The organism is Pseudomonas sp. NyZ480 (genome assembly GCF_029537255.1).
Taxonomy (GTDB): Bacteria; Pseudomonadota; Gammaproteobacteria; order Pseudomonadales; family Pseudomonadaceae; genus Aquipseudomonas; species Aquipseudomonas taiwanensis.
The window spans coordinates 1082367-1313052 of record NZ_CP120626.1; the positions used below are offsets into that span (position 1 = coordinate 1082367).

Consider the following 230686-nt stretch of genomic DNA (forward strand, 5'->3'; position numbering starts at 1 on the left):
GCGCCGTGCTCGGTGACGAGCCGCAGGTCAGCGCCGAGCTGTCCGCCGAAGAGCTGGACCGCCTGCTCGATCCTGCCCATTACCTTGGCCAAGCCCGCGTCTGGGTGGCGCGTGCCGTGGCCGAACATCAACGTTTCACTGCCTGAAGGAGACCGCTGTGGCGCAATTGCAACTGGCCGATGGCGTATTGAACTACCAACTCGACGGCCCGCAAGACGCACCGGTGCTGGTGCTGTCCAACTCGCTCGGCACCGACCTGGGCATGTGGGACAGTCAGATTCCGCTGTGGAGCGAGCACTTCCGGGTGCTGCGCTACGACACCCGTGGCCATGGCGGGTCGCTGGTTACCGAAGGCCCTTACAGCATCGAACAGCTGGGGCGTGACGTGCTGGCGCTGCTCGATGGTCTGGATATCGAGCACGCGCATTTCGTGGGCCTGTCGATGGGCGGCCTGATCGGCCAGTGGCTGGGTATCAATGCCGGTGCACGCCTGCACAGCCTGACGCTGTGCAATACCGCCGCCAAGATCGCCAATGACGAGGTGTGGAACACCCGCATCGACACCGTGCTCAAAGGTGGCCAGCAGGCCATGGCTGACCTGCGTGACGCCTCCATCGCCCGCTGGTTCACCCCAGGCTTCGCCCAGTCGCAGCCTGAGCAGGCCCAGCGTATCTGCCAGATGCTCGCAACGACTTCCGCGCAAGGTTACGCAGCCAACTGCGCCGCGGTCCGCGATGCCGATTTCCGTGAGCAACTGGGTCGTATCCAGGTGCCGACGCTGATCGTGGCAGGTACCGAAGATGTGGTGACCACCCCGGAGCATGGCCATTTCATGCAGGCTGGAATCATTGGTGCCACCTACGCCGAGTTCCCTGCGGCACACCTGTCCAACGTCGAAATCGGCGAAGCGTTTAGCCGCCGCGTGCTCGACTTCCTGCTGGCTCGCTGAGGGTAGCGCAATGGATGAGAAACAACGTTACGAGGCCGGCATGCAAGTGCGCCGGGCGGTGCTTGGCGACGCCCATGTCGACCGCAGCCTGGAAAAGCTCAATGACTTCAACAGCGAGTTCCAGAACATGATCACCCGGCATGCCTGGGGTGATATCTGGACTCGCCCCGGCCTGCCGCGCCATACCCGCAGCCTGATCACCATCGCCATGCTGATCGGCATGAACCGCAACGATGAGCTGAAATTGCACCTGCGCGCCGCGGCCAACAATGGTGTGACCCGCGACGAGATCAAGGAAGTACTGATGCAGAGTGCGATCTACTGCGGTATTCCGGCGGCCAACGCCACCTTCCACCTGGCGGAGTCGGTGTGGGATGAGCTGGGGGTCGAGTCGCGCCAGGCTTGAGTGTGCAGTCGCTGCCGCCTCTGGCACCGGCACGTCAGCCCCCGCAGGTTGGGGGCTGGCGTTACCGGCAATGTCCCATCAAACGGTCGCTTTCTTCTGCCGGATAGCCACCGGGCCGGCCTTGGCCTCCACCGCCTGCTTCAGCGTCGGACACAGTCCCAGCATGAATGCAGCTTCTGCCACCACGAACAAGGGCCCGATGATCAGCCCGCTGATGTCGTCGACGAATGCTGGCTTGCGGCCTTCGTAGTAATGGCCGACGAACTGAATGATCCAGCCCACCACGAAGGTACCGATTCCTGCTGTGAGCCACAGCGCGGTGCTTTGCATCGCCAGCACCTGGCCTACCCACAGGCACAGCCCCAGCAACAGCCCCATCACCAGGCCCAGGCGCAGGTCAAGGCGCAGGTAGAACCATGCCGATGCCGCCGCTGCCAGCATGGCCGGGGACAGCCATGCGCCTGCAATGTCCCAGCCGGGGCGTGACAGCAGGATGGTCACGGCCACGACGATCATCGGGATTCCGATGAAATGAGTGGCGATGTTGCGTGGGTCGCGGTGGTAGCTGGCGTATTGGCTCAGGTGGTCGACGAGGTTTTTCATTGTTGTTCCTCCCTGGGGGGCCTGTTCTGCTCCCGATATAACTGAGGATAGCCCGCAAACGACAGCATCATCAGTTCAGCGAATGGCGGTAGCGTACGCCGGCGTATTCAGGTCGATCGCGGTGCGCAGGGCAGCGCAGGGGAGGTGGCGGGGGCCGTAGAAGCGCAAGTGAGGAAGGGTGCTGTAGTGGCCTCATCGCCGGGCGATGAGGCCAGGCCAGCTTACAACAGGTTCAGCGGATAGCTGACGATCAACCGATTCTCATCGAAGGCGTTGGTGCTGAAATCGCGGCGCATGGTGGAGTTGCGCCATTTGACCGACAAGTCCTTGAAGGTGCCGGACTGCACCACATAAGCCAGCTCGGTCTCCCGTGCCCATTCCTTGCCATCGTCGACGCTGCTGGTGTGAACGTTGTCGCCCTTGATGTAGCGGTTCATCAAGGTGAGACCCGGCACGCCGACAGTGGCGAAGCTGAAATCATGACGTACCTGCCACGAGCGTTCCTTGGCATTGTCGAAGCTGGAGTTGTAGCTGTCGTTGGCCAGGGTGCCGCCACTGGTGCCGTTGACCCGCATCCAGGCGTCGTCACCGCTGACCTTCTGCAAGCCGACGTAGAAGGTATGCCCCTTATAGCGGGCCGAGAGCATGGCCGACGCGGTGCGGTTGTCGAGTTCGCCTGCGCGCTCGGCGCCGTCTTCCTTGCCGATGAAGTAGCCGAGGTTGGCGCCCAGGGTCCAGTCACCCAGTGGCTGGCTGTGCACCAGGTTGATGTATTGCTGGCGGTAGATGTCCTTGAGCTGGGCATCCCACAAGCCAATCATCGTGCGCTTGTCGTTGAAGGTGTACTCACCCCCGCCGAAATTGAAGCGATCCGAGGTGAAGGCGGCGCGGCCGTTGAGCGACATGTCTTCCATGCTGGCGTCGTTGCGTGGGCTGTTGCCACGGAACTGGCCGGCATACAGGGTCAGGCCGTCGATTTCCTTGGAGGTGATCTGGCCGCCGCGGAAGGTTTGCGGCAGCGAACGGCCATCGTCCGAACGCAGGATCGGCAGCACCGGCATCCACTCGCCGACCTTCAGTTCGGTTTGCGAAAGCTTGGCTTTGAGCGCCACGCCCAGACGGCCGAAATCATCGGCAGGGCGACCATCGTCATGAACCGGGAGCAGGTGGGTGTTGGTGGTGCCTTTGCCGCCATCGAGCTTGACCGAGTACAGGCCTAATACATCGACGCCAAAGCCTACGGTGCCCTGGGTGAAACCGGAACGGGCGTCGAGGATGAAGCTTTGCGTCCACTCTTCGGCCTTCGCTTGTGGGTGGGCCGAGTCGACGAAATTGCGATTGATGTAGAAGTTACGCAGGTTAAGTGTGGCCTTGGCATCCTCCACGAAACCGCCTTCGGCGGCCAGAACAGGGAAGGCGCAGGACATGGCCAACAGGCCGGGCAGCAGCTGGCGTGCGGGGTACGAAGTGCTCATCTGTTGTCAATCTCTTGTTTTTATGGGGCGAACCGGCGCGCTGCAGGGACACGTGTGCAGGGGCGGGTCTTTTTTCTGATGAACGTGTGCAGCGTTTCGGGGCAGATGGTGCTGAATCGGGGGAGGGTGGGGCAATTGGTCGCAAACGGAAGCGGGCGATAATCGAACGGAATGTTCCAGCTGGTTAATTGTCCGCAGTCGATGGGGTCGATACGGCCAGGTCGCAACAAAAAGCCCACCGCGAAGGTGGGCTTGATGCTTTAGCTGTCGACTCAGCTTTTCGGTGTTTCCACCGAAGCTTGCTGGTTGGCTTGTCCGGTCTGCTCGTACCAGCCCCCACCCAGAGCCTTGTACAGGTTGACCTCGCTGGTCAGCTGCGAGAGGCGGTCGCTGATCAGGGCTTGCTGGGCGCTGAACAGGTTGCGCTGGGCATCGAGGAAGGTCAGGTTGCTGTCGATACCGATACGGTAGCGACGCTCGGCCAGGCGGTAGTAATCCTGGTTCGCCTGCACCAGGTCACGCTGTGCCTGCAACTGCTCTTCGAAGGTCTTGCGCGCCGCCAGGCCATCGGAGACTTCCTGGAAGGCGGTCTGGATGGTCTTTTCGTACTTGGCGACGTTGATGTCCTTCTGGATCTTGGAGTAGTCCAGGCTGGCCTTCAGGCTGCCGGCGTTGAAGATCGGCAGGTTGATCTGCGGCTGGAACAGCCAGGTGCCTTGGCCGCCCGAGAACAGGTGACCCATGTCCGGGCTTAGGCTGCCTGCGTTGGCGGTCAGGCTGATACTCGGGAAGAACGCGGCCCGAGCCGCGCCGATGTTGGCGTTGGCGGCCTTGAGCAGGTGCTCGGCTTCCTGGATGTCCGGACGGCGCTGGAGGATGTCCGATGGCAGGCCGGCCGGTACCTCGGCCAGCTGGTCGGCATTGAGCTCCAGCGGCTTAGGCAGGTCGGCCGGAATGCCGGTGCCGATCAGCACCGCCAGGCTGTTGACGTCCTGGGCGACCAGGCGCTGGTACTGCGAGTACTTGACCCGGGCGCCTTCCACGGCGGTGCGTGCCTGGCTGACATCGAGCGCGGAAGCCACACCGACTTCGTTGCTGCGGCGAGTCAGGTTGTAGCTTTCCTCGTAGGTCTTGAGGGTCTCTTCGGTGAGCTTGAGCAGCGCCTGGTCGGCCTGCCAGGTGTAGTAGGCATTGGCCACGCTGGCCACCAGGGCGATCTGCGTGGAGCGACGTGCCTGCTCGCTGGACAGGTAGGTTTCCAGGGCCTGCTCGGTCAGGCTGCGCACTCGACCGAACAGGTCCAGTTCGTAGGCGCTGACACCCAGCGTAGCCGAGTACTGGCTGTTGATCCCGGCTTCACCGGTGGTCGACATGTTCGCCGGCACCCGCTGGCGGCTGCCGCTGCCAGTGGCCGAAACCGCTGGGAACAGGTCGGCCCGCTGGATGCGGTATTGCGCTCGGTAGGCGTCGATGTTCAGCGCCGCCACGCGCAGGTCGCGGTTGTTCTCCAGGGAGGTCTGGATCAATCGCTGCAGTGCCGGGTCGTGGAAGAACTGGCGCCAGCCCTGCTCGGCGGCGGCTACCTCGGCCGATTGGGTAGGCGAGTACGCAGGGCCTTGCGGCCACTGCGCTGCCACCGGAGATTCCGGGGTCTGGTAGTCAGGGATCAGCGAGCAGCCGCCGAGAATGAAAGCGGTTACCGCCAGGGTCAATAAAGACTTGGTCATTGCCCAGCCTCATAACGTGGAGTTTCAGGGGTGGCGTCTTGTTTCGGTTCTTTGCTGCCGAACAGCGACGACACTGCGACGAAGAATAGCGGTACCCAGAAGATGGCCAGTACGGTCGCACTGATCATGCCGCCGATCACGCCCGTGCCGATGGCGTGCTGGCTGCCGGCGCCCGCGCCGCTGGCGATGGTCAACGGTACCACGCCGAGGATGAACGCCAGCGAGGTCATGATGATCGGACGCAGACGCATACGGCACGCCTCGATCGCCGCGTCGTACAGGCTGCGGCCCTGCTCGTGCAGTTCCTTGGCGAACTCGACGATCAGGATCGCGTTCTTCGCCGCCAGGCCGATGGTGGTCAACAGGCCCACGAGGAAGTACACGTCGTTCGACAAGCCGCGCAGACTGGTGGCGATCAGCGCACCGATGATACCCAGCGGTACGACCAACACGACGGCGATCGGGATCGACCAGCTTTCGTACAGCGCTGCCAGGCACAGGAACACGAACAGAACCGAGAGGGCGAACAGTGCTGGCATCTGCGAGCCGGAGAGTTTTTCCTCGTAGGACATGCCGGTCCACGAGTAACCGATACCGGACGGCAGTTCGCCAACGATGCGCTCGACCTCGGCCATGGCTTCACCGGTACTGTAGCCCGGCGCCGGGGCACCGAGGATCTCGACCGCTTCCACGCCGTTGTAGCGCGACAGCTTCGGCGAACCGTAGCTCCATTCGCCTTTGGCGAAGGACGAGAACGGCACCATCTCGCCTGCAGCGTTGCGCACGTACCACTTCTGCAGGTCTTCCGGGCTCATCCGCGAGCTTGGCTCGCCCTGGATGTAGACCTTCTTGACCCGGCCACGGTCGATGAAGTCGTTGACGTAGCTGGCACCCAGGGCGATCGACAGGGTGCTGTTGATGTCGGCGATGGTCACGCCCAGCGCGCTGGCACGTTCGTCATCGACTGTCAGCAGGTACTGCGGCTCGTCGTTCAGGCCGTTCGGGCGTACCGCGCTGAGGATCTTGCTTTGCGCGGCCTTGGCCAGGAACTGGTTGCGCGCCTCCATCAGCTTGGTATGGCCGACGCCGGCGCGGTCCTGCAGGAACACGTCGAAGCCGGTGGCGTTACCCAGTTCGAGCACCGCGGGCGGTGCGAAGGCGAACACCATGGCATCGCGGAAGCTGAAGAAGTGCTGCTGGGCGCGTTGTGCCAGGGCAAACACGCTGTTCTCCTTCGAGCGCTCGTCCCACGGCTTGAGCATGATGAATGCCATGCCCGAACTCTGGCCACGACCGGCGAAGTTGAAGCCGTTCACGGTAAAGACCGAGGCAACGGTTTCGGACTCGTCCTTGAGCAGGTATTCACGCATCTGGTCGATCACAACCTGGGTGCGCTCGGCGCTGGAACCTGCTGGCGTCTGCACCTGGGCGAACAGTACACCCTGGTCTTCCTCAGGCAGGAATGCCGTTGGAATGCGGGCGAACAGCCAGATCATGCCGACCACGATCAGGGCGTAGGCGAGCAAAAACGGCAGTTTGTTGCGCAGGATGGCACCGACGCTGCGCTCGTAGCCTTGTACGCTGCGGTCGAAGTTGCGGTTGAACCAGCCGAAGAAGCCGCGCTTGGCCACATGGTGTTCGCCTTTCTTCAGCGGCTTGAGCATGGTGGCGCACAGGGCCGGGGTGAAGATCAGGGCTACCAGCACCGACAGGCCCATGGCCGAGACGATGGTGATGGAGAACTGGCGGTAGATCACACCGGTGGAGCCGCCGAAGAAGGCCATCGGTAGCAGTACAGCCGACAGCACCAGGGCGATACCCACCAGGGCACCCTGGATCTGTTGCATGGAACGCTTGGTCGCTTCCTTGGGCGGCAGGCCCTCCTCGGACATTACCCGCTCGACGTTTTCCACTACGACGATGGCATCATCCACCAACAGGCCGATGGCCAGTACCATGGCGAACATGGTCAGGGTGTTGATGCTGAAGCCTGCGGCGGCCAGGATACCGAAGGTACCCAGTAACACCACCGGCACGGTCATGGTGGTGATGACGGTGGCGCGGAAGTTCTGCAGGAACAGGTACATCACCAGGAACACCAGGACCACCGCTTCGATCAGGGTATGGATAACCCCGCTGATCGACTCGGTCACCACTGGGGTGGTGTCATACGGGAACACAGCCTTCACGCCCGGCGGGAAGAACGGCTCCAGGTCGCTGATGGTCTTGCGCAGGGCCTTGGCAGTGTCCAGGGCGTTGGCGCCGGTGGCCAGCTTGACCGCCAGACCCGACGCCGGCTTGCCGTTGAACTGGGCGCTGACGGCGTAGTTTTCGCCGCCGAGGCCAACGGTCGCCACATCGCCCAGGCGGACCTGGGAACCGTCGCTGTTGACCTTGAGCAGAATCTTCTCGAACTGTTCGGCGGTCTGCAGGCGGGTCTTGCCGATGATGGTGGCGTTGAGCTGGTTGCCAGGCAGGGCAGGCAGGCCACCGAGCTGGCCGGAGGATACCTGGATGTTCTGCGCGCTGACGGCGGTCTTCACATCGACCGGAGTCAGCTGGAACTTGTTGAGCTTGGCCGGATCGAGCCAGATACGCATGGCGTACTGGGCACCGAACACCTGGAAGTCACCTACACCGGCAGTCCGAGAGATCGGGTCCTGCATGTTGGAGACGATGTAGTTGGCCAGGTCGTCCTTGGTCATGCTGCCGTCTTCGGACACCAGACCGATCACCAACAGGAAGTTTTTCACTGCCTTGGTAACGCGGATGCCCTGTTGCTGCACTTCTTGCGGCAGCAGCGGGGTGGCCAGGTTCAGCTTGTTCTGTACCTGGACTTGCGCGGTGTCGGGGTTGGTGCCCTGCTCGAAGGTAGCGGTAATGGTCATGCTGCCGTCGGAGTTACTTTCCGACGACACATAACGCAGGTTGTCGATACCGTTGAGCTGCTGCTCGATGACCTGCACCACGGTGTCCTGCACGGTCTGCGCCGAAGCGCCCGGGTAGGTCACGGCGATGGCGATGGCCGGCGGCGCGATGCTGGGATACTGGTTGATCGGCAGCTTCAGGATCGACAAGGCGCCGACCAGCATGATCACCAAGGCGATCACCCAGGCGAAGATCGGGCGATCGATAAAGAACTTCGACATGGTTTACTCCGCTTTGGCGTCTGCTTTGGCCGTGCTGGCCTGGGCTTGGCCGGCCGGCTTCTTGACGTTGGTGGCTTCGCTGACCTTGACCTCGACACCCGGACGCACATACTGCAGCCCTTCGGTGATCAGGCGGTCGCCAGGGTTCAAACCTTCCTCGATCAGCCAGTCGCTACCCAGGGTCCGGCTGGCCTTGAGCTGGCGCAGCTCGACTTTGTTTTCCTGATTGACCACCAGTGCGGTCGGCGCACCCTTGAGGTCGCGGGTCACACCCTGCTGCGGGGCCAGGATGGCGTTGCTGTTGACCCCGGCCTGCAAGCGGGCATGTACGAACATGCCTGGCAGCAAGGTGTGTTCAGGGTTGGGGAAAATGGCGCGCAGGGTGACCGAACCGGTGGTCTCGTCGACCGCGACTTCGGAGAACTCCAGGCGACCTTCCTGCTTGAACAGGCTGCCGTCCTCCAGCACCAGTTGCACCTTGGCGGCATTGTTGCCGGCCTTCTGCAGCTGGCCGCTCTCCAGGTCACGGCGCAGCTTGAGCAGCTCGGCAGTGGACTGGGTGACATCGACGTAGATCGGGTCGAGTTGCTGGATCGTCGCCATGGCATTGCTCTGGCCATTGCTCACCAGGGCGCCTTCGGTCACCGAGGAGCGACCGATACGGCCGCTGATCGGCGCCAGTACCTTGGTGTAGCGCAGGTCGATCTGGGCGCTCTTGAGGGAAGCCTCGGCCTGCAATCGTTTGGCATTGGCATCGTCGTATTCCTGCTTGGAGACAGCCTGTTCGTCGATCAGCTGCTTGTAGCGCTCGGCCAGCGAGCGGGTCGCCTGCAGGTTGGCCTGGGCATTGGCCAGGTTGGCTTCGTAGACGGCCGGGTCGATCTGGTAGAGCTGCTGGCCTTCCTTGACGTCGCTGCCTTCCTTGAACAGGCGTTTGAGAATGATGCCATTGACCTGCGGACGCACTTCGGCGACCCGATAGGCACTGGTACGCCCCGGCAGTTCCGAGGTGAGGGTGAAGGCTTGTGGCTGGATGGTTACGACGCCGACCAGAGGAGCCTGCGCTGCGGGCGCTGCTTCTTCTTTCTTACAGCCACTGAGCAGGGTTGCCAGGGCGACGGCGGAAACCAGAGCGGTAACGGCTGGCTTGAATTGCATGAGGATCCTCGGGTCGCTAGAGCAGGGAGACGCTCAAGAGTAATGGAAGAGTCTTGTCAGAAAAAAATCTATCCGGTGGATAAATAGCTTACTAACGAATATACTTACATTCACGGTTGTTTGTAAATACCGCTGGGTGGTACTCGGCTACTGCCACAGCCCTTGATTAGCCTGTACGGAAGGTGCCCTGCAGAGGCAGCTCCGGTGGTTTCCCCGTCCGCGACACGCGTTCGGGCCCAAATGAGGTTGTACTGCCATGGTCCGTCGAACCAAAGAAGAAGCCCAGGAAACCCGCGCCCAGATTATCGAAGCCGCGGAAAAGGCCTTCTACAAGCGCGGAGTTGCGCGAACCACCCTGGCCGACATCGCTGAACTGGCGGGCGTAACCCGGGGGGCGATCTACTGGCATTTCAATAATAAGGCCGAGCTGGTTCAGGCGCTGCTGGACAGCCTGCACGAAACCCATGACCACTTGGCGCGTGCCAGTGAAAGCGAGGACGAAGTAGACCCGCTCGGCTGCATGCGCAAGCTGCTGCTGCAAGTGTTCAACCAGCTGGTGCTCGACGCCAGAACCCGGCGTATCAATGAAATCCTGCATCACAAGTGCGAGTTCACCGATGACATGTGTGAAATTCGCCAGCAGCGCCAGGGCGCGGTGCTGGACTGCCACGAGGGCATTACCTTGGCACTGGCCAATGCAGTGCGCCGGGGCCAGTTGCCTGCCGAACTGGATGCAGAACGCGCTGCCATCGCACTGTTCGCCTATGTCGATGGCCTGATCGGGCGCTGGCTTTTGCTGCCGGACAGTTTCGACCTGCTGCGCGATGCCGAACAATGGGTCGACACCGGGCTGGATATGCTGCGCTTGAGCCCGGCGCTGCGCAAATGACACTTTGTTAAGGATTGTGATGAAGTGTTTCCCCCATGTATTAAGGGGGGATTAACTGGGCGAGCCTGGCTTACCGTCCCCGCAACTGCCGATCAGGCAACGCAATCGCCGCCAGCAACCCTAACACCGCGGCCAGCGCACTTCCCATCAATAGCTGGCGGAACGTCTCAAGCAATCGCGCCTGGGTCTGCGCGTCTGCCTCCCCGGCCTGCAGGCTCCCCAGCAGTGGGTTGCCCAATAATTCGAAGCCGCCCTGGTGCAGCAAGGCCAGCAGGAAGCTGGACATGCACGCCACGCCCATGGCTCCGCCGAGCGAGCGGAACAGGTTGGTGGTGCTGGTGGCTACACCGATATCCTTGATGTTCACCGCGCTCTGCGTGCCCACCAGCGAGGTTGGGAACTGCAACCCGCAAGCGATCCCGGTCAGCAGCATGAAGAGGCCACTGAGCAGGCTGGATTGTGGCGGAGTGATGGCCATGGCGAAGATCGCTACCGGCATCAGCAGCGCACCGGCCAGGATCTGTGGTTTGTAGCGGCCGGTGAAGCTGGTCAAGCGCCCGCCGGTGAAGGCGCCCACGGGCAGCCCCATGGCGAGTGGCAACAGGTGCAGTGCGGCGCTGTCGGCGCCGGCACCGGTGATGCCCTGGAAACGCAGCGGCATGAGCATGGTCAGCGAGATCGACTGGAAACTGGCGAAGAAAATCACGCACCAACACAGCACCGCGACGCGATTACCGAACAGGTCCATGGGCAGCAGTGGTTCGCGGCAGCGCCGCTCGTGCGCCACGAACAGGGCCAAGCCGAGGGCGGCGCTGGCCAAAAGGGCCAGTACCGGAGCGGCTGTCCAGCCCTCGCCCTGGCCGACCAGTGTGATGCCCAGCAACAGGCTGCCCAGGCCAAGAATCAACAGCACCGCGCCCAGATAATCGACCCGCGCCTCGCGACGCCTGACCGGCATGTCGCGCAGGGCGCGGTGGATCGCCCATAGCGCGAAAAGGCCCAACGGCAGGTTGATCCAGAACACCCAGCGCCAGGACAGGTATTCGGTGAGCCAGCCGCCGACCACGGGCCCGGCCACGCTGGCCAGGGCATACATGCTGCTGAAATACCCCTGGTAGCGACCTCGCTCCCGAGGGGGCACGAAGTCGCCGATGATGGCCTGGCTCACCGATACCATGCCGCCGGCGCCGATCCCTTGCAGCACCCGGGCGAGCACCAGTTGCTGCATGTCCTGGGCCAGGGCACAGGCGACCGAGGCCAGGGTGAACAGGCCGATGCCGGTCAGAATCATGCGGCGGCGCCCATACAGGTCGCCGAGCTTGCCGTAGATCGGTACGGCCACGGTCATGGCCACCATGTAGCCGGAGATGACCCACGCCAACAGGCCGACGTCGTTGAACTGTGCCGAGATGGCAGGCAGTGAGATGGCAACGATGGTCTGGTCGAGGGCGCCGAGGAAGATGGCCAGCATCAACGCGGTGAGTACGTTGCGCAAAACGGCGGGGGGCAGGGCGGCGGTCACGGGGCTTACCTTGTCTTGGCTTTGGGCAGTGGCTCTATCTCGGTGACAGGGGCGCCGTCGTCAGCGAAAGCGGCGTGTTTCCTGTGAGAGTGGAGTTGCCCGCGATGGGCGGGTGCGAATTCCCGGATTGTAACCCGAGTTAGGTAGCTCCCTATGTACTATCTGCATCCCCTATGCAAGATCGGCATTGGCGCATTCATCCAGAGCTGCATGGCTGCGTGCTATCTTGGCTGAGCCGCAGAGGCTGAAATCCGGGGCTTGCCCCAGCTTGGTGCGAACTGCAAATGCCGGATTTTCTCGTCGCTGTATCCCATACCTTTTATTCCTCTGCCTGCATGTCGAGCATGACCGCCCAGATGGCGACGGTTGGAACAGGTCAGGTAGACCCGATTCAGGGGTCGGTAGCAACCGTTCAATTTCACGTTATTGCGGAGTGATCATGCCCAAGGCTTCCCATAAAGATCTGCGTATTGCCTTCCGCGAGCTGCTCGCTTCAGGTTCCTGCTATCACACCGCGTCCGTGTTCGACCCGATGTCGGCGCGCATTGCCGCTGACCTGGGCTTCGAAGTGGGCATTCTCGGTGGCTCGGTGGCCTCGCTCCAGGTGCTGGCCGCCCCGGACTTCGCCCTGATCACCCTGAGCGAATTCGCCGAGCAAGCTACCCGTATTGGCCGTGTGGCCCAGTTACCGGTGCTTGCCGATGCCGACCATGGCTACGGCAACGCGCTCAATGTCATGCGTACGGTCATCGAACTGGAGCGCGCCGGTGTCGCCGGCCTGACCATCGAAGACACCTTGCTGCCGGCCCAGTTCAGCCGCAAGTCCACCGACCTGATCTCGGTCGAGGAAGGTGTCGGCAAGATCCGTGCGGCCCTTGAGGCCCGAGTCGATTCGTCGATGGCGATCATTGCCCGTACCAACGCAGGGGTGCTGAGCACCGAAGAAATCATCGTGCGCACCCAGAGCTACCAGAAGGCCGGTGCCGACGGCATTTGCATGGTGGGCGTGAAGGACTTCGAGCAGCTCGAGCAGATTGGCGAGCACCTGAACGTGCCGATGATGCTGGTGACCTACGGCAACCCGAACCTGCGCGACGACGAGCGCCTGGCCCGCCTGGGCGTGCGTGTGGTGGTCGATGGCCATGCCGCCTACTTTGCCGCGATCAAGGCCACCTACGACTGCCTGCGCCTGCAACGGGGCCAACAGAACAAGTCTGAGAACCTCAGTGCGACCGAGCTCTCGCACACTTACACCCAGCCCGAGGACTACATCCGCTGGGCCAAGGAGTACATGAGCGTCGAGGAGTGACCGGCGCGTGGCGCCGAGGTCAACGCACGGCGCTCAAGGTTGCACTCTGAGGCACGCAGTGCTCATGCTGGCAACTGGCTGCTGAGTGGGGTTGGCTGCGAAGCAGCTCTACCCGCCAGCAAGCCGAGCCGTAAACACCCGCTACGGCCAGCAGCATTACCACAAGGGCGATTCTTCTGGTTTTGATGCCCATGATGCTCACCTCCAGTCCCGGCAACAGGTGATACACCTGAGCATAGGTCAGTCGGGACGGCTTGTCAGGGCCAGCCCTGGTCCCATTCTGGTTCCGCCTGAAAACGTTGAGACAGAAAATCCAGCATGCTGCGCAAGGTTGCCGGCATGTGCTTGCGCGAGGTGTACACCGCGTTCAGGCTCAGCGCTTGCGGTTGTGCCTCTGGTAGCACGCGAACCAACTCTCCACTGCGCAGCGCCGCGGCAGCCAGGTAGCTTGGCAACATTGCGATACCCGCGTTGGCCAGCGTCGCCGTCTGCAGGGTCATGGCCTCGTTGGCGGTGATATTGCCTGCGACGGGGACCGCGATCTGTTGGCCCTGCACATCGAATTGCCACAGGTCGTGCCCGAAGTAGGCGTGGGTCAGGCAGTTGTGCCGGCTTAAATCCTCGACCCGCTGTGGCGTTCCGTGCTGGCGCAAGTAGGCTGGTGAAGCGCACACCACCGAACGGCACACGGTCAAGCGCCGTGCGATCAGGTTCGGGTCAAGGTCGTTACTGGTACGAATCGCCAGGTCGATGCGTTCATCGACCAGATTCACGGTGCGGTCCAGTACCTGCAGGTCAACCTTCACCCCTGGGTAGCGCTGCACGTAATCGGCGATCGCGGCCACCAGTTGTGCCTGTGCGAACGACGTGCTGACGCTGATGCGCAGCTCACCACGCGGTGCATCATCCGGCTGGCGCACGGCTGTTTCCAGCTCGCCGGCCAACTCAAGCAATTGGCGACAGCGGGGCAGGGTTTGCTGGCCGGCGGCGGTCAGGCTCAGCTTGCGTGTGGTGCGTTGCATGAGGCGCGCGCCGACCCAGTCCTCCAGCGCTGCCAGATACCGCGAAACCACCGGTCGCGATAATTGCAGCTGATCCGCCGCCGCCGATTGGCTTCCCAGGTCGACGACGGTGACGAAGACGCGCATGGCGTTCAGACGGTCCATGATTTGCTCGATTTCAGAAACAAACTATGTCCCAGCATCGCATTTTTCGTAATGAAGCGGGCAACTAAGCTGATGAGCATGTTGTCGCCGCTGCCTTGGCGATCGAAGTGGTAAACACCTTAACGAAGGGAGTGTTGTTCATGAGCAAGATCGCAATCATCGGTGCCACCGGCCGGGCTGGCGGCCAGTTACTGGGGGAAGCCCTGCGCCGTGGTCATAGCGTCGTCGCGATTGCCCGCGACCCCTCGCGCTTGCAAGGGCGTGCAGGTGTCACGGTCAAGGCGTTGGATGCCAAGGACAGCGCAGCCTTGCAGGCGGCCGTTGCGGACGTGGACGCAGTGCTGAGTGCTGCGCACTTCTCGACCCTCGAACCGCAGGCGGTTATCGAGCCGGTCAAGCGCGCTGGGGTAAAGCGACTGCTGGTGGTAGGCGGCGCCGGCAGTCTGCTGCTACCGTCCGGCCAGCGGGTGATCGACAGTCCTGACTTCCCCGAGGCGTACAAGGCCGAGGCCAGTGCAGGGGTTCGTTTCCTGGATGCGTTGCGCCAGGAACAAGCGCTGGACTGGACCTTCCTGTCGCCTTCGGCGGAATTCGTCGAAGGAGAGCGCACGGGCCATTACACGCTTGGCAAGGATCATCTGTTGATCGGCAAAGACGGCAAGAGCTGGATCACTTTCGCTGATTTCGCCATCGCCCTGATCGATGAATTGGAAAAACCAGCGCATTCGCGGCAGCGGTTCACCGTTGGCTATTGAGTCGGCTTCGAGTTCCGACAAGCCGGCCTCTACAGGGGGGCTGGTTCACTGATGGGCGCGTTGCTCCAGCCAGTCCAGCAATTCGATCAAGCCCGCTGGCAGGCTCTTGGCCTGGCTGACCAGATAGTAGCCTTTGCCGGTCGTGACCTTGACCCCGAATGGCATGCACAGGCGTCCGCTGCGCAGGTCGTCGCCAATCAGCGCCCAATCGCCAATGGCCACGCCGGTGCCCTGGGAGGCCATGGCCATCGCCATGTCCAGCGTCTCGAAATGTTGTTTCGGGCCTTGTGGGTCGAAGGTTGCCCCGGCAGCCTGCAGCCATAGCCGCCAGTCATGCTCGTCGCGCGAAGGGTGCAGCAGCATGTGACGCGCCAGGTCTTCGATCTGGCGCAGCGGCACGGGCCCTTCCAGTAGCGATGGCGCGCAGACCGGGGTCAGTTGCTCGTCGAACAGCTTGCGCACCCGCAGCCCATGGTTCGGCAGACTGCCGTAGACCACGGCGGCGTCAAAGCCTTCGCGACGGAAATCCACCCCGTGTTGCACGGTCGTGGTCAACTCCACCGGTATGTCGGGGCGCAAGGCCTGCCATTCCATCAGGCGCGGCAGTAGCCAGCGCATCACGCAGGTCGGTGCCTTGAGCTGCAACGTGGCATTGCGCCCGCTCACTTCGCGCACGCCTTGCTCGATCAGGGCGAATACCTGCTGCACCCGTGGCAGCCAGTCCTGGCCTTCACGGGTCAGGCTCAGCCCCCGGGCCTGGCGCTGGAACAGGGTATAGCCCAGATGTTCCTCGAGCCCGGCAATCTGCCGGCTTACGGCACCTTGGGTGATGTGCAACTGTTGCGCCGCACGGGTGAAGTTGCAGTGCTGCGCTGTCACCAGGAACGTGTGCAGGGCGGACAGGGGCGGAAGGCGTTTCATCGCGGCGAGCCATGATTAAAGGACATGGCTAGTATGTGTTTTTTTGCCTTGTGGCGATAGCCATGGCTTGGGTCCAATGGGCACAGATACCCAACAAGATCCAAGGTGAATTCCATGGCAACCTGCGGCGAAGTACTGGTCAAACTCCTTGAAGGCTATGGTGTGGACCATGTCTTCGGCATACCCGGCGTCCACACCGTGGAGCTTTACCGGGGCTTGGCGGGCTCCACCATCCGGCATGTCACCCCGCGGCACGAGCAAGGTGCTGGGTTCATGGCTGATGGCTATGCCCGTACTCGCGGCAAGCCAGGGGTGTGTTTCATCATCACCGGCCCGGGCATGACCAACATCACCACCGCGATGGGCCAGGCCTATGCCGACTCGATCCCGATGCTGGTGATTTCCAGCGTGCAATCGCGCGATCAACTGGGCGGCGGGCGCGGCAAGTTGCATGAGTTGCCGAACCAGGCAGCATTGGTGGGGGGCGTGGCGGCCTTCTCGCACACGCTGATGAGCGCCGATGACCTGCCGCACGTGCTGGCCCGAGCGTTTGCCGTGTTCGACAGCGGACGTCCGCGTCCCGTGCATATCGAGATTCCCCTGGACGTTCTGGTCGAGCCGGCCGATCACTTGCTGCCCGCACGCGTGGTACGCAGTCATCGGGCCGGCGCCGCTGCGCAAGCCGTGGCGGCGATGGCCGAACGCCTGGCCAATGCACGCCGGCCGCTGATTCTGGCCGGTGGTGGCGCCTTGGCTGCGGGTGCGGTTCTGGTGCGTCTGGCCGAGCATCTGCAGGCTCCGGTGGCGCTGACCATCAATGCCAAGGGCCTGTTGCCGTCCGACCATCCGCTGCAAATGGGTTCGACCCAGTCGCTTGTGGCGACGCGCGCCCTGGTGGCAGAGGCCGACGTGGTGCTGGCCATTGGTACTGAGCTGGCCGAAACCGACTACGACGTGACGTTCAAGGGTGGTTTCGAAATCCCTGGCTGCCTGCTGCGCATCGATATCGACCCCGACCAGACCGTGCGCAATTATCTGCCGGCGCTGGCGCTGGTGGCCGATGCAGAGCTGGCGGCCCATGATCTGCTCAACGCCTTGCAAGCACAACCGCAGCCGGCGCGTGCCGAGGACTGGGGTGTGGCGCGGGTAGCGCGCCTGCGCCAAACGCTGTCGGCCGGCTGGGACCAACCGACTTTGAGCCAGACCCGGCTGCTGCGTAGCATCCTGGACCGGCTGCCCAACGCCATTCTGGTTGGGGATTCGACCCAGCCGGTGTACACCGGCAACCTGACCCTGGACATGGACCAGCCACGTCGCTGGTTCAACGCCTCGACCGGCTATGGCACCCTCGGTTACGCCCTGCCGGCCGCCATGGGCGCATGGCTGGGTAGCGCCGAAGCGGTGGCTGAGCGCGCCCCGGCGGTGTGCCTGATCGGCGATGGTGGGCTGCAGTTCACCTTGCCGGAACTGGCCAGCGCGGTGGAGGCCCAGGTCCCGCTGATTGTCCTGCTGTGGAACAATCAGGGCTACGAGGAAATCAAGAAGTACATGGTCAACCGTGCCATCGAACCGGTCGGCGTGGACATCCACACCCCGGATTTCCTGGGTGTGGCTCGGGCATTGGGCGCTGCGGCGGAGCATGTGGCCGATGTCGCCCAACTGCAGGAGGCATTGGGGCATGCCGTGGAGCGCCAGGGGCCGACGTTGATCCAGGTGGATCAGAACCAGTGGCAGTCGGCGGTTCGCGGCTGAGTTTTATACAGCCACGGCGCCTGTGGAGCGGCAATCAACCGGCACTGGCACGCAGCCGGGCCACATCGCGGATCGGTGGCGCGCCATACAGGCGGCTGTATTCCCGGCTGAACTGGGATGGGCTTTCATAGCCCACCCGGTACCCCGCCACCGCCGCCTCCAGGCCATCGTTGAGCATCAGCCTTCGCGCCTCCTGCAGGCGCAGTTGCTTCTGATACTGCAAGGGGCTCATGGAGGTCACGGCCTTGAACCGGTGGTGCAGGGTCGAAGTGCTGAGGTTGACCTCTCGGGCCAGATCCTCGATGCGCAGCGGCAACTGGAAGTTCTGGTTGAGCCAGGTGATCGCCTGGCAGACCCGATGGGTCTGGCTGTTCGCCAGCGCAATCTCGTACAGCCGATAGCCCTGTGGCCCTCGCAGCAGGCGGTAGAGAATCTCGCGGCGGATCAAGGGGGCCAGCATGGCAATGTCTCGCGGTGTGTCCAGCAGTCGGACCAGCCGCAGCAAGGCATCGAGCAACTGCGCATCGGTCCTTTCCACATACAGGCCGCGGCCCGAAGGCAGGTTGGGCACCAGCATCGGTCCGCTTTCGGCAATCAGCTGGCTGATCTCGGCCGGGTCAAGGTCAAGGCGCAACCCCAGGCTAGGGTTCTCCGGGCTCGCATCGAGCTTGACGCCACTGATCGGCAAGGTCACCGACACCACCATGTAATGCAGAGGGTCGTAGGCATACTGCTCGTCACCCAGAAACAGGCTCTTGCTGCCCTGCGCCAGAATGCACAACGCTGGTTGTGCCAACGTGGGCACGGAGCGGATGTTTTCCCGATAACTGACCAGGTACAGGTCATCGATGGCCGAGGCCGGCCCATATGGGTCGCCGGCGTGGCGGCGGATCAGATCGGCCAGTTCCTGACGTTGCAGTTCCAAGGTCGGGTCGATGGACGTGGCGGTGGTCATGGTGGCTTTCCTCTGCTGACCGACGCAGCATAGGTTTGGGCAATGACGGGCGCTAGTCGAAACCTGCACATCGATTGCCTGATCCTGCCGCGCTGCAGGATCAGGCAATCGATGTGCAGTAATGGCCTAACGTGACGCGTGTGCGACGCCCTAACCTTGGCAGCCTGGCTTTTTTGTCTGTCCGCTTCAAGGAGATCGTGCAATGACCCTACGACAACCGGTCACCCATTTGGCTTTCATCCGTGCAAGCAGTGGTCGTTCGGCAGAGCTGGGCGCCCGTCTGCGTGATCTGCTCGAGCCTTCGCTGCGCGCACCTGGCTGCTTGAGCTTCACCGTGCAGCGTTCGCAGGCCGATGGCGACCTGTGGCTGCTCAGCGGCAGTTGGCGGGACCAACAAGCGATGACTGGGTATTTTGCCTCGCCTACCTTGGAATTGTTCGGCGAACTGGTGCAGGCCCAGGTGGTCAGCAGCCTGGATTTGCATACGTTCGATTGATCGTGCGCGGGCTGATCGTCGGTAAACCACCTTGTGCAGGGTGTGTGCAGCCGGCGGAGGGCGACAGGGCTCAAGTGGGCAAGCTTGAGGTAAGATGCCGGCCTTCGATCAACGACGCGGATTGCAACATGGCACGTAGAGAGTTCCCGCATTTCGAAGCGGTTTCGGCAATGGTCCCGGTGCAAGGCGGTGGCTACAACGCCGCCATCGCCATCAAGGCCCTGGGCATGGGCGGTGCCCCACGTTTTCATAAGGTGCTGGACGGCGAGGTGTTCAAGAGCGCCGTGGCGGCCGATGAGGCCGCCTGCGCCGAGCTGGCGCGCCTGCAGGGTGTCAGCGAAGAAGGCGAACTGATCTGGTGATCAGCCGTTTGCCTGGGGCCTGACCATCTTGAACAGGTTGCCCAGCTCGAAGTAGTCCGCCGGGCCACCGCCACGCAGGATCGGTTCGGCGGCAGCGGTATCGTAGATGCCATCCTTGAGCAAATGCTCGGCGATATGCACCGCCACCACTTCGCCAAGAATCAACCAGCTGGGCACCCGTTCCTGGTCAGCTCGTTTGAGCTGGACGATCTGGCTGACCTTGCACTCGAAAGCCACGGGGCTTTCGCCTACCCGGGGCACGTTGACGATGCGCGATGGCGCTGCTGTGAGGTTGCTCAATTCGAACTCGTTCACTTGCGCGGGCACCGCGGCGCAGCTCTGGTTCATGGCTTCGGCCAGGGGGCGGGTGGCGAGGTTCCAGACGAATTCCCCGGTCTGCTCGATGTTGTTCAGGCTGTCTTTGCGCCCGACACTGCAGAAACCGATGATTGGCGGAATGTAGTTGAAGGCGTTGAAGAAACTATAGGGCGCCAGGTTCAGCTGACCTTCGCTGTCTTGCGAGGAAATCCAGCCGATGGGGCGGGGGCCGACGATGGCGTTGAACGGGTCGTGGGGCAGGCCGTGGCCTTTGCTAGGTTCGTAGTAATACATCTGTAGTGGGCTTGCTGGCCCTACCTCTGGGGGGACGAGAGTCCTAGTGTGCCAATCCTTTGCTCCCCTGAAAATGATCAAGCCCGGCCGAAGCCGGGCTGGTTGGCTCACATCAGGTATCAGCTGATGCGGTTAGCGTTGGTGCGGTCGTAACCGTCTTCGGCGAAGCGTTGGCCGTTGGTGCGGTCGAAGCCGTCTTCGGCGAAGCGTTGGCCGTTGGTGCGGTCGAAGCCGTCTTGGGCGAAGCGTTGGCCGTTGGTGCGGTCAAAGCCATCTTCGGCGAAGCGTTGGCCGTTGGTGCGGTCGAAGCCGTCTTGGGCGAAGCGTTGGCCGTTGGTGCGGTCGAAGCCATCTTCGGCGAAGCGTTGGCCATTGGTGCGGTCGAAGCCATCTTCGGCGAAGCGTTGGCCGTTGGTGCGGTCAAAGCCGTCTTCGGCGAAGCGTTGCGCGTTGGTGCGGTCGTAACCGTCTTCGGCATAAGTAGCCGACTGGCTCTGTACTGCGGCGAAGGTGTGGCTGTTGGTGCGGTCGTAGCCATCTTCGGCGAAGGCGCCTGCTGCGAAAACGCTGAGGGCCAGGGTCAGGATGATTTTGTTTTTCATGATCGTTGCTCCGTGGGTTTTGAGAGGTTGTTTGTTTCTATGGGTTTAATGCTACTCCGATTAATTTGATTAAAAAGCGCAAAAAATAGCGTATAAAAATCGAATTAATAGATGTATTGGTGCGCCTAAGTGACCGCCCCAATGCAAAGTCTCAGCATTCAGATATGGGGAATTCCTCGGGCGTCTGAGGCTTTTCGCGCTATGGAAAGCATGGGGGAGTGAAATTAATGGGGGGTTAAGACAGAAAAAATTCCGCTCCATCGCCTGGCCAACGCTTTTTTCATACGTCGCCAACCGATTTTTCAGGCTTTGCTCATCACCATCGCCGCACCCCAATCTGGAGCGGCAAACAATGAATAAACTTCCGCAAATCACCTTGGCCTTCTGGGTCATGAAGATCTGCGCCACCACCCTTGGCGAGACCGCTGGCGACCTGCTGTCGATGACTCTGAACATCGGCTACGCGCTCAGCTCGGTGTTGCTGATCTGCGTGTTCCTGCTGACCCTGTCGGGCCAGTTGTTCTCGCGCCGCTACCACCCGATGCTGTACTGGTTGGTGATCCTCTCCACCAGCACCGCTGGCACCACCCTGTCCGACTTCATGGACCGTACTCTGGGTCTGGGGTATGCCGCCGGCTCAGCGTTGTTGATCGGCATTCTGCTGTTGACCTTCCTGGCCTGGCGTTTGAGCGGAAACCCGCTGGACGTTACCCGCATCAGGAATCGTGCTGGCGAGCTGTTCTATTGGGTGGCGATCCTGTTTTCCAACACCTTGGGCACCGCGTTGGGTGATTACCTGGCCGATGATTCGGGGTTGGGCTTTGCAGGGGGGGCTCTGTTGATTGGCACTACCATCGGCCTGGTGGTGCTGGCGCGCTACTGGACGCGTATCCCGGGCGTGGTGCTGTTCTGGGTCGCTTTCGTCCTGACTCGACCGTTCGGCGCGACCCTTGGCGACTTCCTGACCAAACCTTACGAGAAGGGTGGGCTGGACTTTGGCACCATTGGCTCTTCGGCTGTGCTGGGCGGTTTGCTGCTGGTGCTGGTCCTGATGGCGACCTATTACCAGCGTCGTGAGCCGCGTCAGGTGTTGGAGATGTCCTGAACGGTCTGTTATCCCGCAATTGCAGTGTGGATTGCAATGAAGAAGGGGCGCTCCGTGCAACGGAGCGCCCCTTTCTCAACGGCGCAAGCTCAGGATCAGTCAGTGGTGATGCGCGAGTGCTTGCGGGTGTCCTTCATGGTTGCGTACACCAGCAGTGAGCATGCGATGCAGCCGGTGACATACCAGTAGAAGCCGGTTTCCATGCCCACGCTCTTGAACCACAGGGCGACATATTCGGCGGTACCGCCGAATACCGATACGGTCAGGGCGTAGGGCAGGCCGACACCCAGGGCACGGATTTCGGTTGGGAACAGCTCTGCCTTGACCACCGCGTTGATCGAGGTGTAGCCGCTGACGATGATCAGCGCGGCCATGATCAGGAAGAACGCGCCCCACCAAGTCTGGATGGTGTGCAAGGTGCTGAGGATCGGCACGGTGAACAGGGTGCCGAGGACACCGAAGGCGATCAGGATCGGACGACGGCCGATCTTGTCGGACAGGCCCCCGATCACCGGTTGCAGGCACATGAACAGGAACAGAGTGGCCGCCGAGATGGTGGTCGAATCACTGATGCTCATGCCCACGGTGTTGACCAGGTACTTCTGCATGTAGGTGGTATAGGTGTAGAAGGCCAGGGTGCCGCCCATGGTCAGGCCGACCACGGTCATCAGTTCCTTGGGGTGGCGCATCAGGGTGCGCATCAGGCTTTCCTTGGACTTTTCCTTCTTGCTGAAAGAGGCGGTTTCTTCCATGCCACGGCGCAGCCACAGCGCGACCACCGCGCACAGCGCCCCGATCACGAACGGTACGCGCCAGCCCCAGGCATACAGCTGCTCGGTCGTCAGGGTCTGTTGCAGGACGATCAGCACCGCCAGGGCAATCAGCTGGCCGGAAATCAGCGTCACGTATTGGAAGCTGGAGAAGAAGCCACGGCGGTCCTTGCTGGCCATCTCGCTGAGGTAGGTGGCCGAGGTGCCGTATTCACCACCGACCGACAGGCCTTGCATGAGGCGGGCGATCACCAGCAGGATCGGTGCAGCGACGCCGATGGTTTCGTAGCCGGGGGTCAGGGCGATGACCAGGGAGCCGGCGCACATCAGCAGCACCGAGGCCATCAGCGCGGCCTTGCGGCCTTTGCGGTCTGCATACAGCCCCATCAGCCAGCCGCCGATCGGGCGCATGAGGAAGCCCACGGCGAAGATCGCAGCGGTATTGAGCAATTGAGCGGTGGAGTCGCCAGCAGGGAAGAAGGCTTTGGCGAAGTACAGCGAGAATGCAGCGTAGACGTACCAGTCGTACCATTCGACCATGTTGCCGATGGATCCACTGAAGATCGACTTCAGGCGGCTGGCGGTGGTTTTTTCCGCGGCGGGCGCAATGGCCGCCCCGGCGGGCAGGGAGGTGGCGTTATCCATCAGGGATACCTTCTCGTTGTTTTTGTGGAGCGCGCCAAAGCGCAGCTTGAGAAGGGTTTTGCAGAAGGTGTGCCAAATGAGTGCGGGACGATCCATTCGAGGGCGCCGCATGCCTGTCATCTACCGGCCAGCCCTTGCGCAGACTGGCCTTGCCGCAATCCCAGCAGGCGCTGGCGTGCCGGCGATGGGCTGCAAAGCTGAGCAGTCCGGACATGCCGATAAGCGGATTTCCGCCTATCTCTAGCGCTGGTTAGGCAAGTTTCCGCCTATTGCAGAAAGTCCTCGCGCACCAACCCATGCCGCTGCATCTTCTCGTTCAGCGTTCGCCGTGGCAGTTGCAAGGCCTCCATCACCGCCTTGATTTCGCCCTTGTGCTGGCGCAACGCTGCGCGCAGGCACTGTGCCTCGAAAGCCTCCATCTGCTCGACCAGCGACTGTCCGGCAGGACTCACTTCGATGTTCGCTGAACCCAACCCCAGGGCATGGCGTTCTGCTGCGTTGGCCAGTTCGCGCACGTTGCCCGGCCAGTCATGGGACAGTAACTGCGCCAACTGAGGCCCCGACAACGGCGGCACGGTCCGTCCCAATTTTTCAGCGGCCGCACGGGCGAAATGCTCGAACAGCAGCGGTAGGTCTTCACGCCGTTCACGCAACGGCGCCAGACGCAGTTCAGCCACATTCAGGCGGTAGGCGAGGTCTTCGCGAAAACGGCCGGCGCGGGCTTCTTCGAGCAGGTCGGGCTTGGTCGCGGCGACGATGCGCAGGTCGACATCGATGCTCTTGTTCGCTCCCAGGCGTTCCAGCTTCTGCTCTTGGATCACCCGCAGCAGTTTGGCTTGCTGGGCCAACGGCATGCTTTCGATTTCGTCGAGGAATACCGTGCCGCCGTTGGCGTATTCCAGTTTGCCGATGCGTTTGCCTTGGGCCCCGGTGAAGGCGCCACTCTCATGGCCGAACAGCTCCGCTTCGAACAGCGACTCGGGAATCGCCGCGCAGTTGAGCGCGACGAATGGTTTGTCCGCTCGCGGACCGAAGTCATGCAGGCAGCGCGCCACGCGCTCCTTGCCGCTGCCGGTTTCGCCGCGAATCAACACATTGACCGGGAGACTCGCCAAGTCGAGCACTTGCCGACGTAACTGCTGCAGTCCCTGGGACATGCCCAGCAACGTGGACTCAAGGCGCAACTTCAGGTCAGCCTGTAGGTGCAGGTGGCGGTTTTCCAGAACCAGCTGACGTTTTTCCAGGGCCCGGCGCAGGCTGCCCAGCAGGTGTTGCGGGGTGAAGGGTTTTTCCAGGAAGTCGTAGGCACCGTTGCGCATGGCCTCCACGGCCATGGGCACATCTCCATGGCCAGTCAGCAGGATTACCGGCAGGTCGGGGTCTTGCGCGTGCAGATTGCCAAGCAACTGCAGGCCATCCATGCCAGGCATGCGCACATCGCTGATGATCACGCCGGGAAAGTGCGCTGGCAGCTGGGCCAGGCAGTCTTCGGCGCGGGCGAACAGCTGCACGGTGAAGCCGGACAGGCTGAGCCATTGCTCTACCGCCGTGCGAATGCTGGCTTCATCATCGACGACGATCACTGAATTCAACATACAGGTTCCAGGTCGCGGGGCAGGGTGAGGCTGAGACGGGCACCGCCAGGCAGGTTCTGGGCCTGCAACTGGCCACCGGCCTCATGCACGATACCGTAGGAAATCGCCAGGCCAAGGCCCAGCCCTTCACCGACCGGTTTGGTGGTGAAGAAGGGATCGAAGACTTTGCCAAGGTCAGCCTCTGCGATGCCGCCTCCAGAGTCCAGAACGCTCAGGCGCCACTGCTCGTCATCGGCTTCGATGCGGATCTCCAGGCGTTTGTAGCGCTTGTCGGCCATGGCGTCCAGGGCGTTGTGCAACAGGTTGATCAGCACCTGCTCCAGGCGGATGGCATCGCCCCGTACCCAGGCCGGGCGCGCCAGGTACAAGGCGACTTCGACCCCTTCGTTGCGGATGCGGGTGTCGAGCAGGTGCAGCGCCTGGTCGACCACATTGGCCAGGTCCAGGCGCTCGCGCAGCCCGACCGGGCTGTTGCGGGCAAAGGTCTTGAGGTGGCTGGTCAACGCCGCCATGCGAGTGAGCATCTGTTCCAGCGGCTCCAGCGCCTTGCGGGCATCGTCGTAGCGGCCATGGTCGAGCAGCAGGCGCAGGGTTTCCAGTTGCATGCGCTGGGTGGTCAGCGGCTGGTTGATCTCGTGGGCCAGGGCCGCCGACATCTGTCCCAGGGCGGCGAGCTTGGCCGACTGCACCAAGCCTTCCTGGGCCGTGCGCAGTTCACGGGTGCGCTCCTCGACCAGGCGCTTTAGCTCTTCGCGGCTGCGCTGGCGCAGGCGTGCCAGGCGCAAGCGCTGGCTGACGAACAAGGCGGCGAACACCAGGCTTAGCCACACCGCCGCGGCGCCCAACGCTGCATTACGGCCGTCGGCGGCGACCTGCGGTTTGCGCAGCAGGTGCAAGGTCCAGTCCTCGCTCTGCAGCGGCAGGCTTTCCCACAGGTAGTCGGCCGGACCGTCCGGGCCTTGTACACGGGTCAGGTGGCTATTGCTGGCGAAACGGGTGAGTACATGGTGCTGCAAGGGCACCAGGGGCTGCTTGTCGTACTGGCGGGTTTCGGCGAGCTCCGCACGGTCGGCGGCACTGAGCGGTTGCAGCTCGCGGTAGCGCCAGCCGTCCTGGTTGGCGATGAACGTGATGCCACGGGCGTCGCTGACCAGCAGCACGTCGCTGCCCTGGCGCCATTCGCGTTCCAGCTCGGGGAATTCGAGCTTGACCACCATGGCGCCGAGGAAGCGCCCGTGTTCGTCGGTCACCGCGCTGGCAAGAAAATACCCGGGTACGCCGCTGGTCACCCCAACGGCGTAGAAGCGGCCGCTGCCTTCGCTGCGGGTCTGTTTGAAGTAGGGCCGAAAGGCATAGTTGGAGCCGACATAGGTGGTTGGCAGGCGCCAGTTGCTGGCTGCGATGGCCAGGCCGGTTCGGTCCAGCAATTCCAGTGTCGAAGAGTTGGCTGCGCCGTTTATTCGCTCAAGCTTGCGGCTCAGGGCGTTTTGCTTCGCCTCGTCGACCGGGCCGCGCAAGGCCTCGACGAACTCCGGGTCCAGCGCCAGTACCGCGGGCAGGGCGCGATAGCGCTCGATCAGGGTGTGCAGGGCATTGGCGTAGAGCCCCAACTGTTGGCTGGCGCGGCGGGCATCGTCCTCCATTGCCTGGCGCTTGGCCTGGTGCATGGCCCAGCCTGCGCTGAGCGAGGTGCCCACCAGAATCAGCAGGATGATCAGCCCCAGACGCAGGGCGCGAAAGGAAAATGGCATGGGGCGGTCCGGTGAACGATGGTTGAGGCCTTCTCGCCGGCAAGCCGGCTCCTACAGGGATTATCATGTCCTTGTAGGAGCCGGTTTACCGGCGATAGGGCAAGCTGCTTACAGCAATTCGAAACGCTTCTGTTGCACCGCCTCGGAATCGAGCCCGACCTGGACGTTGAATTCCCCTGGCTCGGCGACCCGCTGCAGTTGGCCATTGTAGAACTTCAGGTCGTCTTCACTGATGCGGAAGGTGAGCGTTCGCGACTCACCAGCCTTGAGCATCAGTTTCTGGAAGTTCTTCAGCTCCTTGACCGGTCGGCTCATGGACGCCGAAACATCCTGCAGGTACAGCTGCACGACCGTTTCGCCGTCGCGCTTGCCGGTGTTCTTCACGGTCACCTTGGCTTCCAGCGTGTCGCCGCGCTTGAGGTCTTTCTTCGACAGGGTAAAGCCGGACAGCTCGAAGCTGCTGTAGCTCAGACCGTAGCCGAAGGGGTACAGCGGGCCATTGGGTTCCTCGAAGTACTGCGAGGTGTAGTTGCCCGGTTTGCCCGGCGTGAACGGCCGGCCAATGCGGGTGTGGTTGTAGTGCATCGGAATCTGCCCGACCGAACGCGGGAAGGTAATGGCCAGCTTGCCCGACGGGTTGTAGTCGCCGAACAGCACATCAGCGATGGCGTTGCCGCCTTCGGTTCCGGCGAACCAGGTTTCCAGAATGGCGTCGGCCTGTTCGCGTTCCCACCCAATCGACAGCGGACGACCGTTCATCAGCACCAGCACCAGCGGTTTGCCGGTGGCCTTGAGCGCCTTGATCAGCTCACGCTGGCTGGCGGGGATTTCAAGGGTGGTGCGGCTCGACGATTCGTGGGACATCCCGCGGGATTCGCCGACCACCGCAACCACCACATCGGACTGCTGGGCGGCCTTGACGGCCTCATCGATCAGCACGGCGGCAGGGCGTGGGTCGTCGACGATCTCTGGCGCATCGAAGTTGAGGAAGTTCAGGTAGTCGAAGATCGCCTTGTCGCCGGTGACGTTGGAACCTTTGGCATAGACCAGTTTGGCCTTGCCTTCCACGGCGCGGCGCAAGCCCTCGCGTACGGTCACCGAGTGCACCGGTTTGCCGTCGGCGGCCCAGCTGCCCATCATGTCGATCGGGGCGTCGGCCAACGGCCCGACCAGGGCGATGGTGCCGGACTTTTTCAGCGGCAGGGTCTGGTGGCGGTTTTCCAGCAATACCAGGCTGCGGCGTGCGACATCCCGGGCCGCCTCGCGATGCAGACGCGCATCGGCGTAGGGTTCCTTGGGATCGTTCTCTGCCTTGCCGATCCGCACGTACGGGTCCTTGAACAGGCCCATGTCGTACTTCGCCCCGAGCACTTCGCGAACCGCCTGGTCCAGTTCGGCCTGGGTCACTTCACCCGTCTTGAGCAGCCCGGGCAGCTCCTGACCATACAGCGTGTCGTTCATGCTCATGTCGATGCCGGCCTTGATCGCCAGTTTCGCCGCCTCGCGGCCATCGCGGGCCACGCCATGGCGGATCAACTCCTGAATGGCACCGTGGTCGCTGATGGTCACGCCCTTGAAGCCCCACTCCTTGCGCAACAGGTCATTCATCAACCAGGTGTTGGAAGTGGCTGGCACGCCGTTGATCGAGTTCAGCGCCACCATCACCCCACCCGCGCCAGCATCCAGTGCCGCACGGTAGGGGGGCAGGTAGTCGTTGTACATCTTCGGCAGGCTCATATCGACCGTGTTGTAGTCGCGTCCGCCTTCCACTGCACCGTACAGGGCGAAGTGCTTGACGATGGCCATGATGCTGTCGGGGTTGGCCGGGCTGTTGCCCTGGAAGGACTGGACCATTACCTGGCCGATCCGCGAGGTCAGGTAGGTGTCTTCACCAAAGCCCTCGCTGGTGCGTCCCCAGCGTGGGTCGCGGGCGATATCGACCATTGGGGCGAAGGTCATGTCCAGGGCGTCCGCCGAGGCTTCGATGGCCGAAGTGCGGCCGACCTTGGCTATGGCGTCCATGTCCCAGGTCGCGGCCATGCCCAGGCCGATCGGGAAGATGGTGCGGTTGCCATGAATGACGTCGTAGGCGAAGAACATCGGGATCTTCAGGCGGCTGCGCATGGCCGCGTCCTGCATCGGGCGGTTCTCGGCGCCGGTACGGGAGTTGAAGGTACCGCCGATACGGCCGGCGGCGATCTCCTCGCGGATCTTGTCGCGGGGCATTTCCGGGCCGATGCTGATCAGGCGCAGCTGGCCGATCTTTTCGGCTTCGGTCATCTGGCTGATCAGATGGTTGATGAACGCCTGCTTGTCCTCGAGGGGGGGAGCGGTGGGGGCGGCGAGGGCCGCCTGACTGGCAAGGCCCAAGGCCAGGCCCAGCAAAGACAGTTTCATCATCAATTCCATTGTCGAGGCCTCTGCCGTATCCAGGGGGCGATACGCGCGCGGCCGAAGTTTTCAGGCGGCTATTGTTGTACAGTTTGCAAGGATCACGTCCAGCGGCGAATTATGCCTGAATATGCAAGCCGCGGATGAGCACCTGTGTGCCGGGACGACAACTATAAGAACGATCGAGAGCGCCAAGGCATGACCCTCCTCAACGAATATGACCGGCGCCGAATCGCCGAGGCCATCGCCCGTGCCGAAAAGCGCACCGATGCCGAACTGGTCACCGTGCTGGCGCGCCGCGCCGATGACTACGCTTATCTACCGCTATTCTGGGCCGCCGTGCTGGCATTGGCCGTGCCCGGCCTGCTGCAATGGTTGTCTGGCTGGCCGGGCATGCGCGGGCTCCTGGTCGCCAATGTGTTGCTCTTCGTCGGCTTGTGCCTGCTCTTGCGCAGCCCACGCCTGGCGGGATGGTTGATTCCACAGGCGCTGCGCCGCTGGCGGGCGTCGCGCCTGGCTCGCCAGCAGTTTCGCGAGCAGAACCTGCAACGCACGGCGGGCGGCACTGGTGTGCTGATTTTCGTCAGCGAGGCCGAGCAGCATGTCGAAATACTGGTCGATCGAGGCGTCAGCCAGCACCTGGACGCTGCTGCCAGAGCTGCCATCGTCGCCCGCTTTGCCGAACACGTGCGCCAGGGGCATACCTTGCAAGGCTTCGTCGAGTGCATCGAGGCTTGTGGCGAATTGCTGAGCGAACACCTGCCATCGACTCACGCCCGCAACGAGCTGCCCAACCGCTTGGTGGTCCTCGACTGATCGGCTCCCACTGGGTTGTCGTGGCACGGTAGAATGCGCGCATTGCGCTGCGCGCTTCCCGCTATTCGAGGCACCCGTTTTCCATGTCTGCTCGTACTTTCGCTTCACCCGCGCCGGATGCGCGTGCCCAGTTCCTTGAGCTGCTGGGCGCTGCCATGCACGGCAATACCCTGGTCAAGCTGGTGCTGGCCCGCCATGTGGGGGCCGACCAGACCTTGCAGCGGATCATGGCCAAGCCAGTGCAAGTCAAAGGGCAGCCCAACCTGTCGCTGGTGTACCGCCACCAGACCCGCGATATCACCCGCAACCTGTCATTGGACCAGGCCCTGACGCTGGTCGCCGAGCTGCTGCCGGAGAGTTTTCGCAATGCCCATCTGTTCGACGCTGACGGCGAAGTGCAGCTGACCTTCAGCAAGAAGGGCAAGCCAATGTTGCAGCGCCATGGCGCCCAAGCCCTCCGCGAAACGTCAGTGAGCACGGGGCACGACCGCGAGAAGAAGCGTTACCTGGAGCTGTCCCGGCCGTTTCTGCGTGATCTGGGGGTAACTGATGCACAGGGTGCGCTGATCCCTTCCATGTCGCGCAAATGGAAGCAGATCAACAAGTTCATCGAAGTTTTCGACCATGCGCTGGCCAATGCCCCGGTGCCGGCCGAGCAAGTGCTGCGGGTGGCCGACTTCGGTTCGGGGAAGGGCTACCTGACCTTCGCCATGCATGATTACCTGCGCAACACGCTTGGCCGTGAAGCCCAGGTGACGGGCGTCGAGTTGCGTCAGGACATGGTCGACCTGTGCAATGCAGCGGCTTCGCGCCTGGAGCATCCTGGCCTTGAGTTCCAGTGTGGTGATGTTCGCAGTGTGGTGCCAGAGGCCATCGAAGTAATGATTGCCCTGCATGCTTGCGACATCGCCACTGACTACGCCATCCACACCGGTATTCGCTGCAACGCCGCGATCATCATGTGCTCGCCATGCTGCCACAAGCAGATCCGTCCACAGTTGCACAGTCCAGGGCTGCTACAGCCGATGCTGCAATACGGCCTGCACCTGGGGCAGCAGGCCGAGATGCTGACCGACAGCCTGCGCGCGCTGTACCTGGAAGCCTGCGGCTATGAAACCAAGGTGTTCGAATTCATTTCGCTGGAGCACACCAACAAGAACAAGATGATTCTGGCGGTCAAGCGTCGACAGCCGGTGGACAATGGCGCATTGCTGGAGAAAATCTCGCAGCTCAAGGCGTTCTATGGGGTGCAGGAGCATTGCCTGGAGACGTTGCTCGCCGCCGACGGCCTGATCGCTCGCTGACCCCTCAACTGCGCCCGCTCGGTACCTCGATGGCCAACTCCGCCAGCCCCAACGGGTGGCTGCTCGCATCGAAGAAGTGCACTCCCGTTCCAGGCAAGTCACCGAACCTGTCCATGAAGTGTTGCTTCTGGTTGATTACCGAAGCGTCACTCAATGGTCGGATGGCGATCGCCAGGTAGGCCGGTCGGGCATGGCGAATGGCTTCGAGCAAATGCCCGTCTGTGCTGTCCAGGTGTTGTCCGAACAGGCACAGGCCCTGGCTTTCCTGCGCCAGCTGCGTCAGGCACCAGCCGAGGTAGTCGGAGTTGCGGATGGCGCGCAGTTTTTCGTCGCTGCGTTCTTCATTGACGAACAGTGGCACCTCCCCCGGAATGTTCACGGCGAAGCCATCGAGCAGTTCAGCGCATTCGGCACTGCGCTGGCGGGTGGAGCCGTCAGGCAGCTTGAGCAGGTGCATCCCGCCGTGCAGGTGCATGACCCGGGTGCCTTCGCAGCGGGTGCGGCGCAGGTCGAAGAAGCCTTGTTCGTCGAACAGCGTGGCGAATCCCTGTGGGGCGTGCTGCAGAGCCCACGGCAGAATCAGGTCGTAGTTGCTGGTATAGACGCTGCGGTACTGTCGCAAGGCCTGGTTGATGGTTGTCAATGTGCTCGCCGGCATCAGCGACCAGGGCAGGTGCACGGTGCGCACGGCGTGGATCAGTGCTTCCTTGATCGAGTAATAGCGGTTCAGGGGGGCAGTGGAGTTGATCGCCAACGCAGCATTGGCACGTACGGTATGGTTGAGGGTGCTGAGTACCGTCTCGAACATCTCCGTGCCCAGGGACTTGAACAGGGCTTGGTCGCTGACAGCAAGGCCTTTCTTGCGTCCGGCACGCTGGGCTTGTTCGAACAGCGAAAAGTAGCCGAACGGTTTCCACAGTGCACGGCTGGCACCATTGCCCAGCAGCAGGGCGTCGCAGCGGTGGCGTTGGTGGAGGTCGGGCCAGGTGGCGAGGTGGGCGTCGAGTGCAGGCATGCGAAGGTCCATTCGGTGGAGCGGGGCGGGGCGACTTTAGCATGTCGGGCAAGGCGAGGGTGGCTGGCTACCCAAAGGGCACACGCCACACAGCTTGCTCGCCCTCTGGACGCCGCCCCAGCCATGAAGTAGCGACCCCCGCCTGTGGCCTGCTGGCAATCACTCGGGAGCAGGGTTCCGTTGCGGGTTCCGGCTCCTGTTGCGCCATAACCGATACGCCCTTATCCCCGCGCGAACCGAGCCGAACAGCAGCTTGTCTTCCATTTCCCGCGCCATACCGGAGCGCACCAGCATGCGCAGGAACGTGCCACGGGCACGGGCGATGGCGAAGTGGATGCCCTGGGCCGAGAGGGTATCGCGCACTTCGCGCAGGGCGGCGATGCCGCTGACATCGATACGGGTCACCGCTTCGGCGTCGAACAGTACGGCCTTGGGCTCGGCCTGGCTTTGCACCGCTTCGAGCAGGCGCATCTTGAAGTAGTCGGCGTTGAAGAACAGGATCGCGTCATCGAAACGGTACACCACCAGGCCCGGCACGGTGCGGGCTTCCTTGTGGAGGCGGATGTCGACCTGGCCTTCTGTTCCTGGCAGCCAGCCCAGCACGGCGTCGGTGGGTTGGTAGATGCTGTACAGCAAGCGCAGGATCGCAAGGGTCACTGCGAAGACGATGCCTGGCAGTACGCCCAGGCTCAGTACGCCGACGGTGGTCAACAAACACAACCAGAACTCGAAGCGGCTCAGGCGTTTGATATGCTCAAGGGACTTGATGTCGATCAGCCCCCAGCCGGCCATCAGCAGCACGGCTCCGAGTGCGGCCTGTGGAATCCAGGCCATGGGGGCGGTGAAAAACAGCAGTATCAGCGCAATCACCAGGGCGGCGATGATGCCCACCAGTTGGCTCTTGCCACCGACCATGTCATTGACCGCCGTACGCGAGTCCGCGCCGCTGATGGCAAAGCCTTGGGAAATACCAGCGGCCAGGTTGCTCACGCCAAGGGCCACGAACTCATGGTTGGCGTTGATCGCGTAGCCGTGGCGTGCGGCGAAACTGCGTGCGGTGAGCATGGCGCTGCAGAAGCTGACGGTGGCGATACCCAGGGCGTCGCGCAGCAAGCTTTTGGTTTCCGCCAGGTTGCTCTGTGGCCAGGCCAACTGGGGAATGCCGGCCGGCACCGGACCGAGGATGGCCACCCCGAAGCGGTCCAGACCGAACAGGCCGACCACCAAGGTGAACAGTGCAACGGTGACCAGTGCCGCCGGTAGGCGCGGGTGGCGTCTTGGCAGCCACACCAACAGGCCCAAGGCGGCGAGGCCAATGATCAGCGTCAGCCAATGGATCTCGCCCAAGCGCTGGGCAAAGTTGATCAGGCTGAGAATGAAACCGTCACCTTCGATCTTGAAGCCCACCACCTTCGACATTTGCCCAGCGATCAGGCTCAGGCCGATGCCGTTGAGGTAGCCGATCAGAATGGGTCGGGAGAAGAAGCTGGCGATGAATCCGGCCCGGGCAAGCCCTGCGCCGATCAGCATGACCCCCACCAGCACCGTAACGATCACCGAAAGTTCGGCGATGCGTTGCGGATCACCCATCGCCAACGGCGCCACGGCGCCTGCGATCATTGCGCAGGTGGCAGCATCGGGGCCGACCATCAGTTGGCGCGAGCTGCCGACCAGGGCATAGACCATCATTGGCAGTACGCAGGCATACAGACCGTATTGGGGGGGCAGGCCGACGATTTGCGCGTAGGCAATGGCGATGGGAATCTGGATCGCCGCCACGGACAGGCCTGCCTGCAGGTCGGCGTGGAACCAGTCACGGCGGTAATGCAGCAGGTTGGCCAGGCCCGGCAACCAGCGGGAAAGAAACATACGCGGTCCTTTCGAAATGTTTCACGAGTCCATGGAACATATGCCTGGCAAATTGCTTTGCCGGCAAGTGAATAGTGCGGCGGGAATTCAAGCCGAATGGGTGGCACATGGCCATAGGGCCAGATCAAGGAAAAGGCAGAAACGAAAAAAGGAGCCGAGGCTCCTTCTGACAGCGATGACGTTGCTGGAACGTCATGCGGGAATGCGATGTGGAGCGGGTAGAGGGAATCGAACCCTCGTCGGAAGCTTGGGAAGCTACTGTTCTACCATTAAACTATACCCGCGTAGACGGTCGACTTTTTACCAGAACCCTCCTTCCTTGAGAAGCCCAAGTTATAAAAAAGCTGTCGGCGACCCATAGCCTGCGGGTGAACGGCTACGGGACGCCGATGCGCTCAGATGGCCAGTGCATGTTGCCCCGGGACGAAGTTGAAGCGTTGACGGGTTTCACGCACGGTTGGCTTGAGGAAGCCCAGCACGACATCACGGGTTTCCTCGCAGGCGGCCTTGTGCTCCATGTCGAGGAAGTGGCCAGCATCGCGGATCACGCTGAAGTGGCTCTTGCCAACGTGCTGGCTGAAGTGCCGGGCATCCTCGGCGGTGGTGTACTCGTCGCGATCACCGTTGATGAACAGCACCGGAATGTCGATGTTGACCGCAGCTTTCAGTGCACGCTCCAGGTCGTGTTGCAGCACTTGATTGATGTGGAAGTGCATCTGTGCGTACTCGTGGCTGTCCAGGCTGCTGACATGCCGGTAGTTGAAGCGCTTGAACAGCGACGGCAGGTGCTTGCCAATGGTGTCGTTGACCAGGTTGCCCACCTGGTAGCGGTCGCAGGCAGCCAGGTACTGGCATCCGCGCTCCAGGTAGTCGCGCATCGCTTCGTTGATGATTGGCGAGAACGAGCTGACCACCGCTTTCTTCACCAGTCGCGGCTGGTGCGCCAGCGCCAGCAGGGTACAGGCGCCACCCCAGGAGAACGACATTACGTGGTCGGCGCGGAAGTGCTCGATCAGCTCAAGAAGAATGTGCGCTTCGGTCTCCTTGGTGATCAGGCGCTCCTGGCGGTTGTGGGGCTTGGACTTGCCTGCATAGGGCTGGTCGTACAGCACCACGTTGAATTGCGGGTGCAGGTTGCGCACCGTCTGGGCGAACGAGGCCGTAGTGGCCAGCGACCCGTTGATCAGGATGATCGTTTTTTCGGCCGCTTCCGCGCGATAGAACTCCGTGTAAACCCGATACTGACCTTGAATATCAAGTACAGCAATTTCTGGCCTCATGTCTTCGACTCCTGGCGCAAAAAGGGTATTCGCGTCACCTAGGGTGCACGTTCTTTATGACAGGTAGGCATACGCCTGAAGAGAAACCGGGGGCCCTGTGTCGATCCTTGGCACGTGTGTCGACGGTATTGTTTTTCGCGGGCGATTTGCCGTGCCCCAAGGCATCGAGGCCCTGGGTGGCCGGCAAAAGGCGTCTTGGACTGCGTGTGTGACTAGCAAGTCACATGCAGACTGACGATTTGGATTCAAGCAGCAGGTGCGGGATCCCGCAAGTGCCGTTCAGGGAAAAATGTGACGTTGGCCGCTGGACGGTCGTGTGTCGATCATCTGCCGCCTGCCGGGGGGCCTTGGTCGGCACGCCGGCTCCCGCCTTCGCCGCTTTTCGTGGCCCTGGAAGGTGAGCTAGACCGAGGCGATTTCCTCGGCTGTCAGCGCCCTGAACGCCCCTGGCTCAAGGGCTGGGTCCAGTTGAATCGGGCCCATGCTTTCCCGGTGCAGCCCCACGACCTTGTTGTCGAAGTGCCCGAACATGCGCTTGACCTGGTGGTAACGTCCTTCGACGATTGCCAGCCGGGCCTGCCGCGGGCCGAGGATGTCCAGTTGGGCAGGCAGGGTGGTGAGGTTTTCGAAGGCGAAGTAGAAGCCTTCCCGGAACCTGGCGACATAGTGGTCGCCGATCTCGTCCTCGGTCTCGACCAGGTAGCGTTTGGGCAGTTTGGTCCTGGGCTGGGTGAGTCGTCTCGACCATTGGCCGTCATTGGTCAGGATCATCAGGCCGGTGGTGTTGTAGTCCAGGCGTCCGGCGATGTGCAGGCCGTCTCGCTGCTCGGCGGGTAGCAGGTCCAGCACCGTGCGGTGCCGAGGGTCCTGTGTGGCGCTGACGCAACCGGTGGGCTTGTGCAGCATCAGGTAGCGAGCCGGGTAGCCTGCCTGAAGCAACTTGTCGTCCACTTCGATGCGGCTGAAGTCGTTCACCTCCAGCAGTGGGTCATGCGCCACCTCGCCATTCACTCGCACACGTCGTTGTGCCAGCAGTCGTCGCACCTGCTGACGGTTGTAGTCGGGGAGATTGGCGAGGAAACGGTCAAGTCGCATGAGGCACGGCAGGGATAACAGCGGGGGGGCAGTCTAGCGCGTTGGCGAGTCGGGCGCTGCTTCGAGTTGTGCCAGAACACCGGCACAGCGTGGACACAGGCAGGCCTTGTCGCGCAGCTCGGCGGGCAGGGCCTGGAGCACGGCGGGGTCGATGGCCACGCCAAAGCACCAGCAAGCCTGGGTGGCGCTGCGTGGAACGGCCAAGGTGCACTGGTTGGGGGCGCCACAGGCGGGGCAGTGCTGCTTGTCATTCATGGTCGGATCCGGGGATTTCAGTGCAGACGCGGTTGCGACCGGCCTGCTTGGCACGGTAAAGCGCTCGGTCGGCGCGGGTCAGCAGGGTATGGACGGTGTCGCCCGGCTGAAGGTTGCCCAGGCCGATACTGGTGGTCAGGCGTAGCGGTTGGTCTTCGTAGGTGAACGTCAATTGTTCGGTGCGTCGGCGGATCTTCTCGGCCACTTCGATGGCTTGGCGACCGTTGGCCTCGCGCAGCAACACGATGAACTCCTCACCGCCCCAGCGGCAGATTATATCCGACTGGCGCAGGCTGCCTTGCAGCACCTGGGCGAACTGGCGCAACACTTCGTCGCCTGCCAGGTGGCCGTGGGTGTCGTTGAGCGCCTTGAAGTGGTCCAGGTCGATCAGCAGCGCCACCAGTGGCGCCCGGTCACGCTGGGCTTCCAGCAATGCCTGGGCGGCCAGTAGGTCGAAACTGCGTCGATTGGGCAGGCCGGTAAGGCTGTCGAGCGTGGCCAACGCGGTCGTGCTGGCCTGGTGCCGCTGGAGCATTGCATTGAGCAACGACAGCACCACCAGGGTGATCATCGCGCAGATCGCCAAATTCAGGTAAAGAGCATGGCGGACGCGGTCCAGCGTGCCGGTCTCGCGCTTGTCCACCAGGAGGTACCAGTCCAGCTCAGGCAGTTTGCGCACGTTGAGGAAGTGACTGTGTCCAGCGCCATCCTGATATTCGTGGCTGCCTTCGTCAGGCACTGCGGCTTGCGCCAGCAGCGCGGCGAAGTCGCCGCTGTCGCCGAGCATCTGTCCGACGCGCAAGCCATGAGGACCGCCATCGGAGCCGGTCAGCAGGATCTTGCCTTGGGCATCGGTGAAGAACACCGAGCGCTGATAGCGCCGTTGGTAGTTGTCGATCAGCTTGACCACCGACGCCACGCTGAGCCCTACACCTGCCGCGCCGATGAAGCGTTGCTGGTAGTCCAGCACGCGATAGTTGATGAACACCGTCAGGCTGTCCTGGTTGGCCATATCCAGGTCGACGTTGATCTCGTAAGGGGCCTTGAGCTCGCGCAGGCGGAAATACCATTCATCGCGCCAGGTGCCGGGCTGGACTTGCTTGAGTACGCCTTTGGCCTGGTAGTAAGTGAGGCTGCGGTCGGAGACGAAGAACGAGGTGCAGGTGTCCTGCTTGCCCATGACTTCGCCCAGGTAACGGGTGATGCGCCGGGTGTCCTGTTCGCCGGCCAGCACCCAGTCGCGCAGGAAGGTGTCCTGGGCCATCATCGAGGCGATCAGTACAGGGCGAATGAGGTCTTTCTGGATTTCCGAGTAGACCGTGTCGGACGTCAGCGGCAGTTCGGTATGGACGATTCCGTCATGGATGGCGCTACGCGAGGAGTAGTAGCTGAGCAGCGAGGTGGCCAGGAAGCCGCAGGCCAGCAGCACCAGCAGGGTGAGGATCAGCGAGCGCTGTGAAAACAGGGCGGAGCGTGGAGGCATGATCGTCCCGTGATGTGTGCCGAGCTGCCCATTCTAGTGAGATGCCCGAGAAATGACTGCATCTTTTTTGGGGGTACTCGGACCTGTTTCAATTTGTTGCGAAAATGGCACTGCACCCCGACTGGACGGTCTTATTGGTTGTCGACGATCGCTTCTCGTCGACGCTCGCCAGCGCCGCTGTTCGGGCACCCCTGCGGTCCAGGAGGCCGCCATGTCCTATCGAATTCTGCTGATCGCCCTGCTGGGCCTGATGACGTCCGCCTGCGTGCCCTACTACGAGAGTGGGGGCTATTACCGCTCGGATTACTACTCCTCCGATCGCTACGTGTCGCCGGGGTACTACCGTTATGACCGCTACTATGTAACGCCACAACCGCGCTACTACTATCAGCCAGCGCCACGCTATTACCGGCCAGCGCCTGCACCGTACTACAGGCCTCATCCCCATCCGGGTGTGAACCAGTGGCATGGTAACCCTCGCTTCGACTATGGCCATCGCCAGCGCTATGACGATGGGCGTGACCGCGATCGTCACGACTACCGCAATGACAGCAAGCGTTACCAGAACGAGCGGTGGCATTCGAACGGACACGGTGACCGTGACCGGCGGCCGGACCGTGGCCGCGGAGGGGACCGCAACTGGCAACGGTGATTCAGCTCCATCGCTTGCTGCAGGGGCTGCACTGCAGCCCCGAACACCAGGGTGCTAGGCCAGGTCGGCTAATGGATGCCGGCCTTCCCACACTTTGGCGAAATGTGCCTCGACCACCGCCAAGGGCACCTGTGCGATGTCTGGCCAGTGCCAGTGTGGCTGGTTGTCCTTGTCCAGCAGACGGGCACGTACGCCTTCGCTGAACTCTGGGTGCCGGCAGCAGTTGAGGCTCATGGTGTATTCCATCTGGAATACCTGGGCCAAGGAAAGATGCCGCGCGCGCCGAATTTGTTCCCACACCAGATGCGCGGTCAGCGGGCAGCCTTCGTGCAGGCGTTGGCCTGCTTCGGCCAGCAGCGGGTCCGAATGCTGTTTCAGACCCTCAAGCGCACGCCAGGCACTCGCGGGGTCGGCCACGTCGAGCAACTCGTCGATCATTCGTCGGCGCGGCAACCACTGCGCCTCGGGTAACTCGGCACAGGCTCGATGCTGTTCGGCCTTGAGCAGACTGTTCAGTTGCAGTTCGGTTTGTTCCTGCCAATTCAGTTGCAGCAGCTCCTCGATCAAGGCCTCTTGCTGGTGTTCGCCCAAGAAGCGGTCGGCCAACCCCAGGTCAATCGCGTCGCGGGCATTGATCGGTGCGCCGGTCAGACCCAGGAACAGCCCCAACCTGCCCGGCAGACGGGCGAGGAACCAGCTGGCGCCGACATCCGGATAAAGCCCGATGCTGATTTCCGGCATCGCCAGGCGGCTGCTGGGTGTCACGATACGTACCCCGGCGCCCTGCAGCAGCCCCATGCCGCCGCCGAGCACATGGCCGTGGCCCCAGCACAGCAGGGGTTTGGGGTAGGTGTGCAGCATGTAGTCGAGGCTGTACTCGGCGGCGAAGAAGGTCGCTGCCAGTGGTGGGACGCTGCCTGGGTGTTCGCGGCAGGCTTGGGCCAGCGCCCGCACGTCGCCTCCTGCGCAGAACGCCTTGGGCCCGCTGCCGCGCAGCAATACGCAGACTACGCCAGGGTCGTGGGCCCAGGCATGCAGGTGTTCAGCCAACACCTCGATCATCGGTAGATTGAGGGCATTGAGCGCCTTGGGGGCATCCAGCGTGGCAATGCCGATACGGGCGCCGTCGGCGCCGGTGAGTACCTCGCAATGAATGGACATGTGCTACCTCGTACAGGTCATCGCACAAGTATGGCTTGCCTTGCCGATCATGCCGGTCGCCGGTCGGACTGATTGACAAGGGGGGGCGGCTTACCTAGTGTCGCGCCATTGTTTACGGATGGCCCCATGACTGACGACGATCGCATCAAACTCGAACCCAGCTGGAAAGCCGCATTGCGTGGCGAATTCGACCAGCCCTACATGCACCAGCTGCGCGAGTTCCTGCGCCAGGAGTACGCGGCCGGCAAGGAAATCTACCCACCGGGGCCGCTGATCTTCAATGCGCTCAACTCCACCCCGCTGGAGCAGGTCAAAGTGGTCATTCTCGGCCAGGATCCTTACCACGGCCCAGGCCAGGCCCATGGTCTGTGCTTCTCGGTGCAGCCGGGCGTGCCGACACCACCGTCACTGGTCAACATCTACAAGGAACTGCAACGCGACCTGAACATCGCCATCCCTGATCACGGCTATCTGCAAAGCTGGGCCGAGCAGGGCGTGCTGCTGCTCAACACCACCATGACCGTGGAGCGTGCGAACGCGGCTTCGCATGCCAAGAAAGGCTGGGAGTTCTTCACCGACCGCATCATTCAGGTGGTGAGCGAGCAGTGCCCGAATGTGGTGTTCCTGCTGTGGGGCGCGCATGCCCAGAGCAAGCAGAAGCTGATCGACGGTACCAAGCATCTGGTGCTCAAGTCGGTGCATCCGTCGCCGTTGTCGGCCTATCGCGGTTTCTTTGGGTGTGGGCATTTCAGTCGGGCCAACAGCTTCCTCGAGCAGCGGGGGTTGGTGCCGATCAACTGGGCATTGCCGCCACTTTGAACAGGGTCATCGCCGGCTGCTCCAGAGGCGACGCGCTCCGCACAGGAGCCGGCTTGCCGGCGATGAGGCCCGGGCGCGCTCAAGTCTTCCACAATCTGAACAACGGCTCTGCCAGGAACAGCACCATCAGCAGGCGCATCACCTGCAAGGCCGTCACCAGTGGCACCGACAGCTGCAAGGTCTCGGCCGTCAAGCTCATCTCGGCAATCCCACCGGGCATCATCCCCAGCGTCAATGACCGCAAATCCAGCCCGGTCATCACGCTCAAGGCCCACGCCGCACTTCCGGCAATAAGCATGCACAGCGCCGTGGCAATCAATGTGCGTCCGAGAAACGACGGTGCCCGGCGGAAGAACGCACGGTTGAAGTGGCAAGCCAGGCCGCTGCCGATCAGCCATTGGCCGATCTGACTGGCGCCGTTGGGCAGGGCGATTTGCAGATTGCCCGCCAGGCTGACTGTTGCCGCGACCAACAATGGCCCGAACAACCAGGGGTTAGGTTGACGTAAGCGCTGCCAGGCCAGGCCTGCCAAGATGCTCAGCGGCACGATCAGGGCCAGCCAACTCCAGCTCACGCTGCCGGTATGATTGAGCGGTATGCCATCCCCCAGCAGGAACTTGAACAGCGCCGGCACCACCAGCACCACGGCCAGCACCCGCAGGCTCTGCGCCGCAGCGACCTGGCTGAGCACGGCTCCGTTGCGTGCGCCGAGGTTGACCATTTCCCCGGAGCCGCCCGGCATACTGGCGAAGAACGCCGTCGCCCGGTCCTCGCCGGTGCGGCGCAGCATCCAGACCCCAATCACGCTGGACAGAGTGGTGAGCAGTGCGCCGAAGAAGATCAAGGCAAAATGGCTGCTGACCTGCTCGACCACCGCCGGCGTGAAGTGCAGGCCGATGCCGATGCCGATGATGCATTGCCCGCCCTTGCGGCCATTAGGGATTTCCGCGAGCTGCCAGGGCGTCAGGCAGCGCACCAGGATGATCGCCAGCAACGAGCCGACCATCCATGGCAAAGGCCAGCCGATCGTGCTGGCGAGAAAGCCACCAGCAAGCCCGACCAGCCCGGTTGCCCAGAACAGAGGGAACTGCCGATCAGGCATCGGCCATGGCCCGACGCTGCAGGCTGCGTTTACGCCAGATGCGCACCAGCGGCAGGGCCAACATGCACACCACCAGTACCCACACACCCATGCTGATGGGGCTCGACCAGAGGATGCCCAGTTCACCGTTGGAGATCGACAGCGCGCGGCGCAGGTTTTGCTCCATCAGGCCGCCGAGGATGAACCCGAGCAGGATCGGCGAAAGCGGGAAGTCCAGCTTGCGCAGGATGTAGCCCATGATGCCGATGCCGACCATCAGGAACAGGTCGAAGGTGGTGGCGTGCACGGCGTATACGCCGATCGCGGTGATGATCGCGATCACCGGCACCAGTGCCCAGTTCGGTACTGCGAGGATGCGGGTGAAGAGGCGGATCATCGGGATGTTCAGGATCACCAGCATGATGTTGGCGACGAACAGCGAGGCGATCAGACCCCAGACGATGTCCGGTTGTTGCTCGAACAGCAGCGGGCCCGGTGTGATGTTGTACAGGGTCAGTGCGCCGATCATCACCGCCGTGGTTCCCGAGCCCGGTACGCCGAGGGTCAGCATGGGCACCAGCGCGCCACAGCACGAAGCGCCGATGGCGGTTTCCGGGGCTGCCAGGCCTCGGGCATCGCCCTTGCCGAACTTGCCCGAGCTACCCGCGATGCGTTTTTCGGTCATGTAGGCCACCGCGCTGGCCAGGGTTGCCCCCGCACCTGGCAGCACGCCCATGATGAAGCCAAGCAGTCCGCAGCGGATGTTGACCACGAACACCGAGGCGGCTTCCTTGAAGTTGAACAGCATGCGCCCGGTGGCCTTGACCGCGGCGTGGCCGTGGTGGGTCTTCTCCAGCAGCAGGAGAATCTCGCTGATCGAGAACAGCCCCAGCACCAGGACCACGAACTGAATGCCGTCGGCCAGGTGCACGCTGTCGCCGGTGAAGCGGTATACACCGCTGTTGGCGTCGATGCCCACTGCCGACAGGAACAAGCCGATAAGTGCCGCGATGAAGGTCTTCAGCGGTTTGTCACCGGCCATGCCGCCGAGGGCGACGATGGCGAACACCATCAGCACGAAATACTCGGCCGGCCCGAAGGCGATTGCCCATTTCGCCAGCAACGGCGCGAACAGCACCATGCCGCAGGTGGCGATCAAGGCGCCGATGAACGAACTCCACGCCGACAGCGACAGGGCCACGCCAGCCAAGCCCTGGCGGGCCATCGGGTAGCCGTCGAGGGTGGTCATGACGGTGGAGGCTTCGCCCGGAATATTCAGCAGGATCGAACTGATCCGGCCGCCGTACTCGCAGCCCAGGTAGACCGCGGCCAGTAGAATCAGGGCCGACTCCGGCGGCAGGCCGAGGGCGAAGGCGATGGGAATCAGCAGGGCCACGCCGTTGATCGGACCCAGGCCCGGCAACAGGCCGACCACCGTGCCGATCAGGGTACCGGTGAGGGCGGTCACCAGGTTGTAAGGGCTCAGGGCCACGCCGAAGCCCTGGCCCAGGTAGCTCAAGGTATCCATGTGTCAGTTCTCCAGTACGTCGAGCAGGCCGAGGGGCAAGGGCACATCCATCACACGGTCGAACAGCCAGTAGAGGAACAGGCTCATGCCCACCACCACGATGGCGCTGTGCAGCCAGCGGCCGCCGTACAGGCGGGCCATGGGGATGCCGACCAGGATGGCGCTGAGGATGAAGCCCAAGGTCTCGAAGGTGCTGGCGAAGACCAGCAACAGGCCAATGCACAAGCCGATCTTGGTGAGGGTTTCGCGGTCCAGTTCGGGTTCGTCGTCCTTGCGCACGATGGGCGTTGGGCGGATAGCCAGGTACAGCAGGCCGACGCTCATCAGGCCGAGCATCAGCAAGGGGTAGGCGCGCGGGCCCACCGGTTCATAGGAAAATGCAGCCTGGTAAGGCCAGGCCATCACGGCCAGGGCGGCGCACACCGCCAGCAGGACCAAGGCGAAGAGGCGTTGCAGGATCATCAGGGAGTCCTCGTAGAACGCGGCCGCTGTGGGAGTGGATCAGGTCCGCTCCCACAGGTGGGTGAAACAGCGTTGATGAGTTACTGAATCAGGCCGAATTCCCTGGCCAGCGACTTGTAGTCAGCCACCTGCTTCTTCACGTAAACGTCCAGCTCTTCACCGGTCATGGCGAACGGGAACAGCTCGCGCTGGTCACGCAGCTTGGCGAAATCCTCGGACGCCAGCATCTTGTCGAACGAGGCTTTCCACCAGGCGTAGTCTTCGTCGCTGACCTTCGGGCCGAGGTAGAAGCCGCGCACCACTGGCCAGACGATGTCGTAGCCCTGTTCCTTGGCGGTAGGGATGTTCTTCATCTCGGGCTCGTCCAGGCGGTTTTCGGCGAATACCGCGAGGATGCGCATGTCACCGCTCTGGATATGCGGCATGGAGTCGGAAATGTCGGTGGAACCGACCTGGATATGCCCGCCCAGCAGCGCGGTGGCAATTTCGCCACCCCCTTCCAGGGCCACGTAACGCAGATCGCGGGGGTTGATGCCGGCCGCCTTGGCGATCAACGCGGTCTGCATCCAGTCCTGGCTACCCACGGTACCGCCAGAGCCGATCACCACCTTGCTTGGATCTTTCTTCAGGGCCGCGACCAGGTCATCGAGGGTCTTGTAGGGCGAATCGCTCTTCACCGCGATGGCGCCATAGCTGGTGCCGACCGCCGCCAGCCACTTCACGGCGTTCTCGTCGAAGCGGCCGAACTTGCCCTGGGCCAGGTTCAGCAGCGAGCCGCTGGACCAGGCCACCAAGGTGCCGGCGTCGGCCGGGCGCTGGGCGACCACGGCGTTGTAGGCCACTGCGCCGACGCCACCTGGCATGTAGGTCACGCGCATGGGCTTGCTGAGGATTTTCTCCTCGACCAGCGCGCTCTGCACCAGCTTGCAGGTCAGGTCGAAACCACCGCCGGGCGAGGCCGGGGCGATGCATTCAGGGCGTTTGGGTTCGGCGGCCAGGGCGTTGCCGGCCAACAGCAGGCAGCCGGTTGCCAGGACGAGGTGGCGCATTGAAAAGGTCATCGTCGATCTCCGTGAGCGTTGTTGTTATGGATTACCACAGGGCTACGCTGTAGCTCACCAGCAGCCGCACTTCGTCGGCATCGCGCGCGAAGTTGGAGCGGAAGGTGGCGTTGCGCAGGCGCACGGCGACGTTCTTCAACGGGCCGCTTTGTACCACGTACTTGAATTCGGTGTTGCGCTCCCACTCCTTGCCCTCGCTGCCATCGGCGCGGCTGACGTTGTCGCCATTGATGTAGCGGGTCATGAAGGTCAGGCCGGGAATGCCGAGCGCGGCGAAGTTGTAGTCGTAGCGCACCTGCCAGGAGCGCTCGTCGGCACCGGCGAAGTCGTTGATCTGGACGAAGTTGACCAGGTACGGGTCAGCGCCGTCGACGTAAGGAAAGGCGCTGTCGCCGGACAGATGCTGGTAAGCCGCGCTGACCTTGTGCCCGCCCAGGGCATAGCTGAGCATGCCGTTGACGGTGGTGTTGTCGATGTTGCCGGCCTTGGCTGCGCCTTGGTCGTCACTCACCGCCAGGCGCAGGTCGGCGCCCAAGGTGCCTGGGCCCCATGGCTGAGTGGCGACCATCCCAAGGAAGTGCTGACGGTAGATGTCGTCCAGCTGGGCGTAGTGGTAGCTGCCGGTGATGCGGTCGGTGAACTGGTAGTCGAGTCCGGCGAGGTCGAAGTTGTCGGCGGAGAAGGTACCGCCGAAGCGACCGTTCTTGTTGTTGAGGGCGAGGTCTTCCCAGTTGGTGTCGTTACGGTCCTTGGCCTTTTCCAGGCGCCCGCCGGTGAAGGTCAGGTGGTTGATCTCTTTGGAAGTCAGCAGCCCGCCTTCGAAGGTCTGCGGCAGGATCCGCCCGTCATTGGGCTGCAGGGTAGGCAGTTCGGGAATCAGGGTACCGACCTTCAGTTCGGTCTTGGAGACCTTGATCTTGCCGGTGAGGCCGAGCTTGGAGTACTCATCGGCGGCCTTGCCATCGTCGTGGGTGGGCAGCAGGCCGGTGTCGGTGCGATCAGGGCTGGAATCGAGCTTGACGCCGAGCATGCCCAAGGCATCCAGGCCGAAGCCTACGGTGCCTTCGGTGTAGCCGGACTCGAAATTGAGCATGAAACCCTGGGCCCATTCGTCGCGCTTGGATTGTTGCGCGCTGGTGCCATCGCGAAAATCGCGATTGAAGTACATGTTGCGGGTTTCGAAGGTGGCCGTGCTGTCTTCGAAGAAAGCGGCCTGGCTCATCGGTGCGACACCGGCAAGGGCAAGAGCGCTGGCGATGGCGCTTGGACGTGCGGACAGGTAACGGGTAGGCGCGAACGCCTGCGGCTGCGATGACAGCATCGAGGATGACTCCGTTTATTGTTCTTATCGGCTGCACCTTGCTGGTGCTTTTTTCGGCGCGTGGGGCGACCGTGGTGCGATGCTAGGCAACGAACCTTTCGCTAACCTTTCAGCGTGAAAGGTTTGTGAATGGGGGCTACACAGGTCGTGCGACGGCGTTACACTCCGCGCCACCGTCAAACCCGAGCAGGGAGAATCCGATGCGTGTGCTGCTGGTCGAAGACCACCTGCAACTGGCCGAAAGCGTGGCTCAAGCGCTGAAAAGCCAAGGCCTGACCGTGGACGTTCTGCATGATGGCGTAGCCGCCGACCTGGCCCTGGCCAGCGAGGAATACGCCGTTGCGGTGCTGGATGTCGGCCTGCCGCGCATGGATGGCTTCGAGGTGCTGGCGCGCTTGCGAAGCCGAGGCAAGACCTTGCCCGTGCTGATGCTTACCGCCCGCAGCGATGTCAAGGACCGGGTCCACGGATTGAACCTGGGCGCCGACGATTACCTGGCCAAGCCGTTCGAACTGACCGAACTGGAGGCGCGGGTCAAGGCGTTGCTGCGCCGCAGTGTGCTCGGCGGTGAGCGTCAGCAGCGTTGCGGGCCTTTGGTCTACGACCTGGACACTCGGCGCTTCACCTTGGGTGAGGACAACCTGACCCTGACCTCGCGAGAGCAGGGCGTGCTGGAAGCGCTGATCGCCCGCCCGGGCCGCGTGATGAGCAAGGAGCAGTTGGCGGCCCAGGTCTTCGGCCTGGACGAGGAGGCCAGCCCAGACGCCATCGAGATCTACGTCCACCGCTTGCGCAAGAAGCTCGATGGCCATCCGGTGGCGATCGTGACCTTCCGTGGCCTTGGTTACCTGCTCGAGCACCGCGATGCGTGACAATGGCAGCCTACGTGGCCGGCTGTTGGGCAACCTGGCCTTGCTGCTGGTGGTGCTGATGCTGGCCAGCGGCCTGAGCGCCTACTGGAACGGCCGTGAAGCTGCCGACACCGCCTACGACCGCACCCTGCTGGCTTCGGCGCGGACCATTGCCGCAGGTCTGTCACAGCGTGATGGTTCGTTGAGTGCCGACGTGCCTTACGTTGCCTTGGATACCTTCGCCTACGACAGCGCCGGGCGCATCTACTACCAGGTATTGGATATCCAGCAGCGGCTGATCTCGGGGTACGAGAACCTGCCGCCGCCACCACCGGGTACGCCGCGAACCGACGACTATCCGGCATTGGCCCGCTTCTACGATGCGACCTACCTGGGCCAGGACGTGCGTGTGGTCAGCCTGCTAAAGGCGGTCAGCGAGCCGAACATGAACGGTATGGCCGAGATCCGCGTGGCCGAGACCGAAGAAGCGCGGGTCCGTATGGCCCGCGGGTTGATGGCCGACACTTTGCTGCGCCTGGGCATGCTGGCCTTGGGGGCCCTGGTGATGGTCTGGTTCGCCGTGAGTGCCGCCCTGCGCCCGCTGGAGCGCTTGCGCACAGCGGTCGAAGAGCGTCAGCCGGATGACCTGCGCGCGTTGCCGGTGGTGCAGGTGCAGCGAGAGCTGGGCCCTCTGGTGCGGGCGTTGAACCACTTCACCGAACGCTTGCGCGGGCAGTTCGAACGCCAGGCGCAGTTCATCGCCGACGCGGCCCATGAACTGCGGACCCCGTTGGCCGCGCTCAAGGCTCGTGTCGAACTGGGCTTGCGCTCGTCGCAGCCAGAGGTGTGGCGCCAGACCCTGGAAAGCGCAGCCCAAGGCACCGATCGCCTGACCCACCTGGCCAACCAGCTGCTATCGCTGGCCAGGGTGGAAAATGGCGCCAGGGCGATCGCCGAAGGGGGCGCACAGCGTCTGGACCTGAGTCAGCTGGCCCGAGAGCTGGGCATGGCCATGGCGCCGCTGGCGCACAACCGTGGAGTGGCGTTGGCGCTGGAAGCCGAGGCGCCGGTATGGCTCAAGGGCGAGCCGACCCTGCTCAACGAGCTGCTGAGTAATCTGGTGGACAACGCCCTGGCCCATACCCCGGCGGGCGGTAATGTCATTTTGCGGGTATTGGCGCCAGCGGTCCTTGAGGTCGAGGATGACGGACCGGGAATTCCCGAGGCTGAACGCGAACGGGTGTTCGAGCGGTTCTATCGGCGTAGTGCCCAGGGCAGTGGCTTGGGGCTGGCGATTGTCGGAGAGATTTGCCGCGCCCATCTGGCGCAGATCAGCCTGCATGATGGGGCGAACGGTGGGCTGAAGGTGCGGGTGAGTTTTATCGCGGATTGAGGCGGGTATTGGGCAGGCTTTTTCGCGGACAAACCACGGTTTGGACTGCCCCCACGAAGTTGAACAAAAATCCAATCCGTTGGGGCAGTTCAGCTCACCCAGCGCATCCGTGGGCACAGGGCGCCCGCGAAAAGCCCAGGCGGCACCGCCACCTCAGCGCAACATGCTTCGGGCTTCGAGCAACTCACCGATCTCAAGCTCTGTCCCATGGGGCAGATTCAGGTGCCGGTAAGCCGGCAGTGCGGTCAGTGGCAGGTTGCGACCACGGTGGCTCAGGGCGCGGGCTATCTGCACGATGTCGATGTAGTCGATCTTGTCGGTCTCGCGTTCCAGGTTCTGAACCTGGCTTGGAAGATTGACCAGTTGCTCGGGAAACTCCCACGAAGTCAGAATCTTGTCGCCCAGGGCCGGCTGGATCTCCTCGATCACATAGTGCAGGCACACCGGGTCGGACAACAGTTCGTTGTGCTCCTCGGCGTAGATCAATACCGGCAGGGCACCGATCTGGTGAACCAGCCCGCCCAAGGTGGCCTGGTCAGCCTTCAATTGTGTGTAACGGCGGCACAGTTCATAGCTGATGCCTGCCACTTCCAGGCTGTTGGCCCAGATATCCCGTAATTTCTGCTCTACGGCAGGCGAGCGGGCATGGAAGATCTGTTCGATCACCAGGCCGATGGCCAGGTTGCAGCTGTAGTTGATGCCCAGGCGGGTGATGGCGGTATGCAGGTCGGTGACTTCGACCGCTGCACGCAGCAGCGGGCTGTTGACCACTTTGATCAAGCGCGCCGAAAGCGCGGCATCGCGGCCGATCACTTTGCTCAGGGCGGCAACACTGATCTCGCTGTCCTCGGCCGCTTCGCGGATGCTCAAGGCAACCTCGGGCAAGGTCGGCAGGACCAGGTCATCATTGTCGATGGCATCGAGCAGTTGTGCTTGAACCATCTCGGCCAGCTTGTTCATGGGCTTTTCTACCGCAGTGGTGGTGCGGCCCCGCCGACAGGGCGGGGCGGGCTGGTCAGCGTTGGATTTCCCGGTCGCGGTCCAGTGTGTAAGGCAGGTCGAGCAGGGTAAGGCGAGGGCCTTCCGGGCTACCCAGGTGCAGGTTGTCGTCCTCGACCGCCTCGGCGCTCAGCACGGCGAGCAGTTCGCAGCCCGGGCCGTCGCTGGCGGCGATAACGACTTCACCGACCGACGAGCCATGGGTGGGCGAGAAAATTTCGGTGCCGGGTGCGGGAACCGCCTGCTCGTCGAGCGCCAGCCGGTACTGGCGACGTTTGAGCTTGCCCAGGTACTGCATGCGGGCAACGATTTCCTGGCCGGTATAGCAGCCTTTCTTGAAGCTCACGCCATCCACGGCCTGCAGGTTGATCATCTGCGGTATGAACAATTCACGGGTCGGGCCCGTCACCTGGCCGATACCGGCGCGGATCTGACCCAGCAGCCAGTCGTTTAGGCTGCCTTCGGGCAGACTGGCAGCCAGGACCTCGCGCACGGCGTCAGCTTGTTCACCAGGTACCCAGAGTTCGATGCGATCTGCGCTGACGCAGAGGGCGATCAGGCCCTGGTGACGGACTGTGGCGCCGATCGAGGTTGGCGCTGTCAAGCCCAGCGCTGCCAGCGCTGCGTTGCCGCCTTGCAGGCCGAAGCGCGCCCATGCGGCGCTTTCGTCGGTCAGCGTCGCCTTGGAGAACACAGCGTACTTTTTCAGGTCGGCCATCTGCGCTTCGAGAAGTTCGCTGGCCATGGCCAGCAGGTAACCGTTGCCTTCGGGAAGGATACGGAAGCTCGACTGCATGCGCCCCTTGACCATGCAGCGGGCACCCAGACTGGCGTACTCGAGGCTCAGGTAGTTGATGTTGCAGGTCAGTTGACCCTGCAGGAACTTGCCGGCATCGGAGCCGCGGACGGCGAGGATGCCTTCGTGGGACAGGGGACTGAAGAAAGCGGAATCGGCCATGGGTCATCGAGGTGGCTAAAGACTGGCGGCCATCATAGAACGCCGGTAACAAAATAGGTAGGTGACTAGACCAACGCCCGGTGCCGCATCGTTGCGGGCGCTGTATACTGGCCGGCCATTCGAGGAGGGCCCCATGGTCGAACAAACTGAACTCAACCGGCTTTTCTGGCACAGTCGCCGCGGCATGCTGGAACTGGACGTACTGCTGGTGCCATTCACCCAGGAGGTCTATCCGACCCTGAGCGAAGCCGATCGCGAGCTCTATGTTCGCCTGCTCAGCTGCGAAGACCAGGACATGTTCGGCTGGTTCATGGAGCGTACCGAGTCCGAGGATCCTGAGCTGCAGCGCATGGTCCGCATCATTCTGGATCGTGTCCAGCCCAAGTGAGTCCTTCGAGTGCCGTTGGCAGGGCTCGCCGCTGCTGCTGACGGCCTACCTGTTCTGTCAGGTGTTGGCGTGGTTCGTCTTATGGGTCATCGCGCTGCCCTGGTGGTTTTCCGTCCTGGCCGTTGTCGCCTGCCTTGCTCATGCTGGCTGGGTAATTCCCCGACGTATCCTGTTGACCCATGATCACGCCGTTGTCGGCGTGCGCCGTGATGCACTTGGCTGGCGAGTGTTCAGCCGTGCGCGCGGTTGGCAGCCGGTGCGGCTGTGCCGCGATAGCGTGGCATTGCCTGGCGTGGTGGTGTTGAGATTCGTACGCGAAGGCGGCTGGCTGGGCGAAGGCCAATGCGTGCTATGGGATGCCGTGGGTGCTGATCAGCATCGGCGTCTGCGGGTTCGGCTGAAGTTCAGCCGTCGCCGGTGGGGTGAGGTGTCGGCGCGGTAGGCAGATGACGCGTCGTCGCTACCGCCTGCGAGCCGGCTCCTGCAAGGATGGCGCTGGGCGTGCAGGAGCCGGCTTGCCGGCGATCAGGATGAGGCCGAGTCACAGGCCGGGCTCAGGATCGTATCCTTCGCCTCATCCAGCATTCCCGGATAATCCAGGGTGTAATGCAGCCCACGACTCTCCTTGCGCTGCATCGCTGAGCGAATCATCAGCTCCGCGACCTGGGCCAGGTTGCGCAATTCGATCAGGTCGCGGCTGACCTTGTAGTTGCTGTAGAACTCGTCGATTTCGTCCAGCAGCATGCGCACCCGGTGCTGGGCGCGCTGCAGACGCTTGCTGGTTCGTACGATGCCGACGTAGTCCCACATGAAACGCCGTAGCTCGTCCCAGTTGTGCGCAATGATGACGTCCTCGTCCGAGTCGGTGACCTGGCTGGCATCCCAGCAGGGCAGGGCCTTGGGCATTGCCACTTCATCGAGGTGCGCCTGGATGTCGGCAGCGGCCGAACGGCCGTACACGAAGCATTCGAGCAGTGAGTTGCTGGCCATGCGGTTGGCGCCGTGCAGGCCGGTGAAGCTGGTCTCGCCGATGGCGTAAAGACCCGGCACATCGGTGTGGCCGCGGTCGTCGACCATCACTCCGCCGCACGTGTAGTGCGCCGCCGGCACCACCGGAATCGGCTGGCGCGTGATGTCGATGCCGAAGGTCAGGCAGCGTTCGTAGACGGTGGGGAAATGGCTCTTGATGAAGTCGGCAGGCTTGTGGGTGATGTCCAGGTACACGCAGTCCACGCCCAGGCGCTTCATTTCATGGTCGATAGCGCGGGCCACGATGTCCCGTGGAGCCAGTTCTTCGCGGGGGTCGAAGCGTGGCATGAAGCGCTCGCCATTGGGCAGGCGCAATAGCGCACCCTCACCGCGCAGGGCTTCGGTAATCAGGAAGCTCTTGGCCTGCGGGTGGTACAGGCACGTGGGGTGGAACTGGTTGAACTCCAGGTTCGCTACCCGGCAGCCGGCGCGCCAGGCCATGGCAATGCCATCGCCGCACGCCCCGTCGGGATTGCTGGTGTAGAGGTAGACCTTCGCCGCTCCGCCGGTGGCCAGCACCGTGAAACGCGCACCGAAGGTGTCGACTTCGCCGGTATTGCGGTTCAGCACGTAGGCGCCCAGACAACGATCTCCCGGCAGCCCGAGGCGGCGTTCGGTGATCAGGTCGACTGCCACGCGCTGTTCCAGCAACTCGATGTTCGGGCGCTGACGGGCCTGGCCCAGCAGCGTCGTGAAAATGGCCGCACCGGTGGCGTCCGCGGCGTGGATGATACGCCGATGGCTGTGGCCGCCTTCGCGGGTCAGGTGAAACTCGAAGCCACCGTCGTCGACACTGTAGTGTTCGTCGCGGGTGAACGGCACGCCCTGTTCGATCAGCCATTGGATGGCTTCGCGGCTGTGTTCGACGGTGAAGCGCACGGCTTCTTCATTGCACAGGCCACCGCCGGCATTGAGGGTATCCTCGACATGGGACTGCACGGTATCGGTATCGTCAAGCACCGCCGCGACGCCCCCCTGGGCCCAGAAGGTCGAGCCGTTGGCCAGGTCGCCCTTGCTCAGTACCGCGATGCGCAGGTGGCCAGGGAGGTTGAGCGCCAAGCTGAGACCGGCGGCACCGCTGCCGATCACCAGGACATCATGTTGGAATTGTTGGCTCATGTCGGGACACTAGTAATCTTTGGAAGGGGCGCGGCACAATAGTCAGGCACAGATGGCATTGTGAAACTATCGTGAAACGCAGCCGGGCTGCCTTTATAGCAGCCCCCGGTGGCCAATTTCCATGCCACTTGTGCGGTGCGTTCAGCTTTTGTGGGAACTTTCCGACACGGCAGGAAATCCTATGAAGGCTGCCCGCACGCCATAATATGTCGCGGCGACGCAGGGCGGTGGCTCTATCCGGGCTGACCTCTGCGTATTCGAAACCCGATTATCGTCGCAGCCGGCCGTGACCGCGCTGCGTCTTTCGTGCGAGCCGACCAAGGGCCGCAGGAAACTTGCTTGGAGGGGAGAACTTTTGCGTAAAGCCCGAGTCTATGGTTGCAAGCCTGAACGAAGGTTGTTGCAACGCTCCTTCGAGTTCACTGAGGAGTGTTCATGCTAACCCAGGAAGAGGATCAGCAGCTTGTCGAGCGCGTGCAGCGTGGAGACAGGCGAGCGTTCGATCTGTTGGTGCTGAAGTATCAGCACAAGATTCTCGGGTTGATCGTGCGGTTTGTCCATGACACCCACGAAGCCCAGGATGTGGCGCAGGAGGCCTTTATCAAGGCTTACCGAGCGCTTGGTAATTTTCGCGGTGACAGTGCGTTTTATACCTGGCTGTACCGCATCGCCATCAACACGGCGAAGAACTACCTGGTGTCCCGTGGAAGACGGCCGCCAGACAGTGATGTGAGCTCCGAGGATGCGGAGTTTTACGACGGCGATCATGGCCTCAAGGATCTCGAGTCCCCAGAGCGCTCGTTGTTGCGGGATGAAATCGAAGGCACTGTCCATCGCACCATCCAGCAACTGCCCGAAGACCTGCGTACGGCACTGACCCTGCGCGAGTTCGACGGGTTGAGTTACGAGGACATTGCCAGCGTCATGCAGTGTCCGGTGGGTACCGTGCGCTCTCGGATCTTCCGCGCTCGGGAGGCCATAGACAAAGCCCTGCAGCCGTTGTTGCAGGAAACCTGAGACAGCGGCGACAGCCAAGAGAGGAACCGCCATGAGTCGTGAAGCTTTGCAGGAATCGCTGTCCGCGGTAATGGACAACGAAGCGGACGAACTGGAACTGCGTCGGGTATTGAATGCCGTTGACGATGCTGAAACCCGTGCCACCTGGTCGCGTTACCAGGTCGCTCGCGCAGCCATGCACAAAGAACTGCTGCTGCCCAAGCTTGATATCGCCTCGGCGGTGTCCGCCGCACTGGCTGACGAGGCCGTGCCGGCCAAGGTCAAGCAAGGCCCTTGGCGCAGCATCGGTCGCCTGGCGGTTGCCGCTTCGGTGACCTTGGCGGTGCTGGCTGGGGTGCGCCTGTACAACCAGGACGAGATCACCGGTGCCGAGCTTGCGGCCCAACAACCTGCGCAGCAGGGGCTGGCCATGCCACAAAGCCAGGGTCCGGCCGTTTTGGCAGGCTATAGTGAAAGCAGTGAGCAACCGACCGGGCCGATGGCCAACGGTGTGCTGCAGAACCAGGCCGGCTGGGATCAGCGTCTGCCAGGTTACCTGCGCCAGCATGCCCAGGAATCTGCGCTCAAGGGCACTGAGACCGCTTTGCCCTACGCACGGGCCGCCAGCCTGGAAAACCGCTAAGTAAGGAGGATCATGCGCGCGCTACCTCTCCTGTCGCTGCTGATAGGCAGCTGCGTGACGGTGCCAGCATTGGCGGCCAACTCTTCGCCTCAGGCGAGCGAGTGGTTGAGCAAGCTGGCCCAGGCCGAGCAGAAACAGAGTTACCAGGGCTCCTTCGTCTACGAACGTAACGGCAGCTTTTCTTCCCACGACATCTGGCATCGGGTCCAGGACGGCAAGGTCAGCGAGCGGCTGCTGCAGCTCGATGGCGCCGCCCAGGAAGTCGTGCGCGTGGATGGCAAGGTGCAGTGCGTCAGTGGTTCCCTGGTCAGTGGCGTCGGTACGCCGCCCGACTCAACACCGCGTGTGCTTGATCCTTTGAAGCTGATGAGCTGGTACAACCTGGGCTTGGCGGGCACGTCGCGGGTCGCCGGGCGCGATGCCGTGATCGTGACCCTCACGCCACGCGACCAGCATCGTTACGCCTTCGAGCTTCATCTCGATCGCCAGACCGGCCTTCCGCTTCGTTCGTTGATGATCAACGACAAGGGGCAACTGCTCGAGCGTTTCCAGATGACACGTCTTGAAACCCACCTGCCGAGCGACGACGACCTGCGTCCCAGTGCTGCCTGCAAGCCGGTCGAGCGGGTCGCCAGTACCGATGGCGAAGCCGTTGCCGGGTGGCGTTCGGACTGGCTGCCGGCGGGCTTCGAATTGATCAACAGCTCGGTCCGTCGCGACCCTGAGCGCAACAGTGCGGTCAGCAGCCTGATGTATGACGACGGCTTGGCGCGTTTCTCCGTATTCCTCGAACCGGTGACCGACGATGCCGGCCCTGACACCCGTGCCCAGCTCGGGCCTACCGTGGCGGTATCACGCCGTCTGAATACGCCCAAAGGCAAGGTCATGGTCACGGTGGTTGGCGAAATTCCGCTGGGTACCGCCGAGCGTATCGCACTGTCGATGCGCCCCCAGGACAGCTAGGCGTGCCAGTGACGACGGGCCTTGCGCAGGCTCCGGGAGTCCGCGGCTGAAATGAAATTAAAGCATTGTCATTTGCAATCCATCGGTAAATTTTCTATAGGTCAGGCTTCTTGGAGCCTGGCCTTTGCTGCTTCTGCAGATGGTCTAACTAACTTACGCTCGTTGTGACGGGAGCCGTATGTCAATACCACGCTTGAAATCCTACCTAACGATGTTCGCCGCCGTGCTCATGCTCGGTCAGGTGCTCACCGCCCAGGCCGAGGAAGCCCTGCCGGACTTCACGACCCTGGTCGAGCAGGCCTCGCCGGCCGTGGTCAACATCAGTACCAAGCAGAAACTGCCGGACCGCCGCGTGGCTGCCGGGCAGATGCCCGATCTCGAAGGCCTGCCGCCGATGTTCCGCGAGTTCTTCGAGCGCAACATGCCGCAACAACCGCGCGCGCCCCGTGGCGACCGCCAGCGAGAGGCCATGTCGCTGGGCTCGGGCTTCATCATCTCCAGCGATGGCTACGTGCTCACCAACAATCACGTGGTCGCCGATGCGGACGAGATCATCGTCCGCCTGTCGGACCGCAGCGAGCTGCAGGCCAAGTTGATCGGCACCGACCCGCGTACCGACGTGGCGCTGCTGAAGGTCGAAGGCAAGAACCTGCCGACCGTGAAGCTGGGCGATTCGGAAAAACTGAAAGTCGGTGAGTGGGTCCTGGCCATCGGCTCGCCGTTCGGCTTCGATCACTCGGTGACCAAAGGTATCGTCAGCGCCAAGGGGCGTACCCTGCCTAACGACACCTACGTGCCGTTCATCCAGACCGACGTGGCCATCAACCCGGGCAACTCGGGTGGCCCGCTGTTCAACATGAAAGGTGAAGTCGTGGGTATCAACTCGCAGATCTTTACCCGATCCGGCGGCTTCATGGGCTTGTCCTTCGCCATCCCGATCGACGTCGCGCTGGATGTTTCCAACCAGCTGAAGAAAGACGGCAAGGTCAGCCGCGGCTGGCTGGGTGTGGTGATCCAAGAGGTCAACAAGGACCTGGCTGAATCCTTCGGCCTCGACAAGCCCGCCGGCGCCCTGGTGGCCCAGGTACTGGAAGGCGGTCCTGCAGCCAAGGGTGGCCTGCAGGTGGGCGATGTGATCCTGAGCATGAACGGTCAGCCGATCATCATGTCGGCCGATCTGCCGCACCTGGTGGGTGGCCTGAAAGACGGCGAGAAGGCCAAGCTGGAGATCATTCGCAATGGCAAGCGCCAGAACCTGGACATCACCATCGGCGCGATGCCCGATGACGATGCCGATATCGAAGCCAGTGCCCAGGGCGGCGCAGAGCGCAGCAGCAACCGCCTGGGTGTCTCCGTGGCGGACCTGACCGACGAGCAGAAGAAAACCCTGGAGCTCAAGGGCGGCGTGGTCATCAAGGAAATCCAGGATGGCCCGGCTGCCTTGATCGGTCTGCGTCCAGGTGACGTCATCAGCCACCTGAACAACCAGGCGATCAGCTCGGCCAAGCAATTCACTGAAATTGCCAAGGACCTGCCGAAGAATCGTTCGGTCTCCATGCGCGTGCTGCGTCAGGGGCGCGCGAGCTTCATTACCTTCAAGCTGGCTGAATAAGCCGGGTTCGACGTGGAAAGGGCAGCTCAGGCTGCCCTTTTTCATGAGATTTCATCCTCGTCTGTGCCGGCCGGCGACAGGGCCGGGGTAGGCCACCCAGGCTATTTGCATTTTTGCGCAACAATGTCAGCCGATCAGGAATCTCCCATATCCCTGCGGCTTGAGGTACAATTCCCGGCTATTTTTCGGCGGGCGTCCGGCTCGCAGCCTTTTCGAGTGTTGACCCGTGAGTGATTTGAGTCATATCCGCAATTTCTCCATCATCGCCCACATCGACCATGGCAAGTCGACGCTGGCAGACCGTTTCATCCAGATGTGCGGTGGCCTGTCGGCACGCGAAATGGAAGCCCAGGTCCTCGATTCGATGGACCTCGAGCGCGAACGCGGGATCACCATCAAGGCCCACAGCGTCACGCTCAACTACAAGGCGCAGGACGGTAAGGTCTACCAGCTCAATTTCATCGACACCCCCGGTCACGTCGACTTCACCTATGAAGTCTCCCGTTCGCTGGCCGCGTGCGAAGGTGCGCTGCTGGTGGTGGATGCCGGCCAGGGCGTCGAGGCCCAGTCCGTGGCCAACTGCTACACCGCCATCGAGCAGGGCCTCGAGGTCATGCCGGTGCTGAACAAGATGGACCTGCCCCAGGCCGACCCTGACCGCGTCAAGGACGAGATCGAGAAGATCATCGGCATCGACGCCACCGACGCCGTGGCTTGCAGTGCCAAAAGCGGCATGGGCGTCGACGAGGTGCTCGAACGCCTGGTCCAGACCATTCCCGCGCCGGAGGGCGATATCGACGCGCCGCTGCAGGCGCTGATCATCGACTCCTGGTTCGACAACTACCTGGGCGTGGTTTCCCTGGTGCGTGTGCGCCATGGCCGTGTCAAGAAAGGCGACAAGATCCTGGTCAAGTCCACCGGCAAGGTGCACCTGGTCGACAGCGTGGGCGTATTCACCCCAAAACACACCCAGACCGCTGATCTCAAGGCCGGTGAAGTGGGCTTCATCATCGCCAGCATCAAGGACATTCACGGGGCACCGGTCGGTGACACCCTGACCCTGTCCACGACCCCCGAGGTCGAAGTGCTGCCAGGCTTCAAGAAGATCCAGCCACAGGTTTACGCCGGTCTGTTCCCGGTCAGTTCCGATGACTTCGAAGACTTCCGCGACGCGCTGCAAAAGCTCACGCTCAACGACTCTTCGCTGCAGTACATGCCAGAAAGCTCCGACGCACTGGGCTTCGGCTTCCGTTGCGGCTTCCTCGGCATGCTGCACATGGAGATCATCCAGGAGCGCCTGGAGCGTGAATACGACCTGGACCTGATCACCACGGCGCCAAGCGTAATCTACGAGCTCGAACTCAAGACCGGTGAGACCATCACCGTCGACAACCCGTCGAAGCTGCCAGACGTCTCGGCCGTGGCTGATTTCCGCGAGCCGATCGTCACCGCGACCATCCTGGTTCCGCAAGAGCACCTGGGTAACGTCATTACCCTGTGCATCGAAAAACGCGGTGTCCAGCGCGACATGCAGTTCCTCGGCAGTCAAGTCCAGGTGCGTTACGACTTGCCGATGAACGAAGTGGTGCTGGACTTCTTCGACCGCCTGAAGTCGACCAGCCGTGGCTACGCGTCGCTGGACTATCATTTCGACCGCTACCAGTCGGCCAACCTGGTCAAACTGGACGTGCTGATCAACGGTGACAAGGTCGATGCCCTGGCACTGATCGTGCACCGTGACAATGCGGCCTACAAAGGCCGTGCGTTGACCGAGAAAATGAAGGAGCTGATTCCTCGGCAGATGTTCGACGTGGCGATCCAGGCAGCCATTGGTGGCCAGATCATCGCGCGTACTACCGTCAAGGCACTCAGAAAGAACGTACTGGCCAAGTGCTACGGTGGTGACGTCAGCCGTAAGAAAAAGCTGCTGGAGAAGCAGAAGGCTGGTAAGAAACGCATGAAACAGGTCGGTAACGTGGAGATTCCACAGGAAGCCTTCCTCGCCGTGCTCAGGTTGGATAGCTAGGTCCTATGTCGCTAAATTTCCCGCTGTTGCTAGTGATTGCCGTTGTCGTCTGCGGCCTCTTGGGCTTGATCGACCTGCTGTTCCTGGCCCCGCGCCGGCGGGCAGCGGTCGCCAACTACCAGGGCAGTGTCAGCCAGCCTGAAATGGCCGTGGTCGAACGACTGAACAAGGAGCCGTTGCTGGTCGAGTACGGCAAGTCGTTCTTCCCGGTGCTGTTCATCGTGCTGGTGCTGCGCTCGTTCCTGGTCGAGCCGTTCCAGATACCTTCGGGGTCGATGAAACCCACGCTGGAAGTGGGTGATTTCATCCTGGTGAACAAGTTCTCCTACGGCATCCGCCTGCCGGTGATCGACAAGAAAGTGATCGAAGTAGGTGACCCGCAGCGTGGTGATGTCATGGTGTTCCGCTATCCAAGCGACCCGAACGTCAACTACATCAAGCGAGTGGTTGGCCTGCCGGGCGACCAGATCCGCTACACCAACGACAAGCGGCTGTTCGTCAACGGCCAGCTGGTTGCCGAACAGTTGGTCGGCACCGAGCCAGGCACCTTGGGCAGTGCGCAACTGTACAAGGAGAAGCTGGGCGAGGCCGAACACCTGATCCGCAAGGAGATGAGCCGTTATCGCATGCCGCCGGACCAGCAATGGACCGTACCGGCTGGCCATTACTTCATGATGGGCGACAACCGCGACAATTCTAATGACAGCCGTTACTGGGACGATCCGAACATTCCGAGGGAACTGCACGGCATGGTTCCGGACCGGAACATCGTCGGCAAGGCCTTCGCGGTCTGGATGAGCTGGCCGGAGCCCAAGCTGAGCCACTTGCCCAACCTTTCGCGGGTCGGCTTGATCCATTGATACCCATCGGCGCTGTCCAGCAGACAGCGCCGAATGCATTTCTGACATAGGCTGTGTTCTCAGGGATGGAGAGATTCGCCGTTCATGGCGACGGACCACAGCCAAACAGTCTTTCAGGATGTTGATTTGAACAACGCGTTTAACAACGAGCGGGTGGCTGCATGAGTGCTTCCCTTACCCGTCTGGAGCGAAAGCTCGGATACACCTTCAAGAACCAGGAGCAGATGCTGCTGGCCCTGACCCATCGCAGCTATGCCGGGCGCAACAACGAGCGCCTGGAGTTCCTCGGCGACGCCATTCTCAACTTCGTGGTGGGCGAGGCGCTGTTCGAGCGCTTCCCCCAGGCCCGCGAAGGCCAGCTGTCGCGCCTGCGAGCCCGCCTGGTCAAGGGTGAGACCCTGGCCCGCCTGGCCCGAGGCTTCGACCTGGGTGAATACCTGCGCCTAGGGTCGGGTGAGCTCAAAAGTGGCGGTTTCCGCCGTGAGTCGATCCTGGCCGATGCCCTGGAAGCGCTGATTGGCGCGATCTACCTGGATGCGGACATGCAGACCGCCCGTGAGCGCATTCTCGACTGGCTCACCGACGAGTTCGATGGCTTGACCCTGGTCGATACCAACAAGGACCCCAAGACCCGCCTGCAGGAATTCCTGCAGTCGCGTGCCTGCGAGCTGCCGCGTTACGAAGTGGTGGACATCCAGGGCGAACCGCACTGCCGCACGTTCTTCGTCGAATGCGAAGTGGTGCTGCTGAATAACAAGAGCCGCGGCCAGGGCGTGAGTCGGCGTATCGCCGAACAGGTCGCCGCCGCCTCTGCATTGATCGCCCTGGGCGTGGAGAATGGCAATGACTGATAACAACCCGACCCGTTGCGGCTATGTCGCCATCGTTGGCCGCCCAAACGTGGGCAAGTCGACCCTGCTCAACCACATCCTCGGCCAGAAGCTGGCGATCACCTCGCGCAAGCCGCAGACCACCCGCCACAACATGCTCGGTATCAAGACCGAGGGTGACGTACAGGCGATCTACGTCGACACGCCTGGCATGCACAAGGCCAACGACAAGGCCTTGAACCGCTACATGAACCGCAACGCGTCGGCAGCCCTGAAAGACGTCGATGTGGTCATTTTCGTGGTTGACCGTACCCGTTGGACCGACGAGGACCAGCTGGTGCTCGAGCGCGTGCAGTACGTCACCGGCCCGGTCATCCTGGCGGTCAACAAAACCGACCGGATGGACGAGAAGGCCGAACTGATTCCGCACCTGCAATGGCTGCAGCAGCAGCTGCCGAATGCCGAGATCGTGCCCATCTCCGCTCAGCAGGGGCACAACCTGGAGTCGCTGGAAGCACTGATCGCCAAGCATCTTCCAGAAAACGAACACTTCTTCCCGGAAGACCAGATCACCGACCGCAGCAGCCGCTTCCTGGCCGCCGAACTGGTCCGCGAGAAGATCATGCGCCAGCTGGGCGCGGAGCTTCCGTACCAGATCACCGTCGAGATCGAAGAGTTCAAGCAGCAAGGGCATGTGCTGCACATTCACGCGCTGATCCTGGTCGAGCGTGATGGGCAGAAGAAGATCATCATTGGTGACAAGGGCGAGCGCATCAAACGCATCGGTTCCGATGCCCGCAAGGACATGGAAGTGCTGTTCGATGCCAAGGTGATGCTCAACCTCTGGGTCAAGGTCAAGGGCGGATGGTCGGACGACGAGCGTGCTCTGCGCTCGTTGGGTTACGGCGACCTGTAATCCCTTCAGGCGGCCAGCACCTCTCTGTGGGAGCGGGTTCACCCGCGAAAGCGTCAGTGAATCCACTGCAGCGTTCGCGGGCGAACCCGTTCCCACAGGCACATCTGGCCTTTAGAGAGTTCTGATGGAACAACCTGCCGCCCAGCCGGCCTACGTGCTGCACAGCCGCGCTTACAAGGAAACCAGCGCACTGGTCGACTTCTTCACGCCGCAAGGGCGTGTACGTGCCGTGCTGCGCCGTGCACGCGGCAAGGGTGGCAGCCTTGTGCGCCCATTCGTGCCGTTGGAAGTAGAATTGCGCGGACGCGGCGAGCTGAAGAACGTTGGGCGCCTTGATACAGTCGGGATTGCCGCCTGGTTGCATGGCGATGCGCTGTTCAGTGGCCTGTATCTGAACGAGCTACTGATGCGCCTTTTGCCTGCCGAAGCCCCTCAACCCGAGTTGTTCGAGCATTACGCCCTGACCTTGCAGGCACTGGCGGCCGGGCGTCCGCTCGAGCCCTTGCTGCGTTCGTTCGAATGGCGGCTGCTCGAAGACCTCGGTTATGCCTTCGCACTGGACCACGATGTCAACGACCAACCCATCGTTGCGCAAGGTTTCTACCGCCTCCAGGTCGAGGCTGGCCTGGAACGGGTTTATCTGGTGCAGCCTGGGTTGTTCAACGGCAACGAGCTGCTGGCCCTGGCTCAAGCCGACTGGGACGCACCGGGTGCGCTGCTGGCGGCCAAGCGCCTGATGCGCCAAGCGCTGGCGGTGCACCTGGGGTCAAAGCCATTGGTTAGCCGGGAACTGTTTCGCAAGCGCTGAGCACGTCGTATGCTGTGGGGCTACATCTTCAGGAGAGCCTTTCGTGACTCACAGCAACCGCATGCTTCTCGGCGTCAATATCGACCATGTGGCGACCCTGCGCCAGGCCCGGGGCACGCGCTATCCCGACCCGGTCAAGGCCGCGCTGGACGCCGAAGAGGCGGGCGCCGACGGCATCACCGTTCATCTGCGCGAAGACCGCCGGCATATCCAGGAGCGTGATGTCGTGCTGCTCAAGGATGTGCTGCAGACCCGCATGAACTTCGAGATGGGCGTCACGGAAGAGATGATGGCCTTCGCCGAGAAGATTCGCCCGGCGCATATCTGCCTGGTACCGGAAACCCGTCAGGAGCTGACCACCGAAGGTGGCCTGGATGTGGCCGGCCAAGAGGCGCGGATCAAGGCAGCAGTCGAGCGCCTGTCGCGCACCGGTGCCGAAGTGTCGCTGTTCATCGATGCCGACGAGCGGCAGATCGAAGCCTCGCGTCGCGTTGGTGCACCGGCCATCGAGTTGCACACCGGTCGTTATGCCGATGCCGAAACACCGACCGAAGTGGCAGACGAGCTCAAGCGCATCGTCGATGGCGTCGCCTTCGGCGTTGGCCAAGGGCTGATCGTCAACGCTGGCCATGGCTTGCATTACCACAACGTCGAGGCGGTGGCGGCAATCAAAGGCATCAACGAACTCAATATCGGCCACGCCTTGGTCGCGCATGCATTGTTCGTCGGCTTCAAGGCCGCTGTAGCAGAGATGAAGGCGCTGATCGTGGCGGCTTCGCGCTGATTCTTCCTTCTCATCGCCGGTAGTCCGAACCTCTAGAGACAGGTTGACCGGCGATGGCACCCCGCGATTGAAACGGGTCCGGCCCTTCGGGCCAGCGGCCCACCGCTGCCTTCCTTCATGCAGCGGCATGATCACCGTCCCCCTCGTTAGCCACCAGCCCCTGTCGGATCAGGAAAGCCTGCCCGCTGCTGTGGTGCATGACGATTGCCGTACTTTGCCCTGACCGAGCCAATGTAGGGCTCGTATACAGGGGCGAAATCATGAATGAACAATGGGCTGACTATGAGCTGCTTCAACAGAAAGCTGCTAAATACCCGCAAGCTGTAGTGAACGGCTTGGCCTCGCTCGATGGTGAGGGCCAAGGCGGCCTGACGCTCAGTCGCGAACACATCCTCACGCTCAATCGCTATGCCAATTTTGTCTTCGCGTTGCCCTCCAGCCGCGACAACCTGGAGCGTTGGTTGGGCTACAAGCAAATCGAAGAGCCCGAACTTACGCCCGAGTCCATGGACGAGCTGTTCGAGAGCCTGCGCACTCATGCCCGTACATGGGCGCCGCTGTCGGACAGGAGCAAGAAACTGGCAGCCGGGCTTTCTTCCACCGCTGCTTCGATCAACGCGGCCGGTGAAGGCATCCTCGAAGAATCCCGGCGTGCGGTGGGCGAGGTCAAGCACTGGGAGAAGCTCCTGCTAAGCACTCCGGTGAAACTGGACGGCCCAGGCAGGCAGTCAGTTTCGCTACTCGTCGTTTACATGGGCATTCTCAAGGAGGATGTGCAGTGGTATGCGCAGCAGGTGGAAAGCGTAAGGCTCGAAACCGAGAGCTTCCGGGACATCGCGCGTTTCGAGCTGATTCCCGCGGTTAAGCAAAAAGGCCATGCAGTCGAGCGAAAGCAGGGTGACAACCAGGTAGAGAACCTGCGCGAGCAGCTGAAGTTGCTCGACCAGGACATCACTGCACTTAGCACTGAGTACGATCAATACGTGAAGCTGGCGTTGGGTGGCCTGGCCGTTGGCCCCATCGGAGCGGCAATCACCGGGGGAATATACGGCAGCAAAGCGGAGAAAGTGCGCAAAGAGCGCAAGAAGCAGCAGGAGGAGCGCCGTAAAGTCAGCGATCAGTTGCGTCTGCGGGTGAATCTTGAGGGCCGCATGGAAGAGTTGGCGACGTTTGTCGGCGAACTCGACACCCGACTGCAAGACGTGGTCACCGCTGCTTCCCACCTGCAAACGGCGTGGGACACCGTAGGTTCCTATATCGATGCGTCGATCGAAAAGCTCGAAAGCATTTCCGACAACAAGCAGTTGATCAGGTTCTCTTTGTATTTCCGCCAGTTCCTCGCGCAATGGAAACATATCCAGGAAAAATCCCTGCAATTAACCCAAATCTTCGACGATGCAGCCTCGGCCCAATAAGGTGAAACGACCATGAACGACAACGTCCACGTCCTGCCCATGACTGCCGATGCGCCCGAGCTCGGCAAAGTGCTCGCGGCAACACGAAGCTACACCGAGGTGTGGCAGAAGGGTCAATTGAAGTTTTCGACACCGCTCCAGGAAAACCTGGAGCGACACATGAGGCTGTTCACCCATTGCATCGATCAAACGGTGCGTAAGGCCCAAAGGCTGACTGCCGAGCTGGATAACGAAGCGTTGAGCGATATGCTCGCCAGCCTCGGTAGTGGTCACGACAGTGACGTTCTCGCCATAGCCGCAGAAGAGCGAGATACGGTGAAATCGCGACTGGCTGATCAAATATCCCATTTGGGCAGAGAGCTCCAGGCGCTCGCTACGTTGCCTTTGCTGGTCGGTACAGCCGATCAGGAGCGATTGAACAAGCAGCAGCAAAACCTGGTCAGGACCCACGCCCAGTTGGTGGAAGAGCATGATCGGGAGCAGCAGAACAAGGAGACGGTCGAGAAGGCCATTGCCACCTTGGAAGCCAATGGACTGCAGACGCGATTCGGTGGTGTGGTCCCTTCACTCGACGATCTCGGCAAACTGGCCGTTCCGGGTGGTGAAACGGTCGTCACCGTCGAGGCTGTCTCCAAAGCCGTCGAACAGCTTCAAACCCTGCTGGGCGATGTCGTCGAAGGTATGCGCTACACCCAACTGCAGCAGGAGCGCCGCAACATCGGTGAGCGCGTGCGCAAGCTAGCCGTTCAGGTCAGAGAACTCGTACAGCGCCAGGCAACGGTGACGCAGAGGCTTGCTGCACTGGAAATGCTGCCGATGCTGCAGGAGCAACGCACGGATTGGGCATCTGGCATGACGGTCGTCAGGCAGGCTCTGGGCAATTTCCACACCCATTTGGAGCGCGCTCCGATCGGTGACGGCGAGCAATTGCGAGTACTCAATGGGCTCTTCAAGCAATTGCTGACCTACCAGCGCCAGCTGTTGGAGCAACACCGTCGCGCGCTTTGAGGGCGCCCATCATGTCGCGCTCTGCGGAGCGCGATTTCTTTGCTATCGACGTCAATTGAAGACTCATGAATCCACGTACGTTGCCTTTCGAAGAGCAGCAGATGAAAGCGATCGTCCTGCCGGGTGAACTGATCCAGGCCATGGATAATCGAGATGGGCAGGGTTCTGCGGGTTTGATCCTTACGGCCGAATCGCGGTCGACGATCAGAAACTACAGCGAACGCATGCGCGTATTGCCGTCCACGCTGGCGCAAACCATCGCGTGGCTGGGGTACGACAGAATCACCGAGCCAGAATTGGCTCCCGAACGGATGTTGGGCCTGTTCAAACACTTGGCGTTGCATGCCCGTACATGGTTGATCCTCGACACGCAGTGCCTGGCTGTCACCACCGCCCTTGCAGAGCATGCCAGGCAGGTCGAAGCGCTCGGTGCCCAGGTGCTGGACCTTGCTGCACGCACACGGGCAATGGGCATCGATCGCGCATCCTGGGCCACGTTGCTTTCAGCGCCGGAAATGGACCTTGGCCCTCGGGACCTGCAATTGCTCCGGTCAATGGCTGACCAGTTGATGTGGCTGCACGGGCAAATCGACGATTTTGATCAACAAGTCGATGGGGTTCGCCTGGGACTCGAGAATTTTCGCGACCAGGCGCGCTTCACACTCAGGCCAGCGGTGTTCGAAAAGTGCCGTGCGGCCAAACGATTCTCGCTGGCGCCGGACGCTGAAGACCTCGAGTGGGAGTTGAGTCGCTTGGACGGTGAGATTCTAGACGTCCGTCATGATTACAGATCCTTCTCCAAGCAGTCGACATTGGGCTGGCTAGGTGGACCGTTCGGAGCCATTATCAGCAACTCGATCTATGGTGCAAAGGCCAGAAAGGCCCGCGCCCAGCTGCATGAGCTGGAGCTGCGGCACCGTCAGCTCAGCCAACGGCTGGCGGAGATCCAGCGGGTGAGCGGTCGCGTCAATGAGCTCAATGCATGCATGGGCGAATTGGAGATCGACTTATGGGACGTGGTGCTGGCGTCAGGGCATCTGCACACGACCTGGCAGACCATCGAGGCCTACCTGGAAAGTTCCGTGGTCCGGCTCGGCAGGATGAACACCCGTCAGGAACTGGTGGTGTTCATCCTGCACTTCCGCCAGTTCCTGGCACAGTGGAGCGGAATCGGCAGGCATGCGGGGCAGATGAGGAATATCTTCGCGTAGGCCAAAAAAACCGCGACGACCACGGGGGTTGCGTTTTACTTGCGGGCCACCAAGGTTGCCCGACGTGGGGCTGGCAGGCCTTCGATGGTCAGGCTGTGGTCGTGGGGATCGAGAAAATCGCTCAGCGACTGATAACGCATCCACTCGGTGCTGCGCTGCTCTTCGATGGTGGTCACGCTGACATCGACACAGCGTACGTCACTGAAGCCCGCCCGGCGCAGCCAGCGCGCGAGCGCAGGCACCGAGGGCAGGAACCAGACATTGCGCATTTGCGCGTAGCGGTCCTCAGGCACCAGCACCTGTTGTTCATCGCCTTCCACGACCAACGTTTCCAGCACCAGCTCGCCCCCTTTGACCAGGCAATCCTTGAGAGCCAGCAAGTGCTCGATCGGCGAGCGGCGGTGGTAGAACACGCCCATGGAGAACACCGTATCGAAGCCTTCCAGGTTGGCTGGCAGGTCTTCGAGGGCGAAGGGTAGGTGCCAGGCCGGCAGTCCTGGAAGGAATCGCTGCACCGCCTGGAATTGGCAGAAGAACAGCCAGTTGGGGTCGACGCCGATCACCATGTCGGCGCCAGCGCCGAGCATGCGCCACTGGTAGTAACCATTGCCACAACCCACGTCGAGCACGCGCTTGCCCTTGAGGTCCAGGTGCGGGCTGACACGCGACCACTTCCAGTCCGAGCGCCATTCGGTATCCACATGAACGCCGAACAGGTTGAACGGCCCCTTGCGCCAGGGCGACAAGCCCATCAGCGCCTGGCGCACCTGGGCGCGGGTCGCGTCGTCGCAGGCGCAGTCCAGACGCAGGCCGTCGACCAGGTCGATTTCGCTAGGCTGCAGGACGGGCAAGGCATCGAGGGCGCCGCGCCAGCGGTCGAGGTCACCGTGGCCTTTTTCCAGCTTGGCATCCAGCTGTGCTTGCAGGCCCTGGGACCAGGTAGCGAGGGGCGTACCCGCCAAGCGGCGGACCAGAGGGGAAAGATCGATCATGGCAGGGCTATCAGTGAGGCGAAGTTGAGGCATTGGAACCAAGGCACGACCTTGGAGAAGCCAGCGGCGTGCAGACGTTCCTGGTGGGCCTGGAGGGTATCGGGCTTCATCACGTTTTCGATGGCACTGCGTTTCTGGGCGATCTCCAGTTCGCTGTAGCCATTGGCACGTTTGAAGTCCAGGTGCAGCTCATTGAGCAGGGTTTGCTCCTCGTCATCGGTGAACCGCAGTTTCTCCGACAGGATCAGCGCGCCGCCCGGCAGCAGGGCCTGGCGGATACGGCCGAGCAACACCAGGCGTTGGTCAGGGGCGATGAACTGCAGGGTGAAATTCATCGCCACCACCGAGGCCGGCTCGAAGGGCAGGGCCAGGATATCGGCTTCCAGCACCTGTACCGGCAGCAGTTCCTGGAACATCGAGTCCTGAGCGGTAAGGTATTGGCGGCAGCGCTCGACCATGGCCGCCGAGTTGTCCACGGCGATGACTCGGCAGCCATCGCTGCGCACGTGACGGCGCAGGGACTGGGTCACAGCGCCTAGCGATGCGCCCAGATCGTACAGCGCGGTATTGGGCTGGGCGAAGCGCGCGGCCAGCACGCCGAGGTTCTCGACGATGGTCGGGTAGCCGGGCACCGAACGCTTGATCATGTCCGGGAATACCCGCACCACGTCTTCGTTGAAGACGAAGTCGGGCACCTGCTCCAGAGGCTGGGCGAATAGGCGGTCGGGTTCTTTGCTCACGGTGGATCCAGGCGCTGGCGATAGACAGGGCCGGCATTCTAGCCAAACCGCGGCGAGGATGCATGGTTGGCTGACCAGCGCTGTGCGATCACTTTACCCGAATGGCGCAATCGAAGGTCTGGACAGGCCTTACTTCGGGAGCCCAGGGTTGTTGGTAGACCAGGACCAGGTGGCCTTCGCCAGCTGACTTGGCCTGGAAGCGCCAGGTCGACAGGCCGGAACTGCCGACGATGCCAGCGTCCTCAGGGTCGCTGTAAACCTCGGGGCCGAGGCTGCGCAGGATGTCCGACGCTGGGTTCTGCACCAGCCAGCGGTAGCCGGTGGTGGGGTTGCTGGGCAGGGTGAGGGTGAGCGATTGACCGACCTGAAGGCGCTTGGGGCATTCGCTTTCAGCGTCCAGTTCGACGGTTTGTCTGGGCTGCTGGGCGCAGGCGGTGAGCAGGGCAAGGCTCAGGGGAACGAGTAGACGAGGGACGGTCATGGTGGCTCCGGAGGCTGGCGTTGGCCTGAGGATAACCGATGATCGCGCGGTTTTGTGCCACTTGTGCCGGCCTCTTCGCGGGCTTGACCCGCGAAGGGCGCACTATCGGTCAGAACAACACTTTGGCGACATCGGCGAAGCGTTTGGCGAAATGCACGGTCAGCCCTTCACGCAGGTAGTCCGGCAGCTCCTCGAAGTCTCCACGGTTGGGCTCCGGCAGAATCAGCTCGAAGATCTTCTGCCGCCGCGCCGCGATCACCTTCTCGCGCACCCCGCCGATAGGCAGGACCTGGCCAGTGAGGGTCAACTCGCCAGTCATGGCCACGCCTTTCTTCGGTGCCTGGTCGCGAGCCAGCGACAACAAGGCGCTGGCCATGGTGATACCCGCACTTGGACCGTCCTTGGGCGTGGCCCCTTCCGGCACGTGCAGGTGGATGAACGCTTCGTTGAAGAACGCTGGATCACCACCAAACTGCTTGAGGTTCGAGCTGACGTAGCTGTAGGCAATTTCGGCGGACTCTTTCATCACATCGCCCAGCTTGCCGGTCAGCTTGAAGCCGCGGTTCAGGGTGTGGATGCGGGTGGCCTCGATCGGCAAGGTCGCACCGCCCATGCTGGTCCAGGCAAGCCCGGTTATCACGCCCTTGCCGGCCAAAACCTGTTCGCTGCGAAACACCGGCATGCCCAGGGCAGGCTCAAGGTCTTTGTTGCCGATCTTCAGCTTGGCGTCAGGGTCATCCAGCAACTTGACCACCGACTTGCGCACCAACTTGCCCAGTTGCTTCTCCAACTGCCGTACACCGGCCTCACGGGCGTAGCCTTCGATCACGGTGCGCAGGGCGCTGTCGCTGATGCTCAGGCTGGCCTTGGCGACGCCGGCTTTTTCCAGTTGCTTGGGCCACAAGTGGCGCTTGGCGATGGCCAGTTTTTCCTCGGTGATGTAGCCAGACAGGCGGATCACTTCCATCCGGTCGAGCAGCGGGCCGGGGATCGAGTCCAGCGTGTTGGCGGTGCACACGAACAGCACCTTGGACAAGTCCAGGCGCAGGTCCAGGTAGTGATCGAGGAAGTCGACATTCTGCTCCGGGTCGAGGGTCTCAAGCAGTGCCGAGGCCGGGTCACCCTGGTAGCTTTGACCCATCTTGTCGATTTCGTCGAGCATGATCACCGGGTTCATCACCTCGACCTCTTTCAACGCCTGCACCAGTTTGCCTGGCTGGGCGCCGATGTAGGTGCGGCGGTGACCCTTGATCTCGGCCTCATCGCGCATGCCGCCGACGCTGAAGCGGTAGAACGGCCGCCCCAAGGATTCGGCGATGGACTTGCCGATGCTGGTCTTGCCCACGCCAGGCGGGCCTACCAGCAGCACGATGGAGCCGCTGATCTCGCCTTTCCAGGCACCGACGGCGAGGAATTCGAGGATGCGTTCCTTGATGTCATCGAGGCCGGCATGGTGCTGGTCCAAGACCTTGCGGGCGTGCTTGAGGTCGAGCTTGTCCTTGCCGTACACGCCCCAGGGCAGGGCGGTGGCCCATTCCAGGTAATTGCGGGTGACGGCGTACTCGGGCGAGCCGGTCTCCAGAATCGCCAGCTTGCCCATTTCTTCGTCGATGCGTTTTTTCGCCTGCTCCGGCAGGGTCTTGCCTTCCAGGCGCTGTTCGAACTGCTCCAGGTCGGCGCTGCGATCGTCCTTGGTCAGGCCCAGCTCCTGCTGGATGACCTTGAGTTGCTCCTTGAGGAAGAACTCACGCTGGTGCTCGCCGATCTGCCGGTTGACCTCGGCGGAGATCTCGTTTTGCAGGCGTGCGACCTCGACTTCCTTGCGCAGCATGGGCAGGACTTTTTCCATGCGTTTGAGCATGGGCACGCAGTCCAGCACTTCTTGCAGCTGATTGCCGGTGGCGGAGGTGAGCGCTGCGGCGAAATCGGTCAGCGGCGACGGGTCGTTGGGGCTGAAGCGGTTGAGGTAGTTCTTCAGCTCCTCGCTGTATAGCGGATTGAGCGGTAGCAGTTCCTTGATCGCATTGATCAGGGCCATGCCGTAGGCCTTCACCTCATCGGTAGGCTCGGTCGGTTGGCGCGGATAATCGACCTCGACCAGATACGGTGGGCGGTGGTGCTTGAGCCAGGTGCGAATGCGCACCCGGGTCAGGCCCTGGGCGACGAACTGCAGCTTGCCGTTCTCGCGGCTGGCGTGGTGCACCTTGACCAGCGTGCCGTACTGCGGCAGGGCGGAGGTATCGAAGTGGCGATGGTCTTCGGGTGGCGTGTCCATGAAGAACAGTGCCAGGGAGTGGTGCGGTGTCTTGGCCACCAGGTCGAGCGTTTCTGCCCAAGGCTCTTCATTGACGATGACCGGCAGGACTTGGGCCGGGAAGAACGGGCGGTTGTGAATCGGGATCACATAGACCTTGTCCGGTAACTGCTGGCCGGGCAAGGCGAGGGCGTGGCCAGTGTTGGCCTGGGACTGAAGGTGTTCGACTTCGCTGTGTTCGTCGGGTTGTTCCGGGAAATCCTGCTGGTCGCTCATGGGGCACCTGCGTAAATGACTATGGTGCTTAGATGGGGCGGGGGGGAATGGGTTTCAATGGTGTAGGAGCGCCCTTGTGTCGCGCAAGGCTCGTTTAGCAGCCCCAGTTCCCCGGCCGGTAGCGTGACCTCGGGGTTGCTGGGCAGCCCTTTCGCGACACAAGGCCGCTCCCACAGGCGTGGACCTGGGGGAGCGGTGGTGCTTACTCCGAGAGTTTGTAAGCGATGATGTAATCGCCCATCTTGGTGCCCAGCGAGCCATGGCCGCCAGCCGTGACCAGCACATACTGCTTGCCGTCCTTGCCGGTGTAGGTCATGGGGGTGGCCTGGCCACCTGCTGGCAGGCGGGACTTCCACAGTTCCTTGCCGTTGTGGGTGTCGTAGGCGCGCAGGTACTGGTCCAGCGTGCCGCTGAGGAAGCCGACGCCGCCAGCGGTGACGATCGACCCGCCCATGCTCGGCACGCCTACCGGCAGGCCGATCGGAATCGGCGTGCTGTCACGGGTGGTGCCGTTCTTGTGCTTCCACACGACCTTGTTGGTGAACAGGTCGATGGCGGCTACATAACCCCAGGCAGGCGCCTGGCACGGAACGCCCAGTGGCGACATGAACGGGTGCATGATCACGGCATACGGAGCGCCGGTGTTCGGCTGCACGCCGCTGGTCTCGCTTTCGCGCTTGCTACCAGCGGCAACTTGCTCGCGTGGCACCATCTTTGAGACGAAGGCCATGTAGTTCGGCGAAGTGAACAGCAGCTGGCGCACCGGGTCGACGGAAACGCTGCCCCAGTTGAACACACCGACGTTACCCGGATAGACCAGCGAACCCTGCTCGGACGGTGGGGTGTACTGGCCCTCGTAGCGCAGCTCACGGAACTGGATACGGCACAGCATCTGGTCGAACGGGGTGGCGCCCCACATGGCCTGTTCGGTCAGCTCGGGGCCGAGGAGGTTGAGGTCCGAACGCGCCTGGGTCGGTGCCGTGTGGTCGCCCTTGACTGCGCCTTGCGGCACCGGGATCTCGCGGATCGGCACGATCGGGGTGCCGTCGCGGCGGTCCAGGACGTACAGGCTGCCCTGCTTGGTCGGCACGATAACCGCAGGCTTCACGCCTTCCTTGGTTTTAAGATGAACCAGGGTCGGCTGGCTGCCCACGTCCATGTCCCACAGGTCGTGGTGGGTGAACTGGTAGTTCCAGCGAGCCTTGCCGGTGGCCAGGTCCAGGGCGACGATACCGGCGCTGTACTTCTCGGCGCCTGGGGTACGGTTGGCGCCCCATTGGTCAGGCGTCTGGTTGCCCAGCGGCAGGTAGATCATGCCCAGGTCTTCATCGACGCTGGCGATCGACCACATGTTGGCCGAGTTGCGGCTGTAGGTCTTGCCAGGAGCCAATGGCTTGGTGTCGTCCGGGTTGTTGCTGTCCCAGTTCCACACCAGGTGGCCGTCGTGCACGTCGTAGGCGCGAATCACACCGGAAGGCTCGTTGGTCGACTCGTTGTCGGTCACGTGGCCGCCGATGATCACCAGGTCACGGGTGATGGCTGCAGGCGACGTGGAGTAGTAGCCGCCAGCGGTGAACGGACCGATGCCGGTGGTCAGGTCGATCACGCCCTGGTTGGCGAAGCCTTCGCAGACTTTGCCGTTGTCGGCGTTGATGGCGATCAGACGCGCGTCGGCGGTCGGCAGGTAGAGGCGGCGTGGGCACGCCTGGGCAACAGCCTGGCCGGCATCCGAGATTTTCGGCGCAGGGCTGCCGTCGCGGCTGACGTAGCGGTTTTCGTCATAGTACGAAACGCCACGGCAGGTCATGTGGGCAAAGCCCTTGAAGGTGCCTACCGGGCTTTTCACCTGAGGGTCGAAACGCCAGATTTCCGCGCCAGTGTCCGGGTCCAAGGCCAGGACCTTGCTGTGAGCGGTGCAGGCATAGAGCATGCCATTGACCTTCAGCGGCGTGTTCTGGTTGGTCAGCTCAACAGGGTCGTTTTCCGTCGGCAGGTCGCCGGTACGGATACGCCAGGCCTCCTCCAGGCGATAGACGTTCTGCGGGGTGATCTGGCGCAGGGGCGAGTAGCGGTCGCCATGCTCGGTGCGGCCATAGGCCTGCCATTCACCGTCAGGCATGTCCGGTGCGGCGCTGGCCATTTCGCTGCTCTCGCGGCCCAATTCGCCGAACACTTCGCCAGGGTGGGTAAACTGGCTGGCCAGGGCGCAGGCACCAGAGGCCACGACCGCGACGCTGAGCAGGGCGGTATTGGCTTTCGAAGCTGGGCCGGTCAAGGGGCGGCGGGCCCACGGCAGCAGCAGAAGCACGCCAATGGCGAACCAGATGGCCAGGCGTGGTACCAGTTGCCACCAGTCCAGGCCGACTTCCAGCAGGGCCCACACCGTGCTGCCGAGCAGCACCAGGCCGTATAGCCCCAGGGCGATGCGCCGTTTGGCCAGCAGCAGGATGCCGGACAAGGCGAAGCCGATACCGGCGATCAGGTAATAGAGCGATCCCCCCAGCTGGCTCAGCTTGATGCCGCCTGCCAGCAGGGCCAGGCCCATCAGCAATAGCAGCACGCCCAGAAGGCGCGGCAGCCAGCGGGTTCCGTTCTTGGCACCGTCAGTGCTCATCGTAGGTTCTCCGTTAGGTCAAAAAGTGATGCAAATGCGTCGATCAGAAACTGCTTTGGATCTTCAGGCCGCCAATCAGGGCGTCCTCGACCTGCGACACCCCGCCCGGATGGCGGATGTACTGCAGGTTCGGGCGCACCGTGAGCCAATCGGCCAGGTGGATGCCGTAGTAGAGTTCGGCGCTGTACTCGGTGTCCTGTACAGGCAGGAAATTCGGGTTGTCATAGTCATCGAGGCCGGCGGCCTGGTTGGCCAGGCGGGCGTTCTTGCGGTAGCCGGGATTGACGTGCACGCGGGCGAGGGCGAAACCGATGTCGTCCTTGGCGCGGGCGTCGAATGGGCCCTTGTAAACCAGTCCTGCCTGAACATAGTTGTCGATGGCATTGGTCTTCTTGTCGTGCATGGTGGCGTTGGCGAACAGGCTCAGGCCACGTGACTGGTCGGACGCCAGCGATGTCACCTGCTGTTGAGCGCCAAGCCAGAAGCCATGCTTGCTCGAACGGCTGCGGTAGGCGGCGCCGCTCAGGGCTGCCGGCTGGCCGTTGCTGTCCTTGAGAACGTCCTGAGCCTTGGCATTACTGTAGTAGTACCCGGCGCGATATTCCCCTTTAAAGCCATTGAGTCTTGGGGTCCACACCAGTTCCACCGGCATCACCGCACCTTGGGTGCCGCTTCCGCTGAGCTTGAAGCCGTTGCCGGATTCGAGGTTGGAAGGGTTCTGCTCGAACACCCCGACCTGCGCGTACAGCTCGCTGTTGAGGTTGTAGCGCACACGCAGCGCCCACTGGCTGACTGGCCAGTTGTACCAGATGCCGCCCACCCAGTTGCCCACCTGCGAGCCGCAGAACGCCAGGTTCTGGAAGTCGCACGGGAAGCTGTTGAAGTCTTCGCCTTCGCCGAAGCGGCCGAATTTCACATCCAGAGCACCGTCGAAGTATTTCTGCTTGATCCACAGTTGGGTCAGCCGCCAGGTTTCGCCTCGACCCCAGACTTCCTGGGCAGAAGTGAAGCCGCCGACCCGTGGGTCGTTGATACGGTCGTTGCTGATGTTGTCGCCGTGGCGTTCGGTGAGGGTCAGTTGCAACTCGGTGTCTTGCCAGCCGAGGATTTTTTCCAGGTTCATATGGCTGGCGAAGGTGAACTGGTCGCTGTAGCGTGCGGTGCGGTCGTGGTCGTAACCACCGTGCAGGTTGCTGCCCATCTCGCCGGTGTAGCCGAGGGTGAAGTCGTAGCCTTTTTCCAGCAGTTCGCTGCGGGTGCCCCCCCAGTCACCGAGCATCCAGGGAGAGTCGCTGGCGAACATGTCGTTGGCGCAGGCGTTGCTCGCGAGTGCAGTGAGGGCAAGGCCGATGTAACAGTTTTTGGGCAGTTGGAGCATGAGATAGCGCTATCTTTTGATTATTGAAAAAACGGCAAGCGCACCAAAGGGCGGGCCCTTCGATGAGGATGGAGACAGGGTTCGGTAGATGAAGCGATTCAGCTTGCGGTGTGGAGGATATAGAGGAAGTTGTAAGAAAAAAAGACAAATTGTCGCAGTTGATTGTTGTCGAGTTTGCAACAGTCCGGCCCTGCCGGAGCGGGCTTGCCGGCGATAGGGGCGCAAAGCGCCCCCGCGACCTCAGAACGAAGTGCGTAATCCGACTTCCACGCTGCGCCCAGGGGCCGGTGCGATATCGCGCAGGATCGAACTGGCGTAGCGCACCGTCTGGTCCGTCAGGTTCTCGCCCCGGACGAATGCCAGCCACTGACTCTGCCCGATATCGAACCGGTAGCCGACGCTCGCGCCCAAGGTGGTGTAGCCATCGGTGCGGGTTTCATTGGCTGGCTTGCGATGTTGCGCTGCCGCATGTTGTACATCCACCCTTGCTTGCCAGCGGTCCAGTTCCCACACCAGGCCGCTGTTCAGTCGCAGTGGTGCGATGCGGGGCAGGGGTTCGCCACTGTCGAGGTTCTTGGCTCGGGTGTAGTCGCCGGACAATTCCAGGGCCAAATTGCCGTAGCGGTTCTCGGCCAGTTGCCAACGATCCTGGGCTTCGATGCCGTAGAACCGCGCTCGTACCCCTTGGTACTGGTACTCGGGCAAGCCTTCGTCGTGGTCATGGTCATGATCATCGTCGCCATGGTCGTGATCATGGCCTTCACGCAGATTGCCCGTGCCGATCAGGCCGATGTAGTTGCGGAAGTGGCTGTAGAACACCCCCACGCTGCCCTTGTGGGTGCCATTGTCGAAGCGCAAGGCCAGGTCGGCGGAAATGGCTTTTTCCTTGTTCAGATTGGCGTCGCCGACTTCGAAGGCGCCGGTGGCCACATGGGCGCCATTGGCGTACAGCTCGTAGAAGGTCGGAGCGCGTTCGGTGTAGCCAAGGTTCGCGGCCAGCGACCAGTAGGGGTCGAGCTGGTACACCGCACCCGACGATAGGCTCCAGGCATTGAACGTGCTGGCGCTGTCGGCGTTGGCGAAGTTGTCGTTGCCTTTGGCATCCGGCTCGACTCGTGTGTGCTCGAGGCGTGCGCCGAGGCTCAGGTTCAGACGCTCGCTGGCCTGCCATTGTTCGAGCAGGAACAGTGCCAGGCTGTCAGTATCGGTATGTGGGACGAAGGCTTCCTCGCCCAGTGCGGAGAATTCATTGCGGTTGACTTGCGCGCCGATCACGCCTTCGACCGGGCCGATAGGCTGGTGGCGGGCCTCGACCCGCGCTTCGTAGCCTTTGTTCTTGAAGGTGGTGTGCACCTCGCCTTCTTCAATCTCGCTGTGTTCGTAGTCGGTGTAGCCGGCATCGACCTTGATCGAGCTGAAGGGGCCTTCCAGATCACGGACTTCGGTTTCGAAACCGTAGTGATCCTGTTTCATGTCCAGGCGCACGCCGGACTCGGCCACCGAACCGTAATTGCTGTCGTAACGGCTGTAGGACATGCCGGTGTAACCGTGGTCCCAATGGTAGGCGCCTCCGAGGGCGCCGCCGTCCTGGCGCCCATCGCTGTTTTCCAGGCGGTGGCGGCTGCCGGGGTCGTCGCTGTCACGGACTTTGGAGCTACGTGCATAACCGGGTATGCGCAAGTCGTTGAACTGTCGGCTGCTGGCATCCAGATGCAAGGCGAAGGTCCCGTCGCCGGCCTCGAGCTTGCCGGCGCTGCTGCGAGTGGTATCGGCGCCGCCGTAGCGCAGTTCACCCGCGCCATGAATGCCTTCGATGGGGGTAGCGGGGATGCGGTTGTCGAAGGTGTTGACCACGCCGCCGATGGCATTGCCGCCGTACAGCAAGGCAGCGGGGCCGCGGACGATTTCGATGCGGTCGACGTTCACCGGATCCAGCGGTACGGCGTGGTCGTAGGACAGCGACGAGGCATCCAGGGCGCCTACGCCATTACGCAGGATGCGGATGCGGTCACCATCGAGGCCGCGAATGACTGGGCGGCTGGCACCAGGGCCGAACCAGGTGGAGGCGACCCCAGGTTGTTTGTTGAGCGTTTCACCGAGGCTGCCGTGCTGCTGTTGCAGCAGTTCGTCACCTTCAAGGATGGTGCTAGGGGCTGCCATCTGTGGGTTGCCCAGTGGGTTGGCGGTGATGACCTGGGGTTCGAGTTCAACGGCATGGCTGCTGGTTGAAACCAGCCAGAGCGTGGCGGCGAGGGGGGTTAGGCGTAAAGGTGAGCACAGCATGGGGATGTGACGGTCCTTGGCAGATAACGTTACTGTTATAATATAACGTTTCTATTTGATCATGCAGTGGCCTGTTATGGCTAGCGTTATGTGCGGGCTGCTCTGGCCACTACACTCGTGTAAGGTGCGCATCTTTCCCACGCTGGAGCACTGGCATGAGCACGGCCCAACACAACGCGCTGCACGGCAAGACCTTGGAGCAGATCCTCACCGAGCTGGTGGCGCACTACCAATGGCAGGGGCTGGCCGAGCGCGTGGATGTGCGCTGTTTCAAAAGCAACCCGAGCATCAAGTCGAGCCTGACCTTCCTGCGCAAGACGCCCTGGGCGCGAGAAAAGGTCGAACAGTTGTACGTGAAATTGCAGCGCCAGGCCTGACATGCCGTGTCGTCCCTGGTTGACCCTGGCGGCGGTGCTGGGCTGGGTGGGCCTGTCGGTTCAGGTACATCTGGTACTGCTGGCGCGCTGGCAGGAGCAGGCCAGCCTGATCGGCGGCCTGGTCAATGTATTCGGCTATTTCACGGTGCTGACCAACACCTTGGTGGCGACGGTGCTCAGCTATGCAGCCTTTGGCCGTGATTCAGGTGCCAAGCGTTTCTTTCTGTCACCCTCGGTAAGTTCCGCGGTGGCGGCCAGTATCGTGCTGGTGGCGATCGCCTACAGCCTGCTACTGCGCCATCTGTGGCAGCCCGAGGGTTGGCAATGGTTGGCGGACGAGTTGCTGCACGACGTCATGCCGCTGCTGTTCGTCCTGTATTGGTGGTGCGAGGTGCCCAAGGGGCGCTTGCGGCTTCGGCATCTGGCGGCCTGGGCACTGTACCCGGCAGCCTACTTCGCCTATGCCTTGTGGCGGGGCAATGAAATCGGCGTCTACCCCTATCCATTCATCGACGTGGCCAGCTTGGGTTACAGGCAGGTCATGTTGAATGCGTTGGGAGTGTTGGCAGGATTCTGGGGCATTGGCCTGGTGCTGCTCGGCCTGGACCGATGGCGGGGGCGGCGAGTGCCTGCGTCGGTGTAGGGCCTCATCGCCAGCAAGCTGGCTCCGGCAGGTACCGCGTGGCACCCGCAGGAGCTGGCTCGATACTCATCACTCGTCGTCGGCAGTTCCATCGGCACGCCAGTAGGCGGCGGCCTTCAATGCACTTTCCTTGACGCCTTTTTCCAGCAACAACGCCTTGACCTGGCGGGTCAGCGATTTCTCCAATGCGACCCAGCTGTACAAGTCGCCCTCAGGCAAGCCCAGTGCTTCGATTCGGGCGAGCAGATCTTCATTTCGGTGCACCCAGATTATTTCCAGCTGGGCCTTGCTCTCCAGGGGCTGGCGCTCCTGATCGTCTTCGATCTGGACGACCGCCAGCACTTTGCGACCCGCTGGCAGTTCTTCCAATCGGCGGCCTATGGCGGGAATGGCAGTTTCATCGCCGATCAGCAGGTAGCTGTCGAAGATGTCTGGTACCACCATCGAGGCACGTGGGCCGGCGATGTCCAGTGTCTGTCCTGGGGCTGCCTGTGCGGCCCAGGTCGAGGCAGGACCATCGCCATGCAGGACGAAGTCGATGTCCAGTTCGTTGTTGACCAGGTCGATGCGTCGTGGCGTGTACTCGCGCATGGTAGGCCTGACGCCCCCGTCCCGCCCGAGATTGCGAGCGTCGATGGCCTGCTGCTGTTCGGCGGTTTCGGCGAACAGCAACTTGATATGGTCATCGCTGCCGAGGCTGGTGAAACCTTGCAACTCCTGGCCGCCGAGGGTGATTCGGCGCATGCGTGGGGTCAGGTCGGCCACCCGCAGCACGTGCAGGCGGCGCTGGCGAATCTGGTGGTTGACGCGGTGAATGGTGTCACTCATGGATGGTTCTCCGTAACGGGGTCGGCTGGCCCCGAGGCGATGGCCTTGGCCGTGTCGTTGAGCAGGTTGCGCACGCGTTCGATCTCTTCGGCAGTCCAGCGGCCACTGTGCATGTGCAGGGCATGACGCAGGTTGCCGACGGCTTCGTGAATCTCGGGTGGACGGTCATGCCCGCGCAGGGCGCGCTTGCTGACTTCGATGCGCATGCGCACGCCGTCCAGGGCAATGGCCTGCTCGCTCAGGGCGTTGCGGCCCGCTTCGGTGATGACGTACAGGCGTTTGCTGCCTTCGACCTGGCCGCTGATCAGCTCGGCTTCTTCAAGGAAGTTGAGGGTGGGGTAGATCACGCCTGGGCTAGGGGTGTAGTTGCCGTCGAACAGGCTTTCGATCTGGCGGATGAGGTCATAGCCGTGGCCAGGCTGCTCGGCCAGCATCGACAGCATCAGCAGTTTGAGATCACCGGGCGCGAACACCCGAGGGCCGCGTTCGCCCCGGCCGGGGCGGCGCTCGAAAGGGTCATGGGCAGCAGGGTCGCGCATGGAAGGTGGCTCCGTCTGTTTAGATATATCGCAAGATATTACTCAAGATATATCTAAAGACAAGACGAAAAATGCGGATGATTATCATCTAAAGCTTCGATCAATCCGCTACAACACCCTCAGTTTTGGCCCTGCATCGCCACTTGTGGCGGTTTGCACTCGTTCGGGTTACCTGGCTCCAGGTAGGGCATGAGAATTGGTGCCATGCCCTTGAGCACCTGTACCGGTAAGGCCGAGGTGAATTTGAATGCTTCCGCCGAACGCCCCGGCACGAAGGCGGTGAGCGTGCCGAAGTGGTTATCGCCAAGGAAGAACACGAAGGTCGCGGTTCTGTTCAACGAACGGGAACCGATCAGCCGACCGCCCGCGCCGAAGCTCTCGATCCGGTTGTCGCCGGTGCCGGTCTTGCCCCCCATCACCAGCGGGGTGCCGTCATGCAGTTTGAAACTGCCGGAGATACGCCGCGCGGTACCGGCGTCCACTACCTGGGACATGGCCCCTTTGAGTGCGCGCGCAACCTCGACTGGCAAGATCCGCTGCCCCCGGTCCGGGTCGCTGATCAGCTTGGTTTCATAGGGCGTGTTGGCGGCGAAGTGCAGGGTATCGATACGCAAGGTCGGCAGCCGCACGCCATCGTTCTGGATGATGCCGACCAGCTCCGAGAGCGCCGCAGGACGGTCGCCGGAGCTGCCGATGGCGGTGGCCAGCGACGGGACGAGGTGATCGAACGGGTAACCCACGCGTTTCCAGCGTTGATGAATGTCGAGGAAGGCCTCGATTTCGACCATGGTGCGAATGCGGCTGTCGCGGGCGCCCTGATGACGGCTCTTGAACAGCCAGCCATACACTTCCTGGCGCTCGAAACGGCTGGCATTGGCCATTTCGGTGGGCGTTGCGCTGGGGTTCTTCAGCAGGTAACCCAGCAGCCACAGGTCCAGTGGGTGGACCTTGGCAATAAAGCCTTGGTCGGGCAGATCGTACTTGCCGGGGCCGTAGGCCTCGTACATCTCCACCAGGCGACTGTCGGTGAGCTTGGCGAGGGCTTTCTTGTCTTCCTTGCTGTGAGCGCGGACGAAGGCATTGAAGGTTTCCTGGCCGGCTTCAGGGAACAGGTAGCGATGCACCGCGGCCAGGCGCTGAGGGGTGATACGCATGCTGTCGAGGAAGGTGTCCAGGCGTTGTTGCGAGGTCTTGCGCTGGTATTTCTTCCAGAAACGCATCAGGTAGTTGGTGCCTTCCTTGTCGGCGAAGCGGGCCAGGTATTCCTGGCGCCGTGGGTCGGCGTCATCCTTGAGCAGCGCCACGCGGTTGAACGGCTGCTGATAGGTCACGTACCGCACCAGGTCGCGCATCAGGCGGATGAACGGCAGGTTGATCGATTCGCGCAGCGCTTCCTTGAGGGTGGGGTTGCGGCTGTTGTCTTCCTTGCGGAAGTTGTTGAACACATGCATGCCGCCGCCGGTGAAGAACGCTTCGCCGGTGTTGGCCGAATACTTGCGCTCAAGCGCTGCGTCGAGCATGGCATCGAGGCTCTGGTTCTTGGCGTTGAGCATCAGCCATTCCAGCGACCACTGGGTGATGCGGTCGAGCTCCGCGACCTCGACTTTCTTCAGCTCGGCGGCAGGTTTGCCGGCGTATTTGTCGTGCAGTTCGGCGATGATTTCCAGATAGGTAGTGAGCACACGAAGCTTGGCTGTGGAGCCCAGTTCCAGCTTGCTGCCCTCGTTGATATCGAACGGCTGGTCGGTGCTGTCGGTCTGCACCCGAACCCGCGATCCGTCGGCTGTGCGTTCGAACAGCGTGAAGCTGTAGCGCACTTGGTCGGTGGTCTTGGAGGTCAGCAGGCGCTCGCCGATCAGGCCGATCTGCGCGGCGAATTCAGGGTCGGAGAGATTCTTCAGGTACTGGCTGGCTTGCATCTGCAGGTCGGCCTGCAGCGTGCTGGTGGCCGACAGGTCGAGGCGGTCCAGGTCATACAGCGGCCGGTTGAGCATGGCTGCGAGGCGGTTGCGTGCCAGGCTGATACCCTTGTTGGTGATGATCGGCACGATGGTCGGTTGCGCCACCCAGTCGCGGTACACAGCCTTGCTGGCCAGTGCGGCATCGGCGGTCTTTTTGTCGACCACGCCGTTGGCCGCCAGCAGGCGAATGTGGGAGTCGGTCAGTTCGGCCAGTTCGACCCGACCCTTGGACAGGTAATGGGACGGACGGCGCTGGGCGATCATCAACGACAGCACCTGGCGCAGGGCCAGGCCGCGCGCGGCCATGCTGTCCGGGTCACTTGCCGTAGCGCTCAGGGCCTGATTCACCTGGTCGAAATCGGCGCCGTACCAAACCCGCAGGCCCTCCGCCATGCCGTGGACCTCGCCATGGCCAGGGACCGCCGACAGCGGCACGCTGTTGAGGTAGTCGCGCACGATGCGCTGGCGGGCCTCGGTGGTGTCCGGGCCGCCTTGGTAGGCCCGCACGCTGGCGGAAATCATCTGGCGGATTTTCTCGGCGCCGGAGACGGTCAGGCCATCGGGGGAGTGCCTGTATTTTTCCAACTGGGTCGCCAGGGTACTGCCACCGGCCGACTGCCCTGGCAGGGCCAGGTACTTGGCCACCTGGCTGTAGGCCGCCTTGGCGAAGCGTGGCCAGTCCACTGCTGGGTTGTTGCGAGGGTCCTTGGCATCGAGCAGGTCGCGGTTCTCGATGAACAGCAGGCTGTTGACGATGACCGGAGGGATCGAACTGAAGTCCGGGTACAGGTGTTGCGGGTAGTTGTACTGGTACAGCGTGTCGCCGCGACAGTCGGTGATCGACAGGCCCGCCTGGATCTTCTCGATATAGGGCGCAAACAAGCCATGATCGACATAGTTCATCAGCGCCGGCGAGAACCGTACTTGCTCGCTGATCAGGTAGTCGCGCTTGAGCAGGCGTGGCAGGAACTCGCCCAGCGCGCTATAGCCCAGGCGTTTGTCGAACGGGCCTTCACCGGGATAGACGATGGCGTCACTGGGCCCCGGTTGCAGCGAGTAGGTAAGTGTGGCGGCCAGCTTGCTGAACTCCCGGGACTGCAAGTTCGAGGTGCGGAACTCGTCATAGGCGGCGAAGCCGATGGCCACGAGCGCCACCAGCAGGATCAGCAGGATCAACCGCCACCACAGCCGACGCTGACGTGGGGGCTTGGGTTGTGGCGTCTCGGCCAGAGGTGTCTCGGGTGCTTCCGTTCTGGTTGGTTCCGATTGCCACAGTGCGCCCATAGTCTTCAATCCGGCCAGGTTTTTTCGTATTGCTTGCCTGAAGCTTAGACGTTGGCCGAGTCAGGTGAAAAATTTGTAGGAAGAACATAAAGCTGACGTGGGAATGCGGCTTTGGTGGCGCATTCGTTCAAGGCCGATATTGCTATGGTAGCCGTGCGAGAGGGCCCACTGGCACCTGCCAGCGACGGAAGTTTTCCCCAAATCTTCCGTTTTTATAGTGAAAAGCCCTACGACAGCCTTCCTATACTGCTCGGCCCCTTCGCCTTGCCGACCGCTCTATTCCGGCATGCGGGCCCTCCCACAAGGCTAGCCCGACAAGCAACGCCACGCCTATCGGCATGGCTGAGGCTGCACGAAGGTCAAATCCAATAACAAAATGAGGTTGTATTGCTATGCCAGTCGGCAACCACCCTGCCCACGGCGAGACCGTCCAAGGCGGCCCGCTCAAGCGTGAACTGGGCGAACGGCACATTCGTCTGATGGCGCTGGGCGCCTGTATCGGTGTCGGTCTTTTCCTCGGTTCGGCCAAAGCCATCGAAATGGCCGGCCCTGCCATCATGCTTTCCTACATCATTGGCGGCCTGGCGATTCTGGTGATCATGCGCGCGCTGGGCGAGATGGCCGTGCACAATCCCGTCGCCGGTTCCTTCAGTCGCTACGCCCAGGATTACCTCGGCCCATTGGCGGGCTTTCTTACCGGTTGGAACTACTGGTTCCTGTGGCTGGTGACTTGCGTTGCGGAAATCACCGCCGTGGCCATCTACATGGGCATCTGGTTCCCGGACGTGCCTCGCTGGATCTGGGCCTTGGCCGCCTTGGGCAGCATGGGCGCCATCAACCTGATCGCGGTCAAGGCATTCGGTGAGTTCGAATTCTGGTTTGCCCTGATCAAGATCGTCACGATCATCGCCATGGTGCTCGGTGGCATCGGCATCATTGCCTTCGGCTTCGGCAACGACGGTGTGGCCGTGGGTATCTCCAACCTGTGGAGCAACGGCGGCTTCATGCCCAATGGCGTGACCGGTGTGCTGATGTCGCTGCAGATGGTGATGTTCGCCTATCTGGGCGTGGAAATGATCGGCCTGACCGCCGGTGAAGCGCGCAACCCGCAAAAGACCATTCCACAGGCCATCGGCTCGGTGTTTTGGCGCATCCTGCTGTTCTATGTCGGCGCGCTGTTCGTCATCCTGTCGATTTACCCCTGGAGCGAGATCGGTAGCCAGGGCAGCCCGTTCGTGATGACCTTCGAGCGCCTGGGCATCAAGACCGCCGCTGGCATCATCAACTTTGTGGTCATCACCGCAGCGCTGTCGTCGTGCAATGGTGGCATCTTCAGCACCGGGCGCATGCTCTACAGCCTGGCGCAGAATGGCCAGGCCCCAGCGGCTTTTGCCAAGACCTCCAGCAACGGCGTGCCGCGCAATGCCTTGCTGTTGTCGATCGGTGCGCTGCTGCTGGGTGTGCTGGCCAACTACCTGGTGCCTGAGAAGGTGTTCGTCTGGGTGACCTCGATTGCCACCTTCGGTGCGATCTGGACTTGGGTGATGATCCTGCTGGCCCAGATCAAGTTCCGCGCCGGGCTGTCCACGGCTGAGCAGAAGGGCCTGAAGTACCGCATGTGGCTGTGGCCGCTGAGCTCTTACCTGGCGCTGGCGTTCCTGGTGCTGGTGGTGGGGCTGATGGCGTACTTCGAGGATACCCGGGTGGCGTTGTACGTCGGTCCGGCGTTCCTGGTGCTGCTGACGGTGCTGTACTACACGCTGCGCTTGGCACCGAAAGAGGAGCAGGGCGCGGTCGGCACGGCGTCTTGATCTGAGATTCTCGGGGCCGCTTCCATTGGGGGCGGTCTCGATTCGCAAGCGCTCAAGCCACCGTTTCACCCTGCGGCTCGAAGCTGTCTGCCCGTGCCATTTGCCACATACTCGAGTAGAACTGGCCATCCACCTCACCGGTAAGCCGCTCCCCCGGCTTGAGGAATACTGCATCTGCGAGAACAGCTTGATCTCGGTGGCCGACACGCGCCGCACCAGGTGCTTGGCTTCCAGTTGGGCCGGATGCTCCAACCCCGCCGCCGCCAGCATTTCGGCCAGGGCGCGCAGTGTGTTGTGATGGAAGTTCAGCACCTGCTGGGCCTTGTCCGGCACCACCAGGGCGCGTTGGCGCAATGAATCCTGGGTTGCCACGCCGGTCGGGCATTCTTCCCGCACCGCCCCCCACGCCTTGTACTGCCCCGCCCACGCAACGTTGCCGTGCTGATCGGTCAGCTCCATCGGCGTGCCCAGGTGATCGCAGTGGTACCAGGCAATTGCATGGAACGCCTGCGGCGGCATCGTCATTTGCCACAACGGATCCTGATCGAAGTCGTACTCGCGCTGACGCCAATCCGGCTGCCTGTGCAGCACGATCGGGCGCTTGTGCAGGGCCTGTGCCACCGGTACGAAGCTGCCCGGTTCATACAGGTAATGCACAGTACGCCCGGTATTGCCATCGTCCCGCTTCCGGCCGGTCCCAGTAGTGCGCTACCGTATACTTATGCAGCCGGCCGCCAAAAGTCGCGGTGCGAACAGTACGGAAAAGTGCTTCCCAGATATGTCAGACGCAGTTCGACACGACTCGTAGGATGCGGACTACATCAGGCGGGATGAGTAAACGTGGCCTTTAAAGGTGCGAGATTCGTGGGCAGCCTGGCTGGGGAAGATCGCTGGGCTTGCCCGCGTGTGGGGATACTTAGGGAGACACTGCATAAATAGCCAGCCGCCCCGGCGAGTCTGCTTTTTCTTGCCGGTGTATTCGAGTTCGGAGAAGGTCTTTTGCATGCGCGTAACAAAGCTCACGGAGGAGGCTGGTTGAGGGGGCTCAGTGTGCCAAGGGTAGGGGCGGCTGGCTATTTATGCAGTGTCTCCCTAAGGGATATCTTCAGTTTTTATGCTATTTAACCAGTGATTTAAATCTTCTTCGGTGTATAGATACTCCCTGTCTACACCATGAAGATCTAAAGCGCCCAGCAATTCTAAATACTTAAGTACAACCTTGTCCGCTATCCTTAAATCGTCATCCTCGTAGATGGCGAAAGCCCATCTCGCCACTTCGCTGCGTGATTCGACCCCATCAATCACAAGTTTTATTTTATTTATCATATCGCTGCGAGTTGGTTCAATATTCAAGTCTACCTCCTGCCGATATACTTACCGCTTGCTTCAAATATGTGGTGATTTTTTTCGTGCGTTATCGGCTTCGGCGCAACGCTTCGTATATTGTTGTAGTGATCTACCGTTTCATACCAGGTTCTTCGTTCATCGGTGTTAGGATCCCATTCTCGTACCAATCTAGCACCTTTCATTTCGCCTGGAGTCCTAGGCGACTTCACCTCTCCATAAAAACGATAACGCCCATTCTCTAACTCTTTTGCTCCAGCACTGCCGTATTTCTCATACTGAGTGTAGTATCGATTCAGTCTTTGTTGATTGATCACGCTAGTGGAAGTTTCAGTCAGTTTGCAAACGCATCCAGACAAACCCAGCGGATCAATCCATTGTGTAGAGCTTGGAACATAAACATATAAATTCAGTCCACCGCTCAACCCTATTGGATCTTGGCTTGTAAAGCGAGAGCCCTTTGAGTCATAGTACCGATAACGGTTGTAATGCAGCCTGGTCTCATGATCGTGATACTGCCCCTGGAAGCGAATCGGGTTACTCATCCCGACCTGCTTGGCCCACTCCGAACGCTCCTCCCGCACCTCACCCCACGCCTTGTACTGCCCCGCCCAGGCAACGTTGCCGTGCGGATCGGTCAGCTCCATCGGCGTGCCGAGGTGATCGCAGTGGTACCAGGCAATCGCATCGAACGCCTGCGGCGGCATCGTCGTTTGCCACAACGGATCCTGATCGAAGTCGTACTCCCGCTGACGCCAATCCGGCTGCCTGTGCAGCACGATCGGGCGCTGATGCAGGGCCTGGGCCACCGGCACGAAGCTGCCCGGTTCATACAGGTAGTGCACCGTGCGCCCGGTATCGCCATCGTCCCTTGGCGGTGAGCTTTCCCAGGCCAGGGTGTCGCCGTCCCAGCCGAACAGGGTGAAGCCACAGCCGAGATCACGTTGGCGCTTGGCCTGGCCCAGCGTGTCGAGGAAGCGCGGAACACGGGCGGCCAGGCGCTCAAGGGTATCGATCAGGGGCTGCAACAGTTTCGGCAAGGCTTCGTCGAACTGTCGCGCAACGCCGTTGTAGGCGCTCTTGAGCAGGCCTTCTCCAGCATTGGCGAGGGCCGCGGCGGCCAGGGTCCAGGCGTCGACTTCGAACAGGGAGTCGTACAGCGCCACCTGGGCCAGCTGTTGGCGGGCCTGGGCACGGTTGGCCTCGGCGTCGAGGTTGCCGCTAGCGGCGTCCTTGAGCAGCCCGGCCAGCCCACCGAACAGTTGGCTGGCGGTCTGGCCGGCGGCTTCGAGCATGGCAGGCAGTTGCTCGAGGGCGCCGTCGACGTAGTGCTCCAGCTCACCGCGAAGGTTGGCGTGCAGGTGGCCTTCGAGGATTTCCAGGAGCACCGCGCCCAAGTTGGCCCGGGGGTTGCGCCGCAGCTTCTACCGGGTCAGGTGCAGCACCGGCCGCAGCACCATGCGCGCCCGTGCCAGGCCGAGCGGAACCGGCACCACGCCAATCAGGTTGATGCCCAGGCTGACCCATTGCAGCGGATCGTTGCTGGGATTTCGTACCAGCTCGGCGATATCGAGCAGCGCATCCACCAGGGCGAAGGCGTTGGCCACAACCGGCACCGAAGCTTCGAGGTGATAACGCACCGATTGCAGGTCGAGCAGACCGCAGCTGATGTCCTGCAGCCACTGGTCGACGGCGGCGGCAGCGGCACCGAGGTCTTCGCGCAGCAGGGTTTCCAGCGGGGCGATGGCGATCTGGACCTCGCGCTCGGACAGCGCGGATCCGGGGGAACCTTGGGGCATTTGGCAGGCCTTCCTAGCCGGGGGATTACCCCGGGAAATCCGAGAAGGCCAAAGGGTATGAGTGGGGTTACCTGACTAGATGCCAGGCTAATTCGACCTGTACTGTAGGGAAGATCGACTTGCACCCATCAGTGCGTGTGTATCAATCTCGGCGGTCGCGCGCGTCTGCCACTGACGTGACTGGCCAAAAACAAACGTAGGAGCGAGCCTTGCTCGCGATGCGCCGCGCGGGCGGCGCTCGATCTCCTAGGCGCAGAAACCTCATCCTGGTGCCCGTAGCCCCCCCTGAATCCCAGTCAACCCCCACCCATGTCACGCAACAGCTTCTGCTTCCAAACCGCCTGCTCCCCTGCTACCCCCTCCACCAGGTAGCTATAACGCCCAGCCACCCGCGCCGCCACCGGCACGCCATCGCGATAAAGTAGACGGTTACCCGCGACCGCGGGCACTTTCACCCCAGGAAGCAACGTCCCGATCAGGTTCAGCGGGTCGCTGGCGCTGATGACGATCAGCGACCCATCCAGTGCTCTGCGCCTTACCTGGCGCAGCAAACCGATCGCTTCCGGCAAGGCGAATTGCTCACCCGCCAGCCCGGCAATGAAGCGTCCCCCCCGAATCTCCCCTCGCGCCTCCAGCCGGTGATAGCAACGCAGCAGTTCACGCCAGGGCGGCAGCACATCGCTTTCCCGCTCCAGCAGCCGCCAGCAGATCACCCCATAGCGGCGCAGCAGCGCGCGGGCGACGTGTTCTGTACGCTGGCCTTCGTCCACCGGGCCACTGCCTCTGCGCAGCAACGCCCAACGTCCGGCATGGGCCATGCTGCTGGATAGCGGTGAGTGGCCGCGGCGGCTGTTGCGCGATGCGCGTTTCGCCGCCGGAGTGATAAGGCTGCGCAACCCGGTGAAGCTGTCGGCGCTTACCAGTCCGGCTCCCACCAGCTCCTGCAAGGCAGCTTCCAGCTCGCTGGGCAGCAGATGGGCCTCCACGACCAGTTCGTCGAAGAACAGTGCACCCTGCGCGCGCAGCGCCTCCAAGACCCGTTGCGCCCGCCCGCCCAGTGCTTGCGCTGCAGGCTCGGGGGCCAAGCTGCGCCACAGGTTCATGTGCTCGCGTGGCAGCAGGACCAATGGCGTACTGGACAAGGTGTTGCTCGCCGTTGTCGTGGCCAGTCGGCTCCAGGCGAACTGCCCGCTGCGACAGGCATCGTCGAGCCAGTGCGGGCTGTAATCCTTGATCCGTGCAGGTAGCAGCTCTGCTTCCCATGCCCCGGCAGCGCTGGGGAAACCTTGCAGTTGGGCCAGCACATGGGCCACGGCCTGCGGGCCGCGCAGGCGTTCATCCGCTGCCAGGTGCTGCCAGTCGAACAGAAAACGCATGAAGTCCTGCAAACTGACCGGCTCGATCTCCCGACGCAGGCGTTTGACCGTGTAACGATGGATGCGCGCAAGCAGGTGCCGCTCACACCACTGCGGTTCGTCCACCCCAGGAGTGAAGTGGCCGCGCAATACGTAGCCCTCTCTTTCCAGGCGGGCTAGCGCCTGCTCGACGTCAACAGGGCGCTGGCCCAGCGGCGCGGCGATCTGGGCCACGGTCTGCGGCCCGTAGCCACTCAGGCGGGCACGTAGCAGCTCGCTCAATGCGTTGTCCGGGTCGATGCCCTGGTCGAAGCCCGGCAGCACGTCCAGCGCCGGCTCCAGGGGGGATGCCGGATAGAGCGCCCGCAACAGGCTCAGGCGCTCACGCGCCAGCCAGAGTTTCGCTGCGGTCAGGCGCATGGCTCGTCCGGCCTTGGCGAGCTGGCGCAGCAGCAAATCCCAGCTGGGGTTGGCCTGGACCTCTTCATGGCCGATGGCGCCCAGGCTCATCAAGGCTTCATGCATCTCGTCGGCATTGCCCGGTCGTGGCCATGCCTCGTCCTGTACGCTGACGATCGCATCGGCGTCCAGCGCGCCGAGGTCATCGCGGCTGTTCACCGTGTTCCAGCGCCGGTTGAGCACCGCCTGGGTGCGCCGCTCTTCCAGCGGGGCATCGTCGAGGAAGGCATACGGCCTGGCATTGAGAATCGCCGAGGCCAGCGGCGAGGGTGTCGGCAGGTCACGGCTGAGCAAGCGTACCTCGCCGCTTTCGATGCGTCGCAGCAAGGCCAACCAACCTTCGCTGTCCATGGCCTCATGCAGGCAATCGTCGAGGGTTTGCTCTACCAGCGGGTGATCGGGTATCTGCCGCTCGCCGACGATGTTCTCCAGGCAAGCGATCTGGTCGGGAAACACCGAGGCAATCAGGTCTTCACTTTTCATCCGCTGGATCTGAGGGGCTACCTTGCGGCCGCCGACAAAGCGCGGCAGGGCCAGGGCCACCGATGCTGTCCAGCGCCAGCGCACGCCGAACAAAGGGGCATCGAGCAAAGCCTGGACCAGCATGTGTTCGGCGCTGCGGCTGGACAGGTAACGCCATACGTCGTCGAGCTCGAAGCTGTGGCTGGTGGACAGCGACAGCACGATAGCGTCTTCGCTGGCCGCTGCCTGCAACTCGAAATTGAAGGTGCGGCAGAAACGCTTGCGCAGGGCCAGGCCCCAGGCGCGGTTGATCCGGCTCCCGTAAGGCGCGTGGATGATCAATTGGGTGCCGCCCGACTCGTCGAAGAAACGCTCCATCACCAGGGTCTGCTGCGAAGGCAGGGCGCCCAGCACCTGACGGGTACGGCCCAGGTAGTCGAGTAGCTGGCTGGCGCAGGCTTCGTCCAGTTCGAAGGTGGACTGCAGCCATTGCAGCACTGGCGGGAAATCGCCACCACTCATTGCCAGGCGTTCGTCGACCCGGGCTTGCAGGCGGGCAACCGCGGCAGACAACTCATCGCTGCGGCCCGGCGCCTCGCCGAGCCAGAATGGAATGGTCGGTGGCAGGCCATGGGCGTCTTCGACACGTACTCGCCCAGGTTCGACCCGCAGAATGCGGTAAGAGGCATTGCCTAACTGGAAGATGTCGCCAGCGATGCTCTCGACGGCGAAGTCTTCGTTGACGCTACCGATGTTCAACGCCTGAGGTTCGAGCAGCACCGCATAGTCGGCGGTTTCGGGGATGGTGCCGCCACTGGTCAGCGCGGTGAGCTGGCTGCCCCGGCGCCCGCGCACCGTGCCACTGACCGCGTCGCGGTGCAGATAGGCGCTGCGCACGCCCTGTCGGCCGTTGTAGCCATCGGCGAGCATGCGCAACAGTGCTTGGTAATGGCCCTCGTCGAGTTCGGCGTAGGGCGTGGCTTTGCGCAGCATGTCGAGCAGCGCGGACTCCGCCCAGGGCTGGTTGCTCACTTCCGCGACGATCTGCTGGGCGAGTACGTCCAGGGGCGCTTTGGGGACGCGCAGTTCATCCAGGTCTCCCCGGCGCACGCCGTCGAGCAGGGCCACGCACTCGATCAGCTCGTCCCGTGACGTGGGAAACAGCCGCCCCTTGGGCACGCCATCGACCTGGTGCCCGGATCGGCCGACGCGCTGCAGGAAGGCGGCGATCGAGCCGGGTGAGGCGATCTGGCACACCAGATCGACGTCGCCGATGTCGATGCCCAGCTCCAGCGAGGCGGTGGCCACCAGCACTTGCAGATCGCCGGCCTTGAGCCGTTGTTCGGCGGCCAGGCGATACTCCTTGGCCAGGCTACCGTGGTGCGCGGCCACCGCATCGTTGCCCAGGCGCTCGCCGAGGTGACGGGTCAGGCGCTCGGCCAGGCGCCGTGTGTTGACGAAGATCAGCGTGGTGCGGTGTTCGCGGGCCAGTTTGGCGAGACGATCGTAGACCAGGCCCCAGGCATCGGTGGACATCACCGCCTCCAGGGGAACCGGTGGTACCTCCAGTGCCAGGTCACGCTGGCGTACGTGGCCGACATCGACGATCGCACAGGGGCGCCCATGCCCGACCAGAAACTGCGCCACCCGCTCGACCGGTCGCTGGGTCGCCGACAAGCCGATCCGCCGCAGCGGTCGCCCGGCCAGCGCCTCCAGTCGCTCCAACGTCAATGCCAGGTGGCTGCCGCGCTTGTTGTCGGCCAAGGCGTGGATTTCATCGACGATCACCGTGTGCACACTGGCCAGGCCTGCGCGGCCCGAGGCCGAGCCCATCAGAACGTACAGCGACTCGGGTGTGGTCACCAGGATGTGCGGCGCCAGCTTGCGCATGGCGGTGCGTTCTTTCTGCGGGGTATCGCCGGTGCGCACGGCGGTGGTGATACGCGGTGCCTTCAGGCCTTGCTCTTCCAGGACTTTGGCGATGCCTTCGAGCGGTGCCTGCAGGTTCAGCTGGATGTCATTGGACAGGGCCTTGAGTGGCGAGACGTAGACGATCTGGGTGTGAGCGGGCAGCGCGCCATCTCGGTCAAGGCCGTCGCGAAAAAGCTCGTCGAGTACGGCCAGGAAGGCACTCAAGGTCTTGCCCGAGCCGGTCGGTGCGGCGAGCAACATCGACCGTCCGGCATGAATCAGCGGCCAGGCTTGAGCCTGGGCATCGGTGACCGTGGCGAAACGGCGGCGGAACCAGGTGCCGACGGCGGGATGGAACAGCTTGAGCACCGGGTGCTGGTGGGCTGGCAGGTTCATGTGTTGGTTATGGAGGGTTAGCGTCGGGTTGGCAAGGGGCCGTTCGTCGTTGATCTTCTGTAGACTGTAGCGCCCCAATCGTCGGCAAGCTGGCTCCTGCGGGTTTGGCAGGGGCTGGCGATCAGGCCCTCCTATGCATTTATTTTCAGCGAGCCCTTCAATGTCCAACACCATCCGCATCGCCGCCGCCCTGCTGATCGACCCGCAAGGCCGTACCCTGTTGGTACGCAAACGGGGAACCCAGGCTTTCATGCAGCCTGGCGGCAAGATCGACGCGGGCGAGTCGCCGGCCCAAGCCCTGGTGCGCGAGCTGCATGAAGAGCTGGGCCTGCGCGTCGATCCCGACGCCGCTGTGCACCTGGGCCGCTTCAGCGCTCCGGCTGCCAACGAGCCTGGATTCGAAGTGCAGGCCGAACTGTTCCGCGTCGACTGCGCCGAGGCCGTGGCCCCGGCGGCGGAAATCGAAGAAGTGATTTGGCTCTCGGCAGAGGAGGCCACGGCGCTTGACCTGGCTCCGCTGACCCGCGACCTGATCCTGCCGCTGTGGCGCGACGGCCTCAACGCACCGCGCTGACCCCATCGAGGGTGGCGAACGAAGTGTCCTTGGCGGTCAGCAGGAAATCGCGCATGTACGGCGCATCGAGCATGTCGGTGCGCACCGCTGCGTAGAGCGTGGCGAACAGGCCTTTCTCGCCCAGGCGCTTGCCCTTCACATAGCCCCGCGAACTGTATTCGTGCAGCGCCCAGTGGGGCATGCCGCACACCCCACGGCCGCTGGCCACCAACTGCATCATCATGACCGTCAGCTCGGACGTGCGAACAGCCGCCGGCTCGATGTCGGCCGGTTCGAGGAAGCGGGTGAAGATGTCCAGGCGGTCGCGCTCGACCGGGTAGGTGATCAGCGTCTGGTCGATCAAGTCCTGGGGCACGATGTACGGCTTGCTGGCCAGCGGATGCTGGTTGGCCACGGCGAGCATGGCCTCGTAGGTAAACAGCGGTACGTAGGTGATACCGGCCAGGTCCACCGGGTCGGATGTCACCACCAGGTCCAGGTCGCCACGGGCCAGTGCCGGCAAAGGGGCAAAGGCAAAGCCCGAGGCCAGGTCCAGCTCCACCTCCGGCCAAGCGTCGCGGAACTGGTCGATGGTCGGCATCAGCCACTGGAAGCAGCTGTGGCATTCGATGGCCATGTGCAGGCGCCCAGCGGTACCGCCGGCCAGGCGGGCGATATCGCGTTCGGCGCCGCGCAGCAAGGGTAGGGTGGCGTCGGCCAGTTGCAGCAGGCGCAGACCGGCGCTGGTGAAGCGAATGGGTTTGGTCTTGCGCACGAACAGCGGCATGCCCAGGCGCTCCTCCAGTTCCTTGAACTGGTGCGACAGCGCCGATTGGGTCAGGTGGAGGCGTTCGGCGGCCTCCACCAGGCTATCGGCCTCGCGCAGGGCATGAAGGGTTTTCAGGTGGCGGATCTCCAGCACGGCTGACTCCGAGGGTGAAACTGGGTTGAGAAGGGATTCAGTTGAGTTTCCCTCATGTTGCCCCTGGCTGTCGACTGGCCTTTGGTACTGACCGCTCAGCAGGGTTCATCAAACTGTCACCGAACTGTGGCAGCGCGCCCGAACAGATTTCATCAGACTCACGCTCTACTGGGGATATGCATTCTGGTGTTTCTTTCATGCGGGCCTTCTTGTTCTTTTTGTGCTTCGTTTTCAGCGTACCGACTACCTTTGCCACCGGGCGCTGCGATGCCCAGGTACCGGTGCAACGGGCTGAGATCGGTGAGTTGAGCCTGGTGTACCAGAGCGTCGGCGCGCCTAGGGACCCGGCTTTGCTGCTGGTGATGGGCCTAGGTGGGCAGTTGATTCATTGGCCCGACGATGTGGTGCAAGCGTTGTGTCGCCAAGGGTTTCGGGTCATTCGCTACGACAACCGCGATGTTGGCCTGTCGCGCTGGAACCAGTTGCCACCCTCGGCCAACCTGACGGTCGAGTTGCTGCGTTACAAGTTTGGCTTGCCGGTGGCCGCGCCTTACACCCTGACCGACATGGCGCGTGATGGCTTGCGGCTGATGGATACACTGGGGATAGGGGATTTCCATGTGCTGGGGGTGAGCATGGGCGGCATGATCGCCCAGCACATGGCGGCCATGGCGCCAGAGCGGGTTCGTAGCCTGACACTGGTGATGTCCAGCTCCGGTGCCGCAGGCTTGCCGGCACCGAACCCTGCCTTGGTCCAGCTGCTGGCCCGTCGCAGTGCGCCGAACCGGCAAGTGGCCATCGAGCAGCAGGCGGACTTGCTGGCTGCGCTGGGCAGCCCCGAAGTCCAGGATGATCGGGCGGTGTTGTTGCAGCAGGCCGCGGCCGCCTATGACCGGGCGTTCAATCCTGAAGGGGCGAAGCGCCAGATCATGGCGATTCTCGCTGAGCCAAGTCGGGTCGAGTTGCTCAACCAACTGCGGGTGCCAACGCTGGTGGTGCATGGCACCGCCGACCCGCTGTTGCCGGTGATGCATGGTGTGCATCTGGCAGCGCACATTCAGGGCAGCCAGTTACGGCTGATACCGGGGTTGGCGCATCGGTTCCAGGAGCCGTTCAAGGCGCCGTTGCTGGGGGCGGTTCTACCCTACCTGCAGTCGCAACGCGAAGGTGTCGCGCACATTGCCGGGCTTTGAACCGCAGGCACGCGGGTTCCCTCAGTGCATCCGCACCCAAACCGTCACCAGCACCGTTGCCGCCATCAACCAGGCCACAGTCGCCAGCGCCAGCGATGCTCCAAGGCGCATCCGGTCTACCAGTACGTACAAGGCCGCCAGGTAGACGAAGTAGGGAATGATCGACCACATTCCGAACAGGATCGTGGTCTTCAGGTCCTCGACACCACGCCCTTTGCCCACGATGTAGTGGGCGATCAGGGCGAAGGTGGGAAACAACGGCACCAGCCCGGCGATGTAGTAGTTGCGGGTCTTTGAAAGAATGGCCAGCAGAACGACGACCCCAGCGCCCAGGGCCGCTTTGAATACCAAGTCCACGTCGTATATCCAGATCAGGTTGAATTCAGCCGAGGCCGTACTTTTTCACTTTGTCGAACAGTGTCGTCTTGGCCATGCCCAGTTCCTGGCTGGCCTGGCTGAGGTTGCCGCCAGTGCGCTGAAGGGCATCGCTGAGCAGGTTGCGCTCGAATGCCTCGACGGCCTCGGAGAACCCCAGGCCCTGGGCGGCGCCACCACTGCTGCTTTTCTTGAACGCTGGCAGGCCCAGCGCATAGCGCTCGGCAACGTTGCGTAGCTCACGCACGTTGCCTGGCCAGTCATGGGCCATCAGGCGCGAGAGGGTCTGGCTGTCGCGCGTGGGGACGTCGCGGTCGAAGCGTAATGCAGACTGCTGCAGGAAGTGTTCGAACAACTGCAGGATGTCTTCGCGACGCTCACGCAGTGGCGGCAGTTCCAGGGTGACCACGTTCAAGCGGTAATACAGGTCGCTGCGGAATTGGCCGCTCTGACCCAGCGCGTCGAGGTCGGACTTGGTCGCGGCGATCACCCGACAGTCTACCGGGATGTTCTGGTTCGAGCCCAGGCGTTCCAGTGTGCGTTCCTGCAGGACACGCAGCAGTTTTATCTGCAGGTTGATCGGCATGCTTTCGACTTCGTCAAGGAACAGCGTGCCGCCATTGGCATGCTCGATCTTGCCGATGCGGCGCTTGCCGGCGCCGGTGAAGGCATTGGCTTCGTGGCCGAAAATCTCGCTTTCGAAGAGGTTTTCCGGAAGGCCGCCGCAGTTCAAGGCAACGAATGGTTGGCCGTGGCGGCGGCTGAAATCGTGCAGGCAACGGGCGACCAGCTCCTTGCCGGTACCGGTCTCGCCTTCGATCAGCACGTTGGCCGAAGTGTCGGCGACATTGGCGATCAGCTCGCGCAGGTGCTCCATGGCCGGTGAACGGCCGATGATGCGTCCCTCCAGGCTACTTTGACTCGCCAACTGGCGGCGCAGGGCCACTACCTCGCGCGACAGGCCGCGTTGCTCCAGGGCCCGGCGTACCACATCGACCAATCGTTCTGGCGAGAAGGGCTTTTCCATGAAGTCGTAGGCACCGTTGCGCATTGCGCCCACCGCCATGTCGATGTCGCCGTGGCCAGTGATCAGCACCACGGGCAGGCTGCGGTCGCGGGCCTTGAGCCGGTTCAGCAATTCCAGGCCGTCGATGCCCGGCAGGCGGATATCGCTGACGACGATGCCAGCGAAGTCATCGCCAATACGTTCCAGTGCTTGTTCGGCACTGCCGACGCCTTCGCAGGCGATATCTTCCAGGGCCAGTGCCTGTTGGCAGCCGAGCAGCACATGCGGGTCGTCTTCGACGATCAGGACAGTGAGAGGTGCTTGGTTCATGGGTGCTCTGCCGATTCGCTAGGGGGCGTGGCCAGGGGCAGGGCCAGCACGAAGGCAGTCCCGCCGCTGGCGGGGTGCTCGACGCTCAGGGTGCCCTTGGCGGCGGCGGCAAGGCTCGCCGACAGGGTCAACCCCAGGCCCAGGCCATGTTCGCCCGGTTTTGTGGTGAAGAAAGGTTCGAACAGGTGCTTGCGTGTTTCGGGGTCAATGCCATGGCCATTATCGCGTACTCGCAGCCGGTACTTGTCGTCCTGCAGTTCGCCTTCCAACCAGAGTTCCGGATGCGGTTGGCTGGCCATGGCATCAAGGGCGTTGCCGATCAGGTTGACCAGAATCTGCTCGAGACGGGTCTGGTCGATGGCCAACTGCTGGTCATCGAACTGGCTGTGCAGTCGCAGCTGGCAGCCGGCGATGCGGTTGCCCAGCACCTGCAGGCAGGCTTCCACGGCCTTGGCCAGCGAAGCCTGGCCGCGGTCGTCGCCACGGCGGGCGAACGAGCGCAGGCTGGCGGTGATGCGGCCCATGCGGTCGATCAGGTCGTTCATGGTACGCAAATTGGTGCTGGCGGTCTCCAGCGCACCGCGTTCGAGGAAGCGCACGGTATTGCCTGACAACGTGCGCAGTGCCGCCAGCGGCTGATTCAGTTCGTGGGCGATGCTGGTCGACATTTGCCCGATGGCCGCCAGCTTGCCGGCCTGGACCAGTTCGTCCTGGGCATGGCGAAGCGTCTGTTCCGCGTGGCGACGTTCGCGGATCTGTCCTTTGAGCCGCTCGTTGCTGGCCCGCAGGTCGGCGGTACGGTCGGCGATGCGCCGCTCAAGCTGGCTGTTGGCCTCTTCCAGGGCTTCACGGGCAGCCAGACGGGTGGCGATCACCTTGCGCCGCTCGTTCCAGGCGATCCCCAGAATCGCCAGCAGGGCGAAAGCCACCGCCACCAGGACGCCTTGCACCATGGACTCACGGCGCAGGTCCTGCAGCGGGGTCAGCAAGGTGAAGTGCCAGGGCGTGTCGACCAGTCGGCGGGTCTGGGCCAGGTAGGCCACTTCGTGGACTTTGCCGTGGGCGGTTTCGCTGTTGGCCGGGAAGGTCAGTTTCTCCACGCCATCGGCCAGTGTTTCGCGGGCCAGGGGTTGCAGCTCGTTAAGGGGCCACCAGTAGTACTGCAGGCTGCGCGCCAGGCGCTCCTTGATTTGTGGCGTCAGCGGACGAACCGACTTCAGCCGCCGGGCCGGATCGCTGGACAGGATGATGATGCCGTTCTCATCGCTGACGAAGGCTTCGAGTCGCGCGCGCTGCCAGCGCTCTTCGAGGGTATCCAGGCGCACCTTGATGACGGCCACGCCTATGATCTTGCCGTGCTCTTCCAGGCCATGGGCCAGGTAGTAGCCGGCTTCCCCAGTCGTGCTGCCGATGCCGTAGAAGCGCCCCGGTTCACCGCGCACGGCATCCTGGAAATACGCCCGGAACGACAGGTCTTCGCCGAGGAACGAATCGGCATCGCGCCAGTTGCTGGTAGCCTGCACCCGGCCATTGGTGTCGAGCACGAAGATCGCCCGGCTGCGGCTGCGTCGGTTCAGGCCTTCAAGGTATTCGTTGACGGTCTGACGGTATTCGCCATCCGGGTCGGTGAGCAGCTTCGAGACGCTGTCTTCCAGTTCGAGCAGGCTCGGTAGGTAGGTGTACTTGCTGATTTCGCTCTCTACTGTGCGCGCATGCAGTTCCAGCTGACGCTCGCCATTTTCGCTGAGGCTACGGATGCCGTTGCTCTCGCTGATCAGATAGCCAGCCAGGCCCAGGCCGATCATCAGCAGGATGACCAAGGGTGGCAGCAGCAGTTGGCGGATCAGGCGGGATTTCACGGCAGGCTTGGCAGGGAGAAGAAGCGAAGGATCGCATTTCATCACAGTGGCCTTGTCACGACCAGCACCCGCTGCCCGGAGGCAGCGGTGCAGGCCGGCTTGTTTGGCGCAGGATCAGTGTTGCAGGATCTTGCTGAGGAAGTGCTGAGTCCGTTCGTGGCGGGCGCCTGGGTCGCCGAAGAAGTCTTCCTTCTGGCAGTCCTCGATGATGCTGCCCTTGTCCATGAAGATCACCCGGTTGGCTACCTTGCGAGCGAAGCCCATTTCGTGGGTGACGCACATCATGGTCATGCCTTCGTGAGCCAGTTCGACCATGACGTCGAGCACTTCGTTGACCATTTCAGGGTCCAGTGCCGAGGTCGGTTCGTCGAACAGCATGACGATCGGGTCCATCGACAGCGCACGGGCGATCGCCACACGCTGCTGCTGGCCACCGGACAACTGGCCAGGGTGCTTCTTGGCGTGTGCGCCCAGACCTACTCGGTCGAGCAGCGCCAGGCCTTTCTTGGTGGCTTCGGCTTCGCTGCGGCCAAGCACCTTGCGCTGGGCGATGGTCAGGTTCTCGGTGATGGTCAGATGCGGGAACAGCTCGAAGTGCTGGAACACCATGCCCACCCGCGAGCGCAGTTTCGGCAGGTTGGTTTTCGGGTCGGCGATGGAGGTGCCGTCGACCACGATGTCTCCTTTCTGGAACGGCTCAAGGGCGTTGACGCACTTGATCAGGGTGGATTTGCCCGAGCCCGACGGGCCGCAGACCACCACCACTTCACCTTTCTTGACCTCGGTGCTGCAGTCGGTCAGCACCTGGAAGTCCCCGTACCACTTGTTGACGTTCTTGATGGAAATCATACGGTGATCCTTTTTTGCAGGCGCTTGACCAGCCACGAAGCGGAGAAGCTGATGAGGAAGTACACGACACCGGCGAAGATCAGGAACTCATGGGAGCGCCCGATGATGTCGCCGTTGGAGCGTGCCGAGTTGAGGAAGTCGACCAGACCCACGGTGTACACAAGCGAGGTGTCCTGGAACAGGATGATGCTCTGTTGCAGCAGCAGCGGGGTCATCTTGCGAAACGCCTGGGGCAGGATGATCAGGCGCATGGTCTGGCCATAGGTCATGCCCAATGCTTGCGCGGCGCCCATCTGGCCCTTGGAGATCGACTGCACGCCGGCCCGCACGATCTCGCAGAAATAGGCGGCCTCGAACATCATGAACGCGACCACGCAGGAGGTGAAGGCACCCACCGGGGTGTCCTCGCCGGTGATCCAGCGCAGCACGAACGGTACCGCCAGGTAGAACCAGGTGATCACCAGCAGCAGCGGGATCGAGCGGAAGTAGTTGACGTAGGCGCCAGCCAGGTTCGAGAGCAGCTTGTTCGACGACAGGCGCATCAAGGCCAGGATGGTACCGAGCACGATACCGCCGACCACGCCCATGACCATCAGCTTGAGGGTCATCAGCATGCCTTCCCAGAGGGCAGGCAGGGCCGGGATGATTTCGCTGAAATCCATGTCCATTTACTTGCCTCCCACGGAAATCAGGCCAGGCACCGCGACTTTCTTCTCGACCATGCGCATCAGCAGCATCAAGCCCATGTTCAAGGTGAAGTAGATCAGGGTGGCCAGGGTGAACGCCTCGAACAGGTTGGCGGAAAACTCGGCGGTCTGCTTGGTCTGCGCCAGCAGCTCCATCAGGCCGATCAGCGATGCCACCGACGAGTTCTTGAATACGTTGAGGAACTCGGAGGTGAGCGGCGGAATGATGATCCGGTAAGCCTGGGGCAGCAGCACGTTGTTGTAGATCTGCGGCAGGCTGAAGCCCATGGCGCGAGCGGCGGCCTCCTGGCCACGCGGCAGCGCCTGGATGCCGGTACGTACCTGCTCGCAGACACGCGCGGCGGTGAACAGGCCCAGGCAGATGACCACGCTGATCAGCGCCGAAGTGGTCGGGTTGAGGTCTTGCTTGAACCATTCCTGCAGGCCTTCAGGCAGCAGGTCCGGTACCAGGAAGTACCAGATGAACAGCTGCACCAGCAGCGGCACGTTGCGGAACAGCTCCACATAGGCGGTGGCGATGCCGGATACCAGGCGGTTCGGCACGGTACGCATGACGCCGAGCACCGAGCCCAGCAGCAATGCGATGATCCAGGCGGAGATGGCGATGGCGATGGTCCAGCCCAGGCCGGTGATGTACCAGTCCAGATAGGTTTCGCTGCCCACGCCGGTGGACTTGAAGAATACGCCCCAGTCCCAGTTGTAATTCATCGGGATTTCCCCTCAGACGGTTGTTTCACGGGCACCTTCGAGCATCCAAGGGCGTTGAACGCCCTCGGATGAAAGGGTAGACACTTAACGGTGGCCCGCACGGCAAAAGTGCGGCGGGCCACTAACCGGGGATCAGGACTTCTTCTCGTCCGCCGCCTTGTCGGTCGGCTCGGCGATCAGTTTCTTCAGCTCGTCGCTCATCGGGAACTGCAGGTTCAGGCCTTTTGGCGGGATCGGCTGCTGGAACCACTTGTCGTAGCTCTTGTTGACTTCGCCCGACTTGAAGTAAGCCACGATGGCATCGTCGACCGCTTTCTTGAACGCGGCGTCATCCTTGCGCACCATGCAGCCGTAGATTTCGAATGACTGTGGCGTGCCGGTGATGACCCAGTCGGTCGGCTTGCGAGCCTTGGCCATTTCACCGGCCAGCAGAGCGTCGTCCATCATGAAGGCCACGGCGCGGCCGCTTTCGAGCATGTTGAAGGCTTCACCGTGGTCCTTGGCGGAAATCACGTTCATCTTCATCTGCTTGTCGGCGTTCATCGCCTTGAGGAGGCGTTCGGAGGTAGTACCGGCGGTGGTCACCACGTTCTTGCCGGCCAGGTCAGGGAAGTCCTTGTATGCCGGTTGACCGTCCTTGACCTTGGTCAGAAGGCGAGTGCCGACTTCGAAGATGCCCACCGAGAAGCCAACTTGCTGCTGGCGCTCGACGTTGTTGGTGGTGGAACCGCACTCCAGGTCGACGGTGCCGTTCTGCACCAGCGGGATACGGGTTTGGGAAGTGACGAGGTTGTAGCGGACCTTGATGTCGGTGCCCAGCTGTTTTTTCAGGGCCTCGACGACAGCCAGTTGGATGTCGTGGGAGTAACCCACGGGTTCCGGCTTGCCAGCCAGGTAGGAAAACGGAATCGACGAGTCGCGGTGACCCAGGGTGATGGTGCCCGAGTCCTTGATCTTCTTCAGGGTGCCGGTCAGCTCCTCGGCCATGACAGGCGAAGCGATGACTGCAGCCGCGATGGCGGCGCCCAGCAATTGACGAACGATACGCATCAAATTTTCCTCGACGTGTTTGTTTTTTTTATGGAGCCGTTGGCGGACTCTTCGTTCAACGAATACATCATCAAGTTGGTGTGCATTCGGCTACCAAGTGTAGAGCATGACTCGTGCCAAGCTGTTGTTCTTGTGTACAAGCCCCGAAAATTCAAGCCATTGCACGTTTCGGGGCCTGTTGCAGGAACGCCAATGTACGGACTTCCGAACGCGCGGCGAATTAGTGTTCGGTAATCCGAACGTGCGTTTAGCCTCAGGTGACTAGAACTAACTAATTAACACCTTGGGTATGACGGACGGGGGTTTCTTGTTTCCTTTTAACCGAGGAAGCAGACATGACCCCCTTGATAGAAGATGAAGGAGCGTCCCACTCCATCGATACCCTGATTGCCGCGCAGTTGCCGGCCTGGGCGAAGAATGCCTCCGTCGAGGCGCTGCGATCCCTGCGAGCGGCCTTGATCAGTGAGCAGCATAGCGCCGAACAGGTCAGGCTGTTGTTGGGCCGTGTTCCTGACCTGGCGGATTTCTGCGCGCCCCTGCTGGAGAAGGCCATTCTCAGGAAGCATGGCGTGCGGGTTAACGCCAGAACCGCGAAACTGTCCACGGTCGTACGCAAGACGGTGGCTTTCGTATTTCCCCACGTTCCGGTGGAAAGGGTCGTAAGGATGGGCTCGCTGCCTTTACTGGCTGCGGCGCTGCATAATTTTGCCGAGGACGAATTGCAGCACCGGTCTCGCATTCGACGAAGGCTGGAAACTCACACTGGCGCTGCGTTGCCTATTTCGTTCGTGCAGTTCGCCAGGCTGTGCCGTGAGCTGGATCTGGGCGGTCGCTATCAAGCTGCCCTGCGTGAGCTGCTGTTGCCCGCGGATGCTGAAGGTGATGCTTCGGGGCAAGCTCGACAGGCGGTTGAGCGTGTGCTGGAAGAGGCCCAGCGGACAGCCATGGAAGCAGCCGTGCGGCTTGCCACCCTCCAGGGGCAGCTCGACGAGCGCAGCTATCTGCAGATGCTCAGGGTGTTTTCGCCCAAGGCAATCGTACCGGCCGATACCCGCGTGCTCGTGATGCGTCAGCTGCTGTTGCTGGGCAAACGGGTACGAGGTGTGGTCGTCGTCGAAGCGCGGGATAGCGACGGCGGCGCCCTGAGAAACCTCATCGTCTGGGTACCGGGCGATCCTGTCAGGGCTGTGCAGTCATGCCGAAACTGGGAAGCGGTATACCAGCTTTTTGGACTGCGCTTGCGCGAGTCGAGCTATGCGCAGTTTTTCATGCGATTCATCACGGAACGCGATCGCATGGTGTTCTCGGCGAGCCTACGCCGTCTGCATGCCGATACCGCAAAAGGTGTCGCGCTGCAGTTGGATGGCCGGAACCTGCCAATCGACCAGCCCATCTTTGCCTATCTACGCGCCCAGCGCATCGAAAAGATTCTCGACGATGCCAGAGTCCTCGCGGTTCCCACCGGCGATGAAGACGCCGCGACGCGAAGCGCTCGGCTGGCCGCCTACGAGAGTACCGGCCTGACCCTTCTGGGTCTGGCTGGCCTGTTCGTACCGGTGCTGGGAGAGGTCACGCTGGGCGTTGCGGCTGTACAGATGGCCGATGAAGTGTACGAAGGCTACCAGGACTGGAAGTTGGGTGACCGTGAAGCGGCCATGGGGCATCTGTTCGCAGTGGCGGAAAACCTGGTGGTCGGCGCAGCGATTGGTGTTGGCGTCTCGGCAGCGGCTCAGGTGGTCAAACGCGTGGCTTTCGTCGATGAATTGGTGCCGGTCTGGTCGGGTGCCAAGCGCCTGAAACTCTGCTCGGGCGACATGCAGCCCTACCGGGTCGAGGCAAAGCAAGCGCACCTCGCCGGTCAGCCACCGGAGCCGTTGCCCTGGCCAGAGCACGCCTTTGAACTTGCGCATGCCGAGGATAAACAGGGTCTGGTGATCAAGCATCCGACGCGTGCCAGCGCCTATCGGCCGCAGATCGAACGCAATGGCAGTGGGGGCTGGCGCCATTCCCTGGAGCAGCCTCAGGAATGGGCCGGTGAAGTGCACCTGTTGCGAAGGTTGGCCGCTAACTTCATCGACTTGAGCGACGAACAAGCAAGGGCGCTGATCGACTGCACCGGCTTCGATGAGGCGCAGCTGCGCCGCTTGCATGTGGAAAACGCGCCTGCACCTGCGCGGCTTCAGGATGCGCTGGAACGCCACCGGTTGCACACCTTGTATCCGAAGGTGGCGGACGAAGTGTTCGAGTTACTGATTGCCCAGGCCCAGGACGCAGAGGAGGTGGAGGACCGGGTATTGCGTCGAGACTTTCCCGGGTTGTCGGTGCGAGGCGCGAAGGAAATTCGCCGGCAAGCCGATGGACAGGATCTGGAGCAGCTTGCATCGACCGGGCGTGTGCCTTTGGCCGTGGCGGAAAGGGTACGCTGGTTCATCCGCGACAGCCGCCTTGATCGAGCCTGTGCCGGGCTCCGACAACCCCAGGCCCTCAACGCCGACAGCGAAAAACTGGCGCTTGGCTTGGTCCATGAACTGGCGCCATGGCCTGCGTCGCTCCGTGTCGAGTTGCGGGCATTCTTTTCCGAAGGACCACTGCTGAGCCACGTGGGTGCCGATACGGCAGAGGACGTCATCAGCATCATCAGCGACGAAAACGGTTACAGCGTGCAGGATCGGTCCCTCCATCCGCACGTTGCCGGATCAAGCACCGACAGCTTCATGCACGCATTGTTGCTGAGCATGGATGAAAGCCAGAAAAGCGTGTTGGGCGATGCCTCGCTCAACGAACAGCAACTGGTCGACATTCTGGCAGGCTGCGCCCGGGAGCGCCGCGACCTGGCTGCCAAGCTCATCGGGCTGGCGGATATCAGTGCCGGAGTCAGGCCGCCCGTTCGCTTCGCCGACGGTCGCCTCGGCTACCCGCTCAGCGGTCGCGGTGAGAGTCGCGGCCAGGCCAGCAGGCGCGGTATTAGGCAGATATTTCCGACCATCGACGACATGGAGTTGCAGCAATACCTGCTGGGTCTGATTTCCGATGGCGTCGACCCCTGGACCCACTATCAGTCGTTGCACGGCCAGTGGACGGCTCTGCGCCAGGCGCTGGTCAATTGGCGAGCCGAGTATGGTTCGATGCTCGACTTGTTGCGACGCAGCAGGGTGGCCAACACGATTCGGCGCTGCTGGCGTCGTAAACTGGGGCGGCGAAGCGATGGTACTTATGCATTGGAAGTCCGGGGCGAGCGGTTGAGCGAGTTGCCTGAATTGCCCCTTGGGATCATGTTCGAGCATGTTTCACGCCTGGCGCTGCGAAACATGGAGCTGACGGAAGTCGGCGCTGACTTCCTCGGTCACTTCCCCAATCTCAGGGAGCTTGACCTGCGCCACAATCGCTTGCTCGCGGTTCCGGCAGGTATCGAGCGGTTGACCGAGCTCCGCCTGTTGCGCCTGGACCATAATCATATCGTCCTGACGCCGGCAGACAGTCAGCGCCTGAACGCCTTGCTCAACCTGGAGCGGTTGGAAATCGGTTTCAATCCGCTGGGCAGCGTGCCTGAGGTCCGGCGGTTGCTGAATGTTCGCCAAGTAGGGCTGCGTGCTGCCCAGATAGCCGATGTGCCGGCGCAGATTCAGCAACTGCCTTGGCAGGGGATTGTCGACCTGCGGGAGAATCAGATCCGCCAGGTGCGTCAGGAGGTGCATGGAATGCGCATGCGTGTGCAGCAAATGGCGCTGCACGACAACCCGCTTGATGCCCCCAGCGAACGTTACCTGAATGAGTTGCGCACCCCTGCCTCTCCAGAACAAGTCGTCGCGCACAATCCTTATTACCGGCACCATCTGGTTCGTCAGGCCGAGTTGTCCGAATGGTTGGTTGGTTCGGCCGGTGCGCAACGAACCGAGCGCGAGGTGCTGTGGAGCAACCTTCGCAACGAGCCGGGGGCGGATGATTTCTTCAACTTCCTGGGCGATTTCTCGCGTTCGCCGGACTACCTCAAGCACCCCGCGTATTATCGGGCGCGGGCTTGGAACATTATCGAGGCCTGCGAGCAGGACAGCGAGCTGCGGGAAGTGTTGTTTGAGCAGGCCGGTGGCGTGGCGACCTGCGAAGATCGCTTGCTGTGGCTGTTCAGTGAAATGGAAGTACGCGTCCTGGTGCATCGGCAGACGGCGGGACTGTCGCAGATTCAGAGTGAGTCGGCCCTGATCAAACTGGGGCGTTCACTGTTCAGGCTGCAGGAAGTCAACAGAATTGCCGCCCGTAAGCTCGAGCGACTGCGCCTTACGTACGCAAACGAACCGGACGTCCTGGAACGCATCGACGATATCGAAACCTATCTTGCGTACAGAACTCGCTTGGCAGGCCCGCTCCAGCTACCGGGACAGCCTGTCCGTATGCACTATGAGTCCGAATCATTAGTGACCGCCGAGGACATCAACGTGGCCAGGGCTGAAGTGCTTTCGCTGGAAAACAACGAGACGCTGTCGCGCGCCTTGGCCGATCAGTCGTTTTGGCAAGAATTCCTGCGCGCCACCTATTACCGCAGTTTCAGGGAGCAGGTGGATGCCAGGCGGGCGGCGCTAGAGCTATTGGAGACGCAGGTGGAAAGCGGTGCGATCGACGAGCAAACCTACCTGGAACGCTGCGAAGAGCTCAAGGTCGACCTGCAAGTGCAAGAGCGGGTGCTGGTCCAACGCCTGACAGAGCAGGCCATTGCACGTTGGCCAGTTTGATGCCTGTGAAGCCCCCTTGCAGCGCTCGGCGCTGACAAGGGGGCGCTGGGCTTCATGCCGCTTGGGTAGCGTCTGGACGTTCAGTCTTGCGTAGGTAGTCGGCGAGCGCGTGTTGCTCGGCCTGCGTGGTGAACAGGCCAAGTTTGGTTCGACGCCACAGAATGTCCTCGGCGTCCACAGCCCATTCCTGGCTGCGCAGGTAATCGACTTCTCGACCGAACAACCCGCCGCCGATCGCCTGGCCCAGGTCATCCGGCCCTGTTACCCCTTCCAGCAATTGCCAGGTGCGGCTGCCATAGGTCACTGCCCAGCGTTTGGCGATATCCACTGGCAACCAGCCATGGCGGGCGAGTAGGGCATCGACCAGTGCTTGCACGCTGGTCATCTGCTCGCCACCAGGCAACGGCCCGCTGGCGGTCCAGCTGCCGCGCATCTGGCTGAAGAATGGCTTGAGTTCGGCCATGGCCGACTCGGCCAGCTTGCGGTAAGTGGTCAGCTTGCCGCCGAACACCGACAGCAGTGGCGCCTGGCCTTCGGCGCAGGACAATGCCAGGGTGTAGTCGCGGGTGACCGCCGACGGATTGTCCGATTCATCGTTGCACAGCGGGCGCACGCCCGAGTAGGTATGCAGGATGTCGGCGCGGCTAAGCTGATGATTGAAGTGCTGGTTGACCACATTGAGCAGGTAGTCGGTTTCCTGCTCGGTAATGGCAACCTTGGCCGGGTCGCCGCTGTACTCGCGGTCGGTGGTGCCGATCAGGGTAAAGCGGTCGAGATAAGGGATGCAGAACACGATGCGCTGATCTTCGTTCTGCAGGATGTAGGCATGTTCACCTTCGTACAGCCGCGGCACGATCAGATGGCTGCCCTGGATCAGGCGGATGCCGTACGGGGCATCCAGCTTGAGGTCATTCTTGATGAAACTGGCTACCCACGGCCCGGCGGCGTTGACCAGGGCGCGAGCGCGGAGGGTCTGCTGGCTGCCGTCGGCGTGTTGCAGCTCGACTTCCCACACGCCGTCGATACGCTCGGCGCGCAGGCAGCGGGTGCGGGTGCGGATGTGTGCGCCGTTCTCGCGCGCAGCCATGGCGTTGAGCACCACCAGGCGAGCGTCGTCCACGGCGCAATCGGCGTATTCGAAACCACGGGTGATGGAGGGTTTGAGCGGGTAGCCAGGTCCGAAGCGCAGGCTGCGCGAGGCGCCCAGGCGCTTGCGTTTGCCCAGGTGGTCATACAGGAACAGGCCGGCGCGGATCATCCAGGCCGGGCGCAGGTGCGGACGGTGGGGCAGCACGAAGCGCATTGGTTTGACGATGTGTGGGGCCTTGGCCAGCAGGACCTCGCGTTCGGCCAGTGCCTCACGCACCAGCCGGAACTCGTAGTGTTCCAGGTAGCGCAGGCCGCCGTGAATCAGCTTGCTGCTAGCCGAGGAGGTGTGTTGGGCCAAGTCGTCCTTCTCGCAAAGGAACACCTTGAGGCCGCGCCCGGCGGCGTCGGCAGCAATGCCTACGCCATTGATGCCGCCGCCGATCACGGCGAGGTCATAGCAGTCGGCGAGTGCGGGCTGGGACGGAACGGGTTGGGACACGGGCAAGGCCTCCTGAAGCTGCTCACATCGAATATGAACATTAATGTTCGTTTCCGAAAATACTAGCGCAACACAAAGCCGGTCGCCAGTCAGTCTTTATAGAAAAAACTGATCAGATGACAGTAAGTGAACAATTTCGAAAATGCAGGGCCGCTGGGCGACCCTGCACGGCTCAGACCACGTCTAGGCGAATCTTGTATTGGTTGAGCAGTTGGGTCAGCGCGGGGGAGGGCGCCTGGTCGGTCACCAGGCAATCGACCAGGCTTATCGAGCCCAGGCGAACCATGGCATTGCGCCCGAACTTGCTGGAGTCGGCGGCGAGGATGACTTGGCGGGCGTTGGCGATTATCGCCTGCGAGACGCGCACTTCCTGGTAGTCGAAGTCCAGCAGGCTGCCGTCTTCATCGATGCCGCTGATACCGACCAGAGCAAAGTCGACCTTGAACTGGTTGATGAAATCGACGCTGGCCTGGCCCACCACGCCGCCATCGCGACGCACCGTACCGCCGGCAACCAGCACCTCGAAATCGTCCTTGGCAGCCAGGATTGCCGCCACATGCAGGTTGTTGGTGATCACCTTCAGGTGATTGTGGTTCAGCAGTGCCCGGGCGATGGATTCGGTCGTGGTGCCGATGTTGATGAACAAGGACGCATGGTCGGGAATCTGCCGCGCCACAGCTTCGGCGATGCGTTGCTTCTCGTCGCGCATCTGGTCGGCGCGCATGGCGTAGGCGGTGTTCTCGACGCTCGAATCGTAGGCCGCTCCACCGTGATAGCGGCGCAGCAGGTTGAGCTCGGCGAGCTGGTTGATGTCGCGACGGATGGTTTGCGGGGTCACGACGTACAACTGCGCCATTTCCTCGATGCTGACATAGCCACGTTCGCGTACCAGCTCGAGAATTTGTTGTTGGCGAGGGGGCAGATTCATGGGCGGTCCTTATGGGCTGCCGGACAAATTCTGCAATGATGCCGTAGGAAGGGGATGACGGCCAGTGGCTGCACGTTACGGCTCATCGACGGTAAGCCGACGTCTACAGGCGTGCGTGCGTTTTCTGTAGGCGTCGGCTTGCCGGCGATGGCTGCCCTGCAGCGTTCTCTGCTGCGATCAGGCGTCGTGGTCTTCCCAGTCACGGGTGCGCTCGACCGCTTTTTTCCACCCTGCGTACAGCGTCTCTTTCTGCGTCTCGTCAAGCTGAGGGCTGAACTCGCGCTCGATGATGGCCTTGTCGCGCAACTCGTCCAGGCCACTCCAGAAACCACATGCCAGCCCTGCTAGGTAGGCAGCGCCGAGCGCGGTGGTTTCGCGCATTTTCGGACGTTCGACGCAGGTGCCGAGGATGTCTGCCTGGAACTGCATCAGGAAGTTGTTGGCCACTGCACCGCCGTCCACGCGCAGCTCGGAAAGGCGCTGGCCGCAATCCTGCTGCATGGCGTCGAGCACATCGCGGGTCTGGTACGCGATCGACTCGAGTGCGGCACGAATGATGTGGTCGACTTTCACGCCACGGGTCAGACCGAACAGCGCGCCGCGGGCGTAAGGGTCCCAGTACGGGGCGCCCAGGCCTGTGAATGCGGGTACCAGGTAAACGCCGTTGCTGTCCTTGACCTTGCTGGCGAAGTACTCGGTATCCAGCGCATCGTTGACGATCTTCAACTCGTCACGCAGCCACTGCACGGTGGAGCCGCCATTGAACACGGCGCCCTCCAGCGCGTAGGCCACTTCACCTTTCGGCCCACAGGCGATGGTGGTCAGCAGGCCATGGGACGACTTGACGGCCTGGCTGCCAGTGTTCATCAGCAGGAAGCAACCGGTGCCATAGGTATTCTTCGCTTGGCCCGGCTCCACGCACATCTGGCCGAACAGCGCCGATTGCTGGTCACCGGCGATACCGGCGATGGCGATACCGCTCTTGGTCTGGCCGTAGACCTCCGAAGAAGGACGTACCTCAGGCAGCATTTGGCGCGGGATGCCGAGAATATCCAGCAGTTTGTCGTCCCACTGCAGCGTGTGGATGTTGAACATCAGGGTGCGCGAGGCGTTGGTGTAGTCGGTGACGTGCACCTTGCCACCGGAGAATTTCCAGATCAGCCAGGTGTCGACGGTACCGAACAACAGTTCGCCACGCTCGGCCCGTTCGCGGACGCCTTCGACATTGTCCAGAATCCACTTCAGTTTAGTGCCGGAGAAGTACGGGTCGGTCACCAGGCCTGTGGTGTCGCGAATGTACGTTTCATGGCCATCACGCTTGAGCTGGGCACAGATTTCAGTGCTGCGGCGGCACTGCCAGACGATGGCGTTGTAAACCGGGCGACCGGTTTCCTTGTCCCAGACCACCGTGGTTTCACGCTGGTTGGTGATGCCCAGTGCGGCGACCTGGGCATGGCTGATTCCAGCCTGCGCCAGTGCCTCGACCATGGTCGCGCTCTGGGTGGCGAAGATTTCCATGGGGTCGTGCTCGACCCACCCGGCTTGCGGGTAGTGTTGGGCGAACTCTCGCTGTGAGGTGCCGACCACGTTGGCGTCGCGGTCGAAAATGATAGCCCGCGAACTGGTAGTGCCCTGGTCCAGGGCGATGATGTAGTTCTTATCCTGGGTGTCTGTCATGGTCGTAGGCCTTGCAAATGGGTTAGGTCAGGGCTCGGGCGGGCGAAATCGCGCGGCGCCGGTATCAGTTGACTTGAGTATCGCCCTGGGGATTGTCGTTTGTCTCCGAGGTCACGGTTTGCACCGCTGGCAGGTTGCGGGCGATCAGGCCACGGTACAGCGCAGCGCCCAGGCAAGCACCGAAGATCGGGGCGAATACCGGAACCAGGAAATAAGGGATGTCACGTCCGCCAGTGAAGGCGATTTCGCCCCAGCCGGCCAGGAAGGTCATCAGCTTGGGCCCGAAATCACGGGCTGGGTTCATCGCGAAACCGGTCAGTGGGCCCATGGCACTGCCGATCACGGCAATCAGCAGGCCGATCAGCAGTGGGGCCATGGCGCCACGGGGCAGGCCGTTGTTGTCGTCGGTCAGGGCCATGATCACGGCCATCAGGATGGCGGTGATCACCACTTCGACCAGAAAGGCCTGGCCGATGGACAGCGAAGGATGCGGGTAGGTCGAGAACACCGACGCCAGTTCAAGACTGGCCTGGCTGCCACGCAACATTGCGTGAGCCTGTTCGAAATCGAAGAACAGGTTGCTGTAGAGGGTATACACCAGCGCCGCACCACAGAACGCGCCGCACACCTGGGCGAGCATGTAGAACGGCAACTTGCGTTTGTCGAAGGCGGCGAACAGGGTGAGGGCGATGCTCACGGCCGGGTTCAGGTGCGCACCGGAAATACCGGCGGTGAGGTAGATCGCCATGCTCACGCCGACGCCCCAGATGATGCTGATTTCCCAGAGCCCGAAGCTGGCGCCCGCGACTTTCAGGGCTGCAACGCAGCCAGTGCCGAAGAAGATGAGTAGCGCCGTTCCGAGGAATTCGGCCAGGCATTGGCTGGACAGTGTGGGTTCGCGAAGAGCAGTCGTCATGTATGACCTCGTTTTTTTTGTTGTGAGGCGCTTGGCGCTCGACAGCAAAGCCCGGCGTCTATCCCCATTGACGACGGGCGGGTACAGGAAAATGCACCTTATAAGTGCACCATTTATTCACAAACGAAAAAATATAGACAAGAAACGCTGATGTCAAAGGTCGAAAGTGAACGGTCAGTCACGAATTGGCCGACTATTACAGGCGTGACTCCGCATGCTAGAGAGGCGCGTCCGCTCTGCGCTGGCTGGCTTGTGGGATTTATCCTAAAGTAGCCGCCGACCTGTCCCAGACCGGAGTGCTGCATGACCCCCGCCCTCGACTTGCTTAAAAAAGTGCGTGCCGAACATCGTGTGCACAGTTATGAACATGACCCCAAATCAGCCTCTTACGGGCTTGAAGCCGCCGAGAAGCTGGGGCTCGACCCGCAGCAGGTGTTCAAGACCCTATTGGCCAGCAGTGAGAAGGGGGAATTGCTGGTGGCCGTGGTGCCGGTGGTCGGTACCCTGGACTTGAAGGCCCTGGCCCAAGCGGCGGGGGTGAAGAAGTGCGAGATGGCCGACCCGGCGGTGGCCCAGCGCGCTACCGGCTACCTGGTCGGCGGTATCAGCCCTCTCGGGCAGAAGAAGCGGTTGCGCACATTCATCGACGAATCCGCACAGCAGTTCCCAAGCATTCATGTCAGCGCCGGGCGGCGGGGGCTCGAGGTGGAGTTGGCGGCGGCAGTGTTGGCCGAGCATACCCAGGGCAAGTTCGCTGGGATTGGTCGAGGCTGAAGCTGGGCTGGTTCCCTGGCGGGCGGCGTGGTCCGCTCGGGCGTGCCGGAGGATCGCAGGTGATGGGCCGCAAGGCGGCCCTTCCAGGCTGTGAAATCAGGTTGCGGAACTGTACCGGCGAACCCCGTTTTCCTGACGCAGCAGCTGCGCCGCCACGCTACCAGGTACCGCGAAGAGCACCAGGTGGTCTGCCTTCACGGCAATGCCGACATCCTGGCCGACCTGATGATCGATATGGCTGGGGAAGATCGCCTCGAGCTGGCTGCCCGTGGGCAGTTGCAGACGGTACAGGGTCGAAGCGCCCAGGAAACTCTTGCCGACGATATTGGCGCGCAGCTCGCTGTCCGGGTCCGGCACGATATCGTCAGGACGCAGCAGCACGTCTACCGAGCTGCCTACGGCCATGGTGTAGGCCCGATTCCCACGCAGCTCGCCCAATTCGGTGTTGACCGACTCATGGCTACTCATCTGGCCACGGATGAAATAGCCCTGGCCAATGAAGCTGGCCACGAACGGGGTCTGCGGTTCGTGGTAAAGGTTGTACGGTGTATCCCACTGCTCCAGGCGGCCTTCCTTGAACACGCCTACGTGGTCACTGACGGCAAAGGCTTCTTCCTGGTCGTGGGTGACCAGAATGGCGCTGGTACCACGGCTCTTGAGAATGTCACGGACCTCGTGGCTCAACCGGCGACGCAATTCCACGTCGAGGTTGGAGAAAGGTTCGTCGAGCAGCAATAGCTGAGGCTCGGGTGCCAGGGCGCGCGCCAAGGCTACACGCTGTTGCTGGCCACCGGACAGCTCATGGGGGTAACGACCGCCCAGGCCGCCCAGCTTGACCAGATCGAGCATCTCCTCGATCACGTCGCCCTGGCGCGGGTGCTTGGCAATGCCGAAAGCGATGTTCTGCGCCACGGTCAGGTGTGGGAACAGGGCGTAGTCCTGGAACACCATGCCAATGCGGCGTTTCTCGGGTGCCAGGGTGAACCCAGCACGGGATATGACCTCGCCAGCCAACTGGATCTCGCCTTCATGGACCGGCTCGAAGCCGGCGATGGCGCGCAAGGTGGTGGTCTTGCCGCAACCGGATGAACCCAGCAGGCAACCGATGTCGCCTGCGTTCAGGTGCAGGTTGAGGTTCTGAACGATGCGCTGCTCGCCATAGCCGCAGGCGAGGTCGCGCAGGTTGAGCAGTAGGGGTTGACTCATGCGTGGTGGTAAGCCGGTTCTACAAGGAATTCGAGAAGCGCCTTCTGTGCATGCAGCCGGTTTTCAGCTTCGTCCCAGGCGACCGAACGAGGGTCGTCGAGCAGGTCCTGGCTGATTTCCTCGCCACGGTGGGCAGGCAGGCAGTGCATGAAGAGGACATCGGGTGCCGCCAGGTCGAGCAGTTCGCGGGTGACCTGGTAAGGCGCGAAATGCGCCAGGCGCCGTGCAGTTTCCTCCTCCTGCCCCATGGAAGTCCAGACATCGGTGGTCACCAGGTGCGCGCCACGCACCGCTTCCTTCGGATCGCGGACGATCTGTATGCGGTCGCCGCCCAGGTCGAGGAAACGCTGCTCGGGCTCGTAGCCTTCCGGGCAGGCGATACGCAGTTGGAAATCGAACTGCACTGCAGCCTCGATGTAGGAGTTGCACATGTTGAAACCATCGCCGATCCAGGCCACGGTCTTACCCTGGATCGCGCCACGGTGCTCAAGGAAAGTTTGCATGTCGGCCAGCAGCTGGCACGGGTGCGATTCATCTGACAGACCGTTGATCACCGGAACACGGGAGTTGGCGGCGAACTCGGTGAGGGTGCTGTGGGCATGGGTACGGATCATCACCGCATCGAGCATGCGCGACATGACGATGGCGCTGTCGGCGATCGGTTCGCCACGGCCCAGCTGGGTATCACGCGGCGACAGGAAGATGGCCTGGCCGCCAAGCTGGATCATGCCGGCTTCGAACGACAGGCGGGTACGGGTCGAGGACTTCTCGAAGATCATCCCCAGCACGCGGTTTTTCAGCGGTTCGAACAGCACGCCTCGGTTACGCAGGTCCTTCAGCTCGATGCCTCGACGGATCACGCCGAGCAATTCGTCAGCTGTGAAATCCATCAGGGAGAGAAAGTGCCTAGCGCTCATGATTGACTACCTTATCTGCAACGGTATGCAGGTCGACCGTATGGTTTTTTTGACAACGGGAGTGACCTGCGGCGTAAGCCGCACGGGGCGGACGAAATAGGGAAAGGCGCAATACTATAATTAAATGTCGCCTGAAACCAAGAGGGAGAACAGCAGCTCTGTTGCAAAGGGTGTCGTAACCCGCTGAGCCTGTGCTGTTTTTTATTTGCTACACAGGTTGTACACGGCTTGCTGGCAATTTGGCAAATGGATGTCGCGAATCGTGCGCTTGATGTCGGGGGATTCATGGGACGAAGCGCGCTGGCCGCCGGCTCGGGCTGGGCGCATAGTCGTGCCTGGACAACTACAAGGCAGAGGCGGCCATGACCAAGACCCTGCATCACCGTGCCTGTCACCTGTGCGAGGCCATTTGCGGCCTGAGCATCGAAATTAGCCATGAGGCCGACGGGCGGGCGCGAATCAGTTCGATCAAGGGCGACGCCCAAGACCCATTCAGCCGGGGTCATATCTGCCCCAAGGCGGTGGCGCTGCAGGACATCCAGGACGACCCCGACCGGTTGCGCGTGCCTCATCGGCGCATCGGCGACCGTTGGCAGCCGATCAGTTGGCAGGAGGCCTTCGCCCTTGCCGCGGACAAGCTCTGGTCGGTGCAGCAGGCCCATGGTCGTAACGCCGTGGCGGTCTACCAAGGCAACCCCAGCGTGCACAACTATGGGTTGATGACCCACAGCAACTACTTCCTGGGCTTGCTCAAGACCCGCAACCGCTATTCCGCCACCTCGGTGGACCAGCTTCCACAGCACCTCACCAGCCACTTGATGTACGGCCACGGCTTGCTCCTGCCGATCCCGGACATCGACCACACAGACTTCATGCTGATCCTGGGTGGCAACCCGTTGGCATCGAACGGCAGCATCATGACCGTGCCGGATGTGGAAAAACGTCTGAAGACGCTGCGCGCCAGGGGGGGAAGACTGGTGGTGGTCGACCCTCGGCGTAGCGAGACGGCCGCCATGGCGGATCGTCATCTGTTCGTGCGCCCCGGTGGCGACGCCGCGTTGTTGTGCGGCTTGCTCAACACTTTGTTCGATGAAGGGTTGGCCCGGGGCTCGCATCTGCCGGTCAATGGTTTGGAACAGGTCATTGAAGCGATCTCACCCTTCACCGCCGAGAAGATGAGCGCCGTCTGTGGCATCCCTGCCACTGACATCCGCCAACTGGCGCGTGATTTCGCCGCTGCGGACACGGCCGTGTGCTATGGCCGCATGGGCGTATCGACCCAGGCCTTCGGCAGTCTCTGCCATTGGCTGGTGCAATTGATCAACCTGGTCACCGGCAACCTCGACCGTGTCGGAGGGGCGTTGTGTACCGAGCCTGCGGTCGATCTGGTGGCCAGCACCTCGGGCGGTCACTTCAATGCATGGCAGAGTCGCGTATCGGGCCTGCCTGAGTATGGCGGAGAGTTGCCGGTGGCGGCGTTGGCCGAGGAAATGCTCACGCCTGGGGAGGGACAGATCCGGGCGTTGATAACCGTAGCTGGCAACCCGGTGCTGTCCACGCCCAATGGCCGACAGCTGGATTCGGCGCTGGACAGGCTCGAGTTCATGCTTAGCATCGACCTTTACATCAACGAGACCACCCGCCATGCCGATCTGATCCTGCCATCGACCTCGGCGCTGGAAAATGATCACTACGACACCACCTTCAACCTACTGGCAGTGCGCAACGTCACCCGCTTCAACCGGGCGATCCTGCCCAAGCCAGAGGGGGCGCTGCATGACTGGGAGATTTTTGTCGGCCTGGCTCGCGCCTTCGCCGAACGCGCAGGCCTGGAGCTCAAGCCGACCCTTGCCCCGGCGCAGATGATCGACATGGCGCTGCGCAAAGGGCGCTATGGCGAGGCGTCGTCCTGGGGGCTTTCTTTGGACGCGCTTTTGGAGTACCCCCATGGCCTGGACCTGGGGCCGCTGCGGGCCAACCTTGGGACGCGCCTGCGCACCGAGAGCCAGGCCGTCGAGGCGGCGCCCCAGGTGTTGCTGGACGATTTGCACCGGCTTGCCTTGCAAGCGCCGCCACCGGCGGGGGAGCTGCTGCTGATCGGGCGGCGCCATGTCCGCAGCAACAACTCGTGGATGCACAATTACCAGCGCCTGGTCAAAGGCAAGCCACGCCATCATTTGCTGATGCACCCAGAGGACCTGCAGCAGCGGCAGTTGGAGAGTGGGCAGCGTGTGCGTATCCGATCGCGCACCGGCACGCTCGAAGTCGAAGTACTGGCCTGCGAGGACATGATGCCAGGCGTCGTCAGCCTGCCCCATGGCTATGGCCATGGCCGCCAGGGCGTGCAACTGCAGATCGCCCATGGACAACCCGGGGTCAGCGCCAACGACCTGACCGACGAGCATTTGCGCGATCAGGTTTCGGGTAACGCAGCTCTCAATGGCGTGCCGGTACAAGTGGAGGCCGCTTGAGCAATGGTAAGGCCGAGCACGCCGCTCGGCTTTCCGTTACAATGCGTCACCGTGCCGACGACCGTGTCGGAAAGTTCAGCCGAGGTGCTACATGGATATCATCGAAACGATCAAAGAGCAGATTGCCAACAACACCATTCTGCTTTACATGAAAGGCTCGCCGAATGCCCCGCAGTGTGGCTTCTCCGCGCGTGCCTCGCAGGCTGTGATGGGTTGCGGCGAGAAGTTCGCCTACGTCGACATCCTGCAGAACCCGGAAATCCGCGCCAACCTGCCTAAATACGCCAACTGGCCAACCTTCCCGCAACTGTGGGTGGCCGGCGAGCTGGTCGGCGGTAGCGACATCATGCTGGAAATGTTCGAAAAGGGTGAGCTGCAGACCCTGATCAAGGACGCGGCTGCCAAGGCCAAGGCTTCCGAAGCCTGATTGCTCCCAGGCATAAAAAAACCCGCTTGATGCGGGTTTTTTTATGGGGGTAGAAATTTATTCTTCGCCCATCTGCGATTGCAGGTAGTTCTCGATGCCGATCTTGTCGATCAGGCCCAGCTGAGTTTCCAGCCAGTCGATGTGTTCTTCCTCGGCTTCGAGGATGTCTTCAAGCAGATCGCGCGAACCGAAGTCGCCGGCCGTTTCGCAATGAGCGATGGCTGCCTTCAGGTCGATAAGACCTTTCTGCTCGATCTTCAGGTCGCACTCGAGCATTTCCTTGGTGTGTTCGCCGATCAGCAGCTTGCCGAGGTCCTGGACGTTGGGGATGCCTTCGAGGAAGAGAATCCGCTTGATCAGCTTGTCTGCATGCTTCATCTCGTCGATGGATTCTTTGTACTCGTGCTTGCCGAGCTTGTTCAGACCCCAATCTTCGTACATGCGCGCGTGCAGGAAGTACTGGTTGATTGCGACCAGCTCGTTTCCGAGGATCTTGTTGAGATGCTGGATGACGCTTACGTCGCCTTTCATGTCGGGTTCCTGCCCTGTAGAAGTGTGCCAATACTGCGAAGTTTGAGCCTGATGCCGGGGGCTGTCAAACCTAAGTTATTGAATAATAAATAAAAATTAATAGGAATAAGAATGTTTGTGAACCGCGTTAGAGCGCTAACTTATTGAATTGCGGGCATAAAAAAACCGGACGCAAGGTCCGGTTCTTCGAATTCGGGCAAATCAGGCAGCGGTAAATTCAACGGGGTAGGGCAGGGCGGCGTGTTGGCTTGCCTGGATTTCGGTCAGGGTCTCACGGACGACCTGTTTGGCAAGGCAAGCGCATTTGCCACATTGGCTGGCGACGTTGGTCGCGGTTCGCACTTCCTTGTAGCTGCAGCATCCTTCATAGATCGCATCGCGGATCTGTCCGTCGGTAACGCCGACACAAAGACACACATACATAGAGGCTGACCATCGCTGGTTGGGTCGATGGGAGGGAGCTTAATGTTAATGAGAATGCTTGTCAAAGGACTTTCGGAAAGGTGCGCGCTTGAGCGACCGGCGGTTGGATTCGGACTGTCACCGCAAGCCGTGTATGATGGACGGCCTTTGTTGGATGTCGGGCAAGCCAGCCTTGCACCGGCAAACGATTCTTCACCCTCATCAGGAGATAGCAATGAGCGTACTCGTTGGTAAAAAAGCCCCCGACTTCACCGTCCCCGCCGTACTGGGCAACGGCGAGATCGTCGACAGCTTCAACCTGGCTTCGGCCATCAAGGGCAAGTACGGCCTGGTGTTCTTCTACCCGCTGGACTTCACCTTCGTCTGCCCGTCCGAGCTGATCGCCCTGGACAACCGCATTCCTGACTTCCAGGCACGTAACGTTGAAGTGATCGGCGTGTCGATCGACTCGCACTTCACCCACAACGCCTGGCGTAACACCCCGGTGAACAGCGGCGGTATCGGTCAAGTCAAGTACACCCTGGCCGCTGACATCACCCACGAAATCTGCAAAGCCTACGACGTCGAGTCCGAAGGCGGCGTGGCCTTCCGTGGCGCCTTCCTGATCGACACCAACGGTGTGGTTCGTTCGCAGATCGTCAACGACCTGCCACTGGGCCGCAACATGGACGAACTGCTGCGTCTGGTCGACGCTCTGCAATTCCACGAAGAGCACGGCGAAGTCTGCCCTGCCAACTGGAAAAAAGGCGACCAGGGCATGACCGCTTCGCCGGAAGGCGTTGCTGCCTACCTGAGCGAGAACGCTGGCAAGCTGTAATTGCCGCGTGCATGAAAAAACCGGCCTAAGTGGCCGGTTTTTTTTGCTGCACTTTTCGGGAGTGCCGTGCGCTCGCGACACAAGGTCGCTCCCACACTGGGTGTGGAAACGACCCTGGCATTCGACTCAATCGTTGAAATCCCGCCAGCCGCCCATTTCCTTCCAGCGGTTGACGATGCCGCAGAACAGCTCGGCCGTCTTCTCGGTGTCGTAACGCGCCGAGTGCGCTTCACGGCCGTCGAAGTCGATGTCAGCGCTCTGGCAGGCACGTGCCAGCACGGTCTGACCATAGGCCAGGCCCGCCAGAGTGGCCGTGTCGAAGCTGGAGAACGGGTGGAATGGATTGCGCTTGATGTCGTTGCGCGCCACGGCAGCGTTGAGGAAGCCCAGGTCGAAGCTGCTGTTGTGCCCGACCAGGATCGCCCGTTTGCAGCCGTTAGCCTTGAGCGCCTTGCGCACGCCTCGGAAAATGTCCGTCAGCGCGCTGTCCTCGCTGACCGCCATGCGCAGCGGGTGGTCCAGCTTGATGCCAGTGAACTCCAGGGCCGCCGGCTCGATGTTGGCGCCTTCAAAGGGCTCCACGCGGTGAAAATAGGTGTGCTCGGGGAAGAGGAAGCCTTTCTCGTCCATGCCGATGGTGACAGCGGCGATTTCCAGCAACGCGTCGGTGGCGCTGTTGAAACCACCGGTCTCGACATCCACCACCACGGGCAGGTAGCCACGGAAGCGTTCGGCCATCGGATGACGTGGGCCGCCGCTGACCTGACCGTCCTGGTCGTCTTCGTAGAGGTCTTCGCTCACGCGTTGTCCTCCAGCAGGCGCCAGCGCAGCTTTTCACCGGCGCGCAGCGGAACCACGGTCTGCTCGCCAAAAGGCAGGCTGTCCGGGGCGGTCCATTCCTCACGGACCAGGGTAATGGTGTCGGTATTCGCTGGCAGCCCATAGAAGGCCGGGCCATGCAGGCTGGCGAAGCCTTCCAGCTTGTCGAGCGCGTTACGCTGCTCGAAAGCCTCGGCGTACATCTCGATGGCCGCATAGGCGGTGTAGCAACCGGCGCAACCGCAGGCAGCTTCCTTGGCATGCTTGGCATGAGGTGCCGAGTCGGTGCCGAGGAAGAACTTCGGATTGCCGCTGGTGGCGGCGTCCAGCAAGGCGACCTGGTGGGTGTTGCGCTTGAGGATCGGCAGGCAGTAGAAGTGCGGGCGAATACCGCCGACCAGCATGTGGTTACGGTTGTACAGCAGGTGCTGCGCGGTGATGGTGGCGCCGACGTTGGCCGGAGCCTCGGTGACGAACTGCGCGGCATCGCTGGTGGTGATGTGTTCGAATACCACCTTCAGGGTCGGGAAACGTTCGACGACGCGGCGCATGTGCTCGTCGATGAAGCGCTTCTCGCGGTCGAATACATCGATCTCGCTACGGGTCACCTCACCGTGTACCAGCAGAGGCATGCCAACTTCAGCCAGCGCCTCGATGGCGGGGAAGATGTTGTCGATGCTGGTCACGCCGGAATCGGAGTTGGTGGTCGCGCCAGCGGGGTATAGCTTGGCGGCGTAAACGAAGCCGCTAGCCTTGGCCGCGCGGATGTCCTCGGGGCTGGTGCGGTCGGTGAGGTACAGCACCATCAGTGGCTCGAAGCGGCTGCCGGCCGGACGTGCGGCCAGGATGCGCTCACGGTAGGCGCCCGCCTCGACGGCGTTGCGTACCGGCGGAACCAGGTTGGGCATGATGATAGCGCGGGCGAAAGTGCGCGCCACGTCGCCAACGGTATGGGGCAGGACGGCACCATCGCGCAGATGGATGTGCCAGTCGTCGGGGCGCAGGAGGGTCAGGCGATCGGACATTGGGGATTCCAGGCGGGTCGAACTCAAGCCCCAATGCTACCGGAAAACCCAGGGACGAGCACGGCTATCAAGTTTTCCGGTCGGCGCCCGATAGCCTCAAGGTAAGCCGTCAGAAATAGTGGAGCCGCCCGTGCGCCAGCGTTACCTAGCCCTGTTGACCCTGTTCGCCAGCCTGCCGGCTGGTGCGCTGACCTTCCAGACCCGCATGGAGAACATCGCCTGGAAAGTCGAGGGTGATCAGTTCGAATGCCGTCTTGTCCAGCCGATCGACGGTTTTGGCAGCGGTGAGTTCGTGCGCCGGGCTGGCGAGCAACCGGTCTTCAGGTTGCGTTCGGACACCAATGCCCTGGGCGCAGGTTCCGCGACGCTGCTGGCAGCGGCGGCGCCATGGCAGCCTGGACGGGCCGACATCAACCTGGGGGCGGTCCGTATGGCGCGCACCGGCGTGCTGTTCAGTTCTTCCCAGGGCCAAGCCAGCCGCTTGATCAACGGTCTGCTCGACGGACGTAGCACGGTGGTGCGCGCATACGCGGGCGAGGGCGGGCGAGCCATGGAGGTGCGTGTGCTGCCGGTGAGCTTTGCCAAAGCCTACGGCGCCTACCAGGCGTGTGCGGGCAAGCTGTTGGCAATGAACTTCGATCAGGTCCGCCAGACCCAGGTGGGTTTCCCAGGGGGTGGCATCGAGCTGGATGCCTCGGCCAAGGCACGTCTGGATGTGATTCTCGAGTATCTGAAGGCCGATCCGACGGTCAACCATATCGAGCTCAACGGCCACTCCGACAACAGCGGCAACCGCCTGACCAATCGTGACAGCTCGCGCCGCCGGGCGCTGGCCGTGGCCGACTACCTCAAGGCCAACGGTATACCGGAGGAGCAGATCGTCGTGCGCTTCCACGGCGAACGCTACCCGCTGGTGAAAAACAACACCCCTGCCAACCGTGCGCGCAACCGCCGGGTCAATATCGAACTGGACCGCGTCGCGGCAGTCGAGAAGCCTGTGGAGGCGCCCGTCGAGCAGCCGGCCGCGCAACCTGCCGCGGCACCGGCTGCCACAGCACCGGCCCCGGCCGCCCGGGCACCCGCGGCAAAATCCTGATTCCCCGCGACAGGGAGTCGCGCTATCGACAGTTCCTGTCGCTTTGTCATCACAAGCTGTCGCCCCACTGTAAATTTGGCCACAACACCGTTAGAATCGGTGGCTTTCCGTACAACCCCGTGGAGTGATGGCATGGCGGACGTAAAAAAGGTCGTACTGGCGTATTCCGGCGGCCTTGATACTTCGGTGATTCTCAAGTGGCTGCAGGACACCTACAACTGCGAAGTGGTGACCTTCACCGCTGACCTCGGTCAGGGCGAAGAGGTCGAGCCGGCTCGTGCCAAGGCCCAGGCAATGGGCGTTAAAGAGATCTACATCGACGATCTGCGCGAAGAGTTCGTGCGTGATTTCGTCTTCCCGATGTTCCGCGCCAACACCGTCTATGAAGGCGAGTACCTGCTGGGTACTTCCATCGCCCGTCCGCTGATCGCCAAGCGTTTGATCGAAATCGCCAACGAAACTGGCGCCGATGCCATTTCCCATGGCGCGACCGGCAAGGGTAACGACCAGGTTCGTTTCGAGCTGGGTGCCTACGCACTCAAGCCGGGCGTCAAGGTCATCGCCCCGTGGCGCGAATGGGACCTGCTGTCCCGCGAAAAACTGATGGACTACGCCGAGAAGCACGGTATTCCGATCGAGCGTCACGGCAAGAAGAAATCGCCGTACTCGATGGATGCCAACCTGCTGCACATCTCCTATGAAGGCGGCGTACTGGAAGATACCTGGACCGAGCACGAAGAAGACATGTGGCGTTGGAGCGTCTCTCCGGAGAAAGCCCCCGACACCCCGACCTACATCGAGCTGACCTACCGCAACGGTGACATCGTCGCCATCGACGGCGTCGAGAAGTCCCCGGCCACCGTCCTGGCAGACCTGAACCGCATCGGCGGCGCCAACGGTATCGGCCGTCTGGACATCGTCGAGAACCGTTACGTCGGCATGAAGTCCCGTGGCTGCTACGAGACCCCGGGCGGCACCATCATGCTCAAGGCTCACCGCGCCATCGAGTCGATCACCCTGGACCGCGAAGTTGCCCACCTCAAAGACGAGCTGATGCCGAAGTATGCCAGCCTGATCTACACCGGCTACTGGTGGAGCCCGGAGCGTCTGATGCTGCAGCAGATGATCGACGCTTCCCAGGTCAATGTGAACGGCGTCGTACGCCTGAAACTGTACAAGGGCAACGTCATCGTTGTCGGCCGCAAGTCGGATGACTCGCTGTTCGATGCCAACATCGCGACCTTCGAGGAAGATGGCGGCGCCTACAACCAGGCCGATGCTGCGGGCTTCATCAAGCTCAATGCGCTGCGCATGCGCATTGCTGCCAACAAAGGCCGTTCGATGCTTTAACTGCTGCCTTGAGCTGCACCAAAACCTCGGCTTCGGCCGGGGTTTTTTTTTGCGTTAATCGCGCCGCAGCACTTCAAGGCGCAAGTGCCGCCGTGTGCTTAGGAAGTGGTCCTAGAGTCAGGTTGATGGACTGATGTTTTTCCAGGTCCAGAAACAACCAGCTGCGCTCGGTGTCGTTGGGATACTCCAGCGCTTCGAGCACTTGCTGGCGTAGCGTCGACTGCGCATGGGGTCCATGGAACATCACTGTTACTGGAGTGGGCGTGAAAACCTGGCTCGGGCTCAGTGGGCTCATCGCATGAGTGGCTGTTTCGCCAAGGGCGGTGTCGGGCACGTAGAAGGACTTGTAGTTGAAGTTCAACGTGAGAAAGAACAACGCGGTGAGGAAGAACGGAAAGGCGACGAGGAACCAGGTGTACAGGGTTTGACTGTCCTCGCTGAGGAAGGGCAGGGTGGCCAGCGCGGAGGCTTCGATGATGCCCGCGAAGACAGCGATTATGGTCAGCGGCGCGACAGGTTGAGCGTTGGGCATGAGGGTGGTCTCCTGCTGTTTTCTTCTCAATACCGCACTAAGTCAATCAACTAAAGAGTGGGGCTTTCCACGCTTGAAGCCACCTGCCGTTCAACCTGACGACGATAAGTTTCGCTTGCATCCGCGCAGCGAAGTTTCACTCAAGTCGTGCGGATAGTTTCAACTGTTCAATTCCGAAGCAGCGCAGGTAATTTGTGATACGAAGAAGTTGAGTGAAAGTACAACCAACTTGTAGGAAATTTCTCCAATTGCTGTAAGTTCCATCTATTCGCGTATTCGAGCGGAAAATCGTAACGCAAGAGTTGTTCTGCTCGGTTATCTTGGCGCGTCAACGAAAATAATGAATGGATTTCGCATGAATAAAGTGCTTATCGTGGATGACCATCCGGTCATACGTTTGGCCGTACGCATGCTGATGGAGCGGCACGGCTACGATGTGGTCGCCGAAACCGATAACGGCGTGGCCGCCTTGCAACTGACGCGAGAACACCTACCGGACATCGTGGTGCTGGATATCGGTATCCCGAAACTCGATGGGCTCGAGGTGATCGCCCGCATGGCCTCGGCCAGTCCGGGAAGCCGAGTTCTGGTGCTGACCTCACAGGCACCAGGCCACTTCTCGATGCGTTGCATGCAGGCGGGGGCTTCGGGGTACGTGTGCAAACAGCAGGAGCTCACCGAGTTGCTCAGTGCGATCAAGGCCGTGCTGTCGGGTTACAGTTATTTCCCGAACCAAGCGTTGCACCCGTCGCGAGGAAGGGGAGGCGGCGCGACCGAGAGCGAAATGGTCGAGCGTTTATCCGCCCGGGAAATGATGGTGCTGCAGCAACTGACACGCGGCAAGTCAAACAAGGAGATTGCCGAAAGCATGTTCCTCAGCAACAAGACGGTCAGTACCTACAAGACTCGATTGTTGCTCAAGCTCAATGCCCGGTCGTTGGTTGACCTGATCGAGCTTGCCCAACGGCATGGCTTGACCTGAGTGCCATGAAGCGGAAGGCCTCCACCAGGGAGGCCTTCCGGGGGACTACAGGTCGTAGTCGAAATCGGCCAACTGCTTTTGCAGGCGTCGCTCTTCCAGCAGGTTGTCAATGGTGCGGCGTTTGCTCAGGTTGGTCTTCGCGGTTTCTACCTGAGGTTCCGCTTCGTCGTCGGCGGTAGCAAATTCATCTTCGATGGACAGGTCGTCGTCTTTATCGGTGCTCATTGAGTCGCTCCAAGCCAAAGGGCCATTGGCGGTCCTTATAACGAGAAAGCTGAGCCCGGTAAAAAAGATTTTTTCAATCGTCAGCCCCCGTTTTTTGCTATCGACTCAATCGTCCGAAGTCTTGTGCTTGTACTCGCAAAGGTCTTCGATCCGACAGCTTCCGCAACGCGGCTTGCGCGCCTGACACACATAGCGCCCATGCAGAATGAGCCAGTGGTGGGCATCGAGCAGGTAATCCTTGGGCACGAACTTGATCAGTTTCTTTTCCACTTCCAGCACTGTCTTGCCGGGCGCGATGCCGGTGCGGTTGCTGACCCGGAAAATATGCGTATCGACCGCCATGGTGGGTTGCCGGAAGGCGGTATTGAGGACCACGTTGGCTGTCTTGCGGCCCACACCCGGCAGGGCTTCCAGGGCCTCGCGCGTTTCCGGGACCTGGCTGCCGTGGCGCTCGATCAACAGGCGGCAGGCTTCGATGACGTTCTTGGCCTTGCTGTTGTAGAGCCCGATGGTCTTGATGTATTCGCTCAGCCCCTCAACGCCCAGGGCATAGATGGCTTCTGGCGTGTTGGCCACGGGAAATAGCCGCGCCGTGGCCTTGTTGACGCCAACGTCGGTGGCTTGAGCCGAGAGGGTCACGGCTACCAGCAGTTCGAACGGTGTGGTGTAGGCCAGCTCGGTCTTCGGGTCCGGATTGTCTTCGTGCAGCCTGCGGAAGATTTCCAGGCGTTTTGCGGCATTCATGGGGCGACGCTTTCCTTCGGCGTTAAGGGCAGGGTTGGGCGAAGGCGATTGTACAAGGCCAACAGCATGCCGAGTATCAGCAGGGCGCCTGGGGCAAGGCTGGCCAGATGCAGGTTCAGGCCTTCACTCAGCCATTGGCGGGTGGCGCCCAAGAGTGTGCAGATCATAACCATACCGCTCAGTTGCCATACCCACTGTCGCCAACGCCCCTCCATTGGCAACAAGTTGTCCCACGCGATGCACGCAAGGCACAACAGCACCGGGTAGAAGCCCAGCGACTGGGCAATCGGCAAGGCCCAGGCACGCAGGCCAAGCTGCAGGCAACTGGTAAGGGCAGCGATCAGTAGCAGGCTTGCCAGCTGGTACGCCGCTGCGCTGAGCCGGCAGCGCAGAGGCGCCAGCAATGCCTGGTGAGCGAGCGTCAAGCCCAGCATACACAGCGCGATGCAGGCGCCTTGGGTCAACGTGCGGGTAGCCCCGAGCACGGGGAGCAGGCTGGCAGCCAGCCAGAAATAGTTATTCATGAACAGCGTCCTCGAGCAGCGTTTGCCGATGCTTGTCGAAGTAACTTAAGGCGTCCTGCAACGCTGCGATCACTGCCCGCGAGGTGACCGTGGCGCCCGCCAACTGGTCGAAATCTCCGTGGTCGCGCTTGAGCGCCCAGCGGTCCTTCAACTGCCGGTTGGCAAACTGTGCCAGCCAATCCACTTGCGGGTCGATGATTCGCGCGCCCAGTCCAGGGCTTTCCTGTTGTTCGAGTACCTGGCTGCCAATCAAGCGCCCGTCGGGGGCGATGGCGATGCTCAGCTGGATGACGCCGGAATAGCCTTGGGTCTCGCTGAGCAAGATGATAGCCGTCAACCTCGTGCCGAGCGTCGCCCGGTAGGCCGCGATGATACGGCTGTGCGGCTGCTCGGCTTCGGGTACCTGCAACGCGGCGGCCAGCGGACGGTTGTCATAGCTGCCTGCGGGCAGGATGGCGAGCAGTTGACGTTCCTTCAATGCTTGCTCGGCTTGGGTGATCGCGGGTTGGGTCCAGTGGTGCCAGGCCAGTGTGGCTGACACGGCCAGTCCCCCAATGGCGATCAGCCAGGCTGTCGAGGCGATGAGGCGGTTCACGGCGAGGCCTGCGTGCGTCGCAAGGCAAGACGCTCAAGGCAGGGGACGGCAAGGTTCATCAGCAGGATGGCAAAGGCGGTGCCATCAGGGTAACTGCCCCACGTGCGGATAAGGTAGATCAACAGGCCCGCACCGAACCCGAACAGCAACTTGGCCAAGTCGCTCTTGGGGCCGGAGACAGGTTCGGTGGCAATGAAGAAAGCCGCCAGCATGGTCGACCCGGAGAACAGGTGAAGCAAGGGTGAGCCATGGGAGTCCGAGCCCGAGCCGTTCCAGCCCAGTAAGCTGAACAGCGCAAGCCCCGCGAGCAACCCCGTCGGCGTCTGCCAGCCGAACACCTTGCGCTGCATGAGCACGAGGCCTGTGAGCAGGAACGTCAGGTTGACCCACTCGATGCCGCGCCCGCCAAGGGTGCCGAAACCTGGATGTTGGGCGAACAGTTCGTCGATGGTCAGGCTGCGGTTGTGGCGCAGGCCGTCGAGGATGGTCGGTTGTGCCCAGGCATCGATGGGCTCGTTGGCCAACACCTGTTGCAGGCTGTCCAGAAGGCCGGGCGACTGCCCCGGCCAATGGTTCATGTGCAGCGGGAAGCACAGCAGTACCAAGGCGTAGCCGACCATGGCCGGGTTGAACAGATTGCGGCCCACACCCCCAAAGGCTTGCTTGCCAATACCAATGGCGGCGCTGGCGGCGATCACCGGAATCCACCAGGGCGCGTGGGTCGGCAGGGCGGCAGTCAGCAGCACTGCGGTCACCAGTGCACTGCCATCGGCCAGCGTTTCGGCGACGGGCTGGCCGCGCAATGCCAGCAGCGATGCTTCACAGGCCAGGGCTGCGCCGCAGCACAACAGCAAGCTCAACAATAGGCCCCAGCCGTGCAGCCAGAACAGTGCCAACAGGCCAGGCACGCAGGCCAGCAGCACCAGCCCCATGGCGTTGCGCATTCGCGGCTCAGGCGCTGCCATTTTCAGGGCCTGCCTGAAGCGCATCGAGGTGTTGCTGGGCCTGGTCAGCGGCAGCTTGCAACGTTTGCAGTTGAGCGAGCTGGTCGTCGCTGGGCGTTGCGCCAAGCGCGGTTCGGGCCTTGCTCAGCTGCGCCCGGCTCATGGCTGCGGCAATCTTGGCCTGTTTGAGTGCCGCATCATTGTTGGAGGCTTGCTGGGCTTGTACCCGTTCCATGGCCGCCTTGATCGGGTCGGACGCCCTTAGTGTGCTGTCAGGTGCGCTCGCGGCTTTGGCTGTATGGCGTGCCGCACGCTGGGCTTCGCGGCGGGCTTCATCGCGCAGCAGGCGGATCGCGCGCTGTTCATGGCGATGACGCGCCTGATCGCGACGCCGCTGGCGGTCCTGCAATTGCCTGGGGGTATGGGCCAAGCCACCGACTACCGGTACGACATCGGGCGGTACGGGGAGCATGTCGATGCAGTCGACCGGGCACGGGGCCAGGCACAGGTCGCAGCCGGTGCACTCGGCGGCGATCACGGTGTGCATCAGCTTGGCCGCCCCGACTATGGCATCGACTGGACAGGCCTGGATGCACTTGGTGCAGCCGATGCACTCCGCTTCGCGTATGAACGCCACCTGCGGTGGCGCGCTGCCACGCTGTGGGTCAGGCGCGATCACCGGGAGGTCCAGCAAGGAGGCCAGGGCATGGATGGTTTCGCTGCCGCCTGGCGGACATTTATTGATCGCTTCGCCCGCGGCAAGACCTTCGGCATAGGGCCGACAGCCTGGGTGGCCGCATTTACCGCATTGGGTTTGCGGTAGCAGGGCGTCGATGCGTTGTATCAGACTCATTGTGTGAATAATCCGTTCAGGCCGGAGAACGCCATCGCCATGATCCCGGCGCCGAGCAAGTCGATGGGCAAGCCCCGCAGGCTGACCGGGATGTCGGCCTGTTCGGTGCGCTGGCGCAGGTCGTTGAACAGCGCCAGTGCCAGCCAGAAGCCAAGGCCAGTCAGTAGCGCACTGGTGGTGACCACCAGTGCGCCCTGGCCTTCGGCCGTCGCTTGTACCGACAAGCCTAGCAGTGGAGCCCCGGCTGGCATGAGCGCCGTTAGCGCGGTAACAGGCCAGTCTGGCCGTAACTTTGCCAGTACCCATTGCACCGCCCAACTCACCAGCGCGAGCCATGGAAGTAGCAGCAACAGTTGCAGATCCTGCAGTTGCCAGGGCACCAGCAGTACGCGCACCAGCAATTGCCCGCCAGTCACTCCCAGTAAGATCGCCAATGCGCACGCCATGCCAAGCACATGCACGTGCAGCCGCGAAGCGGGCTGGCGTTGAAGGGTCAGGAAGCTGATCAGTGCAGCGCTGACCAGAACCAGCATGTAGTCGTTCATGGGATGACGATAGCCGGGAAATGTCGGCCGTGGATGCAAATGCCCCGGCGGTTGAGCCGGGGCTGGGGCGTTACTTGATGCGTTGGCCTGGCTTGGCACCACTGTCGGGGCTGAGCAGGTAGATTTCTTCACCACCAGGGCCTGCCGCCATGACCATGCCTTCGGAAACGCCGAAGCGCATTTTGCGCGGCTTGAGGTTGGCAACCATCATGGTCAGGCGGCCTTCCAGCTTCGATGGGTCAGGGTAGGCCGACTTGATGCCCGAGAACACGTTGCGTTGTTCGTCACCGATGTCCAGTGTCAGGCGCAGCAGCTTGTCTGCGCCTTCAACCGATTCGGCCTTGACGATCAGCGCCACGCGCAGGTCGACGGCGGCGAAGGTGTCGAACTCGATTTCGGCCGACAGTGGGTCCTTGGCCAGTTCGCCGTTGCCAGCAGGGGCCTTGGCTTCGGCGGCCAGCAGGTCTTCCTTGCTGGCGGCGACCATGGCTTCGACCTTGGCAGGTTCGATGCGGCTCATCAGCGCCTTGAATGGGTTGAGCTTGTGATTTTCCAGGCGCAACAGGTGGTCATTCCAGGACAGCGGGGCGACGTTGAGGAACGCCTCGGCATCGGCGGCCAGTACCGGCAGTACCGGTTTGAGGAAGATCACCAACTGACGGAACAGGTTGATGCCCTGGGCGCAGATAGCCTGGACTTCATCCTGCTTGCCTTCCTGCTTGGCCAGCGACCACGGCGCCTTGTCGGCGATCCAGGCGTTGGCGCGGTCGGCCAGTGCCATGATTTCGCGCATGGCCCGACCAAAGTCGCGACCTTCGTAGGCTTCGGCGATCGATGGCGCCGCCGCCAGGAACGCTTCGGTCAGCTCGGGTGCGGCGTCGCCGGCAACCATCACGCCGTCATTGCCCTTGTGAATGAAGCCTGCGCAACGGCTGGCGATGTTGACCACCTTGCCGACCAGGTCGGAGTTGACCTTCTGCACGAAGTCTTCGAGGTTCAGGTCCAGGTCGTCGACGCCACGTCCCAGCTTGGAGGCATAGTAGTAGCGCAGGTATTCGGGCTGCAGGTGGTCCAGATAGGTGCGCGCCTTGATGAAGGTGCCGCGCGACTTGGACATTTTCGCGCCGTTGACGGTCAGGTAGCCGTGCACGTTGATGCCGGTTGGCTTGCGGAACCCCGAACCTTCGAGCATCGCTGGCCAGAACAGGGCGTGGAAGTTGACGATGTCCTTGCCGATGAAGTGGTACAGCTCGGCCTTGGAGTCTTCTTTCCAGAATGCGTCGAAGTCAAGCTCCGGACGGCGTGCGCAGAGGTTCTTGAAGCTGGCCATGTAGCCGATCGGCGCGTCCAGCCAGACATAGAAGTACTTGCCCGGCTCGCCTGGGATCTCGAAGCCGAAGTACGGCGCATCACGGGAGATGTCCCACTCCTGCAGGCCGGCGTCCAGCCATTCGGCGAGCTTGTTGGCCACTGCGTCCTGCAAGGTGCCGCTGCGGGTCCACTGCTGCAGCATGGCCTGGAAGTCGGGGAGCTTGAAGAAGAAGTGCTGCGAGTCGCGCAAGACCGGGGTCGCCCCCGAGATGGCCGACTTGGGGTTCTTCAACTCGGTCGGCGCGTAGGTGGCACCGCACTTCTCGCAGTTGTCACCGTACTGATCTTCGGCCGCGCACTTGGGGCAGGTGCCCTTGATGAAGCGGTCAGCCAGGAACATGCCCTTCTCTGGGTCGAAGTACTGGGTGACCGAACGGGTGGCAATGTGTCCGGCATCACGCAGGCGCGTGTAGATCATGCTGGACAGCTCGCGGTTTTCTTCGCAGTGGGTGGAGTGGAAGTTATCGAAGTCCACCAGGAAATCGGCGAAGTCGCTGCTGTGTTCGGCCTGGACGTTGGCGATCAGTTGCTCAGGCGTGATGCCTTCCTTCTCGGCGCGCAACATGATGGCCGAGCCGTGGGCGTCGTCGGCGCAGACATAGATGCACTGGTTGCCACGCAGTTTCTGGAAGCGAACCCACATGTCCGTCTGGATGTACTCGAGCATATGGCCAAGGTGGATGGATCCATTGGCATAGGGCAGGGCGCTGGTGACGAGAATCTGGCGTGGCTCGGACATGTTGGCTCGGCTACTTATCTGGCTCGGGTAAAAACAAGGGTGATCGGCAACTATAAAGGGCTGGGAAATATATTTCACCCTAAGGACGCATCTACTGACGATTGACGGGTTAGGATAAGCGCCTGTTTCACTTTCGTTTGCCAATGGGAGCCTCCATGAGTGCCGTCACCCGTGCCGCCGTCGAAGGCGTGCTTCGCCAGTACACCGACCCGTATCTGAACCTGGACCCCGTGAGCGCCGGCTGCGTGCGGGCCATCGACATCCAGGGCGGCCAGGTCAGCGTGCAGTTGCAGTTGGGGTATGCCGCTGGCCTGTTCAAGAATGGCTGGGCCCAGGTGCTGCAGACAGCGATTGAGAACCTCGACGGCGTCACCTCGGCCCAAGTGTCGATCGACTGCGTGGTGGCTGCGCACAAAGCCCAGGCCCAGGTGCCGGCCATGGCCAATGTAAAGAACATCATCGCCGTGGCGTCCGGCAAGGGCGGGGTAGGCAAGTCGACCACCGCGGCCAACCTGGCCCTGGCACTGGCCCGTGAAGGCGCCCGAGTGGGCATTCTGGATGCCGACATCTATGGCCCGAGCCAAGGTGTGATGTTCGGTATCGCCGAAGGTACGCGCCCGCAGATCCGCGAGCAGAAGTGGTTCGTACCGATCAAGGCCCATGGTGTGGAAGTCATGTCCATGGCGTTCCTGACCGACGACAACACACCGATGGTCTGGCGTGGCCCGATGGTCTCCGGCGCGCTGTTGCAACTGGTGACCCAGACCGCCTGGGACGACCTTGACTACCTGGTGATCGACATGCCGCCCGGCACGGGCGACATCCAGCTGACCCTGGCTCAGAAGGTGCCGGTGGCCGGTTCAGTGATCGTCACCACACCTCAGGACCTGGCGTTGCTGGACGCCAAGAAAGGCGTGGAAATGTTCCGCAAGGTGAACATCCCGGTATTGGGTGTGGTGGAAAACATGGCCGTGCACATTTGCTCGAACTGCGGCCACGCCGAGCACCTGTTCGGTGAGGGCGGCGGTGAGAAACTGGCTGCGCAGTACGGTGTCGACCTGCTGGCCTCGTTGCCGTTGTCGATGCTGATTCGCGAACAGGCAGACAACGGCAAGCCGACGGCCATCGCCGAGCCGGAAAGCCAGATCGCCATGGTTTATCAAGAGCTGGCTCGCCAGGTGGGCGCGCGGATCGTGCTGCAGGAAGCGGCTGCACCGGCGATGCCGAGCATCACCATCAGCGAAGACTGAGGTTCGCTCAGGAGGCTGCGCGGCAGGCGCCGGTTTGCCGGCGATCACCGACGCGGCCACCACCAAGCAGCGCGCCAGCGCCTGCAAGCACCGCGACGATTTTCCGATCACTGCAGTAGCAGTGTGATCCAGGCATAAAAAAACCCGCCAGATGGCGGGTTTTTTTGAAAGCGAGGAAGCGAGATCGACTTAGGCGATCTGAACTTCTTCAGCCTGCATGCCTTTCTGGCCGCGGGTAGCGACGAAAGTAACAGCCTGGCCTTCTTTCAGGGTTTTGAAGCCGTCAGCTTGGATGGCTTTGAAGTGCACGAACAGGTCGTCGCCCGACTGAGGGGTGATGAAGCCGTAGCCCTTCTCATCGTTGAACCACTTAACAACACCGGATTGACGGTTGGACATGTTTCTGTCTCCTTGGACAAAGTTGATTACGGTCAGGAAAAACCCTGGCCGGGACTGAGCGCAAAGAGAGCAGAAAATTCAGCGATGGGTCGATAGGAATCGTGCATCAAACTAGAGATTCTCGGTGTCACGTGCAGCACAGTGGCGTCACCTTAACCCACTTTCCACGACCTGCCAATCACCAAGATGGCCTTTGTCGAAATTCAGATCGACGGCCACCGTAGGCCCCGTCTGGCGCGGGGTGCGGCATGGAACTTTAACCTGAGCGCGTGGACCGGTAAGATGCGCATCTCGATTTTCACCTCGCAACCCTTCAGGACACCCCCGCCATGAGCATCAAATCGGACAAGTGGATTCGCCGCATGGCGCAGGAACACGGCATGATCGAACCGTTCGTCGAGCGCCAGGTGCGCGGCGAGCAGGACAGCCGGGTGATTTCCTTCGGCGTCTCCAGCTACGGCTACGACGTGCGCTGTGCCGACGAATTCAAGGTGTTCACCAACATCAACTCGGCCACGGTCGACCCGAAGAACTTCGATGCCGGTAGCTTCGTCGACGTCAAGAGCGATGTCTGCATCATCCCGCCAAACTCCTTTGCCCTGGCGCGCACGGTCGAGTATTTCCGTATTCCACGCAACGTACTGACCATCTGCCTGGGTAAAAGCACCTATGCCCGTTGCGGCATCATCGTCAACGTCACCCCGCTCGAGCCTGAGTGGGAAGGGCACGTGACCCTGGAATTCTCCAACACCACTACCCTGCCGGCGAAAATCTATGCCAACGAGGGTGTGGCGCAGATGCTGTTCCTCGAGTCCGACGAAGAATGTGAAGTGTCCTACAAGGACCGCGGCGGCAAATACCAAGGTCAGCGCGGCGTCACCCTGCCGCGTACCTGAGTCGACGAGCGCGGGGAATTCCTTGCGCCTTTGGCACTCCAACGAGGTAACCGTGCCGATGCGCGTGAGGCGCATCGGCTCTGCTCAGGAGCTGTCAATGAAACTCCATCCCGCGATCAGTGCGAAGCTGGCTGTGCTTGAGCCTAATCAGATCGGCCTGCTGGCGTGGTCATTGCTGGCGCACCCGCTGCCGATGCAGGCGGGCGGTGTGCCGCATCAGCCCGACCCTGATACTCCGCAGCCGCCCGACCCTGGTGAAGGCCAACCCATGGAGCCCGGCGAGCCAACCTTGCCCGACGAGCCACCGCCTTCCCCCGTGGCCTGACACCCGGCTGCCTGAGCGTGCTCAGTTGGCCAGCAGGTAGCCGCTGCGCACCACCTGTTCCCCCGCGACATGGGCGATAACCATGCCGGCGGTTGCCATACGCCGCACACTGCGGGCGTACAGCAGCCCCGGCTGACTGTTGCGGATCGGCGTGACCCGGTCATTGAGCGGGTCGATGACTTCTGCGATCAATTGGCCCGCTTGCACATGCTCTCCCGGTTTGGCGTGGTACACCAGTAGCCCGCCCAGCGGGGTGTGTACCGGTTCAACGGCCGCCAGGGGAGTGGCCGGGCGGGGCAAGGCCGGCAGCGGCGCGCAGGCACCTTCGACAACCCCTTTGTAGGTCAGGTAGTCGAGAATGGCCTGGCAATCCTTGCTGGCCAGTTCATGGCTGACGTCGGCTTGCCCGCGCAATTCGACGGTGACCGAGCAATTGCCCAGTGGAATCGGATAGCGCTTGCCGAAGCGTTGTTGCAATTGCCACCAGACCAGGCTGAAGCATTCATCGAATGACTGGCCCCCGGAGTCGGTTGCCAGCAGGCTGGCCTGCGCTCCCAGGTAACGGGCCAGAGGCTCGACCTGCGGCCAGGCTTCCGGGGTGGTGTACAGATGTTCGACCGCTTCGAAGTCGCAATGCAGGTCCAGCACCAGATCGGCATCGCAGGCCAGGCGCTGCAGGGTCAGTCGCAATGACTGCAGGGGCGTTTGCGCCGGATGTGCGTCCAAACCCCGGCGCAGGTATTCGCGGATCAGCGCGACATTGTGCGCAGGATCCTGGCTCAGGTGTTGTTCGACCTGGTCGCCGATGCTGTCCGACAGGTCGACGAACTTGCGGTTGAAATTCTCGCCACTTTGCAGCTCGAAGCGCCCCAGCGGGGCGTCCAGCAGCACCTGTTCCAGGCCGACCGGGTTGGCCACCGGCACCAGAATGATCTCGCTGCGCAGGCGGCCTTGCTGTTCCAGTTCGGCCAGCCGACGCTTGAGGTGCCAGGCCACCAACATGCCCGGCAGCTCGTCGGCATGCAGCGAGGCCTGGATATACACCTTGGTGCTACCGCGGGGGCCGAAGTGGAAACTGTGCAACTGGCGAGTGATCCCCGGCACCGGGGAAAGCAGGTCATGGGTCGAGTGGTGCATGGTGGTCCTGGCTACGTGGCGAAAACGGTCTGCGACACGGGTCGGCACAAAAATAGAAGCATAAACTGCGCGGTTGCGCCTGTCCTGGACGCCACCGCGTGATCCATCTACTTGCCAGGGACCAGCGTCAGACGTTGGTTGCCGTACACCCGGGCGAAGTTCTGCGGTTGCATTGGCAGGCTGGTGAATCGACCTTTGAACCAAGCGTCCAGGCCGTCACTGTAATGCCTGCTGGCCGGGTTGCCGGATTGCCCATTGCTGGTCAGCACCTGCAGCGGTTCGGCCTGGCCAAAGTCGACGATCAGGCGGGCAGACGCCGGAAGCCGGGTATCGAAGTCGTTACCCCAGGCGTAAGGCGTCAGCGCCAAGGTGCTGAAGTCGCCTCCGGCGGCCAGCGGCGGGCGGCTGAGAGCATCGCCCAGGCCATGGTAGGCCGTGCCTGGCCAGCGATACTGGTGCAGTTTGCCCCACTGCCAGGCGCGACGGTCCGCACCCAGTTGCGCTATACCGGCATCCACCGCCGCCGCCAGGCTGCGCGCGAGAATGGCCGGTTTGTCTTCTTTTTGCGGGGTGTTGCGATCGTCCCAGAACGGGCTGTCTTCGCGTCCCAAGAGGTGATCGGCCTGGGCCGAGTAAGACAACCGCGCATTGCCGACGAAGGCGTGCCAGACGGCGCTGGATTCCGGGCCGAGGTCGTCGAGGAAGGTCTGCCGGGCAGCTTCCTGAAGGAACAGTTCATACAGCGCCGCATCGGCCGATACCGGGCTCAGGCGGCCATCGAATGCCTTGAGCCGCGCCAGGGCATCGCGGGCTTTCTCGCGCTGACCAGCGGGCAGGGCGTCGATGGCCTGCTTGAGTGGTTGGGCCATGCCTGGCGCGTCGAACATCTGCTTGAGCTTGTCGGCCAGCAGCGTGACCTGGTCGTTTTGCAGCGCCATCAGGCTGCGGCTGTCATGGCGACCATTGCCGGCCAGCTGAGCGAGGCGTTCGGCGCGCTCTGGGTAATACCAGGTGTTGGACAGTTGCATGCCATAACCGCGTGGCTGACTGCGCTGGTTGGCGTGGCCAAGCCAGCCGGCGGGTGGGTCCTGGTCGTAGGGGTGCAGCATCGGATCGGCGAAGCCGTCCCAGTCGTAGCGTCCGTCCCAGCCGGGCGATGGCAGCAGGCCCTGACCTTCGCGGCGGTTCGGGTATCGACCGCTGACCTGCCAGCCGATGTGCTCCGCTTCGGCGAAGACGAAGTTCAGAGCGACGGCTGTGACCTCGCGGGTGTTGTCGAAGGCGCGTTCCACCGAAGGCGCGCGGGTCAGGTCGAACAGCGCGTCGAGACTGCGGTCGCCCTTGAGCTGTGGCAGATTCAATGCCAAGCCCAGCGTGGCGTTGCCAGGTTGGGCGAGCAGGGTACCGTGGCGGGTGTCATACATGATTTCGCGCAGCGGGCGTTGGCCACGGACGAAGAAGGTTTCGCTGCGCGCGCGGGCAGCTTGCCACTTGCCATCGGCCAGGTAGTTCAGTTGGTTGCCCTGGCGGCGCAGCTGCTCTATGTACAGGTCCTGGTTGTCGGCCATGACCGCGCTGCTGCTCCAGGCCAGTTTGCCGTTGTAGCCTGCCAGCACGATGGGCAGGCCGGGCAGCGACAGGCCGGCGACTTGATACTTGCCAGTGTGGATCTGCACTGGGGTCAATGCCCAGGCTGCGCGGCTATCGCTGGCCAGCAGGCTCTTGCCACTGCGGCTGCGTTGCGGCCCCAGGGCCAGGTTGGCCGAGCCTGGGCTGCCGAGCAAGTCAAGGTCGGCAAGCTTTTGACTGGCCGCGGTCAGGGGCGCCAGGCCCGGTAGCTGACTGGAAATGTTCAGGCCTTTGAGCTTGTCGAGTTCGGCCTCGGCCAATGGTTCGTCCGCAGCGCCAGGCAACAGCCAGTGCAGCTTGTCGTTGCCGACCTTCTGCGCCAGGGTCAGGGCGCTCAGTTCTTCCTGCAGGTTCACGGACTGGCTGAAGGCGTACAGGCTGAAGATCAGGGCTGAGTCTTCGGGTTTCCAGTACTCCGGCCGGTAGCCGCTGTTGGCCAGGTTGGCAGGAAGTTTGTCGCGGTAGCGGAAAAGATAGGCATTGACCCCGCGTGCATAGACTTCGAAGAAGCGTTTCAGACGTGGTGAGGCGTCTGCATACAGTTGGGCCGAGCTTTGCTTGAGGTTGGCGGCCCGCATCAGGCGGTCGATGTCCAGCGCATCGCTGCCGGCCAGTTCGGCAAGGCGGCCTTGGGCGAGCAGGCGCATGGCCAGCATCTGTTCGATGCGATCGCCAGCGTGAAGGTAGCCTAGGCTGAACAGTGCGTCGTGGAAGTTGCTGCTTTCGATCAGTGGCGCGCCCATGGCGTTGCGTCGAACCGTGACATTCTGTGCCAAGCCTTTGAGAGGCTGGACGCCAGTGGTCGGTGGGACACTGTCTTGGTAGCCGCCCATCTGGCAACCGGCGAGTCCGAGCATGCCGAGCAGCGTGGCAGCCATCGTGAGCCGCGGGCGGAAGGGTGGAAAGGCGGGGGCGGCCATGACAAGGCTCCTGCTAGGTATGGCGGGGGGTTGGAAGGCGCTTAAGGTAGCATGCCGGTAGATTTTTCAGCGGGTTCGAGATCGAAAGGTGCCGGCGCGACGCATCGCGAGCAAGGCGCGCTCCTACAATCCCTTCGCACCTCGTTCACGGTCGAATGACTGTAGTGCGCGCCTCGCTCGCGATGCCGCCGTTCTAGGCGGCGCTAGAAAACCCAAGACCTGCTTGGTACTTCACGCACCGTGGCACTTCTTGAACTTCTTCTGGCTACCGCATGGGCATGGGTCGTTGCGACCGACGTCCTTGAGCGCATTGCGCACCGGCTCCTGGTGGCCATGGTTGCAGTGCGGACCGTGTACATGGCCGTGATCGTGGTCATGATGATCGTGACCGTGGTTGCAGTCCGGGCCATGAACATGGGGTTGTTGAGTCATTGCAGGGTTACTCCGGTTTGAGATCGCCGGGCATTATCTCACCACTGCGCGACAAGTGCAGGCTTCGGAAGATGAGCAGCCCGGTATTGAGCTCGCCCTGCAGGGTGTAATGCAGCGGCTCACCACTCTTGAGCAGCTTGGACAAGGGTTTGAGGTGTTCCCACAGGTTGGTGCGAGCCGTGATCTTGAAGGTCCGCCGGGCATGGCCGCCGACGCTGCGCCACAAACTGGCCTCATCTTCTACCAGCAGCAAGTTGTTGAGCCGCACCGAGTAATCGAGGTTGCGGATGAACAGGCGGCTGTCATTCGGGTTGTCGATGCGCACATGCAGCACGAACTCCTGTTGAAGCAACCTGGCCTTCACGGTCTCGACCTTGACCAGATGCACTTGAGGATCGCGCCAATCGCTGCGCCACCAGCCGGCACAGCCCGCCAGCAACATCAGCAACGCACTGAGTACGGACAGGCGGGCCAGGGCGAGCATGTTCAGCTACCCACGTAACTGGCGCAGCATTTCTTGAATTTCTGCCCGCTGGCGCAGGGGCAGGGGTCGTTGCGTCCGGCCTTGAGCCCGACGGTCGGGTCGATGAAGTACCACCGTCCGTCATGCTGTACGAACGCCGAACGCTCGCGATGCTGGTGGTCACCCTCCTGGTCATGCCAGCGCGCCGTGAAGGTGACGAAGCCGTGCTCGGGCTGGCCACCCAATACCTCGGCACTTTCCACCTCCAGACCCAGCCAGGTGCTCTGGGCGCTCCAGGCAGCCATGGCCGTGCGGTCCAGGCCCGCCTGCTGGGCAGGCAGGGTGGTGGCCACCAGGTAGTCGATCAGGCCCAGCACATAGGCGCTGTAGCGCGAACGCATCAGCGTCTGTGCATCCGGCGCCGGGGTGCCGGCATGGTAATGCCCGCAGCAGGCATCGAGCAGGTTGCCGCTGCCGCAAGGGCAAACCGAGACACTCATCATCACCACCAGTACTTGCCAAAGTTTTCAGGGTTGGCCCAGAACTTGGCGTTGAGCCAGTCGGGGACCTGCTTGTAGTCATGTAGATCATAGGTGAACAGGCTCAATACCTGTTCATCGCGGCGGAATTTCTCGCTTGCCGACAGCGCCAAGGCAAAGAAGTCGGTGTCTTGCCAGCCACATACCGACAGGTCGGCCAGCACTGCCACTCGACTGGCATTGAGGTTGCGAATACCGCCCAGCAACTCCAGACCGACACGCTTGGGCAGGTGCTCCAGGCAGTCCACCAGCACAGCCAGGTCGAAACGTTGGGCCGCAAGTTCGGCAGGTAGCGGGCCGGCGGCAGCGGTTTCTATCCGTACCTGGGGATGCGCCTGGGCAAAGGCCTCCAAGGCCGGGAAACGCGTGCCGACCAGCAGCAGACGTTGCGGGGTGAAGCGCTCTAGCAGGGCCGCCAGGGCTTGTTGCGGGGTGCGTTGGGAAAAACCGTCGGTCATTGCCAATCCTCATTCTGGTCGTCCAAGACTAGCGGGCTGTCGGCTGTGGGCAAAGAGGCATGTGGCCGCGTCGTGGCTTATCGCTGGCAGGGATGGATTGCGCGGTCTTTACTCCCAAGGATCGGCCATATGCCGATTCCCCCTAGGAGACGCAACAAAATGAGCATAGTACGCACAGCGATACCCCTGGTACTGCTCACCAGTGTGTTGACTGGTTGTGCAGGTTTGCAGAAAACCGACTGGCCGAAGTGTGCTGCCGTCGGGGGCGTGGGCGGCGCCGCTTTGGGCGCCATAGAAAGCTCCAGCTGGGCTGGCTGGGGCGCGTTGGTGGGCGGTACCATGGCGGCCGGCTATTGCTGGGTTCATGGCGATGGTGACGAAGATGGCGATGGTGTGCCGGATAGCCGCGACAAATGTCCAGGCACGCCGCGCGGCGTGCAGGTCGATGCCAATGGTTGCCCACCTGAACCGGCTCCGGTGGTGCAGGAGGCCGTGGTCCAGAAAGAAGAAGTCATCGTCATTCGCGATGTACGCTTCGAGTTCGACTCCGCTCGCCTGACGACAGCGGACAAAGAGCGACTCAATACCATCGCCGCGCGGCTGAAGCAGGAAGCGCCGAGCGCTCGGCTGAGTGTCACTGGCCACACCGACAGCGTAGGCTCGGACAGCTACAACCAGAAATTGTCCGAGCGTCGTGCTCACTCGGTGACGGATTACCTGGTCGAGCAAGGCGTACCGCGCAGCAGCTTCGTCTCTGTGGTTGGTGCCGGCGAGACCCAGCCGGTGGCCGATAATGCCACGGCCGATGGCCGCGCCATGAACCGTCGCACTGAGATCAAGATCCAGCGTTGACAGCCAGCGCCCGCGTCTTGAGAAGTGGCGCGGGCGCGTCTTTACTCCTGTGTAGCCGGTTGCGGCCAATGACACAGGAGCATTCACCATGAGTGTTATGTCGAAGGCGGCACTGCCGCTGTTGCTGGCATCGAGCCTGCTCGCAGGCTGCGCTACGCACAGTGATGGCAGTGCGCCGCTCAATCAAAGGACTTGGCCTGTCTGCAGCCTGCTGGGTGGCTTGGCAGGCGGTGGTCTGGGGGCGATCGAGAGCTCTGGCTGGGCCGCGGGAGGTGGAGCCCTGGGCGCAATCGCCGGAGGCCTGATCTGCTATGCCCAGGATGGCGACGAGGATGAAGACGGCGTGTTCGATCGCCGCGACCGCTGCCCCGATACCCCGGCGAACACGCCCGTCAACCACATGGGTTGCCCATTACCGCAGTATCCAGCGTCCGCTCCGGCCAGCGAAGCTGCGCCCACGCCCGAGGTGATCACCCTGGATGATCAGGGGCAGGTCATGTTCGCTTTCGACTCCGCCGAGCTCACCAGCGCCGCCCAACAGCGCCTGCAAAGCCTGGTGCCCCGGCTCATCGAACCGGCGGTGAACCGCATCAAGGTGGTTGGCCATACCGACAGCGTGGGTGCGGACAGCTACAACCAGGCATTGTCCGAGCGCCGCGCCAGCAGCGTGGCCGAATACCTGATTGGCCAGGGTGTTGCACCCGCCAAGGTCACCAGCCAGGGCAGTGGAGAAAGTGAACCGGTGACTGAGAACGACACCGAGGAGGGACGCGCGCTCAACAGACGGGTGGAACTGCACCTCAATTGATGCCGCTGGCGCAAACCTTGGCATTGACGCTACTGTTAGCTGCGCAGCCCGCTCGAACGGGATGCGACGGCATAACAATAAATAAGTAGGGGCGGGTATGAAATTCATCCTGGGCCTTGGCAAGGCCCTGACGGTCCTTTTCTGGTGGGTGGTGTTGTTCAATCTGTTGAAGCCGCAACCGCTGCCACTCAATTTGCTGATCAACGCAGTCGGCATCACGTTGCTGACCCTGCATTTCCTTGAAATGCTGTTCTTCAATGGCAGCCTGCGCGGGCGTAGCCATCGCTGGTTCGACCGTCTGCAGATTCTGCTGACGGGTATCTTCCATGTCATGTCCATTCCGCGTCCGCAGGAGGCACCGCGCCATGCATAAATTGATGTTGCTGGCCGCATTGGTCGCTCCCCTGGCCCAGGCCGAAAGCCTGCAAGTCGCTGCCAACTCCATGTTGCGTCTGCCGAACAAGTCGGCAACCGTGCACCTGGAGCGCCTGCAACTGGCCAACTCGGCCACCTTGATGCTGCCCGCGTCGCTGAAAGCATTGAACATCGATCAATTGGAACTGGGGCGCGATGCCCGGATCGCCATCGCCCCATCGGAAAGCCCACTGCTGATTCAGGCGCGCGCCGCTCGATTGGAGGAAGGCAGCGAATTCAGCGCTACAGGGGCGGCCGGCACCTATGAACGGGCCGCCCGCGCCGGTCGCAACCTGGATTTGAGACTCGATGCGATCACGGCTGAACGTCTGGCCATCGACGCCCGAGGCGGTGCTGGTGCGCCGGGGTACGTCGGCTTGGATGGCGCCAATGGTCAGGCTGGTGGCTGCACCTGGGGGCAGGCCACCCGGGGGGGCAATGGCGATGACGGCGGCAATGGCCATGACGGCGCGCCGGGAGGGCGAATCCGCCTGAGCGTCCCGCAGAGCTTCCCGCAGGAGCGCATCGTGGTCCGCCTCGATGGCGGCGCACCCGGTAAACCCGGGGCTGCCGGCAAGGCCGGCAAAGGCGGGGCGAGCAAGGGCTGCCTGGTCTACCGCACCGATGCCGGGGCCAATGGTCGTCCAGGGCAGCCAGGGCAACCTGGCCTGGCAGGGGCCACTGGTGAGCTGATTCTGCAGCCGCTGTGATCTAGGCTCTCAGGACGTTTCATGCAGGCCCTAACGGCATGGCCGTGGCCGCTCTGCGTCTACAGCACCAGACGCGAGCTGGCCACCGCCACCACCGCCAGGCCCAGCAGCAGGTTGATCCCCACCATCCGGCGAATCCGCGCCAGTACCGCAGCGCCTGTCGACCAATCCTCGTCCTGCACGGCAGTCCTGAGCTCTGGCAGCAGCAGCGCCTGGATACGCATGAACAAGGCGAACATGGCAATGCCACCGCCGATCATCACATGCACGTAGCGCGGTGCGGTTTCGAAACCGTTGAAGCGCATGTGCAACATGCCGATACCACTTATCGCCAAAATGGCTACGGCCAGCCAGACCCATCCGAAGAAACGTCGGAAAACTTCCACCCACAAGCGCAGGCGGGCAGGCCCTTCAAGGGTCGCAACCGTGGCCGGGCGGAGCACCAGCCAGGCGAAGAACATGCCACCGACCCAGACCAGGGCCGCTAGAACGTGCAGTGTGTAGGGCAAGGCAAAGGCTAGCATCCGGATCTCCATGCGGCACAAAGGGCAATAGCGGGGTATGATAGCCGCCCCATGCGAAACACTGAAAATATATCCAGCCCTCCGGGCGCTTGCAGACCATGATCAGCAACGAACTCAAAGCCACCATCCAGGGCGCCTACTCGCGTTTTCTCGAAGCCAAGAGCCTGAAGCCGCGCTATGGCCAGCGTCTGATGATTGCCGAAGTGGCCAAAGTGCTCGGCGATATCGCCTGCGACGACGAAGGCCGTCGGGCGGGCGAGCCTGCCGTGGTGGCGGTGGAGGCCGGTACCGGTACTGGCAAGACGGTGGCCTACAGCCTGGCGGCGATTCCGGCAGCCAAGGCGGCCGGCAAACGCCTGGTGATCGCCACCGCAACGGTTGCACTGCAGGAGCAGATCGTGTTCAAGGACCTGCCCGACCTGATGCGCAGCAGCGGCCTGAACTTCAGCTTCGCCCTGGCCAAGGGGCGAGGCCGCTACCTGTGCCTGTCCAAGCTCGATGTACTGCTGCAGGAGGGCCATGCGCAATCGGCCACTGCCCAGTTGTTCGAGGAGGAGGGTTTTCATATCGAGGTCGACGAGCGTAGCCAGAAGCTGTTCAACAGCATGATCGAAAAGCTCGCCGGCAACCGCTGGGACGGCGATCGCGACAGTTGGCCCGAGGCACTGGAGGACCAGGACTGGGCCCGCCTGACCACCGATCACAGCCAGTGCACCGGTCGTCATTGTCCGAACTTCCAGCAGTGCGTGTTCTACAAGGCGCGGGAAGGCATGGGCAAGGTCGATGTCATCGTCACCAACCACGACATGGTCCTGGCTGACCTGGCTTTGGGCGGCGGTGCGGTGTTGCCCGACCCTCGCGACACCGTCTACGTCTTCGATGAAGGCCACCATCTTCCGGACAAGGCCATCGGCCACTTCGCCCATTATTCGCGGTTGCGCTCGACCGCCGACTGGCTGGAGCAGACGGCCAAGAACCTGACCAAGCTGCTGGCTCAACACCCGCTGCCGGGCGATCTGGGTAAGCTGATCGAGCAGGTGCCAGAGCTGGCGCGGGAAATCCGCACGCAACAGCAGTTCATGTTCACCCTGTGCGAGCAGGTCGCCGACTTCCGTCCCAGCGAGGACACGGAGGGCCGCGAACGCCCACGTTATCGGTTCGAAGGTGGCGTGGTTCCCGAGGCGATCCGCGAAGCGGGAATCGAGCTGAAAAAAGGGTTCGCCCGCCTCAACGACCTGTTCACACGCCTGGCCGACTTGCTCAAGGAAGGCATGGACGGCGAGGTCAACATCGGTATCGCCAGCCATCAGGCCGAAGAGTGGTACCCCTTGTTCGGCAGCCTGGTGACCCGCGCCCAAGGCAACTGGGAGCTGTGGACCGCCTTTACCGCCGAAGACCCTGAAGACAGCCCGCCGATGGCCCGCTGGCTGACCTTGGCCGAAAGTGGTGCGCTATTCGACATCGAGGTCAATGCCAGCCCCATCCTGGCCGCCGAGATGCTGCGCCGCAGCCTTTGGAACGTGGCCCACGGCGCCCTGGTGACCTCCGCAACTCTCACGGCCCTTGGCAAGTTCGACCGCTTCCGCATGCGCTCGGGGTTGCCCCGCGATGCCGTGACCTGCGTCGTGCCCAGCCCGTTCGTGCACGGTGATGCCGGCTTGCTGCGGGTGCCGGACCTGGGCGCCGACCCGCGTGACGCCACGGCACACACGGCGGCGATCATCCGCGAACTGCCGGGCATCGTCGAGGATGCCCGCGGCGCCCTGGTGTTGTTCTCCTCGCGCAAGCAGATGCAAGACGTATTCGATGGCCTGGACCGTGACTGGCGCAAGCTGGTGCTGATCCAGGGCAACTTGTCCAAGCAGGAAACCCTCAACAAACACAAGGCGCGGGTCGACGATGGCCAGCACAGCGTGCTCTTCGGCCTCGCCAGTTTCGCCGAGGGCGTCGACCTGCCCGGTGCCTACTGCGAGCATGTGGTTATCGCCAAGATCCCCTTCGCGGTGCCCGACGATCCGGTCGAGGCGGCATTGGCCGAGTGGATCGAAGCCCGTGGCGGTAATCCCTTCATGGAAATCGCCGTGCCCGATGCTTCATTGCGCCTCATCCAGGCCTGCGGTCGCTTGTTGCGTACAGAGCAGGATCGCGGCGTCATCACCTTGCTTGACCGGCGTCTGGTCACCCAGCGCTACGGCAAGGCTATTCTCAATGCGCTGCCGCCATTCCGGCGGGAGATTTCGTAACGGCCGGAGCACGATGCACCGGCTCGTTGTCCATTACCCGGACGTGGGCTCATGAGGGCCCTGAAGGAGAGCCCCAGCCCTATGATCCGCCACACCCTGCCCGCCATTCTCACCCTGTTGTTCAGCACGCCGCTGCTGGCCGGACAACAGACGCTTTTCAGCTTCGTGCGCCCGGCCTCGGTGGTCAACGTGGTGACCGACGATGCCAGCATGCCCCAGTACAACGCGGAGCAAACGGCCGAAGGCGAAGTCTTGCGGCGGGTGGTGTTCAACCCGGTGGCGCGCCCGACGCTGCGCCTGAGCCCACAAAGCGGTGTCTGGGACTGGTCCGCCGGTCGGTTCCTGACCCTGCGCCTGCAAAGCGCAATGGACTGGGCGCTGACCGTGGATGTCACCGTACAGGGCGCTGATGGCCGCACGTTGACCAGCCGTATCGACCTGCCTGCCGGGCCGGCGCAGACCGTCATGATGCCGCTGAAGGCGAGCTCGCCCCTGAACCAGGGCATGCGTGCCGGCCCGCCAATGCCTTGGACCCATGAAGGGCAGCGTCTGCTGCTGGCCAGCAGTGCCGGGGAAGTCGACCTCAAGCAGGTGGTGTCGGTCAGCCTGAGCATTCCCGGCCCCAAGGTTGCGCAGAACTTGCTGATCGAGAAAGTCGGCCTGCAGGATGACGACAAGGCGTACCAGGCCGCTTATCGCGAGCTGATCGATGCGTATGGCCAATCCACCCGGGCTCGCTGGCCGGAGAAAATCGTCGATGACGAACAGCTCAAGGTGGCCGATCAGCGGGAGCGGCAGCAGCTCAAAGGGTGGCTGGCCGAGCGCCAGAAGCAGCCATTGGACAACTACGGCGGTTTGCTGGCCGGTCCGGCCTTCGAAGCCAAGGGGTTCTTCCGCACCGAGAAACGAGCCGGACGCTGGTACCTGGTGACTCCCGATGGCCACCCGTTCTTCTCGCTGGGCGTCAATACGGTGGCTGCCGATGGCGGGCGCACCTATGTCGCGGGGCGCGAAACCATGTTCAAGGCATTACCGGCCGAGGGCGAGCCCCTGGCGGCTTTTTATGGCGAAGGGAACAATGACGATGGCAATGCCTCGTCGCAAGGTCGCGGCTTCAAGAAGGGGCGCTGGTTCGACTTCTATGCCGCCAACCTGCAGCGCACCTACGGCCAGCCGTGCGGTGCCGGTGCAGCCGACCAGCCCCCGGTGGGCTGCCCGCAGCCAGTGCTGGATGCCGCGCGCTGGCAGGCCCATACGCTGGACCGGTTGCAGGCCTGGGGTTTCAACACGCTGGGCAACTGGAGCGACCCTGCGCTGGCCCAGGTCAAGCGCATGCCTTACACCCTGCCGCTGTCGATCATCGGCGACTACGCCAGCATCAGTACCGGCATGGACTGGTGGGGGCGCATGCCCGACCCCTTCGACCCGCGCTTTGCCATGGCCACCGAGCGCGCCGTGGCCATTGCCGCCCGAGACCATCGTGACGACCCTTGGCTGATTGGCTATTTCGCCGATAACGAGCTCGCCTGGGCTGCCCCGGGAGACGATCCCAAAGCCCGTTACGGTCTGGCCTACGGTACCCTGCGGCTGACCACCGACGTGCCGGCCAAGCGTGCTTTCCTCAAGCAATTGCGGGACAAGTACCGCAACCAGGAAGGGCTGTCAAAGGCCTGGGGCATTGACTTGCAAGCCTGGGAGCTGATGGAAGACCCAGGTTTCGAGGCGCCATTGCCCAGCCCTGAGTACCCTGAAATCGAGCGCGATTACCAGCACTTCCAGCAGGTATTCGCCGATACCTACTTCAAGACCATTTCCGATGCCTTGAAATGGCACGCGCCCAATCACCTGCTGCTGGGCGGGCGCTATGCCGTGAGCACGCCAGAGGCAGTCAAGGCATGCGTCGAGTTCTGCGATGTGCTGAGCTTCAACTTCTATACCCTCAAGCCTGAAGATGGCTATGACTTCGCCCGCCTGGCCGAATTGGACAAGCCTGTGCTGGTATCTGAGTTCCAGTTCGGCTCCCGCGACCGCGGCCCCTTCTGGCCGGGGCCGGTGGAAGTGGCGCGTGAAGAGGACCGTGGACCGGCCTATGGCACCTTCCTCAAGGCGGCGATGGCACAACCGATGATCGTCGGTGCGCATTGGTTCCAGTACCTCGACCAGCCGGCCAGTGGTCGACTGCTCGATGGCGAGAACGGGCATCTGGGGCTGGTCGCGATCACCGACGTGCCTTATTCGTCGTTCGTCGAGTCGGTGCGCCAGAGCAATTGGCAGGTTCTTGGGCAGTTTCGCAGCGGGCTGGAGAAGCCTGTATCGGCGACCACCGGGCCATAGCCAGTTTGCAAAACCTCCAACTACTGAAACAATGCACGCCTTTGACAGCAAGGTCGTACGGAGAACAGGCGGGTGCAGATCCAGGGTCACTATGAGCTGAAGTTCGAGGCAGTGCGGGAAGCATTCGCCGCGTTGTTCGATGATCCCCAGGAGCGCGGCGCTGCGCTGTGCATCCAGGTGGGCGGGGAAACCGTGGTCGACCTGTGGGCGGGCAGCGCCGACAAGGACGGCCAGCAGGCCTGGCATAGCGACACCATTGCCAACCTGTTCTCCTGCACCAAGACCTTCACCGCGGTCACCGCATTGCAGTTGGTGGGGGAGGGCAAGCTTGCCCTGGATGCTCCGGTTTGCCGTTATTGGCCTGAATTCGCCCAGGCGGGCAAGGAATCCGTCACCCTGCGTCAGTTGCTCAGCCACCGTGCTGGTTTGCCGGCCATCCGCGAGCTGCTGCCTGCCGAGGCCCTGTACGACTGGCAAACCATGGTGGATGCCCTGGCAGCAGAGGCACCCTGGTGGACACCGGGCACCGAGCATGGTTACGCCGCCATTACCTTTGGTTGGCTGATCGGCGAGCTCATTCGTCGGGCCGACGGCCGTGGTCCAGGCGAGTCGATCGTTGCCCGCACCGCCCGGCCGCTGGGGCTTGATTTCCATGTCGGCCTGGCCGACGAAGAGTTTCATCGCGTGGCGCATATTGCCCGTGGCAAAGGCAACGCCGGTGACGCCGCCGCCCAACGCTTGCTGCAGGTCACCCTGCGTGAACCAGAAGCGCTGAGCACCCGCGCATTCACCAACCCGCCTGCGATCCTCACCAGCACCAACAAGCCCGAATGGCGGCGCATGCAGCAGCCTGCGGCCAATGGCCATGGCAATGCACGGAGCCTGGCGGGTTTCTATGCCGGCCTGCTGGACGGCAGCCTGCTCGAATCCGAACTGCTCGATGAGCTGACCCGCGAACACAGTTTCGGCCAGGATCGCACCCTGTTGACCCAGACGCGGTTCGGCCTTGGCTGCATGCTCGACCAGCCCGACGTTGCCAATGCCACCTTCGGGCTCGGGGCGCGTGCTTTTGGGCACCCGGGAGCCGGCGGTTCCGTCGGATTTGCCGACCCGGAACATGACGTTGCGTTCGGTTTCGTGGTCAATACCCTGGGTCCATACGTGCTGATGGACCCCCGTGCGCAGAAGTTGGTCAGGGTGCTCGGCAGTTGCCTTTGATCGGGTTGTGCGGGTATTGCACGGTCCCTTTGACTATCCTGAATGCCAACGCCTGAAACGCGTGAGCAAAATTTCTTTTAATTTCATGGTGTATCGCTGATGTCTTCACATAAAACCTTAGCACTCGCCCTGTGCCTGACCGCTGTCACGGGCTGTGCCAGCCATTCCCAGGACGCCTCGAAGGACAGTGGCCATAGCTGGTGGCCCTTCGGTTCGGACAAGGTGGCCGAGCAGGAAGTGAAGGCAGCCGTCACCGATAAAGTGGCCAAGGCCGACGCCAAGTCCGAAAGTGCCAGCCGCTGGTGGTGGCCATTCGGTGGTGACGACAAGCAAGCCAAGGCGTCCGCCGTACCGAAGATCGATCAGAAGGCTACCCAGGCCTGGCTGGACGAGTACGAGCCGAAGGTGCGTGAAGCGATCAAGGGTAGCAAGCTGGAACTGGAGCGCCGTGAGGATGTGCTGGCTGTGACCATTCCGGTGGATGGTTCCTACAACCCTGACCGACCTAACATGTTGCTGCCAATCACCTTGGGCCCTATCACCCGGGTGGCCAAGACGGTCGAGGGCGATACCAAGTCGGCCGTGCTGGTACTGGGTCATGCCGACAACAGTGGTGCAGCCGCTGCCAACCAGAAGCTCAGCCTGGAGCGCGCTGCCTCGGTGTCGGCGATCTTCCGCCTCAGCGGCCTGCAGCGTGACCGCCTGACCCTCAAGGGCATGGGGTCGGTCATGCCGCGCGCCGCCAACGACAGTGCCGAAGGCCGCGCCCTCAACCGCCGTGTGGAAATGCTGCTGACGCCACAGAACACCATGGTTGCGCTGTTGGCCAAGTACCAGCAAGCCGCCCCGGCACAGAGCCCGGCGTCCCTGGTCGCTGTGCAGGACGCCAAGCCAGCCGCTGCCAAGGCCACTGACACCAAACCTGCTGCCAAGACCGCGGCGAAAAAGCCGGCGGCCAAGGCCAAGGCACCTGCAAAGGCACCCGCCAAGGCTACTGCCAAGAAGAAAGCCGCGCCGGCCAAGCCCGTCGCCAAGAAAACCACGGTCGACAAGAAAGTCGCCGCCAACAGCCCTGCGAAGACCAACTGATCGTCAAGGAAACGCAGCCATGACCCAATCCCTGGCCGATATGCGTCGCGACTACACCCGTGATGGCCTGGCCGAAGCCCAGGCACCGGCTGAGCCGTTCGCCCTGTTCCACCAGTGGTTTGCCGACGCGGTGAAGACCGAGCAGCCGCCAGTGGAGGCCAATGCCCTGACTCTGGCCACCGTCGATGGCGAGGGGCGGCCTCATTGCCGCGTTTTGCTGCTCAAGGGCCTCGATGAGCGCGGTTTCACCTTCTTCACCAACTACGACAGCGCCAAGGGCCAGCAACTGCTGGCCAATCCCTTCGCCGCCATGACGTTCTTCTGGCCGGCGCTGGAGCGTCAGGTGCGCATCGAAGGTCGGGTCGAGAAGGTCACGGCCAAGGAGTCGGACGACTACTTCCAAGTGCGTCCGCTGGGCAGCCGCCTGGGAGCGTGGGCTTCCCCGCAGAGTCGGGTGATTGCCGGGCGTGAAGAGTTGGAGGGCCTGGTCAAGGCGACCGAGGCACGGTTCTCCGACACCCAGCCACATTGCCCGGAGCACTGGGGGGGGTATCGCCTGTTGCCGGAGCGCATTGAATTCTGGCAGGGCCGTGCGAGCCGGTTGCACGATCGCCTGAACTACCGTCTGGTCGATGGCCAGTGGCTGCGCGAGCGCCTGGCTCCCTGATAGCGTAGGGGCCGCTGCACGGCCCTTTCGCGTCACGAGGCTGCTCCTGCATGTACCCTGCAGATCGTGTGGGGGCTGGCTTGCCGGCGACGATGCCAGTCAGTTCCCTCGATATTCTTGCGCCTCGCGCGCCAACCAGGCCGCCAACGCCTTGCCCTTGAGCTTCTGCGCCTGGGCCCGTTCGAGGCTCCGCAGCATGAATTCACGCTTTTTTGGGTCCGTTCCCGCCAGTGCCAACGCCAGGTCCCGGTCCATCCAGCGGTGCATGCGTACATACAGCCAGCCGTGGAAGTACAGCCCCGCGAGCGTGGTTACAACGACGATGAAGTAATCCATGGCTATCCTTGGTCTGACTTCAAAAGCCTGCAAAACAGCCGGTTGTGGCTGTACCAGAGCTGAATAAAAGCAATTTTGTTACCTATGTATCGTGACAGCCGTCAAGGCACAGCGTCTAATGGACACCTGACTTATGGAGACTGTACCCATGCGTAAATCTGTTTTGCTGGTGGCGACCTTCACCACCATGTCGCTGTTGCTCGGTGGCTGTGCCTCGAGCCTGACAGGCGACAGCTATTCCCGTGATGAAGCCCGTCGCGTGCAGACCGTGCGCATGGGTACCATCGAATCCCTGCGTCCGGTGAAAATCGAAGGCACCAAGACCCCGATCGGCGGCGGCGCTGGCGCCATCGTCGGTGGTGTCGCCGGTAGTGCCGTTGGTGGTGGCCGTGGCAGCATCGTCGCTGCCGTCATCGGTGCGGTCGCTGGTGGTTTGGCAGGTTCGGCCGCTGAAGAAGGCCTCACCCGTACCCAAGGTGTGGAAATCACCGTACGCGAGGACGACGGCAGCATGCGTGCTTATGTCCAGGCCGTGCAACAGAACGAAATCTTCCGCGTCGGTGATCGCGTGCGCATCATGACCGTCGACGGTACCAGCCGCGTCACCCACTGATCGTAGACGCGACACGAAAAACCCCGAACGGGCATGGCCGGTTCGGGTTTTTTTGTTGGGCGGCGCTAGCGCTATCGCCGGCAAGCCGGCTCTTACAGGCCGAGCATGTCCCGGGCCACTGCCTCGGCGATGCGAATGCCATCGACACCCGCCGACAGGATGCCCCCCGCGTAGCCGGCACCTTCGCCTGCCGGGAACAGCCCCTTTAGGTTCAGGCTCTGGTAATCCGCGCCACGCGTGATGCGCAATGGCGACGAGGTGCGGGTCTCGATACCGGTCAGCACTGCATCGTGCAGGTTGTACCCCTTGATCTGGCGGTCGAACGCGGGCAGGGCTTCGCGGATGGCCTCGATGGCGAAGTCTGGCAGGCTAGGGGCCAGATCGCCGAGGGTGACACCCGGCTTGTAGGATGGCTCGACGCTGCCCAGCGCAGTGGAAGGACGCCCTGCAACGAAGTCGCCCACCAGCTGTGCCGGGGCCTGGTAATTGCTGCCGCCCATCACGTAGGCATGGGCTTCCAGGCGTTCTTGCAACTCGATACCCGCCAGCGGGCCGCCCGGATAGTCGCGCTCCGGGTCAATGCCGACGACAATGCCGGAGTTGGCGTTGCGCTCGTTACGCGAGTACTGGCTCATGCCGTTGGTGACCACACGTCCCGGTTCGCTGGTCGCGGCAACCACGGTGCCGCCCGGGCACATGCAGAAGCTGTAGACCGAGCGACCGTTCTTGGCGTGGTGCACCAGCTTGTAGTCGGCTGCGCCCAGTTTCGGGTGGCCGGCGTACTTGCCCAGCCGCGCTTTGTCGATCAGCGTCTGCGGGTGCTCGATGCGGAAACCAATGGAGAATGGCTTGGCCTCCATGTACACGCCCTTGGCGTGCAGCATCCGGAAGGTGTCGCGGGCACTGTGTCCCAGTGCCAGCACCACATGCCGTGAGTGCAGCTGTTCGCCGTTTTCCAGCACCACACCTGTCAGTTGGCCATCCTCGATCAGCAGGTCGGTGACTTTCTGCTGGAAACGCACCTCGGCACCCAGGGCGATCATGTCCTGGCGCATCTGCTCGACCATGCCGGTCAGGCGGAAGGTACCGATGTGTGGCTTGTTGATGTAGAGGATCTCTTCCGGTGCGCCAGCCTTGACGAACTCTTCCAGCACCTTGCGGCCGTGGTGGTTCGGGTCCTTGATCTGGCTGTACAGCTTGCCGTCGGAGAAGGTGCCGGCGCCGCCTTCGCCGAACTGCACATTGGACTCTGGGTTGAGCACGCTTTTGCGCCACAGGCCCCAGGTGTCCTTGGTACGCTGACGTACTTCCTTGCCGCGTTCGAGGATGATCGGCTTGAAGCCCATCTGCGCCAGCAGCAGGCCGGCAAAGATACCGCACGGGCCGAAACCGACCACGATGGGGCGCTCCTGGAGGCCGGTCGGGGCCTGGCCGACGAACTTGTAGGTAACGTCGGGGGCTACGCCGATGTTGTGGTCGTCGGCGAACTTGCTGAGCAGTTCGGCTTCGTTGCTGGTTTCCAGGTCGATGGTGTAGATGAACAGCATTTCGCTGTTCTTCTTGCGCGCATCGTAGCTGCGTTTGAACAGGGTGAAACCGAGCAGTTGCTCGTCCTCGATGCCCAGGCGCTGGACGATGGCCTCGCGCAGGGCTTCGTCGGGGTGGTCCAGGGGCAGCTTAAGTTCGGTGATTCGTAGCATGGCAGGGTCCAGTATCCCGGCCATGGCGGCCGGCGGCTTTACACAAACCGCCAAGTATAAGCTGTTAGCCGCCCTGACTGGCAGGATAAAAGTGCCCGGCGATCAGTTGTCCCGTGCACCGCCATAGTAGCCGCAGCCTTTGAGGGTCTGGCCGTCGATGTGCAATTCGGCGCGCAAGTGCTGCACGGCGCCGGTGGCCGTATCGACGCAGCGCTGTGGGGCAACCCACAACTCGACGTGCTTGCCGTTGGCTTCGCTGGTCAGGGTCAGGCCGCCGCCGGGCACTTCCTCTTCAAGGAAAGGCAGTGGCAGTGGGTCCTGGCCGACACGGTTGAGCACCATGCCCTTGCCGCTGGCTTTGATGTCCCAGCCCGGCTCGTGGCCGCTGGCACGCAGGGTCAGTTGCTTGAAGTTGGGGTCTTCGCAGGCGCGGGTGGAACCTTCCAGGCGGTACAGTCGGCGTACTTCGAGTTGGCCGTCGTTGTTCGCCTGCTTGCTGCCGGTCAGGCGGCCACGCACATCGGCGAAGAGTTTGTCGTTGGCATCGTCGGCCAGGTTGGCGGCTTCCTGCAGGATACCGGTACCGCCGACGTCGCTGATCACGAAGCGACGGCTCTCACCGCAAGGCTTGAAGAACAACTGGCCGCCACCGGCGCTCAGCTCGCCCTGCATGCGTGTGGTACCGATGTTCGGGTCGCTTGGTTGATGGGCCATGAGCTGGCAGCCGGCGAACAAAGGCAGCAGGCTGGCAAGCAGCAGGGTGGGGGTTATGCGCATGGGGCTGGCTCCGGGAATCTTGCATCAAGAGCTGGCCACGGTACTCAGGCCAAGGGATGTGCACAAGGGGGCTGTGCGATCGCGCTAGCGCTTTAGCAGCCGGCTTGCCGGCGCAAGGCATGCCATGGCGGACTCATCCTATTAGACAGAAAAAAGGGCCCGAAGGCCCTTTCCCGAAGCGGACGTCGATCAGCCTCCAAGGTACGCGTCACGTACCTTAGGGTCGGTCAACAGCGCTTCGCCGGTCCCTTGCATCACGACCCGACCGTTTTCCAGGACGTAGGCTCGGTCAGCAATCTTCAGCGCCTGGTTGGCGTTCTGCTCCACCAGGAACACCGTCACGCCGTCACGGCGCAACTGCTCGATGATGTCGAAGATCTGTTGGATGATGATCGGTGCCAGGCCCAGCGACGGTTCGTCGAGCAGCAGCAACTTGGGCTTGCTCATCAGTGCGCGGCCGATGGCCAGCATCTGCTGCTCACCGCCGGACATGGTGCCGCCACGCTGGATGTAGCGCTCCTTCAGGCGAGGGAACAATTGCAAGACCTTGTCCAATTGCTCCTGATAATCGCCCTTGTTGGTGAAGAAACCGCCCATGGCCAGGTTTTCCTCGACGGTCAGGCGGGCGAACACGCGGCGGCCTTCAGGGACCACGGCGATGCTCTTGCGCATGATGTGCGAGGAGGGCTGCCCGACCAGCTCTTCACCCAGGTACTTGATGCTGCCGCTGTGGGCCTGGGGCGAACCGCACAGGGTCATCAGCAACGTCGACTTGCCGGCGCCGTTGGCACCGATCAGGGTGACGATCTCGCCTTGGTTGATTTCCACGTTGACGCTGTGCAGCGCCTGGATCTTGCCGTAGAAGGTGGAAACGTTTTCGAACTTCAGCATTTACGCTTCCCCCAGGTAGGCTTTGATCACGTCAGGGTTATCGCGGATCTCCTCCGGCGTACCGTGCGCCAGGGGCGTGCCCTGGTTGATCACCACGATATGGTCGGAGATGCTCATCACCAGCTTCATGTCATGCTCGATCAGCAACACGGTGACGTTGTGCGATTCCCGCAGGTAGGCGATCAACGCCTTCAGGTCCTCGGTTTCCTTTGGGTTCAGACCGGCCGCGGGTTCGTCGAGCATGATGATCCGGGGTTGGGTCATCATGCAGCGGGCGATTTCCAGGCGACGCTGCTGGCCGTAGGCGAGGGTTCCGGCGGTACGGTTGGCGAATTCGGTCAGGTTGACCTTTTCCAGCCAGTACTGGGCGCGCTCCATGGCCTCTTTTTCGCTGCGGCGGAAGCTCGGGGTCTTGAACAGGCCGGCGAAGAAGTTGGTGTTGAGGTGGCGGTGCTGGGCGATCAGCAGGTTTTCCAGGGCGGTCATTTCCTTGAACAGACGCACGTTCTGGAAGGTTCGCACCACGCCCTTGCGGGCGATCTGGTGGCCGGCCAGGCCTTGGATCGGCTGTCCATCGAGCAGGATGGTGCCGCCACTTGGCTTATAGAAACCGGTCAGGCAGTTGAACACGGTGGTCTTGCCGGCGCCGTTCGGGCCGATCAGCGCCACCACCTGTTTTTCCTTGACGGTCAGGCCCACGCCGTTGACCGCCAACAAGCCGCCGAAGCGCATGCTCAGGCCGCTGACTTGCAGAATTTCGCGGCTCATCGACGCAGCTCCATATGTGGACGTTGCATAGGCAGCAAGCCTTGCGGACGCCAGATCATCATCAACACCATCAGCGCACCGAACATCAGCATCCGGTATTCGCTGAACTCTCGCATCAGCTCGGGCAGCAGGATCATCACGATGGCCGCGAGGATCACGCCCAGTTGCGAGCCCATGCCGCCGAGCACGACGATGGCGAGGATGATCGCCGATTCGATGAAGGTGAACGACTCAGGCGTCACCAGGCCTTGGCGCGCGGCGAAGAAACTGCCGGCGAAACCTGCGAAGCAGGCGCCCAGGGTAAAGGCCGAGAGCTTGATCACGGTCGGGTTCAGACCCAGGGCACGGCAGGCGATCTCGTCTTCACGCAGCGCTTCCCAGGCACGACCGATCGGCATGCGCAGCAAGCGGTTGATGACGAACAGCGCCAGCAGGGCCAGCAGCAGGGCCACCAGGTACAGGAAGATGACCTTGTTGATCGAGTTGTATTCCAGCCCGAAGAACTCGTGGAAGGTCTGCATTCCTTCGGCGGCACGACGTTCGAAGGTCAGGCCGAAGAACTCCGGCTTGGGGATGTTGCTGATGCCATTCGGGCCGCCGGTCCAGTCGGTGAGGTTACGCAGGAACAGACGGATGATCTCGCCGAAGCCCAGGGTCACGATCGCCAGGTAGTCGCCGCGCAGGCGCAGCACCGGGAAGCCGAGCAGGAAGCCGAAGGTGGCGGCCATCAGGCCGGCGATCGGCAGGCACACCCAGAAGCTCCAGCCCAGGTAGTGCGAGAGCATGGCATAGCTGTATGCGCCAACCGCATAGAAGCCCACGTAGCCCAGGTCGAGCAGGCCTGCCAGACCGACCACGATGTTCAGGCCCAGGCCCAGCAACACGTAGATCAGGATCAGCGTGGCAATGTCGACCGCGCCGCGCGAGCCGAAGAACGGCCACACCAAGGCGGCGACGATCAGGCCCATGATCACGTAGCGCTGGGTCTTGGGCAGGGTCAGGTAGTTGCTGACCGCTGGCGGGATCAAGGCGCGATCCGAGCGACGGCCCATCACAGCATTCCACTGCTTGTCGAACAGCACGCGCAGGAACATCAGCACCGAACACACAGCGATGATGCCGATGGTGAACGAGCCTTGGCTGTGCACCACCAGGCTGATGCCGTCGATGCTCAGTTTCAGGCCAAGCACCGGGAAGGCCACGGCCCATACCAGCAAGGCGCTGAAGAACGCCTGTTTGAGATTTCTGTTCATACTTTTTCAACCTCCGGACGGCCCAGGATGCCGGTCGGCCGGAACAGCAGGACAAGAACCAAAAGGCCGAATGCAACCACGTCCTTGTACTGGTCGCCGAAGATGTCGGCGCCGAACGCTTCGGCCACGCCCAGCACCAGCCCGCCGAGCATGGCGCCCGGAATGCTGCCGATGCCACCCAGTACCGCCGCGGTGAAGGCCTTCAAGCCCACCAGGAAGCCGGCGTTGGGGTTGATAACCCCGTACTGCATGCTCAGCAGCACGGCCGCCACCGCCGCCAGTGCGGCGCCGATGACGAAGGTCAGGGCAATGATGTTGTTGGTGTTGATGCCCAGCAGGTTGGCCATCTTGATGTCCTCGGCGCAGGCGCGGCAGGCGCGGCCCAGGCGGGAGCGGGAGATGAACAGGGTCAGGCAGGTCATGGCCACCAGGGTGACCACGAACACCAGGATCTGCATGTAGGACACCAGGACTTCTTCCGCACCGCCTGGCCCGAAGGAGAAGCTTCCTGGGATCAGGTTAGGGATGGATTTGTCCTTGGAGTCCTGCGAGAGCAAGACAGTGTTCTGCAGGAAAATCGACATGCCGATGGCAGAAATCAGCGGGATCAGACGGTTGCTGTTCCGCAGCGGGCGGTAGGCGACCCGTTCGATGCTGTAGCCATAGGCACTGGTGACGAAGATCGTCGCGACGAAGGCGACGGTCATCAGGATCGGCAGGGAGTGGATACCCATCATGGCCAGACCCGCAAGCGCGATGAAGGCCACGTAGGAACCGATCATGTACACCTCGCCGTGGGCGAAGTTGATCATGCCAATGATGCCGTACACCATCGTGTAACCGATGGCGATCAAGGCATAGGTGCTGCCGATGGTCAATCCATTAACCAGTTGTTGGAAGAAATGGTAGATCTCAGGCATTACAGCGCTCCTAAAAACCTGATTTGCATTTCGCCGGCCGGGTGACAGCCAGGAAACCGCGGGTGACGGTTTTAAGATTTTCAGGTGAACCCGCTGCCGGATCGCGGCAATCAGGCCCATGAACCTCGTAAAACAAAGCCCACTGCTCGCACAGTGGGCTTCTACGGTCAGCTATTAGTCACGCAGTTACTGAGGGGAGACTTCGGTCTTCGGCTTGCCGAAGTGCCATTCGTAGACCACGAATTTGAAGTCTTTCAGGTCGCCTTTCTCGTCGAACGACAGGTCGCCGGTCGGGGTCTTGAAGGTGCCGTTGTGGATGGCAACAGCCACTTTGTCGGTGTCTTCGGACTTGGCCGCCTTGATGCCTTCGGCGATCAGCTCGACGGCCGAGTAGGCCGGGAACACGAACGGGCCGCTTGGGTCTTTGCCGTCGGCCTTGATAGCGTCGACGATGGCCTTGTTCGCCGGGTCGGCATCGAACGATTTCGGCAGGGTGACCAGCAGGCCTTCGGAGGCGTTCTGGGCGATCTGCGAGATCGAGTCATTACCCACGCCCTCTGGACCCATGAACTTGGCTTTCAGGCCTTTTTCCTGGGCTTGACGCAGGATCAGGCCGAGCTCTGGGTGGTAGCCGCCGTAGTAGACGAAGTCGACGTTGTTCTGCTTGAGCTTCTGGATGATCGAGGAGAAGTCCTTGTCACCGGCGTTCAGGCCTTCGAAGACGGCAACCTTGGTGCCTTTCTTCTCAAGGGTCTGCTTGACCGCGGTGGCGATGCCTTCACCGTACTGCTGCTTGTCGTGCAGTACCGCGACGACCTTCGGCTTGACGTGGTCGGCGATGTAGTTGCCGGCCGCCGGGCCCTGGGCACTGTCCAGACCGATGGTGCGGAAGATCAGCTTGTAGCCACGGGCGGTGATTTCCGGCGAAGTGGCGGCCGGGGTGATCATGATCACGCCTTCGTCTTCGTAGATGTCGGACGCAGGCTGGGTGGAGCTGGAGCACAGGTGGCCGATGACGAACTTGACGCCGTCGTTGACCACTTTGTTGGCGACCGCAACGGCCTGTTTAGGGTCGCACGCGTCGTCGTATTCCTTGGCTTCGAGCATCTTGCCATCCACGCCACCCTTGGCGTTGATGTCTTTGATGGCTTGTTTGGCGCCGATGAACTGCATATCGCCGTACTGAGTGACCGGACCGGTCTTGGGGCCAGCGATACCGATCTTGATGGTATCGGCGGCAAACGAATGGCTGGCAACCCCGGCCAGAACCATTGCGGCGAACAGCTTGGAAATCTTGATCATAGTGCTCCACTCATTCTGTTGTAATTCTTATAGTCCTGGCGGCCAGGGCTACAGACCGGGCGGGATTTGCGGTATGGCCACGCCATACTGCATGCCCACCTTCCCCCGGAACATGTCCCGGAACTGTACCGGTACAGTGTAGAGCGCCGTTCGAGCGCTTGAAAAGCGGGCGAATTGCGCCTGTCTCAGGGGTTGTCGCTTGATCGACAGAAAGATATAGAAAAGCGCCATCACTTTGCCTTTATCCCTGGCCCCACCCCACAACTTCGGGGCCAATCGACCAAATTACGTATTTGAAACCGGGTTTTTCTGCAAAAATAGCGGCCTTTTTTATTGGCCGATTGATGCGTGTACAAACCCATGACTGATCAAACAAGCACCCTCTATGCCAAATTGCTCGGCGAGACCGCGACCATCGAGTGGAAAGCCTTGGAGCGTTTTTGGGCCAAGGGTGACCTGATTTGGGTCGACCCCTCCCTGGACCTGATCGCCGTTGCCGAAGCGATGGCCGAGAATCGCAGCGAGATCTTCGCCAAGTGGCGTAGTGATGGCACTGTGGGGCCAGTCACCGCAGAGCAGGCGATGGACCTGCAAAGCCGCGATCCAGAGATCTGGGCGGTAGTGGTTTCGCCGTTCATCGTCATCCAGGTCAAGCAGGCTGAGTAGCTATGCGCTTTTTTGGTGCGTGAAAATGCGCAGCCGTGTCACAACGGTGCGCATTGACGCTCACGTAAGGTGGAAGTTGGTAACAGTGTCGTGTTGATTCGGCGGGGCGGTAACAGTTTACGGGATGCGTAATGTCCCACCGCCGACCAGCCGGCTCCTACCGGGTGCTGTAGGAGCCAGCACGACCGATGTCAGTAATCGACCCGGCCGGTGTGGCTGTTGAGCGAGATCACCCGGGTCTTGCCGATGCGGTGGCGGAAGATCTCGCGCAGGTACTTCACCGCCTTCTTCACGCATTCGCGCGACAGCCTAATGTCATTGATCGACACGAACCGGCTCTTGTCGTTGATCAATTCCCGGTATTTCTTCTCGTACATCGGCTTGATCGCATACCAGTTGGTATCGAGGATCTTCGCCGGGTTCTCGAACTCGTTCAGTAGGTCGTCGATGCGGTCTTCATCGAAGTGCTCGCTGGTGATGAACTCCAGGATGGCGTTGTCCAGGGTGTCGTCGAAACGGTACGGCGTGCGGGCGAAGCAGCGTTTGATGAACGCCACGATCAGGGTCAGGAAGTCATCCGACAGGCACGGGCTCTTGGCGATCAGTGTGGTCAGCGACAGGTTGGCCGAGGCGCCGATGACCAGCGCATAACGCTTGAGCGTGGTGTTGGGGAACAGGCTGTTGAGGTGGGTCTTGAGCCGATTCAGGTCCATGTACGACAGCTTGTAGTCCTTGGGCAGCGACAGGATCGACACCACCGACGAGCAGTTCTTGAAGAAGTGCAGGTCGTGCAGGGCCGCGGCGTCGTAGCCCGAAGCCTGGTATTGCTCCAAGGCTGCCCGGTAGCGACGCGACTCGATCGGCAACAGGCTGATGCCTTCGATTGCCTGGGTCTGCTTGTTGAAGTGCGGCAGGTCGATCGAGCGGAAGAACAGGTCGTCGATGTCCAGGCGCGGCGTTTCGCGCTCGAAGACCTTGAACTTGTCCGAACCCTGGACCGGAATTTCCGGCACCACCGATTCTGCGTAGGCAATGGCCACTGGGCCGGCCAGGCTCATGAACAGGTCGTTGGCGTCCAGGCGGATGGTTTCGCCGATGTCGATGCCGGCGCGACGGAAGTAGTTCTGGTCGTAGTCGGTAGTGACCGCCTGGGCCGTGAGGATGTTGAAGATTTGCTGGGAGATGTACTGGTTGGCGTGCTTCTCCATGGCGTTGACGTCGATGTTGTGGATCGTGCCGTCGTCGCTTTCTTCGGCGTAGCGCATGATGTCGTTCGAGATCAGCATCATTGCGTTCCAGGGGCGAATGCGGCCCATGACGCTGGCTTCGCTGCTGTCCTCGTTGTCGAAGTTGTACGAGAAGTCCCATTCTTCGGACAGGTATTTGCACAGCAGCCGGCCGGCGTTGATGTGCAGCGCTTCGGACATTTCGCTGCGGTGGTCCGAAATGTTTGGCAGCACGCAGATGCCGCTGGTGAAGATCGGCTCGAAGACGAACGAGTGTCCGCTCTTGCCGTCGTTCTCGTCCGCCTGCTTGGTGTCGAAGGTCTTGTTCATGTACGAATACTGCTGGGCCAGGCCGAACTCCGAGGCCATGCCTGAGCCGGTACCGCCGCCAGCGCTGAAGATGTAGAAGTACAGGCGCGACTGGTTGGCCTTGATGCCGCAGGAGTCGATCAGGTACGAGTGGATCAGTTTCCAGTCGGCGCTGGAAAAGCGCTGGGTGTCCTTGTTGAGGATGATCTTGGCCAGGTACTGGCCGAGGATTGGGGCATTACCGGCCCCCCCTGCGTGGACCTCGGACAGGTCCATGATCTTCATCTTGCTGTAGTCGCGCAGGAACTCGCCACGCTCGCCCTTGCGCGAGAAACGAATGCGCCCGGCGATGTCTTTGTCCAGGTCGCCCAGCATCACCAGCGGTTCGACCAGAAACACGGGTTTCGCGCCTTTGTTTTGCACCAGGCGCAGGTTCTGACGAATCCAGCGCGCCGGGCTGTAGCCCGATTCGCCCTTGTTACGGTCCTCGTTGTTGAATTCGTTGAGGAAGAAGGTGCGGGCGTTGTACACCAGTTCGGCAACATCAAGAGCAATGTTCGAGCCGCAGCGGCCCAGGCCGATCAGGCAGACCGAGGGAAACTGCTGTTCCAGACGCAGCTGGCTTTCGTCTTCGATGTGCAGGTTCTGCGGGAACACCAGGTCGCGCAGGCCGTCGAGGTTGTCGAGGATGCGCTGAATATCCTGCTCGGTGAAGTACAGGTACTGCTGTGCTGGCGCGCTGCGCACTGGCAGAGCTTCTCGAGCACCGCTGGCGGTCAGCGAAGTGGAGTGTGTCGTCGACTCGGGGACCGCATTGGCAGAAGTGTTCGTAGAAGTCATAGTGCGCCATTTACCTGAGGTGGTGGGCCCCTGGGTGGGCATGTCATCTAGCCATCACCAGGGTTTCGGCGACTGTAGCAGTGCGCCTTTTTCGGATGCGATAGGGGTTTGCCTTACAGCTTCTAAGGATTTTTTCTATCGCTCCGGCACTGCATCGTCCGATTGTCATGCTTCTTTAATCTTCTGCCAGGAGTCGTTCATGAGTACTGCACTGCCTTCGCTGGGATTCGCCGGAATTGGCCTGATGGGACTGCCAATGTGCCGGCGCCTGCTGGCTGCGGGTTACCCCCTGACCGTGTGGAATCGCAGCCCGGAGAAGTGTGCCGAGCTGGTTGCCGCCGGGGCGAAGCTGGCACATAGCCCAGCAGAACTGAGCCGTGGCAGCGACATGGTGCTGCTTTGCCTGGCCGATACGGCAGTGGTGCGTGAAGTGGTGTTCGGCGAGCAAGGCGTCGTTCACGGAGGGCGCAGCGGGCAATTGCTGATCGACTTCTCCAGTCTTGAACCGACGGCCACTCGCGAAATGGCTGCTGAAGTGGCCGCCCTGTGTGGCATGGCCTGGCTGGATGCGCCGGTATCGGGGGGGACGCCTGGCGCGGAAGCGGGGACCCTGGCGATCATGGTCGGCGGGGAGCCGAGTGATCTTGAGCGCGCTCGACCCATTCTGCTGACCCTGGGCCAGCGAGTCACGCACATGGGGGCAGTGGGAGCGGGGCAGGTGACCAAGGCCTGCAATCAGATGATCGTGGCGTGCAATGCCTTGGTGATTGCCGAAGTGGTGGCATTGGCGGAGCGGTCAGGGGTTGACGCGACCTTGATCGCCGAAGCGCTGGCAGGGGGCTTCGCCGACTCCAAGCCCCTGCAGATCCTGGCGCCGCAAATGGCCGAAAGCCGCTTCGAACCGATCAAGTGGCATGTGCGCACGCTGCTCAAGGACCTCGATGGCGCCGTCAAGTTTTCCCGCGAGCAGGGCTCGGCAACACCCGTTACCGCCCTCGCCGCGCAACTGATGCGCTTGCACGGTAGCCAAGGGAATCTGCAAAAAGATCCGGCGACCCTGGTAGAACTGTATCGTAACAAGGAGTGAGGCGGCTTTCCTGGCGGTCGAGCCGCTCCAGGATCGGCCGCAGGTCCGCCAGCGGCACTGGTCGGCTCAGCAGGTACCCTTGCAGGTAGTCGCAGCCGTGGGTGGCGAGGAATTCGTGTTGTTCGATGGTCTCGACACCCTCGCAGACCACCTGCAGGTGGAGGGTGTGGGCCATGACGATGATCGCCTGGACGATTTCCCGGTCCTTCTGGTTGCCGGGCACGTCCTGGAGAAAACTGCGGTCGATCTTCAGCACATCCAGCGGCAAGCGCTTGAGGTAAGCCAGCGACGAATAGCCGGTGCCGAAGTCATCGATCGACAGGGCAACGCCCTGGGCGCGGATACGCTTGAAAAGCCCTGCAGTGCGCTGGACATCACCCATCAGGGCATTTTCGGTTACCTCGAGTTCCAGTTGGCGCGGCGCAAGCCCAGCTTCCAGCAAGGCCATTTCTACCTCATTGGCCAGCTCTTCGCGGCCTAGGGTCACGGCCGAACAGTTCACCGTAACCTTCAGGCTGGTGTAGCCGTGGCGGTTGAGCTGGGCCAGGTCCTTGCAGGCGTGGTGCAGCACCCACAGGTCAAGGTCGACGATCAGCCCGTTGGCTTCGGCGATGCCGATGAAACGATCGGGGCTTAGCAGGCCGTGTTGCGGGTGTTGCCAGCGTACCAGCGCTTCGAGTTTGGCCACCTGGCCCGTGCGCAGGTCGAAGATGGGCTGGTAATGCACGCACAGTCCGCACTCCTCGAGCAGGGCGATGCGCAGTTCCTCTTCCAGTTGCAGTTCAAGGGTCGCCCGGTTCTTCAGTCCGCTGTTGAAGAAGTGCAGGCTATTGCGTCCGCAGCCCTTGGATTGATAAAGGGCCAGGTCGGCATGCTTGAGCAGTTCTTCAGCGGTTTGGCCATCTTCCGGGAATATGCTGATGCCAATACTGGTGGTCATCACCATGCGCCGGCCGCCCAGGTCGATGGGGTCTTTCATGCGTTGCATGATGCGTTGGGCCAGGTGGCGAGCCTCATCGGGGTTGTTCAGGCTGGTGACCACGCAGAACTCGTCGCCCCCCAGCCGTGCCACCAGGTCCTGACTGCGGGTGGCGGCCTTGATATGGTCGGCGATGACCTTCAGTAGCTCATCGCCCGCATCGTGACCAAGGCTGTCATTGATGCGCTTGAAATGGTCGATGTCGAGGAACATCACCGCCAGGCGACTCTGGCGGTCCTGATGCTCGGCCAGGCGTTCGGCGAACACTTCGTTGAAACCTCGGCGGTTGACCAGATTGGTCAAGGCATCGTAGTGAGCGGCTTGCTGCAGGGAGGCGCGGGCCTGATCGAGCTGGTTGAGCAGGACGCTGTAGCGGCGCAGGTCGTGTTCCTGACGTTGCAGCTTCTTGTCGGCCAGCGCGGCGCTGATGCTGCTGCCACTGATCAGCAAGGTGATCACGGCGATGGTCAGGCCCAGTTGCAGGCTGTTATCACCCGAAGGCAAGCTCAAGGCCGTGTCGGCTGGTATGACCAAGGTCATCGCGGCCATGGCGGTGAAATGCGTGGCGACGATACCGCCCGCCATGACCAGGCTGGCGCCGTATTTCATGGCCAAATGCCAAGTGCCGCTACCGTTGCGGAAGTACCGCGCCAGCAGCAGGGCGGTGAGGCTGGTGAGAAAGGCGATGGCGGTACAGGCCAGCAACAGGTCGGTACGGTAATACTGCTGGGCGCCGGTCTGCAGCGCAGCCATGCCGACGAAGTGCATGAGGATGATGCCCGCGCCAATGAGCAGGGCGCTTTGCAAATAGTTGTGCGCAAGCATTTGTACACGGTTGAGGCTGTACATCGCCAGCCAGGCAACCACCAATGCAATCAAGAGCGAAAGGCCGGTAAGAGAGACGTCATAGTGGACTTCCAGCGGTGCCTGGAAGGCGAGCATGCTGATGAAGTGCATGGCCCAGATACCGCCAGCCAGGCAGAAGGCGCCAAGTGCCCGCCATTGTCGTTGGGCTTTGGCATTTTCGCAGTGACATTGGCGTTCTGCCATGTCCAGGGTGGCGAAACACCCGGCACAGGCCACGGCATAAGCGAGCAGGATCAGTAGCGGCTCATGCCGGCAGTCAATGACAATCTGCCCGTTGATAGGAAGCTCGGAGAACAATTGCAGTCCCAGCCATTCCATAGCATGCCTCTTCGTCGAGTTTTCACTCGTCTCCAAAATGCGGGGTGGAGACTGACCAGAGGAAAGTATAGGAACAGCTATTCAGGCCTTCATGACTAATGGCACTTTGAAAGCAATGATTTCGGCATCGGGCTGATAGCGGAGGGATATAACGACTTCGCGAACGAAAACTTGCGGGACTTACCCATGTGGTAGCGGATCGCTGTGGGAGCGGTCTTGCGTCGCGATAGGGCCGCATCGCGGCCCCCCAGGCTTCCCGCGCAGCGGAGCGCGGCCCGTCTCGACTGCAAGAGGCTCCCACAGAGCCGGCGGATAATCAGCCTGCGACCAGCACTCGAATCGCCTCCAGTCGCAAGGCTGCCTTATCCAGCATTGCCAAGCCTTCTTCACGCTGCTTGCGCAGGGCGTCGATTTCGCTGTCACGCACGCTTGGATTGACGGCCTTGAGCGCGGTCAGACGCGCCAGCTCTTCATCCGCCTCGGCGGCCAGTCGGCGCTGGGCCTCGGCCACGCGCTCGATGTGGGTCGGCATGACCTTGGCTTCGCCACCGCTGATCCGTTTGGCCAGCACGTCGCGCTGGGCCTGGACGAACTTGTTGGCGCTGGCGCGAGGTACGCTTTCGAGTTGGTCGTTGAGGGTTTCGAAGGCGACGCGCGCCGCCAGGTCATTACCGTTGGCGTCCAGCAGGCAGCGCAGTGCAGCAGGTGGCAGGTAGCGGCCCAACTGCAGGCTGCGCGGTGCCACCACTTCGCTCACGAACAGCAATTCCAGCAGCACCGTGCCGGGCTTGAGCGCCTTGTTCTTGATCAGGGCTACGGCGGTGTTGCCCATCGAGCCGGACAGCACCAGGTCCATGCCGCCTTGCACCATCGGATGTTCCCAGGTCAGGAACTGCATGTCTTCGCGCGACAGCGCCTGGGTGCGGTCGTAGGTGATGGTCACGCCTTCGTCGTCTCCGAGCGGGAAGCTGGCATCGAGCATCTTCTCGCTTGGCTTGAGGATCAGCGCGTTCTCGGAGTGGTCTTCGCTGTCGATACCGAAGGCGTCGAACAGGGTTTCCATATAGATAGGCAGGGCGAACTGGTCGTCCTGCTCGAGAATCGCCTCGACCAGCGCCTGGCCTTCGCCAGCACCGCCGGAGTTGAGTTCCAGCAAGCGGTCGCGGCCGCTGTGCAGTTCGGCTTCCAGACGCTCGCGCTCGGCGCGGGCTTCGGCCACCAGCCCATCCCATGCCTTGGCGTCGCCACCTTCGAGCATCGGCAGCAGGCGTGGGCCAAACTGGTGTTGCAGGGCGTTGCCGGTTGGGCAGGTGTTGAGGAAGGCGTTGAGGCCCTGGTGGTACCACTGGAACAGACGCTCCTGCGGGCTGTCCTGCAGGTAGGGAATGTGCAGCTCGATGGTGTGTTTCTGACCGATTCGGTCGAGGCGGCCGATCCGCTGTTCGAGCAGGTCCGGGTGGGCCGGCAGGTCGAACATCACCAGGTGATGGGCGAACTGGAAGTTGCGGCCCTCACTGCCGATTTCGGAGCAGATCAGCACCTGGGCGCCGAACTCCTCGTCGGCGAAGTAGGCCGCGGCGCGGTCGCGCTCGAGGATACTCAGGCCTTCATGGAACACCGTGGCTGGAATGCCGGAGCGCACGCGCAGGGCGTCTTCCAGGTCCATGGCAGTCTCGGCGTGGGCGCAAATCACCAGCACCTTGGTGCGTTTGAGCATCTTCAGGGTGTCGATCAGCCAGTCGACCCGTGGGTCGAAACGCCACCAGCGTTCGTCATCGCTGACCTCGCCCTGGGCCTGGAAGGCCACTTCCGGGTAAAGCTCCGCGTGCTCGCCAGCGGGCAAATCGCGGTACTGCTCCGGATTGGCCAGCGGGTAGGGGTGCAATTGGCGCTCGGGAAAGCCCTGGATCGCCGCCCGGGTGTTACGGAACAGCACGCGGCCGGTACCGTGACGGTCCAGCAGCTCACGGATCAGGCGCGCGCTGGCCTCGGTGTCGCCATCGCTCACGGCTGCCAGCAGGGCTTCGCCCTCGGCACCGAGGAAGTTGAGGATGGTGGCGTGGGCCTTGGGTGACAGGCGACCTTCGTCAAGCAGCTCCTGGACAGCCTCGGCAACCGGGCGATAGTGCTCGCTTTCGGCGCGGAAGGCGGCCAGGTCGTGGAAGCGGTTCGGGTCCAGCAGGCGCAGGCGGGCGAAGTGGCTGTCCTGACCGAGCTGTTCAGGCGTCGCGGTGAGCAACAGCACGCCCGGGATCACCTGGGCGAGCTGTTCCACCAGGCCGTATTCGGCGCTGACCTGGTCTTCGTGCCACACCAGGTGGTGCGCTTCGTCGACCACCATCAGGTCCCAGCCGGCAGCGAACAGGGCATCCTGGGCCTTTTCGTCGTCCACCAGCCATTCCAGCGCGACCAGCGCCAGCTGGGCATCTTCGAATGGGTTGCTGGCATCGCTTTCGATGAAGCGTTCGGCATCGAACAGGGCGACTTGCAGGTTGAAGCGCCGACGCATTTCCACCAGCCACTGGTGCTGAAGGTTTTCCGGGACCAGGATCAGCACTCGGCTGGCACGCCCGGACAGCAACTGGCGATGGATCACCAGGCCAGCCTCGATGGTCTTGCCCAGGCCGACTTCGTCGGCCAGCAGAACACGAGGCGCGCTACGGTCTGCCACTTCGCGGGCAATATGCAGCTGGTGGGCGATGGGTTGCGCACGGCAACCGCCCAGGCCCCATAGCGAGGACAGCATCTGCTTGCTGGTGTGCTGCAGGGTGTTGTAGCGCAGGGAGAACCACGACAGTGGGTCGATCTGGCCGGCGAACAGGCGGTCACTGGCCAGACGGAACTGAATGAAGTTCGACAGCTGGGTTTCCGGCAGGGTGCGCGGCTGATTGTTGCCATCCAGGCCGTGGTAGACCATCAGGCCATCGGCATCCTCGACTTCGCGTACGGTCAGCTTCCAACCTTCGAAGTGTGTGATTTGGTCACCGGGCGAGAAGCGCACACGGGTCAGCGGCGCATTGCGCAGGGAATACTGACGTGTGTCGCCAGTGGCCGGGTAGAGCACGGTCAACAGGCGGCCATCCTGCGCCAGGATGGTACCCAGGCCGAGCTCGGCTTCGCTGTCACTGATCCAGCGTTGCCCCGGTTGATACTGCTGCGCCATACTGCCTGAACTCCCGCGTTGAAAAGCCGGCTATGTTAACGGATAGGCCGGTCAGACCAAAGAGTGAAGACCAAGAGTCTAGCTGTTTCATCGACGAACACCGTCCTGCCGACGAGGGTCCGAACCGATATGCCTGTGAAGCACCCCTGGTTGAGCGCCTCAATGGCCATCAGTAGCGTTTTGCTGCTGGCCGCCTGTGAACAGAAGAATTTCGAGACCCTGCCTGCGATCCCGGTCGATCAGCTCGAGGTGCTAGGGGTGCAGACGCCGATCAAGAGCGTCCACTTCCGTGACCGCGATGGCGAGGGCCTGTTGGTACTGAGCCGCGTCGATGGCCAGGCCACCGACCCTGACACCGAGCAGGAAGTGGACAAGGTGCAGCTCAAGGCCACCCTGTATGGGCGTGCCGCAGAGCGCGACGCATTCAAGCCGCGCTGGCAGATCGAACAGGAGACCAGTTGCCCGGGGCTGGACCTGGATGTGGACTTCTACACCGATGTCAGTGACGTCAGCGACTTGAACAAGGACGGTGTCGCCGAGGTCACAGTGGCAAGCCATGCCTTCTGCGGCGGTGGCATCGATCCGCACGATATCTCCATCGAGCTACGTGAGGGGCAGGCAAGCTACACGATTACCGGGCAGTCGCTGATCACGCCCGCGGGCGAGGAGCCGATCGGTGGCGAGCGCGACGACAGTGCATCGCTGAAGAACGCGCCCCAGGTCCTGCGTGAGCACATGGATGCGGTCTGGCAGCAGGTTTACAAGCGCCCCTGGAGCGAAACCAGCCCGCCGGTCGATGACGACCCCGAGGACGACACCGAGTAAGCGTCGTCCTCATCGGCGGCCACTGACCGTGACACACCACAGGTTTATACCCACCAGGATTCAAGGCGGATTCTGGCCGGCCGATACAGTGGCTACAGGAGAACTCCCATGCTGCCGCCGCTCATCCCGCTCAGTGCTGTCCCGGTCACCTCGCAACTGGACCCGGTCAAACCGACGCCCGACATCAAGCCGGTGGTGCCCGCGCAGCCATCCTCCAGCGAAAGCGCCATCGACCTCAAGCAGCACCGTGATCCCGAGGAGCAGGCCGTGCTGTTGCGCGACGAGCAGCGGCGTCAGCAGCGTCGCAAGAAGGGCGATGATGAGCGCTACACTGCGCTGCCTGGTGACGAGGTGAATGCAGACAACACCGTGCCGGTCGCGCCACTGATGGGCGAACAGCCGCGCCAAGGGCTGCTGGTGGACATCGAAGTCTGACCAGGGACTGGTCATGACCGGCTCCTGGCTTCATCATGCAAGACTCTGCTGACCGTCGAGCCCACCCATGAGCCAAGACAACCTCATCGACTTCGATGCTGAACGCGCCAAGCGCATTCACGACCTCAAGGAAAAGCGCCTGAACGAAGTGCGTCAGGCCTTCGAGCAAGCCATGCCGCTGGCTGGCGCGAAGAAAAAGAAGCCCAAGGGCAAGCCCAAGAAGCGCTGAAACTTGACGCAGGTCAACCCTGTACCCGCCTCGCGTGCCCGCTCCAGGGCACCATTGACACCGATCAATTATTCACTCCCCTCGATTAGATACCTTGCACCCATCGGACAACGGCAAACGAATGGGAGGCCGACATGTTCTTCGACAATGTGGTCATCGCTGGCGTGGTAACAGTCGGGTTGATGTTTGCATTCTTTGCCGGTCTAGGACTTTTCATCTGGAAGGATTCGAACAAGCGCAAGCCGCGCTGACCTTCCAGATTCACGTGCACGCAAGGCATTTAGGGCGACTTCGGTCGCCCATTTTTTTGCCCGCGATTTGCTAAATCCAGGCCAGGTATCGCCTGACTTGAATAGATTGATAGCTAGCTAATTAATCGGCTCCGCATTATCCTTCTCCGTGTTGTCTATCTTTTCTGTAACCAGCCCCGCAAGGTCCGATTCGTGCCCATCACTTTCCAGGCCCTGTTCGCTCCCAGCAGCCTCGCCATCAAGTTCGCCATCAAGACCGTGCTCGGCGGTGGTCTGGCGCTCTGGCTGGCCATGCGCTGGGGGTTGGAGCAGCCGTCTTGGGCGTTGATGACCGCGTTCATCGTGGCTCAACCGCTATCGGGGATGGTGGTGCAGAAAGGCCTGGCTCGATTGGCCGGGACCTTGGTCGGTACCATCATGTCGGTGGTGTTCATGGCGTTGTTCGCCCAGACACCCTGGTTGTTCCTGATCACCTTGGCACTGTGGCTGGCGTTGTGCACAGCGGCCTCGACCCAGCTGCGCAGCGCCTGGGCCTATGCCTTCGTTCTGGCTGGCTACACGGTGGCGATCATTGCCCTGCCGGCAGTCAATCACCCGCTGCAGGTGTTCGACCAGGCCGTGGCCCGCTGCACCGAAATCTGCCTGGGGATCTGCTGCGCTACCGCCACCAGCGCGTTGCTCTGGCCAATGCGGGTCGAGCAGCAACTGAGCGGCCAGGCGCGTCAGGCCTGGCAGACCGGGCTGCAAGCGGCCGCCGCCATGCTCGGCGGGGAGGACGAAGCGCGTAAAGGATTGCTGGAGATTCTTGGACGCATCGTGGCCATCGATTCCCAGCGTGAACACGCCTGGTTCGAAGGTAATCGTGGGCGGCAGCGCGCCAGCGCCATCCGCGGGCTTAGCCAGAAACTGATGGTGCTGTTGCGCATCTCGCGCTCGGTGCGTCGGCAATGGCGCCAGCTCGATGAGCAGGAAGCCGGTCATATCGCGCCCTGGCTGGAGGAGGTGCGGGCGCTGCTGATCCAGCCTGACAAGCCAAGCTTGCTGGTTTTGCGCCAGCGTATCTGGGATGCGGCCCACGATGAACATATCAGCTCGGCCGAACACTATTGTCTGGCGCGCATGACGCTGTTGATCGACGTTGCCATGGCCGCGACCCAGGCGGTGGAGGATGTCGAGGCCGGCAGGGCGCCGAAGGATGCCGCGCCGGGCCTTGCCGTGCACCGTGACCTGCCGCTGGCCCTGCTGTTCGGCGCCCGCAGTGCGTTGGCGTTTCTGGTCATGAGCAGTTTCTGGCTGGCTACCGCCTGGCCGTCGGCGCCAGGCGGCCTGGTGTTGACTTGCGTTGTCTGCAGCCTGTTTGCCAGCCGTGAGAATGGCGCACAGATAGGCCTGAGCTTCCTGCGTGGGATCTTGCTGGCGTTTCCGGTGGCATTTCTGGTCGGAGAAATTCTCCTGCCCCAATGGAGCAGCTTCGCCATGCTTTGCCTGGGCATGGGCGTGCCGTTGTTCTTCGGCGCTCTGTGCATGGCCAACCCTCGCACGGCGGGTACGGCCACGTCCTATTGCCTGCACTTCATCGTCTTGGTGTCGCCGCTCAATACCATGAAATTCGATGTGGCGAACATGCTCAACAGCGCGCAGGCCATGTTGATCGGGGTCGGAGCGGCCGTGCTGGCGTTCCGTCTGGTGGTGTTGCGCCACCCAGCCTGGCTTGGCCGACGCCTGCGGGCCGCGACCCAGAGCGACCTGGTGCGCCTGACCCGACGTGATTTGCGGGGTGCCGACAGCTGGTTCGGCGGACGGATGGCCGACCGCCTGATGAAGCTTGCCCATCACGCCAGCGAACTCCCCGAGGCTGAGCGCAAACGATGGGACGATGGCCTGCATGGCCTGGATATCGGTGATGAACTCGTTCACCTGCGCATGTGCCTGGCGGTGGCGAACGTGCCGATTGGCAGCTTCGAGCGCGAATACCTGCAGCAAGTGGAGCACGTGTTGGCCAATGGGCCGGCAGCCGGGCGTGGGGAGCAGCTGGATGCTGCCAGCGAGCGCTTCATCGAGGTCTTGCGTCGTCAGCCACCCAGCGATCCGCTGCGATTGGCCGAAGGTGCGGTGCTGCAATTGCAGAAAAGCTGGCGTAAATGGTGTCGCTGGCAGGAGGAAGCCCATGGGTTTGCGTGAGTGGGCGGTGGGCGGCGTGCTGCTCAGCCCTTTTCTGATCTACGTCTTGATGGCATTGGTGGTGACTGGCGTATTGCGTCTGGTGGTCCAGGCCACGCCCCTGGGGCGCTGGATCTGGCACGAAGCGTTGTTCGACGCGGCGTTGTTCGTCTGCGTGCTGTACCTGGTGGTGCGTTCGTTGGGACCTTTGTAAGGAGTTGAGTCGATGCGTACAGTCGTACGTACCTTGGTGACCCTCTGCGTGGTGGCACTTGCCGTGCTCGCAGGTTTCAAGCTTTGGCAGTACTACATGCTCACCCCCTGGACCCGTGACGCGCGCGTGCGTGCGGATGTGGTGGTGATCGCCCCCGACGTCTCCGGTTGGGTCCGCGGGCTGAACGTTCATGACAACCAGCAGGTCAAGGCCGGTGATTTGCTCATGAGCATCGACCGCGAGCGCTTCGAGGCTGCGGTGGAGCAAGCCAGCGCCGTGGCCGAGACCCGTCGTCAACAGGTTCGCCTGCGTGAGCGCGAAGCGGCGCGGCGCACGGCGCTGGGGCCGGACGCGATCAGCGCGGAGCTACGCGAGAATGCCCAGATCAACGCCGCCATCGCGCGTGGCGAGTTGCGCGAGGCAGAAGCCCAGTTGCAGGTCGCCAAGATCAACCTGGCCCGCAGCGAGGTGCGGGCGCCTCGAAGTGGGCATATCACCAACCTGCGCCTGGCCGAAGGCAACTATGTGAATACTGGGCAAGCGGTGATGGCCCTGGTCGACGATTCGACGTTCTACATCCAGGCCTATTTCGAGGAGACCAAGCTGCCAAGCATCCGCGAGGGCGATACCGTGAAGGTCTGGCTGATGGGCGCGGGCGAGGCGATGCAGGGGCATGTACAAAGCATCGGCCGGGGGATTACCGACAGCAACAGCAACCCGGACAGCCAGCTGTTGCCGGAGGTAGAGCCGACGTTCAACTGGGTGCGGCTGGCCCAGCGGATTCCCGTGCGTATCCGACTCGACGAGATTCCCGAGGGCGTGCACCTGAGTGCAGGGATGACTGCCAGCGTGCAAGTGCACGACGACCCGCAACCGTGAGGGCCGCAAAGCGGCCCCGGCAGACCTTCAGAGGAACATACCGCCCGAGACCTCCAGCCGTTGCCCGGTGATCCAGCCATTGCCCTCCGCGAGCAGCAGGGCAATCGCCGCGCCGATGTCGTCGGGCAAGCCGACCCGTCCCAGCGCTGTATTGCTGGCAATGAAGTCATTGACCTGGCGGTTGTCGCGCACCACACCGCCGCCAAAATCGGTCTCGATCGCGCCGGGGGCAAGGATGTTGACCCGGATACCCCGCGCGCCTAGTTCCTTGGCCTGATACCGCGTCAACACCTCCATCGCACCTTTCATCGCGGCATAGGCGGCGTAGCCTGGCAGTACGAAGCGCGCCAAGCCGGATGAAATGTTGACGATGCGGCCACCGTCGGCCAGCACAGGCAGCAGCTGCTGGGTGAGGAAGAACGGTCCCTTGAGCTGGATGTTCAGCAACTGGTCGAACTGTGCTTCGGTGGTTTGCGCGAACGGCACGTTCAGGCCGATTCCGGCGTTGTTCACCAGAAAATCCAACTTCTCGCGCGCGAATCGCTCCCGCAGTGTGGTGCTCAGGCGTTCGGCGAAGGCCTTGAAACTGCTGCTGTCGCTGACGTCGAGTTGCAGCATGGCAGCCTTGACTCCTGTCTGCTCCAGGGCGCTGGCCACTGCTTGGGCGTCGTCCACCTTGCTGTGGTAGGTGCCGATGATATCGATGCCACGTGCGGCCAGATGTTCGGCTGTGTTCCTGCCCAAGCCGCGGCTGGCACCTGTGATCAGGGCAATCTTGCGGGTCATGTCGATTTCCTCATGGGATGGCGATGAGGAAAGGTTATTGGTCGTCCTTGTGCTGTTAAATCCCGCGAAACCGGAAATACTGTTCGGCATGTCCGAATAATCAGAGGGTCCGTATGAACAAGCTGGCGTTACTGCGCACTTTCGTCCGGGTGACCGAGGTCAACAGTTTTACGCTGGCCGCCGAAAGTCTGGGTCTGCCGCGCTCGACGGTTTCCGAGCAGATCAGGGCCCTTGAGCGGTTGCTCGGCACCCGGCTGTTCAACCGCACAACCCGACGGATGCAGGCCACGCAGGATGGTGCGCTGCTTTATGCGCGCAGCAAGGACTTGCTGTCGGGCATGGATGAGATCGAGAGCCTGTTCCGTGCCGATGACGCCGAGTTGGCTGGGCGCCTGCGCGTCGATTTGCCGACCATGATGGCCAGACGGGTGATCATTCCGGCATTGCCGGCGTTTCTGGCGCGTTTTCCGCGGCTGGAGGTGGAAATCAGCTGCACCGACCGGCAAGTCGATTTGCTGCGAGAGGGGTTCGATTGCGTGATGCGTATCGGCGCCTTGAGCGACCTGGATGTGGTGGCGCGGGCGATCGGCCAATTGAGCATGTGCAATTGCGCGAGCCCTGACTACTTGGCCCGCCACGGCGTGCCGAGCCGCCTCGAAGACTTGGCCGGACATCAGTTGGTGCATTATGTCCGAAACCTCGGTGCGCGCAGTCCAGGGTTTGAGTACGAGCGGGACGGCGAACTGCATTACCAAGCCATGGCCGGCGTGGTCACGGTCAACAATGCTGAAGCCTATTCGGCCGCCTGCCTGGCCGGCCTGGGGTTGATCCAGGTCCCCGCGGTTGGGGTTTCCGAGCATCTGGCGCAGGGCAATCTGGTGACAGTGCTTCACCCTTGGCAGGCACGCGCCATGCCGGTGTCACTGTTGTACGCCCGGCAACAACATGTACCGCGTCGGGTCCAGGCGTTCATGAACTGGCTGACGGTGCTGTTGGCGTCGCAGGTCGACCCTTCGCGAAACTGAAATTTCTTGGCAAATGCCTAGCCAGTTACGCTAGGCTGGCCGCTGCGCGTTGCCCGTCAGAGGCAACCGTTCCCCGCCAGGCGTGCGCTACTTCCCATTATTTTGCGAGGTTACGACATGGCCATTTCCTCCCAGGACATCTGCAACGCCGCCGACCAGCTCAAAGGGTTCGTGGGTTTCCACGGCAAGCGCGGGGTTCATATCGTGCGTTTTTCCGAAGACTCGTTCGGCATGGATGTGGCCGACGACAGCATCACGCCATGCAGCGAATTCGTCTGGCGGCCCGAGCCGGGACAGCGCATGGCGTTGTGCCGGACGCGGCTTGCCCTGTTGCTCGCGCAACACGTGGATGACCGCTTGAATATCGGCGAGCCATTGCGCATTTACCTGCGGCGTAGCGACCTGCCGGAAATCCTGGCCGAGCGCCGTTTGCGCTAACACGCTCAGGAGGCATCGAGCGAGCGGCCGGGCGCTTGCTGCAGCAACGCCTCGAACCCTGCCTTGTCCAGCGGCCGGCTGAGGAAAAAGCCTTGCACCTCGTGGCAGCGGTCGTTCTCCAGGGCCTTGAGCTGTTGGGCGGTTTCAACGCCCTCGGCAGTGACTGTCAGCCCCATGGCTTGCCCCAGGTTGATGATTGCCTGGACCACCGCACGATCGCTGGCGCTGGGGTTGTTCAGGCCTGCGATGAAGCGCTTGTCGATCTTGATGCTGTCGAATGGATAGGTGCGCAGGTAACCCAACGAGGAGTAACCGGTTCCAAAGTCGTCCATGTTCAGGCGCACGCCCAGTTCCTTGAGCGCCTGCAGGGTGGCCAGGGCGCCCTCGATATCATTGAGCATCACGTTTTCGGTGATCTCCAGCTCCAGGCGCTGAGCCGGGAAGCCAGTCTCCAGCAGGATCTGGCGCACATCGGCCACCACATTGCTGCGCAAGAACTGTGCGGGCGACAGGTTGACGGAGATCAGCAGGTTGTCCGGCCAGCTGTAGGCGGTATTGCAGGCCTCGCGCAGTACCCACCGGCCAAGGGCGTTTATCAGGTCGCTTTGTTCGGCCAACGGGATGAAGGTATCGGGACCCAGCAGCCCCTCCTGAGGATGCTGCCAGCGCACCAGCGCTTCGACCGAGACGATGCGCAGGTCGTCGAGGTTGTAGCGTGGTTGGTAGTACAGCAGCAGCTCGTCGTTGCGCAGGGCTCGACGCAGATCGTTTTCGAGCTGGCGACGGTACTGGATCTGCTGGTTCATTTCCGGGGCGAAATAGCGCCAGGTGCTCTTGCCTTCTGCCTTGGCCTGATACAGCGCAATATCCGCACAGCGGATCAGTTCACCGGCATCACAGCCTTGCGTGCGGGTCTGGGCGATGCCCATGCTGACGCCGATATGCACGGGCTGTTCTTCGAACAGGATCGGCTGCTTGAGCAGTTCGACCAGGCGCGCGCATAGCCGGTCGACTTCATTGCGGTTGTCGATGCCATCCAGCACCACGACGAACTCGTCGCCGCCCAGTCGGGCCACCAGGTCCACATCACGAGTGGTATCACGCAGGCGGGTGGCCACCTCTTGCAGCACCGCGTCACCCGCCGCGTGGCCGAGGGAATCATTGATCGGCTTGAAATTGTCCAGGTCCAGCAACAGCAAGGTCAGCGAACAGGCATCGCCTCCTTGCAGCAACGCCTGTTCAAGGTGCCGGGACAGCTTGTTGCGATTGGCCAGCCCGGTCAGCGGGTCGTGCAAGGACAAATGCTGGATGCGCGCATGGGCCGCGACCTCGTCGGTGATGTCGCTGGCGGTACCGCGAAATCCGAAGGGTTTGCCATCGTAGATGATCGCCCTTGCCGAGATCCGGCAGTAGCGGTTCTGTCCGGTACTGTCGCGGTAGGCACAGCGCAGGTTGGCCAGTTGCTGTGGGTCGGCCTCGGCCTGGGCATCGAGCCAGGTCGACAGGGGCGTGGTATCGCAGGCCAGCAGCAGGTTGATAGGTTGCCCCAACCAGCTGTCGACCGGGTAGCCTGTGACGCTGACGAAGCGCTGGGACAGATACGTCAGGCGCTGCTGGCGGTCGGTTTCCCAGATCCAGTCGGAAGCGGCTTCGGCCACGGCCCTGAAACGCTGTTCGCTGGCCTCGAGGGCGCGATTGCTCTGTTGCAGGCGCTCAAGACTCAGGTCGATGGCGCGGGCGCTGCGCAGGGCATGGCGGAACAGATACAGCATTACCAGGCTCAATACCAGTAGCGCGCACAGCAGCGGGGGCAGTACCGCCCAGAGCAATTGGCGCCCTGGCGATGGGCTGTCCCAGGCCAGGTGGTAACCGGTTTCACCCAGGGCAATACGCTGGGTCGTCCGTGAGCCGGGTGTGTCTCTTTCGATGTGCATGTTCGCAAGGCCTGCGCCAGCGCCGAGCCGGGCCAGCTTGTCTTCGGTCAACTGGTCGACGAACAGCATGACCGGCGCTTCCCGCACTTCGCTGTCCTGCACGTCCCTGTCCGGACGCACCGCAGCGGCGCTCAACACGGCGGGCCAGCCGTTGAACAGCACGAAACGGGTGACTTGCTCCCGTGCACTGGCAGCACGGCGGGCTTGGGCGACGATGTCGGCCAGCGGCGCGTCGATGTAACTACTGGCCGCAGCTTCGGTGGGCTTGCCCTTGAACAGGGCGTAGCCGGTGCGCTGGTCATCGACCACGAACACCCCTTCGTAACCACTGGCGCTGTAAAGCGACTCGCCGACGTTTTTCTCTTCATACGCCCACTGCCAGTCCACTACCTTGGCCAGGTGCTCGTAGGCGGCGTCCCAAACCGCGTAGCTGGAGAGAAATTGTCGCGATGCCTGCAAGCGCTGCTCCAAGGCCTGTGTGGCATGGAAAGTACTGCTTTGCTGCTCCTGTCGATCGAGGGTGGCGGCGATGTTGAACAGTGCCCCAAGGGTCACCAGGCACGCGAGGCCGAATACTGCGCAGAAGCCGGCGACCAGACGGCCCATCGGTAGGGACGGGGAGGGGGTGTCGAGAGGAAGGGTGGCGGTCCTGGCCATGGGCGAACGACTCCTTCGTGAACTCCGAGCTCCCGCAGGTCAACCCCTCGGAAGGTTCACTCAGGATAGGCCAGCTTGAGTGTCGTGGCCTTGTGGAGAGCGAAATTGACCGATGACAGCGTTCATCGCATCGATCGCACCGACATGGGTGAACAGCGCTTGATCGCGGAAAAATGCCCTTAAAAGCCATTTCACGGTTGATGCGAGCGCTGTGGGGTAACATGAAGGCTTTCCTCATGCTTGGAGTCCTGCAGCTCATGGTCCAGATGGCTACCCCTGCCAGCGAGCTGGCGCCACGGCGCGACGGGCGCTTTCACAACCAGGTGCTTCTGCCACAGGACGGCATGTTGAAGAAACTGCGTATTGGCCTGAAGTACCTGTTCATCCGCAAACCGCCTGAAACCCGACCCGCAGCGGCCATCAGTCTCCAGGCGATGACCCGGCAGCAGGTGCTCGATGCGCCAGATCACAGCCTCTGGCGGTTGGGCCACTCCACGGTGTTGATCAAGTTGCGTGGACGGTTTTTCATGACCGACCCCGTATTCGCCGAGCGTGCCTCGCCGGTGCAATGGGCCGGCCCGCTGCGCTTCCATGCGCCACCGATGGGGCTGGACGACTTGCCGCCGCTGGCAGCGGTGGTGCTGTCCCATGACCATTACGACCACCTCGACGAGCAGGCCATTCGCCGCCTCGCCCCCAAAACCGAACGTTTTCTAGCGCCGCTGGGGGTGGGAGACCTGCTGATTGGATGGGGTGTGCCGGCGCACAAGGTCGCCCAATTGGACTGGTGGCAGGAGACCGAAGTCGATGGCGTACGTTTCGTGGCTACACCCGCCCAGCATTTCTCCGGGCGCGGGTTGTTCGACAGCAATCGCACCTTATGGGCGTCCTGGGTGGTGATCGACGAACAGATGAAGCTGTTCTTTAGTGGCGACACCGGCTATTTCGACGGTTTTCGCCAGATCGGCGAGCGCTTTGGTCCCTTCGATCTGACCCTGATAGAGACCGGTGCCTATAACGTAGCCTGGCCGAACGTGCACATGCAGCCCGAGCAAAGTCTGCAGGCCCACCTCGACCTGCGTGGGCGCTGGCTGCTGCCGATTCACAACGGCACGTTCGACCTGTCCATTCATGTGTGGCAGGAGCCCTTCGAACGAATACTCGAATTGACCTCCGCCGCGCAGGTTCGCCTGTGCACCCCGCAGATGGGCGAGCGTGTCAGTATCGACTCGCCTCACGAGGGGCAGAACTGGTGGCAGCCACGGCCCGTGCCAGAGCAGGGCAGCGTGCCTGAACGTGCCGTGGCCAGCCGCTGAGGGCTATTGGCCATCCGGTCCACGGAAAGATCGTTTCTCGTCCTTCAATAGCTGCGACGGGGGCTTGCCGCTGTCGCTGCGTACCTGGGCATGGCTGATCAAGGCAAATATGAAACTGCCCCCGATGATGTTGCCGGCCAGTGTCGGCAGCGCGAATGCCAGCCAGAAATTCTGCCAGGTCTGCTCCCCGGCCCAGACCAGGTAGGAGACCTCCACAGACCCCACGACGATATGGGTAAAGTCGCCCAGCGCCATCAGATACGTGATCATCAGGATGATCCAGATCTTGGCATGTTCCATCGACGGGATCATCCACACCATGGTGGCGATCATCCAGCCAGAGACGATGCCTTTGGCGAACATCTGGCCGATGTCGTTCTTCATGACCTTGCGCCCCACTTCCAGGAAGGCGACGTCGGTCTTGGTGTCGAAAATCGGCAGTTCGAGCATGACCCAGGCGACCAACAGCGTACCGGCCAGGTTGCCCAGCAGCACGACGCCCCACAGGCGCAGCAGTCGCCCGAAATTGGCCAGGGTCGGAGTGGTCATCACGGGCAATACGGCGGTGAGGGTGTTTTCGGTGAACAACTGCTGGCGCGCCAGGATGACCGCCAGAAAGCCTGCGCTGTAGCCGATGCTGGCGACCACCTGGGCGCTCTCGCCCTCGGGCAGCCGGGCATAGAACAGACCCATGGCCATGAGTGACAGGCCCATGCTCAGCCCGGCAGCCAGCGCGGACCACCACAAGGCGGCCAATGTACGTTCCAGCTCCTGGTCACCCTGGAAGCGGATGATCTCGTGCAAGACCGCCGCCCTGGGCGGTTGATTCTGGCTGACCTCCTGCTCTTCGTCCGCTGACAGGCCGGGGGTCTTGTCGTTCTGTTCCTCGCGCATGGCCGTTTCGCTCCATAGGGTGTTCCTCTACAGATCCAGCACGCCTTCATTAGTTGCGCAGGAGGCGAGGAACGGCAGGGGAAAGTTTTTTCAGATCAAGGTGTTGACTCTGATTTCAAACCGCGTATTATTCGCCACCTCGCAGCGACAAACGCAGCGAGGCAAGCGGTAAGTTGTTGAAGTTGAACGCTTTTGCAAGAAAGCAGCTTCGCAAAAACTTCAAAATAAACGCTTGACAGCAAATGAGGAAAGCGTAGAATGCGCGCCTCGGTTGAGACGAAGCGCTCTTAGCCAAACGCTCTTTAACAAATCGAATCAAGCAATTCGTGTGGGTGCTTGTGAGTACGGACTGATAGTCACAAAGATTATCAGCATCACAAGTGGCCATGCGAGAAATCACATAGTCATTTGAGATTGCTGAGCCAAGTTTAGGGTTTCTTAAAAACCCAAGCAGTATTGAACTGAAGAGTTTGATCATGGCTCAGATTGAACGCTGGCGGCAGGCCTAACACATGCAAGTCGAGCGGATGACGGGAGCTTGCTCCTTGATTCAGCGGCGGACGGGTGAGTAATGCCTAGGAATCTGCCTGGTAGTGGGGGACAACGTTTCGAAAGGAACGCTAATACCGCATACGTCCTACGGGAGAAAGCAGGGGACCTTCGGGCCTTGCGCTATCAGATGAGCCTAGGTCGGATTAGCTAGTTGGTGAGGTAATGGCTCACCAAGGCGACGATCCGTAACTGGTCTGAGAGGATGATCAGTCACACTGGAACTGAGACACGGTCCAGACTCCTACGGGAGGCAGCAGTGGGGAATATTGGACAATGGGCGAAAGCCTGATCCAGCCATGCCGCGTGTGTGAAGAAGGTCTTCGGATTGTAAAGCACTTTAAGTTGGGAGGAAGGGCAGTAAGCTAATACCTTGCTGTTTTGACGTTACCGACAGAATAAGCACCGGCTAACTCTGTGCCAGCAGCCGCGGTAATACAGAGGGTGCAAGCGTTAATCGGAATTACTGGGCGTAAAGCGCGCGTAGGTGGTTCGTTAAGTTGGATGTGAAAGCCCCGGGCTCAACCTGGGAACTGCATCCAAAACTGGCGAGCTAGAGTACGGTAGAGGGTGGTGGAATTTCCTGTGTAGCGGTGAAATGCGTAGATATAGGAAGGAACACCAGTGGCGAAGGCGACCACCTGGACTGATACTGACACTGAGGTGCGAAAGCGTGGGGAGCAAACAGGATTAGATACCCTGGTAGTCCACGCCGTAAACGATGTCAACTAGCCGTTGGAATCCTTGAGATTTTAGTGGCGCAGCTAACGCATTAAGTTGACCGCCTGGGGAGTACGGCCGCAAGGTTAAAACTCAAATGAATTGACGGGGGCCCGCACAAGCGGTGGAGCATGTGGTTTAATTCGAAGCAACGCGAAGAACCTTACCAGGCCTTGACATGCAGAGAACTTTCCAGAGATGGATTGGTGCCTTCGGGAACTCTGACACAGGTGCTGCATGGCTGTCGTCAGCTCGTGTCGTGAGATGTTGGGTTAAGTCCCGTAACGAGCGCAACCCTTGTCCTTAGTTACCAGCACGTTATGGTGGGCACTCTAAGGAGACTGCCGGTGACAAACCGGAGGAAGGTGGGGATGACGTCAAGTCATCATGGCCCTTACGGCCTGGGCTACACACGTGCTACAATGGTCGGTACAGAGGGTTGCCAAGCCGCGAGGTGGAGCTAATCTCACAAAACCGATCGTAGTCCGGATCGCAGTCTGCAACTCGACTGCGTGAAGTCGGAATCGCTAGTAATCGCGAATCAGAATGTCGCGGTGAATACGTTCCCGGGCCTTGTACACACCGCCCGTCACACCATGGGAGTGGGTTGCACCAGAAGTAGCTAGTCTAACCTTCGGGAGGACGGTTACCACGGTGTGATTCATGACTGGGGTGAAGTCGTAACAAGGTAGCCGTAGGGGAACCTGCGGCTGGATCACCTCCTTAATCGACGACATCAGCCTGCTGATGAGCTCCCACACGAATTGCTTGATTCTTTGTATAAAGACGATGCTGTAACGCGACCCTGTTATAGGTCTGTAGCTCAGTTGGTTAGAGCGCACCCCTGATAAGGGTGAGGTCGGCAGTTCAAATCTGCCCAGACCTACCAATTACTTGGTGCGGCCTAGAACACACGGGGCCATAGCTCAGCTGGGAGAGCGCCTGCCTTGCACGCAGGAGGTCAGCGGTTCGATCCCGCTTGGCTCCACCACTCTTTCAGGTTGTACAGCTGCTCAGAACTTAGAAATGAACATTCAGATCGAATGTTGATTTCTGACTTTTGTCAGATCGTTCTTTAAAAATTCGGATATGTGATAGATAGACTGACACGCACTTTCACTGGTGTGATGTCAGGCTAAGGTAAAATTTGTGAGTTCTGCTCTTAATTGAGCAACATGCGAATTTTCGGCGAATGTCGTCTTCACAGTATAACCAGATTGCTTGGGGTTATATGGTCAAGTGAAGAAGCGCATACGGTGGATGCCTTGGCAGTCAGAGGCGATGAAAGACGTGGTAGCCTGCGATAAGCTTTGGGGAGTCGGCAAACAGACTGTGATCCAGAGATCTCTGAATGGGGGAACCCAGCCAGCATAAGCTGGTTATCTTGTACTGAATACATAGGTACAAGAGGCGAACCAGGGGAACTGAAACATCTAAGTACCCTGAGGAAAAGAAATCAACCGAGATTCCCTTAGTAGTGGCGAGCGAACGGGGACCAGCCCTTAAGTTGATTTGAGATTAGTGGAACGCTCTGGAAAGTGCGGCCATAGTGGGTGATAGCCCCGTACACGAAAATCTCTTATCAATGAAATCGAGTAGGACGGAGCACGAGAAACTTTGTCTGAACATGGGGGGACCATCCTCCAAGGCTAAATACTACTGACTGACCGATAGTGAACCAGTACCGTGAGGGAAAGGCGAAAAGAACCCCGGAGAGGGGAGTGAAATAGAACCTGAAACCGTATGCGTACAAGCAGTGGGAGCCTACTTTGTTAGGTGACTGCGTACCTTTTGTATAATGGGTCAGCGACTTATATTCAGTGGCAAGCTTAACCGAATAGGGGAGGCGTAGCGAAAGCGAGTCTTAATAGGGCGTTTAGTCGCTGGGTATAGACCCGAAACCGGGCGATCTATCCATGGGCAGGTTGAAGGTTAGGTAACACTGACTGGAGGACCGAACCGACTACCGTTGAAAAGTTAGCGGATGACCTGTGGATCGGAGTGAAAGGCTAATCAAGCTCGGAGATAGCTGGTTCTCCTCGAAAGCTATTTAGGTAGCGCCTCATGTATCACTCCAGGGGGTAGAGCACTGTTTCGGCTAGGGGGTCATCCCGACTTACCAAACCGATGCAAACTCCGAATACCTGGAAGTGCCGAGCATGGGAGACACACGGCGGGTGCTAACGTCCGTCGTGAAAAGGGAAACAACCCAGACCGTCAGCTAAGGTCCCAAAGTCATGGTTAAGTGGGAAACGATGTGGGAAGGCTTAGACAGCTAGGAGGTTGGCTTAGAAGCAGCCATCCTTTAAAGAAAGCGTAATAGCTCACTAGTCGAGTCGGCCTGCGCGGAAGATGTAACGGGGCTCAAACCATGCACCGAAGCTACGGGTGTCATCTTTGATGACGCGGTAGAGGAGCGTTCTGTAAGCCTGTGAAGGTGAGTTGAGAAGCTTGCTGGAGGTATCAGAAGTGCGAATGCTGACATGAGTAACGACAATGGGAGTGAAAAACTCCCACGCCGAAAGACCAAGGTTTCCTGCGCAACGTTAATCGACGCAGGGTTAGTCGGTCCCTAAGGCGAGGCTGAAAAGCGTAGTCGATGGAAAACAGGTTAATATTCCTGTACTTCCAGTTATTGCGATGGAGGGACGGAGAAGGCTAGGCCAGCTTGGCGTTGGTTGTCCAAGTTTAAGGTGGTAGGCTGAGATCTTAGGCAAATCCGGGATCTTAAGGCCGAGAGCTGATGACGAGTTGCCTTTAGGCGACGAAGTGGTTGATGCCATGCTTCCAAGAAAAGCTCCTAAGCTTCAGATAACTGGGAACCGTACCCCAAACCGACACAGGTGGTCGGGTAGAGAATACCAAGGCGCTTGAGAGAACTCGGGTGAAGGAACTAGGCAAAATGGCACCGTAACTTCGGGAGAAGGTGCGCCGACGAGGGTGAAGGACTTGCTCCGTAAGCCCATGTCGGTCGAAGATACCAGGCCGCTGCGACTGTTTATTAAAAACACAGCACTCTGCAAACACGAAAGTGGACGTATAGGGTGTGACGCCTGCCCGGTGCCGGAAGGTTAATTGATGGGGTTAGCGCAAGCGAAGCTCTTGATCGAAGCCCCGGTAAACGGCGGCCGTAACTATAACGGTCCTAAGGTAGCGAAATTCCTTGTCGGGTAAGTTCCGACCTGCACGAATGGCGTAACGATGGCGGCGCTGTCTCCACCCGAGACTCAGTGAAATTGAAATCGCTGTGAAGATGCAGTGTATCCGCGGCTAGACGGAAAGACCCCGTGAACCTTTACTATAGCTTTGCACTGGACTTTGAATTTGCTTGTGTAGGATAGGTGGGAGGCTTTGAAGTGGGGACGCCAGTTCTCATGGAGCCATTCTTGAAATACCACCCTGGCAACTTTGAGGTTCTAACTCAGGTCCGTTATCCGGATCGAGGACAGTGTATGGTGGGTAGTTTGACTGGGGCGGTCTCCTCCCAAAGAGTAACGGAGGAGTACGAAGGTGCGCTCAGACCGGTCGGAAATCGGTCGCAGAGTATAAAGGCAAAAGCGCGCTTGACTGCGAGACAAACACGTCGAGCAGGTACGAAAGTAGGTCTTAGTGATCCGGTGGTTCTGTATGGAAGGGCCATCGCTCAACGGATAAAAGGTACTCCGGGGATAACAGGCTGATACCGCCCAAGAGTTCATATCGACGGCGGTGTTTGGCACCTCGATGTCGGCTCATCACATCCTGGGGCTGAAGCCGGTCCCAAGGGTATGGCTGTTCGCCATTTAAAGTGGTACGCGAGCTGGGTTTAGAACGTCGTGAGACAGTTCGGTCCCTATCTGCCGTGGACGTTTGAGATTTGAGAGGGGCTGCTCCTAGTACGAGAGGACCGGAGTGGACGAACCTCTGGTGTTCCGGTTGTCACGCCAGTGGCATTGCCGGGTAGCTATGTTCGGAAGAGATAACCGCTGAAAGCATCTAAGCGGGAAACTTGCCTCAAGATGAGATCTCACTGGAACCTTGAGTTCCCTAAAGGGCCGTCGAAGACTACGACGTTGATAGGTTGGGTGTGTAAGCGCTGTGAGGCGTTGAGCTAACCAATACTAATTGCCCGTGAGGCTTGACCATATAACACCCAAGCAATTTGCTGACGCAGATTGCGGTGGTGAAGACGAAACGACCGAAAGTTCGCAAGACCACAAGTTCACATATCCGAATTGGCCAAGAGTGTTTACACGACATTCTGGCAACAGAATTTCTTGACGACCATAGAGCATTGGAACCACCTGATCCCATCCCGAACTCAGTAGTGAAACGATGCATCGCCGATGGTAGTGTGGGGTTTCCCCATGTGAGAGTAGGTCATCGTCAAGATTCATTTCGCAAAACCCCTATCTGCGTGAGCAGGTAGGGGTTTTGTCTTTCTGGCGCATCATCACCCCCCCGGGCCCGTTCGGCGCATAGACCTCCGTCTAATTGCTGTTAGTCCATTATTGCTGTTCATAAATCTCAAGGTGCGACATTATTAACCATCCAGTGACGTGACTTTCCCGCGCCTTGCCTACGTCAAGGCTTAGGTTCGGGGCACTCCTGGCCCCCGGATAGAGCGATGCCAGCGTACCGTGCTGCGCATTTCTGGACTTTCACCGTCCTATCACTTGAGGTTACAAGCAAGATGGCCAAGGCCGCCGATGTCGTTGTGCAATGCCTGGAAAACGAAGGTGTCGAGTATGTGTTCGGCATTCCCGGTGAGGAAAACCTCGACCTGCTGGAATCCCTGCGCAAGTCGAAGATCAAGCTGGTACTGACCCGCCACGAGCAGTCCGCGGGCTTCATGGCCGCCACCTATGGCCGCCTGACCGGCAAGACCGGCGTCAGCCTGTCGACCCTGGGCCCTGGTGCGACCAACCTGGTAACCGCCAGTGCGTACGCCTACCTGGGCGGCATGCCGATGATGATGATTACCGGCCAGAAGCCGATCAAGAAGTCCAAGCAGGGCCGCTTCCAGATCATCGACGTGTGCGGGATGATGGACCCCATCACTAAGTACACCCACCAGTTCGCCTCGGCCGACAACATCCCGGCGCGCATGCGAGAAGCTTTCCGTCTGGCCGAGGAAGAGAAGCCGGGCGCGGTGCACCTGGAACTGCCGGAAGACATCGCCGCCGAGCAGACCGATGCCCTGCCGATCCCGCGCAGCCTGCACCGTCGCCCGCTGGCCGAGCACGTGGCCATTGAAGCTGCCGTGGAGAAACTGCAGAAGGCCCGTAGCCCGATCCTGGTGATCGGCGCCGGCGCCAACCGCAAGATGACCGCCAAGGTCCTCAAGCAATTGATCGACAAGACCGGCATCCCATTCATCACCACCCAGATGGGTAAAGGTGTGGTCGACGAGCGCCACCCACGCTTCCTCGGCAACGCCGCGCTGTCGTCTGGTGACTTCGTTCACCGCGCCATCGAAGCCGCTGACCTGATCATCAACATCGGTCATGACGTCATCGAGAAGCCACCATTCTTCATGGTTCGTGGGGGTACCGAAGTCATCCACATCAGCTTCCGCTCCGCCGAAGTCGATGCCGTGTACTTCCCGCAAGTAGAAGTGATCGGCGACATCGCCAACGCTGTATGGCAGATCAGCGAAGCACTGAATGACACGTCGCACTGGGACTTCACCCGCCTGATGACCATCCGCGAAGCGAACGAATCGCAGATCGCCGAAGGCGCCGACGATAACCGCTTCCCGGTTTACCCGCAGCGCCTGGTCGCCGACATCCGTCGCGTGCTGCCGTCCGAAGGCATCGTTGCCCTGGACAACGGCATCTACAAGATCTGGTTCGCCCGCAACTACAAGGCGCACAAGCCCAACACCGTGCTGCTGGACAACGCCCTGGCGACCATGGGCGCTGGCCTGCCATCGGCCATGGCTTCGCACCTTGTGTACCCAGACCGTCCGGTGATTTCCGTGTGCGGCGACGGCGGCTTCATGATGAACAGCCAGGAGCTGGAAACCGCAGTACGTCTGGGCATGCACATCACCGTGGTGATCCTGCGTGACGACGGCTACGGCATGATCCGCTGGAAGCAGGCCAACATGGGCTTCACCGATTTCGGCCTGGATTATGGCAACCCGGACTTCGTCAAGTACGCCGAAGCCTACGGCGCCACCGGCCACCGCGTGGAAAGCGCCGAAGGCTTGCTGCCGCTGCTCGAGCACTGCATCAAGACCCCGGGTGTACACGTGATCGACTGCCCGGTCGATTACAGCGAGAACGACCGCATCCTCAACAGCGAGCTGCGTGAGCGCGCGCTGGCGGTCTAAGCTGTAACGCCCTCCATCGCCGGCAAGCCGGCTCCTGCCGGTACCCTGTGGTACCGACGGGGGGCGACTTGCCGGCGATTGCTTTTGAAGGGATACCCCATGTGCTAGGGTGCACGCAATTCGACTCCCCAGGACGTCCGCACATGCTTGCCCCGCTCAGCGACAAAGAACTCGCCCGCCTCGAAGACTTTTTGTACACCTACGGCAACGATTACTCGGTGCTGAACCTCGCCGAACTCAACGGCGTCCTCACTGCATTGGCCAGTTCTCCAGTCACGGTCACCCCCGAACAATGGTTGCCTGCCGTCGCCGGCGGCAAGGTGCCGAAATTCAAGAGCTCAGCCCTTGAAGAGGCGTACACCGCGCTGATGCTGCGTTATGCCCATCAGATAGCACAAGCCTTGGCTGACGACCTCGATCACTTCGAGCCATTGTTCGAAGAGCGCGAAGGCGAGCAGGGGCCCGGGGTCGACATGGAAGAGTGGTGCTTTGGCTATATGCGAGGTACCCAGGTCGCCGAATGGAGCGCACTGCCCCCCGAACAGGACCAGTTGCTCAAGGCCATCTCTCTGCATGGTTTGGAAGACGACTTCGAATTGCTCGACTCGATGAGCTTCGATGAGCGGCAGGCCTGCGTTCCAGGTGTCGTCCAGGCCGTGCGCGGACTGTATCGGTATCAGAAGCAGCAACGGCATTGAGGTCACCCATCCTGTCGTCAGCTTGCTGGCGACAGAATCGTGGATGCCGCGCGATTGTTTCGCAGCGCGAAATTATGGTTTCCCCACCACGCTGATTCTGCTGTCAGCCGAATCAGCGCAGCATGTGCTCCACCAGCCCATCCCGGTGCTGACCTGGAGCCATGCCAATGTCTACCCCGATCAAGCTCTACAACTTTCCCAAGTCCGGCCATGCCCACCGCATCGAACTGATGCTGTCCCTGCTCCAGCTCCCCACGGAGCTGGTGTTCGTCGATCTGGCCAAGGGGGCGCATAAGCAACCGGACTTCCTGGCCCTCAACCCCTTCGGCCAGGTGCCTGTGATCGACGACAACGGCACGGTCATTGCCGATTCCAATGCCATCCTGGTGTACTTGGCCAAGGCCTATGGCGGCGAGCGCTGGCTGCCGGACGATCCGATCGGCGCAGCCCGTGTGCAGCGCTGGCTGTCGGTCGCTGCCGGGCCTGTGGCCTTTGGTCCAGCCGCGGCGCGCCTGGTGACGGTATTCGGCGCTTCGTTCAACACCGACGAAGTCATAGGCCGTGCCCACATCCTGCTCAAGGTGGTCGACGCCGAACTGGCCAAGTCGCCATTCCTGGTGGGTGACCACCCGACCATCGCAGACATCGCCAACTACTCTTACATCGCTCATGCCCCCGAGGGCAACGTCTCGCTTGAACCCTACCCGAACGTACGCGCCTGGCTTGCTCGCGTCGAGGCACTGCCGGGCTTCGTGCCGATGCCACGTACGGCCATAGGCCTTCAAACCACCGTCTGAACCTTTGAGGAATGCCGCCATGCAAGAACGCACCGGATCGCCCTGGCACGCAGGTGAAAAGCGACTGCAGGAGCACGTTGGCGTTGCAGAACGCATGGAGGTATTCGGACAGAAGGTCATTCGAGACTACATGCCCGATCAACACCGCGCCTTTTACCAGCAACTGCCGTTCATGGTAATTGGAGCGGTGGACCCACAGGGCAACCCCTGGGCGACACTGCTCGAAGGCGCGGAAGGCTTCGTCAGTTCGCCCGACCCTCGGACATTGCTGATCAGCACGCCACCGGCCAGCGACGATCCAGCAGCGCCAGGCCTGGCCACAGGCGACGCCGTCGGCCTGCTTGGCATCGAACTGCATACCCGTCGACGCAACCGCATGAACGGGCTGATCCGCCAGGCTTCGGCCGAGCAACTGGAGGTGAGCGTCGAGCAGTCGTTCGGCAACTGCCCGCAGTACATCCAGCTGCGCAATTACGTACGCGTCGATGAGCCCGCCCAGCAACGCCGAGACTCGGCCGGGCTGGATGAGACGACCCGTGCCATGATCGAGAACGCCGACACCTTCTTTGTCGCCAGCTTCATCGATCATGAGGATGGGCGTCGCTCAGTGGATGTGTCCCATCGCGGTGGTCGTCCCGGCTTCGTTCGGGTCGAAGGCAATCGCCTGACCGTTCCCGACTACGCCGGCAACCTGCATTTCAACACCCTTGGCAATCTGGTCGAGAACCCGGTGGCGGGCCTGTTGTTCGTCGATTTCACCACGGGCAATGTGTTGCAGGTGTCCGGGCGCGCCGAAGTGATCCTGCAAAGCCCTTTGATCACGGCATTCGAAGGCGCCGAGCGCATCTGGACCCTGGAGGTGACGCATGTGGTGCTGCGGCCAGCGGCGTTGTCGCTACGTTGGGCATTTCAGGAATATGCGCCCACGAGCCTTGCGACTGGCACCTGGACCGAGGCCGAGCAGCGCATGCAACAGGTACAGCGCCAACGGCAATGGTTGAGCTGGCGAGTGGTCCGGATGGAGCAGGAAAGCCGCGACATTCGCTCGTTCTACCTTGCTCCAGGTGAGCCGGTGCCATTCGCGCCAGGGCAACACCTGCCCGTGCGTATCCCGCAGGGGGACGCTGCGCCATTGGTTCGTACCTACAGCTTGTCCTGCGCGCCCTCTGATGGTTTCGTGCGTATCAGTGTCAAAGCCCAGGGCCCGGCTTCCCGCCACCTGCATGAGCGAATCGCCGTCGGCGACCTGCTTGAGGTGCGTCTGCCGATGGGCAACTTTATCTTGAACAGCGAAAGTCAGCGGCCGATCGTGCTGGTTGCGGCAGGTGTGGGGATCACCCCGTTGATCGCCATGTTGCGTGCGCAGCTGGCCAGTCCCATGCCCCGGCGCATTCATCTGTTCCACGGCGCGCGCAGCCTTGCCGACCTGCCTTTCCAGCAGGAACTGGCCGGCTTGCGCCAGCAGGCAGGAGAGCTGCTGAGCGTGCATCGATCCCTGAGCCAGCCGGAGGCAGACGCCGTAGCAGGGCGCGACTACGAACATACCGGCCGCCTTGGCATCGAGCAGATCAAGGCAACGCTGGCGCTGGACGACTATGACTTCTACCTGTGTGGCCCAGCCAGTTTCACCCAGGACATCTACGACGGACTGCGCACGGTGAATGTGCCCGATGGCCGCATCCACGCAGAGGCCTTCGGTCCCTCGACGTTGCGTCGTCACACCGATGGCGATCGACCGGTGCTGCAACAACCGCCGGCAGCCAGTGAGCCGGTGCCGGTGTATTTCGCTGCGTCGGCCAAGGAGGCACGATGGACGCCGGGCGCTGGCAGCTTGCTGGAACTTGCCGAAGCACGAGGCTTGTCGCCTGATTTCAGTTGCCGAGGAGGCTCATGCGGGACCTGCAAGACCCGGCTGGTGAGTGGCCAGGTGCATTACCCGAACCCGCCAGCCGAAATGCCGGAAAGCGGTACGGTGCTGATCTGCTGTGCAGTACCGGCCCAGGCGCAGGAGCGCGGATTGGTTCTGGACCTTTGATACGAAGATGGGCGAACGTTGCAGGCGTTGGCTTGTCGGCGACCGGGCCGGTGCGGACAATACACAACCCACGATACTCAGGAGCCGGCATGGATCAGATTCACCTGATGAAGGTGTTCGTAGCCGTTGGCGAGCTGGAAAGCTTTGCCGCCGCGGCCCGTCATCTGGACATCTCGCCAGCGGCAGTCACCCGGGCTGTCAGTGCCCTGGAAGAACAGCTTGGGGTCAAGCTGTTGCTGCGCACTACCCGCAGCGTACGCCTTACCGAGGCCGGTAGCCGTTACCTGGAGGACACCCGGCACATCCTGGCCAGCATTCACGAAGCCAACGAAGCGGCAGCCGGCATCAACGCCACGCCCAGGGGCGAACTGGCGGTGACGGCGCCGATCCTGTTCGGCAAGAAGTTCGTCATGCCGTGCATCGTCCGCTACTTGCAGCAGTATCCCGAGGTGGATGTATCTGCGTACTTCCTGGACCGAATCGTGAACATGGTGGAGGAGGGCATGGATGTGGCGGTGCGCATCGGGCCACTGCCCGACTCCGGACTCAAGGCCCTGCGCGTCGGCAGGGTGCGCCGGATGCTGTGTGCATCGCCCGACTACCTGGCCCGGCATGGTGTGCCCCTGCACCCGTCGGATCTGCTGGAGCATTCCGTGATCGCCACCACCACCCTGTCGCCGAAGGCCGGCTGGCGTTTCGGCCTGACCGACGAGCCGACCATGGTGCGGATGAAGCCCCGACTGACGGTGACCAGCAACGATGGCGCGATTGCCGCGGCTGTCGGCGGTTTGGGTATCGCGCGGCTGTTGTCGTACCAGGTGGTCGAAGAAGTCGCCAGCGGAAAGTTGCAGGTGATTCTGGCCGAGTACGAAGAGGCGCCCTGGCCCATCCATGTGCTGCACCGCGAGAGCAAGTACGGCTCCTCGAAGGTCAGGACCTTCATCGACATGCTGGCGCAAACATTACGGGCGCAACACCTGGACTGAGACCACATGGCAAGGGAGGCGTCGTCTAAGGCCCTCGGTAGCGCAAGCTGAAACCCAGACTCATCGCTTGCCCTTGCTGCAACAACCGCAACCCCGGCCGCCCCGGCAAGTGATGGGCATTGATCGGATGGCTGACCGGCTCGAAGCAGAAGAACGCCTGTCCCGGCGGGCAGTACAACAGAAAATGCTCGGTGCCACGGGCCCTGCATTCCAAACGATACCCCGCACCCGGCTGCTCGATGATGCAGTCTCCCGTCCATCCACTGAACGCATGATCGACCAGCGTCTCCGGCAGCAGTCCGGGGGCTTCAAAGTTCCAGTCTGGAGGTATTTCAGCCTGATACGACGGCAGCCGATCTGGCTCGGCCAGCCACACATGGCGCGCGGCAGCCTGTATTTGGGTGTCGGGATAGCGCGGGAAGTAGGGGTGCAGCCCCAACCCATACCAGGTAGCGACCTGGTCCAGGTGCGTCACGCGCAAGTCGAGTTTCAGGCACCCTTCGAGCAGATGTACATCCAGTGTCGCCCGGTACGCGAATGGCTGTTCACTGACGAGCGTCAGCCTTGCGTGGTGCTCGCGGTGAAGGTCCACATGCCAGGCCTGTTGCCAGGCGCTGCCATGAATTGGGTAGGGGTCATGGGCGGTGTTGGGGGCCAGCGCCTGCCACCCGTCGGGCCGTGCGAAACCGCCTTCGGCAATCCGGTTGGACCAGGGCGCTAACGGATAGCACGCCAGTTGCCGTGGTGTTCCGCTGGCCAGCGCGGTCGGGTCGGAGTGACGCAGCAGCGCCTGTCCGGTGGACTTGGCCTCCCAGTTGATCAGGCTGGCGCCCAGGTCGGGCGTGAGGCTCAGCCGGGTCAGGCGGTCCTGCAGGTGCAGCTCGGTTACAGCCATCAACGACTCCTTCAAGCGTGGAGATCAGCTTGCCTTGCGGTAGGTCAGCAACACGATCCCGCACACCACCACGGCACCGCCGACCAGTTGCAGCGCGCTTAGGCGCTGGTCGAGCAAGGCCCAGCCCAGCAGCAAGGTAGCGATCGGCTCTACGTTCATCACGGGTGCGTTCTGGGCCATGTTCAGCCGTGGCACACAGACGAACAGTAGGCTGAAGGCCAAGCCGTAAAGCACCACCAGGCTGGCCAGGGCCACCCAGCCGCCGATACTGCCCGGGAGCGACAACCCCGATGGCATCACACCGCTCACACCAGCGACCAGCATGCTGGAGAACACCACCAGCAAGGTCAGCAGGCTGCGTACTGGCCCGCGTACGCCGGCCAGTTTGTGATCGGTGATCCACAAACCGCAGGCGAAGGCGCATGCGGCGCAGAAGGCAAGGCCAACGCCCAGGGCCCAGTGCGGATTGGCATCGCTGCTGTCGGCCATTCGCGCGGGTACGTCCAGTGCCAATACCAGGCCGCATAGAATCAGCCCCATGAACAACACCGTTCGGCCGGTCGGGCGTGGGCCGCCCAGTGCCCAGGTGAGCAGTGCCAGTAACATCGGGAAGGTGTTGCCCACCAGTAACGCCAGGGCCACCGGAATACGTGCCACCGCCGAATACAGGCACAGGCTCTGGGTGGCGATCAGCAAACCGAGCAGCAACTGCCAGCCCCGCGTGCCAGCCGGCAGGCTCAGCCCTTGGCGTTGCCACACCAGCAGGCAGGCCAGTACCAGGAAGGTAATGCCGGAGCGGCAAAGGATTGCCAGCAACACACCGGTGCCGTCATCGAAAGCGATGCGCGCGGCGACGTGGTTGGCGGCGAACGAGCAGGCCAGCAACGCCAGCAGAGCGATCGCCAGCTTGCGGGGAAACAGGGTAGCAGCGCAGGAGGGGAAAGCCATGTGCAGGATCCATTTGCAAAGACGGGCTGTCTTGCGGTTTATCGCCGGCAAGCTGGCTCCTGCAGGTTCCACACTCACCCTGCAGACGCCGACTTACCGGCGATGGGCCACATCGTGGCCCCAAACAAGGCCACCTAAAGCACGACGCTAGGCAGCCACAATGAGATAGCCGGGATGTAAGTCACCGCTATCAGCACCAGGAACAGCGCCAGGTAGAACGGCAGCAACGCCTTCACCGTGGCCTCGATACTGACCTTGCCGATGGCCGACCCTACGAACAGCACGGCCCCCACTGGCGGCGTGATCAGGCCTATGCCTAGGTTCACCAGCATGATCATGCCGAAGTGCACCGGGTCCACACCGATACCCGTGATCACCGGCAGCAGGATCGGGGTGAGGATCAGGATCAGCGGTGCCATGTCCATCACGGTGCCCAACAGCAGCAGCATGAAGTTGATGCACATCAGGATCACATAGCGGTTGTCCGACAGGGTCAGGAACGCGGTGGTGATCTTCGACGGGATCTGCATCAGGGTCATCACGTAGCCGAAGCTGGCCGCGAAGCCGATCAGGATCATCACGATGGAGATGGTGCGTACCGTGCGATGCATCAGCTTGGGCAGGTCGCGCCACTTGTAGTCGCGGTAGATGAACATAGTCACGAAGAACGACCACACCACCGCCACGGCGGCCGATTCGGTTGCGGTGAACACCCCCGACAGGATGCCGCCGAGGATGATCACCATGGCCATCAGGCCCCAGAGCGCCTCACCGGCGATCTTCAGCGCCTGGCGCAGCGGAATCACCTCGCCCTTTGGGTAGTTGCGCTTCTTGGCGAAGATCAGGCACAGGCCCATCATCACTGCGCTCAGCAGCAACCCAGGCATGACGCCGGCCATGAACAGCGAGGCGATCGACACCGTGCCGCCGGCCGCCAGCGAGTACAGCACCGAGTTGTGGCTTGGCGGGGTCAGCAATGCCTGTACCGAGCCACTGACCGTGACGGCGGTGGAGAACTCGCGTGGGTAGCCCTTGCGTTCCATCTCCGGGATCAGCACCGAACCGACCGACGCGGTGTCGGCCACCGATGAGCCGGAGATGGCGCCGAAGAAGGTCGAGGCCGTGATGTTGACCAGTGACAGGCCACCGCGTACGAAGCCCACCAGCACCCCGGCGAAAGCCACCAGCCGGCGTGACATGCCACCCTCGGCCATGATCGCGCCGGCCAGCACGAAGAAGGGAATGGCCAGTAGCGAGAACTTGTTAACCCCGCTGGCGACCTGGATCATCATCGCTTGCAACGGGATGTCGATCCACCACGCACCGATCAGTGCCGCCATGCCTAGCGCGTAGGCCACCGGCATGCCCAGCAGAATCAGCAGGATGAAGCTGCCCAACAGAATGAACGCATCCATTTACACCGCTCCTTCGCTTTCTTCCACCAGGTCGAAGCGCACGACCTTGCGGTTGCTCTGATCGCCCAGCATGAGTTTTTCCAGCACGAAGATCAGGGTCAGCACACCTCCAACCGGGATCGGTGCATAGCTCATGCCTACCCGCACCGCAGGCAGAGAAGCCATGTACTGGTTCCAGGTGGTGATGCACAGCTGGGTGCCGTACCAGGTCATGAAGATGCACACCACGACCATCAGCAGCTGCACCAGTACGGCCACCGAGCGACGGGTTGGTGCGGGCAGACGGTCGGTGACCATTGCTACGGCCATGTGTGCGCCGGCCCGGTAACTGGCGGCGGCACCGACGAAGGTGAACAACACCATCAGCAGAATGGCCACAGGCTCCGGCCAACTGGAACCAGTGCCCAGGACGTAACGGGCGAAGATGCCCCAAGGGATGATCAGCGACATGGCCAGTACCGCCAGGCCCGCGATCCAGATGCAACTGCTGTACAACCTGTCATTCACACGCAGGAAAAGGTTTTTCATTGGCATCACCGAAGCTGCAGGGCGGCGAAAACCGCACTGCAGGGGTCATCTGGGAACGGAGCCGGCGTCACTGGACGTCGGCGATACGCTTCATCAGGTCGGCGTATTGCGCGCCGTACTTCTCGCGCACCGCAGCGGTGGCATCGTAGAACGGCTTCTTGTCGACGGCGATGAACTCGACACCGGCGGCCTTGAGCTTCTCTTCGCTGGCAATGGACTTGGCGTCCCATAGCGCACGCTCTTCCATTTGCGCTTCACGGGCGACCTTCTTGACCAGCGCCTGCTGCTCGGGGGTCAGCTTGTTCCAGGTGGTCTTGGACATCACCACCGGTTCCGGAAGGATCAGATGCCCGGTCAGGGTGTAGTACTTGGCGTTCTGGAAATGGTTGTGCTCAAGCAGGGTCGGCGGGTTGTTCTCGGCCCCGTCGATGACGCCCGTCTGCAAGGCGCTGAAGATTTCGCCGGTGTCCATCGCGATGCCATTGCCGCCCATGGCGTTCATCATATCGATGAACACCGGGTTGCCTTGCACGCGAATCTTCATGCCCTTGAGATCGTCGATGCTGCGCACCGGGTGCTTGGTGTAGAGGTTACGGGTCCCGCCGTCCATCCAGGCCAGGGCCACCAGGTTGAATTCGGAGTTGGTGATCTTGTCGAGAATCTCCTGGCCGATTTCGCCGTCGATGACTTTGCGCATGTGGTCGTGGTCGCGGAATACGAATGGCATGTTGAACACGTTCACGTCAGGCACTACCGGGCCGACGATCCCCAAGCTCACGCGGGTCATTTGCACGGCACCGATCTGTGCTTGCTCGATGACTTCCTTCTCGGAGCCCAGCACGCCGCCGGCGAACATCTTGAAGGTGATATCTCCATTGCTGGCCGCTTCGAGTTTCTTGCCCATGTTCTGTTCGGCGACCACGGTCGGGTAGCCGGCGGGGTGAATCTCGGCGAACTTGATGTCCAGCGCCGAAGCGGTGGAGGACAGGGTGAAAGTGAACGGGAGTACGGCAAGAAGCAGCTTGCGTTTGAACGTCATGATGAAACTCCGTGTTTTTTATTATCTGGTTTCGTACGTGTCGGTGTAGGTGCGGCAGGTGGCGGTTCAGCCCCGGTAGGCAGGTTCCTCCAGGCCTTGGACGCCAGGGTTCAAGGCAAACACTCCCCCAGCCAATGGCTGGTCGGAGAGGTCGATGCCCGGCGGGCGAATCGACGTGACGAACAGGGTGTCGAGGTGGGCGCCCCCGAAGGCGCACATCGCCGGTTTTTTCACCGGCACGCTCAATGAGCGGTCGAGACGGCCGTCAGGGCTGAAACGGTGGATCTGGCCGGCGTCGTTACCGCAGATCCAATAGCAGCCGTCTGCGTCGACAGCGGCGCCGTCGGGCCGACCGGGGTAGGCGCGCATGTCGACGAACAGACGCTGGTTGTGTGGGGTGCCGCTGTCGATGTCGTAGTCGAAGGCCCAGATCTTCTGCACGTTGGGGTGCGAGTCGGATAAGTACATGCGTGTGCCATCGGGGCTGAATGCCAGGCCGTTGGGCACGATCATGTCCTTGAGATGCACGTGCATCTGGCCTTCGCCATCATGGCGGTACAGGGCGCCGACATGGGCGCCTTGCTGCATGTCCATGAGCATGGTGCCGGCCCAGAAGCGGCCTTGGCGGTCGCAACGGCCATCGTTGAAGCGCATGCCTGCCTGGGCATGTTCGACGGCGCTCAGCAGGCGGCTGTCGAGGGTACCGTCCGACCTGCTTCGAAGCTGGAAGATGCCGGTCTGCATGCCAGCGATCCAACCCTGCTCGCCACGGGCGATGCAGGCGAGCATTTCCTCGCCTTGCCAGACGTCGTGGCTGCCGTCTCCCTGCCAGCGATGCAGCTGGCGGGCGGGAATGTCGACCCAGTACAGGGCTTGTTCGAGGGGGTGCCACACGGGGCTTTCGCCGGTGCCGTTGCGGGCGTCGACGATCAGTTCGCAGTTCATGGCCGTACCTCCTGGCGCGCCGTGGATCAGTTGAACGGTCCGGCCACGGTGAACGCACCGCCCTGGTAGACCATGCTTGGATCATCGGCGGCGGGCGCCGGCTCGGCTTCAACGGCTTCGCGAAAGACCTCGGAGGTATCCTTGGGCGCATAGCCCAGATGCGCGGCATGACGGTTGTCCCACCACACCGTGCGGTTGTTCGAAGCGCCATAGACGACGGTATGGCCGACGTCGGGAGTGGACAGGCCGCGCGCTATCAACTGGACCAGATCGTCGTAACTGAGCCAGGTGCAGAGCATCCGGCGGTTCTGCGGCTGCGGGAAGGACGAGCCGATACGAATGCTCACCGTTTCGATGCCATAACGGTCGAAGTAGAAGCTGGCGACGTCCTCGCCATAGCATTTGGATAGCCCATAGTAGCTGTCGGGGCGGCGCGGGGAGAGAGCGTCGATGCGCTCGTCCTGACGGTAGAACCCTATGGTGTGGTTTGAGCTGGCGAAGACGATGCGCTTGACCCCGTGCTTGCGCGCCGCTTCGTAGATATGGAATACCCCGCAGATGTTGGGGCCGAGGATGTCCTCGAAAGAATGTTCGGTGGACACGCCGCCGAAGTGGATGATCGCATCCACGCCTTCGACCAGCGCATGAACGGCGGCCTTGTCGGCCAGATCGCAGGTCACCACTTCTTCATGGGGGCCCGCGGGGGGAGCCATTGGCTCGATGTCGGAAAGGCGCAGGACCTCGGCGTAGCCTTGCAGGCGTTCGCGAAGGACCTTGCCCAGGCCGCCTGCCGCTCCGGTGAGCAGCAGGCGATTGAGGGGAGTAGGGGTCATGGCCGGCTCTTGTTGTTAGTTGTTGTAAGTTGTCGTATGACTTTGTTGATTATCGGTAGTGGTTTCCGCGGTTGTCAATGCTGCTGTGCGGCCCCCACTGCAATTGCGTCAAAGGAGCGACAATGGGTAGTTGAAGATCAACCGGTTCTCATCGAACTCGTTGTTGCTGTAGTCACGACGAATGCTTGAGTTACGCCATTTCACGCTCAAGTCCTTCAGAACCCCGCTCTGAATCACATACGCCAGTTCCGTCTCCCGTACCCATTCCTTGCCATCGGTCACGGCCCCGCTGTGCACGTCGCGCCCGCTGATGTACCGGTTCATCAAGGTCAAGCCAGGCACCCCGACGGTGACGAAGTTGAAGTCATGACGCAGCTGCCACGACCGCTCGTTGGCGTTATCGAAGCTGGAGTTGTAGCTGTCGTTGGCCAAGGTTCCGCCGCTGGTGCCATTGACCCGCATCCAGGTGTCGCCATCGACCTTCTGCAGACCGGCCCAGAAGGTGTTGCCGCCATATTTGGCCGACAGCATCGCCGAGTAGGTATCGTTGTCCAGTTTCCCGGCGCGTTCTGAGCCGTCCTCGCCGCCGTGGAAGTAACCCAGGTTGGCGCCTAGGGTCCAGTTGCCCACCGGCTGGCTGTGGCTCAGCTGCAGGTACTGCTGCTCGTAAACGTCCTTCAGCACCGCGTTCCACAGCCCTACCAGCGTACGGTCTTGGTTGAACTTGTATTCGCCACCGACGAAGTTGAAGCGGTCCGACACCCCGCCGCCGTAGCTCATGTCCTCCATGCTCGCATCGTTGCGCGGGCTGTTGCCACGGAACTGGCCACCATAGAGTGTCAGCCCGGCGATTTCATTGGAGGTTACCTGGCCACCACGGAAGGTTTGCGGCAGCGAGCGGCCATCGTCCGAACGCAGAATAGGCAGTACTGGCATCCATTCACCGATCTTCAGTTCGGTCTTCGAGATACGCGCCTTGCCCGCCACTGCCAGACGCCCGAAATCATCTGCCGGCCGTCCGTCGTCATGGCGCGGCAGCAGTGCGGTGCCGTAGGTGCCGCCACCGCCATCGAGCTTCACTGACCACAGCCCCAGCACATCCACACCGAACCCTATTGGCCCTTCGGTGAACCCGGAGCGTGCGTCGAGGATGAAGCTCTGGGTCCATTCCTCGGCCTTGCTTTGCGGGTTGCTGGGGTTGGTGAAGTTGCGATTGATGTAGAAGTTGCGCAGGCCCAGGGTGGCCTTGGCGTCCTCAACGAAGCCTTCGGCCAGGCTGATACCGGGCAGGCTGGCCAGCAGGCCGGCGCCAAACAGGGCGAAGGGGAGGGTTCTTTGGCAGATTTTCATTGTTGTTGTGCTCCACAAAAGGGTGCGGCAGCCCGTCCACCGCACGCGCGCGAGCGGCCTACGGGGGGGGGGAAGATATGCAGGTGCGACGATGCCGGGGCGCTAGGTGCCCGTGGCCTGAGTACAGGGGAGGTATGAAATGCGAGGGTGGGGTGCAATGGGTGTCGACATGGGATCGTCCACAGATTGTTGTTTTTGTTATGTGTTGTCGTACAACTATGGCGATTATTAGCAAGCACGGACGGGTGTGTCAACGCTTCGCGATGGCCGTATTGCTGGGGATTTCGCTCTGATTTCGAGTGCCTGTGCGAGCAATGGCTCTAGCACGCTAATCCGATGACATCCTACGACTAAAGTGTGGTTTATCCATCACCCACCCACTTTCGGGTCCGGGTCGAGCTAGCGGGTGTAATGCCCGTCGAAGAAGCGCCCGGTCATCCGACCGAGTTCGTGGGCGCAAAAGCACACTTAGGATTCGAACCCGAGTGCCTGGAGGGGACGGTTGTGACGGGTGAAGAGGAGGGCTGGTGGAGATCAGTCTTGGCTGGCCTCCGGGCTCTCCATGGTTTGGAGCAGACGGGGCGCATGTGCCAAAGGCCTGCGAACGCTAGTTTCGTTAGGGCTGGGTGTCGGGAGCTATGGGGAGTTGGGTTTAAACAATCAGAAGCTCGCCAGAAAACAAGTGCGGAAGAGCGTTTCTCCAATTCGATAAAAAGGCTGCCCGAAGGCAGCCTTTGGCGCTCATTCTCATTGGACTGAGAAATGTCACTAAGGAAAATCAAGGGCTGGCGAGGAGTTTATCGCTTGGAGCGAAATTCAATTTCCACTATTGTGTGAAATTTAGCGATTTTTTATCACTTATTTGTGAAATGACTATTATCAAGGGAAAGTATGCCCCGGCATCGTCGGATGGCTCGGCGTCTGACCTACGATTTTAACCTGTTTACTTCGTTGCGATGTAGTAGGCGGACAGTCGGGACATATCCTGGCTCCCCTGGCGATATTGGATTGATTTTTCCCATTCTCACAAGGTTGGTCGAATATCCGATGGGGCCGTCGAGCATCTCATCTGCCTCGCAGAGGCTAACGAACGATAGGCGGTGTTCTTTCAGTTGCGTTAGTCGGTTTTGGGGTATAAAGACCTTGGCACCCAAGCGCAGGTGCTCTACGAAACCGCTTTGGACAAAACGCCGAGAGAAGGTTTGCGGTGACATTGATAGTTCTCTTGCACAGCTTTTTAGCGTAAGCATTCTTTCCAGCAGGGCTTTGGTGTTGAGGACCGAACTCATCGTGAATCTCCGTTTTGCTCCCTGCACACGCGTGAGATGGCCGAGGTCGTGTAGGTGCTTAAGATCATGCAGGGACACTTGCAGCATACGCGCGGCGACAGCACTGACGCATGAATCGTCTGGCTCAGGGGCGCCGCAGCTAGCAGAGGCTCTTTTTCTGCCAGACTTCGATTTATAACGAACCAAGCCTTGGAGCGTTAGGAGTAGCTCCTGACCAAGATCCGTGCGCCGATAGATGGTTACTAGGCCACCGTCGATCAAAGGGCCTGATACTGGCTGCACTCCGAGGTGAAGCAGCTTGGCAGAGAGCGTGGTGCGAGGAAGTGCCAGCTCATCGGCAAGCTGACCGATGAATATGAAATCGGTCGAAAATTGAGCAACAGATGCCGCATTGATCAAAATTTTACCACGTGGACCTTTCTTTAGATGGGGCTGTATAAACCCATTGGAGAGCGCATTGCGTGCCGCCTCAGGATATACTCCGAGCCGGACTGCGGCCTCCTCAATAGTGATGAGGTCGTTGTGGTCGTCACTATGAAGAGCCTCTGGAACACTGAATACGGTATTTGGTGCGTGCTGCTGTGCTTCCAACAATTTGCACAGGTTGATCGCAGAATAGATCCAACGTACTCCTTGTTGCTTCTTTCGCTGAACCAGATTGCGTGACAGCAGTGACTTGAGATTTTTGGTAGATACATTCAAAGCCTTCAGCAGTTCATCTTGATAAAGCTGTAGCTCTGAACAACGGCATGAACCAATGTGCTCGTTCTTGGGGACTTCGGAAATGAGCAAGCGAGAGATTTGATTTCTGATCCATACGTCAGTAGCGGTCATCCAAGGCGCCATGAGTGCTCGAACCGGCAAACAGGGGTACTTTTTGCTTGCGAGAGCGAGCACCTCATTGAATGTTTGCTCATCGCAGTTGGCGACGCGTGCCGCCATTTCGAGAATCATCAAGCGCTGGGGGTGTGCTTCATAGCGAAGTGCCCGCAGTGCAAACATAAAACGGTCCAGTGCATCCTGGTCCCCTCTTCTGAAGAAGTCCAGAACCAGATGGGAGGCTTGAGACTGAGAGGCTGCGGTAGGACTAATGCAGAGATCGAAGCCGCAGCGGCAGTGGTTACCCACCAACTGGGTCCATTGAATCGGCTTCTGGCAGTTAGGGCAGGCGAACTCGTATCGACATTCATGGTAGGGGCAGGTATCCAGCCAGATGAGGTCTTGAATCGCGCGATGACCAACGTTCCGAAGGCATTCTGGGCAGAAACAGTAGGCTTCGGCACGGATCGATGCCGCTGGGACTAGCAGTCCCATCACTTCCACCGGACTTTCGCTTGTGGGGCCTCTCTGGGTATAAAAGCTTCGTCGGAATTGCCCCCCATTGAGAGCGGTGTTTTTGCTGAGTTCAGTGACTAGTTTCGAGTGTCGCATTTGCCATGCAAAGGGTTGTCGAGACTCCTTGGAGCCCATGGCTCTGGCCATTGCAGTGACTGAGCCGAACCCATTGGCCAGCGCGGTACGGATCAGGACATTGCGTGGACTTTCTTCGTCAGATCCATGAGCGAGGAAAAAAAGCTTCATTAACTCATCCTCCCGGCGATGATTCGGTCGAGCGACGCCGGGGGCAAACGGAAGGGATTATTGGGGCATTTGGCGGTTGGGATGAACGACAGGTCCACCGCTTTTGCGAGATCTTCATGGGTAAAGCATCCATCGTCCCGTAGGAGAGCGGCTTTAAGGGCATCGCTGAGCAGTTGCCTAATCCCATTCATGTTTCCGCCGCTGGCCAGGTACATTGCCTTTAGGTGTTGATCCGCGCAGATGTTCATACAGCTTGTGAACTCGCCAACCTCTTTCAGGGTGTTTCCCAGTGCACGGAGGGTTTTGCTGAATACCGATTTTGGATCTAGCGTCGAATAGGTAAATTCGGTCATTTGGTGACGATAAGGATAGCGTCGAGAAAGTTGCGGGTGGGCATTGATGATCTCCTCGCAACGTGGTATGCCAACAATAGCTATAGGGACGAGGGTTTCGTTCAAAAGAGTGCGAACCCAGTCGCAGACCTGCTCCCTTGATTTTTCAGCACCTTTTCTGAGCAGATTATCGAATTCGTCAAGGACTATCAGTTGTGTTTGGCAAGTTTCTAGCAAAACAACAAGACGGTTAAAAAGTGTCGAGTTATTACCTGAGGTATTGGTGGATCCCAGCTTTTCAAGCATGCTAACAGTCAGCGTTTTTATGGTTGCTCCAGCATTGAGCGAACAGTAGAATGCCGGCACAATCTCTCTGGTTCCATGCTCATCGGTAACGACGCTTCTTGCACCGAAACGGCTCATCGCAACCTTGCAAACAGTAGACTTCCCTGTACCAGGCTCTCCAACGATGAGCGCAGAGGCTGGCTCACCGCGCACCTGAGTGGTTTCTACGCTACGATAAATGCAATCAAGCGCTTGGGTGTACTCAGGGTGGCTGACAATGCACTCTGCGAACTGCGATAGTTTGTCGGTAATAGTTTTGGTCATGGTTTCTTCCTGGGTAGTTGAATGGTTTGATAGTCGTCTTCCTCGGAGTCATCGACTTCGTTACCTCGGATGTCTTGTTTGATAAGGGCATTGTCAGTTTCCTGGGGCTCTAGCTCGTGATCATGGTCTGGAGGGAATTCGTGGGTAATATCAAGAGAGCGCTGTTGGATTAGCGCGTCTTGCAATTGCTGACGTTTGCGTCGTTCGCTCCGTGTTTTTCCGTTGCTGATTTCTGTGTGAATTCTGAGCAGGGCTTTTCTTGCGTCAGTTTCGTCATACGCTTTTTTCTCAGCCTTGAGTTTTTCTTGCACAAGTTCGTGCTCGTACATCGATAGGCCATATTGATAATCAGTGACTGCGTCAGCTGTGTAGAAAACGTGGCTTCCCGGTGCATGTACATAGGCAGTGCCGAGGTCAGAGCGGTCATACAAAACCTCTACAGATTGGCCCGCTCCAACCACCTCTGCGAGGTGTGAGAGGCCGGGTCCGGTCCAGGCCAAATTTTTATGTCTAACTCGTCCTTTGTTAATTGTGCAGCGGAAGCTTGCCATGCACAGAAAAGAAACGTTTTCCGGCGAGAAGACCTTTGGTGGGTTAATCGGATCGATGCTTTGCTTCCACATCTCTAGCGTTGGAAGGCTGCGCTGACCGTGTCTTCGCTTGTGATAATAATTGTGTACCCAATCTTCAAAAATATCCCGCAGTTTTGCCAACGTGAACGTTGCTTCGGTTGTGGAGTTGTAATCACCTTTTTCTGCTGGGTTTGATTTTGTTGTTCCCTCTAGGCAATGAATTAGCTGTTTGTTGAGCGTCTTGAAAAATGACTCAATAAACGGCTTTTGATCAGGTTGTCCTCGTGCGCAAAACCTTATTTGGAAGCCAAGTCGTTGGGCAGTTGCTAGAAGGGAGGCGTTGTAGAATTCGGAACCGTTGTCAACGACCAACTCCTCAGTTAGTCCGGCTGGAGAGCCATCCTCTCGTTCAGTCAGTGCATGGCGCAATGCGCTAGCGGTCTTCTCGTAGCAGGGCGGTGTCATCGACAACGACCAACCAATTAGTGCTCCCGAGTAGGTATCTATGAGCATAGTCAGATAGGGTCTACCAATATTCAGGCCAAAGTCGTCGACCAGCTCAACATCTAGTTCTTGCGTATCGGCCTCAACTCTTGCGAGTAGGCGGCGTGAACAGTGAATGCTAGTGCCAAACTTATGTTTATTGGCAGCTGCTTTTTTCCCCAGGCGTGCGCAATCGGCCACATATGTGGGAATAGCATTCACTGCGCGGTAAAACGTCGCTGTGGAAGGAATGTCTAGATCCGTCGTTCGGTCTTCATTCAAAACCTCGATATGGCCTCTCATGAGTTGGTAGACGCAGGAGGCTGGTAGCCGGGTTGGCGTCAAATAGTAATTTTTTATGTAGTCTTGCATAATGTCGAGGGCCTCTGGTTCGAGCCTCTTAGCGCGCTGGCATTTACTCTGCGGTGCCTTTAGTAGCGCAAAAATATTCTGACCGCTCTCTACGTAGCGTTTCATCAGATTGTATATTTTTGTGTATTTTGGCGGCTTTGGGTCGCCGCGTTCTGATGCTAGATTCTGCAACTCAGCGAGAGTGCTCTCACGTGGCAGTGAACCATGAAATTTTTCGTGTAGCTTGCGAATGTAGTAAGCGATATTGTCCAGTTTGAGTTGTTCAGAAGCATCGAGATGGATCATTCTTAGTGCTTCAGTTTCATTCAAAATGGCACTGCGAGCAGGGACCAGTTGTCCCTGTTGTAGGCGCTTATCAATTTCACTGTCAAGGAGGTTTATCACTCCCTTGTGGTTGACGCCTCGTAGCTGAAAGTAGCCATTGTAAAAGCTAACTACTTCCATCAGTTCACCATTGAACAGGTAGCGAGCGCCCAGGCGCACTTCATGACGCTTTTCCATGCCCTTATCTCCAGTCAACTCGGCTGTCTTGGGTGAGGGGCTTACTCCAGTCGAGATGCAGGTCCTGATTGAAAATCGCCGCAGCTATCGCGCCAGGGGAAGGTGGCGAAGGCAGGTCCAGTAGCTCGCGAATGCGCAACGGCGGAGTCAGGGCGCCAAGTCGGTCACGCAGGTAGTCGAGTTCCAGTGGCGAAACGGCCCGTGACTGGTTATAGGCCTGGATCAGGTTGTTCAAGAGTGGCTGGCGGCGTATTTGTCGCTCTGTCAGCAGTTCGAAGTCAGCGCCTCGGGATTCGACGAGCTGCTTGGCTGCTTGGTAGAGGGCAAGGGACTTCGGTTTTTGAAAGACGTTGTCGGGTTTTACCTCAACAAAGCGGATGGGCCTATCTGCGTACTGAACGACGAAATCTGGCACGTAGGTGTGAGCCTTGCCCTCTACCAGCACGTGCAGCCGCTCGGGTTGTTCTCGGTAGGCTATGACATTCCGATCCTGTTCCCAGTGAAAGCAGGCGTCTGCTTCCAGCCGTGTTTCACAGATAATCAGCGAGCCATTCTTTCGAGAGGGAAAGACCGTGGTTTGTTTCCCATATTTGCTGCGCCCAATCAATCTTTCGGGCGAGGGGAGGCCACCGCCAGAACTGCGGATTTTTTTCATGATGTATACCCTATTGGTAGCGTTACTTAGGCTGGTACTAAGGCATCAGCTTGTCAAACGGCTGTCAGATAGATGGTCATAACATCATGGTTCGGTCCTGGTCGGTTCGTTTGCTAGATTGACTGGTTGATGAGAAAATCGGATTAATCAAGGGGTTGAAAAGTTATATCTATATTTTCCTATTATTATTTTATAGAAATCACGGAGCATTGCCTGACGAGTGGCTAGGCGCCATGTCTAGTGGAACTCGGTAAGCTTACAGGTCAAGTAAGTTTTTCCTGCCGAAACGACAGGGGGTAGCAGAAAGCTGAAAGCTCGCTGATCAGCGATTGAGGAAGGGTAATAAGTATTGCAAGGGGAGGGAAAGTGCTTTCATTCTTGCTTCGTGCATTGATTAGATGCCGCCAGAGTATAACAAGGCTTGCCATGAAAGTCAATAGCTGGCTTCGCGTTAGAGTAGATCGACTTTTCGCCAAGGAGGGGGCTAAGGATCGCCCCATGCGGCGTAGGGCGGCCTATTTAGACGGTGACGCTGGCTGTGTCGAGCGGCTCAAGCCAGTTCAAGACTGTTTCCGCCAAGGCTAACCATGCGGAGGTCGCCGGAGTGGTCGTGGACTTGGCTAATCGGTGAGTGGCCATTGAACTTGAACTAATAGTCCTATGGGCCTCAAAAGTTGACAAGGACTTTCGGTATACTAAATTTCCAGTGCTGACCAAGGGCAAATTCTTCCCAAGGTAAATCAATATGTTGATGCCGCGTCAAAATATTGTCCTCCTTTTGTTCTGCTCCGATATTCGTAAGCTGACGATTCGGGATCCTGAAATTTTGCTGGTTCAGCCCCATGATCTCCCCGATTTTCCAGAGCGCGGGGTGGAGCTGATTTCGTTCAGGTATAGACGTGAAGTGGTGCAACTGAGTTTGCAGTTGACGCTGTTGTTAGGGACCTGTGTGCGGATTTATCCCATTGGCGAATGCACCAAGGGTAAGCTGAAGAGAAAGTTATCCTCCGCCCAGGGATTATATCGGGTGCTGACATTGTGGCACCTGGATCAGAACTCTACTCGTCATTAATAGCTAGATCGTAAAGCTAGATTTTTCGTAAACCTACCAAGTTTACAAGAAGATCAGGTTTACGATCGGGAAACAGGTGAAGCAAATGCAGGGGAAGGATTGGACGCAGCAGATCAAGGCTCTGGACCTAGACCTCGGTCCCGATTTTGCTGGCTGGCAACGTTTCGCCAATGCTTTACAGCTTGCTGCACTGGATTACGACTTCAAGCTCACCCTTGTAAAGCCCATGGATGGTTACCTGAGGATTGAGGAACCATTCGCGCCACTGCACATACAGACCTTAGCCATGGCAGTGGAATACGTGACCGACGCGATCTGCCAACGCTGTGGGAAGCCTGGGCCGCAGCGTCTGGTAAGCGCGAGGCGCGTTTGGAAACTCTGTGCTCGCTGCCAGACAGCCTTGGCGGTGCGAAATGAGTAATCCAAGTCCATCTTGTGCCGGTTGTGGCTGTGTTCTCCTGACCGAAGACCTCAGCAGCACTTGGGCTATTGTTGCCCGCCCGGCGCAGGGGGAGGGGGTGTTAAAGCTTTGCCTGCGCTGCACTACTCGCGTCGCAATGGCCCTCTGGCCTCAGTTGGCTGCGCTGGTAATGCCTACGACCGAGTGCCCAGAAGACGTTCTGGCCATGGTAGGAGTCATTCATCAGGTTATGGCGTTCTTCAGTCACGATCCATCGTGCGCTTCGCGTTGGTTCTCATCGCCTGTCATCGGTCTTGCTGGGCAATGTCCCAAAGACCTTGTTCAAAGTGAAGCAGGCCGCGAAGAGATCTTGAGGTTGCTTGGGCAGTTGGCGCATGGTGTGCCGCCATGAGCCAACTTGAACCGTTGTCCTTTGGGGGGCGACAAGACGGCCTGCCAGCTAAGGGCCTCTCACCGTAATCCTATTGTGTCCCACTTGCGTGATCGGAGTGGGCCTCCGCAAAAGTCCGTCAGTGAGCGCTGCCTGGACCCAGGCAAGCCTCGATCATGTCCGCGACGTCAAGTAAGCGCTCGCGCAAAGCGGGAAGCCAGACGACTGCCACGGACGAGTTCCGCTGTGCCAATTCAAGCACTGCCTGAAGCGCATGGTCTGAATGCCGCATCAATTCAACCAAATGAAGGCCGCTGGGACCATGGCTGCCCGCCAGCCAGTGCTTAGCGGTACGCTCACTGGCATCGGTCCAATGGCGCAGCGTCTTGATTGCGCGATGTGACATGCCCAATTCGGTGCGTAAGGCTGCGGCTACGGCGCTGGCGTAGATTTCTGCGTTGATTGGAAATGGGTTGCCCGTTTTCGCGATCATTTTTCTGTGTCTCCTCTTTATATTCGTTTGTGGCGTATCTGACGAAGACCGGTAGGCGTGGTGAGGTCTACGGCTTGGCATGGGTGTAGACCACAAGCTGCTGAGGGGGCATCGATCAACAAATGAGACGAGCACAGCTATCCCTGGCAGAGGGCAGCAATAGAGCCGCTGCCTACGTCCGCATGTCGACGGAACACCAGCAGTACTCCACTGAGAACCAGCTGGATGCGATCCGCGTTTATGCCGCAGCGCATGAGCTGGAGATCGTCCGGGTGTACACCGATGCAGGGAAAAGTGGCTTGAGCCTGGATGGTCGGGAAGCTCTTCAGCAGCTACTTCGAGACGTTGACGCGGGTCAGTCCGAGTTCTCTGTGGTTCTGGTCTATGACGTAAGTCGCTGGGGGCGCTTTCAGGACCCTGATGTGAGCGCCAGCTATGAAGTTCGATGTCGGCAGGCGGGTGTCAGGGTCGAATACTGCGCCGAACAGTTCGTTAACGATGGCTCACCGGTCTCCAGCATCATCAAGAGTGTTAAGCGCATGATGGCCGGTGAGTACAGCCGTGAGCTGTCCGTCAAGGTATTTGCGGGGCAGTCGCGCCTGATCGAGTTGGGCTACCGACAAGGAGGCCCGGCTGGCTATGGATTGCGTCGTCAACTTATCGATCAGACTGGGCAGCCTAAAGCAATCTTGGGTCGGGGAGAGTACAAAAGCCTTCAGACGGATCGGGTGATCCTCACGCCAGGTCCGGAGTCCGAGCAACAGGTCGTTCAAGACATTTACCAGGCCTTTGTAAGGGAAGGTCGAACCGAAGCTGAAATTGCAACGCAACTGAATCGGCGTGGCCTGCTAACAGACTTCCAGCGGCCGTGGACACGGGGTGTAGTGCATCAGGTCCTGATCAACGAAAAGTACATCGGTAACAACGTCTGGAATCGCACGTCTGGCAAGTTGAAACAGCCCCGTACACCTAATCCAGTTGATCAGTTGGTGCGGGCCGACGGTGCCTTCTCCTCAGTGGTCGACCACGCCTTGTTTCTCGCGGCGCAGGCCATCATCCGTGCGCGGTCACGGCACTGGACTGATGAGCAAATGCTGGCCACGCTGAAGCAACTATTTGCGGAGCGAGGTTGTCTGTCTGGTTTGATCATTGATGAGCAAGAGGATTGCCCCTCCAGCAGTTGTTATCGCCAACGCTTTGGTAGTTTGCTACGCAGCTACAGCCTGATTGGTTATTCACCCGCACGGGACTACAGCTTTCTGGAGGCCAATCGCCGGCTGCGAGAGCTGTATCCGCAGATCTTGGTCGACACGCAGGAGCGCATTCGTCTTGTCGGTGGACGCATCTCGGTCGACCCTCAGACCCAACTGGTTTGGGTTAATGATGAGTTCTCGATCTCGGTGGTGCTGTGCCGCTGTCAATGTTCAGAGTCAGTGCGCAGGCGTTGGCAGCTGCGCTTTGATTTCGGTTTGTTACCTGACCTTACTGTCGCGGTTCGCATGCTCCCCGGTGAGCAGGAGGTGCTTGATTACTACCTCTTTCCCATGATCGATTTGGCGGCCCCTCACCTGCGTCTGGGAGATACTAATCCGCGCGAATTGGAACTCTACCGGTTCGACAGCTTGGATATCCTGGCGGCCCTGAGTCGACGTATACCCCTGGGGAGCGCTGCGTAATGGCCACATCGGGAGAGCATCTTGCACTACATGTGGCGCAGGCGGCGCCTATTGCGCAGATCCCACTCGCGGATATTCGCGTGCTCAATCCGCGTAGTCGCAATCAACAAGTGTTTGCACGCTTGGTGGAAAACATTGCGAGCCTGGGGTTGAAACGACCGATCACGGTGACCCGCAACGGTTCGAGTTTCGACCTGATCTGTGGGCAGGGGCGCTTCGAAGCCTTCAAGGTCCTGGGGGAGTCGGCCATACCGGCGGTCGTGGTGACGGCGGCTGAGGCGGACCGCTATCTCATCAGCCTGGTAGAGAATCTGGCGCGACGCAAGCACTCGAACCGCGACTTGCTGATGGCGATTAACGTACTGCACGAGCGTGGTTACTCCATCAGGCAGATTGCCCAGAAAACCTGCTTGGACCGTGCCTATGTTGGCGGCATTCTGATCCTGTTGCGGCAAGGAGAGGAGCGCCTGATCGCTGCCGTCGAAAAGGGCTGGCTACCGATTAAAGTCGCGATCCATGTGGCACGGTCTGACGATGGCCAGGTCCAGGCCGCCATGGTCGAAGCCTATGAAAGTGGATTGTTGAAAGGAGATGAACTCATCAAGGTGCGCCGTCTGATCGACCGAAGACGCGTTCTTGGCAAGGGCTATGGTAGGCAGCATGGAGGCGAGCGCATGACCACTCCTCGCCAGCTGCTGACCGCCTATCAGAGTGAGGTGCGCCGTCAGCGCCTGATGGTGAAGAAGGCGGACATCGGTGAGCAACGATTGCTCTTCGTCGTGACCGCATTGCGTCGGTTGTTGGCCGATGAATTTTTCCGGTCAATGTTACGCAGTGAAGGTATTGATGATATGCCGCAGGTATTGGCCGAGCGTATTCAGGGGGACCCATGACTGTCGTCAAGCGTGCCTTTGAGCCCGATTTGATTACCGTCCGCTTACCGCTGATCCTGCCCTCTCGCCAAGTCACCCACGATATGCTGACGTCCGTCAAGTATGCGGCGATTTTGGCCTCCATCCGTGAGTTGGGCGTGGTCGAGCCGCTCGCGGTGCATCCCGAGCCGGTTCACGGGACGGGAGGGGAGCCCCGTTATCTACTGTTGGATGGTCATTTGCGGCTAGCTGCGCTCGTACAGTTGGGGGCGGAAGACGCGTTGTGCCTGTTGGCGACAGATGACGAAGGTTTTACCTACAACCGGCAGGTCAACCGACTTACCCCGATTCAAGAGCACAAGATGATTCTGGAGGCGATTCGCAAAGGAACGACCGCCGAACGGATTGCCGAAGTCTTGAGCGTCAACGTTGGACGCATCCGCGAGCGCCAGCATTTGCTGCGGGGGATTGCGCCGGAAGTCGCTGAGATGCTGAAAACGCGAATGGTCAGTCAGGCGGTCTTTCGCGTGCTGCGCAAGATGAAGCCGATGCGCCAGATCGAATTAGTCGAGATGATGATGTCGGCTAACTGCTTTACTGGCCGCTACGCCGAAATGGTCTTGGCCGCAACGCGTCCTGAACAGCTGGTCGAGGCAAAGAAAGTCAGTGAGGGCGTGACTGCTGAAGACATTGCACGCATGGAGCGGGAGATGGAAAAGCTCTACCACGACTACCGGTTGGTTGAAGACACCCTTGGCGAAACCATGCTGGTACTCGTGGTTGCCAAGGGCTATGTGTCTCGCATGCTGCGCAATCAGACTATCGCCGCTTACTTGGAGCGTTTCGAGCCTGACCTGGTGCGGGAGCTGGCGGGGGTTGTGGAAGCGGTCACCGCCGATGCTCGTAGTCTGGAGCGTGAATAGACCTCTCCGCTGTGCTGAACGGCGGCGCGCGCCAGGCACTCACTGAGCGGCGCCAGCAAACGGCATCTCGGGTGAGGCTCCGGTTCGTCGCACGGTCGGCCTGTATCGCGGGGGCGATCCCCGGAGGGATCGCCTCGCGTAAGCAGAGCCGCTACTACCGGATCGGCATTCGGCAGCAAAGTAGTGTTGCTGCTTCTGAGTGGTAGGTGATCATTCGTATTTGGGCCAGATCGTCAGTGCTATGGTGGCGAGGGCATTGGCTCGGGCTGAAATCGCGGCTTCATCCCACGCAGAGGTAGCAATCAGTGGGACATTGAGACGCAGGCTGGTATTAGCAAGCAGCTTGTCGCGTTTCGCCGCGAAATCGCAGTGTTGCGCCGCTCTATTGACGCTGAGGTTCAGCAGCGTCAAGTTGCCTAGCGTTGGGATGCTCTCATGCCGCTCACGAATCAGGAGCTGCCAGGGCGTCAATGTGCCGCCAGAGCGCACAATCACTTCGATATCCGACTCGTCGCTGTCGGCTGCCACGCTGCCATCTTTCAGCGGCCAGTGGGCGTGCCAGCTGCGCGGCAAAATATGGTCGATATCAAGCGCTGATAGGTTTGGCAGTTCGGGCTCTTCGCTTTTAACGGATAGTCGTAAACCGCCCTCCAGCTCCGTTAGCAGCGAACGGGTTTTCGCGGTATCCAGCCGGCCTGGGTACAACGGTGCGCTGACGCAGGCGTTACGGAATTCGGCATCGTCGGGCCAACGGGAAGCATCTCCGTTGAGTGTACTCAGATAGTCGCCGAGGACCCCGCTGGAGATCCCTGATTTCGTCAGGTGACGTAGCGCACTGAGGAAGATGTTGTTGTAGTTTTTGGGCGTCAGTCCACAGATAGCGCGGCGTACCACGTAGGACACCAGGCAATTGAACATGCAGGCTTTGTCCGCCTCAGGCACTTGCGCAGTCGAAATCAGCAGGGCCAGCGGGTGGAGCGTCGTGACATCATACGCCGCAATACGACGCCCAAGACGAGCAATGAGGGAGGAGCCGGAGGTGCTGATCAGTTCGCGGTAATGTTCCGCGTATTGGGTCAGGGTCACCAACTGACGGTCTGCGGTGTTGGCTGGAGCCTCGGCTGCATAGCGCCGGTATTCGTTGTACAAGCGTGACAGATCAACCTCACTGCCCATCTCTGCTTGCAGGGTGGCGTGGATCAACCACTCCAGGCGGGGCTTGTTCAGGCGGCCACGACGCTGCTTGGTCGACCAGTAGTCTTCTTCGAACGGTAGCCACTGCTTGTCGTAAAGCGCTTGGGCATCGACTTTATCTTGGTCGGCACGCATGAAAATGTAGTTGCGGATCAAATCCGTGGCATGCAGCTCTGCGCCCCGTCCATTGAGCGTTTCAAAAATCACCTGGGCATCGTCCTCGGCTTCCAGCGAAATGCTGACCAGCTTGAGGTCTTGCAATACCGCCATGATGAGGCTTTCTGCATAGGCGGCGGCCAATTCGTTTCCTGAGCGAATCCAGCGTATGAACTCATGGGTAAAGAACCAGATCGCGGCCAGTGCAGGTGGGTGATCATGGTGCTTGCGCAGGCTGCCGTGCTGCGTGAAGTGGGCCGGGTATTCGCTCCGGAAATCGTCCAGACGCTGGATGCCGAGGCTTTTGATGAAATGGGGGCGGTCGCGGAAGGTCGGCCACAGCTTATAGCGCTCCATTTTGGGGTCGCGCATGGTTTCTTCGTTGTTGTTTTGCATGCAGCCGATCACGCTGGGCTCAAAGGCCTGAATGCCGGTGGCACGTAACGCGAGCAGGAGCGAGGCCAGCACGTACTGAAGCGTGGTCAACCGTTGCTGGCCATCAATGATGTGCAGGGTGTCGACGCCCATCAGCCCGTCTTTGGCTTGGGGTTCGAGGACCACTGCCCCCAGGAAGTGCGGTGTGATGCTCAGGCCGGATACCCGTGCCTGGGCTTTTTCCTGGATGTCCTGCCACAAGGCATTCCATTGATTGCGCAGCGTCCACACATAGGCGCGCTGGTAGAACGGTACACAGTACTGGCGGCGGTCTTGGAAAAGCTGGCGCACGGTGAGCGTTTCGGATTTCATGGCGTCCCCTTGATGGTCTGCGCATTCTGGCCTGTGCGGACCATGGCGTCACTAGGGCGGGGCGACTGTCGCGTGCTGCGTGTAATTTGCCGTTATGGTCAATCGGCCCCCACGTTGACGACGGACTCGGTCGACTGCCGCGCCCCCTGCGGCGACCGAACTTACGTCATACGCTATACCAGAAGGGGGGCATGTGGCGTCACAGCAAGCGGAAGGGGGCGACTGATGAGGACGGCCATTGAGCAGGACACTCTGGCCGCGCTGGTCGAGACCGGCGCGGCGCGGGAGTTTCGCGTGCTACATGATGGCGAAGCCTGGCGCCTGGAGTTGCGCCTCGGCGCGAGGTGGTTGCCGATTCGCTCGCGGCGCGAGCCAGTACGCTACTGGCGCTCACTGACGGCGGTGGGGCGCTTCTGTTCAGCAGTCGGAATCAAGGTGCTGACGGTCGAGCTGTAATTGCCCTTTACCTTTCAGCCCGTTGATGTGCTCGATTGACTCCCATTCCATCCAGTTATTGATTGATCTTATGACACTCGCTGTCTACTGCATTACTGGCATTATATTGGCTAGTAACAGAAACCTATCAGTCAGCCTCTACGGCTGCTTATCTTTGGGATTCCAGTATAGCGAAAGCACTTTGTGTCGAACACAAAAGTCCAAACCGGAACTCTCATGCTTATGTGTCGAATGAAAGACTAACGGGTTTCCTCCTTTATCCTCACTTATGGTCACATCAGGGTTGCGATTGACCAGTTCGCATTTCCACTTCTCTAACATTGATTTTGCATCTTGAACAAAGCAGTAGATGAAGACTTCTCCATGATCCTGTCCAGGATTACCCGTCGAATACCTTGTGGAAAGTTGCTTAAAGCCCTTATCCAACCACGAATAACCACTGTGTTTTTTAGCCTCCGCCAGCCATAAGAATCCATAGTCCCCGCGGACCACTACATCACAGTGGCCGCCGATGGCGGCGTCATGTTCTACTTGAAATCCCGAGCTATGAAGCTGACCACAGATCTGAATAGTCAACAAATCTTCATTTTCATCCTTCTGTATCTTGTTTCGGTGCTCGACAAGCCAATTACAAGCAAAGTCTACCGAGCGTTGGAGTGCATCGACTCTTGCTTCATGACTTTGAGCAAAAACGAAGTCAATTCGAGCTTCCAGCGGTGTGCCGGCGGCACGAGCACGTAGAAAAGCGAGGGATTCTTCATGAGTGCTCACTATCTCTGCCCTCCAAAAAGGTCCGTTTCAAGCTCGAAGAACGGGACTATCCGTTCTGATGCGCGGACGACCTCTTCACGCGTCACGGGATGCAAAATGGTGTCTACATCCAGAACCCTCTGGAAGTCCTCACTGGAGAGTTCGTGACGTCGATCTTCTTCGTCAATAAATTCGGCTGAAGCACGGAGGATGGCGTACTCCGATTGGACCAATATTGTCAGCGCGGCAACTAAATCTGCGGTTAATTCCGACTGACCTAGTACTCTGAGGATGTCCCCAACACGCCAGCTTTGAGTTGGAGTCGCACTGTCTCCAATTGCATCGATGATTTTTAACGCCATTGTTGCCGCTGGCAAATCTTTCCAGTGCCCGGTGATGGCGGACTTCACCTGGTCAATCGTACAGGCACTGGGGCCGTAGTCAGTGTCGATATCTAACGGCGGAAGGCCTTGCACTATGCGTATCGTCTCAAGGCTCAGAGTAACCACGCGCTGGAACAACTCCAGTGGGTACTTGGCGTTCCCCATGGTCTCGATGGCCCAGTCGTTGGCGTCGTTTACGATGCCACTGGCCTTATCAGTGCGCACTGCCTGGCGCTCCATCACCCACTCCAGCGCGGCCTTGCCGTTAACCACATAGCCCCACGCCGCCTCGGGGATGCCTTTAAGGGTGATGCGGTGGTTGTAGATAACGATGCTCTTGTCGCCCTTTTTAGCGAACTTCATCTTTTCCACCCGATAGTCGGCGTCTGTAAGCGTACCCTTGGCCTCGATGGTCAGCGGGTACAGCTCGACAGCCTCGTAGTTCAGGTGAAGGTCGGCCAGGGCGCGGCCTGCCTTACTGAAAGCCCAGAAGTCGGTGGCTTTCTTAACGGCTGGGATGCGCGGTAATTCCTTACTGAGGTTGTCAGCAAAGCGCTCGCAGTAATCCGGCGAGTGGAATAGACCGTAGACATAATAGAACAGGTCTTCCTTGCTGATTTGCTCGCCGGGGAAGGCTCTTTTGAAGTGATCCAAACCGCTGTCGGTAATCGCATCTCGGCGGCGCAACCCACATTCAGCAGGCTGAGCAAAAAGATCGTCTTTCGACTCTTGAGCTATTTCGTCGTAGAGGTAGAGCGGGAAACACTGATATCCACCCATGCCTGGGGCAAGGTTCAAGTCCGGTGGATTCTTGGTTACAAGCGCGGAAAATCCTTTGTTTCCACCAAACCCTGGAACGCAAATACCTACGTTCTCAGTATGAGCGTTAGGAAAGATTCGGGGTATCTGGTAAACCATTTCATTGAAACGGCGATTAAAATAAATCCACTGCTTAGTGAACGGACGATAAAGACCTTGAACCAGACAATTTTGGTCGAATTCAAAAGTACGTCCTTTACTCAATTCCTGTTTCAGTGCACGTGTCCAACTGATACGGTTCGGGGCGGTATTGATAAACCCCTCAAGCGCCGCATCACGAAGCTTTTTAGGTTGGCCCGTGTAGTTAGTCTCGAAGCGTGCGACCTCTGAGTTATAGAAGTCAATCATGCTCGACATGTTGGCTTCTAGCGTTTTCTTGCTGGAGTTGTAGGCCCATGCGTCACGAGCGGTTACTATTCCAAGCGAGAAGTTATCGAACAGCTTAGGTGCATCACCTTTCTTGTCGCCAAGTACGATGAATTGACTGAAACTGTTATCGCGCTGCTTGAGCCAGTCGCCGTGCTCATCCGGAGTTATTTGCTGCCACCCTTTAATGCCGGCCACGCTGGCATAGTCGGAGATCTTTTCCAGCTTTTCCTCGCGACTCAGGTAATCGCCAATATCGTGGAAATGAATTTGACCATGAGCCTGCGCGTCGGGATTCTTGATCAGCAGTGAAATGGCAATGGGGGCGCGGCTGCCACTCCCGAATATCTTGCCACCTTCCTTGCGTGAGTTTTCGCCACTGGTGCGCTGGTTGCCGCGCAGGTGGAACACATAGAGGCTGGAGAACTCATCGGCCAGGCATTTTCGCAGGCCGTCTGCGGTGTTGGCCTCGACGAAGCCTGCATTAGTGACAAATCCTATGATGCCGGCATCACCGATACGGTCGCTGGCCCAACGGATGGCACGGATATAGCTGTCATATAGTCCCCTGGCTAGGGTTCCTTCCGAGCGAGCAACATAGGTAGTACGGATTCGCTCATCCAGTGACGGGTACTCAACGTTATCGTTATTATCATTCTCGCTCTGCTGCCCAATGGAATAAGGTGGATTTCCTACAATCACCCGAATATCCAAATCCTTCTGGCGCTTGCGCCGGGCGCTGTTGTCCTCCAGCAGCGCGTCTACCAGATCGTCCTTCTCATACATCTGAAAGGTGTCGGTTAGACAGATGCCTTCAAATGGGGTGTACTCGTCGATTACTTCGCTGTGGTAGGCCGCTTCGATGTTAATGGCGGCGATGTAGTAGGCCAGCAGCACCAGCTCGTTAGCGTGGATTTCATGCCTGTATTTGTGCGGCAACTCTTCCCGTTTGATCAGGCCCGACTGGATCAGGCGGGTGATGAATGTGCCAGTGCCGGTGAACGGGTCAATAATGTGGACACCCTTACTGCCCAAGGTCTGACCGAACTCCCGTTGCAGAAGGTGGTTGACGCTGTGAAGAATGAAGTCCACCACCTCGACCGGGGTGTAAACGATACCTAGGCGCTCGGTCATCTTGGGAAATGCGTTGCGGAAGAACTTGTCATACAGCTCGACGATAATCTTTTGCTTGCCTTGGGCGTTGTTGATGCCGGCAGCGCGTTGACGCACGCTGGCGTAGAACTTATCCAGGGTGTCAGCTTCCTTGGCCAGGTGGTGTTCGTGGAGCGCGTCAAGCACACCCTGCATGGCCTTGGACATTGGGTTGTGGCTGGCGAAGCTGTACTCATCGAACAGCGCATCGAACACCGGCTTGGTTACCAGGTGCTGGGCGAGCATTTCGACGATCTCGCTATCGCTGATGCTGTCATTGAGGTCGTCGCGCAGCTCGGCGGCGAAAGCATTGAATGCAGCTTTTTCCTGGGTGTTGGCTGGACTCTCTAAGATGCCCTGGATGCGGTCGATATGGGTGCGGGCGATCTTGGCGATATCGTTGGCCCAGTCTTCCCAGTGGTGGCGATTGCCGCACTTCTCGACGATTTTGGCGTAGATGGCCTTTTCGATTTCACCCACTTCATAGGTCAACTCGGCCTGCTGAGTCATCTGGCCTTCGGCATCGTGCCGAGGGCGCTTCTCGCCGATGCCGTATTGGCCTTTGCCAGCTTGGCCGTTGCTCGCGCCGCTGGCTTTCTTGGCCTTCTTGTCGGCTTTGTCGGTGATGGCGATGACCTCCATCTTGCTCGGGTCAGAGCCGATCAAGTCGAGCTTGTTGACCATGGCGTCGAAGCTGTCGTCGTGGGAGCGCAAGGCCTGGAGCACTTGCCAAACGACCTTGTAGGTCTGGTTATCATTGAGGGCTTCATGCGGTTCCATGCCCGCTGGGATGACCACCGGCAGCACCACGTAACCACGCTTCTTGCCCGGCGCGTTGCGCATCACCCTGCCAACCGATTGCACCACATCTACTTGGGAGTTACGCGGTGTGAGGAAGAGCACAGCATCCAGCGCCGGCACGTCCACACCTTCAGACAGGCAGCGCACGTTGCTGAGGATGCGGCAGGTGTTCGCTGGGGCCTCTTCCTTCAGCCAGTTGAGTTTGGCTTCCTTCTGGCTGGCATTCATGCCGCCATCGACGTGTGCGGCTTCGCAGATTATCCGCGAGGCCGCATCAATGTTCTCTGACTCCTGGTAAGCCTCCACCACCGACTGGAACATGCTGGCGATGTTGATCGAGCTGACCTTGTGTTTGGTGCCCTTATAGTTCGGCGAGATGACCTGGCAGAAGGCGACAGCGCGCTTCATGGGCTGATCATCACCCACCAGATTTTCGGCCAATCCCTGCTTGGCCAGCGCTTTCCAGCAGCCGACGATTTTGGCGGCGTCGTCCACCTTGAGCTGGTTGTCCTCGTCCTTTAGCAGCTCCTGGAGGCGGCGGCTGATAATGCTTTCTTCAACAGTGAGTACCAACACTTTGTAGTCGGTGAGCAGGCCGCGCTGAACAGCCTCGGAGAAGTTGATGACGAACAGCTCTTTGCCGTACAGCACTTCGTCATCCATAGAGCACAGGGTGACTTCACCGGACTCGGCCTTGATCTTAGCGTTGTCGCCGTAGATGCGTGGCGTAGCGGTCATGTACAGGCGCTTGGCTGCACGGATGTAATCGGCATCGTGAACGCGCACGAAGGTGCTTTCTTCATCATCGCCAAAGGTGGCACCGGTAGTGCGATGGGCTTCGTCACAGATGATCAGGTCAAATGCTGCCAGGCCGTACTCATGCTGGGCGCGGCTGATCACGTCGATGGAGTGGTAGGTGGAGAACACCACGCTCATGTGCTCGGCATCGTGGCGTTTGAGCATTTCCGCAGCGAGGCGATCTGCCTTGGTATTAGCTGGGTAGCGCAATTCGTGAGCGAAGACCTGTGGGGTATCCTCGTCTGCCCTGCGCTTCTTGCCTACGTCGCTGTCCGAACAAACGGCGAAGCTGTGCAACGGAGTTTCGCTTTCCTGCGTCCATTCGGTAAGCGTCTGCGACAGCAACGACAGGCTGGGCACCAGGAACAGCACACGCTTGCCCCTGCCGGCTTGCTGTTCAGCAATCTTCAGGCTAGTGAAGGTCTTGCCGGTGCCGCAGGCCATGATCAACTTGCCGCGCTCGGTATCTTTGAGTCCCGCTGTAACAGCATTCAGTGCTGTTTTCTGGTGATCTCGAAGCTGCTTGCGGGACTTGAAAGCAACAGCCTGATGGGGCTGGTATTTAGCCCAGTCGATTTGGCTTTCTTCCAAAGCTTGCAGATCGATCTTGTTGATCGAAAGCTGCTGGCCCTGCAAGGCGTTTTCGGCGTGTTCGCTCCAGTTGTTGGTGGTGGCAACGATGATCCGGTGAGTGAACGGAGCTTTGCCTGAGGCGGTGAAGAAACTGTCGATGTCCTTCTTCTGGACGCGGTAGTCCTCTGCGTATAGCTTGCACTGGATAGCGTGGAACTCGCCGGTGCCCTGGGTACGTGCTACCAAGTCGATGCCGGTGTCGCGACCGTCCAGCCCTTGTTCCTTGGCCCAATCGGTGTACATCCATACCTTGTCATACAGGTCACGGTAGGTGGCCTCGTTGCGCAGGTAGGCGCAGATCAGCTCTTCGAAGTAGGTGCCTTTTTCGCGTTCGGTAACGGATGTAGATCGGTAGGCATCGAGCAGGGATTGAAGGGCGGACATTGAACAGGAATTCCTTTTAGGCACGACAGGTGCGTCATGGGTACCAAATCTCGGCAGATTACCATTTGGAGAGAGTTGCTACAGCTTCCGAGGTGCTTTAGGCACTTAGAACTGCGGAAACAATCAAAAAAGGCTGCCATTTGGCAGCCTTTTGGGTGAATCCATTTCACATTTAGTGAGAAGGTTTCATGGTGTAGTGATTTTGAGCGTTTGGGGGCATCAATCCCAGCTCAACGCACCACCCGTCTGGTACTCGATCACACGGGTTTCGAAGAAGTTCTTCTCTTTCTTCAAGTCCATGATCTCGCTCATCCAAGGGAACGGGTTGGTAGTCCCAGGATACTCTTCCTTCAGGCCAATCTGGGTCAGGCGACGGTTTGCGATGAACTTGAGGTAGTCCTCCATCATCGCGGCGTTCATGCCCAGTACGCCGCGTGGCATGGTGTCACGGGCGTATTCGATCTCCAGCTGGGTCCCTTGCAGGATCATCTGGGTGGCTTCTTCCTTCATCGCCGCATCCCACAGGTGCGGGTTCTCGATCTTGATCTGGTTGATCACGTCGATACCGAAGTTCAGGTGCATCGACTCGTCACGCAGGATGTACTGGAACTGCTCGGCAACGCCGGTCATCTTGTTGCGGCGGCCCATCGACAGGATCTGGGTGAAGCCGCAGTAGAAGAAGATGCCTTCCAGCACGCAGTAGTAGGCGATCAGGTTGCGCAGCAGCTCTTTGTCGGTTTCGACGGTACCGGTGTTGAATTCCGGATCGGAGATGGCGCGGGTGTACTTCAGGCCCCAGGCGGCTTTTTTAGCGACCGACGGGATCTCGTGGTACATGTTGAAGATCTCGCCTTCATCCATGCCCAGTGACTCGATGCAGTACTGGTAGGCGTGGGTGTGGATCGCCTCTTCGAACGCCTGGCGCAGGATGTACTGGCGGCACTCGGGGTTGGTGATCAGGCGGTACACGGCCAGGGCCAGGTTGTTGGCCACCAGCGAGTCAGCGGTGGAGAAGAAGCCGAGGTTGCGCATCACGATGCGGCGCTCGTCTTCAGTCAGGCCGTCCATGCTCTTCCACAGGGCGATGTCGGCGGTCATGTTGACCTCTTGCGGCATCCAGTGGTTGGCGCAGCCATCGAGGTACTTCTGCCAGGCCCAGTCGTACTTGAACGGAACCAGCTGGTTGAGGTCGGCGCGGCAGTTGATCATGCGCTTTTCGTCAACGCGAACGCGGGCGCTGGAGCCTTCCAGCTCGGCCAGGCCTTCGGCGATGTCGAGGTCGTTCAGGGCGGCCTTGGCGCGCTTGACTGCGTCGGAGTCGTCGGCGGTGGCTACTCGGGCTTCCTGGGCGGCGGCATCGCCGGCGCTGTCGAGCTTGTCCAGGGTGGCGGCAGCGGCCTGCGCAGGGGTGTTGCCTTTTGCGGCGACTTCGCCGTCTTCCTTGTCGAATTCGTCCCAGCTCAGCATGGTTTGGCTCCTGCTTGAGGGTCGCCCTCGGGCAACCGGTTGGATAGTAAGAATGTGATGCCTGACGCAAGGCCGTTACGGCGAATGGACAGCTCGAGAGGCTGACTCTCGTTACATCTGAGTGTGTTCTGGCTTGTACCTGGCCAGTCCTCGCAGAGGGGCCAGGACAATAGAATGGGCCCTTTTCAGAGGGGGCGCAGTATACCGGATTTCGCCTTCGATCGGGGTGCGTGTCGCGCGGGCGAGGGTAACTTTTTCGACCGGTTTTACGCGCGTCCGTTCACGAAGCTCGTGTCGTTTTCTACGGTGAAAGAGTGTAGCGGCAAAAACAAACAAGCACTACATATTGTGCCTTATTATTTTTTCTGCACAGGATATTGGGTTGGCGCCACCGCTTGTAGAAGCGGCTTCATGTCGCGGAAGGGCTTGCTAAGCGGGCCCCCAATCGCATTGATGACGCCGAGATCAGGGGCGCGCCTCGCGACCCTTTCGCGATACAAGGCCGCTACCAAGAACACCGAGTCAACTGCGCTGCTTATGCAGCGTTTCGACGATATGCGTCTTGGGATGCCTGCGTGCTTCTTCGACCGACGTGAAGCGGCCGGTTTCAGCGTTGCGACCGATCTTGCGTATTGCCACTTGTTTCCGCGCCATGAGGATGTCCTTCTTGGAGAGGGGTCTGTCCCTTTTACCGAAGCGCCAGAGCGCAGGGCAAAGGGTGAGGTTTCTCCGTGACGCGGATACAAAAATGCCGCAAGGGGCACCCAAAGGCACCCCTGCGGCACTGAGCCTTACTGGCAGGCTTCGCAGTCAGGCTCGTCGATCGCGCAGGCCTTCGGCACTGGCGCAGGGCCGGCAGCCTGGACCGGGGTGCTGTCGCCACCGCTGGAAACGGCGTTGAGTTTGCCGGTGTTGATGGTCGACTTCTCGGTGCTGGTCGCGGCCAGGGCACGGAGGTAGTAGGTGGTTTTCAGACCACGGTACCAGGCCATGCGGTAGGTCACGTCCAGCTTCTTGCCCGAGGCGCCGGCGATGTACAGGTTCAGCGACTGAGCCTGGTCGATCCACTTCTGGCGACGCGAGGCGGCGTCGACGATCCACTTGGTCTCGACTTCGAACGCGGTGGCATAGAGGTCCTTGAGCTCCTGCGGGATACGCTCGATCTGCTGCACCGAACCGTCGTAGTACTTCAGGTCGTTGATCATGACCGAGTCCCACAGGCCGCGGGCCTTCAGGTCGCGCACCAGGTACGGGTTGATCACGGTGAATTCGCCCGACAGGTTCGATTTCACGTACAGGTTCTGGTAAGTCGGCTCGATCGACTGCGAAACGCCGGTGATGTTGGCGATGGTCGCGGTCGGCGCGATGGCCATGATGTTCGAGTTGCGAATACCTTTCTTGACGCGCTCACGCACCGGCGCCCAATCCAGCGACTCTTCCAGGTTGACGTCGATGTACTTGGCACCACGGGCCTCGATCAGGATCTGTTGCGAGTCCAGTGGCAGGATGCCTTTGGACCACAGCGAGCCCTGGAAGGTCTCGTAGGCACCGCGCTCGTCGGCCAGGTCGCAGGATGCTTGGATGGCGTAGTAGCTGACCGCTTCCATCGACTTGTCGGCGAACTCGACGGCAGCGTCCGAGCCGTAAGGAATGTGCTGCAGGTACAGCGCATCCTGGAAGCCCATGATGCCCAGGCCGACCGGACGGTGCTTGAAGTTCGAATTGCGCGCTTGCGGCACCGAGTAGTAGTTGATGTCGATCACGTTGTCGAGCATGCGCACGGCGGTCTTGACGGTACGCGCCAGTTTCGCGGTGTCCAGCTTGCCATCGACGATGTGGTTCGGCAGGTTGATCGAACCCAGGTTGCACACGGCGATTTCATCGGCGTTGGTGTTCAGGGTGATCTCGGTGCACAGGTTCGAGCTGTGGACCACGCCCACGTGCTGCTGCGGCGAACGCAGGTTGCACGGGTCTTTGAAGGTCAGCCACGGATGGCCGGTCTCGAACAGCATCGACAGCATCTTGCGCCACAGGTCTTTGGCCTGGATGGTCTTGAATACCTTGATCTTGTTGTACTCGGTCAGGGCTTCGTAGTACTCGTAACGCTCTTCGAAGGCCTTGCCGGTCAGGTCGTGCAGATCAGGCACTTCCGATGGCGAGAACAGGGTCCACTTGCCGTCGTCGAAGACGCGCTTCATGAACAGGTCAGGGATCCAGTTCGCGGTGTTCATGTCGTGGGTACGACGACGATCGTCACCGGTGTTCTTGCGCAGTTCGAGGAATTCCTCGATGTCCAGGTGCCAGGTTTCCAGGTAGGCACACACGGCACCCTTGCGCTTGCCGCCCTGGTTGACGGCAACGGCGGTGTCGTTGACCACTTTCAGGAACGGCACGACGCCCTGGGATTTGCCGTTGGTGCCTTTAATGTAGGAGCCCAGTGCCCGTACCGGAGTCCAGTCGTTGCCCAGGCCACCGGCGAATTTCGACAGCATGGCGTTGTCGTGGATCGCGTGGTAGATGCCCGACAGGTCGTCCGGGACGGTGGTCAGGTAGCAGCTGGACAGCTGCGGACGCAGGGTGCCGGCGTTGAACAGGGTCGGGGTCGAAGCCATGTAGTCGAACGACGAGAGCAGGTTGTAGAACTCGATCGCACGGGCTTCCTTGTCTTTCTCTTCCAGCGCCAGGCCCATGGCCACACGCATGAAGAACACCTGCGGCAGCTCGAAGCGCACGCCATCCTTGTGGATGAAGTAGCGGTCGTACAGGGTCTGCAGGCCCAGGTAGGTGAATTGCTGGTCACGCTCGTGGTCGATGGCCTTGCCCAGACGCTCCAGGTCATAGCCTTTCAGGGCCGGGTCCAGCAGCTCGAACTCGACGCCTTTCTCGACATAGGCCGGCAGGGCTTTGGCATACAGCTCGGCCATTTCGTGGTGGGTGGCGCTGTCGGCCACGCCCAGGAAGCCCAGGCCTTCGGCACGCAGGGTGTCCATCAACAGGCGGGCGGTGACGAACGAGTAGTTCGGCTCGCGCTCGACCAGGGTACGGGCGGTCATCACCAGGGCGGTGTTGACGTCCTTGATGGCCACGCCGTCGTACAGGTTCTTCAGGGTGTCGCGCTGGATCAGCTCACCATCGACTTCGGCCAGGCCTTCGCAGGCTTCGCTGATGATGGTGTTCAGACGGGCCATGTCCAGCGGTGCCAGGCTGCCATCGGCCAGGGTGATGCGGATGGACGGGTGCGGCTCGACCACGGCGTCGGTGTGGGCGCGTGTGGCACGCTCCTTGGCGCGTTGCTCGCGATAGATCACGTAGTCACGGGCAACTTTCTGCTCGCCAGCACGCATCAGGGCCAGTTCGACCTGGTCCTGGATTTCTTCGATGTGGATGGTGCCACCCGATGGCATGCGACGCTTGAACGTGGCGGTGACCTGCTCGGTCAGGCGCGCGACGGTGTCGTGGATGCGCGACGAGGCAGCGGCGGTGCCGCCTTCAACTGCGAGGAACGCCTTGGTGATGGCCACGGTGATCTTGTCGTCGGTATAGGGGACGACAGTGCCGTTGCGCTTGATCACGCGCAGTTGGCCAGGGGCGGTGGCAGCCAGATCCTGGTTGGAATCGGCGGCCTGCGGCGCCTGGGCCTGCGGGTTCTCGCGAGTTGTCTCGGTTTGCATGGGTGGGTGTCTCCACAGTTTCTATATTGTTCAGGCGCCTTTTGGGCGCCCACCGTTCCGTCCGCTTGCTCGATGGCCCAGGGGGATGCGACGTGCACGCGCATCCGCCCGCTCGGGCGTACCGACTTCGGGACAGACTCAGGAATAAGGGGCAATAACCTGCCGCTCCCTGGCCGAAGTCAAAGGTTCTGGGCGTTGCCCAAAATCTGTTGCTGATGGATGTCAGGCTTGGCCTGCAACACCCATGCCCGAACAATGCCCTGCATGGGCTTGCCTCGGACGCCTCCGCAGGAGCGGTTTGGCTGCTGAAATCACCTGAAGTTCAGCCAGAAATTTCGCTTGAAATCCTGCGCCGACTTGTGTTTGTGATTTTGCGCGAACCCCAATATCTAGTGGTTCGCTGCGATGGGGATACAAGATAATGCGGTATCGGGGGCTTTGCAAGGATGGCGACTGTGGATAACTTGTGCGTACTTTGTGAGTGAATAGTGGGTATGCGCTGTAGGCCTTGTACCAAGAGGTTTGCACTATTTTTCTGCGTCTCGCTGCCCCCGGGCAGAATTTTGCGGGCGCGAACCCTATCACAAAAATCGGTTCAGTCGAGGGCCATTTCGGGTGAGGCTGGCAGTGTCGTGGAGCGGGCCGTAGTATCCGCAGCAAATGTGTCAGTTGTGCAGGCCTTTTCGCGGGTCAACCCGCACCCACAGGTCAAGCGCAGGCAGTCAATAAAGAACAACAACCAAGAGACCCGGCCATGGACCAGCCACCGAACCGCATCCTCATCGTCGAGGATGACCAGCGTCTTGCCGAACTTACCGCCGAATACCTGCAGGCCAACGGCTTCGAGGTGGCGGTGGAGGGCGACGGCGGGCGCGCCGTGCGGCGTATCGTCGACAGCCAGCCAGACCTGGTGATTCTTGACCTGATGCTGCCAGGTGAGGATGGCCTGAGCATCTGCCGCCGGGTGCGCGGTCAGTATGCCGGTCCGATCCTCATGCTCACCGCCCGCAGCGACGAGCTCGACCAGGTCCAGGGCCTGGACCTGGGCGCTGACGATTATGTGTGCAAGCCGGTACGCCCACGCCTGTTGCTGGCGCGGATCCAGGCCCTGTTGCGGCGCAGCGAAGCGCCAGACAGCAAGCGTCCGGACCTGGCCTTCGGCGGGTTGCGAATCGACAACCGACTGCGCGAAGCCTGGCTCAACGATCAACTGATCGACCTGACCGGCGCTGAATTCGATTTGCTCTGGTTGCTCGCCAGCAATGCCGGCCGGGTACTGTCCCGCGAACAGATCTCCACGTCCTTGCGTGGTGTCGGCTATGACGGTCAGGACCGCTCCATCGATGTGCGCATTTCCAAGATACGCCCCAAGATCGGTGACGACCCCATCCACCCGCGATTGATCAAGACCCTTCGCAGCAAGGGCTATCTGTTCGTCGGCGAGGGCCCATGAACAACTCGATCTTCCTGCGTATCTATGGCGGCATGCTTGCCGTGCTCGTGCTGGTGGCGGTGCTTGGTGTGCTTAGCCTGCACCTGGTCAACCAGGTGCGCGCCAGTCAGCACCGTGAGAACCTTGCCCAAGGTACCTTCAGCCTGATGGCCGATAACCTGGCCCAGCAGTCCGAGGTCGAGCGCAAGCGTTCGCTAGTGATGTGGGAGCGTTTGCTGGGGGTGCCATTGTCGCTGCAACCGATGTCGGCGCGCACCTTGGATGGCGGCCAGCGGGCGCGCCTGTACCGTGGTCTGGTGGTGGTGGAGAAGACAGGGCCGCATGCCGCCCAGGTGTTGCGCAAGGTGGGTGGCGAAGAGCTGCTGCTGGTGGCGCAGGTCAGCCAGGTCAGCGAGCAATTGGCGCGGGCCACCCTGTACCTGCTGGCCGACGAGCTGGTGCGTTACCCGGTGACCGAGCAGCAACGGCGCCTGGCCGAAATCAAACAGAGCAAGGGGTTCGGCTTCGACATCGCCCTGCAGCGCCTGGAGCGGGTCGGACTGGACGACGACCAGCGGCGGCGGGTGGAGGAGGGCGATACGGTCATGGCGCTGGGCAAGGACGGCGACTCGATCCGGGTGTTCGCCGGCTTGGCGGGTTCGCCCTGGGTACTGGAGATTGGCCCGCTGTACCAGCTCAACCCCTACCCGCCACAGCTGCTGATCCTGATCACTTTCCTGGGCTTGTGCCTGATTGGCCTGGTGGTTTATCTGCTGGTACGACAGCTGGAGCGGCGCGTTTCAGGGCTGGAGATCGCCGCCACGCGCATCGCCCAAGGCAGCCTGGATACCCGCGTGCCGGCAGGTGACGCCGACTCGGTGGGGCGTCTGGCCGCTGCGTTCAACGGCATGGCCGAGCACCTGCAACGCTCGTTGAGCATGCAGCGAGAGCTGGTGCGGGCAGTCTCCCATGAGCTTCGCACCCCGGTGGCGCGCTTGCGTTTCGGCCTTGAGATGATCGAAAGCGCCAGCACCGAACAGGCCCGCGCCAAGCACCTGGCTGGCATGGACAGTGATATCCAGGACCTGGATAAACTGGTCGATGAGATGCTGACCTACGCCCGACTGGAGCAGGGCGCGCCAGCGCTGAAGTTCCAGCGGGTCGACCTGGATGCCTTGCTCGATCGGGTCATCGAAGAGTTGGCGCCGTTGCGCGCGGACGTGAGCGTAGTGCGCGGGGAGTGCCAGTGCGATGCCGAGCAACAGGCGTGGGTCGA

Annotated in this window: 192 protein-coding genes, 3 tRNA genes, 3 rRNA genes and 3 pseudogenes (2 of these 201 only partly in view); 87 read left to right on the forward strand and 114 right to left on the reverse strand. The window is 61.2% G+C overall.

What is annotated here, in order from left to right; translation table 11 throughout:
• The 3 genes in view from P3R38_RS04885 to pcaC are tightly spaced (at most 11 nt apart) and all read left to right on the forward strand, a layout consistent with a single transcriptional unit that may run on beyond the window.
• Window positions 1–146 carry the end of a 3-carboxy-cis,cis-muconate cycloisomerase gene (locus P3R38_RS04885; protein WP_023378913.1) on the forward strand. The gene continues 1207 nt to the left of window position 1, outside the view, so 146 of the gene's 1353 nt are visible here — the last part of the coding sequence; the start codon falls outside the window, past its left edge; its stop codon occupies window positions 144–146.
• A gap of 11 nt (window positions 147–157) precedes the next feature.
• Window positions 158–949 carry a 3-oxoadipate enol-lactonase gene (pcaD, locus tag P3R38_RS04890; protein ID WP_023378914.1) on the forward strand — a complete coding sequence of 264 codons (792 nt, stop codon included), beginning with the start codon at window positions 158–160 and terminating at the stop codon, window positions 947–949.
• A 10-nt stretch (window positions 950–959) separates the two neighbouring features.
• A complete protein-coding gene (pcaC, locus tag P3R38_RS04895; RefSeq protein ID WP_027908103.1) occupies window positions 960–1355 on the forward strand; it encodes a 4-carboxymuconolactone decarboxylase in 396 nt (131 codons plus the stop codon).
• 78 nt (window positions 1356–1433) lie between these two features.
• Here pcaC and P3R38_RS04900 read toward each other — a convergent pair whose 3' ends face one another.
• The 5 genes from P3R38_RS04900 to ttgA form a co-directional block, all read right to left on the reverse strand.
• Window positions 1434–1958: an Mpo1-like protein gene (locus P3R38_RS04900; protein ID WP_277686875.1), complete on the reverse strand. Its 525-nt coding sequence runs from the start codon at window positions 1956–1958 to the stop codon at window positions 1434–1436.
• A 221-nt stretch (window positions 1959–2179) separates the two neighbouring features.
• Complete coding sequence (locus P3R38_RS04905; protein ID WP_023378917.1) at window positions 2180–3433, reverse strand: OprD family porin; 1254 nt, start codon at window positions 3431–3433, stop codon at window positions 2180–2182.
• A gap of 272 nt (window positions 3434–3705) precedes the next feature.
• Entirely contained in the window at window positions 3706–5160 is a 1455-nt protein-coding gene (locus P3R38_RS04910; RefSeq protein ID WP_104882906.1) for an AdeC/AdeK/OprM family multidrug efflux complex outer membrane factor, read from the reverse strand.
• Window positions 5157–8309 carry a multidrug efflux RND transporter permease subunit TtgB gene (ttgB, locus tag P3R38_RS04915; protein WP_023378920.1) on the reverse strand — a complete coding sequence of 1051 codons (3153 nt, stop codon included), beginning with the start codon at window positions 8307–8309 and terminating at the stop codon, window positions 5157–5159. The genes P3R38_RS04910 and ttgB overlap by 4 nt, the downstream gene beginning before the upstream one ends.
• Window positions 8310–8312: 3 nt before the next feature.
• On the reverse strand, window positions 8313–9467 hold the full coding sequence (gene ttgA / locus P3R38_RS04920) for a toluene efflux RND transporter periplasmic adaptor subunit TtgA (RefSeq protein WP_023378921.1): 1155 nt from the start codon (window positions 9465–9467) through the stop codon (window positions 8313–8315).
• Window positions 9468–9723: 256 nt separating this feature from the next.
• Between ttgA and ttgR the strand changes: the two genes are divergently transcribed.
• Window positions 9724–10356: an efflux transport transcriptional regulator TtgR gene (ttgR, locus tag P3R38_RS04925; RefSeq protein WP_023378922.1), complete on the forward strand. Its 633-nt coding sequence runs from the start codon at window positions 9724–9726 to the stop codon at window positions 10354–10356.
• Between the two features lie 70 nt (window positions 10357–10426).
• Here ttgR and P3R38_RS04930 read toward each other — a convergent pair whose 3' ends face one another.
• On the reverse strand, window positions 10427–11878 hold the full coding sequence (locus P3R38_RS04930; RefSeq protein ID WP_023378923.1) for an MDR family MFS transporter: 1452 nt from the start codon (window positions 11876–11878) through the stop codon (window positions 10427–10429).
• A 439-nt stretch (window positions 11879–12317) separates the two neighbouring features.
• On the opposite strand from P3R38_RS04930, the gene P3R38_RS04935 reads away from it, so the two are divergent.
• Entirely contained in the window at window positions 12318–13187 is an 870-nt protein-coding gene (locus P3R38_RS04935) for an oxaloacetate decarboxylase (protein ID WP_023378924.1), read from the forward strand.
• A gap of 257 nt (window positions 13188–13444) precedes the next feature.
• Here P3R38_RS04935 and P3R38_RS04940 read toward each other — a convergent pair whose 3' ends face one another.
• Complete coding sequence (locus P3R38_RS04940) at window positions 13445–14353, reverse strand: LysR family transcriptional regulator (RefSeq protein ID WP_027908106.1); 909 nt, start codon at window positions 14351–14353, stop codon at window positions 13445–13447.
• Window positions 14354–14493: 140 nt separating this feature from the next.
• Between P3R38_RS04940 and P3R38_RS04945 the strand changes: the two genes are divergently transcribed.
• Window positions 14494–15108 carry an NAD(P)-dependent oxidoreductase gene (locus tag P3R38_RS04945; protein ID WP_277686876.1) on the forward strand — a complete coding sequence of 205 codons (615 nt, stop codon included), beginning with the start codon at window positions 14494–14496 and terminating at the stop codon, window positions 15106–15108.
• A 45-nt stretch (window positions 15109–15153) separates the two neighbouring features.
• On the opposite strand, the gene P3R38_RS04950 is transcribed toward P3R38_RS04945, so the two are convergent.
• Entirely contained in the window at window positions 15154–16029 is an 876-nt protein-coding gene (locus tag P3R38_RS04950; protein WP_023378927.1) for a LysR substrate-binding domain-containing protein, read from the reverse strand.
• 114 nt (window positions 16030–16143) lie between these two features.
• On the opposite strand from P3R38_RS04950, the gene P3R38_RS04955 reads away from it, so the two are divergent.
• Window positions 16144–17781, forward strand: coding sequence for a 5-guanidino-2-oxopentanoate decarboxylase (locus P3R38_RS04955; RefSeq protein ID WP_023378928.1), 1638 nt, complete (start codon window positions 16144–16146; stop codon window positions 17779–17781).
• Between the two features lie 34 nt (window positions 17782–17815).
• Here P3R38_RS04955 and P3R38_RS04960 read toward each other — a convergent pair whose 3' ends face one another.
• Entirely contained in the window at window positions 17816–18736 is a 921-nt protein-coding gene (locus P3R38_RS04960; protein ID WP_023378929.1) for an AraC family transcriptional regulator, read from the reverse strand.
• A 202-nt stretch (window positions 18737–18938) separates the two neighbouring features.
• Here P3R38_RS04960 and P3R38_RS04965 point away from each other — a divergent pair, with 202 nt between their 5' ends.
• Together P3R38_RS04965 and P3R38_RS04970 are read left to right on the forward strand one after the other, a co-directional pair.
• A complete protein-coding gene (locus tag P3R38_RS04965) occupies window positions 18939–19232 on the forward strand; it encodes an antibiotic biosynthesis monooxygenase family protein (RefSeq protein ID WP_023378930.1) in 294 nt (97 codons plus the stop codon).
• A gap of 128 nt (window positions 19233–19360) precedes the next feature.
• Window positions 19361–19594 (forward strand): hypothetical protein, encoded by a 234-nt coding sequence (locus tag P3R38_RS04970; protein ID WP_027908108.1) that lies wholly within the window; start codon window positions 19361–19363, stop codon window positions 19592–19594.
• Here P3R38_RS04970 and P3R38_RS04975 read toward each other — a convergent pair whose 3' ends face one another.
• Entirely contained in the window at window positions 19595–20206 is a 612-nt protein-coding gene (locus P3R38_RS04975) for a flavin reductase family protein (protein ID WP_023378932.1), read from the reverse strand.
• 119 nt (window positions 20207–20325) lie between these two features.
• Complete coding sequence (locus P3R38_RS04980; protein WP_277686877.1) at window positions 20326–20808, reverse strand: heme utilization protein; 483 nt, start codon at window positions 20806–20808, stop codon at window positions 20326–20328.
• A gap of 352 nt (window positions 20809–21160) precedes the next feature.
• Here P3R38_RS04980 and P3R38_RS04985 point away from each other — a divergent pair, with 352 nt between their 5' ends.
• Complete coding sequence (locus P3R38_RS04985) at window positions 21161–21913, forward strand: hypothetical protein (RefSeq protein WP_023378934.1); 753 nt, start codon at window positions 21161–21163, stop codon at window positions 21911–21913.
• A 95-nt stretch (window positions 21914–22008) separates the two neighbouring features.
• On the opposite strand, the gene P3R38_RS04990 is transcribed toward P3R38_RS04985, so the two are convergent.
• The 4 genes from P3R38_RS04990 to bglX form a co-directional block, all read right to left on the reverse strand.
• Window positions 22009–23328 carry an MFS transporter gene (locus tag P3R38_RS04990; protein WP_023378935.1) on the reverse strand — a complete coding sequence of 440 codons (1320 nt, stop codon included), beginning with the start codon at window positions 23326–23328 and terminating at the stop codon, window positions 22009–22011.
• 266 nt (window positions 23329–23594) lie between these two features.
• Window positions 23595–24923 carry a sigma-54 dependent transcriptional regulator gene (locus P3R38_RS04995; RefSeq protein WP_023378936.1) on the reverse strand — a complete coding sequence of 443 codons (1329 nt, stop codon included), beginning with the start codon at window positions 24921–24923 and terminating at the stop codon, window positions 23595–23597.
• Window positions 24917–26674, reverse strand: a complete 1758-nt coding sequence (locus P3R38_RS05000; RefSeq protein WP_023378937.1) for an ATP-binding protein — start codon at window positions 26672–26674, stop codon at window positions 24917–24919. Before P3R38_RS05000 ends, P3R38_RS04995 begins: the two co-directional genes overlap by 7 nt.
• Window positions 26675–26782: 108 nt before the next feature.
• A complete protein-coding gene (gene bglX, locus P3R38_RS05005; RefSeq protein WP_023378938.1) occupies window positions 26783–29074 on the reverse strand; it encodes a beta-glucosidase BglX in 2292 nt (763 codons plus the stop codon).
• 189 nt (window positions 29075–29263) lie between these two features.
• Here bglX and P3R38_RS05010 point away from each other — a divergent pair, with 189 nt between their 5' ends.
• Together P3R38_RS05010 and P3R38_RS05015 are read left to right on the forward strand one after the other, a co-directional pair.
• Window positions 29264–29881 (forward strand): hypothetical protein, encoded by a 618-nt coding sequence (locus P3R38_RS05010; protein ID WP_023378939.1) that lies wholly within the window; start codon window positions 29264–29266, stop codon window positions 29879–29881.
• A gap of 83 nt (window positions 29882–29964) precedes the next feature.
• The gene (locus P3R38_RS05015) at window positions 29965–31185 is read left to right on the forward strand and encodes an SAM-dependent methyltransferase (protein ID WP_023378940.1); all 1221 of its coding nucleotides are present in this window, start codon (window positions 29965–29967) and stop codon (window positions 31183–31185) included.
• A gap of 4 nt (window positions 31186–31189) precedes the next feature.
• Here the strand turns inward: P3R38_RS05015 and P3R38_RS05020 are convergent, their stop codons facing one another.
• The 7 genes from P3R38_RS05020 to P3R38_RS05050 all read right to left on the reverse strand — a co-directional run bounded on the left by P3R38_RS05020 (window position 31190) and on the right by P3R38_RS05050 (window position 38182).
• The gene (locus P3R38_RS05020) at window positions 31190–32200 is read right to left on the reverse strand and encodes a DUF4917 family protein (protein ID WP_023378941.1); all 1011 of its coding nucleotides are present in this window, start codon (window positions 32198–32200) and stop codon (window positions 31190–31192) included.
• A gap of 159 nt (window positions 32201–32359) precedes the next feature.
• The gene (locus tag P3R38_RS05025; RefSeq protein ID WP_027908110.1) at window positions 32360–34069 is read right to left on the reverse strand and encodes a SulP family inorganic anion transporter; all 1710 of its coding nucleotides are present in this window, start codon (window positions 34067–34069) and stop codon (window positions 32360–32362) included.
• 210 nt (window positions 34070–34279) lie between these two features.
• Window positions 34280–34353: transfer RNA gene (locus P3R38_RS05030), tRNA-Gly, on the reverse strand.
• Window positions 34354–34464: 111 nt separating this feature from the next.
• Window positions 34465–35349: an alpha/beta fold hydrolase gene (locus P3R38_RS05035; RefSeq protein ID WP_023378943.1), complete on the reverse strand. Its 885-nt coding sequence runs from the start codon at window positions 35347–35349 to the stop codon at window positions 34465–34467.
• Between the two features lie 402 nt (window positions 35350–35751).
• Entirely contained in the window at window positions 35752–36444 is a 693-nt protein-coding gene (locus P3R38_RS05040; protein ID WP_023378944.1) for a pseudouridine synthase, read from the reverse strand.
• A 33-nt stretch (window positions 36445–36477) separates the two neighbouring features.
• The gene (locus P3R38_RS05045) at window positions 36478–36699 is read right to left on the reverse strand and encodes a cysteine-rich CWC family protein (protein WP_277686878.1); all 222 of its coding nucleotides are present in this window, start codon (window positions 36697–36699) and stop codon (window positions 36478–36480) included.
• Complete coding sequence (locus P3R38_RS05050) at window positions 36692–38182, reverse strand: sensor domain-containing diguanylate cyclase (protein WP_023378946.1); 1491 nt, start codon at window positions 38180–38182, stop codon at window positions 36692–36694. The genes P3R38_RS05045 and P3R38_RS05050 overlap by 8 nt, the downstream gene beginning before the upstream one ends.
• A 211-nt stretch (window positions 38183–38393) precedes the next feature.
• On the opposite strand from P3R38_RS05050, the gene P3R38_RS05055 reads away from it, so the two are divergent.
• Window positions 38394–38834 carry a hypothetical protein gene (locus P3R38_RS05055; RefSeq protein WP_277686879.1) on the forward strand — a complete coding sequence of 147 codons (441 nt, stop codon included), beginning with the start codon at window positions 38394–38396 and terminating at the stop codon, window positions 38832–38834.
• Window positions 38835–38888: 54 nt separating this feature from the next.
• Here P3R38_RS05055 and P3R38_RS05060 read toward each other — a convergent pair whose 3' ends face one another.
• Window positions 38889–39995, reverse strand: a complete 1107-nt coding sequence (locus tag P3R38_RS05060) for an enoyl-CoA hydratase/isomerase family protein (protein ID WP_023378948.1) — start codon at window positions 39993–39995, stop codon at window positions 38889–38891.
• 126 nt (window positions 39996–40121) lie between these two features.
• On the opposite strand from P3R38_RS05060, the gene ung reads away from it, so the two are divergent.
• Window positions 40122–40814: a uracil-DNA glycosylase gene (gene ung, locus P3R38_RS05065; protein WP_023378949.1), complete on the forward strand. Its 693-nt coding sequence runs from the start codon at window positions 40122–40124 to the stop codon at window positions 40812–40814.
• 79 nt (window positions 40815–40893) lie between these two features.
• On the opposite strand, the gene P3R38_RS05070 is transcribed toward ung, so the two are convergent.
• The 5 genes from P3R38_RS05070 to P3R38_RS05090 all read right to left on the reverse strand — a co-directional run bounded on the left by P3R38_RS05070 (window position 40894) and on the right by P3R38_RS05090 (window position 46267).
• A complete protein-coding gene (locus P3R38_RS05070; RefSeq protein WP_023378950.1) occupies window positions 40894–41916 on the reverse strand; it encodes an AbrB family transcriptional regulator in 1023 nt (340 codons plus the stop codon).
• Window positions 41909–43423 carry a tripartite tricarboxylate transporter permease gene (locus tag P3R38_RS05075; RefSeq protein ID WP_023378951.1) on the reverse strand — a complete coding sequence of 505 codons (1515 nt, stop codon included), beginning with the start codon at window positions 43421–43423 and terminating at the stop codon, window positions 41909–41911. The genes P3R38_RS05070 and P3R38_RS05075 overlap by 8 nt, the downstream gene beginning before the upstream one ends.
• Before the next feature lie 3 nt (window positions 43424–43426).
• Entirely contained in the window at window positions 43427–43885 is a 459-nt protein-coding gene (locus tag P3R38_RS05080) for a tripartite tricarboxylate transporter TctB family protein (RefSeq protein WP_277686880.1), read from the reverse strand.
• An 80-nt stretch (window positions 43886–43965) separates the two neighbouring features.
• Entirely contained in the window at window positions 43966–44946 is a 981-nt protein-coding gene (locus P3R38_RS05085; RefSeq protein ID WP_023378953.1) for a tripartite tricarboxylate transporter substrate binding protein, read from the reverse strand.
• 31 nt (window positions 44947–44977) lie between these two features.
• Window positions 44978–46267, reverse strand: coding sequence for an OprD family porin (locus P3R38_RS05090; protein ID WP_023378954.1), 1290 nt, complete (start codon window positions 46265–46267; stop codon window positions 44978–44980).
• Between the two features lie 200 nt (window positions 46268–46467).
• Between P3R38_RS05090 and P3R38_RS05095 the strand changes: the two genes are divergently transcribed.
• Window positions 46468–47139 (forward strand): response regulator, encoded by a 672-nt coding sequence (locus P3R38_RS05095; RefSeq protein ID WP_027908113.1) that lies wholly within the window; start codon window positions 46468–46470, stop codon window positions 47137–47139.
• Window positions 47132–48511 carry a sensor histidine kinase gene (locus P3R38_RS05100; protein WP_023378958.1) on the forward strand — a complete coding sequence of 460 codons (1380 nt, stop codon included), beginning with the start codon at window positions 47132–47134 and terminating at the stop codon, window positions 48509–48511. The genes P3R38_RS05095 and P3R38_RS05100 overlap by 8 nt, the downstream gene beginning before the upstream one ends.
• 153 nt (window positions 48512–48664) lie before the next feature.
• Here the strand turns inward: P3R38_RS05100 and P3R38_RS05105 are convergent, their stop codons facing one another.
• Both P3R38_RS05105 and P3R38_RS05110 read right to left on the reverse strand, forming a co-directional pair.
• Window positions 48665–49471 carry an HDOD domain-containing protein gene (locus P3R38_RS05105; protein ID WP_023378959.1) on the reverse strand — a complete coding sequence of 269 codons (807 nt, stop codon included), beginning with the start codon at window positions 49469–49471 and terminating at the stop codon, window positions 48665–48667.
• A 55-nt stretch (window positions 49472–49526) separates the two neighbouring features.
• Window positions 49527–50468 (reverse strand): folate-binding protein YgfZ, encoded by a 942-nt coding sequence (locus P3R38_RS05110; protein ID WP_027908114.1) that lies wholly within the window; start codon window positions 50466–50468, stop codon window positions 49527–49529.
• A gap of 133 nt (window positions 50469–50601) precedes the next feature.
• On the opposite strand from P3R38_RS05110, the gene P3R38_RS05115 reads away from it, so the two are divergent.
• Complete coding sequence (locus P3R38_RS05115) at window positions 50602–50856, forward strand: succinate dehydrogenase assembly factor 2 (RefSeq protein ID WP_008094993.1); 255 nt, start codon at window positions 50602–50604, stop codon at window positions 50854–50856.
• Complete coding sequence (locus P3R38_RS05120) at window positions 50840–51298, forward strand: protein YgfX (protein WP_023378962.1); 459 nt, start codon at window positions 50840–50842, stop codon at window positions 51296–51298. Before P3R38_RS05115 ends, P3R38_RS05120 begins: the two co-directional genes overlap by 17 nt.
• 83 nt (window positions 51299–51381) lie before the next feature.
• Here the strand turns inward: P3R38_RS05120 and nadB are convergent, their stop codons facing one another.
• Window positions 51382–53004 (reverse strand): L-aspartate oxidase, encoded by a 1623-nt coding sequence (nadB, locus tag P3R38_RS05125; protein ID WP_023378964.1) that lies wholly within the window; start codon window positions 53002–53004, stop codon window positions 51382–51384.
• Window positions 53005–53439: 435 nt separating this feature from the next.
• On the opposite strand from nadB, the gene rpoE reads away from it, so the two are divergent.
• The 13 genes from rpoE to P3R38_RS05190 all read left to right on the forward strand — a co-directional run bounded on the left by rpoE (window position 53440) and on the right by P3R38_RS05190 (window position 67076).
• On the forward strand, window positions 53440–54021 hold the full coding sequence (gene rpoE / locus P3R38_RS05130; protein WP_003252049.1) for an RNA polymerase sigma factor RpoE: 582 nt from the start codon (window positions 53440–53442) through the stop codon (window positions 54019–54021).
• A gap of 31 nt (window positions 54022–54052) precedes the next feature.
• Window positions 54053–54643: an RseA family anti-sigma factor gene (locus P3R38_RS05135; protein ID WP_023378965.1), complete on the forward strand. Its 591-nt coding sequence runs from the start codon at window positions 54053–54055 to the stop codon at window positions 54641–54643.
• 12 nt (window positions 54644–54655) lie between these two features.
• The gene (locus P3R38_RS05140; protein WP_023378967.1) at window positions 54656–55606 is read left to right on the forward strand and encodes a MucB/RseB C-terminal domain-containing protein; all 951 of its coding nucleotides are present in this window, start codon (window positions 54656–54658) and stop codon (window positions 55604–55606) included.
• Between the two features lie 178 nt (window positions 55607–55784).
• Entirely contained in the window at window positions 55785–57218 is a 1434-nt protein-coding gene (locus P3R38_RS05145) for a DegQ family serine endoprotease (protein ID WP_104882114.1), read from the forward strand.
• 226 nt (window positions 57219–57444) lie between these two features.
• The gene (gene lepA / locus P3R38_RS05150; RefSeq protein ID WP_027908115.1) at window positions 57445–59244 is read left to right on the forward strand and encodes a translation elongation factor 4; all 1800 of its coding nucleotides are present in this window, start codon (window positions 57445–57447) and stop codon (window positions 59242–59244) included.
• Window positions 59245–59249: 5 nt separating this feature from the next.
• Window positions 59250–60104: a signal peptidase I gene (gene lepB, locus P3R38_RS05155; protein ID WP_023378972.1), complete on the forward strand. Its 855-nt coding sequence runs from the start codon at window positions 59250–59252 to the stop codon at window positions 60102–60104.
• 161 nt (window positions 60105–60265) lie between these two features.
• Entirely contained in the window at window positions 60266–60955 is a 690-nt protein-coding gene (gene rnc, locus P3R38_RS05160) for a ribonuclease III (protein WP_023378974.1), read from the forward strand.
• Window positions 60948–61850, forward strand: coding sequence for a GTPase Era (era, locus tag P3R38_RS05165; RefSeq protein ID WP_023378976.1), 903 nt, complete (start codon window positions 60948–60950; stop codon window positions 61848–61850). The genes rnc and era overlap by 8 nt, the downstream gene beginning before the upstream one ends.
• Before the next feature lie 124 nt (window positions 61851–61974).
• Window positions 61975–62658, forward strand: coding sequence for a DNA repair protein RecO (gene recO, locus P3R38_RS05170; RefSeq protein WP_023378978.1), 684 nt, complete (start codon window positions 61975–61977; stop codon window positions 62656–62658).
• A 43-nt stretch (window positions 62659–62701) separates the two neighbouring features.
• Window positions 62702–63442 carry a pyridoxine 5'-phosphate synthase gene (gene pdxJ / locus P3R38_RS05175; RefSeq protein WP_023378980.1) on the forward strand — a complete coding sequence of 247 codons (741 nt, stop codon included), beginning with the start codon at window positions 62702–62704 and terminating at the stop codon, window positions 63440–63442.
• Between the two features lie 197 nt (window positions 63443–63639).
• On the forward strand, window positions 63640–64857 hold the full coding sequence (locus P3R38_RS05180) for an alpha-xenorhabdolysin family binary toxin subunit A (protein ID WP_252189429.1): 1218 nt from the start codon (window positions 63640–63642) through the stop codon (window positions 64855–64857).
• Window positions 64858–64869: 12 nt separating this feature from the next.
• Complete coding sequence (locus tag P3R38_RS05185; protein ID WP_202675913.1) at window positions 64870–65865, forward strand: alpha-xenorhabdolysin family binary toxin subunit B; 996 nt, start codon at window positions 64870–64872, stop codon at window positions 65863–65865.
• A gap of 65 nt (window positions 65866–65930) precedes the next feature.
• Window positions 65931–67076 (forward strand): alpha-xenorhabdolysin family binary toxin subunit A, encoded by a 1146-nt coding sequence (locus tag P3R38_RS05190; protein ID WP_277686881.1) that lies wholly within the window; start codon window positions 65931–65933, stop codon window positions 67074–67076.
• A gap of 35 nt (window positions 67077–67111) precedes the next feature.
• Here P3R38_RS05190 and cmoB read toward each other — a convergent pair whose 3' ends face one another.
• The 7 genes from cmoB to P3R38_RS05225 all read right to left on the reverse strand — a co-directional run bounded on the left by cmoB (window position 67112) and on the right by P3R38_RS05225 (window position 78094).
• Window positions 67112–68068 (reverse strand): tRNA 5-methoxyuridine(34)/uridine 5-oxyacetic acid(34) synthase CmoB, encoded by a 957-nt coding sequence (gene cmoB, locus P3R38_RS05195; RefSeq protein ID WP_202675914.1) that lies wholly within the window; start codon window positions 68066–68068, stop codon window positions 67112–67114.
• Entirely contained in the window at window positions 68065–68808 is a 744-nt protein-coding gene (cmoA, locus tag P3R38_RS05200) for a carboxy-S-adenosyl-L-methionine synthase CmoA (protein ID WP_277686882.1), read from the reverse strand. The genes cmoB and cmoA overlap by 4 nt, the downstream gene beginning before the upstream one ends.
• An 88-nt stretch (window positions 68809–68896) precedes the next feature.
• Complete coding sequence (locus tag P3R38_RS05205; protein WP_023378986.1) at window positions 68897–69289, reverse strand: protease inhibitor I42 family protein; 393 nt, start codon at window positions 69287–69289, stop codon at window positions 68897–68899.
• Between the two features lie 109 nt (window positions 69290–69398).
• Window positions 69399–71819 (reverse strand): endopeptidase La, encoded by a 2421-nt coding sequence (lon, locus tag P3R38_RS05210; protein WP_023378987.1) that lies wholly within the window; start codon window positions 71817–71819, stop codon window positions 69399–69401.
• A gap of 202 nt (window positions 71820–72021) precedes the next feature.
• On the reverse strand, window positions 72022–74433 hold the full coding sequence (locus P3R38_RS05215; RefSeq protein ID WP_023378988.1) for a glucose/quinate/shikimate family membrane-bound PQQ-dependent dehydrogenase: 2412 nt from the start codon (window positions 74431–74433) through the stop codon (window positions 72022–72024).
• 43 nt (window positions 74434–74476) lie between these two features.
• Complete coding sequence (locus tag P3R38_RS05220) at window positions 74477–75811, reverse strand: carbohydrate porin (RefSeq protein WP_027908118.1); 1335 nt, start codon at window positions 75809–75811, stop codon at window positions 74477–74479.
• Between the two features lie 240 nt (window positions 75812–76051).
• Entirely contained in the window at window positions 76052–78094 is a 2043-nt protein-coding gene (locus tag P3R38_RS05225; RefSeq protein WP_104882895.1) for a TonB-dependent receptor, read from the reverse strand.
• Between the two features lie 155 nt (window positions 78095–78249).
• On the opposite strand from P3R38_RS05225, the gene P3R38_RS05230 reads away from it, so the two are divergent.
• Together P3R38_RS05230 and P3R38_RS05235 are read left to right on the forward strand one after the other, a co-directional pair.
• The gene (locus tag P3R38_RS05230) at window positions 78250–78471 is read left to right on the forward strand and encodes a VF530 family protein (RefSeq protein WP_023378991.1); all 222 of its coding nucleotides are present in this window, start codon (window positions 78250–78252) and stop codon (window positions 78469–78471) included.
• 1 nt (window position 78472) lies between these two features.
• The gene (locus P3R38_RS05235) at window positions 78473–79114 is read left to right on the forward strand and encodes a Pr6Pr family membrane protein (RefSeq protein WP_186598794.1); all 642 of its coding nucleotides are present in this window, start codon (window positions 78473–78475) and stop codon (window positions 79112–79114) included.
• A gap of 69 nt (window positions 79115–79183) precedes the next feature.
• Here P3R38_RS05235 and P3R38_RS05240 read toward each other — a convergent pair whose 3' ends face one another.
• The 3 genes from P3R38_RS05240 to P3R38_RS05250 all read right to left on the reverse strand — a co-directional run bounded on the left by P3R38_RS05240 (window position 79184) and on the right by P3R38_RS05250 (window position 83726).
• The gene (locus P3R38_RS05240; protein ID WP_023378993.1) at window positions 79184–79942 is read right to left on the reverse strand and encodes a siderophore-interacting protein; all 759 of its coding nucleotides are present in this window, start codon (window positions 79940–79942) and stop codon (window positions 79184–79186) included.
• Window positions 79939–80481: a PadR family transcriptional regulator gene (locus P3R38_RS05245; RefSeq protein ID WP_023378994.1), complete on the reverse strand. Its 543-nt coding sequence runs from the start codon at window positions 80479–80481 to the stop codon at window positions 79939–79941. Before P3R38_RS05245 ends, P3R38_RS05240 begins: the two co-directional genes overlap by 4 nt.
• A gap of 119 nt (window positions 80482–80600) precedes the next feature.
• A complete protein-coding gene (locus tag P3R38_RS05250; protein ID WP_023378995.1) occupies window positions 80601–83726 on the reverse strand; it encodes a transglycosylase domain-containing protein in 3126 nt (1041 codons plus the stop codon).
• Between the two features lie 392 nt (window positions 83727–84118).
• Between P3R38_RS05250 and P3R38_RS05255 the strand changes: the two genes are divergently transcribed.
• Window positions 84119–85537 (forward strand): amino acid permease, encoded by a 1419-nt coding sequence (locus tag P3R38_RS05255; protein WP_023378996.1) that lies wholly within the window; start codon window positions 84119–84121, stop codon window positions 85535–85537.
• Between the two features lie 52 nt (window positions 85538–85589).
• Here the strand turns inward: P3R38_RS05255 and P3R38_RS05260 are convergent.
• The 5 genes and pseudogenes from P3R38_RS05260 to P3R38_RS05280 form a co-directional block, all read right to left on the reverse strand.
• A pseudogene (locus P3R38_RS05260) lies at window positions 85590–85924 on the reverse strand (FMN-binding glutamate synthase family protein); the annotation flags it as partial.
• A gap of 705 nt (window positions 85925–86629) precedes the next feature.
• On the reverse strand, window positions 86630–86890 hold the full coding sequence (locus P3R38_RS05265; RefSeq protein ID WP_023378997.1) for a hypothetical protein: 261 nt from the start codon (window positions 86888–86890) through the stop codon (window positions 86630–86632).
• 347 nt (window positions 86891–87237) lie between these two features.
• A pseudogene (locus P3R38_RS05270) lies at window positions 87238–87840 on the reverse strand (RHS repeat-associated core domain-containing protein); the annotation flags it as partial.
• 465 nt (window positions 87841–88305) lie between these two features.
• Window positions 88306–88680 carry a hypothetical protein gene (locus P3R38_RS05275; RefSeq protein ID WP_277686883.1) on the reverse strand — a complete coding sequence of 125 codons (375 nt, stop codon included), beginning with the start codon at window positions 88678–88680 and terminating at the stop codon, window positions 88306–88308.
• Between the two features lie 296 nt (window positions 88681–88976).
• Window positions 88977–93263: a DEAD/DEAH box helicase gene (locus P3R38_RS05280; RefSeq protein WP_277686884.1), complete on the reverse strand. Its 4287-nt coding sequence runs from the start codon at window positions 93261–93263 to the stop codon at window positions 88977–88979.
• Between the two features lie 160 nt (window positions 93264–93423).
• On the opposite strand from P3R38_RS05280, the gene P3R38_RS05285 reads away from it, so the two are divergent.
• Entirely contained in the window at window positions 93424–93837 is a 414-nt protein-coding gene (locus P3R38_RS05285; RefSeq protein ID WP_023379001.1) for an NUDIX domain-containing protein, read from the forward strand.
• On the opposite strand, the gene metR is transcribed toward P3R38_RS05285, so the two are convergent.
• Window positions 93821–94738 carry a transcriptional regulator MetR gene (metR, locus tag P3R38_RS05290; protein ID WP_023379002.1) on the reverse strand — a complete coding sequence of 306 codons (918 nt, stop codon included), beginning with the start codon at window positions 94736–94738 and terminating at the stop codon, window positions 93821–93823. The genes P3R38_RS05285 and metR overlap by 17 nt on opposite strands.
• A gap of 197 nt (window positions 94739–94935) precedes the next feature.
• Between metR and P3R38_RS05295 the strand changes: the two genes are divergently transcribed.
• On the forward strand, window positions 94936–95931 hold the full coding sequence (locus P3R38_RS05295) for an alpha/beta hydrolase (protein WP_277686885.1): 996 nt from the start codon (window positions 94936–94938) through the stop codon (window positions 95929–95931).
• A 21-nt stretch (window positions 95932–95952) separates the two neighbouring features.
• Here the strand turns inward: P3R38_RS05295 and P3R38_RS05300 are convergent, their stop codons facing one another.
• The 7 genes from P3R38_RS05300 to P3R38_RS05330 all read right to left on the reverse strand — a co-directional run bounded on the left by P3R38_RS05300 (window position 95953) and on the right by P3R38_RS05330 (window position 102815).
• Window positions 95953–96288, reverse strand: a complete 336-nt coding sequence (locus tag P3R38_RS05300; protein WP_277686886.1) for a GlpM family protein — start codon at window positions 96286–96288, stop codon at window positions 95953–95955.
• Window positions 96289–96313: 25 nt separating this feature from the next.
• A complete protein-coding gene (locus P3R38_RS05305) occupies window positions 96314–97591 on the reverse strand; it encodes a sigma-54 dependent transcriptional regulator (RefSeq protein ID WP_277687196.1) in 1278 nt (425 codons plus the stop codon).
• A gap of 47 nt (window positions 97592–97638) precedes the next feature.
• Entirely contained in the window at window positions 97639–99543 is a 1905-nt protein-coding gene (locus tag P3R38_RS05310) for an ATP-binding protein (RefSeq protein WP_023379006.1), read from the reverse strand.
• A gap of 72 nt (window positions 99544–99615) precedes the next feature.
• Entirely contained in the window at window positions 99616–100350 is a 735-nt protein-coding gene (locus P3R38_RS05315; protein ID WP_023379007.1) for an amino acid ABC transporter ATP-binding protein, read from the reverse strand.
• Entirely contained in the window at window positions 100347–101018 is a 672-nt protein-coding gene (locus P3R38_RS05320) for an ABC transporter permease subunit (protein WP_023379008.1), read from the reverse strand. Before P3R38_RS05320 ends, P3R38_RS05315 begins: the two co-directional genes overlap by 4 nt.
• Window positions 101019–101765, reverse strand: coding sequence for an amino acid ABC transporter permease (locus P3R38_RS05325; protein ID WP_023379010.1), 747 nt, complete (start codon window positions 101763–101765; stop codon window positions 101019–101021).
• Between the two features lie 132 nt (window positions 101766–101897).
• Window positions 101898–102815: a glutamate/aspartate ABC transporter substrate-binding protein gene (locus tag P3R38_RS05330; protein WP_023379012.1), complete on the reverse strand. Its 918-nt coding sequence runs from the start codon at window positions 102813–102815 to the stop codon at window positions 101898–101900.
• Window positions 102816–103150: 335 nt separating this feature from the next.
• Between P3R38_RS05330 and P3R38_RS05335 the strand changes: the two genes are divergently transcribed.
• A complete protein-coding gene (locus P3R38_RS05335) occupies window positions 103151–107542 on the forward strand; it encodes an NEL-type E3 ubiquitin ligase domain-containing protein (protein WP_277686887.1) in 4392 nt (1463 codons plus the stop codon).
• 52 nt (window positions 107543–107594) lie between these two features.
• Here P3R38_RS05335 and glpD read toward each other — a convergent pair whose 3' ends face one another.
• From glpD to P3R38_RS05355, 4 genes are all read right to left on the reverse strand, one after another.
• The gene (glpD, locus tag P3R38_RS05340) at window positions 107595–109130 is read right to left on the reverse strand and encodes a glycerol-3-phosphate dehydrogenase (protein WP_023379015.1); all 1536 of its coding nucleotides are present in this window, start codon (window positions 109128–109130) and stop codon (window positions 107595–107597) included.
• Window positions 109131–109302: 172 nt separating this feature from the next.
• Window positions 109303–110058 carry a DNA-binding transcriptional repressor GlpR gene (gene glpR, locus P3R38_RS05345; protein ID WP_023379017.1) on the reverse strand — a complete coding sequence of 252 codons (756 nt, stop codon included), beginning with the start codon at window positions 110056–110058 and terminating at the stop codon, window positions 109303–109305.
• Between the two features lie 177 nt (window positions 110059–110235).
• Entirely contained in the window at window positions 110236–111735 is a 1500-nt protein-coding gene (glpK, locus tag P3R38_RS05350; protein ID WP_023379018.1) for a glycerol kinase GlpK, read from the reverse strand.
• A gap of 64 nt (window positions 111736–111799) precedes the next feature.
• On the reverse strand, window positions 111800–112651 hold the full coding sequence (locus P3R38_RS05355) for an MIP/aquaporin family protein (RefSeq protein WP_277686888.1): 852 nt from the start codon (window positions 112649–112651) through the stop codon (window positions 111800–111802).
• Between the two features lie 303 nt (window positions 112652–112954).
• On the opposite strand from P3R38_RS05355, the gene ybaK reads away from it, so the two are divergent.
• Entirely contained in the window at window positions 112955–113425 is a 471-nt protein-coding gene (gene ybaK, locus P3R38_RS05360) for a Cys-tRNA(Pro) deacylase (protein ID WP_023379020.1), read from the forward strand.
• Window positions 113426–113521: 96 nt separating this feature from the next.
• Here ybaK and P3R38_RS05365 read toward each other — a convergent pair whose 3' ends face one another.
• A complete protein-coding gene (locus tag P3R38_RS05365; protein ID WP_104882106.1) occupies window positions 113522–114631 on the reverse strand; it encodes an ABC transporter ATP-binding protein in 1110 nt (369 codons plus the stop codon).
• Window positions 114628–115548, reverse strand: coding sequence for an ornithine carbamoyltransferase (argF, locus tag P3R38_RS05370; RefSeq protein WP_277686889.1), 921 nt, complete (start codon window positions 115546–115548; stop codon window positions 114628–114630). The genes P3R38_RS05365 and argF overlap by 4 nt, the downstream gene beginning before the upstream one ends.
• 362 nt (window positions 115549–115910) lie before the next feature.
• On the opposite strand from argF, the gene P3R38_RS05375 reads away from it, so the two are divergent.
• Window positions 115911–118019 carry a molybdopterin oxidoreductase family protein gene (locus tag P3R38_RS05375; RefSeq protein WP_023379023.1) on the forward strand — a complete coding sequence of 703 codons (2109 nt, stop codon included), beginning with the start codon at window positions 115911–115913 and terminating at the stop codon, window positions 118017–118019.
• 91 nt (window positions 118020–118110) lie between these two features.
• Window positions 118111–118446 carry a Grx4 family monothiol glutaredoxin gene (gene grxD, locus P3R38_RS05380; RefSeq protein ID WP_010952251.1) on the forward strand — a complete coding sequence of 112 codons (336 nt, stop codon included), beginning with the start codon at window positions 118111–118113 and terminating at the stop codon, window positions 118444–118446.
• Window positions 118447–118503: 57 nt separating this feature from the next.
• Here grxD and bfr read toward each other — a convergent pair whose 3' ends face one another.
• Window positions 118504–118977 carry a bacterioferritin gene (bfr, locus tag P3R38_RS05385; protein WP_023379024.1) on the reverse strand — a complete coding sequence of 158 codons (474 nt, stop codon included), beginning with the start codon at window positions 118975–118977 and terminating at the stop codon, window positions 118504–118506.
• 201 nt (window positions 118978–119178) lie between these two features.
• The gene (locus P3R38_RS05390; protein ID WP_023379025.1) at window positions 119179–119400 is read right to left on the reverse strand and encodes a bacterioferritin-associated ferredoxin; all 222 of its coding nucleotides are present in this window, start codon (window positions 119398–119400) and stop codon (window positions 119179–119181) included.
• Window positions 119401–119614: 214 nt separating this feature from the next.
• Between P3R38_RS05390 and P3R38_RS05395 the strand changes: the two genes are divergently transcribed.
• Window positions 119615–120217, forward strand: a complete 603-nt coding sequence (locus P3R38_RS05395) for a peroxiredoxin C (protein ID WP_023379026.1) — start codon at window positions 119615–119617, stop codon at window positions 120215–120217.
• Window positions 120218–120343: 126 nt separating this feature from the next.
• Here P3R38_RS05395 and rnt read toward each other — a convergent pair whose 3' ends face one another.
• Together rnt and pyrC are read right to left on the reverse strand one after the other, a co-directional pair.
• Entirely contained in the window at window positions 120344–121018 is a 675-nt protein-coding gene (rnt, locus tag P3R38_RS05400) for a ribonuclease T (RefSeq protein ID WP_027907471.1), read from the reverse strand.
• The gene (pyrC, locus tag P3R38_RS05405; protein WP_027907472.1) at window positions 121015–122061 is read right to left on the reverse strand and encodes a dihydroorotase; all 1047 of its coding nucleotides are present in this window, start codon (window positions 122059–122061) and stop codon (window positions 121015–121017) included. Before pyrC ends, rnt begins: the two co-directional genes overlap by 4 nt.
• Before the next feature lie 130 nt (window positions 122062–122191).
• Between pyrC and P3R38_RS05410 the strand changes: the two genes are divergently transcribed.
• Together P3R38_RS05410 and P3R38_RS05415 are read left to right on the forward strand one after the other, a co-directional pair.
• The gene (locus P3R38_RS05410; protein ID WP_277686890.1) at window positions 122192–123157 is read left to right on the forward strand and encodes an OmpA family protein; all 966 of its coding nucleotides are present in this window, start codon (window positions 122192–122194) and stop codon (window positions 123155–123157) included.
• A 132-nt stretch (window positions 123158–123289) separates the two neighbouring features.
• Entirely contained in the window at window positions 123290–124507 is a 1218-nt protein-coding gene (locus P3R38_RS05415) for an argininosuccinate synthase (RefSeq protein WP_023379030.1), read from the forward strand.
• Window positions 124508–124580: 73 nt separating this feature from the next.
• Here the strand turns inward: P3R38_RS05415 and P3R38_RS05420 are convergent, their stop codons facing one another.
• Entirely contained in the window at window positions 124581–125039 is a 459-nt protein-coding gene (locus tag P3R38_RS05420) for a hypothetical protein (RefSeq protein WP_023379031.1), read from the reverse strand.
• Between the two features lie 355 nt (window positions 125040–125394).
• Between P3R38_RS05420 and P3R38_RS05425 the strand changes: the two genes are divergently transcribed.
• Complete coding sequence (locus tag P3R38_RS05425; RefSeq protein ID WP_023379032.1) at window positions 125395–126021, forward strand: response regulator transcription factor; 627 nt, start codon at window positions 125395–125397, stop codon at window positions 126019–126021.
• Between the two features lie 45 nt (window positions 126022–126066).
• Here P3R38_RS05425 and P3R38_RS05430 read toward each other — a convergent pair whose 3' ends face one another.
• The 8 genes and pseudogenes from P3R38_RS05430 to metG all read right to left on the reverse strand — a co-directional run bounded on the left by P3R38_RS05430 (window position 126067) and on the right by metG (window position 132561).
• A complete protein-coding gene (locus P3R38_RS05430) occupies window positions 126067–126246 on the reverse strand; it encodes a hypothetical protein (protein ID WP_023379033.1) in 180 nt (59 codons plus the stop codon).
• Window positions 126247–126351: 105 nt separating this feature from the next.
• Window positions 126352–126990: an endonuclease III gene (nth, locus tag P3R38_RS05435; RefSeq protein WP_023379034.1), complete on the reverse strand. Its 639-nt coding sequence runs from the start codon at window positions 126988–126990 to the stop codon at window positions 126352–126354.
• Window positions 126987–127514 carry an Rnf-Nqr domain containing protein gene (locus P3R38_RS05440; RefSeq protein ID WP_023379035.1) on the reverse strand — a complete coding sequence of 176 codons (528 nt, stop codon included), beginning with the start codon at window positions 127512–127514 and terminating at the stop codon, window positions 126987–126989. Before P3R38_RS05440 ends, nth begins: the two co-directional genes overlap by 4 nt.
• Window positions 127507–128109 (reverse strand): RnfABCDGE type electron transport complex subunit G, encoded by a 603-nt coding sequence (locus P3R38_RS05445; protein WP_104882891.1) that lies wholly within the window; start codon window positions 128107–128109, stop codon window positions 127507–127509. The genes P3R38_RS05440 and P3R38_RS05445 overlap by 8 nt, the downstream gene beginning before the upstream one ends.
• Window positions 128106–129074, reverse strand: coding sequence for an RnfABCDGE type electron transport complex subunit D (locus P3R38_RS05450; RefSeq protein WP_104882890.1), 969 nt, complete (start codon window positions 129072–129074; stop codon window positions 128106–128108). Before P3R38_RS05450 ends, P3R38_RS05445 begins: the two co-directional genes overlap by 4 nt.
• A gap of 10 nt (window positions 129075–129084) precedes the next feature.
• Window positions 129085–129906, reverse strand: a pseudogene (gene rsxB, locus P3R38_RS05455) (electron transport complex subunit RsxB); the annotation flags it as partial.
• A complete protein-coding gene (locus P3R38_RS05460) occupies window positions 129903–130451 on the reverse strand; it encodes an Rnf-Nqr domain containing protein (RefSeq protein WP_027907477.1) in 549 nt (182 codons plus the stop codon). The gene P3R38_RS05460 and the pseudogene rsxB, both read right to left, overlap by 4 nt.
• Window positions 130452–130521: 70 nt before the next feature.
• Window positions 130522–132561 carry a methionine--tRNA ligase gene (gene metG / locus P3R38_RS05465; protein WP_027907478.1) on the reverse strand — a complete coding sequence of 680 codons (2040 nt, stop codon included), beginning with the start codon at window positions 132559–132561 and terminating at the stop codon, window positions 130522–130524.
• A 155-nt stretch (window positions 132562–132716) separates the two neighbouring features.
• Here metG and apbC point away from each other — a divergent pair, with 155 nt between their 5' ends.
• On the forward strand, window positions 132717–133811 hold the full coding sequence (apbC, locus tag P3R38_RS05470) for an iron-sulfur cluster carrier protein ApbC (protein WP_027907479.1): 1095 nt from the start codon (window positions 132717–132719) through the stop codon (window positions 133809–133811).
• A 189-nt stretch (window positions 133812–134000) separates the two neighbouring features.
• Here the strand turns inward: apbC and P3R38_RS05475 are convergent, their stop codons facing one another.
• Window positions 134001–134210, reverse strand: a complete 210-nt coding sequence (locus P3R38_RS05475; RefSeq protein WP_003254922.1) for a cold-shock protein — start codon at window positions 134208–134210, stop codon at window positions 134001–134003.
• Between the two features lie 329 nt (window positions 134211–134539).
• On the opposite strand from P3R38_RS05475, the gene dcd reads away from it, so the two are divergent.
• Both dcd and P3R38_RS05485 read left to right on the forward strand, forming a co-directional pair.
• Entirely contained in the window at window positions 134540–135106 is a 567-nt protein-coding gene (gene dcd / locus P3R38_RS05480) for a dCTP deaminase (protein WP_008096785.1), read from the forward strand.
• 97 nt (window positions 135107–135203) lie between these two features.
• Window positions 135204–135431, forward strand: a complete 228-nt coding sequence (locus tag P3R38_RS05485) for a hypothetical protein (RefSeq protein WP_023379042.1) — start codon at window positions 135204–135206, stop codon at window positions 135429–135431.
• Between the two features lie 21 nt (window positions 135432–135452).
• On the opposite strand, the gene P3R38_RS05490 is transcribed toward P3R38_RS05485, so the two are convergent.
• The 6 genes from P3R38_RS05490 to P3R38_RS05515 all read right to left on the reverse strand — a co-directional run bounded on the left by P3R38_RS05490 (window position 135453) and on the right by P3R38_RS05515 (window position 141009).
• A complete protein-coding gene (locus tag P3R38_RS05490; RefSeq protein WP_104882103.1) occupies window positions 135453–136568 on the reverse strand; it encodes a succinylglutamate desuccinylase/aspartoacylase family protein in 1116 nt (371 codons plus the stop codon).
• A 107-nt stretch (window positions 136569–136675) separates the two neighbouring features.
• Window positions 136676–139117 carry a penicillin acylase family protein gene (locus tag P3R38_RS05495; RefSeq protein WP_027907480.1) on the reverse strand — a complete coding sequence of 814 codons (2442 nt, stop codon included), beginning with the start codon at window positions 139115–139117 and terminating at the stop codon, window positions 136676–136678.
• A 231-nt stretch (window positions 139118–139348) separates the two neighbouring features.
• Window positions 139349–139549: an SEC-C metal-binding domain-containing protein gene (locus P3R38_RS05500; RefSeq protein WP_023379046.1), complete on the reverse strand. Its 201-nt coding sequence runs from the start codon at window positions 139547–139549 to the stop codon at window positions 139349–139351.
• A 7-nt stretch (window positions 139550–139556) separates the two neighbouring features.
• Window positions 139557–140033 (reverse strand): LEA type 2 family protein, encoded by a 477-nt coding sequence (locus P3R38_RS05505; protein ID WP_023379047.1) that lies wholly within the window; start codon window positions 140031–140033, stop codon window positions 139557–139559.
• A 2-nt stretch (window positions 140034–140035) separates the two neighbouring features.
• Window positions 140036–140512, reverse strand: coding sequence for a YchJ family protein (locus tag P3R38_RS05510; RefSeq protein WP_027907481.1), 477 nt, complete (start codon window positions 140510–140512; stop codon window positions 140036–140038).
• 2 nt (window positions 140513–140514) lie between these two features.
• Window positions 140515–141009, reverse strand: a complete 495-nt coding sequence (locus P3R38_RS05515; protein WP_027907482.1) for a DUF6231 family protein — start codon at window positions 141007–141009, stop codon at window positions 140515–140517.
• Between the two features lie 159 nt (window positions 141010–141168).
• On the opposite strand from P3R38_RS05515, the gene P3R38_RS05520 reads away from it, so the two are divergent.
• The 4 genes from P3R38_RS05520 (at window position 141169) to P3R38_RS05535 (ending at window position 143793) form a co-directional block, all read left to right on the forward strand.
• Entirely contained in the window at window positions 141169–141861 is a 693-nt protein-coding gene (locus tag P3R38_RS05520; protein ID WP_023379059.1) for an OmpA family protein, read from the forward strand.
• Window positions 141862–141949: 88 nt separating this feature from the next.
• Window positions 141950–142669 (forward strand): OmpA family protein, encoded by a 720-nt coding sequence (locus P3R38_RS05525; protein ID WP_027907483.1) that lies wholly within the window; start codon window positions 141950–141952, stop codon window positions 142667–142669.
• A 97-nt stretch (window positions 142670–142766) separates the two neighbouring features.
• The gene (locus P3R38_RS05530) at window positions 142767–143042 is read left to right on the forward strand and encodes a DUF1145 domain-containing protein (protein WP_023379061.1); all 276 of its coding nucleotides are present in this window, start codon (window positions 142767–142769) and stop codon (window positions 143040–143042) included.
• Window positions 143035–143793 (forward strand): hypothetical protein, encoded by a 759-nt coding sequence (locus P3R38_RS05535; RefSeq protein WP_023379062.1) that lies wholly within the window; start codon window positions 143035–143037, stop codon window positions 143791–143793. Before P3R38_RS05530 ends, P3R38_RS05535 begins: the two co-directional genes overlap by 8 nt.
• A gap of 59 nt (window positions 143794–143852) precedes the next feature.
• Here P3R38_RS05535 and P3R38_RS05540 read toward each other — a convergent pair whose 3' ends face one another.
• Window positions 143853–144317 (reverse strand): CopD family protein, encoded by a 465-nt coding sequence (locus tag P3R38_RS05540; protein ID WP_023379063.1) that lies wholly within the window; start codon window positions 144315–144317, stop codon window positions 143853–143855.
• A 98-nt stretch (window positions 144318–144415) separates the two neighbouring features.
• Between P3R38_RS05540 and dinG the strand changes: the two genes are divergently transcribed.
• From dinG to pdxH, 5 genes are all read left to right on the forward strand, one after another.
• The gene (dinG, locus tag P3R38_RS05545) at window positions 144416–146560 is read left to right on the forward strand and encodes an ATP-dependent DNA helicase DinG (protein WP_023379064.1); all 2145 of its coding nucleotides are present in this window, start codon (window positions 144416–144418) and stop codon (window positions 146558–146560) included.
• Window positions 146561–146641: 81 nt separating this feature from the next.
• Complete coding sequence (locus P3R38_RS05550; protein WP_277686891.1) at window positions 146642–148894, forward strand: beta-galactosidase; 2253 nt, start codon at window positions 146642–146644, stop codon at window positions 148892–148894.
• Between the two features lie 72 nt (window positions 148895–148966).
• Window positions 148967–150112: an EstA family serine hydrolase gene (locus P3R38_RS05555; RefSeq protein WP_023379067.1), complete on the forward strand. Its 1146-nt coding sequence runs from the start codon at window positions 148967–148969 to the stop codon at window positions 150110–150112.
• 99 nt (window positions 150113–150211) lie between these two features.
• The gene (locus tag P3R38_RS05560; protein ID WP_023379069.1) at window positions 150212–151201 is read left to right on the forward strand and encodes an OmpA family protein; all 990 of its coding nucleotides are present in this window, start codon (window positions 150212–150214) and stop codon (window positions 151199–151201) included.
• 19 nt (window positions 151202–151220) lie between these two features.
• Entirely contained in the window at window positions 151221–151868 is a 648-nt protein-coding gene (gene pdxH, locus P3R38_RS05565) for a pyridoxamine 5'-phosphate oxidase (RefSeq protein WP_023379070.1), read from the forward strand.
• 99 nt (window positions 151869–151967) lie between these two features.
• Here the strand turns inward: pdxH and P3R38_RS05570 are convergent, their stop codons facing one another.
• Window positions 151968–152204, reverse strand: a complete 237-nt coding sequence (locus P3R38_RS05570) for a hypothetical protein (RefSeq protein WP_023379072.1) — start codon at window positions 152202–152204, stop codon at window positions 151968–151970.
• Window positions 152205–152352: 148 nt separating this feature from the next.
• Here P3R38_RS05570 and P3R38_RS05575 point away from each other — a divergent pair, with 148 nt between their 5' ends.
• Window positions 152353–152817: a glycine zipper 2TM domain-containing protein gene (locus P3R38_RS05575; RefSeq protein ID WP_023379073.1), complete on the forward strand. Its 465-nt coding sequence runs from the start codon at window positions 152353–152355 to the stop codon at window positions 152815–152817.
• Window positions 152818–152909: 92 nt separating this feature from the next.
• On the opposite strand, the gene P3R38_RS05580 is transcribed toward P3R38_RS05575, so the two are convergent.
• The 7 genes from P3R38_RS05580 to P3R38_RS05610 form a co-directional block, all read right to left on the reverse strand.
• Window positions 152910–154517, reverse strand: a complete 1608-nt coding sequence (locus tag P3R38_RS05580) for an NAD(P)/FAD-dependent oxidoreductase (RefSeq protein ID WP_023379075.1) — start codon at window positions 154515–154517, stop codon at window positions 152910–152912.
• Between the two features lie 102 nt (window positions 154518–154619).
• The gene (locus tag P3R38_RS05585) at window positions 154620–155294 is read right to left on the reverse strand and encodes a lipoprotein (protein ID WP_023379077.1); all 675 of its coding nucleotides are present in this window, start codon (window positions 155292–155294) and stop codon (window positions 154620–154622) included.
• A gap of 189 nt (window positions 155295–155483) precedes the next feature.
• Window positions 155484–156185 (reverse strand): ABC transporter ATP-binding protein, encoded by a 702-nt coding sequence (locus P3R38_RS05590; protein ID WP_023379078.1) that lies wholly within the window; start codon window positions 156183–156185, stop codon window positions 155484–155486.
• Window positions 156186–156953, reverse strand: coding sequence for a high-affinity branched-chain amino acid ABC transporter ATP-binding protein LivG (gene livG / locus P3R38_RS05595; RefSeq protein WP_013973920.1), 768 nt, complete (start codon window positions 156951–156953; stop codon window positions 156186–156188). It abuts the gene before it with no gap.
• Window positions 156950–158206 (reverse strand): high-affinity branched-chain amino acid ABC transporter permease LivM, encoded by a 1257-nt coding sequence (locus P3R38_RS05600; RefSeq protein ID WP_023379079.1) that lies wholly within the window; start codon window positions 158204–158206, stop codon window positions 156950–156952. Before P3R38_RS05600 ends, livG begins: the two co-directional genes overlap by 4 nt.
• On the reverse strand, window positions 158203–159126 hold the full coding sequence (livH, locus tag P3R38_RS05605) for a high-affinity branched-chain amino acid ABC transporter permease LivH (RefSeq protein ID WP_023379080.1): 924 nt from the start codon (window positions 159124–159126) through the stop codon (window positions 158203–158205). The genes P3R38_RS05600 and livH overlap by 4 nt, the downstream gene beginning before the upstream one ends.
• 186 nt (window positions 159127–159312) lie before the next feature.
• A complete protein-coding gene (locus P3R38_RS05610) occupies window positions 159313–160428 on the reverse strand; it encodes a branched-chain amino acid ABC transporter substrate-binding protein (protein ID WP_277686892.1) in 1116 nt (371 codons plus the stop codon).
• 360 nt (window positions 160429–160788) lie between these two features.
• Between P3R38_RS05610 and P3R38_RS05615 the strand changes: the two genes are divergently transcribed.
• Window positions 160789–161094 (forward strand): DUF2288 domain-containing protein, encoded by a 306-nt coding sequence (locus P3R38_RS05615; protein ID WP_023379083.1) that lies wholly within the window; start codon window positions 160789–160791, stop codon window positions 161092–161094.
• Between the two features lie 191 nt (window positions 161095–161285).
• Here P3R38_RS05615 and P3R38_RS05620 read toward each other — a convergent pair whose 3' ends face one another.
• A complete protein-coding gene (locus tag P3R38_RS05620; RefSeq protein WP_277686893.1) occupies window positions 161286–163469 on the reverse strand; it encodes a hypothetical protein in 2184 nt (727 codons plus the stop codon).
• Window positions 163470–163668: 199 nt separating this feature from the next.
• Between P3R38_RS05620 and P3R38_RS05625 the strand changes: the two genes are divergently transcribed.
• On the forward strand, window positions 163669–164556 hold the full coding sequence (locus tag P3R38_RS05625) for an NAD(P)-dependent oxidoreductase (RefSeq protein WP_023379085.1): 888 nt from the start codon (window positions 163669–163671) through the stop codon (window positions 164554–164556).
• Here P3R38_RS05625 and P3R38_RS05630 read toward each other — a convergent pair.
• Entirely contained in the window at window positions 164456–166720 is a 2265-nt protein-coding gene (locus P3R38_RS05630) for an EAL domain-containing protein (protein ID WP_027907488.1), read from the reverse strand. The two genes, P3R38_RS05625 and P3R38_RS05630, sit on opposite strands and share 101 nt — an antisense overlap.
• 316 nt (window positions 166721–167036) lie before the next feature.
• On the reverse strand, window positions 167037–169883 hold the full coding sequence (rapA, locus tag P3R38_RS05635; RefSeq protein ID WP_023379087.1) for an RNA polymerase-associated protein RapA: 2847 nt from the start codon (window positions 169881–169883) through the stop codon (window positions 167037–167039).
• A 129-nt stretch (window positions 169884–170012) separates the two neighbouring features.
• Between rapA and P3R38_RS05640 the strand changes: the two genes are divergently transcribed.
• The 7 genes from P3R38_RS05640 (at window position 170013) to P3R38_RS05670 (ending at window position 174876) form a co-directional block, all read left to right on the forward strand.
• Window positions 170013–170708, forward strand: coding sequence for a hypothetical protein (locus tag P3R38_RS05640; RefSeq protein ID WP_023379088.1), 696 nt, complete (start codon window positions 170013–170015; stop codon window positions 170706–170708).
• Window positions 170709–170816: 108 nt separating this feature from the next.
• Window positions 170817–171143 carry a hypothetical protein gene (locus P3R38_RS05645; RefSeq protein WP_023379089.1) on the forward strand — a complete coding sequence of 109 codons (327 nt, stop codon included), beginning with the start codon at window positions 170817–170819 and terminating at the stop codon, window positions 171141–171143.
• A gap of 67 nt (window positions 171144–171210) precedes the next feature.
• A complete protein-coding gene (locus P3R38_RS05650; protein WP_023379090.1) occupies window positions 171211–171372 on the forward strand; it encodes a hypothetical protein in 162 nt (53 codons plus the stop codon).
• Window positions 171373–171506: 134 nt separating this feature from the next.
• Window positions 171507–171623: a cytochrome c oxidase subunit CcoM gene (gene ccoM, locus P3R38_RS05655; protein ID WP_023379091.1), complete on the forward strand. Its 117-nt coding sequence runs from the start codon at window positions 171507–171509 to the stop codon at window positions 171621–171623.
• Between the two features lie 192 nt (window positions 171624–171815).
• Window positions 171816–173804 carry an FUSC family protein gene (locus tag P3R38_RS05660; RefSeq protein WP_027907489.1) on the forward strand — a complete coding sequence of 663 codons (1989 nt, stop codon included), beginning with the start codon at window positions 171816–171818 and terminating at the stop codon, window positions 173802–173804.
• A complete protein-coding gene (locus tag P3R38_RS05665) occupies window positions 173791–173997 on the forward strand; it encodes a DUF1656 domain-containing protein (RefSeq protein WP_023379093.1) in 207 nt (68 codons plus the stop codon). The genes P3R38_RS05660 and P3R38_RS05665 overlap by 14 nt, the downstream gene beginning before the upstream one ends.
• A 12-nt stretch (window positions 173998–174009) precedes the next feature.
• The gene (locus tag P3R38_RS05670) at window positions 174010–174876 is read left to right on the forward strand and encodes an HlyD family secretion protein (RefSeq protein WP_023379094.1); all 867 of its coding nucleotides are present in this window, start codon (window positions 174010–174012) and stop codon (window positions 174874–174876) included.
• A gap of 27 nt (window positions 174877–174903) precedes the next feature.
• Here P3R38_RS05670 and P3R38_RS05675 read toward each other — a convergent pair whose 3' ends face one another.
• The gene (locus tag P3R38_RS05675) at window positions 174904–175662 is read right to left on the reverse strand and encodes an SDR family oxidoreductase (RefSeq protein ID WP_023379095.1); all 759 of its coding nucleotides are present in this window, start codon (window positions 175660–175662) and stop codon (window positions 174904–174906) included.
• A gap of 113 nt (window positions 175663–175775) precedes the next feature.
• On the opposite strand from P3R38_RS05675, the gene P3R38_RS05680 reads away from it, so the two are divergent.
• Together P3R38_RS05680 and P3R38_RS05685 are read left to right on the forward strand one after the other, a co-directional pair.
• The gene (locus tag P3R38_RS05680) at window positions 175776–176687 is read left to right on the forward strand and encodes a LysR family transcriptional regulator (protein WP_023379096.1); all 912 of its coding nucleotides are present in this window, start codon (window positions 175776–175778) and stop codon (window positions 176685–176687) included.
• 117 nt (window positions 176688–176804) lie between these two features.
• Entirely contained in the window at window positions 176805–177125 is a 321-nt protein-coding gene (locus tag P3R38_RS05685) for a DUF2025 family protein (protein WP_023379097.1), read from the forward strand.
• Between the two features lie 5 nt (window positions 177126–177130).
• Here P3R38_RS05685 and P3R38_RS05690 read toward each other — a convergent pair whose 3' ends face one another.
• Window positions 177131–179716: an EAL domain-containing protein gene (locus P3R38_RS05690; protein WP_023379098.1), complete on the reverse strand. Its 2586-nt coding sequence runs from the start codon at window positions 179714–179716 to the stop codon at window positions 177131–177133.
• Between the two features lie 221 nt (window positions 179717–179937).
• Between P3R38_RS05690 and P3R38_RS05695 the strand changes: the two genes are divergently transcribed.
• A complete protein-coding gene (locus P3R38_RS05695) occupies window positions 179938–181032 on the forward strand; it encodes an MBL fold metallo-hydrolase (protein ID WP_277686894.1) in 1095 nt (364 codons plus the stop codon).
• 3 nt (window positions 181033–181035) lie between these two features.
• Here the strand turns inward: P3R38_RS05695 and P3R38_RS05700 are convergent, their stop codons facing one another.
• Window positions 181036–181926 (reverse strand): formate/nitrite transporter family protein, encoded by an 891-nt coding sequence (locus tag P3R38_RS05700; protein WP_023379100.1) that lies wholly within the window; start codon window positions 181924–181926, stop codon window positions 181036–181038.
• A 458-nt stretch (window positions 181927–182384) separates the two neighbouring features.
• On the opposite strand from P3R38_RS05700, the gene P3R38_RS05705 reads away from it, so the two are divergent.
• From P3R38_RS05705 to P3R38_RS05750, 10 genes are all read left to right on the forward strand, one after another.
• Window positions 182385–183921, forward strand: a 16S ribosomal RNA gene (locus P3R38_RS05705).
• Window positions 183922–184007: 86 nt separating this feature from the next.
• Window positions 184008–184084: transfer RNA gene (locus P3R38_RS05710), tRNA-Ile, on the forward strand.
• A gap of 26 nt (window positions 184085–184110) precedes the next feature.
• Window positions 184111–184186, forward strand: a tRNA-Ala gene (locus P3R38_RS05715).
• 242 nt (window positions 184187–184428) lie between these two features.
• A 23S ribosomal RNA gene (locus tag P3R38_RS05720) occupies window positions 184429–187320 on the forward strand.
• A 130-nt stretch (window positions 187321–187450) separates the two neighbouring features.
• Window positions 187451–187566 (forward strand): 5S ribosomal RNA (gene rrf / locus P3R38_RS05725).
• The 16S, 23S and 5S rRNA genes sit together here with 2 tRNA genes alongside, the layout of an rRNA operon.
• Window positions 187567–187867: 301 nt before the next feature.
• Window positions 187868–189511 carry an acetolactate synthase large subunit gene (locus P3R38_RS05730; protein WP_023379102.1) on the forward strand — a complete coding sequence of 548 codons (1644 nt, stop codon included), beginning with the start codon at window positions 187868–187870 and terminating at the stop codon, window positions 189509–189511.
• Window positions 189512–189654: 143 nt separating this feature from the next.
• Window positions 189655–190209 carry a UPF0149 family protein gene (locus P3R38_RS05735; RefSeq protein WP_023379103.1) on the forward strand — a complete coding sequence of 185 codons (555 nt, stop codon included), beginning with the start codon at window positions 189655–189657 and terminating at the stop codon, window positions 190207–190209.
• 167 nt (window positions 190210–190376) lie between these two features.
• Complete coding sequence (locus P3R38_RS05740) at window positions 190377–191006, forward strand: glutathione S-transferase (protein ID WP_277686895.1); 630 nt, start codon at window positions 190377–190379, stop codon at window positions 191004–191006.
• A gap of 19 nt (window positions 191007–191025) precedes the next feature.
• Window positions 191026–193041 (forward strand): pyridoxamine 5'-phosphate oxidase family protein, encoded by a 2016-nt coding sequence (locus tag P3R38_RS05745; protein ID WP_023379105.1) that lies wholly within the window; start codon window positions 191026–191028, stop codon window positions 193039–193041.
• Between the two features lie 89 nt (window positions 193042–193130).
• Window positions 193131–194027 (forward strand): LysR family transcriptional regulator, encoded by an 897-nt coding sequence (locus P3R38_RS05750; protein ID WP_023379106.1) that lies wholly within the window; start codon window positions 193131–193133, stop codon window positions 194025–194027.
• Between the two features lie 25 nt (window positions 194028–194052).
• Here P3R38_RS05750 and P3R38_RS05755 read toward each other — a convergent pair whose 3' ends face one another.
• The 12 genes from P3R38_RS05755 to P3R38_RS05810 form a co-directional block, all read right to left on the reverse strand.
• On the reverse strand, window positions 194053–194922 hold the full coding sequence (locus P3R38_RS05755; RefSeq protein ID WP_277686896.1) for an aldose 1-epimerase: 870 nt from the start codon (window positions 194920–194922) through the stop codon (window positions 194053–194055).
• A 24-nt stretch (window positions 194923–194946) separates the two neighbouring features.
• Window positions 194947–195870 (reverse strand): DMT family transporter, encoded by a 924-nt coding sequence (locus P3R38_RS05760; RefSeq protein ID WP_023379108.1) that lies wholly within the window; start codon window positions 195868–195870, stop codon window positions 194947–194949.
• 134 nt (window positions 195871–196004) lie between these two features.
• The gene (locus tag P3R38_RS05765) at window positions 196005–197285 is read right to left on the reverse strand and encodes a TRAP transporter large permease (protein WP_023379109.1); all 1281 of its coding nucleotides are present in this window, start codon (window positions 197283–197285) and stop codon (window positions 196005–196007) included.
• Entirely contained in the window at window positions 197286–197813 is a 528-nt protein-coding gene (locus P3R38_RS05770; protein ID WP_023379110.1) for a TRAP transporter small permease, read from the reverse strand.
• 67 nt (window positions 197814–197880) lie between these two features.
• On the reverse strand, window positions 197881–198852 hold the full coding sequence (locus P3R38_RS05775) for a TRAP transporter substrate-binding protein (RefSeq protein WP_023379111.1): 972 nt from the start codon (window positions 198850–198852) through the stop codon (window positions 197881–197883).
• A gap of 66 nt (window positions 198853–198918) precedes the next feature.
• The gene (locus P3R38_RS05780; protein ID WP_023379112.1) at window positions 198919–199797 is read right to left on the reverse strand and encodes an SMP-30/gluconolactonase/LRE family protein; all 879 of its coding nucleotides are present in this window, start codon (window positions 199795–199797) and stop codon (window positions 198919–198921) included.
• A gap of 26 nt (window positions 199798–199823) precedes the next feature.
• Entirely contained in the window at window positions 199824–200630 is an 807-nt protein-coding gene (locus P3R38_RS05785) for an NAD(P)-dependent oxidoreductase (RefSeq protein ID WP_023379113.1), read from the reverse strand.
• 108 nt (window positions 200631–200738) lie between these two features.
• On the reverse strand, window positions 200739–201980 hold the full coding sequence (locus P3R38_RS05790; RefSeq protein WP_277686897.1) for an OprD family porin: 1242 nt from the start codon (window positions 201978–201980) through the stop codon (window positions 200739–200741).
• 926 nt (window positions 201981–202906) lie between these two features.
• A complete protein-coding gene (locus P3R38_RS05795; RefSeq protein WP_060489919.1) occupies window positions 202907–204850 on the reverse strand; it encodes a TniQ family protein in 1944 nt (647 codons plus the stop codon).
• Window positions 204850–205791, reverse strand: a complete 942-nt coding sequence (locus tag P3R38_RS05800; protein ID WP_004576814.1) for a TniB family NTP-binding protein — start codon at window positions 205789–205791, stop codon at window positions 204850–204852. Before P3R38_RS05800 ends, P3R38_RS05795 begins: the two co-directional genes overlap by 1 nt.
• Window positions 205788–207719, reverse strand: coding sequence for a DDE-type integrase/transposase/recombinase (locus P3R38_RS05805; RefSeq protein ID WP_277686898.1), 1932 nt, complete (start codon window positions 207717–207719; stop codon window positions 205788–205790). Before P3R38_RS05805 ends, P3R38_RS05800 begins: the two co-directional genes overlap by 4 nt.
• 4 nt (window positions 207720–207723) lie before the next feature.
• Complete coding sequence (locus tag P3R38_RS05810) at window positions 207724–208374, reverse strand: TnsA endonuclease N-terminal domain-containing protein (protein ID WP_060489915.1); 651 nt, start codon at window positions 208372–208374, stop codon at window positions 207724–207726.
• A 745-nt stretch (window positions 208375–209119) separates the two neighbouring features.
• Here P3R38_RS05810 and P3R38_RS05815 point away from each other — a divergent pair.
• Together P3R38_RS05815 and P3R38_RS05820 are read left to right on the forward strand one after the other, a co-directional pair.
• Complete coding sequence (locus tag P3R38_RS05815; RefSeq protein ID WP_021783293.1) at window positions 209120–209446, forward strand: hypothetical protein; 327 nt, start codon at window positions 209120–209122, stop codon at window positions 209444–209446.
• 76 nt (window positions 209447–209522) lie between these two features.
• Window positions 209523–209867 carry a hypothetical protein gene (locus tag P3R38_RS05820; protein WP_186618309.1) on the forward strand — a complete coding sequence of 115 codons (345 nt, stop codon included), beginning with the start codon at window positions 209523–209525 and terminating at the stop codon, window positions 209865–209867.
• Between the two features lie 509 nt (window positions 209868–210376).
• Here P3R38_RS05820 and P3R38_RS05825 read toward each other — a convergent pair.
• Window positions 210377–210730 (reverse strand): hypothetical protein, encoded by a 354-nt coding sequence (locus P3R38_RS05825; protein ID WP_021783295.1) that lies wholly within the window; start codon window positions 210728–210730, stop codon window positions 210377–210379.
• Window positions 210731–210852: 122 nt separating this feature from the next.
• Between P3R38_RS05825 and P3R38_RS05830 the strand changes: the two genes are divergently transcribed.
• The 3 genes from P3R38_RS05830 to P3R38_RS05840 are packed head-to-tail and all read left to right on the forward strand — an operon-like array spanning window position 210853 to window position 214201.
• Window positions 210853–212406 (forward strand): recombinase family protein, encoded by a 1554-nt coding sequence (locus P3R38_RS05830; protein WP_021783296.1) that lies wholly within the window; start codon window positions 210853–210855, stop codon window positions 212404–212406.
• The gene (locus P3R38_RS05835; RefSeq protein ID WP_031322333.1) at window positions 212406–213299 is read left to right on the forward strand and encodes a plasmid partitioning protein RepB C-terminal domain-containing protein; all 894 of its coding nucleotides are present in this window, start codon (window positions 212406–212408) and stop codon (window positions 213297–213299) included. The genes P3R38_RS05830 and P3R38_RS05835 overlap by 1 nt, the downstream gene beginning before the upstream one ends.
• Complete coding sequence (locus tag P3R38_RS05840; protein WP_021783298.1) at window positions 213296–214201, forward strand: plasmid partitioning protein RepB C-terminal domain-containing protein; 906 nt, start codon at window positions 213296–213298, stop codon at window positions 214199–214201. Before P3R38_RS05835 ends, P3R38_RS05840 begins: the two co-directional genes overlap by 4 nt.
• 210 nt (window positions 214202–214411) lie before the next feature.
• Here P3R38_RS05840 and P3R38_RS05845 read toward each other — a convergent pair whose 3' ends face one another.
• The gene (locus P3R38_RS05845) at window positions 214412–216298 is read right to left on the reverse strand and encodes a DUF262 domain-containing protein (RefSeq protein ID WP_021783299.1); all 1887 of its coding nucleotides are present in this window, start codon (window positions 216296–216298) and stop codon (window positions 214412–214414) included.
• Window positions 216299–216523: 225 nt separating this feature from the next.
• Between P3R38_RS05845 and P3R38_RS05850 the strand changes: the two genes are divergently transcribed.
• Window positions 216524–216754: a hypothetical protein gene (locus tag P3R38_RS05850; protein ID WP_277686899.1), complete on the forward strand. Its 231-nt coding sequence runs from the start codon at window positions 216524–216526 to the stop codon at window positions 216752–216754.
• 138 nt (window positions 216755–216892) lie between these two features.
• Here the strand turns inward: P3R38_RS05850 and P3R38_RS05855 are convergent, their stop codons facing one another.
• From P3R38_RS05855 to P3R38_RS05875, 5 genes are all read right to left on the reverse strand, one after another.
• A complete protein-coding gene (locus P3R38_RS05855; protein ID WP_277686900.1) occupies window positions 216893–217525 on the reverse strand; it encodes a hypothetical protein in 633 nt (210 codons plus the stop codon).
• On the reverse strand, window positions 217525–222840 hold the full coding sequence (locus P3R38_RS05860; RefSeq protein ID WP_277686901.1) for a type ISP restriction/modification enzyme: 5316 nt from the start codon (window positions 222838–222840) through the stop codon (window positions 217525–217527). The genes P3R38_RS05855 and P3R38_RS05860 overlap by 1 nt, the downstream gene beginning before the upstream one ends.
• A 219-nt stretch (window positions 222841–223059) precedes the next feature.
• Complete coding sequence (locus P3R38_RS05865; RefSeq protein WP_023379115.1) at window positions 223060–224307, reverse strand: ribonucleotide-diphosphate reductase subunit beta; 1248 nt, start codon at window positions 224305–224307, stop codon at window positions 223060–223062.
• A gap of 522 nt (window positions 224308–224829) precedes the next feature.
• Window positions 224830–224961, reverse strand: coding sequence for a hypothetical protein (locus P3R38_RS05870; RefSeq protein ID WP_256583383.1), 132 nt, complete (start codon window positions 224959–224961; stop codon window positions 224830–224832).
• A 137-nt stretch (window positions 224962–225098) separates the two neighbouring features.
• Window positions 225099–227978 carry a ribonucleoside-diphosphate reductase subunit alpha gene (locus P3R38_RS05875; RefSeq protein ID WP_023379116.1) on the reverse strand — a complete coding sequence of 960 codons (2880 nt, stop codon included), beginning with the start codon at window positions 227976–227978 and terminating at the stop codon, window positions 225099–225101.
• Between the two features lie 754 nt (window positions 227979–228732).
• On the opposite strand from P3R38_RS05875, the gene P3R38_RS05880 reads away from it, so the two are divergent.
• Window positions 228733–229431 carry a response regulator transcription factor gene (locus P3R38_RS05880; protein ID WP_023379117.1) on the forward strand — a complete coding sequence of 233 codons (699 nt, stop codon included), beginning with the start codon at window positions 228733–228735 and terminating at the stop codon, window positions 229429–229431.
• Window positions 229428–230686: the 5' portion of an ATP-binding protein gene (locus P3R38_RS05885; RefSeq protein ID WP_023379118.1), read on the forward strand. Its footprint extends 349 nt past the window's final position; only the first 1259 of its 1608 coding nucleotides appear in the window; it begins with the start codon at window positions 229428–229430; the stop codon falls past the right edge of the window. The genes P3R38_RS05880 and P3R38_RS05885 overlap by 4 nt, the downstream gene beginning before the upstream one ends.

Excerpts from the sequence above, each read along its gene's own strand:
- nadB (WP_023378964.1), bottom strand. The coding sequence starts at position 53,004 with ATGAGCCAACAATTCCAACATGATGTCCTGGTGATCGGCAGCGGTGCC.
- P3R38_RS05870 (WP_256583383.1), bottom strand. The coding sequence starts at position 224,961 with ATGGCGCGGAAACAAGTGGCAATACGCAAGATCGGTCGCAACGCTGAA.
- P3R38_RS05325 (WP_023379010.1), bottom strand. The coding sequence starts at position 101,765 with ATGAATTACAACTGGGACTGGGGCGTATTCTTCAAGTCCACCGGCGTG.
- P3R38_RS05765 (WP_023379109.1), bottom strand. The coding sequence starts at position 197,285 with ATGGATGCGTTCATTCTGTTGGGCAGCTTCATCCTGCTGATTCTGCTG.
- P3R38_RS05070 (WP_023378950.1), bottom strand. The coding sequence starts at position 41,916 with ATGCCTGATCGGCAGTTCCCTCTGTTCTGGGCAACCGGGCTGGTCGGG.
- P3R38_RS05880 (WP_023379117.1), top strand. The coding sequence starts at position 228,733 with ATGGACCAGCCACCGAACCGCATCCTCATCGTCGAGGATGACCAGCGT.
- P3R38_RS05840 (WP_021783298.1), top strand. The coding sequence starts at position 213,296 with ATGACTGTCGTCAAGCGTGCCTTTGAGCCCGATTTGATTACCGTCCGC.
- ttgA (WP_023378921.1), bottom strand. The coding sequence starts at position 9,467 with ATGCAATTCAAGCCAGCCGTTACCGCTCTGGTTTCCGCCGTCGCCCTG.
- pyrC (WP_027907472.1), bottom strand. The coding sequence starts at position 122,061 with ATGTCCGATCGCCTGACCCTCCTGCGCCCCGACGACTGGCACATCCAT.
- P3R38_RS05695 (WP_277686894.1), top strand. The coding sequence starts at position 179,938 with ATGAAGGCTTTCCTCATGCTTGGAGTCCTGCAGCTCATGGTCCAGATG.
- P3R38_RS05390 (WP_023379025.1), bottom strand. The coding sequence starts at position 119,400 with ATGTATGTGTGTCTTTGTGTCGGCGTTACCGACGGACAGATCCGCGAT.
- P3R38_RS04985 (WP_023378934.1), top strand. The coding sequence starts at position 21,161 with ATGAATAAACTTCCGCAAATCACCTTGGCCTTCTGGGTCATGAAGATC.
- P3R38_RS05505 (WP_023379047.1), bottom strand. The coding sequence starts at position 140,033 with ATGCTCGCCCTGGCCCGCCTGTCCGTACTCAGTGCGTTGCTGATGTTG.
- P3R38_RS05850 (WP_277686899.1), top strand. The coding sequence starts at position 216,524 with ATGAGGACGGCCATTGAGCAGGACACTCTGGCCGCGCTGGTCGAGACC.
- P3R38_RS05415 (WP_023379030.1), top strand. The coding sequence starts at position 123,290 with ATGGCGGACGTAAAAAAGGTCGTACTGGCGTATTCCGGCGGCCTTGAT.
- P3R38_RS05060 (WP_023378948.1), bottom strand. The coding sequence starts at position 39,995 with ATGTCCATTCATTGCGAGGTACTCACCGGCGCCGACGGCGCCCGTATC.
- P3R38_RS05600 (WP_023379079.1), bottom strand. The coding sequence starts at position 158,206 with ATGAACAGAAATCTCAAACAGGCGTTCTTCAGCGCCTTGCTGGTATGG.
- P3R38_RS05090 (WP_023378954.1), bottom strand. The coding sequence starts at position 46,267 with ATGCTGTCATCGCAGCCGCAGGCGTTCGCGCCTACCCGTTACCTGTCC.
- P3R38_RS04990 (WP_023378935.1), bottom strand. The coding sequence starts at position 23,328 with ATGGATAACGCCACCTCCCTGCCCGCCGGGGCGGCCATTGCGCCCGCC.
- P3R38_RS05100 (WP_023378958.1), top strand. The coding sequence starts at position 47,132 with ATGCGTGACAATGGCAGCCTACGTGGCCGGCTGTTGGGCAACCTGGCC.
- P3R38_RS05530 (WP_023379061.1), top strand. The coding sequence starts at position 142,767 with ATGAAATTCATCCTGGGCCTTGGCAAGGCCCTGACGGTCCTTTTCTGG.
- rpoE (WP_003252049.1), top strand. The coding sequence starts at position 53,440 with ATGCTAACCCAGGAAGAGGATCAGCAGCTTGTCGAGCGCGTGCAGCGT.
- P3R38_RS05185 (WP_202675913.1), top strand. The coding sequence starts at position 64,870 with ATGAACGACAACGTCCACGTCCTGCCCATGACTGCCGATGCGCCCGAG.
- P3R38_RS05140 (WP_023378967.1), top strand. The coding sequence starts at position 54,656 with ATGCGCGCGCTACCTCTCCTGTCGCTGCTGATAGGCAGCTGCGTGACG.
- P3R38_RS05835 (WP_031322333.1), top strand. The coding sequence starts at position 212,406 with ATGGCCACATCGGGAGAGCATCTTGCACTACATGTGGCGCAGGCGGCG.
- bglX (WP_023378938.1), bottom strand. The coding sequence starts at position 29,074 with ATGATGAAACTGTCTTTGCTGGGCCTGGCCTTGGGCCTTGCCAGTCAG.
- P3R38_RS05845 (WP_021783299.1), bottom strand. The coding sequence starts at position 216,298 with ATGAAATCCGAAACGCTCACCGTGCGCCAGCTTTTCCAAGACCGCCGC.
- P3R38_RS05440 (WP_023379035.1), bottom strand. The coding sequence starts at position 127,514 with ATGAATAACTATTTCTGGCTGGCTGCCAGCCTGCTCCCCGTGCTCGGG.
- P3R38_RS04975 (WP_023378932.1), bottom strand. The coding sequence starts at position 20,206 with ATGTATTACTACGAACCTAGCAAAGGCCACGGCCTGCCCCACGACCCG.
- P3R38_RS05235 (WP_186598794.1), top strand. The coding sequence starts at position 78,473 with ATGCCGTGTCGTCCCTGGTTGACCCTGGCGGCGGTGCTGGGCTGGGTG.
- ttgB (WP_023378920.1), bottom strand. The coding sequence starts at position 8,309 with ATGTCGAAGTTCTTTATCGATCGCCCGATCTTCGCCTGGGTGATCGCC.
- P3R38_RS05075 (WP_023378951.1), bottom strand. The coding sequence starts at position 43,423 with ATGGATACCTTGAGCTACCTGGGCCAGGGCTTCGGCGTGGCCCTGAGC.
- P3R38_RS05585 (WP_023379077.1), bottom strand. The coding sequence starts at position 155,294 with ATGCGCATAACCCCCACCCTGCTGCTTGCCAGCCTGCTGCCTTTGTTC.
- P3R38_RS05205 (WP_023378986.1), bottom strand. The coding sequence starts at position 69,289 with ATGACCGTCCCTCGTCTACTCGTTCCCCTGAGCCTTGCCCTGCTCACC.
- P3R38_RS05315 (WP_023379007.1), bottom strand. The coding sequence starts at position 100,350 with ATGATTTCCATCAAGAACGTCAACAAGTGGTACGGGGACTTCCAGGTG.
- P3R38_RS05275 (WP_277686883.1), bottom strand. The coding sequence starts at position 88,680 with ATGCCCCAAGGTTCCCCCGGATCCGCGCTGTCCGAGCGCGAGGTCCAG.
- P3R38_RS05025 (WP_027908110.1), bottom strand. The coding sequence starts at position 34,069 with ATGTTTCTTTCCCGCTGGTTGCCGGGCCTGGCCAACCTGCTGCATTAC.
- rapA (WP_023379087.1), bottom strand. The coding sequence starts at position 169,883 with ATGGCGCAGCAGTATCAACCGGGGCAACGCTGGATCAGTGACAGCGAA.
- nth (WP_023379034.1), bottom strand. The coding sequence starts at position 126,990 with ATGAATGCCGCAAAACGCCTGGAAATCTTCCGCAGGCTGCACGAAGAC.
- P3R38_RS05680 (WP_023379096.1), top strand. The coding sequence starts at position 175,776 with ATGAACAAGCTGGCGTTACTGCGCACTTTCGTCCGGGTGACCGAGGTC.
- P3R38_RS05830 (WP_021783296.1), top strand. The coding sequence starts at position 210,853 with ATGAGACGAGCACAGCTATCCCTGGCAGAGGGCAGCAATAGAGCCGCT.
- P3R38_RS05675 (WP_023379095.1), bottom strand. The coding sequence starts at position 175,662 with ATGACCCGCAAGATTGCCCTGATCACAGGTGCCAGCCGCGGCTTGGGC.
- P3R38_RS05780 (WP_023379112.1), bottom strand. The coding sequence starts at position 199,797 with ATGAACTGCGAACTGATCGTCGACGCCCGCAACGGCACCGGCGAAAGC.
- P3R38_RS05095 (WP_027908113.1), top strand. The coding sequence starts at position 46,468 with ATGCGTGTGCTGCTGGTCGAAGACCACCTGCAACTGGCCGAAAGCGTG.
- P3R38_RS04960 (WP_023378929.1), bottom strand. The coding sequence starts at position 18,736 with ATGACCACCGCCACGTCCATCGACCCGACCTTGGAACTGCAACGTCAG.
- P3R38_RS05190 (WP_277686881.1), top strand. The coding sequence starts at position 65,931 with ATGAATCCACGTACGTTGCCTTTCGAAGAGCAGCAGATGAAAGCGATC.
- P3R38_RS05775 (WP_023379111.1), bottom strand. The coding sequence starts at position 198,852 with ATGACGTTCAAACGCAAGCTGCTTCTTGCCGTACTCCCGTTCACTTTC.
- P3R38_RS05010 (WP_023378939.1), top strand. The coding sequence starts at position 29,264 with ATGACCCTCCTCAACGAATATGACCGGCGCCGAATCGCCGAGGCCATC.
- P3R38_RS05800 (WP_004576814.1), bottom strand. The coding sequence starts at position 205,791 with ATGACCAAAACTATTACCGACAAACTATCGCAGTTCGCAGAGTGCATT.
- P3R38_RS05735 (WP_023379103.1), top strand. The coding sequence starts at position 189,655 with ATGCTTGCCCCGCTCAGCGACAAAGAACTCGCCCGCCTCGAAGACTTT.
- P3R38_RS05230 (WP_023378991.1), top strand. The coding sequence starts at position 78,250 with ATGAGCACGGCCCAACACAACGCGCTGCACGGCAAGACCTTGGAGCAG.
- P3R38_RS05645 (WP_023379089.1), top strand. The coding sequence starts at position 170,817 with ATGCTGCCGCCGCTCATCCCGCTCAGTGCTGTCCCGGTCACCTCGCAA.
- P3R38_RS05805 (WP_277686898.1), bottom strand. The coding sequence starts at position 207,719 with ATGGAAAAGCGTCATGAAGTGCGCCTGGGCGCTCGCTACCTGTTCAAT.
- P3R38_RS05280 (WP_277686884.1), bottom strand. The coding sequence starts at position 93,263 with ATGAACCTGCCAGCCCACCAGCACCCGGTGCTCAAGCTGTTCCATCCC.
- P3R38_RS05490 (WP_104882103.1), bottom strand. The coding sequence starts at position 136,568 with ATGCACCACTCGACCCATGACCTGCTTTCCCCGGTGCCGGGGATCACT.
- P3R38_RS05485 (WP_023379042.1), top strand. The coding sequence starts at position 135,204 with ATGAAACTCCATCCCGCGATCAGTGCGAAGCTGGCTGTGCTTGAGCCT.
- lon (WP_023378987.1), bottom strand. The coding sequence starts at position 71,819 with ATGAGCGACCAGCAGGATTTCCCGGAACAACCCGACGAACACAGCGAA.
- P3R38_RS05240 (WP_023378993.1), bottom strand. The coding sequence starts at position 79,942 with ATGAGTGACACCATTCACCGCGTCAACCACCAGATTCGCCAGCGCCGC.
- P3R38_RS05560 (WP_023379069.1), top strand. The coding sequence starts at position 150,212 with ATGTCTTCACATAAAACCTTAGCACTCGCCCTGTGCCTGACCGCTGTC.
- P3R38_RS05520 (WP_023379059.1), top strand. The coding sequence starts at position 141,169 with ATGAGCATAGTACGCACAGCGATACCCCTGGTACTGCTCACCAGTGTG.
- P3R38_RS05045 (WP_277686878.1), bottom strand. The coding sequence starts at position 36,699 with ATGAATGACAAGCAGCACTGCCCCGCCTGTGGCGCCCCCAACCAGTGC.
- ung (WP_023378949.1), top strand. The coding sequence starts at position 40,122 with ATGACTGACGACGATCGCATCAAACTCGAACCCAGCTGGAAAGCCGCA.
- P3R38_RS05055 (WP_277686879.1), top strand. The coding sequence starts at position 38,394 with ATGTCCTATCGAATTCTGCTGATCGCCCTGCTGGGCCTGATGACGTCC.
- P3R38_RS05630 (WP_027907488.1), bottom strand. The coding sequence starts at position 166,720 with ATGGAATGGCTGGGACTGCAATTGTTCTCCGAGCTTCCTATCAACGGG.
- P3R38_RS05535 (WP_023379062.1), top strand. The coding sequence starts at position 143,035 with ATGCATAAATTGATGTTGCTGGCCGCATTGGTCGCTCCCCTGGCCCAG.
- P3R38_RS05320 (WP_023379008.1), bottom strand. The coding sequence starts at position 101,018 with ATGGACATGGATTTCAGCGAAATCATCCCGGCCCTGCCTGCCCTCTGG.
- P3R38_RS04905 (WP_023378917.1), bottom strand. The coding sequence starts at position 3,433 with ATGAGCACTTCGTACCCCGCACGCCAGCTGCTGCCCGGCCTGTTGGCC.
- P3R38_RS05080 (WP_277686880.1), bottom strand. The coding sequence starts at position 43,885 with ATGATCCTGCAACGCCTCTTCGCCTTGGTCCTGCTGGCGGTGTGCGCC.
- P3R38_RS05860 (WP_277686901.1), bottom strand. The coding sequence starts at position 222,840 with ATGTCCGCCCTTCAATCCCTGCTCGATGCCTACCGATCTACATCCGTT.
- pcaC (WP_027908103.1), top strand. The coding sequence starts at position 960 with ATGGATGAGAAACAACGTTACGAGGCCGGCATGCAAGTGCGCCGGGCG.
- P3R38_RS05540 (WP_023379063.1), bottom strand. The coding sequence starts at position 144,317 with ATGCTAGCCTTTGCCTTGCCCTACACACTGCACGTTCTAGCGGCCCTG.
- P3R38_RS04980 (WP_277686877.1), bottom strand. The coding sequence starts at position 20,808 with ATGAAAAACAAAATCATCCTGACCCTGGCCCTCAGCGTTTTCGCAGCA.
- P3R38_RS05795 (WP_060489919.1), bottom strand. The coding sequence starts at position 204,850 with ATGAAGCTTTTTTTCCTCGCTCATGGATCTGACGAAGAAAGTCCACGC.
- P3R38_RS05375 (WP_023379023.1), top strand. The coding sequence starts at position 115,911 with ATGACCAAGACCCTGCATCACCGTGCCTGTCACCTGTGCGAGGCCATT.
- P3R38_RS05220 (WP_027908118.1), bottom strand. The coding sequence starts at position 75,811 with ATGCTCCAACTGCCCAAAAACTGTTACATCGGCCTTGCCCTCACTGCA.
- glpR (WP_023379017.1), bottom strand. The coding sequence starts at position 110,058 with ATGAATCTGCCCCCTCGCCAACAACAAATTCTCGAGCTGGTACGCGAA.
- P3R38_RS05770 (WP_023379110.1), bottom strand. The coding sequence starts at position 197,813 with ATGAAAAACCTTTTCCTGCGTGTGAATGACAGGTTGTACAGCAGTTGC.
- P3R38_RS05640 (WP_023379088.1), top strand. The coding sequence starts at position 170,013 with ATGCCTGTGAAGCACCCCTGGTTGAGCGCCTCAATGGCCATCAGTAGC.
- dinG (WP_023379064.1), top strand. The coding sequence starts at position 144,416 with ATGATCAGCAACGAACTCAAAGCCACCATCCAGGGCGCCTACTCGCGT.
- bfr (WP_023379024.1), bottom strand. The coding sequence starts at position 118,977 with ATGAAAGGCGACGTAAGCGTCATCCAGCATCTCAACAAGATCCTCGGA.
- P3R38_RS05425 (WP_023379032.1), top strand. The coding sequence starts at position 125,395 with ATGAATAAAGTGCTTATCGTGGATGACCATCCGGTCATACGTTTGGCC.
- P3R38_RS05000 (WP_023378937.1), bottom strand. The coding sequence starts at position 26,674 with ATGCCATTTTCCTTTCGCGCCCTGCGTCTGGGGCTGATCATCCTGCTG.
- P3R38_RS05625 (WP_023379085.1), top strand. The coding sequence starts at position 163,669 with ATGAGTACTGCACTGCCTTCGCTGGGATTCGCCGGAATTGGCCTGATG.
- P3R38_RS05395 (WP_023379026.1), top strand. The coding sequence starts at position 119,615 with ATGAGCGTACTCGTTGGTAAAAAAGCCCCCGACTTCACCGTCCCCGCC.
- P3R38_RS05665 (WP_023379093.1), top strand. The coding sequence starts at position 173,791 with ATGGGTTTGCGTGAGTGGGCGGTGGGCGGCGTGCTGCTCAGCCCTTTT.
- P3R38_RS04965 (WP_023378930.1), top strand. The coding sequence starts at position 18,939 with ATGACCCTACGACAACCGGTCACCCATTTGGCTTTCATCCGTGCAAGC.
- P3R38_RS05685 (WP_023379097.1), top strand. The coding sequence starts at position 176,805 with ATGGCCATTTCCTCCCAGGACATCTGCAACGCCGCCGACCAGCTCAAA.
- P3R38_RS05550 (WP_277686891.1), top strand. The coding sequence starts at position 146,642 with ATGATCCGCCACACCCTGCCCGCCATTCTCACCCTGTTGTTCAGCACG.
- P3R38_RS05355 (WP_277686888.1), bottom strand. The coding sequence starts at position 112,651 with ATGACGACTGCTCTTCGCGAACCCACACTGTCCAGCCAATGCCTGGCC.
- cmoB (WP_202675914.1), bottom strand. The coding sequence starts at position 68,068 with ATGATCGATCTTTCCCCTCTGGTCCGCCGCTTGGCGGGTACGCCCCTC.
- P3R38_RS05180 (WP_252189429.1), top strand. The coding sequence starts at position 63,640 with ATGACGATTGCCGTACTTTGCCCTGACCGAGCCAATGTAGGGCTCGTA.
- metG (WP_027907478.1), bottom strand. The coding sequence starts at position 132,561 with ATGTCCGAGCCACGCCAGATTCTCGTCACCAGCGCCCTGCCCTATGCC.
- P3R38_RS05310 (WP_023379006.1), bottom strand. The coding sequence starts at position 99,543 with ATGAAATGCGATCCTTCGCTTCTTCTCCCTGCCAAGCCTGCCGTGAAA.
- P3R38_RS05590 (WP_023379078.1), bottom strand. The coding sequence starts at position 156,185 with ATGCTGAAGTTCGAAAACGTTTCCACCTTCTACGGCAAGATCCAGGCG.
- P3R38_RS04995 (WP_023378936.1), bottom strand. The coding sequence starts at position 24,923 with ATGTTGAATTCAGTGATCGTCGTCGATGATGAAGCCAGCATTCGCACG.
- P3R38_RS05295 (WP_277686885.1), top strand. The coding sequence starts at position 94,936 with ATGCGGGCCTTCTTGTTCTTTTTGTGCTTCGTTTTCAGCGTACCGACT.
- P3R38_RS05790 (WP_277686897.1), bottom strand. The coding sequence starts at position 201,980 with ATGAAAATCTGCCAAAGAACCCTCCCCTTCGCCCTGTTTGGCGCCGGC.
- P3R38_RS05460 (WP_027907477.1), bottom strand. The coding sequence starts at position 130,451 with ATGAACGACTACATGCTGGTTCTGGTCAGCGCTGCACTGATCAGCTTC.
- P3R38_RS05495 (WP_027907480.1), bottom strand. The coding sequence starts at position 139,117 with ATGGCCGCCCCCGCCTTTCCACCCTTCCGCCCGCGGCTCACGATGGCT.
- P3R38_RS05515 (WP_027907482.1), bottom strand. The coding sequence starts at position 141,009 with ATGACCGACGGTTTTTCCCAACGCACCCCGCAACAAGCCCTGGCGGCC.
- glpK (WP_023379018.1), bottom strand. The coding sequence starts at position 111,735 with ATGACAGACACCCAGGATAAGAACTACATCATCGCCCTGGACCAGGGC.
- P3R38_RS05050 (WP_023378946.1), bottom strand. The coding sequence starts at position 38,182 with ATGCCTCCACGCTCCGCCCTGTTTTCACAGCGCTCGCTGATCCTCACC.
- P3R38_RS05225 (WP_104882895.1), bottom strand. The coding sequence starts at position 78,094 with ATGCTGTGCTCACCTTTACGCCTAACCCCCCTCGCCGCCACGCTCTGG.
- P3R38_RS05475 (WP_003254922.1), bottom strand. The coding sequence starts at position 134,210 with ATGTCCAACCGTCAATCCGGTGTTGTTAAGTGGTTCAACGATGAGAAG.
- P3R38_RS05015 (WP_023378940.1), top strand. The coding sequence starts at position 29,965 with ATGTCTGCTCGTACTTTCGCTTCACCCGCGCCGGATGCGCGTGCCCAG.
- P3R38_RS05700 (WP_023379100.1), bottom strand. The coding sequence starts at position 181,926 with ATGCGCGAGGAACAGAACGACAAGACCCCCGGCCTGTCAGCGGACGAA.
- P3R38_RS05875 (WP_023379116.1), bottom strand. The coding sequence starts at position 227,978 with ATGCAAACCGAGACAACTCGCGAGAACCCGCAGGCCCAGGCGCCGCAG.
- P3R38_RS05500 (WP_023379046.1), bottom strand. The coding sequence starts at position 139,549 with ATGACTCAACAACCCCATGTTCATGGCCCGGACTGCAACCACGGTCAC.
- P3R38_RS04950 (WP_023378927.1), bottom strand. The coding sequence starts at position 16,029 with ATGAAACGCCTTCCGCCCCTGTCCGCCCTGCACACGTTCCTGGTGACA.
- P3R38_RS05250 (WP_023378995.1), bottom strand. The coding sequence starts at position 83,726 with ATGGGCGCACTGTGGCAATCGGAACCAACCAGAACGGAAGCACCCGAG.
- P3R38_RS05215 (WP_023378988.1), bottom strand. The coding sequence starts at position 74,433 with ATGAGCACTGACGGTGCCAAGAACGGAACCCGCTGGCTGCCGCGCCTT.
- P3R38_RS04940 (WP_027908106.1), bottom strand. The coding sequence starts at position 14,353 with ATGGACCGTCTGAACGCCATGCGCGTCTTCGTCACCGTCGTCGACCTG.
- P3R38_RS04970 (WP_027908108.1), top strand. The coding sequence starts at position 19,361 with ATGGCACGTAGAGAGTTCCCGCATTTCGAAGCGGTTTCGGCAATGGTC.
- P3R38_RS05255 (WP_023378996.1), top strand. The coding sequence starts at position 84,119 with ATGCCAGTCGGCAACCACCCTGCCCACGGCGAGACCGTCCAAGGCGGC.
- dcd (WP_008096785.1), top strand. The coding sequence starts at position 134,540 with ATGAGCATCAAATCGGACAAGTGGATTCGCCGCATGGCGCAGGAACAC.
- livG (WP_013973920.1), bottom strand. The coding sequence starts at position 156,953 with ATGAGCCGCGAAATTCTGCAAGTCAGCGGCCTGAGCATGCGCTTCGGC.
- P3R38_RS05035 (WP_023378943.1), bottom strand. The coding sequence starts at position 35,349 with ATGAGGCCAGAAATTGCTGTACTTGATATTCAAGGTCAGTATCGGGTT.
- P3R38_RS05450 (WP_104882890.1), bottom strand. The coding sequence starts at position 129,074 with ATGGCAGCGCCTGAGCCGCGAATGCGCAACGCCATGGGGCTGGTGCTG.
- P3R38_RS05760 (WP_023379108.1), bottom strand. The coding sequence starts at position 195,870 with ATGGCTTTCCCCTCCTGCGCTGCTACCCTGTTTCCCCGCAAGCTGGCG.
- grxD (WP_010952251.1), top strand. The coding sequence starts at position 118,111 with ATGGATATCATCGAAACGATCAAAGAGCAGATTGCCAACAACACCATT.
- P3R38_RS05365 (WP_104882106.1), bottom strand. The coding sequence starts at position 114,631 with ATGAGTCAACCCCTACTGCTCAACCTGCGCGACCTCGCCTGCGGCTAT.
- P3R38_RS05430 (WP_023379033.1), bottom strand. The coding sequence starts at position 126,246 with ATGAGCACCGATAAAGACGACGACCTGTCCATCGAAGATGAATTTGCT.
- P3R38_RS05690 (WP_023379098.1), bottom strand. The coding sequence starts at position 179,716 with ATGGCCAGGACCGCCACCCTTCCTCTCGACACCCCCTCCCCGTCCCTA.
- rnc (WP_023378974.1), top strand. The coding sequence starts at position 60,266 with ATGAGTGCTTCCCTTACCCGTCTGGAGCGAAAGCTCGGATACACCTTC.
- P3R38_RS05570 (WP_023379072.1), bottom strand. The coding sequence starts at position 152,204 with ATGGATTACTTCATCGTCGTTGTAACCACGCTCGCGGGGCTGTACTTC.
- P3R38_RS05105 (WP_023378959.1), bottom strand. The coding sequence starts at position 49,471 with ATGAACAAGCTGGCCGAGATGGTTCAAGCACAACTGCTCGATGCCATC.
- P3R38_RS05750 (WP_023379106.1), top strand. The coding sequence starts at position 193,131 with ATGGATCAGATTCACCTGATGAAGGTGTTCGTAGCCGTTGGCGAGCTG.
- P3R38_RS05815 (WP_021783293.1), top strand. The coding sequence starts at position 209,120 with ATGTTGATGCCGCGTCAAAATATTGTCCTCCTTTTGTTCTGCTCCGAT.
- P3R38_RS04955 (WP_023378928.1), top strand. The coding sequence starts at position 16,144 with ATGGCAACCTGCGGCGAAGTACTGGTCAAACTCCTTGAAGGCTATGGT.
- P3R38_RS05670 (WP_023379094.1), top strand. The coding sequence starts at position 174,010 with ATGCGTACAGTCGTACGTACCTTGGTGACCCTCTGCGTGGTGGCACTT.
- P3R38_RS05040 (WP_023378944.1), bottom strand. The coding sequence starts at position 36,444 with ATGCGACTTGACCGTTTCCTCGCCAATCTCCCCGACTACAACCGTCAG.
- P3R38_RS05420 (WP_023379031.1), bottom strand. The coding sequence starts at position 125,039 with ATGCCCAACGCTCAACCTGTCGCGCCGCTGACCATAATCGCTGTCTTC.
- P3R38_RS05785 (WP_023379113.1), bottom strand. The coding sequence starts at position 200,630 with ATGACCCCTACTCCCCTCAATCGCCTGCTGCTCACCGGAGCGGCAGGC.
- livH (WP_023379080.1), bottom strand. The coding sequence starts at position 159,126 with ATGCCTGAGATCTACCATTTCTTCCAACAACTGGTTAATGGATTGACC.
- P3R38_RS05580 (WP_023379075.1), bottom strand. The coding sequence starts at position 154,517 with ATGCTACGAATCACCGAACTTAAGCTGCCCCTGGACCACCCCGACGAA.
- P3R38_RS05650 (WP_023379090.1), top strand. The coding sequence starts at position 171,211 with ATGAGCCAAGACAACCTCATCGACTTCGATGCTGAACGCGCCAAGCGC.
- P3R38_RS05115 (WP_008094993.1), top strand. The coding sequence starts at position 50,602 with ATGGTCGAACAAACTGAACTCAACCGGCTTTTCTGGCACAGTCGCCGC.
- P3R38_RS05330 (WP_023379012.1), bottom strand. The coding sequence starts at position 102,815 with ATGCGTATCGTTCGTCAATTGCTGGGCGCCGCCATCGCGGCTGCAGTC.
- P3R38_RS05740 (WP_277686895.1), top strand. The coding sequence starts at position 190,377 with ATGTCTACCCCGATCAAGCTCTACAACTTTCCCAAGTCCGGCCATGCC.
- ccoM (WP_023379091.1), top strand. The coding sequence starts at position 171,507 with ATGTTCTTCGACAATGTGGTCATCGCTGGCGTGGTAACAGTCGGGTTG.
- P3R38_RS05145 (WP_104882114.1), top strand. The coding sequence starts at position 55,785 with ATGTCAATACCACGCTTGAAATCCTACCTAACGATGTTCGCCGCCGTG.
- P3R38_RS05335 (WP_277686887.1), top strand. The coding sequence starts at position 103,151 with ATGACCCCCTTGATAGAAGATGAAGGAGCGTCCCACTCCATCGATACC.
- P3R38_RS05865 (WP_023379115.1), bottom strand. The coding sequence starts at position 224,307 with ATGCTGAGCTGGGACGAATTCGACAAGGAAGACGGCGAAGTCGCCGCA.
- recO (WP_023378978.1), top strand. The coding sequence starts at position 61,975 with ATGGAACAACCTGCCGCCCAGCCGGCCTACGTGCTGCACAGCCGCGCT.
- P3R38_RS04900 (WP_277686875.1), bottom strand. The coding sequence starts at position 1,958 with ATGAAAAACCTCGTCGACCACCTGAGCCAATACGCCAGCTACCACCGC.
- P3R38_RS05620 (WP_277686893.1), bottom strand. The coding sequence starts at position 163,469 with ATGACTTCTACGAACACTTCTGCCAATGCGGTCCCCGAGTCGACGACA.
- pdxH (WP_023379070.1), top strand. The coding sequence starts at position 151,221 with ATGACCCAATCCCTGGCCGATATGCGTCGCGACTACACCCGTGATGGC.
- P3R38_RS05020 (WP_023378941.1), bottom strand. The coding sequence starts at position 32,200 with ATGCCTGCACTCGACGCCCACCTCGCCACCTGGCCCGACCTCCACCAA.
- P3R38_RS04910 (WP_104882906.1), bottom strand. The coding sequence starts at position 5,160 with ATGACCAAGTCTTTATTGACCCTGGCGGTAACCGCTTTCATTCTCGGC.
- apbC (WP_027907479.1), top strand. The coding sequence starts at position 132,717 with ATGAGTGCCGTCACCCGTGCCGCCGTCGAAGGCGTGCTTCGCCAGTAC.
- P3R38_RS04935 (WP_023378924.1), top strand. The coding sequence starts at position 12,318 with ATGCCCAAGGCTTCCCATAAAGATCTGCGTATTGCCTTCCGCGAGCTG.
- P3R38_RS05810 (WP_060489915.1), bottom strand. The coding sequence starts at position 208,374 with ATGAAAAAAATCCGCAGTTCTGGCGGTGGCCTCCCCTCGCCCGAAAGA.
- lepB (WP_023378972.1), top strand. The coding sequence starts at position 59,250 with ATGTCGCTAAATTTCCCGCTGTTGCTAGTGATTGCCGTTGTCGTCTGC.
- P3R38_RS05525 (WP_027907483.1), top strand. The coding sequence starts at position 141,950 with ATGAGTGTTATGTCGAAGGCGGCACTGCCGCTGTTGCTGGCATCGAGC.
- P3R38_RS05730 (WP_023379102.1), top strand. The coding sequence starts at position 187,868 with ATGGCCAAGGCCGCCGATGTCGTTGTGCAATGCCTGGAAAACGAAGGT.
- P3R38_RS05615 (WP_023379083.1), top strand. The coding sequence starts at position 160,789 with ATGACTGATCAAACAAGCACCCTCTATGCCAAATTGCTCGGCGAGACC.
- P3R38_RS05745 (WP_023379105.1), top strand. The coding sequence starts at position 191,026 with ATGCAAGAACGCACCGGATCGCCCTGGCACGCAGGTGAAAAGCGACTG.
- P3R38_RS05610 (WP_277686892.1), bottom strand. The coding sequence starts at position 160,428 with ATGATCAAGATTTCCAAGCTGTTCGCCGCAATGGTTCTGGCCGGGGTT.
- ybaK (WP_023379020.1), top strand. The coding sequence starts at position 112,955 with ATGACCCCCGCCCTCGACTTGCTTAAAAAAGTGCGTGCCGAACATCGT.
- era (WP_023378976.1), top strand. The coding sequence starts at position 60,948 with ATGACTGATAACAACCCGACCCGTTGCGGCTATGTCGCCATCGTTGGC.
- argF (WP_277686889.1), bottom strand. The coding sequence starts at position 115,548 with ATGAGCGCTAGGCACTTTCTCTCCCTGATGGATTTCACAGCTGACGAA.
- P3R38_RS05575 (WP_023379073.1), top strand. The coding sequence starts at position 152,353 with ATGCGTAAATCTGTTTTGCTGGTGGCGACCTTCACCACCATGTCGCTG.
- P3R38_RS05285 (WP_023379001.1), top strand. The coding sequence starts at position 93,424 with ATGTCCAACACCATCCGCATCGCCGCCGCCCTGCTGATCGACCCGCAA.
- P3R38_RS05135 (WP_023378965.1), top strand. The coding sequence starts at position 54,053 with ATGAGTCGTGAAGCTTTGCAGGAATCGCTGTCCGCGGTAATGGACAAC.
- P3R38_RS04945 (WP_277686876.1), top strand. The coding sequence starts at position 14,494 with ATGAGCAAGATCGCAATCATCGGTGCCACCGGCCGGGCTGGCGGCCAG.
- P3R38_RS05825 (WP_021783295.1), bottom strand. The coding sequence starts at position 210,730 with ATGATCGCGAAAACGGGCAACCCATTTCCAATCAACGCAGAAATCTAC.
- P3R38_RS05110 (WP_027908114.1), bottom strand. The coding sequence starts at position 50,468 with ATGGCCGATTCCGCTTTCTTCAGTCCCCTGTCCCACGAAGGCATCCTC.
- P3R38_RS05245 (WP_023378994.1), bottom strand. The coding sequence starts at position 80,481 with ATGCGCGACCCTGCTGCCCATGACCCTTTCGAGCGCCGCCCCGGCCGG.
- P3R38_RS05510 (WP_027907481.1), bottom strand. The coding sequence starts at position 140,512 with ATGAGTGTCTCGGTTTGCCCTTGCGGCAGCGGCAACCTGCTCGATGCC.
- ttgR (WP_023378922.1), top strand. The coding sequence starts at position 9,724 with ATGGTCCGTCGAACCAAAGAAGAAGCCCAGGAAACCCGCGCCCAGATT.
- P3R38_RS05085 (WP_023378953.1), bottom strand. The coding sequence starts at position 44,946 with ATGACCTTTTCAATGCGCCACCTCGTCCTGGCAACCGGCTGCCTGCTG.
- P3R38_RS05755 (WP_277686896.1), bottom strand. The coding sequence starts at position 194,922 with ATGGCTGTAACCGAGCTGCACCTGCAGGACCGCCTGACCCGGCTGAGC.